At 59.3% G+C, this 230,686-nt stretch carries 181 protein-coding genes, 8 tRNA genes, 3 pseudogenes and 1 riboswitch; of the genes and pseudogenes, 96 read left to right on the top strand and 96 right to left on the bottom strand.

The window, feature by feature from the left end; translation table 11 throughout:
* Positions 1-149: 149 nt before the first annotated feature.
* Complete coding sequence (locus tag OKC43_RS05565; RefSeq protein ID WP_005361338.1) at positions 150-1,076, bottom strand: cation diffusion facilitator family transporter; 927 nt, start codon at positions 1,074-1,076, stop codon at positions 150-152.
* A gap of 167 nt (positions 1,077-1,243) precedes the next feature.
* Here OKC43_RS05565 and ydiJ point away from each other — a divergent pair, with 167 nt between their 5' ends.
* The 4 genes from ydiJ (at position 1,244) to OKC43_RS05545 (ending at position 7,515) form a co-directional block, all read left to right on the top strand.
* The gene (gene ydiJ, locus OKC43_RS05560) at positions 1,244-4,315 is read left to right on the top strand and encodes a D-2-hydroxyglutarate dehydrogenase YdiJ (RefSeq protein ID WP_236271174.1); all 3,072 of its coding nucleotides are present in this window, start codon (positions 1,244-1,246) and stop codon (positions 4,313-4,315) included.
* On the top strand, positions 4,315-4,803 hold the full coding sequence (locus OKC43_RS05555) for a hypothetical protein (protein ID WP_236271175.1): 489 nt from the start codon (positions 4,315-4,317) through the stop codon (positions 4,801-4,803). Before ydiJ ends, OKC43_RS05555 begins: the two co-directional genes overlap by 1 nt.
* 168 nt (positions 4,804-4,971) lie before the next feature.
* Positions 4,972-5,433, top strand: coding sequence for a hotdog fold thioesterase (locus OKC43_RS05550; RefSeq protein ID WP_124929190.1), 462 nt, complete (start codon positions 4,972-4,974; stop codon positions 5,431-5,433).
* 180 nt (positions 5,434-5,613) lie between these two features.
* On the top strand, positions 5,614-7,515 hold the full coding sequence (locus OKC43_RS05545; protein WP_005337260.1) for a DEAD/DEAH box helicase: 1,902 nt from the start codon (positions 5,614-5,616) through the stop codon (positions 7,513-7,515).
* Positions 7,516-8,005: 490 nt separating this feature from the next.
* On the opposite strand, the gene OKC43_RS05540 is transcribed toward OKC43_RS05545, so the two are convergent.
* The 3 genes from OKC43_RS05540 to OKC43_RS05530 all read right to left on the bottom strand — a co-directional run bounded on the left by OKC43_RS05540 (position 8,006) and on the right by OKC43_RS05530 (position 11,122).
* A complete protein-coding gene (locus OKC43_RS05540) occupies positions 8,006-9,328 on the bottom strand; it encodes a Na+/H+ antiporter family protein (protein WP_005344933.1) in 1,323 nt (440 codons plus the stop codon).
* 273 nt (positions 9,329-9,601) lie between these two features.
* Entirely contained in the window at positions 9,602-10,279 is a 678-nt protein-coding gene (gene rnt / locus OKC43_RS05535) for a ribonuclease T (protein ID WP_005333780.1), read from the bottom strand.
* 99 nt (positions 10,280-10,378) lie between these two features.
* Positions 10,379-11,122, bottom strand: coding sequence for a phosphatase PAP2 family protein (locus OKC43_RS05530; RefSeq protein WP_236271176.1), 744 nt, complete (start codon positions 11,120-11,122; stop codon positions 10,379-10,381).
* A 248-nt stretch (positions 11,123-11,370) separates the two neighbouring features.
* On the opposite strand from OKC43_RS05530, the gene OKC43_RS05525 reads away from it, so the two are divergent.
* The 9 genes from OKC43_RS05525 to OKC43_RS05485 all read left to right on the top strand — a co-directional run bounded on the left by OKC43_RS05525 (position 11,371) and on the right by OKC43_RS05485 (position 21,653).
* Positions 11,371-12,492, top strand: a complete 1,122-nt coding sequence (locus tag OKC43_RS05525) for a 4-phosphoerythronate dehydrogenase (RefSeq protein WP_236271177.1) — start codon at positions 11,371-11,373, stop codon at positions 12,490-12,492.
* Between the two features lie 194 nt (positions 12,493-12,686).
* A complete protein-coding gene (locus tag OKC43_RS05520; protein ID WP_005344937.1) occupies positions 12,687-13,703 on the top strand; it encodes an aspartate-semialdehyde dehydrogenase in 1,017 nt (338 codons plus the stop codon).
* 271 nt (positions 13,704-13,974) lie between these two features.
* Entirely contained in the window at positions 13,975-16,179 is a 2,205-nt protein-coding gene (locus OKC43_RS05515) for a FimV/HubP family polar landmark protein (RefSeq protein ID WP_236271178.1), read from the top strand.
* 200 nt (positions 16,180-16,379) lie between these two features.
* Positions 16,380-17,189: a tRNA pseudouridine(38-40) synthase TruA gene (truA, locus tag OKC43_RS05510; RefSeq protein WP_236271179.1), complete on the top strand. Its 810-nt coding sequence runs from the start codon at positions 16,380-16,382 to the stop codon at positions 17,187-17,189.
* Positions 17,190-17,308: 119 nt separating this feature from the next.
* Positions 17,309-18,172 carry an acetyl-CoA carboxylase, carboxyltransferase subunit beta gene (gene accD / locus OKC43_RS05505; RefSeq protein WP_042053089.1) on the top strand — a complete coding sequence of 288 codons (864 nt, stop codon included), beginning with the start codon at positions 17,309-17,311 and terminating at the stop codon, positions 18,170-18,172.
* 2 nt (positions 18,173-18,174) lie between these two features.
* The gene (gene folC / locus OKC43_RS05500) at positions 18,175-19,434 is read left to right on the top strand and encodes a bifunctional tetrahydrofolate synthase/dihydrofolate synthase (RefSeq protein WP_236271180.1); all 1,260 of its coding nucleotides are present in this window, start codon (positions 18,175-18,177) and stop codon (positions 19,432-19,434) included.
* A 74-nt stretch (positions 19,435-19,508) separates the two neighbouring features.
* The gene (gene dedD, locus OKC43_RS05495; protein WP_236271181.1) at positions 19,509-20,309 is read left to right on the top strand and encodes a cell division protein DedD; all 801 of its coding nucleotides are present in this window, start codon (positions 19,509-19,511) and stop codon (positions 20,307-20,309) included.
* 171 nt (positions 20,310-20,480) lie between these two features.
* The gene (locus tag OKC43_RS05490; protein WP_236271182.1) at positions 20,481-20,798 is read left to right on the top strand and encodes a heavy metal-binding domain-containing protein; all 318 of its coding nucleotides are present in this window, start codon (positions 20,481-20,483) and stop codon (positions 20,796-20,798) included.
* Positions 20,799-21,050: 252 nt separating this feature from the next.
* Positions 21,051-21,653, top strand: a complete 603-nt coding sequence (locus OKC43_RS05485) for a hypothetical protein (RefSeq protein ID WP_064338209.1) — start codon at positions 21,051-21,053, stop codon at positions 21,651-21,653.
* A gap of 100 nt (positions 21,654-21,753) precedes the next feature.
* Here OKC43_RS05485 and cysG read toward each other — a convergent pair whose 3' ends face one another.
* From cysG to OKC43_RS05460, 5 genes are all read right to left on the bottom strand, one after another.
* Positions 21,754-23,145 (bottom strand): siroheme synthase CysG, encoded by a 1,392-nt coding sequence (cysG, locus tag OKC43_RS05480; protein WP_236271183.1) that lies wholly within the window; start codon positions 23,143-23,145, stop codon positions 21,754-21,756.
* Between the two features lie 197 nt (positions 23,146-23,342).
* Positions 23,343-24,353: a sulfite reductase subunit C gene (asrC, locus tag OKC43_RS05475; protein WP_040066440.1), complete on the bottom strand. Its 1,011-nt coding sequence runs from the start codon at positions 24,351-24,353 to the stop codon at positions 23,343-23,345.
* Between the two features lie 11 nt (positions 24,354-24,364).
* Positions 24,365-25,204 (bottom strand): anaerobic sulfite reductase subunit AsrB, encoded by an 840-nt coding sequence (gene asrB, locus OKC43_RS05470; protein ID WP_265344065.1) that lies wholly within the window; start codon positions 25,202-25,204, stop codon positions 24,365-24,367.
* A gap of 1 nt (position 25,205) precedes the next feature.
* Entirely contained in the window at positions 25,206-26,264 is a 1,059-nt protein-coding gene (asrA, locus tag OKC43_RS05465; RefSeq protein ID WP_064338206.1) for an anaerobic sulfite reductase subunit AsrA, read from the bottom strand.
* Between the two features lie 200 nt (positions 26,265-26,464).
* Positions 26,465-27,307: a patatin-like phospholipase family protein gene (locus OKC43_RS05460; protein WP_005333746.1), complete on the bottom strand. Its 843-nt coding sequence runs from the start codon at positions 27,305-27,307 to the stop codon at positions 26,465-26,467.
* 263 nt (positions 27,308-27,570) lie between these two features.
* On the opposite strand from OKC43_RS05460, the gene OKC43_RS05455 reads away from it, so the two are divergent.
* Positions 27,571-28,587: a S66 family peptidase gene (locus tag OKC43_RS05455; protein WP_236271184.1), complete on the top strand. Its 1,017-nt coding sequence runs from the start codon at positions 27,571-27,573 to the stop codon at positions 28,585-28,587.
* Positions 28,588-28,650: 63 nt separating this feature from the next.
* On the opposite strand, the gene OKC43_RS05450 is transcribed toward OKC43_RS05455, so the two are convergent.
* Positions 28,651-30,906, bottom strand: a complete 2,256-nt coding sequence (locus OKC43_RS05450) for an LTA synthase family protein (protein WP_236271185.1) — start codon at positions 30,904-30,906, stop codon at positions 28,651-28,653.
* A gap of 255 nt (positions 30,907-31,161) precedes the next feature.
* Here OKC43_RS05450 and OKC43_RS05445 point away from each other — a divergent pair, with 255 nt between their 5' ends.
* Entirely contained in the window at positions 31,162-32,247 is a 1,086-nt protein-coding gene (locus OKC43_RS05445) for a hypothetical protein (RefSeq protein WP_005333743.1), read from the top strand.
* An 82-nt stretch (positions 32,248-32,329) separates the two neighbouring features.
* Here OKC43_RS05445 and lysC read toward each other — a convergent pair whose 3' ends face one another.
* Together lysC and argA are read right to left on the bottom strand one after the other, a co-directional pair.
* Positions 32,330-33,682 (bottom strand): lysine-sensitive aspartokinase 3, encoded by a 1,353-nt coding sequence (lysC, locus tag OKC43_RS05440; RefSeq protein ID WP_236271186.1) that lies wholly within the window; start codon positions 33,680-33,682, stop codon positions 32,330-32,332.
* 90 nt (positions 33,683-33,772) lie between these two features.
* A riboswitch (Lysine riboswitch) is annotated at positions 33,773-33,996 on the bottom strand.
* A gap of 107 nt (positions 33,997-34,103) precedes the next feature.
* A complete protein-coding gene (gene argA, locus OKC43_RS05435) occupies positions 34,104-35,432 on the bottom strand; it encodes an amino-acid N-acetyltransferase (RefSeq protein WP_005345063.1) in 1,329 nt (442 codons plus the stop codon).
* Positions 35,433-35,700: 268 nt separating this feature from the next.
* Here argA and msrA point away from each other — a divergent pair, with 268 nt between their 5' ends.
* Complete coding sequence (gene msrA / locus OKC43_RS05430) at positions 35,701-36,333, top strand: peptide-methionine (S)-S-oxide reductase MsrA (RefSeq protein WP_019446160.1); 633 nt, start codon at positions 35,701-35,703, stop codon at positions 36,331-36,333.
* 261 nt (positions 36,334-36,594) lie between these two features.
* Here the strand turns inward: msrA and OKC43_RS05425 are convergent, their stop codons facing one another.
* From OKC43_RS05425 to OKC43_RS05415, 3 genes are read right to left on the bottom strand one after another with little or no spacing between them, the layout of a single operon-like run.
* On the bottom strand, positions 36,595-36,930 hold the full coding sequence (locus tag OKC43_RS05425; RefSeq protein WP_005333735.1) for a DUF3802 family protein: 336 nt from the start codon (positions 36,928-36,930) through the stop codon (positions 36,595-36,597).
* 57 nt (positions 36,931-36,987) lie between these two features.
* Positions 36,988-37,476: a GNAT family N-acetyltransferase gene (locus OKC43_RS05420; protein ID WP_236271187.1), complete on the bottom strand. Its 489-nt coding sequence runs from the start codon at positions 37,474-37,476 to the stop codon at positions 36,988-36,990.
* Positions 37,473-37,856: an MmcQ/YjbR family DNA-binding protein gene (locus OKC43_RS05415; RefSeq protein ID WP_019446158.1), complete on the bottom strand. Its 384-nt coding sequence runs from the start codon at positions 37,854-37,856 to the stop codon at positions 37,473-37,475. Before OKC43_RS05415 ends, OKC43_RS05420 begins: the two co-directional genes overlap by 4 nt.
* A gap of 118 nt (positions 37,857-37,974) precedes the next feature.
* On the opposite strand from OKC43_RS05415, the gene OKC43_RS05410 reads away from it, so the two are divergent.
* A complete protein-coding gene (locus OKC43_RS05410; protein ID WP_040066426.1) occupies positions 37,975-38,766 on the top strand; it encodes an alpha/beta fold hydrolase in 792 nt (263 codons plus the stop codon).
* Between the two features lie 469 nt (positions 38,767-39,235).
* Complete coding sequence (locus OKC43_RS05405; protein ID WP_236271188.1) at positions 39,236-39,412, top strand: hypothetical protein; 177 nt, start codon at positions 39,236-39,238, stop codon at positions 39,410-39,412.
* A gap of 132 nt (positions 39,413-39,544) precedes the next feature.
* Here OKC43_RS05405 and OKC43_RS05400 read toward each other — a convergent pair whose 3' ends face one another.
* The 5 genes from OKC43_RS05400 to OKC43_RS05380 form a co-directional block, all read right to left on the bottom strand.
* Entirely contained in the window at positions 39,545-40,129 is a 585-nt protein-coding gene (locus OKC43_RS05400) for a hypothetical protein (protein ID WP_270658454.1), read from the bottom strand.
* Positions 40,126-40,656 carry a hypothetical protein gene (locus tag OKC43_RS05395; protein WP_236271189.1) on the bottom strand — a complete coding sequence of 177 codons (531 nt, stop codon included), beginning with the start codon at positions 40,654-40,656 and terminating at the stop codon, positions 40,126-40,128. Before OKC43_RS05395 ends, OKC43_RS05400 begins: the two co-directional genes overlap by 4 nt.
* 457 nt (positions 40,657-41,113) lie before the next feature.
* Complete coding sequence (locus tag OKC43_RS05390; RefSeq protein ID WP_409010820.1) at positions 41,114-42,199, bottom strand: lipocalin-like domain-containing protein; 1,086 nt, start codon at positions 42,197-42,199, stop codon at positions 41,114-41,116.
* An 88-nt stretch (positions 42,200-42,287) separates the two neighbouring features.
* On the bottom strand, positions 42,288-44,717 hold the full coding sequence (locus OKC43_RS05385) for an ABC transporter permease (protein WP_236271190.1): 2,430 nt from the start codon (positions 44,715-44,717) through the stop codon (positions 42,288-42,290).
* 30 nt (positions 44,718-44,747) lie between these two features.
* The gene (locus tag OKC43_RS05380) at positions 44,748-45,428 is read right to left on the bottom strand and encodes an ABC transporter ATP-binding protein (RefSeq protein ID WP_236271191.1); all 681 of its coding nucleotides are present in this window, start codon (positions 45,426-45,428) and stop codon (positions 44,748-44,750) included.
* Between the two features lie 197 nt (positions 45,429-45,625).
* Between OKC43_RS05380 and OKC43_RS05375 the strand changes: the two genes are divergently transcribed.
* Both OKC43_RS05375 and nhaD read left to right on the top strand, forming a co-directional pair.
* Positions 45,626-46,093 (top strand): DUF4357 domain-containing protein, encoded by a 468-nt coding sequence (locus tag OKC43_RS05375; protein ID WP_005333716.1) that lies wholly within the window; start codon positions 45,626-45,628, stop codon positions 46,091-46,093.
* 107 nt (positions 46,094-46,200) lie between these two features.
* The gene (nhaD, locus tag OKC43_RS05370) at positions 46,201-47,625 is read left to right on the top strand and encodes a sodium:proton antiporter NhaD (RefSeq protein WP_236271192.1); all 1,425 of its coding nucleotides are present in this window, start codon (positions 46,201-46,203) and stop codon (positions 47,623-47,625) included.
* Positions 47,626-47,711: 86 nt separating this feature from the next.
* Here nhaD and OKC43_RS05365 read toward each other — a convergent pair whose 3' ends face one another.
* The 8 genes from OKC43_RS05365 to OKC43_RS05330 all read right to left on the bottom strand — a co-directional run bounded on the left by OKC43_RS05365 (position 47,712) and on the right by OKC43_RS05330 (position 57,382).
* Entirely contained in the window at positions 47,712-48,923 is a 1,212-nt protein-coding gene (locus OKC43_RS05365) for a Bcr/CflA family multidrug efflux MFS transporter (RefSeq protein ID WP_042080429.1), read from the bottom strand.
* Positions 48,924-48,993: 70 nt separating this feature from the next.
* Positions 48,994-50,259 (bottom strand): hypothetical protein, encoded by a 1,266-nt coding sequence (locus OKC43_RS05360; protein WP_236271225.1) that lies wholly within the window; start codon positions 50,257-50,259, stop codon positions 48,994-48,996.
* Positions 50,260-50,365: 106 nt separating this feature from the next.
* Entirely contained in the window at positions 50,366-50,926 is a 561-nt protein-coding gene (locus OKC43_RS05355) for a hypothetical protein (protein WP_236271193.1), read from the bottom strand.
* Positions 50,927-50,960: 34 nt separating this feature from the next.
* Positions 50,961-52,385 (bottom strand): FAD-dependent oxidoreductase, encoded by a 1,425-nt coding sequence (locus OKC43_RS05350; RefSeq protein ID WP_236271194.1) that lies wholly within the window; start codon positions 52,383-52,385, stop codon positions 50,961-50,963.
* 102 nt (positions 52,386-52,487) lie between these two features.
* Complete coding sequence (locus tag OKC43_RS05345) at positions 52,488-53,327, bottom strand: FTR1 family iron permease (protein WP_127006610.1); 840 nt, start codon at positions 53,325-53,327, stop codon at positions 52,488-52,490.
* On the bottom strand, positions 53,327-56,314 hold the full coding sequence (locus OKC43_RS05340) for a YncE family protein (protein WP_236271195.1): 2,988 nt from the start codon (positions 56,312-56,314) through the stop codon (positions 53,327-53,329). Before OKC43_RS05340 ends, OKC43_RS05345 begins: the two co-directional genes overlap by 1 nt.
* Positions 56,315-56,318: 4 nt before the next feature.
* A complete protein-coding gene (locus tag OKC43_RS05335) occupies positions 56,319-56,768 on the bottom strand; it encodes a hypothetical protein (RefSeq protein WP_042055674.1) in 450 nt (149 codons plus the stop codon).
* Positions 56,769-56,896: 128 nt separating this feature from the next.
* Positions 56,897-57,382, bottom strand: coding sequence for a YqhA family protein (locus OKC43_RS05330; RefSeq protein ID WP_005333692.1), 486 nt, complete (start codon positions 57,380-57,382; stop codon positions 56,897-56,899).
* A 277-nt stretch (positions 57,383-57,659) separates the two neighbouring features.
* On the opposite strand from OKC43_RS05330, the gene OKC43_RS05325 reads away from it, so the two are divergent.
* Complete coding sequence (locus OKC43_RS05325) at positions 57,660-58,649, top strand: DUF2860 family protein (protein ID WP_236271196.1); 990 nt, start codon at positions 57,660-57,662, stop codon at positions 58,647-58,649.
* Between the two features lie 224 nt (positions 58,650-58,873).
* On the opposite strand, the gene OKC43_RS05320 is transcribed toward OKC43_RS05325, so the two are convergent.
* Positions 58,874-58,949: transfer RNA gene (locus tag OKC43_RS05320), tRNA-Asn, on the bottom strand.
* A 4-nt stretch (positions 58,950-58,953) separates the two neighbouring features.
* Positions 58,954-59,029 (bottom strand) — tRNA-Asn (locus OKC43_RS05315).
* Positions 59,030-59,078: 49 nt separating this feature from the next.
* Here OKC43_RS05315 and OKC43_RS05310 point away from each other — a divergent pair.
* The 3 genes from OKC43_RS05310 (at position 59,079) to OKC43_RS05300 (ending at position 61,524) form a co-directional block, all read left to right on the top strand.
* A complete protein-coding gene (locus OKC43_RS05310; RefSeq protein WP_162515169.1) occupies positions 59,079-59,240 on the top strand; it encodes a hypothetical protein in 162 nt (53 codons plus the stop codon).
* 275 nt (positions 59,241-59,515) lie between these two features.
* Complete coding sequence (gene dauA / locus OKC43_RS05305) at positions 59,516-61,252, top strand: C4-dicarboxylic acid transporter DauA (protein WP_270658462.1); 1,737 nt, start codon at positions 59,516-59,518, stop codon at positions 61,250-61,252.
* A gap of 184 nt (positions 61,253-61,436) precedes the next feature.
* Positions 61,437-61,524: transfer RNA gene (locus tag OKC43_RS05300), tRNA-Ser, on the top strand.
* Positions 61,525-61,838: 314 nt separating this feature from the next.
* Here the strand turns inward: OKC43_RS05300 and OKC43_RS05295 are convergent.
* The 8 genes from OKC43_RS05295 to OKC43_RS05260 all read right to left on the bottom strand — a co-directional run bounded on the left by OKC43_RS05295 (position 61,839) and on the right by OKC43_RS05260 (position 68,172).
* A complete protein-coding gene (locus tag OKC43_RS05295; RefSeq protein WP_236271198.1) occupies positions 61,839-62,537 on the bottom strand; it encodes a virulence factor in 699 nt (232 codons plus the stop codon).
* Positions 62,538-62,548: 11 nt separating this feature from the next.
* Complete coding sequence (gene mprF, locus OKC43_RS05290) at positions 62,549-65,098, bottom strand: bifunctional lysylphosphatidylglycerol flippase/synthetase MprF (protein WP_236271199.1); 2,550 nt, start codon at positions 65,096-65,098, stop codon at positions 62,549-62,551.
* Positions 65,099-65,251: 153 nt separating this feature from the next.
* Entirely contained in the window at positions 65,252-65,434 is a 183-nt protein-coding gene (locus tag OKC43_RS05285) for a hypothetical protein (RefSeq protein ID WP_005337116.1), read from the bottom strand.
* A 54-nt stretch (positions 65,435-65,488) separates the two neighbouring features.
* On the bottom strand, positions 65,489-66,814 hold the full coding sequence (rstB, locus tag OKC43_RS05280; protein ID WP_236271200.1) for a two-component system sensor histidine kinase RstB: 1,326 nt from the start codon (positions 66,812-66,814) through the stop codon (positions 65,489-65,491).
* A 21-nt stretch (positions 66,815-66,835) separates the two neighbouring features.
* Positions 66,836-67,546 carry a two-component system response regulator RstA gene (gene rstA / locus OKC43_RS05275; protein WP_236271201.1) on the bottom strand — a complete coding sequence of 237 codons (711 nt, stop codon included), beginning with the start codon at positions 67,544-67,546 and terminating at the stop codon, positions 66,836-66,838.
* 307 nt (positions 67,547-67,853) lie between these two features.
* Positions 67,854-67,929: transfer RNA gene (locus OKC43_RS05270), tRNA-His, on the bottom strand.
* Positions 67,930-67,981: 52 nt separating this feature from the next.
* Positions 67,982-68,058: transfer RNA gene (locus OKC43_RS05265), tRNA-Arg, on the bottom strand.
* A 37-nt stretch (positions 68,059-68,095) separates the two neighbouring features.
* Positions 68,096-68,172: transfer RNA gene (locus tag OKC43_RS05260), tRNA-Pro, on the bottom strand.
* Positions 68,173-68,385: 213 nt separating this feature from the next.
* Here OKC43_RS05260 and folD point away from each other — a divergent pair.
* Complete coding sequence (folD, locus tag OKC43_RS05255) at positions 68,386-69,240, top strand: bifunctional methylenetetrahydrofolate dehydrogenase/methenyltetrahydrofolate cyclohydrolase FolD (RefSeq protein WP_236271202.1); 855 nt, start codon at positions 68,386-68,388, stop codon at positions 69,238-69,240.
* 117 nt (positions 69,241-69,357) lie between these two features.
* Here folD and cspD read toward each other — a convergent pair whose 3' ends face one another.
* Positions 69,358-69,576, bottom strand: a complete 219-nt coding sequence (cspD, locus tag OKC43_RS05250) for a cold shock-like protein CspD (RefSeq protein ID WP_005300025.1) — start codon at positions 69,574-69,576, stop codon at positions 69,358-69,360.
* A gap of 229 nt (positions 69,577-69,805) precedes the next feature.
* On the opposite strand from cspD, the gene clpS reads away from it, so the two are divergent.
* Both clpS and clpA read left to right on the top strand, forming a co-directional pair.
* Positions 69,806-70,123 carry an ATP-dependent Clp protease adapter ClpS gene (gene clpS, locus OKC43_RS05245; RefSeq protein ID WP_005337111.1) on the top strand — a complete coding sequence of 106 codons (318 nt, stop codon included), beginning with the start codon at positions 69,806-69,808 and terminating at the stop codon, positions 70,121-70,123.
* Positions 70,124-70,182: 59 nt separating this feature from the next.
* Complete coding sequence (clpA, locus tag OKC43_RS05240; protein WP_005337110.1) at positions 70,183-72,438, top strand: ATP-dependent Clp protease ATP-binding subunit ClpA; 2,256 nt, start codon at positions 70,183-70,185, stop codon at positions 72,436-72,438.
* A gap of 68 nt (positions 72,439-72,506) precedes the next feature.
* On the opposite strand, the gene infA is transcribed toward clpA, so the two are convergent.
* The 3 genes from infA to aat all read right to left on the bottom strand — a co-directional run bounded on the left by infA (position 72,507) and on the right by aat (position 74,214).
* Complete coding sequence (infA, locus tag OKC43_RS05235) at positions 72,507-72,725, bottom strand: translation initiation factor IF-1 (RefSeq protein WP_005300033.1); 219 nt, start codon at positions 72,723-72,725, stop codon at positions 72,507-72,509.
* 68 nt (positions 72,726-72,793) lie between these two features.
* Positions 72,794-73,510, bottom strand: coding sequence for an arginyltransferase (locus OKC43_RS05230; RefSeq protein ID WP_139411990.1), 717 nt, complete (start codon positions 73,508-73,510; stop codon positions 72,794-72,796).
* On the bottom strand, positions 73,507-74,214 hold the full coding sequence (gene aat / locus OKC43_RS05225; protein WP_069527212.1) for a leucyl/phenylalanyl-tRNA--protein transferase: 708 nt from the start codon (positions 74,212-74,214) through the stop codon (positions 73,507-73,509). Before aat ends, OKC43_RS05230 begins: the two co-directional genes overlap by 4 nt.
* A 19-nt stretch (positions 74,215-74,233) precedes the next feature.
* On the opposite strand from aat, the gene OKC43_RS05220 reads away from it, so the two are divergent.
* Positions 74,234-74,704 (top strand): glycine zipper 2TM domain-containing protein, encoded by a 471-nt coding sequence (locus OKC43_RS05220; RefSeq protein WP_201910260.1) that lies wholly within the window; start codon positions 74,234-74,236, stop codon positions 74,702-74,704.
* A 108-nt stretch (positions 74,705-74,812) separates the two neighbouring features.
* Here OKC43_RS05220 and OKC43_RS05215 read toward each other — a convergent pair whose 3' ends face one another.
* The 3 genes from OKC43_RS05215 to ald all read right to left on the bottom strand — a co-directional run bounded on the left by OKC43_RS05215 (position 74,813) and on the right by ald (position 78,374).
* Positions 74,813-76,060: a diguanylate cyclase gene (locus tag OKC43_RS05215; protein WP_236271203.1), complete on the bottom strand. Its 1,248-nt coding sequence runs from the start codon at positions 76,058-76,060 to the stop codon at positions 74,813-74,815.
* A 62-nt stretch (positions 76,061-76,122) separates the two neighbouring features.
* The gene (gene trxB, locus OKC43_RS05210) at positions 76,123-77,073 is read right to left on the bottom strand and encodes a thioredoxin-disulfide reductase (RefSeq protein ID WP_236271204.1); all 951 of its coding nucleotides are present in this window, start codon (positions 77,071-77,073) and stop codon (positions 76,123-76,125) included.
* A gap of 185 nt (positions 77,074-77,258) precedes the next feature.
* Positions 77,259-78,374 (bottom strand): alanine dehydrogenase, encoded by a 1,116-nt coding sequence (gene ald, locus OKC43_RS05205; protein ID WP_005351212.1) that lies wholly within the window; start codon positions 78,372-78,374, stop codon positions 77,259-77,261.
* Positions 78,375-78,524: 150 nt separating this feature from the next.
* Between ald and lrp the strand changes: the two genes are divergently transcribed.
* From lrp to serS, 5 genes are all read left to right on the top strand, one after another.
* Positions 78,525-79,016, top strand: a complete 492-nt coding sequence (gene lrp / locus OKC43_RS05200; RefSeq protein ID WP_005300047.1) for a leucine-responsive transcriptional regulator Lrp — start codon at positions 78,525-78,527, stop codon at positions 79,014-79,016.
* A gap of 202 nt (positions 79,017-79,218) precedes the next feature.
* Complete coding sequence (locus OKC43_RS05195; protein ID WP_270658474.1) at positions 79,219-81,741, top strand: DNA translocase FtsK; 2,523 nt, start codon at positions 79,219-79,221, stop codon at positions 81,739-81,741.
* Between the two features lie 80 nt (positions 81,742-81,821).
* Positions 81,822-82,430: an outer membrane lipoprotein chaperone LolA gene (gene lolA / locus OKC43_RS05190; protein ID WP_041202312.1), complete on the top strand. Its 609-nt coding sequence runs from the start codon at positions 81,822-81,824 to the stop codon at positions 82,428-82,430.
* Positions 82,431-82,506: 76 nt separating this feature from the next.
* Positions 82,507-83,844 (top strand): replication-associated recombination protein A, encoded by a 1,338-nt coding sequence (locus tag OKC43_RS05185; protein ID WP_021230553.1) that lies wholly within the window; start codon positions 82,507-82,509, stop codon positions 83,842-83,844.
* 306 nt (positions 83,845-84,150) lie between these two features.
* The gene (gene serS / locus OKC43_RS05180) at positions 84,151-85,446 is read left to right on the top strand and encodes a serine--tRNA ligase (protein ID WP_236271206.1); all 1,296 of its coding nucleotides are present in this window, start codon (positions 84,151-84,153) and stop codon (positions 85,444-85,446) included.
* Positions 85,447-85,448: 2 nt separating this feature from the next.
* On the opposite strand, the gene OKC43_RS05175 is transcribed toward serS, so the two are convergent.
* The gene (locus OKC43_RS05175; protein ID WP_180343450.1) at positions 85,449-85,625 is read right to left on the bottom strand and encodes a hypothetical protein; all 177 of its coding nucleotides are present in this window, start codon (positions 85,623-85,625) and stop codon (positions 85,449-85,451) included.
* Between the two features lie 8 nt (positions 85,626-85,633).
* Here OKC43_RS05175 and OKC43_RS05170 point away from each other — a divergent pair, with 8 nt between their 5' ends.
* The 9 genes from OKC43_RS05170 to OKC43_RS05130 all read left to right on the top strand — a co-directional run bounded on the left by OKC43_RS05170 (position 85,634) and on the right by OKC43_RS05130 (position 93,780).
* Positions 85,634-86,122, top strand: coding sequence for a CvpA family protein (locus OKC43_RS05170; protein ID WP_005337086.1), 489 nt, complete (start codon positions 85,634-85,636; stop codon positions 86,120-86,122).
* Positions 86,123-86,143: 21 nt separating this feature from the next.
* The gene (gene purF / locus OKC43_RS05165) at positions 86,144-87,664 is read left to right on the top strand and encodes an amidophosphoribosyltransferase (RefSeq protein ID WP_005351229.1); all 1,521 of its coding nucleotides are present in this window, start codon (positions 86,144-86,146) and stop codon (positions 87,662-87,664) included.
* A gap of 205 nt (positions 87,665-87,869) precedes the next feature.
* Positions 87,870-88,628 carry a tRNA isopentenyl-2-thiomethyl-A-37 hydroxylase MiaE gene (gene miaE, locus OKC43_RS05160; protein ID WP_005346385.1) on the top strand — a complete coding sequence of 253 codons (759 nt, stop codon included), beginning with the start codon at positions 87,870-87,872 and terminating at the stop codon, positions 88,626-88,628.
* 303 nt (positions 88,629-88,931) lie between these two features.
* Positions 88,932-89,576 carry an adenylate kinase gene (gene adk, locus OKC43_RS05155; RefSeq protein ID WP_005337083.1) on the top strand — a complete coding sequence of 215 codons (645 nt, stop codon included), beginning with the start codon at positions 88,932-88,934 and terminating at the stop codon, positions 89,574-89,576.
* Between the two features lie 98 nt (positions 89,577-89,674).
* Positions 89,675-90,649 (top strand): ferrochelatase, encoded by a 975-nt coding sequence (gene hemH, locus OKC43_RS05150; protein ID WP_236271207.1) that lies wholly within the window; start codon positions 89,675-89,677, stop codon positions 90,647-90,649.
* Between the two features lie 34 nt (positions 90,650-90,683).
* Positions 90,684-91,076 (top strand): MAPEG family protein, encoded by a 393-nt coding sequence (locus OKC43_RS05145; protein ID WP_236271208.1) that lies wholly within the window; start codon positions 90,684-90,686, stop codon positions 91,074-91,076.
* A 186-nt stretch (positions 91,077-91,262) separates the two neighbouring features.
* Positions 91,263-92,567, top strand: coding sequence for an inosine/guanosine kinase (locus OKC43_RS05140; RefSeq protein WP_005346378.1), 1,305 nt, complete (start codon positions 91,263-91,265; stop codon positions 92,565-92,567).
* 180 nt (positions 92,568-92,747) lie between these two features.
* A complete protein-coding gene (locus OKC43_RS05135; protein WP_005337077.1) occupies positions 92,748-93,110 on the top strand; it encodes a DUF2750 domain-containing protein in 363 nt (120 codons plus the stop codon).
* A 175-nt stretch (positions 93,111-93,285) separates the two neighbouring features.
* A complete protein-coding gene (locus OKC43_RS05130) occupies positions 93,286-93,780 on the top strand; it encodes a hypothetical protein (protein WP_042055706.1) in 495 nt (164 codons plus the stop codon).
* Here OKC43_RS05130 and OKC43_RS05125 read toward each other — a convergent pair.
* Positions 93,743-95,383, bottom strand: a complete 1,641-nt coding sequence (locus OKC43_RS05125; RefSeq protein WP_031227665.1) for an EAL domain-containing protein — start codon at positions 95,381-95,383, stop codon at positions 93,743-93,745. The genes OKC43_RS05130 and OKC43_RS05125 overlap by 38 nt on opposite strands.
* A 189-nt stretch (positions 95,384-95,572) precedes the next feature.
* On the opposite strand from OKC43_RS05125, the gene glgC reads away from it, so the two are divergent.
* Positions 95,573-96,847: a glucose-1-phosphate adenylyltransferase gene (gene glgC / locus OKC43_RS05120; protein WP_005337070.1), complete on the top strand. Its 1,275-nt coding sequence runs from the start codon at positions 95,573-95,575 to the stop codon at positions 96,845-96,847.
* An 84-nt stretch (positions 96,848-96,931) separates the two neighbouring features.
* Here the strand turns inward: glgC and OKC43_RS05115 are convergent, their stop codons facing one another.
* Positions 96,932-98,929, bottom strand: a complete 1,998-nt coding sequence (locus OKC43_RS05115) for a hypothetical protein (RefSeq protein ID WP_236271209.1) — start codon at positions 98,927-98,929, stop codon at positions 96,932-96,934.
* A 195-nt stretch (positions 98,930-99,124) separates the two neighbouring features.
* Positions 99,125-99,676, bottom strand: a complete 552-nt coding sequence (locus OKC43_RS05110) for a lipoprotein (RefSeq protein WP_005337065.1) — start codon at positions 99,674-99,676, stop codon at positions 99,125-99,127.
* A gap of 296 nt (positions 99,677-99,972) precedes the next feature.
* Here OKC43_RS05110 and OKC43_RS05105 point away from each other — a divergent pair, with 296 nt between their 5' ends.
* Positions 99,973-100,692: a hypothetical protein gene (locus tag OKC43_RS05105; protein ID WP_409010821.1), complete on the top strand. Its 720-nt coding sequence runs from the start codon at positions 99,973-99,975 to the stop codon at positions 100,690-100,692.
* A gap of 12 nt (positions 100,693-100,704) precedes the next feature.
* Here OKC43_RS05105 and OKC43_RS05100 read toward each other — a convergent pair whose 3' ends face one another.
* From OKC43_RS05100 to OKC43_RS05090, 3 genes are all read right to left on the bottom strand, one after another.
* Entirely contained in the window at positions 100,705-101,166 is a 462-nt protein-coding gene (locus tag OKC43_RS05100; RefSeq protein ID WP_270658484.1) for a DUF2919 domain-containing protein, read from the bottom strand.
* A gap of 148 nt (positions 101,167-101,314) precedes the next feature.
* Entirely contained in the window at positions 101,315-102,262 is a 948-nt protein-coding gene (corA, locus tag OKC43_RS05095) for a magnesium/cobalt transporter CorA (RefSeq protein WP_005337059.1), read from the bottom strand.
* 293 nt (positions 102,263-102,555) lie between these two features.
* A complete protein-coding gene (locus OKC43_RS05090; protein WP_236271212.1) occupies positions 102,556-104,199 on the bottom strand; it encodes an electron transfer flavoprotein-ubiquinone oxidoreductase in 1,644 nt (547 codons plus the stop codon).
* Positions 104,200-104,368: 169 nt separating this feature from the next.
* On the opposite strand from OKC43_RS05090, the gene OKC43_RS05085 reads away from it, so the two are divergent.
* The 5 genes from OKC43_RS05085 (at position 104,369) to aroG (ending at position 110,145) form a co-directional block, all read left to right on the top strand.
* Entirely contained in the window at positions 104,369-105,121 is a 753-nt protein-coding gene (locus tag OKC43_RS05085; RefSeq protein ID WP_236271213.1) for an electron transfer flavoprotein subunit beta/FixA family protein, read from the top strand.
* Positions 105,118-106,044, top strand: coding sequence for an electron transfer flavoprotein subunit alpha/FixB family protein (locus OKC43_RS05080; protein ID WP_236271214.1), 927 nt, complete (start codon positions 105,118-105,120; stop codon positions 106,042-106,044). Before OKC43_RS05085 ends, OKC43_RS05080 begins: the two co-directional genes overlap by 4 nt.
* Positions 106,045-106,269: 225 nt before the next feature.
* Positions 106,270-107,358 carry a 3-phosphoserine/phosphohydroxythreonine transaminase gene (serC, locus tag OKC43_RS05075; protein WP_236271215.1) on the top strand — a complete coding sequence of 363 codons (1,089 nt, stop codon included), beginning with the start codon at positions 106,270-106,272 and terminating at the stop codon, positions 107,356-107,358.
* A gap of 227 nt (positions 107,359-107,585) precedes the next feature.
* On the top strand, positions 107,586-108,869 hold the full coding sequence (gene aroA, locus OKC43_RS05070; RefSeq protein WP_005351267.1) for a 3-phosphoshikimate 1-carboxyvinyltransferase: 1,284 nt from the start codon (positions 107,586-107,588) through the stop codon (positions 108,867-108,869).
* 220 nt (positions 108,870-109,089) lie between these two features.
* Positions 109,090-110,145 carry a 3-deoxy-7-phosphoheptulonate synthase AroG gene (aroG, locus tag OKC43_RS05065; RefSeq protein WP_236271216.1) on the top strand — a complete coding sequence of 352 codons (1,056 nt, stop codon included), beginning with the start codon at positions 109,090-109,092 and terminating at the stop codon, positions 110,143-110,145.
* Positions 110,146-110,271: 126 nt separating this feature from the next.
* On the opposite strand, the gene OKC43_RS05060 is transcribed toward aroG, so the two are convergent.
* Positions 110,272-111,867, bottom strand: a complete 1,596-nt coding sequence (locus OKC43_RS05060; RefSeq protein WP_270658487.1) for a methyl-accepting chemotaxis protein — start codon at positions 111,865-111,867, stop codon at positions 110,272-110,274.
* 256 nt (positions 111,868-112,123) lie between these two features.
* Here OKC43_RS05060 and hutW point away from each other — a divergent pair, with 256 nt between their 5' ends.
* Positions 112,124-113,485, top strand: coding sequence for a heme anaerobic degradation radical SAM methyltransferase ChuW/HutW (hutW, locus tag OKC43_RS05055; RefSeq protein WP_236272749.1), 1,362 nt, complete (start codon positions 112,124-112,126; stop codon positions 113,483-113,485).
* Positions 113,486-113,596: 111 nt separating this feature from the next.
* On the opposite strand, the gene OKC43_RS05050 is transcribed toward hutW, so the two are convergent.
* Both OKC43_RS05050 and OKC43_RS05045 read right to left on the bottom strand, forming a co-directional pair.
* Positions 113,597-114,985, bottom strand: coding sequence for a DEAD/DEAH box helicase (locus tag OKC43_RS05050; RefSeq protein WP_236272750.1), 1,389 nt, complete (start codon positions 114,983-114,985; stop codon positions 113,597-113,599).
* Positions 114,986-115,167: 182 nt separating this feature from the next.
* Positions 115,168-115,644 carry a glutathione peroxidase gene (locus OKC43_RS05045; RefSeq protein WP_236272752.1) on the bottom strand — a complete coding sequence of 159 codons (477 nt, stop codon included), beginning with the start codon at positions 115,642-115,644 and terminating at the stop codon, positions 115,168-115,170.
* Positions 115,645-115,994: 350 nt separating this feature from the next.
* Here OKC43_RS05045 and OKC43_RS05040 point away from each other — a divergent pair, with 350 nt between their 5' ends.
* Positions 115,995-116,603 carry a 2OG-Fe(II) oxygenase gene (locus tag OKC43_RS05040; RefSeq protein WP_236272754.1) on the top strand — a complete coding sequence of 203 codons (609 nt, stop codon included), beginning with the start codon at positions 115,995-115,997 and terminating at the stop codon, positions 116,601-116,603.
* Between the two features lie 204 nt (positions 116,604-116,807).
* Positions 116,808-117,797 (top strand): D-alanine--D-alanine ligase, encoded by a 990-nt coding sequence (locus OKC43_RS05035; protein ID WP_058057457.1) that lies wholly within the window; start codon positions 116,808-116,810, stop codon positions 117,795-117,797.
* Positions 117,798-117,967: 170 nt separating this feature from the next.
* Here the strand turns inward: OKC43_RS05035 and mngB are convergent, their stop codons facing one another.
* Both mngB and mngA read right to left on the bottom strand, forming a co-directional pair.
* Complete coding sequence (gene mngB, locus OKC43_RS05030; RefSeq protein ID WP_236272755.1) at positions 117,968-120,622, bottom strand: mannosylglycerate hydrolase; 2,655 nt, start codon at positions 120,620-120,622, stop codon at positions 117,968-117,970.
* Positions 120,623-120,708: 86 nt separating this feature from the next.
* On the bottom strand, positions 120,709-122,655 hold the full coding sequence (mngA, locus tag OKC43_RS05025; protein WP_270658491.1) for a PTS 2-O-a-mannosyl-D-glycerate transporter subunit IIABC: 1,947 nt from the start codon (positions 122,653-122,655) through the stop codon (positions 120,709-120,711).
* Positions 122,656-122,902: 247 nt separating this feature from the next.
* On the opposite strand from mngA, the gene OKC43_RS05020 reads away from it, so the two are divergent.
* Complete coding sequence (locus OKC43_RS05020; protein ID WP_005337027.1) at positions 122,903-123,622, top strand: GntR family transcriptional regulator; 720 nt, start codon at positions 122,903-122,905, stop codon at positions 123,620-123,622.
* A 114-nt stretch (positions 123,623-123,736) separates the two neighbouring features.
* On the opposite strand, the gene xseA is transcribed toward OKC43_RS05020, so the two are convergent.
* Positions 123,737-125,116, bottom strand: coding sequence for an exodeoxyribonuclease VII large subunit (gene xseA, locus OKC43_RS05015; RefSeq protein ID WP_236272757.1), 1,380 nt, complete (start codon positions 125,114-125,116; stop codon positions 123,737-123,739).
* Between the two features lie 289 nt (positions 125,117-125,405).
* On the opposite strand from xseA, the gene OKC43_RS05010 reads away from it, so the two are divergent.
* The 6 genes from OKC43_RS05010 (at position 125,406) to OKC43_RS04985 (ending at position 131,530) form a co-directional block, all read left to right on the top strand.
* Positions 125,406-125,957 carry a cytochrome b gene (locus tag OKC43_RS05010; protein WP_139463922.1) on the top strand — a complete coding sequence of 184 codons (552 nt, stop codon included), beginning with the start codon at positions 125,406-125,408 and terminating at the stop codon, positions 125,955-125,957.
* Positions 125,958-126,401: 444 nt separating this feature from the next.
* Positions 126,402-127,865: an IMP dehydrogenase gene (gene guaB, locus OKC43_RS05005; RefSeq protein ID WP_005360033.1), complete on the top strand. Its 1,464-nt coding sequence runs from the start codon at positions 126,402-126,404 to the stop codon at positions 127,863-127,865.
* Positions 127,866-127,949: 84 nt separating this feature from the next.
* Entirely contained in the window at positions 127,950-129,539 is a 1,590-nt protein-coding gene (gene guaA, locus OKC43_RS05000; RefSeq protein ID WP_019445882.1) for a glutamine-hydrolyzing GMP synthase, read from the top strand.
* A gap of 380 nt (positions 129,540-129,919) precedes the next feature.
* A complete protein-coding gene (locus OKC43_RS04995; protein ID WP_005337011.1) occupies positions 129,920-130,192 on the top strand; it encodes a hypothetical protein in 273 nt (90 codons plus the stop codon).
* A gap of 358 nt (positions 130,193-130,550) precedes the next feature.
* Positions 130,551-130,997: a hypothetical protein gene (locus OKC43_RS04990; RefSeq protein WP_194496296.1), complete on the top strand. Its 447-nt coding sequence runs from the start codon at positions 130,551-130,553 to the stop codon at positions 130,995-130,997.
* A gap of 119 nt (positions 130,998-131,116) precedes the next feature.
* The gene (locus tag OKC43_RS04985; protein WP_236272758.1) at positions 131,117-131,530 is read left to right on the top strand and encodes a hypothetical protein; all 414 of its coding nucleotides are present in this window, start codon (positions 131,117-131,119) and stop codon (positions 131,528-131,530) included.
* Positions 131,531-131,923: 393 nt separating this feature from the next.
* Here OKC43_RS04985 and OKC43_RS04980 read toward each other — a convergent pair whose 3' ends face one another.
* Both OKC43_RS04980 and OKC43_RS04975 read right to left on the bottom strand, forming a co-directional pair.
* Positions 131,924-132,751, bottom strand: a complete 828-nt coding sequence (locus OKC43_RS04980) for a bifunctional transcriptional activator/DNA repair enzyme AdaA (RefSeq protein WP_236272759.1) — start codon at positions 132,749-132,751, stop codon at positions 131,924-131,926.
* A 51-nt stretch (positions 132,752-132,802) separates the two neighbouring features.
* On the bottom strand, positions 132,803-133,567 hold the full coding sequence (locus OKC43_RS04975) for an SDR family oxidoreductase (RefSeq protein WP_236272760.1): 765 nt from the start codon (positions 133,565-133,567) through the stop codon (positions 132,803-132,805).
* A gap of 323 nt (positions 133,568-133,890) precedes the next feature.
* On the opposite strand from OKC43_RS04975, the gene OKC43_RS04970 reads away from it, so the two are divergent.
* On the top strand, positions 133,891-135,261 hold the full coding sequence (locus tag OKC43_RS04970) for a leucine-rich repeat-containing protein kinase family protein (RefSeq protein ID WP_236272761.1): 1,371 nt from the start codon (positions 133,891-133,893) through the stop codon (positions 135,259-135,261).
* Positions 135,262-135,544: 283 nt separating this feature from the next.
* Complete coding sequence (locus OKC43_RS04965; protein WP_236272762.1) at positions 135,545-136,192, top strand: thiopurine S-methyltransferase; 648 nt, start codon at positions 135,545-135,547, stop codon at positions 136,190-136,192.
* Between the two features lie 331 nt (positions 136,193-136,523).
* Here the strand turns inward: OKC43_RS04965 and OKC43_RS04960 are convergent, their stop codons facing one another.
* Entirely contained in the window at positions 136,524-139,310 is a 2,787-nt protein-coding gene (locus OKC43_RS04960) for an insulinase family protein (RefSeq protein ID WP_139401690.1), read from the bottom strand.
* Positions 139,311-139,472: 162 nt separating this feature from the next.
* Between OKC43_RS04960 and sixA the strand changes: the two genes are divergently transcribed.
* The 3 genes from sixA (at position 139,473) to OKC43_RS04945 (ending at position 141,362) form a co-directional block, all read left to right on the top strand.
* Positions 139,473-139,940 carry a phosphohistidine phosphatase SixA gene (gene sixA / locus OKC43_RS04955; RefSeq protein ID WP_005351311.1) on the top strand — a complete coding sequence of 156 codons (468 nt, stop codon included), beginning with the start codon at positions 139,473-139,475 and terminating at the stop codon, positions 139,938-139,940.
* A 133-nt stretch (positions 139,941-140,073) separates the two neighbouring features.
* Entirely contained in the window at positions 140,074-140,280 is a 207-nt protein-coding gene (locus tag OKC43_RS04950) for a DUF1107 domain-containing protein (RefSeq protein WP_005336998.1), read from the top strand.
* 164 nt (positions 140,281-140,444) lie between these two features.
* On the top strand, positions 140,445-141,362 hold the full coding sequence (locus OKC43_RS04945) for a DMT family transporter (protein WP_005336996.1): 918 nt from the start codon (positions 140,445-140,447) through the stop codon (positions 141,360-141,362).
* 105 nt (positions 141,363-141,467) lie between these two features.
* Here OKC43_RS04945 and OKC43_RS04940 read toward each other — a convergent pair whose 3' ends face one another.
* A complete protein-coding gene (locus OKC43_RS04940; protein ID WP_270658495.1) occupies positions 141,468-143,084 on the bottom strand; it encodes a peptide ABC transporter substrate-binding protein in 1,617 nt (538 codons plus the stop codon).
* A 382-nt stretch (positions 143,085-143,466) separates the two neighbouring features.
* Between OKC43_RS04940 and fbp the strand changes: the two genes are divergently transcribed.
* A complete protein-coding gene (fbp, locus tag OKC43_RS04935) occupies positions 143,467-144,501 on the top strand; it encodes a class 1 fructose-bisphosphatase (protein WP_005336993.1) in 1,035 nt (344 codons plus the stop codon).
* 100 nt (positions 144,502-144,601) lie between these two features.
* On the opposite strand, the gene mfd is transcribed toward fbp, so the two are convergent.
* Together mfd and OKC43_RS04925 are read right to left on the bottom strand one after the other, a co-directional pair.
* The gene (mfd, locus tag OKC43_RS04930; RefSeq protein WP_236272765.1) at positions 144,602-148,069 is read right to left on the bottom strand and encodes a transcription-repair coupling factor; all 3,468 of its coding nucleotides are present in this window, start codon (positions 148,067-148,069) and stop codon (positions 144,602-144,604) included.
* A 56-nt stretch (positions 148,070-148,125) separates the two neighbouring features.
* A complete protein-coding gene (locus tag OKC43_RS04925; RefSeq protein WP_064338110.1) occupies positions 148,126-148,701 on the bottom strand; it encodes a hypothetical protein in 576 nt (191 codons plus the stop codon).
* Positions 148,702-148,777: 76 nt separating this feature from the next.
* Between OKC43_RS04925 and OKC43_RS04920 the strand changes: the two genes are divergently transcribed.
* The 3 genes from OKC43_RS04920 to lolE all read left to right on the top strand — a co-directional run bounded on the left by OKC43_RS04920 (position 148,778) and on the right by lolE (position 152,041).
* Entirely contained in the window at positions 148,778-150,013 is a 1,236-nt protein-coding gene (locus OKC43_RS04920; RefSeq protein WP_236272763.1) for a lipoprotein-releasing ABC transporter permease subunit, read from the top strand.
* Between the two features lie 88 nt (positions 150,014-150,101).
* Positions 150,102-150,800, top strand: a complete 699-nt coding sequence (lolD, locus tag OKC43_RS04915) for a lipoprotein-releasing ABC transporter ATP-binding protein LolD (RefSeq protein ID WP_236272764.1) — start codon at positions 150,102-150,104, stop codon at positions 150,798-150,800.
* Positions 150,800-152,041, top strand: a complete 1,242-nt coding sequence (gene lolE, locus OKC43_RS04910; protein ID WP_005336986.1) for a lipoprotein-releasing ABC transporter permease subunit LolE — start codon at positions 150,800-150,802, stop codon at positions 152,039-152,041. The genes lolD and lolE overlap by 1 nt, the downstream gene beginning before the upstream one ends.
* A gap of 87 nt (positions 152,042-152,128) precedes the next feature.
* Here the strand turns inward: lolE and yfbR are convergent, their stop codons facing one another.
* The gene (gene yfbR, locus OKC43_RS04905; RefSeq protein WP_047436789.1) at positions 152,129-152,719 is read right to left on the bottom strand and encodes a 5'-deoxynucleotidase; all 591 of its coding nucleotides are present in this window, start codon (positions 152,717-152,719) and stop codon (positions 152,129-152,131) included.
* Between the two features lie 92 nt (positions 152,720-152,811).
* Positions 152,812-153,246 carry a YccF domain-containing protein gene (locus OKC43_RS04900; protein WP_076495751.1) on the bottom strand — a complete coding sequence of 145 codons (435 nt, stop codon included), beginning with the start codon at positions 153,244-153,246 and terminating at the stop codon, positions 152,812-152,814.
* Positions 153,247-153,687: 441 nt separating this feature from the next.
* On the opposite strand from OKC43_RS04900, the gene tig reads away from it, so the two are divergent.
* The 6 genes from tig to ppiD all read left to right on the top strand — a co-directional run bounded on the left by tig (position 153,688) and on the right by ppiD (position 162,126).
* Positions 153,688-154,998, top strand: a complete 1,311-nt coding sequence (gene tig / locus OKC43_RS04895) for a trigger factor (RefSeq protein ID WP_042081175.1) — start codon at positions 153,688-153,690, stop codon at positions 154,996-154,998.
* Between the two features lie 86 nt (positions 154,999-155,084).
* A complete protein-coding gene (gene clpP, locus OKC43_RS04890) occupies positions 155,085-155,708 on the top strand; it encodes an ATP-dependent Clp endopeptidase proteolytic subunit ClpP (protein ID WP_005336979.1) in 624 nt (207 codons plus the stop codon).
* A gap of 70 nt (positions 155,709-155,778) precedes the next feature.
* Entirely contained in the window at positions 155,779-157,053 is a 1,275-nt protein-coding gene (clpX, locus tag OKC43_RS04885) for an ATP-dependent protease ATP-binding subunit ClpX (protein WP_005336977.1), read from the top strand.
* Between the two features lie 141 nt (positions 157,054-157,194).
* The gene (lon, locus tag OKC43_RS04880; protein WP_005336976.1) at positions 157,195-159,549 is read left to right on the top strand and encodes an endopeptidase La; all 2,355 of its coding nucleotides are present in this window, start codon (positions 157,195-157,197) and stop codon (positions 159,547-159,549) included.
* A 240-nt stretch (positions 159,550-159,789) separates the two neighbouring features.
* Positions 159,790-160,062 carry a nucleoid-associated protein HU-beta gene (gene hupB / locus OKC43_RS04875; RefSeq protein WP_005315375.1) on the top strand — a complete coding sequence of 91 codons (273 nt, stop codon included), beginning with the start codon at positions 159,790-159,792 and terminating at the stop codon, positions 160,060-160,062.
* 150 nt (positions 160,063-160,212) lie between these two features.
* Positions 160,213-162,126: a peptidylprolyl isomerase gene (gene ppiD, locus OKC43_RS04870; protein WP_236272365.1), complete on the top strand. Its 1,914-nt coding sequence runs from the start codon at positions 160,213-160,215 to the stop codon at positions 162,124-162,126.
* A 267-nt stretch (positions 162,127-162,393) separates the two neighbouring features.
* On the opposite strand, the gene OKC43_RS04865 is transcribed toward ppiD, so the two are convergent.
* From OKC43_RS04865 to OKC43_RS04845, 5 genes are all read right to left on the bottom strand, one after another.
* Entirely contained in the window at positions 162,394-163,986 is a 1,593-nt protein-coding gene (locus OKC43_RS04865) for an ABC-F family ATPase (RefSeq protein ID WP_040068106.1), read from the bottom strand.
* A gap of 165 nt (positions 163,987-164,151) precedes the next feature.
* Positions 164,152-165,804, bottom strand: a complete 1,653-nt coding sequence (locus OKC43_RS04860) for a cation acetate symporter (protein WP_026035062.1) — start codon at positions 165,802-165,804, stop codon at positions 164,152-164,154.
* 11 nt (positions 165,805-165,815) lie between these two features.
* A complete protein-coding gene (locus OKC43_RS04855; protein ID WP_005336970.1) occupies positions 165,816-166,127 on the bottom strand; it encodes a DUF485 domain-containing protein in 312 nt (103 codons plus the stop codon).
* 105 nt (positions 166,128-166,232) lie between these two features.
* Positions 166,233-166,859 carry a 3'-5' exonuclease gene (locus OKC43_RS04850; RefSeq protein WP_236272366.1) on the bottom strand — a complete coding sequence of 209 codons (627 nt, stop codon included), beginning with the start codon at positions 166,857-166,859 and terminating at the stop codon, positions 166,233-166,235.
* Between the two features lie 2 nt (positions 166,860-166,861).
* Complete coding sequence (locus OKC43_RS04845; protein WP_236272367.1) at positions 166,862-168,649, bottom strand: putative nucleotidyltransferase substrate binding domain-containing protein; 1,788 nt, start codon at positions 168,647-168,649, stop codon at positions 166,862-166,864.
* Between the two features lie 168 nt (positions 168,650-168,817).
* Between OKC43_RS04845 and OKC43_RS04840 the strand changes: the two genes are divergently transcribed.
* The 4 genes and pseudogenes from OKC43_RS04840 (at position 168,818) to OKC43_RS04825 (ending at position 172,529) form a co-directional block, all read left to right on the top strand.
* Positions 168,818-169,624, top strand: coding sequence for a crotonase/enoyl-CoA hydratase family protein (locus OKC43_RS04840; protein WP_236272368.1), 807 nt, complete (start codon positions 168,818-168,820; stop codon positions 169,622-169,624).
* Positions 169,625-170,038: 414 nt separating this feature from the next.
* A pseudogene (locus tag OKC43_RS04835) lies at positions 170,039-170,290 on the top strand (ogr/Delta-like zinc finger family protein).
* Between the two features lie 517 nt (positions 170,291-170,807).
* Entirely contained in the window at positions 170,808-171,437 is a 630-nt protein-coding gene (locus OKC43_RS04830; RefSeq protein WP_236272369.1) for a hypothetical protein, read from the top strand.
* Between the two features lie 309 nt (positions 171,438-171,746).
* Entirely contained in the window at positions 171,747-172,529 is a 783-nt protein-coding gene (locus OKC43_RS04825; RefSeq protein WP_236272370.1) for a hypothetical protein, read from the top strand.
* Between the two features lie 135 nt (positions 172,530-172,664).
* On the opposite strand, the gene OKC43_RS04820 is transcribed toward OKC43_RS04825, so the two are convergent.
* The 3 genes and pseudogenes from OKC43_RS04820 to OKC43_RS04810 all read right to left on the bottom strand — a co-directional run bounded on the left by OKC43_RS04820 (position 172,665) and on the right by OKC43_RS04810 (position 176,785).
* Positions 172,665-173,030, bottom strand: coding sequence for a hypothetical protein (locus OKC43_RS04820; protein WP_236272371.1), 366 nt, complete (start codon positions 173,028-173,030; stop codon positions 172,665-172,667).
* 675 nt (positions 173,031-173,705) lie between these two features.
* A pseudogene (locus OKC43_RS04815) lies at positions 173,706-174,997 on the bottom strand (replication endonuclease); the annotation flags it as partial.
* A 288-nt stretch (positions 174,998-175,285) separates the two neighbouring features.
* Positions 175,286-176,785 carry an alanine/glycine:cation symporter family protein gene (locus OKC43_RS04810; RefSeq protein WP_005336959.1) on the bottom strand — a complete coding sequence of 500 codons (1,500 nt, stop codon included), beginning with the start codon at positions 176,783-176,785 and terminating at the stop codon, positions 175,286-175,288.
* A gap of 348 nt (positions 176,786-177,133) precedes the next feature.
* Here OKC43_RS04810 and OKC43_RS04805 point away from each other — a divergent pair, with 348 nt between their 5' ends.
* The 5 genes and pseudogenes from OKC43_RS04805 to OKC43_RS04785 all read left to right on the top strand — a co-directional run bounded on the left by OKC43_RS04805 (position 177,134) and on the right by OKC43_RS04785 (position 180,709).
* Positions 177,134-177,571, top strand: a complete 438-nt coding sequence (locus tag OKC43_RS04805; protein ID WP_236272372.1) for a GNAT family N-acetyltransferase — start codon at positions 177,134-177,136, stop codon at positions 177,569-177,571.
* Positions 177,572-177,647: 76 nt separating this feature from the next.
* On the top strand, positions 177,648-178,409 hold the full coding sequence (locus OKC43_RS04800) for a zinc-dependent peptidase (RefSeq protein WP_236272408.1): 762 nt from the start codon (positions 177,648-177,650) through the stop codon (positions 178,407-178,409).
* Positions 178,410-178,544: 135 nt separating this feature from the next.
* A pseudogene (locus OKC43_RS04795) lies at positions 178,545-179,585 on the top strand (IS481 family transposase).
* 147 nt (positions 179,586-179,732) lie between these two features.
* A complete protein-coding gene (locus tag OKC43_RS04790) occupies positions 179,733-180,137 on the top strand; it encodes a hypothetical protein (protein WP_270808800.1) in 405 nt (134 codons plus the stop codon).
* A gap of 104 nt (positions 180,138-180,241) precedes the next feature.
* The gene (locus OKC43_RS04785; protein ID WP_194496314.1) at positions 180,242-180,709 is read left to right on the top strand and encodes a GNAT family N-acetyltransferase; all 468 of its coding nucleotides are present in this window, start codon (positions 180,242-180,244) and stop codon (positions 180,707-180,709) included.
* A gap of 68 nt (positions 180,710-180,777) precedes the next feature.
* Here OKC43_RS04785 and OKC43_RS04780 read toward each other — a convergent pair whose 3' ends face one another.
* From OKC43_RS04780 to phnR, 6 genes are all read right to left on the bottom strand, one after another.
* Complete coding sequence (locus OKC43_RS04780; RefSeq protein WP_236272374.1) at positions 180,778-181,476, bottom strand: SDR family NAD(P)-dependent oxidoreductase; 699 nt, start codon at positions 181,474-181,476, stop codon at positions 180,778-180,780.
* Between the two features lie 280 nt (positions 181,477-181,756).
* Positions 181,757-183,163: an FAD-dependent oxidoreductase gene (locus tag OKC43_RS04775; protein WP_236272375.1), complete on the bottom strand. Its 1,407-nt coding sequence runs from the start codon at positions 183,161-183,163 to the stop codon at positions 181,757-181,759.
* Positions 183,164-183,181: 18 nt separating this feature from the next.
* The gene (locus tag OKC43_RS04770) at positions 183,182-184,918 is read right to left on the bottom strand and encodes a putative 2-aminoethylphosphonate ABC transporter permease subunit (RefSeq protein WP_236272376.1); all 1,737 of its coding nucleotides are present in this window, start codon (positions 184,916-184,918) and stop codon (positions 183,182-183,184) included.
* Entirely contained in the window at positions 184,915-186,009 is a 1,095-nt protein-coding gene (locus OKC43_RS04765) for a putative 2-aminoethylphosphonate ABC transporter ATP-binding protein (protein ID WP_236272377.1), read from the bottom strand. The genes OKC43_RS04770 and OKC43_RS04765 overlap by 4 nt, the downstream gene beginning before the upstream one ends.
* 272 nt (positions 186,010-186,281) lie before the next feature.
* Positions 186,282-187,301, bottom strand: a complete 1,020-nt coding sequence (locus OKC43_RS04760; protein WP_088868815.1) for a putative 2-aminoethylphosphonate ABC transporter substrate-binding protein — start codon at positions 187,299-187,301, stop codon at positions 186,282-186,284.
* A 120-nt stretch (positions 187,302-187,421) separates the two neighbouring features.
* The gene (gene phnR, locus OKC43_RS04755; RefSeq protein ID WP_236272378.1) at positions 187,422-188,129 is read right to left on the bottom strand and encodes a phosphonate utilization transcriptional regulator PhnR; all 708 of its coding nucleotides are present in this window, start codon (positions 188,127-188,129) and stop codon (positions 187,422-187,424) included.
* A 265-nt stretch (positions 188,130-188,394) separates the two neighbouring features.
* Here phnR and phnW point away from each other — a divergent pair, with 265 nt between their 5' ends.
* From phnW to phnX, 3 genes are read left to right on the top strand one after another with little or no spacing between them, the layout of a single operon-like run.
* Positions 188,395-189,537 carry a 2-aminoethylphosphonate--pyruvate transaminase gene (gene phnW / locus OKC43_RS04750; protein WP_236272379.1) on the top strand — a complete coding sequence of 381 codons (1,143 nt, stop codon included), beginning with the start codon at positions 188,395-188,397 and terminating at the stop codon, positions 189,535-189,537.
* Complete coding sequence (locus OKC43_RS04745; protein WP_236272380.1) at positions 189,534-190,973, top strand: aspartate aminotransferase family protein; 1,440 nt, start codon at positions 189,534-189,536, stop codon at positions 190,971-190,973. The genes phnW and OKC43_RS04745 overlap by 4 nt, the downstream gene beginning before the upstream one ends.
* A complete protein-coding gene (gene phnX, locus OKC43_RS04740; RefSeq protein ID WP_236272381.1) occupies positions 190,966-191,805 on the top strand; it encodes a phosphonoacetaldehyde hydrolase in 840 nt (279 codons plus the stop codon). Before OKC43_RS04745 ends, phnX begins: the two co-directional genes overlap by 8 nt.
* A 98-nt stretch (positions 191,806-191,903) precedes the next feature.
* Here phnX and OKC43_RS04735 read toward each other — a convergent pair whose 3' ends face one another.
* The 9 genes from OKC43_RS04735 to nrfA form a co-directional block, all read right to left on the bottom strand.
* Positions 191,904-192,356 (bottom strand): NUDIX hydrolase, encoded by a 453-nt coding sequence (locus OKC43_RS04735; RefSeq protein WP_159143813.1) that lies wholly within the window; start codon positions 192,354-192,356, stop codon positions 191,904-191,906.
* 54 nt (positions 192,357-192,410) lie between these two features.
* Positions 192,411-193,040, bottom strand: coding sequence for a DUF2268 domain-containing putative Zn-dependent protease (locus tag OKC43_RS04730; RefSeq protein WP_236272382.1), 630 nt, complete (start codon positions 193,038-193,040; stop codon positions 192,411-192,413).
* A 91-nt stretch (positions 193,041-193,131) separates the two neighbouring features.
* On the bottom strand, positions 193,132-194,337 hold the full coding sequence (gene nrfF, locus OKC43_RS04725) for a heme lyase NrfEFG subunit NrfF (protein ID WP_265344143.1): 1,206 nt from the start codon (positions 194,335-194,337) through the stop codon (positions 193,132-193,134).
* Positions 194,334-194,948: a DsbE family thiol:disulfide interchange protein gene (locus tag OKC43_RS04720; protein ID WP_236272383.1), complete on the bottom strand. Its 615-nt coding sequence runs from the start codon at positions 194,946-194,948 to the stop codon at positions 194,334-194,336. Before OKC43_RS04720 ends, nrfF begins: the two co-directional genes overlap by 4 nt.
* Positions 194,945-196,912: a heme lyase NrfEFG subunit NrfE gene (gene nrfE, locus OKC43_RS04715; RefSeq protein ID WP_236272384.1), complete on the bottom strand. Its 1,968-nt coding sequence runs from the start codon at positions 196,910-196,912 to the stop codon at positions 194,945-194,947. The genes OKC43_RS04720 and nrfE overlap by 4 nt, the downstream gene beginning before the upstream one ends.
* Before the next feature lie 173 nt (positions 196,913-197,085).
* A complete protein-coding gene (gene nrfD / locus OKC43_RS04710) occupies positions 197,086-198,039 on the bottom strand; it encodes a cytochrome c nitrite reductase subunit NrfD (RefSeq protein ID WP_236272385.1) in 954 nt (317 codons plus the stop codon).
* Positions 198,040-198,126: 87 nt separating this feature from the next.
* Positions 198,127-198,807, bottom strand: coding sequence for a cytochrome c nitrite reductase Fe-S protein (nrfC, locus tag OKC43_RS04705; RefSeq protein ID WP_236272386.1), 681 nt, complete (start codon positions 198,805-198,807; stop codon positions 198,127-198,129).
* On the bottom strand, positions 198,804-199,403 hold the full coding sequence (gene nrfB, locus OKC43_RS04700) for a cytochrome c nitrite reductase pentaheme subunit (protein WP_159163725.1): 600 nt from the start codon (positions 199,401-199,403) through the stop codon (positions 198,804-198,806). Before nrfB ends, nrfC begins: the two co-directional genes overlap by 4 nt.
* A gap of 51 nt (positions 199,404-199,454) precedes the next feature.
* Entirely contained in the window at positions 199,455-200,891 is a 1,437-nt protein-coding gene (nrfA, locus tag OKC43_RS04695; RefSeq protein ID WP_409010831.1) for an ammonia-forming nitrite reductase cytochrome c552 subunit, read from the bottom strand.
* A gap of 726 nt (positions 200,892-201,617) precedes the next feature.
* Between nrfA and OKC43_RS04690 the strand changes: the two genes are divergently transcribed.
* Positions 201,618-212,312, top strand: coding sequence for a retention module-containing protein (locus OKC43_RS04690; protein WP_270658514.1), 10,695 nt, complete (start codon positions 201,618-201,620; stop codon positions 212,310-212,312).
* A gap of 97 nt (positions 212,313-212,409) precedes the next feature.
* Here OKC43_RS04690 and glpC read toward each other — a convergent pair whose 3' ends face one another.
* From glpC to OKC43_RS04670, 4 genes are all read right to left on the bottom strand, one after another.
* Positions 212,410-213,612 carry an anaerobic glycerol-3-phosphate dehydrogenase subunit GlpC gene (gene glpC / locus OKC43_RS04685; protein ID WP_075115084.1) on the bottom strand — a complete coding sequence of 401 codons (1,203 nt, stop codon included), beginning with the start codon at positions 213,610-213,612 and terminating at the stop codon, positions 212,410-212,412.
* Between the two features lie 51 nt (positions 213,613-213,663).
* Positions 213,664-214,929 carry a glycerol-3-phosphate dehydrogenase subunit GlpB gene (gene glpB / locus OKC43_RS04680; protein ID WP_236272389.1) on the bottom strand — a complete coding sequence of 422 codons (1,266 nt, stop codon included), beginning with the start codon at positions 214,927-214,929 and terminating at the stop codon, positions 213,664-213,666.
* The gene (gene glpA, locus OKC43_RS04675; RefSeq protein WP_139734702.1) at positions 214,919-216,592 is read right to left on the bottom strand and encodes an anaerobic glycerol-3-phosphate dehydrogenase subunit A; all 1,674 of its coding nucleotides are present in this window, start codon (positions 216,590-216,592) and stop codon (positions 214,919-214,921) included. Before glpA ends, glpB begins: the two co-directional genes overlap by 11 nt.
* A 242-nt stretch (positions 216,593-216,834) precedes the next feature.
* Positions 216,835-217,290, bottom strand: coding sequence for a YchJ family protein (locus OKC43_RS04670; protein WP_075115082.1), 456 nt, complete (start codon positions 217,288-217,290; stop codon positions 216,835-216,837).
* 123 nt (positions 217,291-217,413) lie between these two features.
* Here OKC43_RS04670 and OKC43_RS04665 point away from each other — a divergent pair, with 123 nt between their 5' ends.
* The 4 genes from OKC43_RS04665 (at position 217,414) to OKC43_RS04650 (ending at position 222,309) form a co-directional block, all read left to right on the top strand.
* On the top strand, positions 217,414-219,081 hold the full coding sequence (locus OKC43_RS04665; protein ID WP_005352447.1) for a methyl-accepting chemotaxis protein: 1,668 nt from the start codon (positions 217,414-217,416) through the stop codon (positions 219,079-219,081).
* 132 nt (positions 219,082-219,213) lie between these two features.
* Positions 219,214-220,425 (top strand): ROK family protein, encoded by a 1,212-nt coding sequence (locus OKC43_RS04660; RefSeq protein WP_042055876.1) that lies wholly within the window; start codon positions 219,214-219,216, stop codon positions 220,423-220,425.
* Positions 220,426-220,599: 174 nt separating this feature from the next.
* Positions 220,600-221,355, top strand: coding sequence for a tRNA-uridine aminocarboxypropyltransferase (locus OKC43_RS04655; RefSeq protein ID WP_236272390.1), 756 nt, complete (start codon positions 220,600-220,602; stop codon positions 221,353-221,355).
* Positions 221,356-221,532: 177 nt separating this feature from the next.
* Entirely contained in the window at positions 221,533-222,309 is a 777-nt protein-coding gene (locus tag OKC43_RS04650) for a TSUP family transporter (protein WP_005333472.1), read from the top strand.
* Between the two features lie 76 nt (positions 222,310-222,385).
* Here OKC43_RS04650 and OKC43_RS04645 read toward each other — a convergent pair whose 3' ends face one another.
* Together OKC43_RS04645 and OKC43_RS04640 are read right to left on the bottom strand one after the other, a co-directional pair.
* Positions 222,386-223,252, bottom strand: a complete 867-nt coding sequence (locus OKC43_RS04645; protein ID WP_236272391.1) for a LysR family transcriptional regulator — start codon at positions 223,250-223,252, stop codon at positions 222,386-222,388.
* Between the two features lie 66 nt (positions 223,253-223,318).
* Positions 223,319-224,236: a DMT family transporter gene (locus tag OKC43_RS04640; RefSeq protein WP_236272392.1), complete on the bottom strand. Its 918-nt coding sequence runs from the start codon at positions 224,234-224,236 to the stop codon at positions 223,319-223,321.
* Between the two features lie 173 nt (positions 224,237-224,409).
* On the opposite strand from OKC43_RS04640, the gene OKC43_RS04635 reads away from it, so the two are divergent.
* From OKC43_RS04635 to OKC43_RS04625, 3 genes are all read left to right on the top strand, one after another.
* The gene (locus OKC43_RS04635) at positions 224,410-225,288 is read left to right on the top strand and encodes a helix-turn-helix domain-containing protein (protein WP_236272393.1); all 879 of its coding nucleotides are present in this window, start codon (positions 224,410-224,412) and stop codon (positions 225,286-225,288) included.
* Positions 225,289-225,550: 262 nt separating this feature from the next.
* Positions 225,551-227,188: an ATP-dependent endonuclease gene (locus OKC43_RS04630; RefSeq protein ID WP_124929339.1), complete on the top strand. Its 1,638-nt coding sequence runs from the start codon at positions 225,551-225,553 to the stop codon at positions 227,186-227,188.
* Between the two features lie 184 nt (positions 227,189-227,372).
* Positions 227,373-228,092 (top strand): hypothetical protein, encoded by a 720-nt coding sequence (locus OKC43_RS04625; RefSeq protein WP_042055862.1) that lies wholly within the window; start codon positions 227,373-227,375, stop codon positions 228,090-228,092.
* Positions 228,093-228,186: 94 nt separating this feature from the next.
* Here OKC43_RS04625 and glgX read toward each other — a convergent pair whose 3' ends face one another.
* A complete protein-coding gene (glgX, locus tag OKC43_RS04620) occupies positions 228,187-230,250 on the bottom strand; it encodes a glycogen debranching protein GlgX (RefSeq protein WP_040069208.1) in 2,064 nt (687 codons plus the stop codon).
* Positions 230,251-230,446: 196 nt separating this feature from the next.
* Between glgX and OKC43_RS04615 the strand changes: the two genes are divergently transcribed.
* Together OKC43_RS04615 and OKC43_RS04610 are read left to right on the top strand one after the other, a co-directional pair.
* A tRNA-Met gene (locus OKC43_RS04615) sits at positions 230,447-230,523 on the top strand.
* A gap of 97 nt (positions 230,524-230,620) precedes the next feature.
* Positions 230,621-230,686: transfer RNA gene (locus OKC43_RS04610), tRNA-Met, on the top strand.

Below are 230,686 nucleotides of genomic sequence, written 5' to 3'. Positions count from 1 at the left end.
TGTCCATGATGGGCAATAAAACCTCGGGTGAAAAATGAGCCCTGATGATAGCGGCTGGCGCCAATTTGGCAAGAGCAGTGTCAGTGGGGCGTGATGGGGTTGTGATGCGACAGGGGGAGGCGGCGGTGCCACGCTCCCCCATGCGGTCGTTACAACCAGCGCTTTTCGCGGGTGAAACAGACCGACAGCCAGGCATCCCCAAGGGTATCGCCAAGGCGAGACCAGAGCTCCTGACGCAAGGCATCCTGACGTTCGACGGGCCACTCCTGACCCGGCGCCACCAGAATGTTCAATTCCAGATCGAAACGGCGACCGCTTTTGGCCAGATGGCTGTAGCACTCGATGCCGTGGCGCTGGCGCAGCGCCTCGATCTCCTGCTCGACTTGCCGTGGCACATCCCCCTTGGGGGCGATCTTCAACACTTCCCGCAGGTTGCGACCGAGCACCTTGATGGGAATGAGGGTGGCGCAGAGGGCCAGCAGCGAGACCAGCACCGGGTCTATGTAGCGGTTGTATTGGCCGTAGCCGATGGCATCGAGGCCGATGGCGACCACAAAGCCAATCAGCAGAGTGGCGCTGAGCAGGGTATCCACCAGCCATTCCTTGGAGTCGACCCGCACCAGCTCGGAGTCTACCTGCTCGGCGACCTGGGCTTCGATGCGATAGATGATGGCGCAGAAGAAGGTGGAGACGGCGGCATAGATAAGGGCGTGGCCGAGATCGATCTCCCGTCCGCCATCCAGCAGGGTGGTGATGCCGCTATAGAGAGCGCCAAGGCAGAGCAGCAGAATAATGGTGCCATTGATGACGTTGGTGATGGGCTCGAAGTGGGCATAGCCGTACTGGAAGCGCGCATCGGAAGGGCGGGTAACGAGATAGGCGGTAACAAGACCGAGGCCCGTCATGCCCATGCTGAACAGGGTGAAGATACCATCGAGCATGATGGCGTTGGAACCGACGAAGAGGCCGTAGCCGATGCCGAAGATGGCAAAGGTGATACAACCGAACAGCGACAGGGTAAGCGCCTGTTTTTCGGTGGTGACCAGCGTACTGATAACATGGCTGTGGTGAGCCATAAAAGTCCTCCTTTCAAATGGTGAATATTGCCAAGCGCAAGCGGTTTTCTAGCTGATATACTGCCCGCTCACATGTGAGCGGACTGGCCTGACTGCCATTGACAGGCGGCTGGCCAGTCGTTGTCGCCGGCGTGCCGGCATCAAGCAAAGGATGGGAACAAGGATTCATGATCCCGAGACTCGATTACCAGGACAGTTTGTCACCCGCAACCCTGCAGTTTCTTGAGTTGCTAGAGCGCAGCGCATTTCGTGGTGATATCGAAAAGTCTTATGCAAGCCGGTTGGCGATGGCGACGGATAACAGCGTCTATCAGGTAGTACCTCAGGCGGTTCTCTATCCGCGCAGTGCGGACGACATAGCAGCAATGCTCAAGCTGGCCGCAGAGCCGGCGTTCGCCTCCCTGAGTTTTTTCCCTCGCGGTGGCGGTACCGGCACCAATGGTCAGTCATTGGGCGGCGGCATTATCGTCGATCTCTCCCGTTATATGAACCAGATCATGGAAATTAATCTGGAGGAGGGGTGGGTGCGTGCCCAGGCCGGGGTGGTGAAAGACCAGCTCAACGCCTATCTCAAGCCCCACGGCTACTTCTTCTCGCCGGATCTCTCCACCTCCAACCGCGCCACCTTAGGCGGCATGATCAACACCGATGCCTCGGGGCAGGGGTCTCTGGTCTACGGCAAAACCTCGGATCACGTGCTGGGTCTCAAAGCGGTGCTGGAGAATGGCGATATCATGGCGACCGAGCCGCTGACCGGTGAGCGACTGGCCGACAAGCTGGCGCTGGAGAATCGGGAAGGGGAGATCTATCGCACCCTCTATCATATAGGCAAGGAGCGCCGCGCCGACATCGAGGCGACCTTCCCCAAGCTCAACCGCTTTCTGACCGGTTACGATCTCAAGCACCTCTATCAACCCGATACCGACACGCTGGATGTGAGCCGGGTGCTGTGCGGATCTGAAGGGTCTCTCGGCTTTATCACCGAAGCCAGACTCAATATCACGCCAATCCCGCGCTACCGGACGCTCGTCAACGTCAAGTACGACAGTTTTCCCTCTGCCCTGCGCAACGCCCCCTTTATGGTTGAGGCCCAAGCGCTGTCGGTGGAGACGGTGGATTCCCGGGTGCTCGGGTTGGCCCGCGCCGACATCATCTGGCATTCGGTGAAAGAACTTATTCAGGATGTGCCCGGCAAGGATCTGCAGGGGCTCAACATCGTCGAGTTTGCCGATACCGACGAGGCAGAACACAGGGCCAAGGTGGCGGAGCTGTGCCGCCGTATCGACGCGCTGCTGGCCAAGGGCGAGGCGGGGATCATCGGCTATCAGGTGTGTGACCACCTGCCGAGCATCGAAACCATCTACACCATGCGCAAGAAGTCGGTGGGGCTGCTGGGCAACGCCGAAGGGCGCAAGAAGCCGGTGGCCTTCACCGAAGATACCGCCGTGCCGCCCGAGTCACTGGCCGATTTCATCATGGAGTTTCGTGCCCTGCTCGACGCCCACGGCCTCGACTACGGCATGTTCGGCCACGTCGATGCCGGTGTGCTGCACGTGCGCCCGGCGCTGGATTTGTGCGATCCCGAGCAGGAGGTGCTGCTGCGCCGCATCTCCGATCAGGTGGTAGCGCTCACTGCCAAATATGGCGGCCTGATGTGGGGGGAACATGGCAAGGGCTTTCGCTCCGAATACAGCCCCGCCTTCTTTGGCGAGCTGTGGGAAGAGCTGCAGCGGGTCAAGGGGGCGTTCGACCCGGGCAACCGCATCAACCCGGGCAAAATTTGTATTCCGTATGGCAGCGGCGCTGAGCTGGTGTCGGTGGATGGGCCCAAGCGCGGCAAGTATGACCGCCAGATCCCGCTCGCGGTGCGCACCAGCTACACCCGCGCCATGGATTGCAACGGCAACGGTCTCTGCTTCACCTTCGAGACCGACTCCCCCATGTGCCCCTCGGTCAAGATCAGCCGCGATCGCCGCCACTCCCCCAAGGGGCGGGCGGGACTGATGCGCGAATGGCTGCGTCAGCTGGCGGAGCAGGGCTTCGATCCGCTAGCGGAAGAGGTGGCGCTGCAATCCGGTGGTGTGCGCTTCAAACAGCTGGTGGACAAGGTGCGCAACAGCTGGGCCAAACAGCGCGGCGAGTATGACTTCTCCCACGAGGTGATGGAGGCGATGGCGGGCTGTCTGGCCTGCAAGGCGTGCACCAGCCAGTGCCCGATCAAGGTGGATGTGCCCGATTTTCGCTCCCGCTTTATGCAGCTCTATCACGGCCGCTACCTGCGTGCGCCGAAGGATTATTTTGTCGGCACGGTGGAGAGCTATGCCCCGCTGCTTGCCAAGGCGCCGAAGCTGGTCAACTTCTTCCTCGAAAAAGAGTGGGCCCAGAAGGCGACCGAGAAGAGTATCGGCATGGTCGATGTGCCGCTGCTCTCGGTGCCGACCCTTGCCGAGAGCCTGCACGACAACCGTGCCCGCTATTTTGATCTGCCGGGACTGGAGCGCATGAGTGCCGAGCAGCGCAAGCAGGTAGTGCTCATCGTGCAGGATCCCTTCACCAGTTATTACGATGCCCCCGTGGTGCGCGACCTGGTGAAACTCGCCAGCAAGCTCGGTTTCCAGCCCTATCTGCTGCCCTTTAAACCGAACGGTAAACCCCAGCATATCAAGGGGTTCCTGCGCGCCTTTGCCCGTACCGCGGCCAACAGCGCCCAGTTCCTCAATAAGGTAGCGGCGCTTGGCATTCCCATGGTGGGGGTGGATCCGGCCATGGTGCTTTGCTATCGCGACGAGTATGCCAAGGCGCTGGGGTCGGCTCGCGGCGATTTTCAGGTGTTGTTGCCGCAGGAGTGGCTGCTCTCGCTGCCGGTAGATCAACTGCCTGCTCGAACCGACAAGACCAAGAGCGAGGAGGGGAGCGAGCCCTGGTATCTGTTTGCCCACTGCACCGAGAAGACCGCCAAGCCCTCCACTCACGGTGACTGGAGCACCCTGTTTGGCCGCTTCGGGGCCAGCTTGCAGCCGGTCTCTGTGGGTTGCTGCGGTATGGCGGGCACCTATGGTCACGACGTCAAACAGGTGGAGAATTCCAAGGGAATTTATGGGTTGAGCTGGGCCGAGCCACTCGCGCGTCTGCCCAAGGGACGCTGTCTGGCGACCGGTTATTCGTGCCGCAGTCAGGTCAAGCGGATGGAGGGGGAAAAGCTCAAACATCCATTGCAAGCCCTGTTGGAGCTGCTCTGATGCTGACGTTCCCCAAGCGGTTTCGGGTGCCGAAGGCCTATCGGCACCCGCGTTTCTTGCTGTTACCCGCCACTCCCGCTCAGGCGGTGGTGGAGTTTGTCGCCATGTTGCGCGAGCGCGAGCAGCTTCATCAGCTGTTTCGCCCGAACGATCTCTGGCCCTCCGCCAACTTCAGCCTGAGCCAGCACGAAGGGGATCTGGAGTGGCAGCAGTCGGAGTTTCTGGCCAAGCGCTCCTTTGCCTATGGCCTCTGGAGCCCGGATCGGGAGCCGCAATTTTGGGGTGGGGTTTATCTCTATCCCTCGGTGTTGCCAGAGGTAGCGGTGGAGCTCTTCTTCTGGAAGGTGGCCGAGGCGCCCATCACGGATGAGGAGCTGGAAGGGCTGCTGCGCGACTGGCTCGCCAGGGTGTGGCAGTGGCCAGACCCCCGCTTGCCGGGGCGAGATGTGCCCTGGTCCGAGTGGCCCGGCGTTACCTACCCCTGGTGACATCCCGCTTAAGGGCATGATTGTGTAACACGCAGCGCTGGGTTGGGGCTGCGTTGTTACCACGTCACCCGGTAACCAACAACTCACATAACCGAACCATGTTGCCGATGGAGGGCGTTTCACCCATATCGGTACGCATTCATCGCTTACATAAGGAGTCTGCTCGCAATGAGTCACGATATTGCGCCCATCTGGCGTAAACCCATGAGTCTGGAGGGGCTCAATGCCACCTCTCGCAACACCCTGATGGCCCACCTCGATATCATCTATACCGCTTTTGGCCCAGACTGGTTGGAGGCCACTATGCCGGTGGATCACCGCACCCACCAGCCTCTAGGCATGCTCCATGGCGGCGCATCTGTGGTGCTGGCGGAAACCTTGGGATCGATTGCCGCCAATATGGCGGTCGGGCCAGATAGCTACTGTGTGGGGCTGGAGGTGAATGCCAACCATCTGAGAGCCAAACGGGAAGGGGTGGTGACCGGGCGTTGCACGCCGCTCCATCTGGGAGCAACGACCCAGGTGTGGCAGATTGAAATTCGGGACGAACGTGAGCGTTTATTGTGCACCAGCCGACTGACCATGGCGGTGCTCAAACACAAGCGGGGCAAGGACTCCAGCGAGGAGTGATCTGCAATAACGCACTATGAGTGCAAAATAAGCAAGCCATACTCGTCAGATCCCTCTATAATTGCCAACGTCTTGAGAGGCTTATCACATTTTTCAAGACAGCAGAACAAAGTGGCGCTATAATCGCCGCCTTTTTGCTATTCCGCGGTGTTAGCCGCCTGCCTTAATCTGGAAGAATCTATGTCTGATACCGAACAACTGCCCCTTTTTAGTGAGCTTGGACTGGCCGCGCCTGTATTGAAAGCGCTGCAGGACGTGGGCTATGAGCGCCCGTCACCGATCCAGGCCGCAGCAATTCCCCACCTGATGGCGGGACACGATCTGCTGGGGCAGGCGCAAACCGGTACAGGGAAGACCGCTGCTTTTGCCTTGCCTCTGTTGTCTCGTCTGGAAGCTGGTAACCGCAACACCCAGATCCTGGTGCTGGCGCCTACCCGCGAACTGGCGCTGCAAGTGGCTGAAGCGTGCCAACGCTACGCCCACCACATGCCTGATTTCCACGTACTGCCCATCTACGGCGGTGCCTCCTACGAAACCCAGACCCGCGCCCTGCGTCGCGGTGCCCAGGTTGTCGTCGGTACTCCGGGCCGCGTGATGGACCTGATCCGTCGCAAGAACCTGGACCTCTCCGGCCTGAAAGCACTGGTACTGGACGAAGCTGATGAAATGCTGCGTATGGGCTTCATCGACGACGTTGACTGGATCATGGAGCAGTGCCCGAGCACTCGTCAGGTTGCCCTGTTCTCTGCCACCATGCCGGAGCAGATCCGTCGCGTGGCCCAGAAGCACCTGAAGCAGCCCAAAGAGATCAAGATCGCCTCCAAGACTGCTACCGCGACCACTATTCGCCAGCGTTACTGGCAGGTAACCGGTCTGCACAAGCTGGACGCCATGACCCGTCTGCTGGAAGTGGAATCCTACGAAGCCCTGCTGGTATTCGTGCGTACCAAGAACGCTGCCGAAGAGCTGGCTGGCAAGCTGGCCGCCCGTGGTCACGCCTGTGAAGCGCTGCACGGTGACATCCCGCAGAAATTGCGTGAGCGTACCGTCGACAAACTGCGTCAGGGCCAGCTGGACATCCTTATCGCCACCGACGTTGTTGCCCGTGGTCTGGACGTTGAGCGCATCACTCACGTAGTGAACTACGACATTCCGTACGACACCGAATCCTATGTTCACCGTATCGGTCGTACCGGTCGTGCCGGTCGTAAAGGCGAAGCCATCCTGTTCGTTGCTCCCCGCGAGCGTCGCATGCTGCGCGCCATCGAGCACGCAACTCGTCAGGCCATCGAACCGATGAAGATGCCGAGCACCGAGGACATCAACCAGCATCGTCTGGCCAAGTTCAAGGAGCGTATCCGCGAAACCATGATGGGTGAAGAGCTCGAGATCTACCACAATCTGGTAAACGAGCTGATCGAAGAGGATTCTGCCGATCCGCTGGAGCTGGCTGCCGCACTGGCCAAGCTGGTACAGGGTGACCAACCGCTGCTGCTGGATGACTCCATTCCAGATCCGCTGCTGAATGCTGGCAACGATCGTGGTGGCTTCGAGCGCCGTGACTTCAACGACCGTGGTGGTCGTGACTTCGGTGACCGTGGCGATCGTCCTGCCCGTCGCATGCCGTCCCTCGAACCGCGTCCGCTGAAAGACAACCCGGATGTGGAGATGGAGCGCTATCGCGTAGACGTGGGTGCCCATCACGGCGTCAAGCCGGGCCAGATCGTAGGCGCCATCGCCAACGAAGCGAACATCGAGAGCCGCTTCATCGGCAACATCGACATCGCTGATGACTTCTCCACCGTCGATCTGCCGAAAGGCATGACCGCCGATGTACTGGAAGTGATCAAGAAAGCCCGTGTTTGCCAGCGTCCGCTGCAGATCACCCGCTACACCGAAGTGCCGGCCGGTGGCAACACCAGCAGCCGTCCGCCCCGTGGTGATCGTCCGTTCCGTGGCGACCGTCCTTTCAACAAGGATCGCCGTCCCCAGGGTGACCGTCCGTTCAACAAGAGCGGGGAGCGCCGTGAAGGTGGCTTCAACAAAGATCGCAAATTCGGTGGCAAGCGTCGCGAAAGCTGATTGCTGATCCCGTTATGAAGAAGGCCGCTCATTGAGCGGCCTTTTTTCTGCCTGCGGTTTACCCTGTGTTCTTACTGAACGCCAGATCGGCATAAGCCGTTACATGGGTGAGCGCATGATGGCCACTATTTGATAACTGGATGTCGGGGAAAGAGAGAATACCTTTTCTACTCGACAGGCGGTTGTGACGTGGTCGGGTATCATCCGTCGTTCTGCCATAGGTCTGGGCTGGCAGCCGTTTCTCTGTATTGGCAAGCGTTGGGACGTGTGCACTTGGGCGGATAGTTGGATGGGGAGTGACAGCATTGCGCCCGCTAACTCCGGCGGTCGCAAGGGGTGGCGACTAGGTGGCCGCTCAGAGGCTTTGTCTAGCAGGCAGCCATTATTCATATCGAGCGGGGTAATTGGTTGGCATCAATGAAGAAGGCGACCATCTGGTCGCCTTCTTGTTGTGCATTGTGACGTGCAGAGTTCGCAGCCCGAGGGGCTATCAGAGCACCATGGCGGCAATCCAGCCGAAGATCACCAGCGGGATGTTGTAGTGAATAAAGGTGGGCACCACGCTGTCCCAGATATGGTCGTGCTGACCATCTGCGTTGAGGCCGGAGGTGGGCCCCAGAGTCGAGTCGGAGGCTGGTGAACCCGCATCCCCCAGCGCGCCAGCGGTACCAACCAGTGCGATGATCGCCATTGGTGAGAAGCCAAGCTGCAGACAGAGCGGCACATAGATGGTGGCGATGATGGGCACGGTGGAGAAGGAAGAACCGATCCCCATGGTGATCAGCAGACCCACCAGCAGCATCAGGAAGGCGGCGATCCCCTTGTGCTGACCGATGCCGGAGGCGACCACCTGAACCAGAGAGTCGACCCCGTGAGTTGCCTTCATCACGGCGGCAAAACCGGCGGCAGAGATCATGATGAAGCCGATCAGCGACATCATCCGTACCCCCTGGGTGAAGGCATCCTGGCTTTCGCGAAACTTGATGACGCCGCCGCAGGTGAAGATGACAAAACCAGCCAGCGCACCCAGCACGATGCTGTTGGTCATCAGTTGCAGCCCCAGCGCCACGCCAATGGCCAGCAGGGCCACCCAAATGTGGGTGAGGTTGAGTTCGACCGCTTCGGGCTCGGCATCCAGGATCTTGGCCAGATCGTACTGGCGCGGTTTGCGATAGCTGATGAATACCGCAATCAGCAGGCCCAGTACCATACCGGCGACCGGAATGGCCATCGCCAGCGGGATCTGGCTGGTGGTGATGGGCACGCCGTTATCGATCAGGTTCTTGGCCAGAATGTTGTTGAGGAAGATGCCACCAAAGCCGACCGGCAGCACCATATAGGTGGCGGTCAGGCCAAAGGTGATGACACAGGCCACCTGACGACGGTCGATCTGCATCTGCGCCATCACATGCAGCAGCGGCGGGATCAGGATGGGAATAAAGGCGATGTGAACCGGGATCAGGTTCTGGGAGGAGATCGCCACGGCCAGCACGGAAGAGAGCAGCAGGGTCTTGACCCACATGATGCGGGTCGAGCTGGCATCCTTACCCAACTGGCTGATCACCTTGCGGGCCAGCAGGTCGGTGATCCCGGAGCGGGAGATGGCAACCGCAAAGGCGCCCAGCATGGCGTAGGAGAGAGCAATCTCGGCGCCACCACCCAGACCACCACTGAAGGTGGTGAGGGTATCGGTCAACGACAGCCCACCGACCAGGCCGCCAGCTATGGCCCCCAGCGCCAGGGAGACCACCACATTGATCCGCAGCAGACTGAGCACCAGCATCAGCCCGACTGCGATAACAACTGGATTCATTTGATTTCCTTATAGTTTGTTATTGCTGTCTGTCATGTGAAGGGGAGTTAGTTTGCGAAAAATGTGACAAATGTCGAGTAAAAAATCAGTCAAACCCCTGATATCGCAGCAGCATGTGGCACAAGGTTGCTCAACATGAGGGTTTGTGACCTGTTTGTCTGCGTGCATCCCGTGCGCAGCCGTGGATAGTGACATTGATGGCGATTTCCGGTGCGCCGTGCAATCAATCATTTCCCCAAAAAGCGAAGGCTGCCAGTGGCAGCCTTCATCCGTTTATTCTTGCCCCTCATCATCGGCAGGAGCATCGGTTGTGTCATCATCCGGATGCGCTGGCGGCCAACCCCCCATGCTCTTCCAGCGGTTAACGATATGACAGAACAGCTCTGTGGTGCGTTCGGTGTCATAGAGGGCAGAGTGCGCCTCTTTATTGTCAAACGGGATGCGGGCGCTCTGGCACGCTTTGGCCAGCACGGTCTGACCCAGCGCCAATCCGGAGAGGGCTGCGGTGTCGAAGGTCGCAAACGGGTGGAACGGATTGCGCTTGAGGCCAGCGCGCTCGGCGGCAGCCATCACGAAGCCGTGATCAAAGGTGGCGTTGTGGGCCACTATGATGGCGCGGCCGCAATCCTGCTCCTTCATCCCCTTGCGGATCCCCTTGAAGATCTCGGTCAGCGCCTCTTTTTCTGAGACAGCTCCACGCAACGGGTTGTAGGGGTCGATGCCGGTGAACTCCAGCGCGGCTTTCTCCAGGTTGGCCCCTTCGAAGGGTTCGACATGAAAGTGGAATACCTGATCGGGAACGAGCCAGCCCTGCTCATCCATTTTCAGGGTGTAAGCCGCGATTTCGAGGAGGGCATCGGTCTTGGCGTTGAACCCGGCTGTTTCAACATCGATGACGACGGGGTAAAAACCACGGAAACGGCCCTTGAGGGTATGAACTGCGTCGGTCATGGGATCTCGGTCGGGATAAAATGAGGCGGCATTATGGCAAAAAAGCGCTGGCTTGTCCCCCCATCCCATGCAGGATGCCGCGCCAAGATGGCGCCGGATTCAATATCTGTGCAGCCACCAGCGGGCGGCAATCAGCGCCGTGAGCGACCCCAGCAGGGCGCTGGCCAGCACATCCACCGGCCAGTGCATTCCCATCACCATGCGCGACAGACCAACCCCTAGCGCCCACAACGGCAGCAGCCAGACGCCCGTGGGGGCTCGGGCAAGCCAGATAAGGCCAAAGAACTGGGCCAGGCTGATGGCGGCGATGCTGTGGCCGGAGGGGAAGGCGTAGTTTACCTCGGCCTGCCAGTGGTGGCCGAGCCACTCTGGCAGGGCCAGCAACTGGCTGGCGGCGTGAACCTGTTCACTGCGCACATCGACGCTAGTGGCGTAGAAGCTCTTGATGGCCGGGATCAGCGCCTGACTCTCCAGCCAGAGCAGATAGGGTCTGGGCTCTTCGGTCAGGTGTTTGATCAGGCTCTTGAGCACCCAGTCGCTGGCGAGCAGGGCTGCCAGCGCGCATCCCAGCGCAATGAAGGGAGCCAGCTTCAGTTTGAGTTTGTAGCGGGTCAGCAACAGCAAGAGGGCGCCACTGACCCCGATCCCGGGAAGATCGACCATGCGGGTGAGGGCGTATGACCACCATAGCCAGCCTGATTGCAGTGAACTGGTCAGAAAAGGCTGCCAGGGCAGGGTGGCGAGCATCAGCAGGGGCAGGATCAACAGGGCTGTGAAGCCAAGCACCTGACTGCGGGTGAGTGAAGCGGTTGACGTTGGGAGCGACGAAGCGTGTGGCGGCATGGTGGGTATGGGCGATCGCGAAAAAAGAGGGGCATTGTGCCACCGTGATATGCCCGGACAAAGCCGAGCAGCACGTTTGTTACCTCTGCTTACACATTTGTGGCGACATCCGCTGTTTGAGCGGGCGGATGGAGCGGCTGCCGCGCAATGTGGTCCCGTTTCGCACCGGATTGCATCACAGGCTGAAATCTCGGACGGCTTTGCGCTAGAATGGCGCCCCCGTGGCGGTTGTGACCAAAGAGAGCCCGATGAAGATAGTCGTTGATGAGAATATGCCCCATGCCGTGGAGCTGTTTGCCGAATTTGGCGAGGTGATCCCCTTGCCCGGACGGCAGATGCAGGCCCGCGATCTGCTGGATGCCGATGTGCTGCTGGTGCGTTCGGTCACCCGCGTCAACGGCGATTTGCTGGCGACCTGCCCCAAACTCGGGTTTGTCGGCACCGCCACCATAGGCACAGACCATGTGGACAAGGCCCTGCTGGCAAGCCGCAATATTCCCTTCTTCAGCGCCCCCGGTTGCAACAAGTATTCGGTGGGGGACTATGTGCTTTCCGCTTTGCTGGTGCTGGCGGAGCGCTATGAACTCGACCTCTCGGCCATGACGCTGGCGGTGATTGGCGCGGGCAATACCGGCGAGTGTGTGGCTGGCAAGGCCCAAGCGCTCGGCATGCGGGTACTGCGCTGCGATCCACTCAAGGCGCGGGATAATCCCGATGCGGGCTTTGTCGATTATCAGACCGCTCTTGGTGCCGATATCGTCAGTTTCCACGTGCCCATCACCCGTGAAGGAGTGGATGCCACCTACCATCTGCTGGATGCCGAACAAATTGCCGCGCGCCCTGCCGGGCAGATCCTGATCAATGCTTCCCGTGGCGAGGTGTGGGATAACCGGGCCCTGCTGGCACGTCAGTTGGGCGATGCGCCATTGCGACTGGTGATGGATGTGTGGGAGAACGAGCCCGAGCCACTGGCTGCGCTGGTGCCCCATACCGAGATTGCCACCCCCCATATCGCCGGTTACAGCCTGGAGGGGAAGGCCCGCGGTACCTGGATGCTCTATCAGGCGCTCTGCCAGCAGCTGGGACGCCAGCCTCGTCAGGATTTGAGTCAGCTGTTGCCTGCCCCCGATGTGCAGGCAGTGGTGCCGGGCCGCGCACCGGATCAGGCGTTGATCAAGCAGCTGGTGCATCTGGTCTATGATGTGCGTCGCGATGATGCCCGTTTCCGGGCCCGACTCGGCCTGCCCGGCAGCTTTGACGAGCAGCGCAAACACTATCCCGAGCGCCGTGAACTATCCTCCCTGCAGGTTGAGGGTGCGTTTGCCGACCAGGCGCTGGGCGAGCTGGGATTTGCGCTGTCACGCCCCTGAATCGGGGCCTGGGAGTTGGACGATAACCGGAAGGGGTGAGCCGTACTGGCTACCTCGCCCCCATTTTTTTACTGAGCTGGCGCAGATCCTGCTGCGCTGGCTCAGCCATATCAGGCAGCGTCATCTTGCCGTGCGAGCGCCTGCCGACCATGGCGCCACCCGGCGCCATTGCAGCATTATCAGAGGAGAACAGAATGAGCCAGCAGTTTAACGTAGCGGTATTGGGTGCCAGCGGCGCCGTGGGTCAGGCGATGATCGAGATCCTGGAAGAGCGCGAATTTCCGGTAGCGACCCTCTATCCGCTGGCTTCCAGCCGCAGCGCCGGTGATACCGTGCGCTTTGGCGGCAAGAACCTCGAGATCCTCGATGTGGAGGAGTTTGACTGGAGCCAGGTGCAGATCGCACTCTTCTCCGCCGGTGCCGAGGTCTCTGCCAAGTGGGCGCCGATTGCTGCCGAACACGGCTGCATCGTCATCGATAACACCTCCTGCTTCCGTTACGACGAAGATATCCCGCTGGTGATCCCGGAAGTGAACCCGGATGCGCTGGCCGATTTTCGCAATCGCAACATCATCGCCAATCCCAACTGCTCCACCATCCAGATGCTGGTGGCCCTGAAGCCGCTGCACGACGAAGTGGGCATTGCCCGCATCAACGTGGCCACCTATCAATCCGTGTCAGGCTCCGGCAAAGAGGGGGTCAGCGAGCTGGCGGGACAAACTGCTCATCTGCTCAACGGTCGTCCGGTGGAACCGACCCTCTATCCGCAACAGATCGCCTTTAACCTGATCCCGCAGATCGACAGCTTCACTGACAACGGCTACACCCGCGAAGAGATGAAGATGGTATGGGAAACCCAGAAGATCCTCGGCGATGCCAGCATTGCCGTGAATCCGACTTGCGTGCGGGTGCCGGTCTTCTACGGCCACGCCGAGGCGGTACACGTCGAACTGCACCAGCCGCTCGATGCCGAACAGGTCAAGGATCTGCTGCGCAATGCGCCGGGTGTGACCCTGTTTGATGACGAAGGGGACTATCCGACCCCGGTGCGTGATGCAACCGGCAAGGATGAGGTGCTGGTGGGTCGGGTGCGCCAGGATATTTCTCATCCAAGTGGTATCAATATGTGGATCGTGGCCGATAACGTTCGTAAGGGCGCGGCAACCAACAGTGTACAGATTGCCGAGCTGCTGGTTCGCGACTATCTGTAAGGCTGGTCAGATGCCACAGATGCGCAGCAGGGAATGCTGCGCATCCGGCCTGTGATCAAACCGGGGTGTGACCCATGCCGCACTCCGTCACTTCAAGATTCTGTTGCGATATCAACTGATTAAGTTTTTTCCTACACTCAGGGTCAAGTTGGGTGCTAAATGTGTCGGACTGCTGGCTTGCCAGGCGAGCCTGATTTATATTGAACCGACTGTTTTGGGGTAACTATCCAGATTTTTCAATGTGATAGGGCCGTCATACGAAGGAACGAATATGGGACATTCCCGCATAACATTGGCAACGCTACTCGCATTGGGTCTGCTGGGCACCGTCCAGGCTGAAGACTCGGCGCGGGAGCCTTTTTTTGTCGAGCTAAAAGGCCCTGACGAACCCGCACCTCCCGCCGTCAATTCCCAGCCGCTGGCGCAGCCGGTCGCCAGACCCGCCGCACAACCGGTGCGTACAACCGCCCAGTCGGTGGTGCGTCAGGTCACTGCCAATGCCGGTAGCTATGGCCCTGTTCGTCCGACCGATACCCTCTGGAGCCTGGCGAGCAAATATCGCCCCTCCAATCGGGTCAGCGTCTACCAGACCATGGTGGCGATTTACGAGAAAAACCCCCGCAGTTTTGCCGATGGCAATATCAACCACATTCTGGTGGGGTCCCGCATTCTGCTGCCGACCGCGGCCGAGGCGAGCGTCATCACCGATGCTCAGGCCCGCGCCAAGTTCCGTAGCGACAACGCCAGCTGGAAGGGGTTAAGCCCCAAATATCTGGCTGACAAGCAGGCTCACACCGCCAAACCGGCTGCCACCAAACCCGTGAAGGTTGAAGCCGCCAAGACCGAGCCGGTGAAGGCTGCGCCTGCGCCGCTGCCAGTGGCGAAAGCCGCCCCCATTCCCGCCCCGGTGGTGGCACCGCAACCGGCTGCTGAAACCAAAGAAGTGGCCAAGGTGAGCGAGCCTGCGCCGAAAGAGGCGGTAGCACTTGCTCCGAGCACAGCAGAAGGCACCACCCCGGCGCCTCTGCCTTCCGATCTGGATAAACCGGTGGGCAAACCGGCTACCGAGATGGCGCTGGCACTGGAAGATGCCAATGCCCAGCTCGGCCAAGTGACCGAGATGAACCACAGGCTCAAACTGCGTCTGCAATCCCTGACCGAAGAGGTGGAGACCCTCAAGGCCCAGCTGCAGGATCAGACCGCGCTGCAAAAAGAGATTGCCGAGCTCAAGGCCCAACCGGTCCCGCCGGTGGCAGCCGAGCCTGAGCCTGAGAAAAACTGGTTGATGGATCTGCTCTCCTCACCGCTCAACCTCGCCATGATCATTCTGCTGCCTGTGCTGCTGGTATTGGCGCTGGTGACCCTGTGGCTGCGTGCCCGTGCCCGCCGAGAGCTGGAAGAGCAGGAGAAGAGCCTCTCCGAATCCACTGCCATGATGATGGATCAGGAGCAGAGCGAGTTTGATGATCTGCTGAGCGTCGATGTGACCGACAACGAGCCGGTGCGCCCGGTGCCGGATCTCAACACCCCCGATGGCTTTATGCCGATGGAGCCTGACGAGCCGGCCGCCAAGCCGGATGTCGATCTGGTGTTCAGCGACGAGGGCGAGATGGAGCTGCAGGGCTTCGAGCCCGAGCGGATGGCGGCCCAGCCAGCCAGTCGTGACCCGGATCTGGTGCCGGATCTCGATCTCTCGCTGGATGAGCCCATTGCGCTGGCCAACGAGCCCGCCATGGATCTGGCCAGCGAGTTCAACCCCAAGCCCAAGGCCGCTGACGAGATCATGAGCGAAGAGGAGCTGCAGGCAGCCCTGTTTGCCGAGCTGGATGCGGATCTCTCAGCTGACCTCGAGCCCGATTTGAGCTCCATCGACGAAGTCGGCGCCGCTGACGACGATCTGGCGAGCTTCGATCTCGGCGATTTCGACAGTGCCCTCGACGAGCCTGCTGCTGGCAAAGATGATAACGCCATTGATCTCAGTGCCGCAGAGGACGCTGACGAGAGTGCGGATGCCATGCTGGCCGAGCTCGGTCTTGAGCCTGTCAAGGCGAAAGAAGCGGAGCTGGATCTGGAGTGGGATCCCAACGAGCTGGCGCTCTCCGATTTCGAAGATGCGTTCGCCGAGGTGGAATCTCATCCGGCAGATCTCCAGCCCCGTGAGCAGGCACAGGAGAGTGGCTACGTCGAGATCGACAAGCTGCTGGCCGAAGCAGATGCCACCGCGCCGGAGCAGGAGCCTTATCAGGGCTTCTCGCTGGATGTGGGGCTCGATGGCTTCCCCGAGGTGCTGCCGGAATCCACCGGATTTGACGTGGATGCCGACGACGGCGGTGTGGGTGCCAAGCTGGATCTGGCTCGTGCCTACCTCGAGATTGACGACAAGGATAGCGCCCGCGAGCTGCTGCAAGAGGCGGCGGAGCAGGGCAGCGATCACCAGCGCGCCGAAGCCGAGAAGTTGCTCAAGCGGTTGGGCTAAAGGATTTCCCATCACGGGATCAGCAAAACGGGGGCAGCCAGCAGGCTGCCCCTCATATTTTGGCGATTTGCGATGGGGGATCATGGCCGTGCAGGCTCGCTATCCAGGCCAATTGCGCGTGTGGTGGGACTTTTCGGGCTGAGCGCGTATAATCCGCCCCGTTTCTTTCACTGCGTTTTCACAACAAGACAAGTTTATCCATGCGAATTGCCCTAGGTATTGAATATGACGGCAGCCGGTATTTCGGCTGGCAGCGTCAGCGTGAAGTGATCAGCGTGCAGGCTGAACTGGAGACGGCGCTGAGCCGGATTGCCAACCACCCTGTCTCCATCCAGTGTGCCGGGCGCACCGATGCCGGTGTCCATGCGACCGGTCAGGTGATCCACTTCGATACCGAGGCGAACCGTGCCGAAGGGGCCTGGACCCTGGGGCTCAATTCCAACCTGCCGCCGGATATCGCCGTGCGCTGGGTCAAACAGGTGGACGAGAGCTTCCACGCCCGCTTCAGCGCCACCGCCCGTCGCTACCGCTATGTCATCTACAACCACAACTACCGGCCGGCGATCCTCGGCAGTGGCGTCAGCCACTACCACGAGACCATCGATGCCGAGTTGATGCACCAGGCGGGCCAGAGCCTGCTGGGGGAGCACGACTTCAGCTCCTTCCGTGCCGTCGCCTGCCAATCCAACACCCCGTGGCGCAATGTGACCCATCTGTGTGTCAGCCGCTCCGGCCCCTACATCGTGCTCGACATCAAGGCCAACGCCTTCCTGCACCATATGGTGCGCAACATCACCGGCTCCCTGCTGCTGGTGGGGCAGGGGCTCAAACCGGTGGAGTGGATTGCTGAGGTGCTGGCTGCCAAGGATCGTAATCTGGCCGGGCCGACCGCCAAGGCCGGTGGCCTCTATCTGGTCGACGTGGATTACCCGGCCGAGTTTGCTCTGCCGCAGTTGCCGCTCGGCCCGCTGTGGCTGCCGGACTCGGCACCGGGTACGACCAGTTTTTAGTAACTGCGCCCGAAAAATTGTGGTTTAATGACCCGTCATTTGTTGCCATCGAGCTATTAAGTCATTGAACAATCTAGGCTCGATGCGTTTTGTCAGGCACAAAAGCATTAAGGAATTCCATGAGCTGGCTTGAGAAGATTCTTCCCAAGAGCAAGATCACTGCGCCCCGTCGTCACAACATTCCGGAAGGGGTGTGGACCAAGTGCAGTGCTTGTGAACAGGTGCTCTACCGGGCAGAGTTGGAGCGCAACCTCGAAGTGTGCCCCAAGTGTGATCATCATATGCGCATCAGCGCCCGCGCCCGTCTCGAGAGCTTCCTCGATGAGCAGGGTCGTACCGAGATCGGTGCCGAGCTGGAGCCGCAGGATGTACTGAAATTCAAGGATTCCAAGCGCTACAAGGATCGTTTGTCTGCCGCTCAGAAAGAGACGGCGGAGAAAGATGCGCTGGTGGTGATGAAAGGGACCCTCAAAGGGGTACCGGTTGTCGCCTGTTCGTTCGAATTCTCCTTCATGGGTGGCTCCATGGCCTCCGTGGTCGGTGCCCGCTTTGTGCGCGCCGTCGAGGAGTGCATCAAGGAAGGCCGTGGCCTGGTCTGCTTCTCCGCCTCTGGTGGTGCTCGCATGCAGGAAGCGCTGTTCTCCCTGATGCAGATGGCCAAGACCAGTGCTGCTCTGGATCGTCTGTCCAAAGCCGGCCTGCCCTATATCTCCGTGCTGACCGACCCCACCATGGGTGGCGTCTCTGCCAGTCTGGCGATGCTGGGTGACATCAACGTGGGCGAGCCCAAGGCGCTGATCGGCTTTGCCGGCCCGCGCGTTATCGAGCAGACCGTGCGCGAGAAACTGCCGGAAGGCTTCCAGCGCTCCGAGTTCCTGCTGGAAAAGGGTGCCATCGATATCATCATCGATCGCCGCGAAATGCGTAACCGTCTGGCCAGCCTGCTCGCCAAAATGCTGAATACTCACGTCATCGAAGAGTGAAGATGAGTTCAAACATGCAACAATCCCAAAGCCGGTCGCTTGTCGACTGGCTTTCTTATTTGGAGCAGATCCATCCTGTCAATATCGACATGGGGCTGGATCGGGTCGGTGCTGTCGCCCGGCGTATGGGGCTTACCCAGCTGCCGTTCAAGGTGATCACGGTGGCGGGCACCAACGGCAAGGGCTCCAGCTGTGCCATGGCGGCCAGCATTCTGATGGCCGCAGGCTATAAGGTCGGCGTCTACTCCTCGCCCCATCTGCTGCGCTTTACCGAGCGGGTGCGGGTCAACGGGCAAGAGCTGCCCGACAGCGATCACTGCGCCGCCTTTGCCGAGGTGGAAGCGGCCCGCGGCGAGATTGCCCTTACCTTCTTCGAGTTCGCCACCCTGGCTGGCTTGTGGCTCTTCTGCCGCGCCGCGCCCGATGTGCTGCTGCTGGAAGTGGGACTGGGCGGTCGGCTCGACGCCACCAATGTAGTGGAGTCCGATGTTGCCATGATCACCTCCATTGCCCTCGATCACTGCGACTGGCTGGGGGATACCCGCGAAGCAGTGGCCGTGGAGAAGGCTGGGGTCTATCGCGCTGGCAAGCCCGCCATCAGCGGTGAGCCTAATCCGCCCGCGACTATTGCCAGCGAAGCCCAGCGTCTTGGCGCCAACCTGCGTCAGGTCGGTATCGATTTTCTTGGCGATGAGCACGAGAGCGGTTGGGATTATCACGGCCTGAACCAGTGGCGGGATCTGCCAAAACCGGCGTTGCCACTGATGAACGCTGTGACCGTGCTGGCGGCGCTGGAATCCCTTGGCTTGCCGCTGCCGGAGTCCGCCATTCGTGACGGGCTTGCCAATGCCCGGCTGGCTGGCCGGATGCAGCAGCTGCAAAGTGCGCCGCTGGTGATCGTCGATGTAGCCCACAACCCCCATTCGGCGGCCTATCTGGCCGCGCAATTGCGCAAGATGCCCTGCTCGGGTGTACGCCGCGCCGTGGTCGGCATGCTCAAAGACAAGGACATGGCGGGATCCCTTGCCGAACTCGATGGTCTGATCGGCGAGTGGTATCTGGCCAGCCTCACCGGCCCGCGCGCCGCCACTGCTGCGCAACTGGCTGCGGCGCTGGGGGAGGGAAAGGGCCCTGCCAGGGAGTTTGATGATGTCAGCGCCGCTTATCAGGCAGCGTTGGCCGCATCGAGTCCGGACGATATGGTCATTGTGTTTGGTTCGTTTTACACTGTCGCCGACATTCTGGCGGGTGTCGCCGTCTAGGCCACACCCCGGCTCCCCGGCCTTCGGGCGGGGAGCCAAATCGCATATTGAGTTACGTAAAGGTAGGATTCAACTTGGCCTCGAAGTTTCAAAACCGTCTGGTGGGCACCGTCATCCTGGTGGCCCTGGTTGTTATTTTCCTGCCGGACTTGCTGGATGGTCACAAGCTGGCACAAAAGGAGGAGGCCTTTGCCAAGATCCCGCTGCGCCCCGAGCTGGAGCCTGCCAAGCCTGCGCTGCAGGTCTCGGCAGCCAGCAGCCTGCCCGCCGATCATCTGGCCAGCCAGCAACAGGCCTCTGCGGCCCAGCAGTGGCAAGTGGAAGAGGTGGCTGACCCCATGACCCTCGCCGGTCAGGGCAACGGTGCGCAGCCGGCGACAATCCCTGCCGCACCGGCACCGGTCCAGCCGCAACAGAATGCCCAACCCAAGCCACAGCCCAAGCCGGAAGTGGTGGCCAAAAAACCTGTCGAACCGCCCAAGCCAGCACCCAAGCCGACGCCAGCCAAACCGGTTGAAGTGGCCAAGGCGCCCGCGCCGGCCAAGCCGCAGGCGGGTCAGATCAAGTCCCTCGACGATCTGATTGAAAGCAAGATGACCCAGCCGACCACACCCGCGCCTGCTGCGGCACCGGCGCAGGGTAGCTGGATCCTCCAGCTTGGTGCCTTCAAGAACGTCGACAGCGTCAACGCGCTGGTGAGCAAGCTGCGGGCGGCGGGCTACTCTGCCCATACTTCGCCACGCACACCGGTGCAGGGTCAGCTCAACCGGGTCTTTATCGGACCGGATGTCTCCAAGGCCAAACTGCAGGGCATGCAGGGGCGGATCTCCCAGATGACCGGCCTCAGTGGCTCGGTGGTCTCTTACAATCCGTGACGGCTTGGCGTTGGCAATGGCCCTCTGAAACAAACACCGCGCCCCGTGCGCGGTGTTTTTTTATCTGGCCGTCGTGATTTTTAAGGACGGCGTCGTACAGGTCACCCCCCAGTTGGGATTTTCGGGCAGTTGGGGTAGTCTGAGCCCTTCTGCTACTCACAGGAGTTCAAGATGATCCTCTCGACGACCCCCACGCTGGAAGGCAAAACCATTCGTGAATACCGCGGCATCGTGGTTGGCGAAGCTATTCTCGGCGCCAATATTTTCAGGGATCTCTTTGCCGGGATCCGCGACATCATCGGCGGCCGCTCCGGCGCCTATGAAAAAGAGCTGGCCCGTGCCCGCGAGATCGCATTTGATGAGCTGAAAGAGCGCGCCGCCGCCCTTGGCGCCAATGCTGTGGTCGGCATCGATATCGACTACGAAGTGGTGGGGCAAAACGGCAGCATGCTTATGGTCAGCATCAGTGGCACCGCCGTGGTGGTCTGATCGGGCACCCGCCTCTGCATGGGCAATGAGCCGATAACCGGGTTATCGGCTTTTTTATTGCCTGTCTGATACGTGGCGGCTGGCAGGGTTATCACTCAACCCATTGATTTTAAATATTTATATTTATTAATAATTCCCCTAGCCGGTTTTATTTTTTTTAACTGGGTGGCCCGAGAGGGTCAAGCTAGAGTGCCGCCATCAGGAACGACACCGCTCACGGACGAGGTTCTCTTCTCTTGAAGGCGTATCACTATGAATCAAAAACCTGCTCTGCTGACCCTTGTCATGTTGGCCATGACCGCCCATGCCGGCAGTGCCCTCGCGGCGCTGCCCAACTTCAGCGCCACCTGTCCCACCGATATCCGGGTCAAGTCGCAAGGGGGCAATGTCTTTATCAATGGCAAGAAGGCGACCCTGAAAACGCTGGCGCCCGCCGCCTATTCGGCCACAAGCGGCAAGGTGGTCATCGGGATCACCTTCGATCTGCCCGCCAGCGAACCCACCCTGGATTACGTCATCAAGCATGATCGCCGGGCCCACGGCTTTTGCACCGTGCACGCCTGGTCGGCGGGCAAGGCCGCCGCACTGCCGATGGCCAAGGGGGACTCGCCCTATCAGGGCAAGTGGATCGCCAAAAACCGCGAGACCGGCGCCACGGTGGCCAATATTCAGGTGGATGGCAAGGAGCAGGTGTGGGTCAACGGAGTCAAGGTGAAGGCGAAACGGGCCGATGGCGCGCTGCAGTTTCGTCAGGGCACCATCCTCTACACCTTGCAAGGGGATCCGCGTATTCGCGATGAGAGCGACTGGAATGACAGCGATGTTCAGAACACCGGCCCCATCCGGCTCGAGTAACAGATGTGCCGTGCCACGGCTTGGTCATTGATGCAAAAAGCAGAGAGCGGCATGGCCGCTCTCTGCTTTGCTGTCTCTATTGGTTGATAGCCGTGCGGGGTTAGATGTCGTGGATGGCGTTGGCTTCCCCATACCAGTCCAGCTTGTCGGCCAGAGTGACCACGGTGCCGATGATGATGAGACTCGGGCTCTTCACCTGACGGGCCAGTTCGGCCAGCTGCTGCAGCTCGCCGCGCACCACCCGCTGACTGAGCTGGGTGCCTTGCTCCACCAGCGCCACCGGGGTGTGGCCGGGCATGCCGTGGGTTTGCAGCGCATCCTGAATGCGGGCGGCGTGGGCCAGCCCCATGTAGAACACCAGAGTCTGGCGGGGGGCCGCCAGCGCCGACCACTCCTGGGCGATATTGCCCTCCTTGTCGTGACCGGTGATGAACTGTACTCGTTGGGCATGATCGCGGTGGGTGAGGGGAATGCCGCTGTAGGCGGCGCAGCCCGACGCAGCCGTAATGCCCGGTACTACCGAGAAGGAGATGCCCGCCTCGGCCAGGGTCTCCAGCTCCTCACCGCCACGGCCAAAGATAAAGGGATCGCCCCCCTTGAGCCGCACAACCTGTTTGCCCAGCTGCGCTTGTTCCAGCAACAGCTGGTTGATCGCCTGCTGGGGTACGCAGTGGCGGCCCGCCTCCTTGCCAACAAAGATCCGCTCGGCATCCCGGCGAACAAGCGCCAACACCTCCTGCGAGACCAGCCGGTCATAGACCACCACATCCGCCTGTTGCAGCTGTTGCAAGCCGTTCAGGGTAAGCAGCCCCGCATCGCCGGGCCCTGCGCCCACCAGGGTCACGCTTCCCTTGCTCTGTGGTTGCTCATCGAGCAGCTCTGCGACGCTCTGTTCGGCAGCTTGCTGCTGGCCGCGGGCCAGTTGGCGGGCGAGGCGATCGTGGCTAAAGAGCCGCTCCCAGAAGCGGCGGCGGGCCAGCTTGTCCGGAATGAGTTTGACCCGCTCGCGCAGCTTGCCCGCCAGCGCCGCGAGCTGGCCGAGGTGTTGCGGCAGCATGGCTTCAAGTTTTTCCCGCAGCTGGCGGCTCAGTACCGGCGCCGCGCCTGCGCTGGAGATGGCCACCATCAGCGGCGAGCGGTCAATGATGGCGGGCATGATGGCGCTGCAGTGGGCCGGGGAGTCCACCACATTGCAGAAGATCTGGCGCAGGTTCGCTTCGTTGAAGACCTGCTGGTTGACCTCTTGCTGGTTGGTGGCGGCGATCACCAGCCACTTGCCATCGAGCAGTTCGGGATGAAAGCCGGCGGCGCAGACGGTCAGGCGACCCTGCTCGGCCCAGCTCATCAGTTGGGGTTCCAGGTGCGGGGCATTGATGGTGATCTTCGCCTTGGCATCGAGCAGCAGGCGCGCCTTGCGCACCGCCACCTCACCGCCGCCGACGATCAGGACCGGCTTGTTTTGCAACTGACAGAAGAGAGGGAGAAAGTCCATAACAGGCTCCGGATGCTGGCCCGCTCGCAATGCCGCGCCGGGCGAGATAGCAGGGCGCGCCGTGACGCACCCCGGATGGTCGGGGGAAAGCTCCCCCGACGGGAATAAAAAAGGGGAAGGGTGATCTACGCCCGGGCCAACGACAGATCCCCACCGGTGTCGGCCACTTGATCACGCTTCCCCAAACGAGGTTTTTCCTATTGCACCGCTTTGACGTGCATGTTGGCGACGTACTGATCTTCGGCCCAGAAGATGCGGTCAGCGACCATGGCTTCCGGGTTGAGGGTGACGCCGCGCAGCACCCGCTCCTTGAACTTGTGATAACCGGCCCGGTCGATAAGGTGACCCATGTGCAGGTAGATGGGTTTGCCATCCAGCATCTCGGCCTCGAACTCGAACAGGTTCTTGATCACTGCATGCAGCACCTCTTCGGTGACCCAGTTGAGGAACAGCTTGCCGGTACGGGGGGTCTTCTTGCTGGTGCGTCCCCCCAGCTTGACCATATAGAGCTGCTTGGGATCCCGCTGCCAGGCCAGGGTCGGGCAGGCCAGCACGCACTCGCCACAGCCGATGCACTTGCTCTCCTCCTTGACCGCCTTGCCATGCTTGATGGCGAGGCAATCCACTGCGTGGTGGCTGCATGCCTTGACGCAGGCGCCGCAGCCGATGCAGCGCTCGGCATTGAAGTGGATCTTGGCGATGCCGAGGATGCCGAAGTCGGCCATGTTGGCCTTGGCGCAGTCGTTGGGACAACCGGCGATCACCATCTTGAGGTGATAGGGGTTGGGGTAGAGGTGTTTCTCCATCCGCTGGGCCAGCCCAGTGCAGTCGATATTGCCCTTCTGGCAGATGGTGTTGCCCTGACAGGCGACGATGTTGCGCCCGCCGATGGTCTGGTAACCGGCTGTGGTGTCCTCTACCTCGATGCCGCAGGTCTCCACCTCGATCTCCTTGATAAAGGGTTCGAGGGCGGCGTTGACCTTGTCCATGTCCTGATACTTGATGCCGGGCATCGCCAGCTTCTGGCGGGTGGTGAGGTGGATCAGGCCGTTGCCATACTGTTCGGCGATCTGCTGGGCCACTGCCAGCAGGTGGGCGGGCATGATCCCGCCGGGAATGCGTACGCTGATCATCGCTTCGCCGCGCACCTTGGAGAGGCGGTATTCGTTCTTGGCGCGGGCCTTGATGATGTCGATATCGAGACTCATGGTGTTCTCCCTCAGTCGATCAGATGCTGGGCCTGGTCAAAACGAAAGACCGGTCCATCCACGCAGATATAGGTGTCGCCCATCCGGCAGTGGCCACACTTGCCCACGGCGCAGGCCATGCGGCGTTCGTAGTCGACCCAGATGCGATCCTTGGGGATGCCCCGCTCGAGGAAGGCGAGCACCACGAAGCGGATCATGATGGGGGGGCCGACCACGATCACCTGGATGTCCTCCTTGTCAGCGAGATCCAGCTGGTCGATGTAGTCGGTGACCCGGCCGATGCGAAACTGCTCGCTCTCCTTGCCCTCGTCCAGGGTGACGATAAGGTTCTGCTGCTCGGCCCAGAGCGGCATCTCGTAGCGATAGAGCACCGCCTGCTCGTTCTTGAAGCCGAGGATCATGTCGAGGGATTTCACCTCTTCCGGGTGTTTGCTAAAGCGGCGCAGCAGCCCCTTGACCGGCGCGACGCCGGTGCCGCCCGCCACCACGATGAGGTGCTGGTTGCGGTAGGTCTCCAGCGGATAGCCGTTGCCGTGGACGCCGCGCATCCACACCTTGTCGCCCACATCGAGGGCAAACAGCGCATCGGTCACCTTGCCGACCTTGCGGATCAACAGATCCACATAGCCATCGCCATAGTCGGAGACCGAAATGGGCGCCTCGCCAACGGTGGGCAGGGAGATCTCCACAAACTGGCCGTAGTGAACATCAAAGTCACGGGAGACCCGAAAGTTCCACTCAAGCTCGGTGTGACGCTCGATGGCCAGAATGGTGTAGGCCTTGGGCAGCAGGCGGTTTTCGACCACGCCCTGCTGCTGTTCTGCTGTTGCGGTTTGCTGGCACTGGCACATATCAGTTCGCCCCCTGCGTGTTGTCGGCTGCGATGGTCTGTTCGACCACATCGGTCATCTTGTTGATGATGTTGCTAAAGGAGATGTAGTGAGGGCAGCGATCGTCACAGCGGCCACAGCCGACGCACATGTGCTCCTCTCCCTGACGGGCCTTGTAGTCGTTGACCTTGTGCAGGGCGCGATAACGCAGGCGCTCGCCATGCTTTGCGCGAAAACCGTGGCCACCGGCCATGTCGCTGAAGCCATCCACCATGCAGCTGGCCCACTGGCGACGGCGCTCGCCCTGCTTGGGGTTCTCCGCATAGGTGAGGTCATGCACGCTGTAGCAGCTGCAGGTCGGGCAGGAGGTGGTACAGCGGCCGCAGCCGATGCAGCGGCTGTCGTACTCGGCCCAGACCGGATGGGCGGTGAGGATCTGGCGGATCCGCTGGGGGTCGTCACAGACGCTGTCCGGGGTGCGTACCTTGACCGGGTTGCTCTGGACAAATTCCGGGGTGAAGTCATCGGATTCACCCAGCTCGGCAAAGTAGCCGAGCAGCTCGGGATCCTTGACCTCGATACGGGCACCCTCATCGCTCAGACGAATGGCGGCGGCGTAGTCCCGGGTCTCGTTGCTGCCCATGGAGACGCAGAAGCAGTTCTCGAAGCTCTCGCGGCACTCCAGCAGCACCAGCTTGAGCTTGCTGCGCAGTCTGGCGTAGTAGACGTCGCTGTTCTGGCCATTTTTCAGGTAGACCTGATCCAGCCTGCGCAGAGCGTGGATATCACAGCTGCGCAAGAACAGCAGGGTGGGCTTGGCCTCCACCTTTGATTCGCGCAGCTCCAGATTGTCGAAGTGGAACAGGGTCTGGGTGATGGGGAGCACCACCTCTTTTGGGGAGAAGTGGGACTTCTCCTGCCACACCAGATCGGCCGGATGGCGGATGCTGTGGTAGGTGACGTTGTCGGTGTCGGAGAAGCGGCCGCCCCGATATTCGGCCGCGGGTGCCATGATCCGGTAATCGGGCAGCAGCCGCTCGAACAGCTGCGCCAGCGCGGGATGGGTGAGAAGAAACGACATAAATAAACACCTTATATGAGGGTGAGATGCCCTGGCATAGGGATGAGGCGCAAGCCGCTCAGAGTGTCTGACACCGATTCTGGCCGCGCTTGCCTCGCCACGGTCTGTTTTTATGACTCATGTTGCTCAACTGACCCGATTGTTATTGTGTTGGCGGCGCGTGCGTCGCGGCAGGTCGGGTCATGCCTGTAAAACCCTTATCAATTGAGCAGGGCGGCCTGGTAGCCTGCGCACTTGCCCATCACGTATCCCATCTCCAGCTTGTTGATATCGCGGGTGAAACGGGAAACGGGGAAGTAGTCGGCCGGGGCGATCACCTCGATCTGGCAGTCCTCCGGCGGATTGGCGATAAAATCGAGCGCCTCGTTGTAGCTGCGATCCCGCTGCTCCAGCGCCTGTGCCAGCGCGGGGCGGGTCTTGAGCAGGGTGCGGATCATCCAGGGGAAGGGCATCGGCTTGAGCCGATAGCCAAGGGGCTCGGAGAGGATCACCGTCAGGTGACGGGCACCGCGGCGGTAGGCCTCGATCACCGGGATGGAGTCGGCCACCCCCCCATCTGTCATCGGCACCCCGTGCACCTCCGGGTATTCGTGGGAGGCGAGGGGAATGGCGCAGCTGGCGGGCAGTACTTCGTTCATGTTCTCCGGCTTGACCCGGATGTACTCCGCCTTGCCGGTCAGGGTATTGGTCACCACCGCATAGAAGGGGATGCCGGTCTCCCGGTAGGCGTGAATGTCGAGGGGATACTTGCGGCAGCTGGTGTTCCACAGCCAGTGGATATCCACCAGATTGCCCCCCTTGGCAAAGCGCAGGGGATCCATAAACTGCTGGCTGCACGCCAGTTTGGTCAGGATCTCGTGGCTGCGGCCATGCTGGCTGGCGAGATAAGCCAGCAAGTTGGTGGCCCCCGCCGAGACGCCGATGGCGAAGTCAAAGGGGCGATAGTCATGCTCGATAAACGCATCCAGCACGCCGCTGGCAAATATGCCGCGCATGGCGCCGCCTTCTACAACCAATGCGCTGGGGGATGCGTTTTTGTTCATGACAGACACCTCATTGATATGCGGGAGAAAAAGTGGGAAAGAGAACGTCCGGGCTGTCAGGCCGACCATTCTGACAACCAACCGGGGTTGGCCATCGCAATGAGGTCATTCTAGGAAGGGGATGGTGTTTAGAATATCTGTTAATAATGAATAATGTGTTTTGTATTTCTAAACAACTGTAATAAACCCGTTGTGATCAAAGGGGTTGTGTAGGAGTCTCAACGACTCTGTGATGGCTGGATATTGGCAAGGATGAGTGTGTCATGACGTTATTGGTTCCCCCGCTGCTTAAACGTGGCGATACCATCGCTTTTTTCTCCCCCTCCAGCGCGGCGACCGCCTGGGCACCCACCCGTTTTGCCCGCGCAAAAGCCTTTCTTGAGGGACAGGGCTTTAGGCTCAAGGCGGGCAGCCTCACCGGCCAGCAGGATCATTGGCGCTCCGGCTCCATCGCCGCGCGGGCCGAGGAGCTCAACGGCCTTATTCGCGACCCAGAAGTGCGCTGCATCATGTCGGTGATTGGCGGCAGCAACTCCAACTCCCTGCTGCCCTACCTCGATTTTGAGGCGCTGAGGCGCGATCCCAAGATCATCGTTGGCTACTCAGACGTGACGGCGCTGCTGCTCGGCATCCACGCCCAAACTGGCCTGGTTACCTTTTATGGCCCGGCGCTGGTGGCCTCCTTTGGCGAGTTGCCGCCGCTGGTGGATGAGACGTTGGCCAGTTTTTTACAGATTGCGTTGGCCGATGAAGCTGGCGTCCCCTGCACGCTGCCCACCCCGGCAAAGTGGAGCGATGAACGGCTGGACTGGGAGAATCAGACCCGGGCCAAGCAGTGCCAGCCCAATCGGCTGATCTCGGTGGGTTCTGGCCGGGTAGTGGGGCGACTGATCGGCGGCAACCTCAACACCATGGCGGGGATCTGGGGCTCCCCCTATATGCCGCCCATCGAGCGCGGTGACATTTTGCTGCTGGAGGACAGCCTGAAATCAGCCGAGACGGTGGAGCGATCTTTTGCCCATTTCAAGCTGTGCGGGGTGTTTGATCGGATCGGCGGCCTTATCCTCGGCAAGCACGAGCTGTTCAACGATCAGGGTAGCGGCAAGCGCCCCCTCGATATCCTGCTGGAGGTGGTGGGGGAGCCGAACTTCCCCATTCTGGCGGAGTTTGACTGCGCCCATACCCACCCCATGCTGACGTTGCCGCTGGGGATCGAGGTGGCGCTCGATCTCGACCGCCAGCAGCTCACGCTACTGCAGCCCTGGTGGCGAGCAGAATGAGGGCGAAATGAATGTCCAACAACAAGGCCGCTTAGCGGCCTTGTCTGTTTTTGTGGGGAGGGATCAGGGCAGGGCATCGGGCCGGAAGCTGGCGCGGATCTGCGGCACCAGGCTTGATGGGTCGAAGCCTTTCTCCTCGCCCAGCACCGGATGGAGCAGGGGCTTCTCTTCGATGGGGGTGATATCCCCCGCCAGCAGCTGGCGGGTAGCCTGACCCATCTGGTAGAGCTGGCGCACCGGCGCAAACTGGGTCGCCAGATTGAGGGGATCATCGGCGCGGGTGAAGGCCATCATGGGGATCTGGTAGGTGGCATCGCGCGCCGGCTTGTCACCGTGAATCCCCTTGCCGGCAGACATCAAAAACGGCTGGTGATCGCCAAAGGCCACCACCAGATAGCGCTTGTCCGACTGGTCTAGGGTCTTGAGCAGTCGCTCCAGCGAGGCCATGGCATCCACCACCCCGGTGTAGTAGGTGTTGAGCAGCTGGGTGTCACTCTCGCTCTGGTTCGGGCAGGCGCCGCTGCGCTCCTGCCCCTGATAGCGGGGGCCATCGAAGGGGCCGTGCCCCTGCATGGTGACCGCATAGGCAAACAGCGGTTTGTCATCCTGTTCGCTGCGCTTGAGCAGGTGGTCGATCAGCGCATCATCGGAGATATAGAGTCCCTTGTGTTCAAGGGTGGTGAAGCGGGTGTCGAACCAGCGCTCCTCATAGCCGAGCGCCGGGATCGCCTTGGCGCGGCCCCAGAATTTTTCCACATAGGGGTGGGCGAACAGGGTCTGGTAGCCGCTCTGCCTGGCGCTCTGGGCCAGTCCCGGCACCTGCTGCGAGAGGTAGTAGTAGGGCACCACCCCCTGCTTGAGCAAGCCCACCGGCAGGCCGGTGTTCATCTCGAACTCCGCCAGCACCGTCATGCCGCCGGTGGTGGGGGAGTGGATGGTCTTTTGCCACTGCTGCACGCTGGCGGGCAGGGAGAGGGTGGGGGCCGGGGCGCAGATCCGCCCCTTCCAGTCGAGCCAGAGCGACTCATATTGCAGCACGATCACCAGATCCCAGCGCGGCGCAATGCCCTGGGGCGGATAACTCAGCTGCGGGGTCAGCTCGTTGATCTGCAAGGGGTAGCGAAACACGCTGCCGCTCTGCAGCATCTCGTCCACCAGATTGAACAGATAGAGGCCGGGGCCGGAGCGGATGATGTCCCTGTGGTAGTTGACCGCGCGATCCACGTAGCGAATGTTGGCTCCCAGCAGCTTGTTGCCGGTCTGGGTGGCAAAGACGCACAGGGCAAAGAAGGCAACGGTGGCAGCGGCTGTGCGCAGCACCCAGCGCGACAGGGCAAAGCGCCAGCAGAGAAACAGTGCCAGCAACACGGTGAAGATGGGCAGGATGGGGTGCTGGTCGAGCAGGATCCGCAGCAGCGCCAGCAGGTTGCCAAAATCGTCCCCGCCGAGCGGCACGCCGTAGATGGCGATCTTCATAAAGTTGGCCAGCAGACCTATGCCTGACAGCGCGGTAAAGACAAGCCCCATATAGAGGTTGAAGCCCGCCAGCGCACAGAGGCTCCAGCCCAGCACCATGCTGCCCCAGGCGAGATAGTAGTGCTCCGGCCGAAAGCCTGACCAGAGCAGAAACTCCCCCAGCTTGAACACCACGAAGCCATGCAGCAGCACGAAGGTGAGGTTGCCGAGCAGCAGGCTGCCGATGATCCGCCAGCGCAGGCTGCGGCGCAGCTTTGGCAGCACCGTCTTGAGCACGGCGGCGCTCAGGGCCAGCACCAGCGTCAGGCTCACCACCAGATAGGTGAGGTTGAAGCCCTGCTCCGGCAGGGTTTGCAGGATCTGGCTGAAGTCGCCGCTCTCGGGGCGATCTTTGAGCAGCAGACCGATGCGCAGCTGATAACGGCTGGCCAGTGCATCGTCCGGGGCGCGCAGGGTGCTGTTGAGATCCAGCGAGCAGCGGTTATTGCGGCACACCTGACGCTTATCCACCGCTTGACTCAGCTGGTCAATCCGCTCCCCCTTGTCGTTGAGCAGCTCCACTCGCACCTTGTCCCCCGTTTGCAGCGGCCCTCGCAACTGCCACTGGCTGCGCACCACCAGATAGAGGCCGCGGCTGTCGCTTTTATAGAGCAGGGCGTGGCGGGTGAGGGTAGCCAGCGGATTGTCGGCGGGGCCCAGCACCAGCGGCTGGGCACGGCCCAGCCAGCTGCCGGGATTGATCAGCGGCAACAACAGGGTCAGCAGCAGCAATCCGCCCAGCAGGGCAAGCAGCAGAGAGGGCAGACTCAGGACGCGGGGGCGGCCTGAGGAGGGGCGATTCATATAAGCTCATCCTTTGAGCGAGTGAGGGAGAGATCGTTCATCCGCATAGAGTTTGACCCGATGGTGAGGGCCTTGTTTCAGCTTGTCAATTTAATGACCACTTAATGAATATTTGGTTACAGCTCAACCTTGCAAATTGTGATCCCGATCGAGGGGTTGTTCGGAATATGTGATGAAAGCGTCATCATGGGGTTTTGCCGCTGGCTTGGGAGGGATCTGCTGTTTAGTCTCTCGATAGCGACTGGAGGTACATGTATGAATCCCAAAGTGATGGCACGTCAGGCCAGATTGCTGCGCATGCTGGAGAGCAAGGAAGAGATCCGGATCGGACGCGAGCGCGACTGCCCGCTGCCGCTGGCCCAACTGGTCAAGCTGAAGGATAGCCATCCGGCTGTGGTCAAGGTCTATCGCCACGGTCTCACCGCCGAGGTGTTTCACCTCAAGGTGGAGGGGCATCACTGGTGCCTCAAGCGGCGCCGTCAGGATTCACTGGTGGCCAACCTCGATGGCAAGACCGCCTTTCTGACCGAGCTGGAGCGGCGGCGTGAAATCGAGGCGCTGCGCGAGCTGCATCCTACTGTCCTCTCCCACGTGGTCTGCACCAGCTTCGGCTCGGCGCGCGCCGGGGTGCTGGTCTCCCCCTGGTTGCGGGGTGTGCCGGTCCACCAGCTCAACGAACGCAATCTGGCCCAGATGCTGGAGGTGCAGGGTGAGCTGGCCCGCTGGGGCTGGTTTGACTGGGACCCGAGCCCGGGCAACCTGCTCGATGACGGCGAGCAGATCTGCGTGTTCGACTTTGGCTATATGTGGACCTTTGATCCCCGCTTTGAATACAACTCCAATGGTCTGGTCGACCCGCAGTTCCATGTACCGGAGCGGTTGGAGACCCGCACCCTATCGGGGCTTTGGCTCGATGAGGCCGATCCTCTGCCGCAATTTCGCTACTGGCGCGAGCTTTGCCTGAAATGGGTGAAACGGGAGATCCACCACCTGATCCGCGAAGGGGCCAGTGCCCCTGTGCTGGCCCGCCTGCACGCCCTGCAAGGGGAGTGGAGCGCCGCGCTGGCGAGCGACGAGGCGCTGGTCGCCAACTGGTGGCGGGACATGTATCGCAGCCACCGGCTCGATGTGGCCGATGATCTGAGCGGCCAGAGCTGCGGCCCGCTCACCCTGCGTCGCCTCGATTGGCTGATGCAGGCGGTAACGGATCACTATCCGCTGCTGGTGGACAATCTCTCGCCTCAGGAGACGGAGCTCGGCCAGACCGGGCTGCTGGCCCGCTTGCAGCAGCTGCGCCGCGAAGCCGTCGCCTGTCAGTTGCCAGCCACCAGCCTTGCCTGAGCCGATACCTTTGCGGAATACAAATAAACAGGGCGCCTTGCGGGCGCCCTGTTGCATGGTCTGGTTTACCTCGCGGTGAGGGTCAGTCCAGCAGCTCCTGATGGAGGCGGTTGACGATATTGCCCGCCTCGCTCTCCTTGACCAGGAAGCAGAGGTTGTGGGCGCTGGCGCCGTAGCAGATCATCCGGATGTTGTGCTCGCGCAGGGCGTCGAAGACCTGACTGCCAACCCCGTTCACTTCGCTCATCCGGTTGCCGATGAGTGCCACCAGTGCCAGACCGGTTTCCACCTCCACCTTGCAGAGCTGCCCCAGCTCGGCCAGTACCTTGTCGCTCAGGATCGGTTCGCCGTTACTCTGGCTGCCGGTGTGATCCAGGGTCAGCGACACGCTCACCTCCGACGTGGTGATGAGATCGACCGAGATGCGGTGACGGGCCAGAATGCCGAACACTTCGGCCAAAAAGCCGTAGGCGTGGAACATGTTGAGGCTGTGCAGGGTCACCAGCACCTGCTGGCGGCGCAGGGCGACGGCGCGAAACAGCGGGCTTGAATCTGTGCTGGCGCGGATCCAGGTACCACCGGCGGCAGGATCCTTGGCGGAGCCGACAAACACCGGAATATTCTGGCGCACCGCCGGTTGCAATGTGGCGGGGTGCAGCACCTTGGCGCCGAAGGTGGCCATCTCGGCCGCTTCGACAAAGCTGATTTCGGGGATCGGGCGGGCGCGGGTGACGAGGCGTGGATCCGTGGTGTAGATGCCGGGCACATCGGTCCAAATCTCGATACTGGCGGCATCGAGCGCTTCGGCGAGCAGGGCTGCGCTGTAGTCAGAGCCGCCGCGCCCCAGCGTGGTGGTGCGGCCATCGCCATCGGCGCCGATAAAGCCCTGGGTGATGATAAGGCTGTCGCCAAGCTGCGGGCCCAGCGTCTGCTGGCAGAGAGTGCGGGTGGTGGCCAGATCGACGGTGGCTTTGCCAAAGCGGCTGTCGGTGCGCATCAGCTGGCGCACATCCTGCCAGTGGGCCTTGACGCCGCGCTGGCGCAGCAGCTCGGTAAAGAGGCGGGTAGACATCAACTCGCCGCAGGCGATGAGGCGATCGGCCAGCTCTGCATCGGTATGCTGGTGGGCTTGCTGGGCCATGAGGCGAATTTCGTCCAGCTGGCCATGAATGAGGGCGCTCACATCAACGGGGTTGCCGAGATCGGCCAGAATGGCCTGCTGGATCTCGGCCAGTTTGGCTAGCTGCTCGTCGCGGCCCGCTTCGTCCAGCTCCCCTTGTGCCAGGGCGACCAGCAGGTTGGTGACACCGGCGCTGGCGCTCAGCACCACCACCCGGGTGGCGGGATTGGCCAGCACGATGTCGGCGCAGTGATTCATGGCCGGGAAGTTGGCGACACTGGTTCCGCCAAACTTGGCGACATTGATCGGGCTCATTGCTTACTCCTGTCTTATTTTAAGATTCCGGTTCCATCGGGCAAAAAAGAGAGGAGGAGGCTGAAAATGGCAGGAATGAACGAAGCTATCCCGGCCAGAAGCACTCCACCTGCAGAGCCCATCCCGTACCGCCCCTGACAGGGCGCGGTGGGGGATGATCACTACCGATGACAACCCGGGGGATTCAGCCCCCGCAGCCGACGTTGAGGTCACCAGTCTCCTCACTCGTCTCGGCGCTGCTCCCCCTGACCCAAGTTCACCGGACGCTGGCGTCCTCCCTTGGGCTGCCTGGGCAGCGCTCCTCTTCTGGCTCCACCAGGGCGGTGGAGTGCATTTAGAAATACCCTGCGTTGGATTGCACTGTCAATCGAGTTTGTGAAAAAGTTCAAATTGTCGGCTAACTCAACGCAGGATCAATGACTTAAGCAATGGTCTTTGACAAAACCTTGGAACGGCGCTGCCAGTTGTAGAGACGTTGGCGCGCCACCGGCAGATCTTCCACTTCCAGCGGATCGAAGCCCCGCTCCCGGAACCAGTGGATGGAGCGGGTGGTGAGCACGAACAGGCGGCGAATGCCAAGCCGCTTGGCCCGCTCGGCCACCTTGGCCACCAGCTGATCCCCCCGGTTGGAGTTGCGATAGTCGGGGTGGATGGCGACGCAGGCCATCTCTGCCATCGCCTCTTCCATAAAGCAGTAGAGGGCCGCGCAGCCGATGATGAGGCCATCGCGCTCGATGATGGTGAACTTGTCGATCTCCATCTCCAGCTGCTCGCGGGAGCGGCGCACCAGAATGCCTTCCTCCTCCAGCGGGCGAATGAGATCCAGAATGCCGCCGATATCCTCGATGGTAGCGGCGCGGGCCTGCTCGGCACTTTCCCGCACGATCTGGGTGCCGAGGCCGTCGCGACTGAACAGCTCCTGCAGCATGGCGCCATCATCCTGATAGCTCACCAGATGGGAGCGGGGCACCCCGCCACGGCAGGAGGCGATCGCTGCGCGCAGATAGCGGGCGGTGCCGGACATCTCTTCGCCAGCCTGCTCCAGCTCAACCAGCAGCTCTTCGGCCTGCTCGGGGAAGAGCTCGGAGATGGCTTCGCCGCGCCTGTCCATCACCCCCTGGGTGCTGCTAAAGCAGATGAGCTTGTCCGCCTTGAGGTCGACCGCCACCCGGCGGGCCACCTCTTCGGAGCTCAGGTTAAAGCTCTCGCCGGTGACCGAGCAGCCGATGGGGGAGATCAGCACCAGACTCTTCTGGTCGAGCTGGCGGGTGATCCCCTCCACGTCGATGCGGCGCACCCGGCCGCTATGGCAAAAGTCGATGCCATCATCCACCCCCAGCGGCTGGGCAGTGACGAAGTTGCCGCTCACCACGCTGATCCGCGCCCCCTGCATGGGGGTGTTCGCGAGCCCCATGGAGAGCTGGGCTGTGATGTCATATTGCAGGCCGCCACACACCTGTTTGATGATGGTGAAACTCTCGTCATCGGTGACCCGGATCCGCTTGTGATACTGGGCCTCGATACCGGCGCGGGCCAGCGCTTCATCGTTTTGCGGACGTGAACCAAACACCAGCACCAGGCGTATGCCCAGTGTCTGCAGCAGGGCGATGTCGCTGACGATATTGGCGAAGTTGGGGTGGCAGATGGCTTCTCCCCCCATCATCAGCACAAAGGTGGCACCCCGATGCACATTGACATAGGGGGTGGATTGCCGGAAGGCATTGACCAGACTGGGTTCGCGTTCACGCACTTGATATTTCTTCCATAAAAAAACAGCGATTGGCTCAATATATGAAAATTAATTCACAAATCAAGACTAAATATTGATTTTGGCCGTTTCTGGTCTACGAGGGGCGGCTTGGCCGTGCGGATTGGGAAAGGATGGTTCGAAGCGCAGATGGCCGCCGGAGCGAGCGGGGAGGGGCCCGCCGGTTGATCCGGCGCGATAAACTGCTATCTTCGATGCTCCTTTTCGTCAGCTGTGTGATTTCACAGGGTTTTATACAAGGACAGAATTCATGGAACAGATTATTTCACCGGCAGATGCCCTGCCGGGACGACGCGAAGCGATGGTGATTGGTCAGCAGCATGCGGTGAATGGCAACCCGACCCAGGGCCCCTGGCCGGAAGGGATGGCGGTGGCTTGGTTTGGCATGGGTTGCTTCTGGGGCGTGGAACGCCTGTTCTGGCAGCAGCCGGGCGTCTACTCCACCGCGGCCGGCTATCAGGGCGGCGTCACCCAGAATCCCACCTACAAAGAGGTGTGCAGCGGGCTGACCGGCCATGCCGAAACGGTGCAGGTGGTGTTTGATCCGGCGGTGATCAGCTACGGCGATCTGCTCAGACTGTTCTGGGAGCAGCACGATCCGGCGCAGGGGATGCGTCAGGGCGGGGACATTGGCACCCAGTATCGCTCGGTGATCTTCTATGGCGACGAGAGCCAGCAGATCATTGCCCAGCAGAGCATGGCGGCCTACCAGCAGGCGATGGCGGCAAGCGGCGACAGTCGTGCCATTACCACCCGCATTCTGCCGCTGGCGCCCTTCTACTATGCCGAGGATTACCATCAGCAATATCTGGAGAAAAACCCGGATGGTTACTGCGGATTGGGTGGCATTGGAGTCTGTTTGCCGCCCAGCCTGAACCGCTGAACAGGTTTGTAGTCGATTTCTTAATAAAAGTGAAAATAAATGGTCGGAGGAGGGAACTTATTGCGACCAGTCGGGACTAACTAGGTAGCGTCCAGGGATCGGATGCAAAGTCCAGACACATTTCTTGCCTTGATAACCGCCTGATGAATGAACGCACTGGCGGGTTGAAAATGATAGCAAGCAGGGCTGCCCACCAAGGCGGCCCTTTTCCTTATCTGCTGCTTTTAAATCTTGCGTTGGGCGGGAGAACCGGACGGCAGATCAGCCGATGGCGCTGTCGAACAGGTTCTTGATGAGATCGATAAACTCGATGAGGAAGGTTTTCTGTTCCGGGGTCGGGGCGCGCAGCCAGACGGCGGAGAGCACCTCTTCCAGGTCGGCGACCACGGCGTCGGCCTCCTGCATGATGGCGAAACGCACCTTGGGATCGAGCTGGGGGTTTTGCTCGCAAATGGCCATCAGGTTGCTGGCAACTCGGCCACTGACCAGATCTTCGATGGTCTCTTCACCATCGTTCTGCTGCTGGGATTCAAACAATCCCAAACTCTCCACCAGATACTCGATCAGCGAGATATAGCCTTCACTTTCTACCACCATGGTTGCTGCCTCAATACAGTAACAATACGAAAATTAAGCGTATTTTAGTGGCTTGCCCTAGCTTGGCAAGCAGCAGTGCAGGCGATGGCGAGTAAAACTGACTCCGCCCCGCTCCACGCACTCCAGCTCGGTCAACGTAAAGCCATGTCGTAAAAATAGCTCATAACTGAAGGCGCTGGCCTCGGTGGTGATGAGCGTCATACCGAGCCCTCGGGCACCCGCGAGCGCCGTGGTGAGCAGTAGATTGCCCAGTCCCTGGCGCTGATGGTCGGCGCTGACATAGAGCAGACTGAGGTGGCCATCGGGGCTCAGGGTGACAAACCCGAGGGGCACATTTGCCTGCTCTGCTACCCAGCCGTGGTGCTCGCGCAGCTGGCTGACAAAGCCCGGATGTTGTGAACCGAGGGCCCACTGCTCCACCTGCTCGGCGCTGTAGTGTTCTGGGCCGCTGCGTCGCACCGCCTGCTCGAACAGGGTCACGAGGGCGGGGATATGTGCCTCGCCAAGAGGGACAATACAAAGTGCTGGACTAAGTGCTGGCGTCATAAGGTTGGGCCGTCAGTAGGGGGGAGGGGGCGTGGCGCCTGTGGCCGTTTGGCTTTGGGCAGACCCGCGACAACCCGCTCATAGGAGTGGTGCACCCAGCCCTGCCACAGATCATCCGGCAAGGTGCTGTTCAGGGTCACTGTGTTCCAGTGTTGCTTGTTCATATGCCAGCCCGGTTTGACCTCGGGGTGGATCTCGCGCAGCAGCAACGCCAGCTCAGGCTCGCATTTGAGGTTGATAGTGAGCGGCTCGGCCTGCCAATCCACCAGCGCGAACATCTTGCCCGCGATGCGGTAGACCAGGATCTCCGGGCCAAACGGGGTATCTTCGGTAGCGCCCGGCAGGGTCAGCAGAAAGTGGCGCAAACGGGTCAAATCCATGGAAAGTTCTCGCGCAAGGGGTGATCCGGGTCATGTCAGGCGCATATCTATCGGCGGGCCTGTTCTGTTAATATGCGCGCAGCCGAGTATACCCCCCATCACCAAGGGAGCCTATTGGATGTTGTATCACAAGACTTTCGAACTGGGTCCCGAGCGGGATTGGGTGGTGTTTGTCCATGGCGCCGGTGGCAGCTCCTCCATCTGGTTCAAGCAGCTGCGCGCTTATCGCGAACACTTCAACGTGCTGCTGCTGGACTTGCGCGGCCACGGCCAGTCCCACCAGCTGCAACAGGTGGTCAAGGGCCACTACAGCTTTCGGGAAGTGACCGAAGATATCGTTCGGCTGCTCGATCATCTCGATATCCGCCGCGCCCATTTTGTCGGCATCTCCCTTGGCACCATCCTTATTCGCCATCTGGCCGAGCTCTGCCCGGAGCGGGTCAAAAGCATGGTACTGGGGGGCGCTATCTTGCGGCTCGATATCCGCTCGCGGGTGCTGGTGCAACTGGGCCGACTCGGCCAGCACTTCCTGCCCTATATGTGGCTCTACCGGCTGTTTGCCTTCATCATCATGCCGCGCCAGCACCATCAGGAGTCGCGCAACCTCTTTGTGCGCGAGGCCCGCAAGCTCTGCCAGAAGGAGTTCAAACGCTGGTTCCGCCTCGCCACCGAGGTCAACCCGCTGATGCGCTACTTTCGTGAACGCTCCCTGCCCATTCCCACCCTCTATGTGATGGGGGAGGAGGATCATATGTTTCTGGCACCGGTGCGCGAACAGGTGGCCCGCGATGCCAGCTCTTCGCTGGCGGTCATTGAACAGTGCGGCCATGTCTGCAATGTGGAGCAGCCGGAGCAGTTTAATCGCCGCACGCTGGCATTTATTCAATCGCTGGGGAGCGGGAGGAAATAACCTCCCCTTAAGTCTAGTTATCCTCAAATAACGTTGGTTATATATTCTCCTTTACAATTTATTCAACTCAAACTGATAGCCATCATGGTTTTAAGAATAGCCATACTGGCTTCGATGCTGTATTCGACAGGCTACAACTACCTCCTATAGAATAGGGTCTGTAAGACGGCTGACAATTAGAATTTTGAAATAATGGTTTTGCTCTTCGTCTTCGCTTATTGAATCAAAAGATTCTTCATCCATATCATCAAATTCGAACTTATCCTCAATGTCATCATCGTCATAAAATAATTAGTTGAGATGGTTTTTTATATCAGTTCTGTTCTTGTTTAACAATTTTATTTTTCCTGCCTCGAACGAGGCTAACCATCCTTCAGATGATAGGGTATCTGTTGTTACAAACATTGTAAGGTAGGGTGAGCTAAAATTGCTCTTTATAATTCCTGAGTGATATAGATCAAGAGCAATCATGGTGCAGATGGAGTTAGACATTTGTTCAACTTCACTGGTTACTCTTCGCTCATATGAAGAGCGAGCAACAGAAGATTTCTCCACTTTGTATGCTTTTTTGCTTGGAGAAGGCCGGTTAAAAAACTTTGATTCATTCTTTGAAAATACCTCAGATGTAAACTATGGTGGCAATTGAATAGGAAAAAAACGCGAGCCAAAAATGCTTCTAAGTTATTCACATCATGAAAGTTTGGTATGTAAGTATGGAGTGGTGAGCTTTACTTAAATTTCTTATATAATGGACGTTCTAAGTTTGGATAATTTATTATCAGCCTAGATATAGAGGAACGCCATAATATTCACATCTATTATTAATCTGGCATAGACCATCCGAATATAAACGGCAGCCATTAGTTAAATTATCTATATTTGATTCTGAATAAATATAATTTGATCTTTTTAGGAGATGATATGTGGGGAGGTGAATCCCTAAAATAAATTCTAGTGTTTCAAAATACTTTTTGTCGATAATCGGGTAAGCTACAAGATGATAATTATTTAATTCTGGATCATTTATGTTTGTTCTATCGAATGAAAAACAACCCGATTTAGCGTATTCAATAAAATCATGCAGATAAGCTTCTTTATCAAACTTAAAATCGTCATTATATCTATATCTTTCAGTTTTTAATTGTATAATATGTTCAATTTTTGGACTTAGTTCGTAACGCAACTTTAAATTCATAGGCATGTTTTTTATTTTATATCTGATATTGTCATGGACTGGATTTTTATAGACTTTCTCTGAAACGATACCACCCGCGGTAGCAAGGTGTAATAGTAATGGGCTTGTTTTTTTGTGATAAAAAATGGGTGAAAAAAATAAGTCAAGGTCAAATTCAGTGGGATTCATAACTCTTTTCCAAAAATTTTAACACAATTAGGGCAGCGATTTATTACCTCTAATGTTCGCGGGCGAATCGCAGGGGTGAAATCTAAGTCACTAATAGAGCATGATTTGTCTGTTGTTAAAATAATATTTGCCGATTTAACTTCGGCACATTTCCCTATTATGTTTTTTGACGCACTTTTATTTGACTGAGTACCTATTTTACCTAACTGTGATTCTAACAATGTCTGTAGTTCAGGATGATAGTTATTTAAAGTTCTATGTGAGGAACCAAAACTATAGAATTTATTACTCTTGCTGGCTATAGTGCAAGCTACAAAGTCTCTTATGTTCGTTTTATATTGCCTTTTGTCTTTCAAAAATGTTCTTTTTTGAATTGATTCAATTTTTGATTTATATGTTCTGGTCCGTTCTTTAAGTATACGAAAAAGTGAACTTATGGTTCTATGATTTTTAACTAAATAGTAAGAATTATTAAAGGAATTATTAGCCATGGCAATGTCATTTTCGTAACGTTTATTTTTTTTCATGCATCCTCTGAGATTAAATTAATGAAATTATTATATAGAATTTAATAAGGGTTTTGCTATTGACAGGATTCAATAAATCGCCGTAGCTACCGCACGGGGTTACAGCTCCCTGGGTGCTGCTTTTAACCAGATTAAAAATGGGTAAATCATGGGCTTACCTCGGCTGCTTTTGGGGCTGTGAGGGCCGGATGAGCAAGGTATCAAACACCGACCAATTAAAGTGAGTGAAAAGTTAGTTATCGCTCGGATTTTGAATGGATTTTTGATGGGGATCAGACTTTAGCCCAGATGGCAGCGGGTTGAGTGGGTGGGGGTGTTTAATAAATAAACAGAAAAGACATCCTCGACGACTGGCGCCAAGAGACAGGAGTGGCTGGGCAATATCACTGTGATGCCCTGTTATAAGGGCTATTGGTTTCGGGTCATTGAGCAGACCGGCCAGGTTTGTCGAGGGTGTTTAGTAGCCGGTCATCTCCAGATAGCCGACCCCCTTGGCATCCCCCGAGACAGAGACTGCCCCTTCCCAGTAGTCAAAGCGCCCCGTCATGGCCTGATTGGGTTGACGGGCTGTGATGGTGAGGCTCATATCGGCCGCTTCCAGTTGCCACTCGACGGGGTACGCTTGCCCCTTGGGGCCGCGCCAGGTGTTGCCCGGCGTAAGGCGAATCGCGTCGGGGGCGAGTACCCGGCTGCTGCCATCCCGCTCAATCAAAATACCGTAGCGGTTTTCGGGCTGGTTTTCGGGATTAGCGCGGCCCGCCTTGGTGCGCAGGCGAAACAGCATCAGCTCGCGGCCATCAGCCAGTTGCAGCGAAAACCAGTCCCAACCCGATTGCCACTCGGCCAATACCGAGCTGCTCCACTCGTGATCAAACCAGCCTTGTCCGCTGACGGTGCGGGTTTCGCCATCACGAGTCAGGGTTCCGCTCAGCTGCAGGCGCGGGTAGGAGTAGTAAAAGGAGGCGTTGCCCGGGCTCTTCTCGCTGTAACCGGCCTTGCCTTGCAGCACCAGCGGCTTGGCGGCAGTGACGGTGAGGTTCAGCTCGCCAATCTTGCTCTGCACCTTGAGGGTGGCGGGGAACAGCGCCGCCCCTTGCGAGGCAAGCCGCCACTCCCTTAGCCAATATTGACCGCCGCTGGCCCCCGCCAGCCCCGGCCCCTGCCGACTGGCCCGTTCATCTTGCTGGTGGCTGCCACGGTCGAGATCCGTGATGGCAAACTGGGCCAGCCAGAGCTGGGGGGTGAGCCAGGGGTTGCTGGTGCGGAGTTCTTGTTCGATACCCTGGCGAAACAGGGTCCACTGCACGCCATATTCGCGCCCCTGCTCATCCTTGAGATTGCCGGTGAGATACCACCACTCGGAGCGGTAATCGGGGTGGGCGGCGTGATCCTCCGGCAGCTGGATAGTTTGCCCCGGCTGCACCTTTTTAAAGCTGTCGCTGCCACCCCCGAGCAGGGCGCCCAGATCGCTGGCAGCGATAGCCCCGCTATAGAGCGTCCAGAGCATACCCAGCGCCAGCGGCCACCCTTTGATCTGTTTCATACCACTCTCCTTGCCGCATACCAGGATGCCAATGCGCCACGTATCAGGTGTGAGAGCCAGCATGCTGGCGTATCTCGCGGTTGTTGGCTCATACCACTCTCCTTGCCGCATACCAGGAGGCGAGCGCCCCGCATACCGGTGCCAGCAACAGGGCGGTGACCGCATGAAGGGGGGCGGCCTCGAAGGCGAGGCGCCAGCCAAAGGCGCGTGGGTTGACCACCTCGATCAGCACCCAGGCGAGGCCATACCCCACCGGCAGGGCCAGCAGGGCGGTGAGCAGCCCCAATCCAGCCCCTTGCCACACCAGCAGCTGGCGGCAGTGGCGGGGGCTCAAGCCCAGACTCTGCAAGGTCTGCAGCTCGCCACGGCGCGCCAGCCCCAGCACCATAAAGGCCGAGCCAATGCCGACAAAGGCGATGCCCAAGATCAGCAGTTTCAATAGCTCGGTCACCACAAAGGTCTGGTCAAACACCTTGAGGGCCGCGCTGTGAATGGCGGGGGCGGAGAGCAGATTGAGCTGCTCGCCAAAGCGCTCGCGCAGGCGGTCGGCCAGCTGCTCGGGGTCGTTGCTAAAGAGGGCGAGGGATTGCACCGCCCCGGCCTCGAAGGCGTGCAGGATCTGCCCCTTGTCGCTGCCGTAATCCTGATAGACGCCGGTGACGGTGAACTGCCTTGGCCCCTGCTCGCCGCTGATCGCCAATGTCTGGCCCACCTTGACCCCGAGGCGCACCGTCAGCGGTTCGCTCGCCAGCACTTCGTCGGGACGGGTCGGCCAGCGTCCGGCCAGCAGCGGATAGGCCGCTTTAAGCTGGGGGATAAAGTCCATCTGCGCCCACTCGATGGGCTGCCCCTGCCAGCGGGCGGGGTGCACCGAGCGGCGCGAGGCGGCGCTTACCTGCGGGTTGGCGAGCAGGGTCTCGAGGGTGTCTTCGTTCAAGGTGCCCTTGTTGCCCGCCACTCCTTTGGGGGCGGTGACATAGAGATCGGCGGCCAGACGCTGGCCGAGCCAGATCTCCACGCTGGAGCGAAAGCTCGACACCATGACGCCGATGCCGATGGCCGCGGCGATGGCCAGCTGCAACGCCATCACCGCGATGGCGGTGCGATCGAGGTGATAGAGGGTTTCGGCCACCCCGAGCCGGGCGGTGAGGGGGCCGCCCGCGCGCCGTCGCAGCCAGCCAAGCAGGCCGCGCAGGGCATCGGGCAGCCAGAGCGCCATGGCCAGCAGCCAGCCTCCGGCGATAAAGAGGGCGCCGGTCAAACCGGTTTGTGGCAGCCACAGGCAGAGGGCGCACAGCAGCAAGATGGCGATGGCCAGCACGCGCCGTCGCCACGGGTGCGCAGGGGGGCGGCTGCTCCCGGCGCACAGTTCGAGGGGGGATTGGCGCAGCAGTTGCCACCAGCCGGGCAGGTTGGCGGCCAGCGTGCCGAGCAGCCCGATCAACAGCGCCTTGAGCAGGCTCACAGGGGAGAGGCGAAGCAGATCGATGGGGTTGGGCCCATAGAGATCGGCCAGCGCCTGGGTCAGTTGCCCCATCAGGGCCAGCGCCAACAGGCTGCCGAGCAGCACCCCTAGCAGGGTGCCGATGGTGGCAAGAATAAGCAGCTCCAGAATGAGCCAGCGGAGCACCCGGCTCGGCCCCATCCCCAGAATGATCAACTGGGCCAGCTGGGGGCGGCGCACGCTCTGGACAAATCGCTGGGCGTTGAACACCAGAAACAGTCCCACCGCCATCGCGAGCAATGACAGCGCCGTCAGATTGAGGGCCAGCGCATCGCCAAGCTGGCTGGCATCGAGCGCCGGGCTGATGGGCTCAAGCCACAGGGGCTGGTTCGGGTAATCGGTTTGCAGGGTGGCCTGCAGGGGGCGAGCCTCTGATTCGCTTAGCTTGAAGACGATGCGATCGAGCCGACCCGCTTTTCCCAGCAAGGGTTGGGCGAGGCCGATATCGGTTATCAGCAGCCGCTCCATGGGCACGGCGCCCGGTTCAAAGGTGCCCGCCAGCGTGAGGGTCAGGGGGCGGGCGCTGGCGCCATCGCTGCCGCCCAATACAAAACGGCGGCTCTGGCCCGCTTGCCAGCCAAGGCGAGCTGCCTCAGGGGCCGCCAGCCAGATGCTGTCGGTATGGTTTAGGGTGAAGTCGGGTTCGCTCGCGGGTTGGGCGCCAAACAGCTGGCGCAGGGGGCCGGGGTTGAAGAGATCCATCCCAAGCAGTTGAAAGCTGCGCCCCTCTTCATCCTTGAGCCAGCCATGGAGCTGGGGCATGGCATTGAGGGCGGGTTGGCTTGTCACTAGCTGTACGTAAAGCTGCTCATCCAGCCCGCCAATGGGGGCCAGCCGGTAGTTGGCTTCCCCTGCCAGCTGGCTGCGGGCGGCGACGAAGTTGGTGCGGGCACTGTGATTGAGCAGTTCGATGGCCACCACCAGCGACACTCCCAATACCAGTCCGGCCAGACTCATCAACAGCAACCAGGGGTGGCTACGATAGAGGCGCAGCAAGGCTTTGAGTGGCAGCATCAGCGTGCTCCCGGCAGACGCAGTCGCTGTTTAGTCATGGCGGGGCCTCTTGAGCTCGATAAGTTGACCCCCTTCGAGGCGCAGCACTCTGTCGGCCAGCGCGGCATAGGCCGGGTTGTGGCTCACCAGCAGCAAGCCTGCGCCGGTGTCGCGCACCGCCGCGATCATTAACGCCATCACCTGTTCGGCATTGTGTTCATCTAGGCTGCCGGTGGGTTCGTCGGCGAGCAGCCAACTGGGCTGATGGATAAGGGCGCGGGCCAGCGCCACCCGCTGTCGCTGGCCGCCGGAGAGCTGCTCCGGCCAGGCATGGCGCTTGTGGCTCATATCGAGCCGATGCAGCAACTGGTCAATCTTTGTCTCATCCGGTGGCAGAACGTTGATGGCGAGCGGCAGTGCCAGATTCTCGGCCACGTTCAGGGTCGGCAGCAGGTTGAAATCCTGATAGACGATGCCGAAATGGCGGCCCCGCAGGCGCGCCCGCTCGTCGGGGGATCGGGTGTCGATCCGGGTCTCCCCCAGCCAGATCTCCCCTTCATCCGGTGCAATCAGCCCGGCGATCAGATTGAGCAGGGTCGACTTGCCGCAGCCGCTTTGGCCCAGCAGCAGGGTGATCTCGCCAGCGGGGAGGGCGAGATCGAGATGGTGGAACAGCGGCAGTCGTTCACTGCCGTTATCGAAGCTCTTGCAGAGGTTGCGCAGGGTCAGCATGGGATAACCGTTTGATGGTCAATGGCTTTCATCATGCTTGGTACGCTAGCACGGCCAGCATTGATCAACACCCCTTACGGTTGATCAAGAGTGCCAGTTAGTGATCAAGGCGGCAAAAGAGCAGTGGATCCTCGCTGGATCCCGCTTGCCCGAGGTGGTTAGAATAGGGGCTTCCATGGGTCACAGGATGAGCAAGGATGTTACACAAGCAAGTCAGTTTTATCATCGATAGCAAGGGCAACAAGCAGGCTGCCGTCGTCCCCATCGAGATCTACAACGAGCTGATGACCCTGCAAAAGGCACTCTCCGACAACCGGCCGGGGGAGCGCGAGCTCTACCACTTCAACGGCAAAGGGGCCGAGGCCCACGGTTATCCGGTGGGCAAGCGGCAAAATCCGGGCTTTATGGTGCTGGCCGGTTCCACCGCCAATGGCGAGGATGCTGCCTCCCTGCGTGAAGCGGTGATCGAGCTGCGCCACGAGCTGCTGGAAAAGGGGGTCATAGTGCCCCGCAGTCAGGGTGGCTTTGTCTTTACCGCCGATCAGCTGTTCAACAGCCCGAGTCTGGCCGCCAGTCTGGTGGCGGGTAATAACCGCAGCGGTCTGGATGCCTGGCAAAACAGCGCAGGCTATACCCTCAAGCAGTCGGGTTTCGGCAAGAAATAATCCCGCGTTTCGACAGCAAACCAATTAAGCGTTAATTGACCTGGATGAATTTTTCTTTTCATCCAGGTGCTAGCATGATTGCCAGACGGTTCTAAAAGGAAGAGACCATGTCTGCGCTCACCCCTGTTATTTTGCTGCTGTCCCTGTTTATCCCTCCCGCCCATGCCAGTAGTGGCCCAGTTCTGTTGACATCCTCCTCAATCGGACTTTTTTGTGTCGGATTGTTTGTGTTGGCCTACGCCCTGGTGGTGGCTGAAGAGTATCTGCAACTGCGCAAGTCCAAACCTGTGCTGGTGGCCGCCGGGGTGATCTGGATCCTGATCGGTATCGCCTATGCGCAGCAGGGGATGAGCCCTGTCGCCGAGCAGGCATTTCGCCATACCCTGCTGGAATATGCCGAGCTGATGCTGTTCCTGCTGGTGGCGATGACCTATATCAACGCCATGGAGGATCGGCGGCTGTTCGATGCCCTGCGTGCCTGGCTGGTGCGATCCGGCTTTAACTTGCGCACCCTGTTCTGGTTGACTGGCGGGCTTGCTTTTTGTATTTCGCCGGTGGCAGACAACCTGACCACAGCACTCTTGATGTGCGCCGTGGTGTTGAAGGTGGCCAACGGTGATCGGCGTTTTGTCAATCTTGCCTGCATCAACATAGTGATCGCCGCCAACGCCGGAGGGGCGTTCAGTCCCTTTGGCGATATCACCACCCTGATGGTGTGGCAGGCGGGCAAGGTGCAATTTGGCCAGTTCTTCACCCTGCTGATCCCCTCTCTGCTCAATTTTCTGGTCCCGGCCATCCTGATGAGCCTGATGGTGCCGCGTCATGTACCGGAGGCTGATAACGAGGTGGTCGATCTCAAGCGGGGGGCCCGTCGCATCGTCGCGCTGTTCTTGCTGACCATCATCACGGCGGTGCTATGCCACAGTTTCCTCCATCTGCCGCCTGTGCTCGGCATGATGCTGGGACTCGGTTATCTGCAGTTTTTCGGGTTTTATCTGCGCAAGTCGCTGCCGCGCTCCCTTGCCCGCAAGCGTGCGCTCTACGAACGCAATGGTGATGAGGTGCGGTTGCGCAGTCTGGGTTCTGTGGTGCCATTTGACGTGTTCAACAAGGTGGCCAAGGCGGAGTGGGATACCCTGCTCTTCTTCTACGGGGTGGTGATGTGTGTCGGTGGGCTGGGCTTTATGGGGTATCTGGAGCTGGTGTCACACTGGCTGTATGACGCTGGGGATCCCACCATGGCCAATATCTTCATCGGGGTCTTGTCCTCCGTCATCGACAACATTCCTGTGATGTTTGCCGTGCTGTCGATGAACCCGGATATGGCGCTGGGACAGTGGCTGCTGGTGACCCTGACCGCCGGAGTGGGCGGCAGCCTGCTCTCCATCGGCTCTGCGGCCGGGGTGGCCCTGATGGGACAGGCCCACGGCATGTATACCTTTTTTGGCCACCTGAAGTGGCTGCCTGCCATCTTGCTCGGTTATCTGGTGAGCATAGGGGCGCACCTCTGGCTCAACAGTGCCCAGTTCTGAACGTCTGGCCGCCAGTACGAGCCAGTACGAAAAGAGGCTTCCGTCGACGGAAGCCTCTTTCGTTTTTCTGAGCGGGGGGAGGGGGATCAATCGCCTCGCTTGCCGGTCAGCAGCCAGTAACTCAGGGTGGAGCCCACCCCGCAGCAGGCGATGGCGATGGCCATGGGCAGCGGCGAGTGGGGCGGATTGAGGTTGACCAGAATGCCGACCAGGGCGCCGATGCCAAAGCGCAGGGTGCCCGCCAGTGCCGATGCGGTGCCCGCAGATTGCGGGAAGTGGCCCATCAGGCCGGTCATGGCGTTGGCGCCCACCAGACTGATATGGCCGACAAACAGTACCACCGGAATGACGATGCCCCACAGGCCGCCGGTCTGGCTCCAGGCGTTATAGACCAGCAGAGCGCCCGCGCAGGGCAGCACCAGCAGACCGTATTGCAGCATCCGCTCGGCGCCCACCCCTTTCACCAGTCGGCTGTTGACGAAGGTGACCACCATCATCAGCAGAATATTGAGGCCAAACAGCCAGCCGTAGTGCTCGGTCGGCACCTTGAAGTACTCGATATAGACGTAAGGGGAGCCGCTTAAGAAAGCGAACATGCCGGAGCTGGAGAGGGAGCCGCACAGCACATAACCCATGGCGCCGCGATGGGAGAGCACCCCCCAGTAGTTCTTGAGGATCTGGCCCAGATTAAGCGGCTGACGGTGCTCCGGTTTCAGGGTTTCCTGAATTTTCCACTGCATCACCAGACAGATCAGCAGGCTGATCCCCACCAGCAGCCAGAAGATCACCCGCCAGTCGGCGTGGGCACTGATATAGCCGCCCACCACCGGCGCTACCAGCGGCGCCAGCGTCATCACCAGAATGACGAACGACATGGCGCGAGAAAATGCATCCTTCTCGAACAGGTCGCGCAGCAGGGCATTGACCACCACTGAGCCGGCCGCGCCGCCTGCCGCTTGCAACATCCGATAGGCCAGCAATTCAGGCAGGGAGTCCGCCATGGCACAACCCACCGAGGCGCTGGCAAACATCACCAGCCCCGCCAGGATCACCGGCTTGCGGCCATAGCTGTCGGCCAGCGGGCCGTAGAAGAGCTGGCCGATGGCAAAGCCGCCCAGAAAGGCGCTGATGGTGAGCTGGGCGCCGTCGATGCTGGTGGCCAGATCCCGGGCGATGGCCGGAATAGCCGGCAGATACATATCCACCGCCAGCGGGGTCAGACCCGCCAGAGCACCGAGCAGGATAAACAGGAAACGGGGGGAGAGGGCGGCAGCCTGAGCTGTTGGCGATTGGGGCATAGGGTGTCCAGTTGATGCGAAACGTCGGGTTGATAAGCGCGAAAAAAGCAGTCTATCAGTTTTGTCGCGGCTATGGATCCGGTATGGCGAGCCAGAGTCCGGGCTCGGCGGCAAAGCGCGGGGCAAACCAGTGCTGGCGCACTGCAGTGGGCATCTCGCTCGCAGCTATGGGGCGGCGACTGAGGCGACAGGCTCCCTGAGAGAGCGCCAGCGCCGCATCTCCCTTGTACCAGCCGTCCGTCACCGGCAGTGCCGTGGTTTCCCGCAGCAGCCGCACGCCCCACTGGGTCACCAGCGCCGGGCAGCTTTTCTCTGCGAGCCTTGCCGCCTGCACCATGGCGGGTGGACGGGGCAGGGTAAAGGTCACGCCGAGCAGCAGCAATCCGGCTACCGCGACCACCCCCTCACCACGGCGCGGCAGCCAGCCTGCCAGCAGCACAATACCGAGTAGGGTGATGGGGGCCAGATGGCGGGGATTGTCGGGATTCTGGCCAAACAGGATCCAGAGCAGCAGGGCAAGCCAGGAGATCGTCCAGAGCGGTGAGAGGGCGGCAGGGTGGTTTTTTGATCTTTGCCACAGCGGCAGTACCAGCAGCGCCCCAACAGCCAAGGGCCAAAGCGGGGTGAGCTGATCGTTGAAGGTGCGGGCCCAGCTCAGCAGTCGATCGCCATGGGCCGCCGCCGTGTTGCCCCACAGGGTAAAGTGGCCGTCGGTAAAGCGCCGCCCCTCGCTGAAATAGGCCCAGCCATCGGCCTGCCAGACAAACAGCAGGCTGATAAGCCCCACCAGCACGATGGGGAGCACAAACCTGACGCGGGTGCCCTGCTGCGCCAGCCCGAGCCACAGGGGCAGCAGCGCCAGCACAAAATAGGAGGGGCGCAGCGCCAGCATAAGGCCCAGTAGTAAACCCGCCAGCGCAATTCTGCGCTGCTGCAAGGCCAGCAGCGTCCCGAGCCAGGCGGCGAGCGCGGAGCCGTCCGAAAGGCCGGAGAGCGCCAGCGTCGGGGTGAGCGGCAGGGCCAATACCAGCAGCCAGACGGGTGCCAGCAGGCTTGGCCGTTGCCACAGTTTTACCGCCAGCAAGGCGGCGAGGGGCGCCAGCAAACTGCTACCGAGCAGACTTGCCCACTGCACCGCACGGGCGGGATCGTCCACCAGCAGATTGATGAGCCGCGCCAGCCAGATAAAGGCGGGGTAGCCCGGAAAGTGGGGGGAGAACTCCAGCACGCTAAAGCGCGTCACCCCGTGGGCGAAATTGAGGGCATCGTCGGAATCGAGCGCCACCGGGAAGGCCAGCAGCCAGCCGAGCCAAGCCAGTTGCAGCAGGATCAGCAAGTAGGGTCGATTAGCGAAGCGTAATTGGCCGTGGTGACGCCCCCCTTCTCCCCTTGCGGGAGAAGGGTTGGGGATGAGGGGGGCTGTCGTCATCGATGAGAGGCCATCAAAGCGGCGCCAGCACGGCCATCAGCGCTTTTTCTGCATCGCTAAAGGCGGCGGCATCGGCGGGCTTGGCGCCCACCCCGAATACCCCCGGGTTACCGATGGCATCCAGCACCTTGGCCAGCGCCTGTTCGGCGGCCTTGCGATCCCCATCGTTGAGAGAGGGGAGGATCAGATCGAGGAAGCGCTTGCTCTTGACCACCAGCACCTTGGCAGTCTGGTAGTCGCCAAGATTCTGGCTGGCCCCTTCGAGGCGGCGCTCGATCTCCGCCTTGTAGGCGCGGTTGAGCAGGGCGGCGGTGGCTGCGGCATCTTTGGCCTTGATGGCTGCGGCCAGCGGCGCTTGCAATTCCACCTTGTGGTGCTGTTCCAGATAGGTCAGCTCCTCGGCAATCTTGCTCAAGGTGGCGCTGGCATCCTTGCCGTCAGTGGCGGCGCCCAGCAGCGCTTCGCGGGCGTCGATCAGAGGCTCCTTGCCGGCGGCGGCATAGGAGTAAGCCTGCGCCTGCCCGCTCAGGGTCAGCAGCAGGGTGAGGGCGAGTAAACCCGGGCGGATGGTCATCCTGTTCTCCTTACTTATGCCAATGGCGCGGCACTCAGGCCACGCTCTGGGTTTCGATCACGGTGTTTTCGTTGCGATGGTTAAAGATGGCGTGGCGTCTGTCCACCCCGTCGATCACCATGTCGGCAGCCATCATCCCCATCTCCATGGCGGTGTCGGTGAAGATGTAGCGGAATGTCCCCTGACGGCCGGTCATGATGAGGTTGCCAATCGGCATCAGCGCCTTGATGGCTTCGTTGCGGCGCGCCTGATAGCCAAGGTCCATCAGCGGATAGGCGTATTCGCTGCGGGCCTCGAAGGTCTCATCGCCAAGTTTCTGGGTATCGACGCCGAGGCTCGCCAGATCGGCGGTAACCCGACCGCGCAGATCAGAGAGCGGTGCCTGCCAGGTGGCATCCCCCGGATTGCAGGGGATCTCCAGCATCACCGAGGTCTGGCCCTGGGGCGCCATAAAGGGGCTGCGGCGGCGCGGCTCCTGCAGACGGGTGGCCAGAATATGAGGGTCGGAGAGGTACTGCCAGGTGTTGTCCGACAGGTTCTCTATTTTAAGCGGCATATTGACGAAGCGAAGCGACCGGTATTGGAGATCGCACGGCATGCCAAGATGCTGGCAGGTGAGCGGCAGCGGCAGGGTGGAGATCACCTGATCAAAGCGCTCGCTCTGCTCAATGTCATCTTGTTTCCAATACACCCGTTCAATGTGGCCATCGGCCTGCTCAAGGCGGGTGATGGTGGCGCCGGTTTTGAGCTCAACGCCCTCGGCCACCAGCCGCTCCCCCAGAGTAGTGAAGATCTGGCCGAAGCCATATTTGGGGTAGCGGTATTTGCGGGCATAGGTGCGCACCGAGATACTGCCGTTGCGTCTTGGCAGCAGGCGGCGGGCCACGTCTTTGAGATCGATCAGGCTGATGCGCTGGCCGGCCCAGTCGGCGGAGAGCTTGTCCGGATTGATGCCCCACAACTTGCCGGTGTAGCCCTCGAAAAACTGGCGGTAGAGAGTGCGACCGAAGTTGCTCTGGATCCACTCGGCAAAGCTCGCCTTGGCAAAATCATCCGGCTTCTTGGCAAAGGGCAACAGCAGCAAGTCTTTTACCGCACCGGCCATCAGGGCCAGCGGCGCCGTCTTGAGCAGGTTGGGAAGGTTCAATGGGTAGTCATAGGTGCGTCCGCCAAAGCGGATCACGCTCTTGCGCTCGGCGTGGAGCAGATCGTCCCCCATCAGCTCGTCGATAAAGGCGAGCAATTCGGGGTTCTTGGTGATAAAGCGGTGGCCGCCGTAGTCAAAGCGATACTCCCCATCGCGCCCCTTGAAGGTCTGGGTGGCGCACATGCCGCCGACCACCGGCTCCTGCTCGAACAGGGTGACTGCAAAACCGGCGCGGCGCAGGCGCCAGGCGGCCATCAAACCGGCGGGGCCGGCGCCCAGCACCGCAATGTGCTTCTTGTTGTTATCGCTCATGACCTATTCCGAAACTGCTTGATAGATAAGGGAACCGCGCCAAGGCGCGGCTCCCGAATGGTGTTGTTACCCCGTGACCTTGTTGCCACAGGGCGTGTTGGCTCAGCCTTTGCCTGTCGCGGCACTTACCTGCGGGCGATAGCTGCGCTGCCAGAGGGTAACGAAGATCGCCAGATAGAGGGCCCAGGTCAGCAGCTGCAAGCCAGCGGGTGAGGCATTGTAGCCAAACAGGGCGCGCAGGAAGGTACCAAATACCCCCTGATCGTCGAGAATGTGGCTGATATCGAATACCGGCGTGGTCCAGAAGGTGATGATCTCTGCCGCCTGCAACATGTTGACGGCGGACGAGAGCAAGCCTGCGGCGATGATGATGATAAGCAGGCCGGTCCAGCGGAAGAAGGGGGCCAGCGCCACCTTGCGGGTGGAGCGCAGCAGCCCCCATACCAGCGCGATGGAGACCAGCAGCCCCGCCAGAGCGCCCATCAGGCCGGATTGCAGGTCGACCCCTTGCCCGGAGTAGAGCAGGGCGGAGAAGAAGAGCACGGTTTCAAATCCTTCGCGCATCACCGCCAGGAAGGCAAGCAGCACCAGACCAAACAGGTTGCCGCCATCGATGGCCGCATCGATGCGCGCCGTCATGGCCCCCACCTGGGATTTGGCCTGCTTTTGCATCCAGATCGCCATATAGGTGAGCACCAAGGTGGCGAAGATGAGGATCCCCGCCATCAAGAGGTGGTTGTAGCGCTCGCTCTCGAACTGGCTTACCACCACCTGGAACAGGAAGGCGACGATCAGGGAGGCGACAAGGCCGAGCCCCACCCCCAGATAGATGAATTTGTTGTAGCGGCTCGCCCCCAGCTTGGCGAGGTAGGAGAGGCAGATGCCGACCAGCAGGAAGGCTTCCAGCCCCTCGCGCAGAGTAATGAGAAAGCTTGCAAACATCAGGATTGAGGCTCCGTAGCGGGCGTGACGGGGAGAGGCTGCAAGGTAAGTTGCAACCGATTTAGCTGCACTATGGGTGGCTCCGGCAAGCTCGGCTCGGCGGCGCGCACCGCATCATTGACCCACTTGGGGTAGGTGCGGAAATTGAGTTTGATATCGGCCTTGAAGGGCCCTTGGGCTTCTGCGGGCAGCGACCAGACTTCATCGCGCCAGCCATCGGCCGGAATGCGGGTATCTTCCAGCAGTTTGGCGTAACGCCAGAACTTGAGCCCTACCGGCTTGCCCTCGGCATCACCGAACACTTTTCTGAACAGTCGCGCATCCTCAGGGACAGCACCATCCACCGGTTGGCCGCTGGCAAGCACCACCTTGCCGGTGGCGTCGGTGACGGTCAGCTCCAGCCAGAGTTCACGAAAATCAGCTACGCCAGTGGGCAGGGCATGGCCCGCGCCGGTATTGGCGACCCGCACCACCAACTGCTGACTATCGGCAGCAGGTTCGATACGGGCGGAGAGGGTCGCGCTGGAGCGCAGCAGGGCCAGACTCTCCTGCTCGAGTTCAGGGTTGCGCAGCCCCACCAGCTGGTGCTGGGCGCCGGTAAAGTTGTGGCGATAGAGCCGGGCTTTCATGGTGCCGTTTTCGGTGGACTGGCCCGCCACCGGCGCACCGCCATTGCCCGGCTCCGGGTTCATATGGCAGTCGATGCAGGTGCGTCGTTTGGCGGGATCCTCGGCCTTGGCGAAGCTGGATTTTTCCCACTCGTCCCAGGTGTTGACGATATTGGCGCCGGTGCCCGGGGCAAACTCGTTGTGGCATGACTTGCACAGGGCCGCATCGCGGTAGAAATCCTTCTGATAGGAGGCTTTGTGGGCCGCCGGACGGGCGTTGATCTGCCGCTCGGCCAGCCAGTGCTGGAGGCTGCCGCCCGGGGCATCCTCGAACACATAGCTCTCGCGGTCTTTCAAATTCACGGTAAAGGTGCTGTTGCCGCCCGCATCTTCCACCTTGGTGATGCGATGGCAGAGCACGCAGCCGGTCCCTTCCTCCACCACAGGTTCGCCCGCCTTGTGGGCGGCAATCAGCGAGGCGCCGCCCTGCTCGAACATGTGGGAGCCCTTGGGCAGATCCAGCTGGCCTGTCATCACCTGCTGGGGCATATGGCAGCCTTGGCACCACTGACCGAACGCTTCCCCTTCGGTTTCGCGGGCCAGCGCCTGCACCACCTTGTAGTAGGGATGGGAGTTGCCCATCAGCCGGTGGTTGCTCTCGCTCCAATCTTTGAAGGCCTGTTGGTGGCAGTTCTGGCAGGAGGCAGAGTTGAGCCACTCCTTCGGGTGAGTGGTTGGCGCCTTGGCGGGATCCGTGCGCGGGGCATCGAGCCGCAGCCAGTTGGCAAGATAGGGGAGGTTGCCATCGGCGGTGACGAAGGCGTGTAAGTCCTCCATCATCGCTTTCACTTCCGGCTGGGGCTTGGCGGGGTCAACTGCCTCGGCCCCATCGCGGGTGTCATGGCCCATACCGCCCTGGGTCTGCTGGGTCATGCGCAGGTATTCGCCGACAAAATCCCCCGCCACCATGTTGGTGAGGTTGGCGTGGCCGTTGATGGCGTTGTCGCCGCTCTTCTGGCGATGGGCCGCCATCAGATAGCGGTTGGTGAAGTTGAACCCGTCCAGATGGCAGGAGTTGCAGCTCATCCAGTTGTCCCCCGCCATGGGGAAGTGTGAGTTGGACGCTGTGTTACCTAGGTTGAACAGCCGCTCGCCGCGCTGAAGCGGCTCGGGACGCGGATCCGTCTCTACCAGCTTGGCGAAGTGGGTCACATCGACGGTGACCCGGGCAAACGGGCCGCTGCCGCCACTATTGAGGCGGGTGAGATCCTGCCCCATGGCGTTGTGCACCAGAATATGGTCACCGTCGATCAGCAGATCCCGCGGATTCTGGCCCGGCAGGTGGCGCAAGAGCTGGGTCGCCTTGGCGCCCCCCTGAAACTTCTTGCGGCGGTGGCGGTTGTTGTTGGACTTGCCGCTGCGGGAGAGATCGAACACCAGCAGATCTTCCGAGCCCGCCAGGGTCAGATAGACCCGCTTGCCATCGGCGGCGAAGCGCGCCGCGAACGGGTTGGAGACAATCTGGCTGCGGTTGCCGACACTGGGCAGATTGATCTGCAAAAAGAGCTGCTTTCTTTCATCGACCCGCTCTTTCTCCTCATCCAGATCGATGATGGAGACCGCCGGAAAGACAGTGCTCTGAAACTGGAAGGGGTGGTCAAAGCTCCACAGCACATGGGGCAACCAGGCTTCGCTGCCATCGGGGGAGAGGGCGATGCCGTCGAGCAGGCGTGGCAATCCTTGAGAGTCGCTCGGCGTGTCGCTATGGGTCTCGGCCAGGGTAATGAGCTTGGGCTTGGGAAGCGAAGATCCCTTGGCGCTATTGCCGAGTTTGGCGAGATCATAGATGGCGAGCTGGCCTGTCATGGCGTGGGTGAGCAGCAGGCGATCATCGTCGGTCAATGCCAGCCCGCGGGGTGTCTCGGCAGTGGCCGCATCCAGTTGCAGCTTGCCAGCGGTGTCGTAGGCCTGCAGGCGAGCGGATTCGAACAGCGTGACCCAGAACCACTGCCGCTTGGCATCGAAGATGACCCCATAGGGGCGATGGCCGGTGGGGATCGCCTTTTCCAGATCGAGATCATCATCCAGCAACAGCAGGCGATCACCGCTGTAGTCGGTGACCAGCAGGGTACCGTTATCGGCGCGGGCAAGCTGGCGCAGATCGCCCCCCAGCTGCACCTCTTTCAGGCGCTTGCCGCTATCGCGCTCAAGCAGGGTGACCGAGCCTGCGCTCAGGTTGGCGGTGACGAGGCGCGGGCTTTGCCCCTCCTCATAGGCGATCATCCCGGCGCCCATCTGCTGGGCCAACGCAAAGGGGCTGGCCAGCAGCAGGAGGGCTAGCAGGGGTGACAAATATGCAGAGAACGATGACTTCAACATGGGATCAGGAGCGCCATTTCAAGATGGTCCAGCGCCAGGCGTGGCGCAGCACCAGAGGAGTGAGCAGCAGTGCGCTCAGCCAGTGGGCCCAGCTGGCGAGGTTGCCCATGGCATCGCCCGGAGTGCCGTGCAGCACCAGCAGCAGGCCGCTGGCCAGACAGATCAGTAGCAGGGCTTCGATAATCCGCCCCGTGGTGCGCAAAAAAGGTTTGTTGCTGCGGTTCAACAAGCTGCGATGGGAGAGCCAGAAGGCGCCAAACAGCAGCGGGAACAGGGTGAGCGAGAGCATCACATGCAAGAACAGATTCCAGCGCGCCAGCGACCAGAGCGGGGTCAGCGGCTCCCACAACAGCAGGCCGGAGAAGAACATCAGATAGAGGGTGCCCTCGGCGGCCTGATGGTGGTAGGCCAGCCACTGCCAGAATTGTCGGGGTGAGAGAGAAAGGCTTGTCATAAAGGCTCCAGCACCCGGGCGGGGCAGCCCGGGGGGAGCAAGTTTATAACGCAGTAAGAGTAATGAAAAGTGTTATCAATTGTATTGCTGGTGAATCAAGGCTGAACAAGCACAGTGATCAAACTCGACTATTTATGCTCCGCCATCCGCTCGGTCACCGCATAGATGAGCGCGGCCAGCGAGAAGGCGAGAAACACCACCACGGACCACTTCATATCGACTTCGTTGATGATGCCATCTTCGAGAAACGCCTTGAGCACCTCCACTCCGGCGATGGTCACCAGCGAGTTGATGACGATGAGCTTGAGGGAGGCAAAGTTGATCTTGCTGAGCCAGTTGCTGCTAAGGGAGGCGCGCTGCTCTTCCGTCTGGATAAATTGCACATAGCCACAGATAGCAACCAGGATCAGCATCTGGGCCACCAGTATAAAGTCCACCAGGGTCAGCACGCCGGTAATGAGATCCAGATAGGGGATCTCGAAAATGTTTACAGAAAGCTGATAGAGCTGCATGGCAAACTTCACCATCAGCAATACCACGCAGATGAGAATGCCAATGTAGAAGGGGAACATCATCAATCTGCTGCCATTGAGCATGAAATTGAATCGACGCATGAGAACTCCGATGTTGGGAACAGGGGTAAATAGAGTGAGTATGGCGCGAGCAGCCCGCAGCGTTGCAAGGCCGTGGGGACTGATTATGCCGGGTCGCCCCCTGCTTGCGCCTATAAAAAAATAAAAAGCCATCATAAAAAATAAAACCGCATCCCGCTGTCTTATTTGTGATTTTTCCCTGCGATAACATGCCGCTTCTCGATACTGGGGGGCGACTGCCTCCCTCCTATTTATCAGGCTCGGCCCACTCTTGTGGCCGCTTGCCAGGAGTGTTGCGATGCGTATTGGTCTGCTGTTGAGTATGGGGATGCTGGTTGCAAGCGGGGTTCAGGCACAAGCTCTGGGAGCCATTCCTGAGGAATCTGGCTTTTCCGGCAGTGTGCTGGCGGGGGCCAGCGTTGGCGAGACCAAGTCCAATTTTGCCACGGGGAGTGCAGGTAGCGAGCGTATTGACGCTTTGGGTGCTGCGGCGCAGCAGCGCCACCTTGATCCGGTGATCAACGGCGATCTGCGCTACACCTTTGCCTCCACCGGTAGCCAGCTGTTTTTGGGCAACCTCATTCAGGATGCCATTCGTGGCGACGGTACCCAGCAGTTCGGACTGCGCCAGCAGCTGGGGGACAAGGGAATCGTGGCCGGTTCGCTGGTGTTCAATGCCACCCCGGTCAAGGTGTGGCGCGATCCCTTTGCTGTGGGTGTGGCACGTCAGGAAAGTGACGTGCGCTCCCACGGCGCCCGTCTGGCGTGGGACAACATCTGGGGCAGTGCGCTCAGTGGCAGCATCACCAGCCGCGACGTCAAGGTGGATGGGGAGTCCAGCGGCGAGCAATATGGTCGTGCGGTGATGGGGATGTTGGATCGCAATGGCCGGGTCAACTCCGCCGAGGTCTCCTACCAGTTCCGGCTAACAGACGATCAGTTCCTCGAGCCAGCATTGCGCTATGAGAAGGCTGATCTGGCGGGCAGTGCCGAGTCTTATGTGAGCAAGGGGTTGCAGCTCACCTACGCCAAAACCTCGCCTCGCTGGTCGTTCGTCAGCTACCTCTATCTGGGCAAGCGGGACTATGACGAGGCCAACCCACTGTTTGGCCAGCGTGCCGACAGTCGCGACATGGCCATCGATGCCACCCTCTTCAGGCACCAGGTGTTTGGCATTGCGCCGCTCTCTGCGGTCCTTAGCGCCAGCTACGCCACGGCAAACTCCGGGATCGACTTTTACGATATTCGCGCCACCAGCATCACCACGGGCCTGCTCTACCGTTTCTGATCCCGGCATTCGGCAGCGAGATGAGGTGTACACACAGGGGCTGGTCAATCCAGCTCTTTGTTTATGGGATGGCGCGCAATTGGCATGTCACGCTGTGTGCAGGTTGATCATCGTATGCAGGCAAGAGAAGTTATGACAAAGAGAGTTTGAGAGCAGAGCGAGGCAGGGACGTAAGCGAACAGCAGATACGAAAAAGCCCAGCCAAAAGGCTGGGCTTTAGAATTTGGCTCCCTCGACAGGACTTGAACCTGTGACATACGGATTAACAGTCCGCCGTTCTACCGACTGAACTACGAGGGAAAAGTGGCTCCTCCTACTGGACTTGAACCAGTGACATACGGATTAACAGTCCGCCGTTCTACCGACTGAACTAAGGAGGAATTGCCTGTCTCGTTAAGACGGGGCGAATATTAATGACCAGGGCGGCGGGTGTCAACCCGCGAATTTCCCGAAAACCGGATTTTCGGGCTGTTTGCCCAAAAGTTGCGCTTTGCGGTTTATTTTCAGCACAATCAGTCCCTTGCCATCACGCCCCCAACCGGCGCAGGGGTTATTGGCTCGGTTCGCATCAACCTGATGATGCCAGCATGATGTCGCGAACGTGCTGGCAACTAAGTGAGGCTCAAATGGTAATCTTTGTGGCTAAAAAGGGGAGAGCTGGAGTCAAGATCGGCGATTTGGCGGCAAATAGGCCAAATAATGGGTAAGGGCGAGTTTCATTGATCCTGCCCATCGAAAAAATGGCCCGTCTGGAGTAAGGTTACGCAGGATACCATCGCCGCGTCGACAGCCCTGCCGGCCCTTGATGATGATCGGGCGCCGGATCTCTCCGGCCTTTATCTCCCTCTTCTGGTATTACGATATACATGCACAAGCAAGCCTCTTTAAATAGCGTGAAGCTCTCCATAGCCTTACGCCAGTCCTGTATTGATGAACCCTACAGCATGGCCCGCTTCGGCCGTGATCTTATCGCCGGTGTGACGGTGGGCATCATCGCCATCCCGCTCGCCATGGCGCTGGCCATCGCCAGCGGTGTACCGCCGCAACACGGTCTCTATACCGCCATCATCGCCGGTATCGTGATCGCCGTGACCGGTGGCTCCCGTTACTCCATTTCCGGCCCGACCGCTGCCTTTGTAGTGATCCTCTATCCGGTCGCCCAGCAGTTCGGCGTCGGTGGTCTGTTGATGGCGACGCTCATCTCCGGCCTCTTTCTGGTGGCGATGGGGATGGCCCGTCTTGGCCGCCTTATCGAGTACATTCCCCCGTCAGTGACGCTGGGTTTTACCGGTGGTATCGCCATCGTGATCGCCACCTTGCAGATCAAGGACTTCTTCGGCCTGAGCGTGCCCGAGATGCCGGAAACCTATCTGGGCAAGGTCGAAGCGCTGGCCGCCGCCCTGCCAAGCTGGCAGTGGGGCGATACCCTGGTGGGGGTCGCAACACTGGCCGTGCTGCTGCTCTGGCCACGCCTGCGTCTGCCGGTGCCCGGCCACTTGCCCGCGGTGCTGGTCGGGGTAGGTCTGGGTTTTGGCCTCAATTACTTTGGGGTGGATGTGGCCACCATCGGCAGCAAGTTCAGCTATACCCTGGCCGATGGCACCCAGGGGATGGGGATCCCGCCCATCGCACCGACCCTGGTGATGCCCTGGGCCTTGCCCGGACCGGATGGCTTGCCAGTTGAATGGAACCTGGCGGCTGTTGAGCGGCTGCTGCCTGCCGCCTTCTCCATGGCGATGCTGGGGGCGATCGAGTCGCTGCTCTGCGCTGTCGTGCTCGATGGGATGACCGGTCGCAAACACAGCTCCAACGCCGAGCTGGTAGGGCAGGGGCTTGGCAACATCTTCGCTCCCTTCTTTGGCGGCATTACCGCTACCGCCGCCATCGCCCGCTCTGCCGCCAACGTGCGTGCCGGCGCTACGTCCCCTATCTCGGGGATTGTTCATGCGCTGGTGGTGCTGGCTGCCATTCTGGTGCTGGCCCCCTGGCTCTCCTGGTTGCCGCTCTCGGCCATGGCTGCCTTGCTGCTCATCGTGGCCTGGAACATGAGTGAAGCGCACAAGGTGGTGGAGCTGATCCGTCGCGCGCCCAAATCCGATGTGCTGGTGCTGCTGGTCTGCCTGTCGCTCACTGTCATTTTCGACATGGTCATCGCCATCACTTTCGGGGTGATCCTGGCATCCCTGCTCTTTATGCGCGAAATCGCCAAGATGACCAAGCTGCACGATTTGGCCGAGCACAAACGCTATGCCCATGAGGTGCCGGACAACGGCCTGCTCTACAAGATCAACGGCCCGCTATTCTTCGCAGCGGCCGAACGGGTCTTTGCCGAGCTGGAGGCGCAAGTGAAAGGACACAAGGTGCTGGTGTTGCAGATGGAGGCGGTTTCCATCCTCGATGCGGGCGGCCTGTCAGCCTTCCTCCACTTTGGCAAGCAGATGGCCAAAGCCGGTGTCGAGTTGCGGGTGGCCGAGTTGCAGTTCCAACCGCTCAAGACCCTGGCCCGTGCCAAGGTGCGGCCGCAGCCCGGCAAGCTGGAATTTTACGGCTCGCTGGAAGAGGCGCTCAAAGGTGAACATTTGCACGAAGCGGCAGTAAATTGATTGAAAGGGATACGAAACGGCATATTTTTGGTCACTTGGTTCGGATATTGAGCAAACGAACGCAAAAAAGTAAAAAATTGCATTGACCAAAAGCCATCGTATCCCTTACATTACGCCCCGTCGCCGCGGCATGGTCCGCCAGCGAATGTGCAGCTCAAGCACATAAAGCAGTGAGAAAAAATTTGGTGAGGTGTCCGAGTGGCTGAAGGAGCACGCCTGGAAAGTGTGTATACGGCAACGTATCGAGGGTTCGAATCCCTCCCTCACCGCCAAATTGCAAAGCCCTGATGGAAACATCAGGGCTTTTGTTTTATGGCGCAATCCCCAGCGTGGTTGCTGGCATAGAAATGCGAATCTTCGTTCTTGATGGCGCATCAGGCTGAACCGCTTGGGCAATCGCAGTGAAATGCCTCGGTGACTTTGACGCCACGGCCAAGCCATTGGTCGATCCTTTTAAAGTTTCCACCCGATTCAGTACAAGGGCCTCTCGCAAGAGAGGCCCTTTTCATTGCTCGCTGATTTGCCCTGCTCGGTACTTAAAAGGCATTCCGTGGTGATACGGGTTAATGCTCTACAGGCTGCTGATTCAGGGCACGTTCAGCTGCTTGGTGATGGCCTGATAGAGCTGGGGGTAGTTATCGTCAAAATGATGTCCTCCCGGCAGGGTGATGCTGGTGACGTTAGGTTGGTTGAGACGGGGGCAGAGGCGGTCGTCATCATCATCATCGGCACCTTGCAGGCAGAGCATCGGCAGATCCCGGATGGTCTTCACCTGCGGCTCGGTCGGATAGCTGCGCGCCTTGTGGGTCAGCATGTCGCTGACGTGGATCTCGAAATCCGAGCTGGTGGAGGGGGAGAGCATCACGGCCCCGACCAGCCCCTGACGATAGAGCTCCGGCAACCGGTTGATGACGAAGGGGACAATCTCGGCACCAAACGAGAAGCCGACCAGCAGCCAGCGGGGACGCTGCCAACGAGTCTGGTAATCATCGAGGATCCGCTCCAGATCGGCGGTCACCTGCTCCGGGGTTTTCTTCTTCCAGTAGTAGGTGAGGGAGCTCCAGCCCACGACCGGCATGCCGTGCAGCTGAAACTGGGCGCTCAGCCCCTTGTCGAGGGCCGCCCAGCCACCATCGCCGCTGAGAAAGATCACCATGGGGGCGTCGGATGGCTGCTTGACCGGCAGCTCAATCAGGCTCAGGTCGTCCTTGACCGGGGCGGCGTGCGCCGCAAAAGATGCAACGGGCAGTACGAGACTGAGTAACAGCAAAATCAAGGCTCTCATTGGCCATGCTCCTATTTCTTGATCAGCCCCAGCGGGCCGCGGCTAATCAGGGTGATCAGGTGAGTCAGGGTTCTGGGCAGTACCAGCTTGCTGCTGCAGAGCAGGTAGCGGGGTTCCCAGCGGGGCGAAAATTTCTCCTTGTAGCGTCTGAGCCCCTGAAAGTTGTAAAAACGGCTGCCACGCACAAACAGGGTATTGCCAAGTCGGGCCCAGTAGCTGTTGAGCGGGTGATCGTTGAAGCCGGACATGGGGGCCATCCCCAGATTGAAGCTGGCGTACCCTTGCGCCTTGCCCCACAGCAGCAGCTCGACAAAGAGAAAATCCATGATGGGGGCGGTGCCGGTATCCAGGCTGTAACGCATCAGATCGATGGAGAGCATCTCCTTGTTATCGCTCACCCAGAGGTTGGCAAAGCCGACAATCTGCCCCTCGTGCCAGACCAGTGCAGCTGGGCTCAAGGTCAGGTAGTCAGGCTCGAAGCGGCCGACCGAAAACCCCTTCTCCTTGCCCATCTTGCTCTGCAGCCAGGTATCTGAGACGGTCTGCAATCTGGGCAGCAGGGGAGCCACGGCGCTCGCCTCGACCACCTCGAAGGTCAACCCTTCCCGTTTGCCCTTGGCGTGGCTCTGGCGCAGGTTGCGCAGCCGGCTGCCCGCCAGATCGAAAGTAGCCAGATCGACCATCGCCTCTTCACCGAGCTTGAAGGGGATCAGCCCCAGCTCCAGATAGAGCGGAAGATAGCGGGCCGAGACCTGATAAAAGACCGGGTTGGCGTCGTGCTCGTCGCACCGCTCGCGAAATTGCCAGAGTAGCTCTTCGATCTGCTCGGGGCGACCGACCGGATCCCCCATCACAATCCAGCTGTTGCCCTCGATGCCATACATCAGGAAGGCGTCGCCTGCGGGGTGGAACAGCAGGGACTTGTCCTGCAACTGGGCCAGGTAGCCGTGGATCCCCCCTTCGCGCACCACCAGCTCGTGAGCGCGCGCCAGCGTCTCCTTGTCCGGCTTTTCACCGACTACGCGCAGCGGCGCAAGCAGCTGGGCAACCCCGGCCACGGCCAGCACGGCCACCACGCTCCCCATGGCGCGCAGGCCGCGGGCAGCCCCGCCGTGGGGCGAGAAGTGGAACCAGAGGGCGTGGTCATACTCCACCTGACGATAGGAGAAGAGCCGCAGCCACAGCGCCCCCAGCAGCACGGCGCCGACCGAGATGAGCCAGCCCGGGGTGTACTGGGGATAGAGCAGTGACCCCTTGCGATAGAAGAGAGAACGGCAGGGGGTCATGATGAGCAGGAAGCTGCCAAGCAGCAGGGCTGACTCCCAGTCGCCCCCCTTGAGCAGGGAGAAGGCGATCCCCAGTGCCAGCAGCAGCTGGGTGATGCGAAACGCGGCGTCGTGACGGCGATAGAGGCTGCGCGCCAGCAGGATCAGGAGGATACCGCTCACGCTGCCGAGCACGTGGGAGAGCTCCAGCAGATGGAGCGGCAACACCTGCAGCCACACCTCGATGTGGCTGCGCATGGTTGGGATCATCCCCGAGCAGAGCAGCAGGCTGCCGGCGGCGAAGGTGCCCATGCTGATAAGGGCGGGCAGAAATTCGCGTACTGCGCTCATCAGCCCCTGTAGCCGCTGCCAGCGCGCTTTTTGTTGCAGCATCTCCTGACTGGTAAAGAGCAGCAGGGCACAGAGAAAGGGAAGCAGGTAATAGATGCAGCGATAGAGCAGCAGCGAGGCGAGCAGCTTGTCGGCTGGCAGGTAGTGAGCCAGCAGCAGGCTCATGCTCGCTTCGAACACGCCGATCCCACCCGGCACGTGGGCCAGTACCCCGAGGAAGCTGGCCAGCACGAAGGCACTGAGCAGCACGGGGTAGGGGACGCTATCGGCGGGCAACAGCACAAACAGCAAGGCGGCGGCGGCCATCCAGTCGGCCAGCGCGACCAACAGCTGTAACAGACGAACCTTGAAACCGGGCAGGGTCAGGGTGTGTTTCCGCCAGGAGAGACGGTGTGTGGGCCAGCAGAGGTAGCAGGCCACCAACAGCAGCGCTATGACGCCCGCTAGCCTGAGCAGGGTATCTGCCCATTGCGGCCAGTCAGGCAGCAGCTGTGATACATCGCAGGTCAGTAGGGCGCCACCTCCCCACGCCAGCAGGCCGAGGAAGAAGGTGATGGAGCAGAACAGCACCACGCGAGCCACTTCCCCGGTGGCGAGCCCCAGTGCGGAGTAGAGGCGATAGCGTACCGAGGTGCCGGTCAGCAGGGCAAATCCCAGGGTGTTGGAGAAGGTGTAGGCGATAAAGGAGGTGATGCTGACCTGTTGCCAGGGAAGGCGCTTGCCCAGCGCATGGAGCGCCAGCATGTCATAGCTGCAGAGACAACCATAACTGAGCAGGGTCAGCAACAGGGCGCTCGCCAGTCGCGGCAGGGATTGGGACCAGATGGCCACACGAATATCGTGCCAGTGCCATGTCTGGGTCAGGTGATACAGCACGGTCAGTGCGGTGCCGAGCAGCAGCAAACTGCACACAGGGCCGAGCCATTTAAACAGATGACGCCACATGCCATGTTCCTGTGGTCATTGACCGTTTCCCGCAAAGGGGGAGCCGGGTCGTGGATCCGGTTTGGACGAGGGAGGCGCTCGTCAGGAAAATTTCGGGAAGAGATGGAAAGGGAGGCGTCAGCCTCCCTCTGTGTTATCCAGTGACCGGTTGGATCACTTGGTTTTCGGCGCGACTTTGACGGCAGGGGTCTTGGCGTGGGTGGCTTTATGGTGTTTTTTCACCACCTTGGTCTGGGTCGCCTGCGGTGTGGCTGTCTTGGTCGGGGTGGCCGCCATGGTGAAACCGGAGGTGAGGGCGAAGACGGCAGCCAGGGTCAGGGGAATGATCTTTTTCATGTTCAATTTCCTTATTCGGGTTGATGTTATGGAGCGTTCTCCATGACCTTCATCCTATGACGGTTGCGGCGGCCCTTCAGTGAGCGGTTGGTGACGGTTTGTATCCAAATGTACAGGGAGGGTGAGGCAGAAGCGGGCTCCCTTGCCGGAAGGAAGCAATGCCACATCACCGCCGTGATGGATCGCTATGCTGCGCACTATGGCCAGTCCCAGCCCGGTGCCGCCGGTGCGGCGATCCCGACTCTGATCAAGACGCACGAACGGCTCGAAGATCTGGGGCGCTAGCGCCGGATCGATCCCCGGTCCATCGTCGCTCACCTCCAGCAGATAGTTCTCCTGCAGCCGCGAGATGGAGAGGGTAACCTCGCTCTCGGCGTAGCGCAGGGCATTGCCGATGAGGTTCTCCACCGCGCGCGTCAGCAGACGCTGATCGCCGCACCAGGGCATGTGGCGTGGCGGCAGATCGAGGGTGAGCCTCTTCTCGGGTGACAGCGCCTGCCAGTCGCCAAGATGCGCTTGTGCCCAGTGACTGAGCTCCAGCTCGTCGCGCTGCAGTGGCAGTTCGGGTCTATCCAGCTTGGCGTAAGTGAGCATCTCTTCGATCAGGGCGTCTAGCGCCCCCAGATCTCGCTCCAGCGCCTGCTGCTCCTGCTCGGCAGGGGCAGGATCGAGCATGGCAAGCCGATAGCGCAACCGGACCAGCGGGGTGCGCAACTCGTGGGCGATGGCATCGGTCAGTTGCTTGCGGCTGGCAATCATGGCCTGCAATTGGGTCGCCATTTGATCGAAGGTGCGTCCCACCCGGGCCAGACTGCTGCCCGGTGGCAGATTGGTTCGGCAGGAGAGATCCCCATCGCCTACGCGACGTGCGGTTTGCTCCAACTGCTGCAAGCCGCGCCAGTGGGGACGCAACCACAGAAGGATGGGCAGGCCGAGAGAGAGGCCGATCACCAGCAGCAGCCCCACATCGACCCAGTGCAGCTCGTGCAGGTAGGAGAGGTAGGGTACAGGGCCGACAATCAGCACCCGGTCGGTATCGGGGATGCGCTGCAGGAAGGTGTCATCCTCCTCGACGATGACAATGTTGCCGGCAGCCAGAAAGGCCTGATCCTCGCTGGTCAGGGGCTGGCGCACCAGCTCGCCGATCTTGAGGGGGAGGGTAAACTGACTGCTCTGCTCGGCCAGACGAGCGGGCCAGCGCTCGGGCGGGGTGCTTGCCAACTCGCCGGTCAACAGGCCAAGGGATCCCTGCATCATGCGTTCGAGATAGCGATCACCCGCCCGTTCGGCGGTCACCTGATAGACCACACCCACCAGCAGGATGGCGAGGGTGAAGCAGCCTATCAGCAACAGATAGAACTGGATAAAGAGACGGCGCATGGCGGTGCTCCCGAAAGAGGGTTATTCCCAGGCGTGGGGGACGAAGAGGTAGCCTTTCTGACGCACTGTCTTGATCCGGGCCGGGTTGTCGGGGTTATCACCCAGTTTGCGGCGCAGGCGGGAGATGGCCACATCCATGCTGCGATCCTGACCGTCGTACTCCCGGCCGCGCAGGCTGCGAAAGAGGGCTTCCCGACTCAAGATTTGGCCCGCGTGGCAGGCGAGCTCCCACAGCAGATCAAAGTCGGCGGTCGAGAGAGCAATGCTCTCGCCATCGAGGCGCACATCTCGCCCCGGGCCATCCACCCGCAGCCGACCAAATTGCAGCCGCTGGGGAACGCTGCTGGTGGCGGCCGGTTGGGTTGATGTTTGCTGGTGTTGGCGAAACTGCACCCGAAGTCGGGCCAGTAGCACGGGGGGCGGGGTGGTTTTAAGGATGTAGTCGTTGGCGCCCAGTTCCAGACTCAGGATCTGGTTCATATCGCTATCCAGCGAGGTGAGCATTACGATGGGGCCGTCGAAGCGCGGCCGCAGATCCCGACAGAGGGACATGCCATCTTGTCCCGGCAACATGATATCGAGCAGCACCAGATCGGGCTGTTCGGCCTCTACCCGGGCCAGCGCCATATCCCCCCTGGGCTCGAGGATCACGTCCATATCGTGGCGACCGAGCCAACTGCTGATGAGCTGGCCAATCTCGGGATCATCTTCGACAAAAAGAATGCGTTGCATAGAAAAGCTCCAACGGAAAGCAGGAGAGAAGAAGAGCGATCAGCATATCAATGGCGCTTGGGAAATACAGAAAAAGAACCGGGCAGGCTGGTGCGTGGGGGAGTGTGGCTGTGTGTATCGATGGGGAGGCGCACATCGTGACAAATGGGCAGAGCCGCGTTTATCGGTCTAGAGGATGGCCTTGCAGACAAGGCATAGTCGAGCGCAAAACAAAAAACCGGCCAAGGCCGGTTTTTTGTGGTGTAGACCAGAAGGTCACTGCACCAAGCCGATGCACATCCCCTTGCGGCGATTATCGACAGAATAATGGGGTGGCTGATGGGGCTCGAACCCACGACAACCGGAATCACAATCCGGGACTCTACCAACTGAGCTACAGCCACCACTGAAATTTTCATCAACCCTCGCCAATCCAAAAGGAAAGGGGAGCATTAATGGCGCGCCCTGCAGGATTCGAACCTGCGACCCACGGCTTAGAAGGCCGTTGCTCTATCCAACTGAGCTAAGGGCGCTTTGTATCAACATGTCTTAAGGACGAGTCGATGAACATGGTCGGTGATAAAGGATTCGAACCTTTGACCCTCTGGTCCCAAACCAGATGCGCTACCGGACTGCGCTAATCACCGAAAATCCCTGACCAGCATATCGACAAGAGTCATACTGGGCAACGGGCGGGCATCATAGCCAAGCGTAAGGGCTAGCGTCAACGACTTTTTCCCCCAGTAAATTCAAGTGCCTACTTATTGCCCGCTGCAGGTCTGGCGTGCGTCTGCCGCTAACATCCCGGCTAAAAAAATGCGACAATGCGCGGCAGTTGAACACATGGTGAGTGGAGAACGATGTCTGCCAAAATCATAGATGGAAAACAGGTTGCGCAAACGATTCGCAGCCAGGTCGCGGCGCAAGTCCAACAGCGGTTGGCGGCAGGGAAACGGGCTCCAGGGCTGGCAGTCATTCTAGTGGGGGCGGATCCAGCCTCTCAGGTCTATGTCGGCAGCAAACGTCGGGCGTGCGAGGAGGTGGGTTTTCTCTCCCGCTCCTATGACCTGAGTGCCACTGCCAGTCAGGAAGAGCTGCTGGCGCTGATCGACCAGTTGAATGCGGATAGCCACGTAGATGGCATTCTGGTTCAGCTGCCGTTGCCGGATCACTTTGATACCACTCAGGTGCTGGAGCGAATCCAGCCTGACAAGGATGTAGATGGATTTCACCCGTATAACGTCGGCCGTCTGGCCCAACGTATTCCGGCGCTGCGCCCCTGCACTCCGAAAGGGATCATGACACTGATCGAGACCACCGGCGTGAAGACGCACGGTCTGCATGCGGTCGTGGTGGGGGCGTCCAACATAGTGGGGCGTCCCATGACCCTCGAATTGTTGCTGGCGGGCTGCACAACCACGACCTGTCACCGCTTTACCCGGGATCTGGAAGATCAGGTACGCCGTGCCGATCTGCTGGTTGTTGCGGTCGGCAAGCCCAACTTCATTTCTGGCGAGTGGATCAAACCGGGGGCACTGGTAATCGATGTGGGCATCAATCGCCTGGCTGATGGTTCGCTGGTCGGTGATGTGGAGTTTGAGACGGCGCGCAGCCATGCCTCCTTCATTACTCCGGTACCCGGTGGTGTGGGCCCGATGACGGTCGCCAGCCTGATGGAAAATACCCTGATCGCCTGCAGTGAATATCACGACTGATCATGGCTGGTGATAACCCTGTGATCCCGTGAGGAGGCAGGATTCGCCAGAAATCTGACAATAAAAAACCGGTTGCTCAGAGAGGAACCGGTTTTTTATTTATCCAACGGGTGTTATTTACATATTTTGTGCTTCGTTTGGCACAATCACAGAGGCGTGATTTCCTTTCGGCCCCTGTTGCAGTTCAAAATTGACAGCCTGACCCGCTTTCAGGGTCTTGTAGCCCTCCATTTGAATCGTGGAGTAGTGAGCGAAGATATCCTCACCGCCCCCTTCCGGACAGATAAACCCAAATCCTTTTGCGTTGTTAAACCACTTAACTGTGCCGGTTGCCATACTTCTACATCCTTTTATTGATTACCCAGAAGTCGTTGAGTAACCTGCGCCAGCCCTTTATAACTAGGGACATGGGCCCATAGCAGACGGGCACAGATTAGCAAGTAACCAATCTAGTCTAACTTTTGAGCGAGTCAAGAAGTTGTTAACAGCTGATGTGATCTGGTTAACAAGTCTATTGACAACCTTGTGTTAGACGGTAGTAATCTAGAGGTACCAAAGCGCGATTATGAGCAAGCAGAAAGAACTCTTTGCTAATGAAGAGATTGCAGAAGCAGAGAAAACAAAGCTGCAGCCGCCACCCATGTATAAGGTTGTGTTGAACAACGATGACTACACACCCATGGAGTTTGTGGTGGAGGTGCTGCAAAAGTTCTTTGGTATGGATTTGGACAAGGCGACTCAGGTCATGCTGAGTGTGCATTATAGTGGTAAGGGTGTCTGCGGCATGTTTACCGCAGAGATCGCCGAAACCAAGGTTGTCCAGGTCAACACCTATGCACGTAACAACGAACATCCACTGCTCTGTACTATGGAAAAGGCTTGAATCTGATGACTTGATGGCGAGTGTGACACCACATTGTAGCTGTACTAGGGGAGGTGCCTATGTTGAATAAAGATCTAGAAAAGACGCTGAACGAGGCTTTCAAACTGGCCCGTGACGAGCGCCACGAATTCATGACCGTCGAGCACCTGTTGTTAGCCCTTCTGGATAACAGTTCAGCCCATGAGGCGCTGAGCTCCTGTGGTGCCGATGTCGAGCAGATGCGCAAGGAGATCCGCGCATTCATCACCCAAACTACTCCGCTCATACCGCGCGACGATGAAGATCGTGAAACCCAGCCGACACTGGGCTTCCAGCGCGTGTTGCAGCGTGCCGTCTTCCATGTGCAATCCTCCGGCAATACCGAAGTCAGCGGCGCCAACGTGCTGGTCGCTATCTTCAGCGAGCAGGAGTCACAAGCTGCCTATTTCCTGAAAAAAGCCGAGATCAGCCGTCTCGACGTCGTCAATTTCCTCTCCCACGGGGTGCGCAAGGACAGCAAGCCTGATCTCGGCAGCAATAACAATCCCGAGTCTGATGATGATGTTTCGGCCGCCCAGATCGAGAGTTTTGCCACCAACCTGAACCAGCTGGTGCTGGAAGGGCGCATCGATCCGCTGATTGGCCGTGATCAGGAGCTCAATCGTACAATTCAGGTGCTCTGCCGTCGTCGCAAGAACAACCCGCTGCTGGTGGGTGAAGCGGGTGTGGGCAAAACCGCTATTGCCGAAGGTCTGGCTTACCGTATCGTCAAAGGCGATGTGCCCGAGGTGATCGCCGGTAGCACCATCTACTCGCTGGATATGGGCTCTCTGCTGGCGGGCACCAAATACCGTGGTGATTTCGAGAAGCGCCTCAAAGTACTGCTCAAGCAGATTGAGCGTCAGGAAGGGGCCATCCTCTTTATCGACGAGATCCATACCATCATTGGTGCCGGTGCTGCTTCCGGTGGTCAGCTGGATGCGGCCAACCTGATCAAGCCACTGCTCTCAAATGGTTTGCTCCGCTGTGTGGGCTCCACCACTTATCAGGAGTACGCCCAGATCTTCGAGAAAGACCGTGCGCTGGCCCGTCGCTTCCAGAAGATCGATATTGTCGAGCCGACTATCGATGACACCACTCGCATCCTGATGGGGCTCAAGAGTCGCTACGAAGCACACCACGGCGTGCGCTATACCGCCAAGGCGATCCGGGCAGCTGCCGAGCTCTCTGCCAAGTACATCAATGATCGTCACTTACCCGACAAGGCGATCGACGTGATCGACGAAGCGGGTGCCGGTCAACGGTTGCTGCCTGCGAGCAAGCGCAAGAAAGTGATCAATGTGCAGGAAATTGAGTCCATTGTGGCCAAGATTGCCCGCATTCCGGAGAAATCAGTTTCTTCCTCGGATAAAGAGGTGCTGAAGAACCTGGAGCGCAATCTGAAGATGGTGGTCTTTGGTCAGGATAAAGCCATCGAGGTGCTGACCGATGCGATTCGCCTCTCTCGTTCAGGACTTGGCAACGAGCGTCGCCCGGTTGGTTGCTTCCTCTTTGCAGGTCCTACCGGTGTTGGTAAAACAGAGGTGACCCAGCAGTTGGGCAAGGCATTGGGTGTCGAGATGCTGCGCTTTGATATGTCCGAGTACATGGAACGCCACACCGTCTCTCGCCTGATTGGTGCGCCTCCCGGCTACGTTGGTTTTGAGCAGGGTGGTCTGCTGACTGATGCAGTGATCAAGCATCCTCATTCCGTCGTGTTGCTTGACGAGATTGAGAAGGCTCACCCGGACGTATTCAATCTGCTATTGCAGGTGATGGACAATGGCACCTTGACCGACAACAACGGGCGCAAGGCGGATTTCCGTAACGTGATTTTGGTCATGACTACCAACGCCGGTGTGCAGGAGACCCAACGCAAATCGATTGGCTTCCAGCAACAGGATTTGAGCCACGATGCCATGGCGGTGATCAACAAGACCTTCAGTCCGGAGTTCCGTAACCGGCTTGATCACACCATCTGGTTCAACCATCTCGATATGACGGTGATCCATCAGGTGGTCGACAAGTTTATTGTCGAATTGCAGGTTCAACTGGATGCGAAGGGAGTTTCTCTCGAGGTGTCCGAGCGTGCCCGTCACTGGTTGGCGGAGAAGGGGTATGACAGAGCCATGGGCGCCAGACCGATGGGGCGGGTGATCCAGGAGCACCTCAAGAAACCCCTGGCCAACGAGATCCTGTTCGGTTCACTGGTTGACGGGGGAATTGTGAAGGTTGAGTTGGTAAATGACAGCCTCAGCTTTGATTTTCAGGTCAATGTTGAAGCTGTTTCCCACTAAGCGTCAGTGATCAGAAAACGACAAAAAACCCCAACCGAAAGGTTGGGGTTTTTTGCTGAATTCCTGGCTTAGCGAGAGCGGAAAACAATACGTCCCTTGGAGAGATCGTAGGGAGTCAGTGCTACCGTTACTTTGTCTCCAGTCAGGATACGAATGTAGTTTTTGCGCATCTTGCCTGAAATATGAGCGATAACCACGTGACCATTCTCCAGTTCCACACGGAACATGGTATTGGGCAGGGTTTCGAGAATAGTGCCCTGCATCTCAATACTGTCTTCTTTAGCCATTGAATCCTCTTGATAAGCCACAACAAAAAACCGCTGGATCATGCCGGATTTAAGGCTATGTGTAAAGTTTACTCGGGCTTGGTGTCGATATTTTTCCATTCCCCCTGAATTAACAGCTCGTGAGGGAGATAATTGCGCTTGTAATTCATCTTGCGGCACGCCTCCACCAGATAGCCAAGATAGAGCCAGCTTCGCCCGGTTCGTCTGGCCAGATCGAGCTGGCAGAGGATGGCAAAGGTGCCCAGGGAGCGATCGGCATAATCCGGATCGAAGAAGGTGTACATGGCGCTCAAGGAGTGGGGCAGCAGGTCTGTGGTGGCCACGCCGATCAGGCGGCCATCTTTGCGCATCTCCAGATAGAGTGGTGGCATCCAGTCACAATGGAGAAAACCGCGATACTGGCTGCGGTTGGGGGGATACATGCTGCCATCGTGGTGGCGTTCGCGGATATAACGTTCGTAGAGCAGGTAATACTCGGGTTTGTCATCGTAGCTCAGGACGATCTCGATATCCCTGTTGAGCTGGCGGATCCGCTTCTGGCCTCGGCTGGGACGAAAGCGTTCGCTGTGAATACGAAGGGACTGGCAGGCATGGCACGCCGGGCAGTGGGGGCGATAGATGTCGTTGCCACTGCGGCGAAAACCGGCAGTCAACAATCGCTCGTAACCGTTGGCGTTGAGCAGATTGTGATCCATCAGCACCAGCAACTGCTCCTGTTCATGGTCCAGATAACTGCAGGGATGTTTGGGAGTCAGCCCTACTTTGAGGATCACTTCTTCAGTCATAAGCTGATCTCCCCCTCTTGCCAGCAGGAAGCCAATAGTGGTTGATGGCCAAGGCGCGCCAGCTCAGCCAGAAAACGGGCCCGTGGCCACTCCTCGATACCCAGGGTCGCCAGAAACGGGTTTTGCATCTGGCAATCGATGAGGGCGCCGCGATGGCGGGCGAAGTGGCGACAGAGTGCCACCATGGCAAGTTTGGCGCCGTTATCAATCCGGCTGAACATGGATTCACCGCAAAACAGTCGGCCGATAGAGAGGCCATACAGTCCCGCTTGCAGCTCTCCCTCCTGCCAGATCTCGATAGAGTGGGCATGACCCAGTTGGTGCAACTGCTGGTAGGCCTCGATCATAGGTTGGCTGATCCAGGTGCCATCGGCAGTGCGACGAGGGGCGGCGCAGGCGGTGATGACTTCATTAAAGGCGCGATTGACGGAAATATCGAATGGGGTACGGCGGATAATCTTCTGTAGTGTCCGCCCCACATGGAGTTGGTCGGGACGGATCACCCCGCGGGGATCCGGTGACCACCACAGGGTCGGCTGGTGGGGTTCATTCCACGGGAAGATCCCCTTGTGATAAGCTGCCAGCAATCTGGCAGGGGAGAGATCCCCGCCGATCGCCAGCAAGCCGTTGGGCTCTTCCAGCGCATGGCTGGGGTCAGGAAACCAGCAAAGCTCATCATCCAGTTGGGTAAGATAGCGAGACATAAGGCAACGAGGTTCATAGATGAAGGCCATTATCCTGATAGTATCCAGCTTGTTCTGCTTTGTCACGGCGCCCGCCGGGGCGGAGGTCTACCAGCGCAATACCGCGCGGCCGGTCAATCAGGTGGTGTTTGGTCAGGTCGAAACGGTGCGCAATATTACACAGCGCCAGATCCTGGAGTCCGAGCACTCTGGCTGGAAGACGCTGGGTGGTGCCGTGTTGGGCGGTCTGCTGGGCAACCAGTTTGGTGGCGGTCATGGTCGTGAAATCGCCACCGCCGTCGGGGCGCTGGCGGGGGCTGCGGCTGCGCAGCAATACCAGTCCGGGGGAACCGTGGTGGAAAACAAGCTGGTGGAGCTGCTGATCCGCAACGAGCAAAATGCCCTTATCAACGTGATCCAGGATTATGATCCCGCCATGGTTTTTACCAATGGGGACAAGGTGCGCATTCTCTACTTCGATGATGGGGTGCGGGTCGACAAGACCTACTGACTTTCGATAGTCATGGTGATGGGGAGATTGTGGCAGGAAAGGAACCCGCAGACTCTCCTGGTGGAAAGTCTGTCGGGCGGTAATACACGGGACTGATGCCCTGAGGATTCAGATAGTTATCTCTTGAGAGACTATCTTATCGCGACCGGTGTTCTTTGCCTGATAGAGCAGCCGATCCGCTACGCTCAGCGCCTCGTCCATGGATATCCGCCCGACGCTGATCACGCCGTAACTGGCGCGAACAAAGAGCGGGGTTTCCGGTGACAAGGGTTGCTGGCGCAGCTGCTGACGCAGCCCTTCAAGACGCTTGATCAACACGGGGACGGTACAGTGAGGCACCATCATGGCAAACTCCTCTCCGCCAAACCGGGCGATCATGGCATCGGGGAAGAACTGGGTCAGTAGCCGGGTCAGATGGCAGAGCAGTTGATCGCCGATGGCATGGCCCCAGTGATCGTTGACCTGCTTGAAGTGATCCACATCGAGCACACAGAGTGCAAGAGGCGTCTGCTGGCGCTGATGCTCTTCAAACCATTTTTGCCCTTCGTTGAACCAGTAGCGCCGATTGTAGAGACCGGTCAGGTAATCACGATTGGCTGACTCCTGAATGCTGTTGAACTGCTCGAGCGCTTCCAGATTGTGGCTGACCCGACACTGCAGCTCTTCCGGCTCGAACGGCTGGTTGAGAAAGTCGTTGGCGCCCTGCTTGAGGTAGCGAGCAGAGAGACCGCGCTTGTCCGAGACCGAGATCCCGATAATCGCGAGCTGCTGCTTGCTGTAACGCTCTCTCAGCATCCGCACTAGACTGATGCCATCGATATCCGGCATATAGTAGTCGACCAGTGCCAGCCGGATGTCCGGGTGTTGCTCCAGCATCGCCATCGCTTCACGGGCATGACTGGCCTCATGCACCTGCAACAACTGCTTGCGCAACTGGGACATGGTGCGGTGACGGGAGGTGCGTGAGTCGTCGACTACCAGCACTTCGATCGACTGGTTGAGATAGAGGCGGTGCACCAGACTGACGGCATATTGCAGCGAGTGGCGCGAATCCTTCATCACGTAGTCCAGCACGCCGGTTTCCAGCCAGGCGGCACGTTTATCCTCGCTGATGTCGGCAGTGAGGATCACCACCGGCAAACCTCGAGCCAGCAGCTCGTTGACCGCTTCGCCACGGGGCGCATCCGGCAAGGTCAGGTCCACCAGCGCGACCACATACTCCTCGCCCCGGCAGTGACGGGCACCTTCGAGGGTATCGAAGGCGTCAATCTCGAGGCCTGTCTGCTGGGCAATGGCCTGAGTCAGCATACGGCGGATGGTCAGGCTATCTTCGACAATCAATATCTTCTGTTTCATTAGACTCCTTTAAATAAAAAAGGCATACCGACTGGTATGCCTTATATCACAACTACGCTTGTTTATTGCGCGTCGAGGTAGCGTTCAGCATCGAGGGCTGCCATACAGCCGGTACCGGCAGAGGTGATCGCCTGACGGTAGTTGTGGTCGGCCACGTCGCCGGCAGCGAAGACACCTTCAATACTGGTCTGGGTTGCAAAACCGTCGAGGCCGCCACGTACCTTCAGATAGCCGTTTTGCATCTCCAGCTGGCCATCGAAGATCTGGGTATTGGGCTGATGGCCGATGGCGATGAAGACCCCCATCAGCGGCAGCTCGCTGGTGCTGTTGTCCTGAGTGTTGCGCAGGCGCACACCGGTGACCCCCATCTGATCACCCAGCACTTCGTCCAGGGTCTGGTGGGTGTGCAGCACGATGTTGCCGCTTGCAACCTTGTCGTGCAGACGCTTGATCAGGATCTTCTCGGCACGGAACTCGTCGCGGCGGTGGATCAGGTGCACCTTCTTGGCGATGTTGGCCAGATACAAGGCTTCTTCAACTGCGGTGTTGCCGCCGCCGATCACCGCCACTTCCTGATTGCGGTAGAAGAAACCGTCACAGGTGGCACAGGCGGAGACGCCGCGACCCTTGAAGGCCTCTTCGGAGGGCAGGCCCAGATACTTGGCGGAGGCGCCGGTCGCGATGATCAGGGCATCGCAGGTGTATTCGCCGTTGTCCCCTTTGAGGCGGAACGGGCGTTGAGTCAGTTCGACACTGTTGATGTGATCAAACAGGATGTGGGTATCGAACTTCTCTGCATGCTCTTTCATGCGCTCCATCAGGGCAGGGCCGGTCAGCCCTTCCGGATCACCTGGCCAGTTCTCCACTTCGGTGGTGGTGGTCAGCTGACCCCCTTGCTGCATGCCGGTGATGAGCAGGGGATTGAGGTTGGCGCGGGCGGCATAGACGGCCGCGGTGTAACCGGCCGGGCCTGACCCTAAGATCAGCAATTTGCTGTGAGTGACTTGGCTCATGATGTCATTTCCGGGATGTGATGAGTTTGCGCGATTGTAGGTAATTCGTGATCCGGGGTCAAAGGCTGGTGAGTCGATTGCATTAATCGTGTTCACAAGGGGTGACATGCAAAATAAAGGGATAAAAAAACCGCCCATCGCGGGCGGATTTTCACTCATCTCCAACTGGCGCAGGCCAGCGCAGATCAGTTCAGCAGGGTCAGGGGATCCGTGTAGGCAAGGCCATGCGCCACGGCCACTTCCTTGCAGGTGAGCTTGCCCTCCATCACGTTGAGCCCGTGCAGCAGGTTGGGATCGTTCAGCAGTGCCTGACGATACCCTTGCTGGGCCAGCTTGATAATAAAGGGGAGGGTGGCATTGTTGAGCGCCACGGTCGAGGTGCGGGCCACCGCCCCCGGCATGTTGGCGACACAGTAGTGCACCACCTCATCGACAATATAGGTCGGATCCTGGTGGGTGGTGGCGTGGGAGGTTTCCACACAGCCGCCCTGATCGATGGCCACATCGACGATGGCAGAACCCGGCTTCATGCGCGCAATGTGGTCACGGCGGACAAGTTTTGGCGCAGTGGCACCCGGCACCAGCACGCCGCCGATGACCAGATCGGCCGCCAGCAGATGGCGCTCCAGCGTCTCGCTGTTGGAGTAGACCACCTTGGCCGCTCCCTGGAACTCGTTATCGAGACGGCGCAGGGTATCGACGTTGTTGTCGAGGATTGTCACATCCGCGCGCAGGCCAATGGCCATACGGGCCGCATTGGAGCCGACCACGCCGCCACCGATGATCACCACCTTGGCCGGTTCGACACCGGGTACGCCGCCAAGCAGCACTCCGCTACCGCCACGCGATTTTTCCAGCGCCTGGGCACCCGCCTGAATAGACATGCGTCCGGCCACTTCCGACATGGGGGCCAGTAGGGGCAGGCCGCCACGGCCGTCGGTGACGGTTTCATAGGCGATACAGATGGCGCCGCTTTTCAGCAGGGCTTCGGTCTGGGGCAAGTCTGGCGCCAGATGCAGATAGGTGAACAGGGTCTGACCCGGCCGCAGCATGGCACATTCGACAGGCTGAGGTTCCTTGACCTTGACGATCATCTCGGCTTTGGCGAAAACCTCTGCAGCAGAGGCCAAAATTTCGGCTCCAACAGCGATATAATCTGCATCGCTGAAGCCAATGCCGTTTCCGGCACCGCTTTGGACGAAAACAGTATGGTTTCGTGCTGTCAGTTCACGTACACTGGCCGGAACCATGCCTACGCGGTATTCATGGTTTTTTATCTCTTTAGGTACACCGATAATCATGCTATCCCTCGTCTATAGATTGGTGTTTCATGTTGCCAAAATGTTAACCAACATTTGCGCCTAGTATATTCAGGTATTGACAGGATTTGTGACCATAATTATAAAATGACTGGTGATTCTTACCAAAAAATAGCCAAAGGATGGAATAAAATGATGGAAGCTAAGAGTCGGCTAAAGGATTTGGACAGGATTGACCGCAACATTCTTAATGAACTGCAAAAGGATGGCAGGATTTCGAATGTTGAGTTGTCCAAGCGAGTTGGCCTGAGTCCTACACCGTGTCTGGAACGGGTTCGTCGCCTCGAGCGACAAGGTTATATCGAAGGATATGCCGCTATTCTGAACCCTCATTATCTGGACGCATCTCTGCTGGTGTTTGTAGAGATAACCCTCAATCGCGGGGCGCCTGATGTGTTTGAACAGTTCAACAAGGCTGTTCAGGTGCTCGAAGAGATCCAGGAGTGTCATCTGGTTTCCGGTGACTTCGACTATCTGCTCAAGACCCGAGTCAGCGACATGTCGGCTTACCGCCGTCTGTTGGGGGAAACCCTGCTGCGTCTGCCCGGTGTCAATGACACCCGCACCTACGTGGTGATGGAAGAGGTCAAGCAGAGCAGTCGTCTGGTGATCAGCACCCGATAAAGCAGGTTATGCCGTGGTATCTTTTCCATATGAGACACCATGACAGTCAGAAACGAGCGGCCGGTCCGCTCGTTTCTTCTTGTAAAGATAATTGCAAATAGGGCCCCGTCCCATCAGGCTCTGGCTGACAATCGATGGGCTTTTCGGGGATACTAGGCCCCCTTATTTCCTGCATTACATGTTTTCAGAAAGGAGCCGGAGTTTGGCCGATAAAAAGCTGTTTACTCCTTTATCAGGTACACAACGGATCTTCGAAGCCGTCTTGATCGCCATCACCCTGATGGCTGCTTATCTTCTGCTTGCCCTGTTGTCCTATCATCCCGCTGATCCCGGCTGGTCCCAGACCTCCTGGCAAGGGGAGGTGAAGAACCTCGCCGGTAGTGCCGGTGCCTGGCTCGCCGATATCACCATGTTTACCTTTGGTGCCTTCTCCTATCTGGTGCCGCCGCTGGTGGTACTGCTGGGCTGGAGTCTGTTCTGGCGCCCGAGCCGTCTGCTCGATGTGGATTACCTCACCCTGGGGGTGCGGATCATCGGCTTTATCCTGACCGTGCTCGGCATGTCGGCCATTGCCAGCATGAACTTCAACGATATGCAAAACTTCTCCGCCGGTGGTCTGGTGGGGGATGTGATCGCTTCTGCAGTGGTGCCGCTGTTTGGCGGCGTCGGGGCCAACCTGATGCTGCTCTGCTTCGTGGCAACCGGCATCACCCTGTTTACCGGTTGGTCCTGGCTCACTATTGTCGAGCAGATCGGTGCGGCCTGTACCGGTTCGGTCAGCGCTGTTTACCACTTCCCGACCACCCTCGGCCGCTGGCTGACCGGTGGCTGGCGTCAACCCCGCAACGAGGGGCCGGATCCCTTGCTGGAAGGCGGGGTAGGGGCCATCGCGTTTGATGATGAGGAAGATGAGCCGCACACCAGCTGGACTCGCAAGCCCAAGGCCAAGAACCAGAAGGCTGCCGCCGAAGAGTGGCTGCCGGAACTCGACGACGATACCTTCGAGTTCGATCCCCAGTTTGATGATGAAGATGATGAGCCGGTTCCGGCTGCCAAGCCGAAACGTGCGGTGGCGGCCGCCAATGGTCGCCGCCAGCCGGTACTGGCTGTGGCTGTGGCCGATGACGATGATGAGGACGAGCTGGATCTGCCCTGGGCCGAAGGGGACGACGAGGTTGCCGCGCCGGTAGCCGTCGCACCGACCAAGCCCAAGCGTCGTCCGCAATCTACGCTGCCGCCGTTGCCGAGTATCGAGCTGCTAGACAGACCGCCAGCCAAGACCCAGATGATGAGCAAGGATGAGCTGGATCGCATGGGCCGTCTGGTGGAGGCCAAGCTTGCCGACTACAACGTGCAGGCCAAGGTGGTCGGTGTCTATCCGGGCCCGGTTATTACCCGTTTCGAGCTGGATCTGGCGCCGGGTATGAAGGCGAGCAAGATCACCAACCTGTCGCGCGATCTGGCCCGCTCCCTCTCTGCCAGCAGCGTGCGGGTGGTGGAAGTGATCCCGGGTAAAACCTATGTCGGTATCGAGCTGCCCAACCGGGTGCGCCAGACCGTTTACCTGCGCGAAACCCTTGACTGCGATGCCTTCCGCGATAGCCGCAACCCGCTCACCATGGGCCTGGGTCAGGACATCGCAGGGGAGCCGGTGGTGGTGAACCTGGCCAAGATGCCGCACCTGCTGGTGGCCGGTACCACAGGTTCCGGTAAGTCGGTGGGGGTCAACACCATGATCATCTCGATGCTCTACAAGTCCTCCCCCGATGATCTGCGCTTTATCATGATCGACCCCAAGATGCTGGAACTCTCGGTCTACGAAGGGATCCCGCATCTGCTGACCGAGGTGGTGACCGACATGAAGGATGCCGCCAACGCCCTGCGCTGGTGTGTGGGCGAGATGGAACGCCGTTACAAGCTGATGTCGGCGGTCGGGGTGCGCAACCTCAAGGGCTACAACGACAAGGTGCTGGCCGCCATCGAGGAGGGGGAACCCTTGCTGGATCCGTTGTGGCGCCCGGGTGACTCCATGGATCAGATGCCGCCTGAGCTGGAGAAGCTGCCCCACATCGTGGTGGTGGTGGACGAATTTGCCGACATGATGATGATCGTCGGCAAGAAGGTGGAAGAGCTGATCGCCCGTATCGCCCAGAAGGCGCGGGCCGCCGGTATTCACCTCATTCTGGCGACCCAGCGTCCGTCGGTGGATGTGATTACCGGTCTTATCAAGGCCAACATCCCGACCCGTATTTCGTTCCAGGTGTCGAGCAAGATCGACTCCCGTACCATCATCGATCAGGGCGGCGCCGAATCTCTGCTCGGTATGGGCGACATGCTCTACATGCCGGCTGGCACCTCCAACCCGACCCGGGTACACGGTGCGTTCGTCGATGATCACGAAGTGCACAAGGTGGTGGCAGACTGGAAACTGCGCGGCGAGCCGAACTACATCGAGGAGATCCTCTCCGGTGAGTCGGGTGGCGAAGGTGGCAGCGGCGAATATGGCGGTGGTGGCGACGAAGAGCTGGACCCCCTGTTCGACGAAGCGGTCGCTTTTGTGGTGGAGTCCCGCCGTGGCTCGACCTCCAGCGTCCAGCGCAAGTTCAAGATTGGTTACAACCGGGCAGCCCGTCTCATCGAGCAGATGGAGAATCAGGGCATCGTCAGCTCACCGGGTGGCAATGGTCAGCGCGACGTGCTGGCACCGCCGCCGGTGCGGGACTAAGCTTCACCGTTTCATACTATCCCTGGCCATGCCCTCCGCGGGCGTGGCCTTTTATCGAGAGCGTCTTTATGAAGAGCGTGATGAAAAAACAACTGTTGATGGGTACCGTGCTGCTGATGGCCAGCAGCCAGGTGTGGGCCGATGCGGCCAGCGATCTCAAACAGAAGCTGGCGGGGGTGAGCCTCTTCTCCGCCAAATTTGCCCAGACCGTCTATGACAGCAAGGGCAAGGAGCTGCAAAAGGCCAGCGGCGACCTGCTGGTGCAGCGGCCAAACCGTTTCAACTGGCACACCACCTCGCCGGACGAGAGTCTGATCGTGGCCGATGGTCAGGATGTCTGGGTCTATGATCCCTTCGTTGAGCAGGTCACTGCCCTCAAGCTGAAAGATGCGGTGCTCAACACCCCCTTTATCTTGATCGCCGGTAATGACGACAAGTTCTGGAAGAACTATGACGTGACCCAGCAGGGCGATGTCTACACCGTCACCAGCCGCAACAAGGATGAGCTGATCGCCTCCTTCCGTGTCACCTTCGACAGACAAGACAACATCAGTCGTTTCGATGTGAAAGAGGCGCAAGGGCAGTGGAGTGAATTCACCCTGAGCAGCTTCAACCGCAAGCCGGTGCTCAAGGGCAACGAATTTGTTTTCAAGATCCCGAAGGGGGTCGAGCTGGACGACCAGCGCTAATGAGCAAGCGGTCGTTGGATTGCTCGCCACTGCGCCAGTCAAAGGCGAGTGGCGTGACGTTGGGTGGTCAATACAGATGAGCAACTTGTCGCTGGATTTCTCATCGGACTTTCGTCCGCTGGCGGCCCGGATGCGGCCGCAAAACCTCGACCAGTATATCGGTCAGCAACATATCCTGGGGGCTGACAAGCCCCTGCGCAAAGCCATTCTGGCTGGTCACTGCCACTCGATGATCCTGTGGGGGCCACCCGGGACCGGCAAGACCACGCTGGCGGAGCTGATGGCTCACTACTGTCAGGCGGAAGTGGAGCGACTCTCTGCGGTCACCTCCGGTATCAAGGAGATCCGCGCCGCCATCGACAAGGCGAAGGAGAACAGCTGGCGCGGGGTTCGTACCATCCTGTTTGTGGATGAGGTGCACCGCTTCAACAAGAGCCAGCAGGATGTGTTCCTGCCCCACATCGAAGATGGCACCATCACCTTTATCGGTGCCACCACCGAAAACCCCTCGTTCGAACTCAACAACGCACTGCTCTCACGAGCCCGGGTCTATCTGCTCAAGCGACTGGAGGAGAGCGATATTCTCGCCATGCTCGATCAGGCGATGACCGATCCCCGTGGTCTCAATGATCCGGCACTCACCTTCGCCCCCGGCGTCAAAGAAGCGCTGGCCAAGGCGGTGGATGGGGACGGCCGCAAGTCCCTCAACTATCTGGAGCTGTTGGCCGACATGGCCGAAACCGACAGCACAGGGGCGCGGGTGATCGACAGTGCCCTGCTCGCTGCCGTGGTGGGGGAGCACGTGGCCCGCTTCGACAAGGGGGGCGATCACTTCTACGACCTCATCTCGGCGGTGCACAAATCCATTCGCGGCTCGGCGCCGGATGCGGCGCTCTACTGGTATGCCCGCATGGTGAGCGCCGGTTGCGATCCCCTCTATATTGCCCGCCGCTTGCTGGCGATTGCCTCGGAAGATGTGGGCAATGCCGATCCGCGCGCCATGCAGGTCGCCCTGTCGGCCTGGGATTGTTTCCATCGGATCGGGCCAGCGGAAGGGGAGCGGGCCATCGCCCAGGCGATCGTCTATCTCGCCTGCGCCCCGAAAAGCAATGCGGTCTATACCGCCTGGAAGGCGGCGCTTCATGATGCCAAAAACCTCCCTGACTTCGAGGTGCCGGTACACCTGCGCAATGCGCCGACCAAATTGATGAGCGATCTGGGCTATGGCGCCGAGTATCGCTACGCCCATGACGAGCCGGGCGCCTATGCTGCGGGCGAGCAGTATTTTCCGCCCGAGCTTGCGGGCAAGCAGTACTACCAGCCCACCGATCGCGGCCTTGAAAAGCAGATTGGCCAGAAGCTCGATTACCTCCATGAACTGGACAGGCAAAGTCCGCAGCAACGGGGCAAATAGCCCCTTTGTTACCTCGCATGGCTGAAAATTGGTCAGGCGTTTGAATATGCAGGACGGTTTGCGTGCCAAAGTCGGTAAAAACGACACAAATAGTCCCTGTTCGGGCGGGGGGGCGGTCTGCTACACTGCCCGTCTGACCCCGCTTGTCTTGGCCTTGCGCCATCTTCTTGATCTCGAAGGCCTGATTGTTGAGGCCCGATTCTGAAGACGATTGGGGTGCGCCAACCGATGTTAACTTCCGGATCTGTTTCCCAGCCCGTCATGACGACTCAGGCCCAGATCCCATTTTAAAAAAGTAGGTAAACCATGCTGGATCCCAAATATCTGCGCAGCGATATCGAAGAGGCTGCCGCTCGTCTGGCGACACGTGGCTACGTTCTGGACGTAGCGGCTGTCAACGCTCTGGAAGAGAAACGCAAGGATCTGCAGTCCCGTACCCAGGAGCTGCAGGCCGAGCGCAACGCCCGCTCCAAATCCATCGGTGAAGCTGCCCGTCGTGGTGAAGATGTTGCCCCGCTCAAGGCCGAAGTGACCAAGATCAACGACGAGCTGGAAACCAGCAAGGTCGAGCTGGATGCCCTGCTGGCCCAGCTGAAAGCCATTGCCGACGCCATCCCCAACCTGCCGAGCGAGACCACGCCGGTGGGCCGTGACGAGAACGACAACGTGGAAGTGCGCCGCTGGGGTACCCCGTGCGAGTTCAGCTTCCCGGTACGCGATCACATCGATCTGGGCGAAGCGGCCAAGGGCGTTGATTTCAAGAACGGCGTCAAACTCTCCGGTACCCGTTTCGTGGTGATGAAGGGTCAGATTGCCCGTCTGCACCGTGCCCTGGCTCAGTTCATGCTGGATCTGCACACCCAGCAGCACGGTTACACTGAGTGCTACGTGCCCTATCTGGTGAACCCGGACAGCCTCTATGGCACCGGCCAGTTGCCGAAATTTGCCCAGGACCTGTTCAATACCGGTATCGAAGGTGAAGGGGAAGAAGAGGGCAAGGTACGCAAGTTCTCCCTGATCCCGACCTCCGAAGTGCCGCTCACCAACATGGCCCGCGACGAGATCTTTGACGCGCAAGAGCTGCCAATCAAGATGACCGCTCACAGCCCCTGCTTCCGCTCGGAAGCGGGTTCCTACGGTCGTGATACCCGTGGCCTCATCCGTATGCACCAGTTCGACAAAGTCGAAATGGTTCAGCTGGTTCACCCGGAGAAATCCTGGGATGCGCTGGAGGAGATGGTGGGTCACGCCGAGAAGGTGCTGCAACTGCTGGAGCTGCCGTATCGCGTGATGGCGCTCTCTACCGGTGACATGGGCTTCTGCGCCTCCAAGACCTACGATCTGGAAGTGTGGCTGCCGGCCCAGAACACCTACCGCGAGATCTCCTCTGTCTCCAACTGCACCGACTTCCAGGCGCGCCGCATGCAAGCTCGCGTGCGTATCGACGGCAAGCCGCAGCTGCTGCACACCCTGAACGGCTCCGGTCTGGCGGTGGGTCGTACCCTGGTTGCCGTGATGGAGAACTACCAGCAGGAAGATGGCCGCATCGCCATCCCGGCTGCGCTGCAATCCTACATGGGTGGCCTGACCCACATCGGGTAAGCTCACGCCGCTGACCACAACGCCATGGCATTGCCATGGCGTTGTGCATTCTGGCGCCGATCAACCGTTTTAGTGCTGAAAAAATGCGGCTTTTCGGCGTCGCGTTGAACAGTTAACACATTTTTATCAAGCAATGCGCAATCGTTTTTGTTAGACTGCGCCGCAATTTCGCAGGACATCTTTTTCTATGGTCTGGATTGATTACGCCATCATCGGCATCGTCGGTTTCTCTGCTCTCATCAGCCTGGTGCGCGGCTTCGTCAAGGAGGCCATGTCTCTTGTCACCTGGTTCGTCGCCTTCTTTATTGCCAGCCATTTCTATCCCGATCTCGCAGTCTATTTCACCTCCTTCTCCGACGCGCTGGTTCGTAACGGTCTGGCCATCGCGGCGCTGTTTGTGGCGACCCTGATCCTCGGCAGCGTGGTCAACTATGTGGTGGGCCTGTTGGTGGACAAGACGGGTCTCTCCGGTACCGATCGGGTGCTGGGGGTCTGCTTCGGTGCAATTCGCGGGGTGCTGATCGTCAGTGCCCTGCTTTTTTTCATGGATACCTTCACCAGCCTCTCCCAGAGCGACTGGTGGGTGGCGTCCAAGCTGGTGCCGGAGTTCAAGCCGGTGATCCAGTGGTTTTTCGGGTTCATGTTGAACTCATCCAGTTTTCTTAAACAGGTATAGTGACTTCGAGGTAGCAAAGACATGTGTGGTATTGTCGGTATAGTTGGCACCACCCCCGTCAATCAGGCCCTCTACGACGCCTTGACGGTGTTGCAGCACAGGGGACAGGATGCCGCCGGGATCGTGACCATTGATAGTGGAAACTTCCGGCAACGCAAGGCCAATGGCCTGGTGAAGGACGTGTTTGAAGTGCGCCACATGCAGCGTCTGCAAGGGAACATCGGCATAGGTCATGTCAGATATCCCACCGCAGGTAGCTCAAGTGCCGCTGAAGCCCAACCTTTTTATGTGAACTCGCCCTACGGCATGGTGCTGGCCCATAACGGCAACCTCACCAACGCCAAGGAGCTCAAGGAGCAGCAGTTCAAGGTCGCCCGCCGTCACATCAACACCACCTCCGACTCGGAAGTGTTGCTGAACGTGCTGGCCCACGAGCTGGATCGCTGTGACAAGATGGCGTTGCGTCCCGAAGATATCTTCGCCGCGGTGCGCAGAACCCATCAGCAGATCCGCGGCGCTTATGCGGTGGTCTCCCTGGTGATTGGTCATGGTCTCATCGGTTTTCGCGATCCCAACGGCATTCGCCCGCTGATCCTCGGTCGTCGTCAGGACGAGCAGGGCCAGGTGGAGTACATGCTTGCCTCCGAGAGCGTTGCACTCGACGCCATCGGTTTCGAGACGGTGCGGGATATTGCGCCGGGTGAAGCCATCTACATCACCGAGCAGGGTCAGCTCTTCTCCGAGCAGTGTGCGGAAAACCCGCAGATGAGCTCCTGCATCTTCGAATATGTCTACTTCGCTCGTCCCGATTCGTGCATCGACAAGGTCTCGGTCTACGCCGCCCGCCTCAACATGGGTCGCAAGCTGGGTCAGAAGATTGCCCGCGAGTGGGAAGATCTCGACGTCGATGTGGTTATCCCCATCCCCGAGACCTCCTGTGACGTGGCGCTGGAGATTGCTCACACCCTCGACCTGCCATACCGTCAGGGCTTCGTGAAGAACCGCTACATCGGCCGTACCTTCATCATGCCGGGCCAGACCCAGCGCAAGAAGTCGGTGCGCCGCAAACTCAACGCCATCAGCTCCGAATTCAAGGGCAAGAAGGTGTTACTGGTGGATGATTCCATAGTGCGTGGTACCACGTCCGAGCAGATCATCCAGATGGCCCGTGAAGCGGGGGCAGCCAAGGTCTACTTCGCCTCGGCGGCGCCGGAAATTCGCTTCCCCAACGTCTATGGTATCGACATGCCCACCGCCAACGAGCTGATCGCCCACGGCCGCGAAGTTGAAGAGGTGTGCAAGCTGATTGGCGCTGACGGTCTGATTTTCCAGGATCTGGAAGATCTGGAAGCCGCCGTGCGGGAGATCAACCCGGATCTGCGTCACTTCGAGACCTCGGTCTTCAATGGTCACTACGTCACCTCCGATGTGGACCAGTCCTATCTGGATCACCTCAACGCCCTGCGCAACGATGACACCAAAGCGGTGCGTGAATGGCAGGAAGGCACCAGCAATCTGGAAATTTTTAACGAAGGCAGTTAAACGTTTGCGGTTTTGCCGGATGGGATAGCGAGATGGGGGCCAGTGGCCCCCATAGTCGTTTTTGCCTCGCACCGCCAGAAGGGGTAGGGTGTATCTGTTTGAAAAATATCCGCTTATCTTGCCGGATATGGGCATGGCCAGCGGGATCCGCTAGCATAGGCGGCAACATATATGACCGATACGCTTTTAAGAGACGAGAGTTCAGATGGATGATCTGCTAGCCCCAGTGCGCCAGTTTTTGCAGTGCGAGACCCCGGATGAGTGGGTAGAAATGGCGCGGGATCCTGCCCGTTTACCGACCCTGCTCATCGATCACGCCAACTGCGAGACCAAGGCCGCACTCACTGCCCACAGTCTGGTGCGCCGCTACTGCCTGCCCAAGGGCAAGCGCCATCTGCTGCCCAAGCTGGAGTTTTATCGCGAGCTGGATGCCATCCCGGAGAAGGCCGAGATCCTGGGCAAACGCAGCATGGGGGAGTCTGATCGCACCGTCTTTGCCGAGCTGGAGCGCAATCCGCTGCTGTTTCCCATGGTGCGGCTCATTCAGGAGGAGCTGCATCACTTCGAGCAGGTGCTGGAGATCATGCAGGCCCGCGGCATCGAATACGGGCCGGTGACTGCCTCCCGCTATGCCCGCCAGTTGATGCAGCATGTGCGCACCCATGAACCGGCCACCATAGTCGACAAGATGATCATCGGCGCCTATATCGAGGCCCGCTCCTGCGAGCGTTTTGCCAAGTTGGCGCCCCATCTGGACGAAGAGCTGAGCCGCTTCTACGTCTCTTTGCTGCGCTCCGAAGCGCGCCACTATCAGGATTACCTGAGCCTGGCCGAACAGTACGCAGGGGAGGATATCAGCGAGCGGGTGGCCTTCTTTGGCAAGCTGGAAGCCGAGCTAATCTGCTCGCCGGATCCGCAGTTCCGGTTTCATAGCGGCCTGCCTGTCACATCTGACAGTTGTTGACGCACAGGGGGCAAACTACTATTGCCCTGTTCCTACTACGAGCGACAAGTAGTTACTTTTGAGCGCAATTCCCGGCCCTGAGCCGGGATCTTTTTTTCTGCCGTACCTCCTTCCTGCTTTTGGCGCTCTATGCTGAATCCCTGGCTATTTTTGCGTCTTCCCCTTGCGATGAAATCCTGTTCGATCAGCCGGTTATTGTGGTGATAAAGTGCTCATTCAGGTGGCTCACCCTTGTAGAAACGGGCGAAACCGTGTACTTTTTTGCCTTCGCAAGATTTGAATAACCAATCAATAGGAGCGTGTATGCGCATTGTTCTGTTGGGGGCTCCGGGCGCCGGCAAAGGTACCCAGGCTCAGTTCATCATGGAAAAACACGGTATTCCCCAGATCTCCACCGGCGACATGCTGCGTGCGGCGATCAAAGCGGGCACCGAGCTCGGTCTGAAAGCCAAAGCTGTGATGGACGCAGGTCAGCTGGTCTCTGACGACATCATCATCGGTCTGGTCAAAGAGCGCATCGCTCAGCCGGACTGCGCCAAAGGCTTCCTGTTGGACGGTTTCCCGCGCACCATTCCCCAGGCGCAAGCCATGAAGGACGCCGGTGTCGTGGTTGATTTCGTGCTGGAGTTCGATGTGCCGGACGAAGAGATCGTCAAGCGCATGAGCGGCCGTCGCGTTCACTCCGGCTCCGGCCGTACCTACCACGTGGTGTTCAACCCGCCGAAAGTGGAAGGCAAGGATGACGTGACCGGTGAAGATCTGGTGATCCGCGCCGACGACGAAGAGACCACAGTACGCAAGCGTCTGGATGTATATCATCAGCAGACCGCGCCGCTGATCGGTTTCTACGGCAAAGAGGCGGAAGCGGGCCACACCCGTTACGTCAAGATCGACGGCACCCAGCCGGTTGATCTGGTCAGCAAGCAGCTTGCCACCATTCTGGGCTGATCTTTGCTGCCGGCACTGTTTCCCGTGCCATCAGATAAATAAAGAGAAGGGCCCTGTCGGGCCCTTTTTGCATAATGACAGATAGACAGGAAGCCAACGTGACCACGAAAACCGGAATATTGCTGGTCAATCTGGGTACCCCAGCCGCACCGACCACCGCTGCCGTCAAAGCGTTCCTCAGCCAGTTCCTGCACGATCCCCGTGTGGTGGACCTGCCCCGTTACCTCTGGTGCCCGCTGCTCCACTTCATCATCTTGCCGACGCGCTCGCCCAAAGTGGCCAAGCTCTATCAGCAGGTGTGGACCGAGCAGGGCTCGCCGCTGATGGTGATAAGCAAGCAGCAGCGTGCTGCACTGGAGCAGGAGCTCAAGCGGGAGGGGGTCGATGTGCCGGTGGAGCTGGCGATGACCTATGGTTCCCCGTCAGTGAATGATGGCTGGCAGGCGCTCAAGGCCAAAGGGGTCAACCGGGTGATCCTGTTGCCGCTCTATCCGCAATATTCGGTCAGTACCACCGCCTCGGTCTTCGATGCCTGGGGCAAGGCAATGAAGAAAGAGCGCAATCTGCCGGTGGTGCGGCTTATTCGTGATTATCACGCCCATCCCGAATACATTCAGGCGTTGGCCATGAGCGTGCGCCGTCACTGGGAGCAGCACGGTCAGGGTGATCACCTGCTGATGTCGTTCCACGGTATTCCCGAGCGCTACGAGAACGAAGGGGACCCCTATGGTCACCAGTGTCGCCATACCGCCAGCTTGCTGGCCGAGGCGCTCGGGCTGGAGGCCGGGCAGTGGACGGCCAGTTTCCAGTCCCGCTTTGGCAAGGAGGAGTGGCTCAAGCCCTACACAGACGTGACCATTGGCGGTATGCCTGCTGCGGGCATCAAGCGGCTCGATGTGATTTGTCCTGCCTTTGCCGCCGACTGCCTCGAAACCCTCGAGGAAATTCAGGTACAGAATCGGGAGGTCTTCATGGAGGCCGGTGGCGAGCGGTTTGAATATATTCCGGCCCTCAACAGTGATCAGGCCCACATCAGGATGATGGTCTCGCTCATTTGCCGCGAATTGGCATGAGTGACCGGCAGTCAGTCAAACAAGGAGTCGAGTCATGATACATATCACGCTGATCTACGCAGGCCTGCTGGGGCTGCTGTTTCTGGGGCTCTCCTTCTGGGTGGTCAAACGCCGCGCCCAGTTCGGGGTGATGATAGGGCAGGGGGAGGCCCCCGAGCTGCTGGCGGCGATCCGGGCCCACGGTAATTTTGCCGAGTATGTGCCGCTGACCCTGCTGCTGATGGCGCTGTGCGAGCTCTCCGGTGCCGGTGCGCTCTGGCTGCATGCCGGTGGCGCCATGCTACTGGTTGGCCGCATCCTGCATGCCATCGGCATCCAGATCCCCAAAGCCCCCAATGTGCCCCGTTTTCTGGGCACCTTGCTGTTCTGGCTAGCCCTCGGCCTCTTCTCGCTGCTGGCCCTGTTGCAGGGGATGGCGGCCGCCTGAAAACCGACGCTTTTTTATGCTAGGGAACCACCCCGGGCGGGGTGGTTTTTTTATGGTGAAAAGGCAAACGTTTTTCCTTGCAAGCCTTGTCTATACTGACTCCATTATTTAAACAGGGCGACTTTTCGGGGCGGCGGATTGTGTTAAAATCCCGCCCCTCTTTCCCCCAGAGCACAGAACATTGCCATGAAATTTCCCGGTCAGCGCAAGTCCAAACACTACTTCCCTGTCGACAGACGCGATCCCCTGGTGCCGCAAAATCCCCTGTTAACCGAGCTGGGCAAAGCCTACGTCGTCGGGATTGATCAGACCCTGGTTGATATTGAAGCCCATGTGGATGAAGACTTTCTGACCCGTTATGGTCTGAGCAAGGGGCACTCCGTTGTCATCAACGACGACGTGGCCGAACGGATTTATGACGAGCTCAAGACCAACAACATGGTAGTGAGCGAGTTTGCCGGTGGCACCATTGGCAACACGGTACACAACTACTCGGTACTGGCCGACTCCCACTCCATCCTGCTGGGTGTGATGAGTCAGGATATTCGCATCGGTTGCTACGCCTACCGTTATTTGTGCAACACCTCTTCCCGTGTCAATCTGGACTATCTGCAGCCGGTTGATGGTCCCATCGGCCGTTGCTTCACTTTCATTACCGAGTGCGGCGAGCGCAGCTTCGGTATCAACGCCGGCAAGATGAACCAGCTGGATGTGCAGCACATTCCGGAGGATGTGATCAAGGGGGCGTCTGCCCTGGTGATCACCGCCTATCTGGTACGTGGTGACGATGGTGATCCGATGAAAGAGGCGGCCATGACCGCGGTGCGTTATGCCCGCGAGGCCGGTATTCCCGTGGTGCTGACCCTGGGCACCCGTTTCGTCATCGACGAAAACCCCCAGTGGTGGCGCGACTTCATTGCCGAAAACGTCACTGTGCTGGCGATGAACGAAGACGAAGGTGAAGCCCTGACCGGCATCGCAGATCCGCTCGGTGCGGCCGACAAGGCGCTCGACTGGGCCGACATGGTGCTCTGCACTGCTGGCCCCATCGGCCTCTACATGGCGAGTTATACCGACGAGGACTACAAGCGCGAGACCACTCATACCCTGTTGCCGGGCGTTATCCCCGAGTTCAACATGTATGAGTTCAGCCGCCCGATGGCCCGCGCCAAGTGCCGTAAACCGGCCCGCATCTACTCCCACATCTCCCCGTACATGGGTGGCCCGGAGAAGATCAAGAACACCAACGGGGCAGGGGATGGCGCACTTTCCGCTGTGCTGCACGACATGGTGGCCAACTCTTATCACCGGATGAATGTGCCCAACTCCGCCAAGCACATCTCCGAGTTCCTGACTTACTCCTCACTGGCCCAGGTGTGCAAATACGCCAACCGCGTCAGCTACGAGGTGCTGGCCCAGAGCAGTCCCCGTCTCTCCCGCGGTTTGCCGGAGAAAGAGGACAGCTTGGAAGAGGTTTACTGGGAGCGTTGATCTCCTGAATCTGCAAGACGCCTCCATCGGGAGGCGTTTTTGCAGGCGAATATGCGTTATCCCGGCTTTTTTCCCGGAATAACCCCAATATGCTTGAGTCCATGTCACTTTTGCGACACCATTTGGCCATCGTATTGTCGCCCGACAATGCCGCAGCACCCGAAAGAAAGAGAGAATCCCATGAGCATGCTTAACGACAACCTTGACGCCAATTTCCAACTGTTTATCGAACAAGTCCGCGAGTCGGGTCAGGTGTGGGGTCTGCGCTATGGGGAAGACTGGGTCGTCTGTCGCTCCGCCGAATTTGAAGATGCCGACGTGATGCCGCTCTGGTCTGCCGAAGAGGACGCCCGTCTGCATTGCGTCGACGAGTGGGCCGATTACGAGCCGGAAGTGATCGATCTGGAAGAGTTTCTCGATATCTGGATCAACGATCTGGATGAAGACGATGTACTGGTCGGCCCGAACTGGAACGCCGATCTTGAAGGTCAGGAGCTCGAACCCATCGAGCTGGCCAAGGCACTGGTTGAGCTGGACGCCTGAAAGCGCCTCCATTGATGGCCTGAATGCACAGGCCATCGGGACAAAGACCGGCCCCCGTGAGGGTGCCGGTCTTTTTTATGGTCGAATGGCCCGATTGATGAGTTAAAAGCCGATTTGCCTTTGCACCTGTCAGGGGGATGGTCCATCATCAACCTTTTGCCAAGGGAGGAGCGCCATGTTTGTATTCGACGTAACGGGAGCTGCGGGTGAGAAGGCCAGCATTCGGGTGCAGGCGCTGGATTGGGCGCAAGCCGGACCTGTGACCTTCCAGTGCGATGATGATCAGCTGGCGGTCGTGCTCCTGAGCGGTTGTCGTTGCGATGCGGTGGGCTTTTTCAATCTGTTGGCGGGGTGCAAACCGCTCTATATCGAGCAGTGGCTCAGCTATCTGCAAGAGAGTGGTCGCATTGGCAAGTGGAGCCATCAGACCGAGAGTCCCGCCGATGGGGACTATCTGGCCAGAGCCGGTCTGGAGCACGATGAGCTCAATACCCTGCTTGGCCAGGTCTATCAGGTGGCGGGGTTCAATCGCCTGCAAATCAACCGTTACCTCAAGAATCGCCACAACCCCACCACGCTGGCGACCCGTTACGATCAGAAAGAGCTGGAACGCTATCGCCAGCTCAATGACATCATTCTGACCCTTTTGAAGCTGAAGCATCCTCAGTAAAGAGCCCCAATTGGCTGATATCCGGTCGCAGCGGTTGCGGCCGGGCGATCAGATAGCCCTGCAAGCCATCCACATACATCCCCTGCAACAGCTGTTTCTGGCCAAGCTGTTCTACCCCCTCTGCAATCACCTGACATCCCATCCGATGTGATACATCGACGATCATCCGCACGAACTGCTGGTTGGTCTGATCCTGCTCCAGTCCGGTGATCAGGGCAGGATCGAGCTTGATGTAGTCGGGCTTGAGCTCGCGAAACAGGGTAAAGGAGCCGATCCCCTTGCCGAAATTGGCGATGGCCGATCGACTGCCGTTGCGACGCAGCAGTTCAAACACCCGCTTGGCGCCTGTCAGGTTGCGCTCCAGATGCTCTTCATCCAGTTCGAACACCAGATTGGCGCTGGTATTGGGATCTTTGAGCAGCTGGCGGTCAAGCCAGATCAGGAAGGCGCTGTTTTGCAGCAGGTTGGGGGAGAGGTTGATCCCCCAGCGACTCTGGTTGGCACCAAAGGCCCGGTACTGGCGCATGATGTGGGTAATGACCAGCTGCTCCAGCCGCATCACCATATCAAGCCGCTGGGCCATGGCAAACAGGGTGTCGGTGGGCAGGGCGGTGCCGTCATTGCCGCTGAAGCGGGTGTAGATCTCGTTGTAAGCCAGCATGCTGCGGTGCAGGGGCTGGATCGGCTGGTAGGTAAAGCTGAGTCGCTCCTGCGCCAGCACTTCGGTCAGCACGTCGCGCCAGTGGTGTTGGCCCTGCAGATCGGAGGCGCTGTCATCCTGCTGGATGGCCCAGCCGTTGATGGTTTCGGTCTGGGCGCGAGCCAGCGCCAGATCCGCTCTGGCCAGTACGGCTTCAATTTTCTGGCCGCTGCTGAGCTTGGTCAGCCCCGAGTAACCGGTGCTCTCCAGCTCGTGCTGATCCTGATAGTGATCGAAGGCCACCTTCAAATCCTGCCCCAGCAGATGGGGGGGAATATTGGCCACCGGTTGCACCAGCACGGCGAAATCGGCCCCCGAAATGCGGTAGACCTGATTGCCCGGGAAGCGGCTTACCACCCGCTTGATAAGGGCGGCCATGTCCTTGATGTAGGCATCACCAGACTGGAAGCCGCGCTGGGCGTTGATCTTGCCAAGCTCGGTGGCACGGATCAGCACCAGGGTCGCGGTCTGGGTGTCCTGATCCCGCTGCAGCAACTCGGTCATGTCGCGGCGAAACGCGTGGCGGTTGAGTAGCTGGGTCAGCTCGTCGGTGGTGGCCAGGTTGCTGAGCTCGGTCAGCTGGCGATGAGCGCTCTGCTCGGCGCTTTCGAACTGCTCCAGCAGCTGTTGCAGCACCTCCTGGGAGGCGGGCTCATCGAGTTGTGAGGGATCCCTCCCCCTGATCGCCTTGACCCAGGTGAGCTCCTGATGCTGGAGCATGCCATCCATGGTGCGGATGGCCAGCATCAACAGCAGGATCATGCCAAGAAGTGTGGTGGCCAGAATAATGGCCAAAGTGAGCGGTGTGCTCTGCAGGGCCAACCAAACTGCTTGCAGGAGCAGCAGGGGTATGGTCACTATGGTGGCGATCAGAAAGAGGGTACGTCCGAGCTTGTGAACCATCTTGTCATCCTTGAAGTGGCTGCTTTGTGAGGGAATTTTAACCAAGCTGGCGGAGCAAAGCATGCTATTCCTCGCAACTCGGTGAAAAGGGTCAATTGAGATCGGTTAAATGTGAGTGAAACCACTTTCACAGGTGCCGAAACAGGCGAAGATGAGTTGAAAATAGATCAAACAAGGCAGAGGTAAATCATGTTGTTAGAGCCCGAAAATAGTGCCAAAGCACGACAATTATTGAACCAGAGTATGGCACTGGTGCTGGCGGGTGGACGTGGTAGTCGCCTGAAGCAGTTGACTGACAACCGCGCCAAGCCTGCCGTCCATTTCGGTGGCAAATTCCGGATCATTGATTTTGTGCTCTCCAACTGTATCAACTCGGGGATCCGCCGCGTTGGTGTAGTCACCCAATACAAATCTCACAGCCTGCTGCGTCACCTGCAATCGGGTTGGTCCTTCCTGCGTTACCAGATGAACGAATTCATCGACCTGCTCCCTGCCCAGCAACGGGTGGACGAGGTGCACTGGTATCGCGGCACCGCCGATGCCATCTACCAGAACGTCGATATCATCCGTGACTACGGCCCCAAATACCTGGTGGTGCTGGCGGGGGATCACATCTACAAGATGGATTACGCCGCCATGTTGCTCGACCATGTGCGCCTCGGTGCCAAGGTGACGGTCGCTTGTATCGAGGTGCCGCGGGCTGAGGCATCGGCCTTCGGGATCATGGATATCGACGAGCAGCGCAAGATCCGCGCATTCGTCGAAAAACCGGCCAATCCGCCCGCCATGCCGGGTTGCGAAGATCGCTCGCTGGCCTCCATGGGGATCTATATCTTCGAGGCGGAGTACCTCTACCAACTGCTGGAGGAGGATATTCACAATCAGGACTCCAAACACGACTTCGGGATGGATGTGATCCCCCGCATCGTGGAGGAGGGGATGGCATTTGCTCACCCTTTCAACATGTCCTGTGTCGGGGCACGCGAGGGGCAAAAGCCCTACTGGCGTGACGTGGGTACGCTGGACTCCTTCTGGGAAGCGAACATGGATCTCGCCTCCGTGCTGCCCGAGCTCGATATCTACGATCAGAACTGGCCCATCTGGACCAGCCAGACCCTGACGCCACCGGCCAAGTTTGTGCAGGATCGCAATGGTCAGCATGGCATGACCATCAACTCCATGTTCTCGGGCGGTACCATCGTCAGCGGGTCGTTTGTGCTCAACTCGGTGCTCTTTACCAATGTGCGGGTGCACTCCTTCTGCACCCTGGATCAGGCCATCATCTTCCCCGGGGTAGAGATTGGTGCCGGTTGCCGTCTGCGCCGGGTGGTGGTGGACAAGGGATGTGTGCTGCCCGATGGGCTGGTGGTGGGCGAGAATGCCGATGAGGATAGCCGCCGCTTCTACCGCTCCGAGCAGGGGATTGTGCTGGTGACCAAGGAGATGCTGGACAAGCTGGTTTGAGGAAGGCCCTTGAAACTGTGTCAGACGCTGTAATGCAAAGGGAGCCAATCTGGCTCCCTTTTTCATGCTGGTGAATGGCGAGGATTATTCGCTGACCACCGCTTTGGCGGCCATCACCATGGCGGTGCCGTGCTTGCCACCGGCGGCAGTCACTTGCGGTACGCCATCTTCGTCGGTGTCGCTACCGGCACCTTCGATGATGTTCTCGCCGGAGTCACCGATCCACTCGGCCATCTGCATGCCACCGTTGACGGTGCCACGGAACCAGCTGACGTACTGACCGGTCAGCTTGGCCAGCTCCAGCTCGGGCGCCTTCTCGGCCCCTTCGTTGCGCAGGTTCAGCATGGCTGAGCGCAGGGCGCCGGAGATGGCAGCTTGGGTCCAGGGGGTGTATTCACCCTGTTTACCCGCCAGCCAGGTGCCCGCCTTGGCATTGAAGTAGGCCTTGTCGGTGGCGATGAACAGCTCGCGGGCGGCAGTGCGGTACTTGGCATCGGAGGTAGCGAGGAACGCAGCGGTCAGACCACGGATGGCGGCGAACTGTGCATCGATGGAGTGGCCGGCATCGAGCTTGCCACCCAGCGTGATGCCGTCATGCACCAGACCATTTTTGCCCTTGAGGTTGGCAAGGATGAAATCGGCCTGTTTGCGGATCAAGTCGAGCGCCTCTTGACCCTGCTTGGTCTTGAGGTTCAGCTCGCCATTGTCACCGGCGGCGTAACCGACCGGCAGCGCGTCCTGAGCGCGCTGGAAGATCTGCAGGGCGACCAGTGCGTAAGCGGCGTCAAAGGTGGTGACGTGCTTGCCCTGTTTGCCTGCCTGCCAGCTGTCGACCAGGGTACCAGCCTTGGCATCAAAGTGCAGGGCTGCCAGGTTCTTGAAGGTGAGGTTTGAGAGATTGATCGCCAGCGAGAAGGCATCGCTGCCCGCAACCGCTTTGCCCAGGTCATTGACCTGGTTGGCAGCCGGTGCGGCGGCAAACGGCGCACCGTCAAACACGGCGTGGAAGGCCGGGTTCTGGTTGGTGTTGGCGCTGCGCTGATCGCTGAAGGCATAGAACTCGGAGAGCGGCCACAGCATCATCCAGGCATCGCGCAGCTGGGCGGAACCATCCACCACCTCCAGCTTGCCGATGGCACCGGCATCGTTGTTGCTGGTTTCGGTCACTTTCACCTGATGGGGGAAGTAAATCACGCCCTTGGCCGGATCGTACTGCGGGGTGATCTTGGCGCCCAGTTGCTTGCCGTCGAAGCCGAGCTGGTTCTGCATGATGGCCAGCTTGTCGATGGATTGCTCGGTCAGCATCATGCCGTTGAAGCCATCGGCGGCAGAGACGCCCAGCTTGTGCTTGCCATCCTGATCCATGGTGGCGGAGGCGGCTTCTACCTCTTCATCGGTCTCGGCCACGTGCATGCCGCCGAGGAAGTCCTGGGACCACATCACCTCTTTGAGCAGGATGCCGCCCACCGCTGCGGGCACCAGCAGGTTGTCGCTGCCGCTCCAGCGCAGGGTGCTGTAGTCGCGGAAGTAGGCGGGCACCTGGGTCTTGACGGTTTTCTCGGTCCCTTTGGCGGTCTTGATGGTGATCTGGTCGCCATTGACCGGGGTGGCGTTGACGGCCTGGGCAAACTCCGGATTGGCGGAGGCATAGGGCAGGGAGAGGGGATACATGCCCTGCGGCACTTCATCGGCCGGGAAGCCAACGGCATCGGCCATGGCCAGCACTCGTTGCCCCAGAGAGGCCATGGTGCCACCACGAGCTAGGTTTTGCGGCCCGTTCACCAGATGCGGGCCCATGCCGGATTGGTAGTTGAGGGCGTACATCGCCTCTTCGGAGTATTCGTAGGATTCGATGCCGGCAGCGAAGTCGAACGGGGTCGGCTCATCGGCACGGTTGGCATCCAGCACATCCAGATCCAGCCCCAGCGCTTCGGCCAGCGGCTCACCGGAGAGCTCGAATTCGGTATAGGCCAGCATGTTGGCGGCGGTATTGAATGTCTTGTCTTCGACTTTGACGGCAGCGTGTGCGGCGCCGCTGATCAGTGCGCAGGCGATCGCCTGAACCAGTACGTTTTTTCTCATGTCCCTTCTCACCATTGGTTTTATTATTGACGCTTCTCATGACGAATCTAAATGAGAATGGTCTGCATTATGCTGTGTTGGCGGGGACTTGAGAAGTAAAAAACCGCCCCATTCGGCTGCACGTTAAACCGGATGTGCGCTGTCGAAGAGGACGGTTATCTGTTTATTGCGCTGAAAGTGCCAGTGCGGTGGGGATCAGAGCAGCTTGAACGGGATGACCAGACGGCCCGGCTCTACCTTGAGGGCTTCGACCTTCTCCTTGATCCTGGCTTCGTTCTTGCGGCTGCTGTCGAGGCGGTAGACCGGCGTTTGCGACAGGAACAGGGAGAGCGACTGATTGAAGGTGGGCAGCAGCGGGGTGAGGGCAGCCCCGATATCGGCCGGCTCGGTCTTGACCGAGACCAGTTCAAGGTCGCGCAGATAGATGGCGCCCTGATCGGCTACATAGTCCGGACGGGCACTCAGGGCAAAGCGGATCTTCATCTGCTGGCTGCCAAGGGGGCTGCTCACCTGCAGGTCGCCAGCGGCGTCCAGCTCGATGCGATCTGCTTGTTTGCGGCCGATACGGCTCTGCATCTCATCCAGACGGATCTTGCTCGACATGATACCGGGGATCCCCAGCTGTTTTTCAAAAGAGACCTGATCTTTGAGGTACTGGTTGATTTCGGCCTCGCTGACGTTGTACTGGGTCAGGGAGCAGGCCCCCAGCAGCAGGGCGAGGGGGAGTAACAACAGCTGTTTCAACATGATGGATTCCGCTTGGGCAACTATGATGGCGCTATCTTACGCGATAACGGGCGTGGAATGAGAGCCTCATACCGTGGGAAATCACGGAGTTGCTGCATTCCCGATTGTTTTTTGGCAACCGCCGGGTTCATCATCGACGGGTGAGCGGAATAGGGCTGAGCTGTTGGCTGCAGGCGCAGGTCTACGCCTTAAGCAGAGAGAAGAGAACAGAGTGCGAGAAGAGCACAGAGAACGAGGAGAGCGTAATGGTTCGGATGGGCAAGGTTGGCCGCAGGGCGCTGCTGTGGCTTGGCTGCATGATGGGACTGTGGAGCCCGTCGCTGTGGGCCGAGGTGAAGGTGATCCCGGTCTTCGAGGCGCAGGCGGCGGTGCAGACCCTCAAGGAGATCTATCCCCAGCTTGGGGTCAGCGCCATGGGTAACCAGTTGGTGCTGAGCGGGACGCCAGCCCAGCTGCAGGAGGCCGAAGCCACGCTGGCGCAGGTCAATCAGCCGCCGCAAAGTCTGCTTATCGAGTGGCGGGTCGATGGTGTCGCCAGCGGTCAGCAACTGGGGGGCTCAATCAGTCGCGACGAGGCCAAACGGCAGTGGCTGCTCGATGGCAACGCCCAGCACTACCAGCGCAGCCAGAACGACAGCTGGCAGGTGCGGGGGCTGTCGGGTCGTCCCGTGTTGCTGCAGATGGGCTCCTATCAACCGGTGACTTTCTACCAATGGAACGGGGGGGCCGTGGTGGGGATGATGCCGCTGGTGAACGGCCTCTATGCCACGGCTACCTTGATTGGCGATCGGGTGCAGATTGCGCTGAGCAGCGAACAGGCGCGGTTGGATCAGGGCACCATCAATCGTGGGCAGAGTGCCACCGAGGTGAGCGGGGCCCCGGGCCAGTGGCTGACGGTGGGGGAGCTCTCGACCAGCTCAGAGGATCAAGGAAGCAGCCTCGGCACCCAGCTACAGGGAGGGCGAGGCAGCCAGAGCGAGCGCCAGACCCTGCAGATCCGGGTCACTCGTCAATAGGTGTCAGCCCCGTTAGTGGGGCTGGTCTGCGGCATATTCCCGTAGCTGGCGACTGCGCAGCAGATACCAGAGTGACCAGAGGCTGGCGACCAGCACCAGTGCGGTGGGCCAGCTGAACGACCACTTCTGCAGATTGAGGCTGTGCAACTGCATCAGCATACCGCTGACGGCAGAGCAGAGCAGCAGCAGCGGGCTGTGGCGCCGGAGTCTGGCGCGAATGCTCTGGGTCTGCTGATAGGTGCCGCCGCAGGCGAGCAACGCCAGGATGGCGGGCACGTCGGTCAGCAGGCTGATGTAGAGGGTGATCTTGTCTGGATAGAAGAGGGTCAGGATCTCGCTGCCGCTCTCGCGGGTGACCCCTGCCATCAAAAAGAGCGAGACCGAGCGGGTCAGCAACAGGGCGATGGGCCAGAACCAGAGGGGCGGGCGCAACTGGCCGTGATCGTCATATCGGTGTTCGGGGTAGAGGGTCATGGTTGCCCGTTATCCACTTGAATTGAGTGATGGAGGGGATATGGGGCGACGAAGCGCCCTTTGCAAGGCGTTGGGCGTGGTGCAAATTAATCGGGGGGCAATGCCCCCCAATCGGTTTCTTCAGATATCGCATCGCGCGTCAGCGGCGTTACAGCCAGCCTTTGCGCTTGAAGAAGAGGCCGGTGCCGAGCGATGACATCACCATCAGCACCAGTGACATGGGATAACCATACTCCCAGGCGAGCTCCGGCATACGGCCGAAGTTCATGCCGTAGATACTGGCGATCAGGGTCGGCGGCAGGAAGATCACGGCGGCTACCGAGAAGATCTTGATCACCTTGTTCTGCTCCAGATTGGTCACCCCCATGGAGGCCTCCAGCTGGAAGTTGATCTTGTCGAACAGGAACTGGGTGTGGGGCAACAGAGATTCCACGTCGTGCAGCATCTCGTCGATCCACTTGTTCTGTTCAAGGCTCATGCGCTGGCGCAGGCTGCGTTTGAGGAAACGCAGGGCGCGGCGGGTATCGTGCAGAGAGAGACGGATCTGGCCGTTGGCCTCTTCCTGTGCCATCAACTCTTTGAGCATGGGGTTGATCTGATCCGGCTCGAAGATCTGATCGGCGGTGTTTTCCAAGGTCTTGTAACCATCTTCGATAAGGTCGGAGAGGTACTCCACCTTGAGGTTCTGCACCTCCAGCAGGATGTCGAGGGCATCCTCCACCTCCAGCCGATCCTGGCGCATATAGTGGCGCAGCAGGCGCACCAGCCCGATGTCATCTTCACGAATGCTGATCAGCAGGTTGTTGCGCAGGGTAAAGGAGACGTGGACACCCTTGGTGTCACGACCGATCCGCTGGGGAAACAGGGAGTGAATGTGCAGACCATCGGTATCCCAGTAAAAACGGGCGGATGCTTCGATGTCGTCGAGCTCTTCCTTGTCGGGGACCTCTTCCAGGAACAGGCCCGTCAACCATTCTCGCTCTGCCGTGTCCGGCTTGTAGGCATCCAGCCAGACCGTGTTGTCAGGTACTATGTCGTCAGGCCCGAGCGTGACTATATCCAGCACCTTGTTGTTGAGAATGTAGGCGGTGATCATCTGTCCCCCCTTAAAAAGTCATGGGTAATCAGGGATGGTTGCACAGGTCATGCGGCCTTAGATCGCTGCAGAAGGCGATCCCGTGGATAAGCAGATCGGGCCGATGGAAAACCTGAATGCGGCGAACTATACAGGGGCGGGCCGCGCTTGTCAGGGGCTATTCATCAGGGATTCAGCTTGTTTGTTCAAAAAAACAGCGAGGTCGGATCACCTGAGCGGCTATGCGGGGTAGAACCCAGCCTTTGGCCGGGGGAGGGCTAGTTGGGGCTGCCTGTTGCTATCGCCCCGCTTCATTACATATTCGGATAATTGGGCCCGGAGCCCCCCTGTGGCGGTGTCCAGATGATATTTTGACTGGGATCTTTAATGTCACAGGTCTTGCAGTGAATACAGTTGGCTGCGTTGATTTGCAGTTTGGCCGCGCCTTCCATTTCCAGCACTTCAAACACCCCGGCCGGGCAGTAGCGTTGGGCGGGTTCGGCCCAGGTGGGCAGATTGACCTCGACCGGAATGCGCTCGTCCTGCAGCTTGAGGTGACAAGGCTGATCCTCGTCGTGACTGGTGTTGGCCAGATACACAGACGAGAGTTTGTCAAAGCTCAGCTTGCCATCGGGTTTGGGATAATTGATGGGCTCGCAGCGGCTGGCCACGCGCAGCTGACGGTAGTCGTGAGCCTTATCGAGCAGCTTGAAGGGCGAGTTTGCGCCAAACAGCCGTTGCTCCAGCCAGTTGAAGGCACCGCCCAACCAGGGACCATAGCGGTGAAGCGCCGCGCCGAAGTTGCGCGCCGTCTTGAGTTCGCGGGCCAGCCAGCTCTGGTGCAGCTCGTCACCATACTGGGCCAGATCCCGGCCCCCTTCATCGCCCCCCCGCAGCGCCATCGCGACGGTTTTTGCCGCCAGCATGCCGGACTTCATGGCGGTGTGGATCCCCTTGATGCGGGAAAAGTCGAGGGTGCCGGCATCACAGCCGATCAGCAGGCCGCCCGGGAAGTGCATGCGGGGCAGGGCGTGCCAGCCCCCCTTGGTGATGGCGCGGGCGCCATAGCTGATGCGTTCACCCCCTTGCAACACGCCGGCGATAAGCGGGTGATGCTTGAGGCGCTGGAATTCGTCGAACGGGCTGAGCCAGGGATTCTGGTAGTTGAGATCGACAATCAGCCCGACCGCGACCTGATCCCCCTCCATGTGATAGAGATAGAAACCGCCGTGACTATTGCCGCCCCCCTGCTTGCCAAGGGGCCAGCCACTGCCGTGCAGCACCTGTCCCGCTTTGCCTTGGCTAGCAGGCAGTTGCCACAGCTCCTTGAAGCCGATGGCATAGTGCTGGGGCTGGGCAGGGCTTGCCAGATTGAATGTGGCGATCAGCTGCTTGCCGAGATGACCGCGGGCCCCTTCGGCAAAGAGGGTGTAGCGGCCGAGAAGCGCCATGCCGGGCACATGATCTGCTTTCGGATTGCCTGCCCGATCCAGCCCCAGATCGCCGGTGATCACCCCCTTGACCCGGCCCGCTTCCATGATAAGTTCGCTGGCGGTAAATCCCGGGTATATTTCGACTCCCAGTTTTTCCGCCTGTTGGCCAAGCCAGCGGCAGAGATTGCCCAGACTGACCACATGGCAACCCTCATTGTGCATCCGGGGCGGCACTGCCCAGGCGGGGAGTTGCAGGGAGCGTTGCTCGCTTTGCAGCAGATGCACCTGATCGTCGTTGACCGGTACGCCGAGCGGCGCTTGCTGCCAGCAATCCGGCAGCAGCTCTTGCAAGGCGACGGGATCAAAAAGGGCGCCTGAGAGCAGATGGGCGCCAATTTCCGCCCCCTTCTCCAGCAGACAGACAGAGAGAGTGGCATCCTGCTGTTTCAGGGCGATGGCTGCACTGAGCCCCGCCGGACCGCCGCCGACGATGACGACATCAAATTCCATTGCTTCCCGTTCCATCTTGCCTCTGCGCTCTGGTTGGCCTAGGGTAATGCTGGTAGTTTACGTAAACGTAAAGCAGTTGTAAGCAAAGCTGAGCAAGAAAAAGCAAAAAATCAGGGAAGAGCGTACTGCAACAAACGCAGAGGCACACTAATGAATTCAATCCAAAGAGACGAGGCATGACCCCATGAAGCTGCTGGTCGCAATCAAACGGGTAGTCGACTACAACGTCAAGATCCGGGTGAAGGGAGACGGCTCCGACGTGGAGCTGGCCAATGTGAAGATGGGGATCAACCCCTTTTGTGAAATTGCGGTGGAGGAGGGGGTCAGGCTGCGGGAAGCTGGGGTTGCCAGCGAACTGGTGGTGGTGACCTTTGGCCCTGACGCTGCCGCCGAGCAACTGCGCCATGGGCTGGCGCTGGGGGCGGATCGGGCGCTGCATTATGTCACCGATGAGACGCTCGCCCCGCTGACGGTTGCCCGCGCCTTGCACAAGGTGTGTAAGCAGGAGCAGCCGGATCTGGTGCTGCTCGGCAAACAGTCCATCGATTCAGACAACAATCAGGTGGCCCAGATGCTGGCTGCTCTCAATGATTGGCCGCTGGCGACCTGCGCGTCCGCCCTTAAGGTGGAAGCGGGAGAGCTGCTGGTGACTCGCGAAATCGACGGTGGCCTCGAGACCCTGGGCATGCCGTTGCCTGCCGTGGTGAGCGCCGATCTGCGTTTGAATGAACCGCGCTTTGCTTCGCTGCCCAACATCATGAAGGCCAAGCGCAAGCCGCTTGATAGCGCCCCCTTCTCGACACTTGCCGTTGAGGTGGCCAATCAGACCCGCTTGCTCGGGGTGATGGCGCCGCCAGCCCGCAGCGCTGGGATCAAGGTGGGCTCGGTGGACGAGCTGGTGGACAAACTCAAACACGAAGCGAAGGTGCTGCCATGAGCGTGCTGATCATTGCCGAACATCATCAAGGCCATCTGGCCGACAACGTGGCACAACTGGTGACCGCAGCCGGCTCCATCGGCGGTCAGGTTGATCTGCTGTTGCTCGGGCAGGGGCTGACCGAGGCGGGTGAACAGGCGGCAGCTCTCGGCGGTGTCGACAAGGTTCTGCTTGCCGAACATCCCCTGCTGGCCGACGGGCTGCTGGATGGGGTCGACAAGCTGCTGGCCAGCTGGTGTCAGGGTTACAGCCACTGCCTGATGGCGGCGAGTGCCATGGGCAAGGCGTTGCTGCCACAGGTGGCGGCACGGCTCGGGGTGGAGATGCTCTCCGAGGTAACGGCTATCGAGAGCAGCGACACCTTCCTGCGCCCCATCTATGCGGGCAATGCCATTGCCAGAGTGGCAAGCTCGGCGCCCGTCAAATTGATGACAGTGCGGGCCACCGCGTTTGCCAAGGCGGCGACGGGCGGGCAGGCTCTCATCGAGCACTTGGCCGTGCCCGAATTCGCTGGCCGTACCCGGCTGGTCGAGCGCCGCGCGGTGCGCTCCAGCAGGCCCGAATTGACAGCCGCTCGGGTCGTGGTCTCCGGTGGTCGGGCGCTGGGCTCAAAGGCGCAATTTGCCCTGATTGAGGCGCTGGCCGACAAGCTGGGCGGCGCGGTGGGGGCATCGCGGGCCGCCGTTGATGCGGGATATGTCGCCAACGATCTTCAGGTGGGGCAGACCGGCAAGGTGGTGGCGCCCGAGCTCTATATCGCGGTCGGCATTTCGGGCGCCATCCAGCATCTTGCTGGGATGAAGGAGTCGAAGGTGATCGTGGCCATCAACAAGGACAGCGATGCCCCCATCTTTCAGGTGGCGGACTACGGACTGGTGGGGGATCTCTTCACCCTGCTGCCGGAGCTCACCGCCAAACTGTAAATTTGTCAGAAATGGCTGAGCTGTGGTCGTTTATGCGCTCTGCCCGCCATTTCTGTGCATGTTCCTTGCAAGCCCTGACCCGTTCAGGGCTTTTTCTCCTGCAAGGGGGATGCAGAGTGACGGTAAAAGGTTGAGCCAGCTCCCAAAAAGCCTTTGATCCGCTGGCTGCTCTTGTGTAAAACCTGACAAGTCATCGATTACTCTCATCCACTCACGGAAAGCGTCATGAGCAAACAGATTTACAACTTCTGCGCCGGCCCCGCCATGCTGCCGGTTGAAGTCATGGAGCGCGCCCAGCGCGAATTTTGTAATTTTCAGGGGCTGGGAGCCTCGGTCATGGAGCTTTCCCATCGCGGCAAGCCCTACATGGCGGTGGCCGAGAAGGCCGAAGCGGATCTGCGCGAACTGCTGGCGGTGCCGGACAACTACAAGGTGCTCTTCATGCACGGTGGCGGCCGCGGTCAGTTCTCCGCCGTACCCATGAACCTGCTGGGCGGGGCCAACAAGAAAGCGGACTTCCTGCTGACCGGCGTCTGGTCCCAGAGCGCGGTGGATGAAGCCAAAAAGTATGGCGATATCCAGACCTTCCAGGGGGTTGCCAAGAACGAGCAGGGGGTCTCTCACCTGCTGCCGACCCCGGCGTTTCGCGCCGATGCGGCTTATGTTCACTACTGCCCGAACGAAACCATTGACGGCATCGAGATGTTTGACATCCCGGCTACCGGCGAGGTGCCGCTGGTGGCGGATCTCTCCTCCACTATTCTCTCCCGTCCTCTCGATGTGAGCCGCTTTGGCATTATCTATGCCGGTGCCCAGAAAAATATCGGGCCGTCCGGGCTTGCCATCGCCATCGTGCGCGATGATCTGCTGGATCAGGCGAGAGCCGATGTGCCCTCGATTTTTGACTACAAGCTCACAGCCAAGAACGACTCCATGTTCAACACGCCGCCCACCTACGCCTGGTATCTGGCCGGTCTGGTATTCGAATGGCTCAAGGAACAGGGTGGCCTCGAGGCAATGGAAGCGCGCAACAAGGAGAAGGCAGACTTCCTGTATGACTATCTCGATCAGTCGAGCTTCTATGGCAATCAGGTGGATGTCAGCTGCCGTTCGCGGATGAACATCCCGTTCCAGCTGAAAAATGCCGAGCTGGACAAGCAGTTCCTGGCCGAATCGGAAGCGGCCGGCCTGCTGGCCCTCAAAGGGCACCGCATCGTCGGTGGCATGCGCGCCAGCCTCTACAACGCCATGCCGCTGGAGGGAGTGAAGGCCCTGGTGAGCTTTATGGATGGCTTTGCCAAGCGCAACGGCTGAGAAGAGAGTACTCACATGCCTGCTGGCGGCCTCTCGTGACAACTCGTGAGCCGCTTCCAGCTACTGCAGTGATTCAAGACGCCGGGGATACCCCGGCGTCTTTTTTTCAACAGAACCAGCGCGCTGGCGTTTGCCGTGCGATTTCCCCTGAAAGTGCCCTTGCCGAGCGGGACGCAGGCTGTTAACGTCCGGACAGGCGTTTATTTTTGAGATAGCACAGGAAGTCTATGAATTCGTTGCGTTTGGAACCCATTTCTCGTGTGGCCGGTGAGGTTAATCTGCCCGGCTCCAAGAGTGTCTCTAACCGTGCGCTGCTGCTGGCGGCGCTGGCTCGTGGCACCACCCGTCTGACCAACCTGCTCGACAGCGATGACATTCGTCATATGCTGGCTGCGCTGACCCAACTCGGGGTCAAGTACAAGCTCTCCGCCGACAAGACCGAGTGTACCGTGCAGGGTCTGGGTCGCAGTTTTGCGGTGAAAGAGCCGGTCAATCTGTTCCTCGGCAACGCCGGTACTGCCATGCGACCGCTCTGCGCCGCCCTGTGCCTCGGCTCAGGTGAATATACTCTGGGCGGCGAGCCGCGCATGGAAGAGCGTCCCATCGGCCATCTGGTGGATGCCCTGCGTGAAGCAGGTGCCCATATCCAGTACCTGAAACACGATGGTTATCCGCCGCTGGTGGTGGACGCCAAGGGGCTGTGGGGCGGTGACGTCCATGTCGATGGTTCTGTTTCCAGCCAGTTCCTGACCGCGTTTTTGATGGCAGCGCCGATGGCGGCCGGTGATACCAGGATCCACATCAAGGGGGAGCTGGTCTCCAAGCCCTACATCGACATCACCCTGCACATCATGAAGCAGTTCGGGGTGGTCATCGAGCATGACAACTACAAGCTGTTCTATATCAAGGGCAACCAGACCTATATCAGCCCGGGTGATTTTCTAGTGGAAGGGGATGCCTCCAGCGCCTCCTACTTCCTCGCGGCGGGTGCCATCAAGGGCAAGGTGCGGGTTACCGGTATCGGCAAGCACAGCATTCAGGGTGATATCCACTTCGCCGACGTGCTGGAGAAGATGGGCGCGCGCATCACCTGGGGTGATGATTTCATCGAGGCGGAGCAGGCGCCGCTGCACGGAGTGGATATGGACATGAACCATATTCCCGATGCGGCCATGACCATCGCGGTTGCCGCGCTGTTTGCCGAGGGGCCGACCTCCATTCGCAATATCTACAACTGGCGGGTGAAAGAGACCGACCGTCTGCACGCCATGGCGACCGAGCTGCGCAAGCTGGGCGTCGAAGTGGAGGAGGGGCATGACTTTATCACCGTGACCCCGCCGACCCAGCTCAAGCATGCCGAGATTGATACCTACAACGATCACCGTATCGCCATGTGCTTCTCGCTGGTGGCGCTGTCGGATACCCCGGTCACCATCAATGATCCCAAGTGCACGTCGAAGACCTTCCCGGATTACTTCGACAAGCTGGCCAGTATCAGCCAGCGTGGCTGATCACTGACAAACCCGTCATCACAGACGCTTCGGGCCCGCGCTGAGCGGGCCTTTATGCCTTCCTCATCCGCACTTCCATTTCGCCTAGCATCATTTCAATAACTTGCAAGATTGATATATAAAATAGTTTTGTGATTGCTGTAATTTCCTATTTACACATGCCCTGTCGCGGGCTATGTTGAGATTTCCTAATCGCAGTCATCTAGCAGGAAGCCTTGTCATGCAGCATCAAACCGACGACGTTCGTATCAGTGAAATCAAAGAGTTATTACCCCCGGTTGCGGTGCTTGAGAAGTTTCCGGCTACCGAGGTGGCCTCGTCCACCGTTTTTGAATCCCGTCAGGCCATTCACAATATCCTGGCTGGCGAAGATGATCGTCTGCTGGTGGTGATTGGCCCTTGCTCCATCCACGATCCGGTTGCCGCGCTGGAGTACGGCAAGCGCCTCAAGGCGCTGCGCGACGAGCTGAAAGATCAGCTGGAGATCGTGATGCGGGTCTACTTCGAAAAACCGCGCACCACAGTGGGCTGGAAGGGGCTGATCAACGATCCGTACCTCGACAATAGCTGCAAGATCAACGACGGTCTGCGCATTGGTCGCAAGCTGTTGCTGGATCTCAACGACATGGGACTGCCAACCGCCTCCGAGTTCCTCGACATGATCACCCCGCAATATGTGGCGGATCTGATGAGCTGGGGCGCGATCGGTGCCCGTACCACCGAATCCCAGGTACACCGCGAGCTGGCCTCCGGTCTCTCCTGTCCGGTGGGCTTCAAGAACGGCACTGACGGCACCATCAAGGTTGCCATCGATGCCATTGGCGCTGCCAGTGCGCCGCACCACTTCCTATCGGTCACCAAATACGGTCACTCCGCCATCGTGGCGACCCGCGGCAACCCGGACTGTCACATCATTCTGCGTGGTGGTCGTGAGCCGAACTACAGCGCGGCCCATGTCAGCGAAGTTGTGAAGGGGCTGGAGAAGGCCGGTCTGCCGCAGAAGGTGATGATCGACTTTAGTCACGCCAACAGCAGCAAACAGTTCAAGAACCAGATGGTGGTGGCCGAAGATGTAGCCGGTCAGCTGCGTGCCGGCAGCAAGGCGGTGTTTGGTGTGATGGTGGAGAGCCATCTGGTAGAAGGCCGTCAGGATCTGGTGGAAGGGTGTGAACTCACCGTCGGCCAGAGCATCACCGATGCCTGCATCGGTTGGGCCGATACCGAAGTGCTGCTGCGCAACCTGGCGGATGCCGTCGCAACCCGCAACGCCGGTTAAAGCCGTCCCGGCGGCGCTGTTTATCGTCAACGCGCCGCTGGAACAGCAACGCTGCCGCTCGGCCAAATCGAATCCATAAAGCAAAAGCGCGACCCTCGGGTCGCGCTTTTTCGTTGGTGAGGTGGATTACCAACGGTAGGTTTTCAGCAGCGCCTCCAGTTTCTGGCACTGCTCCACCAGCTGGATGCTGGCGAGGTTGGCGGCGTGCGCCTGACCCAGGGTGTCGTTGGAGGTGTTGCGAATGTCGCTTACCGAGCTGTCAACCTCATGGCAGACCCTGTCCTGCTCTTCGGCCGACTGCGCCATCTGGGCGTTGAGGTCGTTGATGCGGGCGATGCGCTCGATGATGTTCTGCATGGCTGCCAGGGTCGCTTCGGTCTTGCTGATGCTCTCATCGGCTTTGCTTTTTGCATCCCCGATCACCGTAACTGCGCTCTGGGCCTCATTTTGCAGGGCGGCGATCATCTGTGAGATCTCTTCGCTGGCGGCGCGGCTGCGGTTGGAGAGGGCCCGCACTTCATCGGCTACTACCGCAAAGCCACGGCCTTGTTCGCCTGCCCGGGCCGCTTCAATCGCAGCGTTGAGGGCCAGCAGGTTGGTCTGATCGGCAATTCCCTTGATCACCTCGAGTACGCCGTCAACCGCCAGGCAGCGGCTGTCGAGTTGCTGGATCACCTGATCCACCCGATCGATCTCTGCCGACATCTCGCCCATGTCGGTGATGGAGTGTTGGGCGAGGCGACTGGTGTCGGCGGCATCCTGATTGGTGAGGGCGGAGAGCTCGGCGCTGTGGCGGGCATGTTCGCGCACTTCGTGAGAGCTGGCGGCCAGCTCGCTGACGGCGGCGGCGACCTGGGTGGTCATCCCCTCTTGCTGGCGGGCCGAGTTTTCGGTCTGGGTCGCCACCTGACGGATCTGGTTTGATTCCTGATAGAGCTGGTGGGTCGCCCCTTCCACCTCCTGCAGGCTGTGGCGGAAGCCCTGCACCATGTCATTGACGGCGCGGGTCATCTGGCCCAGTTCATCCCGGCTGTGATTGACCAGGGGGAGGGCGAGATCGCGCTCTTTGGCCATCCGGATCATGGTGAGCTGCAGCTGGCGCAGGGGGTGTTTCACGTAGCGTTGCAATACCCACCAGAGCAAGCCGAAGCCGAGGCTGAAGACGGCGGCCAGGCTGCCGCTCAGGATCAGGTTGTTGTGGCGGATCTCGCCGAAGGTGTGGCTGAGGTCATAACTGATCCGCACTGCCCCCATCACGGTTCCTTCATTGACCTGGTGGCAGGTGAGGCACTGGGTGCCGCGATACTCCTTGTAGGCTTTGAACGGTTTGATCAGGGTGAGCCGGTTGCCCTGCTGCTCCAGAATGGCTTCTCCCTGATTGATGGCTCGCTCATCGAGGAGATCCTGCGCTTTCTGATCCGGATGACCCGGGCCAAACAGGTTGCTGACGGCGGAGGCGCGTACCAGACGGGCTTCAACGATGCCCGCTTCACTCTTGAGTTTGGTCTGCACTATCTGCCGGTAGGCCATGCCACCTGTCATCATCAGCACGTTCACCTGATCCATATAGGTGTTGGCCATGCCCTCAACTTTCTCCTCTGCCAGCCGGATGGCGAGATCCCGTTGCAGCCAGGCGGAGAGTTCGAAGCAGAGGCCAAAGGTGGTGCTGATGACCAGCGCAAGAGGGAGGAATATTTTCCAGTTCAAGGAGAGGTTATGCATTTTGGGCAAGTTCCATGCGCTTGGTGTTGTTATGTGATCCCGTATCATCTTGATCGTAGACGAAGAAACGGCGGGAGATGGTTCTCTATCGGCACACGATAAACACTCTTGAGTAAATAATCTGTTAAGCAGATCGGTAATGCAGGTTGCCAAAATACCTTTCGGGAGGGGGGCTGCTCCTCGGGTTGATCCAGAACAAATTGCTAGTAACGATAATCGTTATCATTGTCATTATTTGCTGATAATAGTGACCATCATGAATCTGACCCCTTCCATGACCGGTATTGCCACGCCGGATCCCCTCAAGTTTGCTTTTAGCGCCAAGACCTCGGCTCACGCCAGTCGGGGAGGGATGCGCCCCTTCCCGTTGGATGAGGCTGGCTGGCAGAGCTGGTGGCAGCGAGAGAGTGAAGCTGAGGAGCGCGCCCTCTACATCCATATTCCGTTTTGCCGCAAGCGCTGCAGCTTCTGCAATTTCTTTGAAAATGGCGCCAACCCGGCGCGGATCAACCGCTATGTCAACGCCTTGTGCGCCTCCCTTGCGCAGGCGGCTGACACCCCGCTGGCGCAGAGCATGCCCTTTTCAGCCGTCTATGTGGGGGGCGGTACGCCGACCGACATGAGCGCCGACGAGTTGGCCATGCTGGCTGCCGTGATCCGCCGTTTTCCGCTGGCGGCGGATGCCGAGGTGACACTGGAGGGGCGCCTCAACGGCTTTGATGATAAGAAATGGCAGGTGGCGCTGGCGGGGGGCTTCAACCGCTTCTCCTTCGGGGTGCAGAGCTTTGATACCCGGGTGCGTCAGCAGGCGGCCCGTTTCGATGACAGGGAGACCTTGCTGACCCGTCTGGGTGAGCTGACCCGGGATGATGCGGCTGTGATCGTGGCGGATCTCATCTTTGGTCTGCCCGGTCAGGATGATGTCGTATGGCAGCAGGATATCCGCGATGTGATGGCGAGCGGTGTACACGGGGTCGATCTCTACCAGCTCATCGCCATGCAGGGCACCAATCTGGAGCGGGCGCAGGAGAAGGGCACCCTGGATTGGCTCGCCGATGGCCAGCAGCGGGCGGCCATGTATGCCTATGGCGGGGAGCAACTGGAAGCTCACGGCTGGGAGCGTCTCTCTTGCAACCACTGGCGGCGCAGCCCGGCCGAGCAGAGCCGTTATAACCAGATGGCCAAGCGCGGTGCGGAGATCCTCCCCTTTGGCGCCGGTGCGGGGGGTAGCATTCTTGGCCACGGTTTGATGTATGGACGGGATCTGGCCCCATGGCATGAAGCGCTGGCCAGTGGCAAGCGGGCGCCCGGGATGGTGATGGGACGCAATCCCAATGCAAGGATGGACGGTCTGCTGCGTGGCGCCCTCGACAGTGGCGTGCTGGCGCTGGATCGCCTGCCAACGCCTTTGCTGACCCATCTGATGCCGCTTTTTGCCGCCTGGCAGCAGCACGGGCTGGCCGAGATCGAGAGCACTCGGTTGCAACTCACCCTCGCCGGACGCTTCTGGAACGTCAATATGCAGGCTGGCTTGTTCGAGTTCTTACAGCACAATCCGCTCGATGGTTCAGCGCCGCCCAGCCATGGTACCGCCGCGGTGCGCCATTCGCTGGTTTGAGCCCGAGCGGAGCATTTGCACGGAGCACTTGCATGGCTCCGAGCGATCCATAACGAAAGAGGGAGCCTTGCAGGCTCCCTCTTTTGGCTTGGCAGTTAGCGTCGCGCGAGCTTACTCGTCGCTGCTCTCCTGATAGCTGTCACGCTGCGCCTTGGGCAGGCGGCGCATCGGCGCAAAGCCGATATCCTCGCCCACTACTTCCCGCTTGCGGGCTGGTGCAGTTTTTTTGCTGGCGTCACCCTTGGCTTTGCCCTTGCCCGCGGTAGGCTTGCCCTTGGCATTGCTGCTCTTGGCGTTGGCATGGCCGCGAGCCCGAGGCGGGTTCTGCACCGGCTTGCTGCCAGGCAGAGTCTGGCGACTCGGCTTGCCGCTTGGCTCATACCCTTCCAGGATCTCCACGGACAGGGATTGGCCGATCAGGGCTTCGATCGCCTTGAGCTGACCCAGCTCGTCCTGGCTGACCAGCGAGATGGCCTCGCCGCCACGACCGGCGCGGCCGGTACGGCCGATACGGTGGATGTAATCTTCCGCCATCTGGGGCAGTTCAAAGTTGATCACGTAGGGCAGTTGATCGATATCGAGACCGCGGGCGGCGATATCGGTCGCTACCAGCACCCGCACCTCGCCACTGCGAAAATCGGCCAGCGCCCGGTTGCGGGCACCCTGGCTCTTGTCACCGTGGATCGCCACGGTATTGAGACCATCTTTTTGCATCTGCTGGGCGAGGCGGTCGGCGATCTGCTTGGTGCGAACAAACACCAGCACCCGTTGCCAGTTGCCACGGCCAATCATGTGGGAGAGCAGCTCGCGGCGGCGTTCCCGATCCACCTGAATGATGCGCTGGGTCACCTGCTCGGCGGCAGTATTACTGGGGTCCACCTCGATCAGGGTGGGGTCGTTCAGCAGGTCATCCGCCAGCGCCTTGATCTCGCTTGAGAAGGTGGCAGAGAAGAGCAGGGTTTGCCGCTCTGCAGGCAGCGCCTTCATGATGCGGCGGATGTCGACGATAAAGCCCATGTCGAGCATGCGATCCGCTTCATCCAGCACCAGCACTTCCAGCTGGCTCAGGGTCAGGGCGCCCTGGGTCAGCAGATCCAGCAGACGGCCCGGGGTGGCGACCAGAATGTCCACTCCCAGCTTGATGGCGTCCAGATTGGGCTTGATGCTGACACCGCCATAGGCGATCAGAGTCTTGAACGGCAGGTGGTGGGCATACTTGATGATGCTCTCGCCCACCTGTGCCGCCAGTTCGCGGGTCGGGGTCAGTACCAGTGCGCGCACCTGACGACGGCCACGACCGTGGTTGGCCAGCAGACGCTGCAACATCGGCAGGGTGAAACCGGCCGTTTTGCCTGTGCCTGTCTGAGCGCCGCCGAGCACATCCTGACCGGCCAGAATGGCCGGAATCGCTTGCTGCTGGATGGGGGTTGGCTGTTCGTAACCCAGCTCCTTGACGGCCCGCAGAATATGCGGAGACAGACCCAGTTCGTTGAATGACATGTTCGAGAGAAACTCCTGAGATGAGCCTTTGGCTCAACGGGCAGCCAGCATATTGGGGCCAGCCACGATATGGAAAAGATAGTGGGGCCGTAATATAGCAAAAGAGCGGCCGCTGCGCAGTAGCTGTCGCACCGGCCGCCATACAATCGTTCAACGCAGTGGCGTAAAACGGTGCGGGAGCATCAGAGCATCTTGCGGATCTGCTCGGCCAGACTCTCCGGTTTGGCCTGGGGGGCAAAGCGCTCCACCACCTTGCCATCGCGGTCGATCAGGAACTTGGTGAAGTTCCATTTGACGTTTTCCAGCCCAAGAAAGCCCGGTTTCTGTTGCTTGAGCCACTGATAGAAGGGGTGGGCATGCTCACCGTTGACATCGCACTTGGCCATGATGGGGAAGGTGACCGGATAGTCGAGAGAACAGAAGCGGGCGATCTCGTCCGCATCCCCCGGCTCCTGATGGCCAAACTGGTTGCAGGGGAAGCCCAAAATCACCAGCCCCTTGGGGCCGAGCTCCCGATAGAGCGTTTCCAGCCCTTCATATTGGGGAGTAAAGCCGCAGCGACTGGCCACATTGACCACCAGCACCACCTTGCCCGCCAGTTGAGCCAGCGGGTAGGGGGTACCATCCAGTCGTTGCAAAGTGAGATCGGGCAGAGGCATGAGAAGATCCTTTCGTGGGTGATGCGCGGGTTGTGCCGTGAGTGGTTCGGTCGGTGACAGAGACAAGCGCCGGATGAACAGCAACATGGCGATGCGGATACGGTATCGGCTGGCTCTTGGCACCGCAAGGAGGCCGCGGCGCCTCCTCGTCCCGATTGCAAGGGCCATCACAGTTTCGACAGCCAATACGCTCTTTGGCAGGGCGGGATCACAACTGGCGACAAAAATGCGGGGCGGTGGGCAGCAACTCGCGTATTGATGTTGGGACTTCTCAAGAGAAGCAAACCGGTTTGTGACTTTGCCGGTAAGTCGCTACAAAGCGCCCTCTTTCCACTCATTGTGAGCCAATCTTGGACTATCAAGCTGCCATGGATGCCATTTACACCCGGGGATGGGTGATAGTGGATGATTTTTTGACCGCCGCCGAGGTGGATGCCCTCAAAGCCTGTTTGCCAAGCGAATGGCAACCGGCCGGGATCGGCCGTGACGCCCTGCACCAGGGCAATCCCGATATTCGCCGTGACCAGATCCACTGGCTGGAGCCCTCCTTCGGTGCGCCGGTGGCCGACTACCTCGCCCGGATGGAGTCCCTGCGTCTTGCCGCCAACCGGATGCTGATGCTGGGATTGTTCGACTACGAGGCCCACTTCGCCCGCTATCGCAGTGGGGATTTTTACGCCACCCATCGGGATGCCTTTGCCGGTCGCTCCAACCGCCGTCTTACCACCGTGTTTTACCTCAACAACGACTGGCTGCCCGAAGCGGGTGGAGTGCTGCGCATGTATGACGACAAGGAGCAGTTTCTGATGGATGTGAGCCCCAAGGGGGGGCGGCTGGTCATGTTTCTCTCCGAGGAGTTTCCCCACGAGGTGCTGCCTGCCAATCGCGAGCGCTACAGCATTGCCGGCTGGTTTCGGGTCAATGGCAACGGCATGGGAAGGGTCGATCCCCCGCGCTGAGGGGCAATGTGTCCCGATTTTGACACAGGGGAGACTTTTCACTGCAAGAAGTGGGGTCATGGGTCTCCCATCAGCTGACAAGGGTTGATCTCCCTTGCTACACTGGCGCGCACTTATGTTCGTATCTGGCTTCGTCCGGTTTTTATGGTGGTTGGCTTATCAAATGGTCATGACGAGGCCGCTTTTCCCAAGGGATCACATCTAATGAAGAACATGCATGTCTTGCTGCTGTGCGGCGGCGGTGGCTCCGAGCACGAAGTTTCTCTGCGCAGCGCCAATTTCCTCGAGCAACAACTGGGCCTTCTGCCCGGTGTCGAAGTGACCCGCGTCGAGATGTTCGCCGATCGCTGGCTCAGTGCCGATGGCCGCGAGTGCAAGCTGGGGCTCGACAAGCTGCTTTCGTTTGACAGCGTAGCCCGTCCGGTGGATTACGTGGTGCCCTGCATCCACGGCTACCCGGGTGAGACCGGCGATCTGCAATCCTTCCTCGAACTGGCCGGATTGCCTTATCTCGGTTGCGATGCCGAGGCGAGCAAGATCTGCTTCAACAAGATCAGCACCAAGCTGTGGCTCTCCGCCATCGGCATTCCCAACACCCCGTACCTGTTCCTGACCGAGCAAAATGAGGCGGCGCTCGCCGAGGCCAAAGCCGCGCTGGCCAAGTGGGGCAAGGTCTTTATCAAGGCGGCCTCCCAAGGCTCTTCCGTTGGCTGCTACTCCGCCAGCAACGAAGCGGATCTGGTAAAGGGCATTGCCGATGCCTTTGGTTACTCCGAGCAGGTACTGATTGAGAAGGCGGTCAAGCCGCGCGAGCTGGAAGTGGCGGTTTACCAGTACGGTGACGAGCTGGTGGCCACCTATCCGGGCGAGATCTGCGTGCCGCAGGACAAGTTCTACACCTATGAAGAGAAGTACAGCAGTGCCAGCCATACCGAGACGGCACTGCGTGCCGAGGGGCTGACCCAGGCGCAGGCCGATGCGATCCACGAGTATGCCCTCAAGGCGTTCCGTCAGCTGAAACTGACCCATCTCTCGCGCATCGACTTCTTCCTGACTGAGGAGGGGGAGATCCTGCTGAATGAAATCAACACCTTCCCGGGCATGACCTCCATCTCCATGTTCCCGAAACTGCTGGAGCATCACGGTCACCGCTTCGCCGACTACCTTGAGCAGATCCTGCGCAAGGCCAGCTAAGCGCGGTCTCCCGCTTGCGGGGAGAAGCAGGACCCAATAAAAAATCCCCGCCAATCGGCGGGGATTTTTTTATGCCTTTATCAAGCGGGGCAGGCCAGCTTGAAGGGATAAACAGGCGGGGAGGGGATGACTCTTCCCCGCCTGTTGCTACCTGTGGGTGTTACCGGCGGTTAGCCGCGAGCCACCCGAAAGCGCACGCTGCGGGAGTGGCAAGGCGCCAGCTCACCAAACTCGCCAGCGGCCAGTTCAAGGGGCTGGGGCTGTTCGTCCATCCGCACCGCTTGCCAGTCGCTCAGGGTGTGTTCGCAGCTCACTTTGCCACCCTTCAGCACAGCCTGCTCGCTCGGGTTGTAGACCCGGATCACCAGCGCCTCTTCATCCTCTGCCTTTTTCAGGGCGCTCAGCACCGGACCGGAGGGATCCATGGAGAGCAGACTGAAGTGGAGCGGGGTGGTGAAGCTCGCCTTGTTGAGCTTCATGGCATCGAACGGGATCTTGTTGTAGCAGCGCACCGGGGTGAGGTAGCTGCGCGCCGCCTGCATCACGTTGGCGCTGATGTGATCGCCGGCAAACGCCAGCAGGCTGAAACGGCAGCTGAGCTTGCCACGCACCTGGGAGTCCGGGGTGGGCAGCTTGATGCCGGAGGGGCGACCCGGGCGCAGCAGCAGCTCCTCTTTACCGAGTACGCCGACCCCGCGCAGCAGGGTGAGTGCCAGGGTGTCGCACTGCTCGCCGATCACTTCAAACTCGCGCAGACCGTCACTCAGCACCGCCAGCCCCTGCTTGCCATCTTGCAGGGCGACGAAGTTCATCAGCTGCCAGACCGGAATGGGTGCCTCTTTCCACCCTTCTGCCTCCCAGTTCGCCATGGCGCTGTCGCGGGTAGGGCGGGTGATGCAGCCAAACTGGTTGTCAGAAACCACGGTGTCGCTCGGGAACGGGGTGGGGATCAGCACCCGCACCCGGTGGTCATCAGCCTGATTGTCGAGCTCCAGCTCGATGTCGATCCGTGGGCTCTGGTGCGCAAGCGTGATGCGGCAGGTGACATCGAGATGGCCGCTGCACTGGCGGTTGGTGCGCTCGGCGAGGTTGGCAGGCAATGCCATACGCAGTTTGAGCGTAGCGATGCTCTGCCACGCCTGATGGGTGACCTCGCGGGTCACCGCAAACTCGGTGGAGTAGCGCAACCACTCGTCCCGCGACGGCGAGTAGTCATACTCGTCGCCATCATCGGAGCCCTCTTCCAGCGTGAGCACCTGATCAAAGGTGGTGCCGCGCAGTTTATCCAGGATCTGCAGGGTGCCGTTGTCATTGAGGGCGATGCGATAAAAATCGTTCTCCAGCAGATCGCCGCTGGCCGTCACCGGTTGCTCCAGTCCCGGCTGGTTGCCTTCGATATGGAGAGTGCAGTAACCCATGGCCGGCAGGGGATGGCAGAGTTGGATGTCGTACTCCATAAAGGGGTCGTAGTTGCCATAGTGCACGATCTGTCTGTCCACCAGTCCCGGGTCAATCTCGCGTCTGGCGCGGATAAAGTAGGAGACCGGCTGGCCCGCCTCATCGCGCAGGGCAAAGGATTGGGCGCGAATGCGGATGCTGGTGTTGATCACCTCCTGACGGGGGAAGGGCATCAGGTTGAACAGGCAGAGCTTGTCAGCTACCTGTACCCCGTCTTCACAGAGCTCCACCGGCATGTTGTCGACAATCTTGCGCATGTAGAAGCGGATCAGGTTCTCGGCCATGTCGTCGGCCAGAATGAAGCGGGTCATCACCTCCTGATGCACCTTGTCGCTGCAGCAGCAGCCGATGCTGTCATGGGCGTGGTTCTTCATGATCTCCTTCCACATCTTCTCTAAAAGCCCATGGTGGTACTCAAAGCCGAGCGCCCAGGCGATGCTCGCCAGCGGCTCGAGGATGTTGACGATCTTGTTCTCGATGGCGGCATGGGCCAGCTTGATGTCCATCCGGGTGGAGGAGATGGTGCGGTGTACCCGCATGTATTTGCCGTCGTTGAACTCCCCCTTGAGGGTGGCCAGCTGGTCGCGGCACGCCTCGATGCGCTCGAAGACCTGCTCGAAGCGGCTCATGTGGAATTCACGCTGGGGGTAGATCTCGCGCAGCTTGTCGATAATGGCGAAGATGTTCTGTTGCAGCGGCATCTGGTCGTGGCCGTTGGGCAGCAGGATATCCTGGGTGACCGAGGCCTTCTCCAGCACCTCGAAGTAGGATTCGAGCCGCTTGCGCAGGCCCGCTTCATCTTCCGGCAAGTACTTGCCGATGGCGTAGCCGAGCGGCAGGACCTGGGCGGTCACCTCGCTGCCATCGTTGCTCTGCCAGAGGAACTCGGTCTTGTCGGTACCGTGGCGCTCGGAGCAGCCGCGCCAGAACATGGCCCGATCGATCCCGAAGCCGTTGAAGATGTGGGGCAACTGGGAGGACATGCCGAACGAGTCGGGCAGGTAACCGATCTTCATCGGCTCGCCAAGGCTGAGGCAATCGCGCATCCCGTAGAGCAGGTTGCGCAGGATGGACTCTCCGCTCACCTGCATGGTGTCGGTCTGGGTGTACCAGGGGCCGATGATGAGCTTGCCCGCTTCCACCAGTGCCTTCACCCGGGCCTTGTTTTCGGGCTGGATGGCGAAGTAATCCTCCAGCACCGCAGTCTGGCCGTCCAGCACATAGAACTTGTAGTCGGGGTCGGATTCAAGACGCGCCAGGATCTCAGCCATGTTGTTGACCAGCAGGATGCGGGACTCCTCGGTGGTGAAGTACCACTCCCGATCCCAGTGCATGTGCGGCGTGATGTGAACTCGTGAAACTGTCATGACAATGATCCTTTGCTGACGCACGGCGGCCCTTGCCTGCCGTGCGGAAAAATAGTCTGTTGAAAAAGCGGTGGTGAAGATGAGCCTTACTCTGCGGCAACCACCTGATAGGTGCCGCGCTGCATGGCGTGACGGCGCCAGCCGATCAGCACCACAGTGGAGATAAGGGTGCCCACCAGCGCCGCACCGAGCCAGACGGCGGCAGCCATCAGGGCGCCGTGGCCGCCATCGTGGAGCAGGAACAGGGAGAAGATGCCGGCCCCCGGGGTGGAGAGACCAATCCCCATGGCTCCTACCATGGCGCCGGTGACCACCGAGCCTGCGAGGAAGGAGCCGATCACCCGGATCGGATCTTCGATGGCCATCGGAATGGCGCCCTCGGTGATCCCCGCCAGCCCCAGCAGCCAGGTCGATTTGCCGGTCTCTATCTTGAAGGTCTGGAACAGGCGTGGCGCCAGCAGGGTGGAGAAGGTGACGGTAAAGGCCGAGACCATCTTGACCGCACCGAAGATGGCGTAGGGGCCGTAAACCCCGTTGGCCATGGCGCCGAGGCAGAAGGCGTAGGCCGCTTTGTTGACCGGGCCACCCAGATCAAACGAGCACATAAAGCCGAGCAGGGCACCCAGCACCAGCGCATTGGTGCCGGAGAGGCCGTTGAGCCACTCGGTGAGGCTGTTGTTGAGCCAGGCCACCGGCTGACCGATGACAAACAGCATCAGGCTGCCCGCCACCAGAGTGCCGATCACCGGATAGAGGTAAAAGGTGAGAAAGCCGTTGAAGTTGGGGCTAAGGCGCACATGCTGCTTGACCCAGCGCATCAGGTAACCGGCGATAAGACCGCCGACCACGCCGCCGAGAAAACCGGAGCCAATCATGTTGGCGGCCAGTCCCGCCGCAAAGCCTGGGCCCAGCGCCGGTTTGTCTGCCAGCGAGTAGGCGGTATAGGCCGCCAGCACCGGTACCATCAGGGTGCCCAGCATGCCACCGCCAAGCTTGCGATACATCCAGAGCCAGGAGTTCTCGGTGTCAAACAGATGTTGCAGGCCAAAGATCTGGGCCAGCAGCACAGAGACGGCGAGCACGGTACCGCCTGCCACGATGAGCGGCACGGCAAAGGAGATGCCGCTCAGCAGCGCCTGCTTGAGCTCGGTCTTGAGGCTCACCTTCTTGCCGGTCGGCGCGTCGCTCTGGCTGGGGTTTGGCGTCGGGGCGGTGCGACCGGCCTTGGCCGCTTCCAGCGCGTCATTCAGGATCCGCTCGGCATGGCGGATGGGCTCGGCCACCGGCGTCTCGATCCGGGGGATGCCAGCAAAACGCTCCTGCTCCTTGATGGCCACCTCGGCGGCGAAGATGCAAGCCACCGCAGCATCGAGCGCTTCTTGCGGCAGGCGATCCTCAATGCCGTTGGCACCCTGCTTCTCGACCAGTACCCGAATCCCCAGCTTGCGCCCCGCCTTTTCCAGATACTCGGCGGCCATATAGGTGTGGGCGATCCCCGCCGGGCAGGCGGTGACACAGACCACAGTGGGTTGATTTGTATCTAGGTTGTCTTCTTTTGCTGGTTGCTTGCCACTATCCTCTTCGCCATCGAGCAGCGCCATCAGCTGCTCGGCACTCTGGGCCGCCAGCACCGCCTCGCGGGTATCGTCATCCACCAGGGCGGTGGTGAGGGTGGTGAGCAGCTGCATATGGGTGGAGCCCGCCTGATCGGTCGGGATCGCCAGCATGAAGATCAGGTTGACCGGCTCGGGGCCGTCGATCCCCTCCCAGCCCAGCTCCTCGCTTAAGGTAGCGACGGCAAAGGCCGCTTCGCGCACCGCATCGCACTTGCCGTGAGGTACCGCAAGCCCTTCGCCAAGGGCGGTGGGGCCCTGCGCCTCGCGGGCCATGACCGCAGCCAGAAAGGCGGCCTTGTTGTGCAGCTTGCCGGCCTGATCGAGCCGATCAGCCAGGGCATGAATGGCCGCATCCCGATCGGCAAACCGGGTTTGCAACGTGATGAGATGGGGGCCGGTAAGACTGGTCAGATTCATGATGATCCTCTGTCAGGTTGGCTTGCCAGCAAGCCGTCATGGTGAAAGTGACAGCGATGCTAACAAACCGGCCGACTGATTTTTGTGAGTGGTATCATACAATTTGTTATTTGTATTGTTTTTGTATTGTTTGTTCGGGGTGATTTGTTAGGTCAAATGAGGCCGAGCCGTTTTGTCTGCCGGGCAACTGGGGTAGAATGGCGCCTCTTCCATTTATCATGGCGCAGAGCCGACGAGGTGGCCTTTCGTGTCGAAAAAACCCATGTATCGCCAGATAGCCGACACCATCCAGCAGTGGATTGCGCAAGGGGAGCTGGCCCCCGGCGATGCCCTGCCCACCGAAGCCGAGTTGCGCGAGCAGTTCGGGGTGAGCCGGGTGACGGTGCGTCAGGCCCTCAAGCAGCTGACCGAACTCAACGTCATCGAGAGCATTCAGGGCAGCGGCAGCTATGTGCGACAGGAGAAGGTGAACTACGACATTTATCAGCTCACCAGCCTCTATGAGAAGGTGACCGATCCGGCGGCCGAGACCCACAGCGACATTCTCGCCTTCGAGGTGATCAAGGCGAGCAGCGAGCTGGCCGAGCGGCTCAATCTGCTGGAGGGAGCGCTGGTCTACTACGTCAAGCGGGTGCGCTTTATTCGCCAGATCGCGGTAACGCTGGAGGAGACCTGGATGCCGCTCGCCCTCTTCCCCGATCTCAGCTATGCGGTGATGCAGGGCTCCAAGTACCACTACATCGAGGAGGTGAAGCAGCTGGTGATCGACCGCAGCGAGCAGGAGATCATTCCGGTGCTCCCTTCGGCGCAGGTGGTGGAGGCGCTCGGTATCGATCCCGCCAAGCCCATTATCGAGAAGGTCTCCCGTGGCTTCTTGCAAGATGGCACCGTGTTCGAGTTCAGTCGCAACTTCTTCAAGAGCGATGATTACAAGTTCACCCTGGTGGCGCGCCGCGCCAAGGGGTGAGCAGGCAACTGCACCCGAGATAAAAAAGGCCGCCACCCTGTTTGCGGTGGTGGCTTTTTTTTGGCTGATTGCCGGGCTAAATAGCAGATTGGCTGGTGGTTTGATGCAGCCGACCTACTGCGCAGAGTCCTTTACGATCCCCTCGACCCGCACCTGCAAGCTCCCTTGCGCCAGGGTGGTGATGAGCTGGTCGCCACTGTTGACCTGATCGGCGCGGCTTATCACTTCGCCGCGCGCAGTACGGGTGATGGAGTAGCCGCGCCCCAGAGTGGCAAGCGGGCTCACCCCGTCGAGGCGGGCGGTGAGCATGGCGAGGCGGTGACTAGCAAGGTCTTGCCGCTTGGCAATCAGGGCATAGAGTCGCTCCTCGGCCAGCTGATGGCGGCGCTTGCCAGCTGCCAAGAGGCGCTCCGGACTCTTGCCCTGCAGGCGCAGCTCAAGGTTGGTGAGGCGCCGCTCACCCTGATGCAGCCGCTGGCGCAATAGCTGCTGCAAACGGGTGGAGAGTTCGTCGAGTCGCTGGGATTGTTGCTCCAGCCGCCGCTTCGGATCCTGATGGTCGAGCCGCTTTTGCAGCAGGATGAAATCGTGGCGGGCGGCGGTCTGCTGGCGGCTCATCGCCTGCAGCAGTCGCTGCTTGAGGTGAACGAGACGCTGGGCACGGGCGCTCTGATCCGGCGCCACCAGCTCGGCGGCAGCCGACGGGGTAGGGGCGCGCAAGTCGGCGGCAAAGTCGCTGATGGTGACATCCACCTCGTGACCCACCGCGCTCACCACAGGTATGGCTGAGTGGGCAATGGCGCGCGCCACCGCCTCTTCGTTGAAGCACCAGAGATCTTCGAGCGAGCCACCGCCGCGCCCGACGATCAGCACATCCACCTCGGCGCGCTGGTTCGCTTTGGCGATCGCCGCGACGATCTGGCTGATGGCGGCGCTCCCCTGTACCTGGGTCGGGTAGATAAAGACCGGCAGATCCGGCGCGCGCCGTTTAAGCACCGTCAGCATATCGTGCAAAGCCGCGCCGGTGGCGGAGGTGATAAGGCCCACCGCCCGCGGCTCACGGGGCAGCGGCCGCTTGCGGCTTTCGTCAAACAGCCCCTCGGCGCCGAGCCGGCGCTTGAGCTCTTCAAAGCGCAGCGCCAACACGCCATCGCCTGCGGGTTGCATCGATTCGATGATCAGCTGGTAGTCGCCGCGCGGCTCATAGAGGGAGACCCGCGCCTGCACCAGCACCTGCATGCCATCCTGCGGGCGAAACGCCACCCGCCGGTTGTTGCCCTTGAACATGGCGCAGCGCACCTGCGCCGACATGTCCTTGAGGGAGAAATACCAGTGGCCGGAGCTTGGCATCGCCAGATTGGAGAGCTCGCCGGTCAGCCACACCAGCCCCAGATCCTGCTCCAGGATCATGCGCACGGCGCTGTTGAGGCGGGTGACGGTAAAGACCTGCTGCTCGCGGCCGTTCGCCGTACTGGATGGAGTAAATCGGTTCAATGGCGTACCTGTGGTCTGCTCCGGCGGGGCCGGGATAAAACGGTGGCCGCTATCTTAACCCGAAACAGGGGGAGGGCGTTAAGCAGGCGGCGCCAGCAGCAGAAAAGCAAGATTGGAAACGCTGCCGTTTATCCGGGCAGGCAGTATGGCTCCCGACAAAGCCCTCGCACTTGCCTGCATCTGGCCAAGTTGCGGCTTGTCTCGATGCCGTTGATATCTCTTGTCCCGCTGATATTCACTGCGCCACCATCTTGACCAGCGTTCACTCGCCCCCTGTTTGGAGTAGCTTATGAATCCCTCAACCCACTTAAGTTTGACGACCCGTTTGCTGCACTGGTCGGTTGCCTTGCTGATGATTGGCCTGACCCTTGTGGGTTATCTGATGGTTAAATTTGAAATATGGGATCTCTATGCGCTGCATAAATCTCTGGGGGTGATTGCACTGTTCTTGATCCTGCCCCGCGCCATTCTCCGCCTTGTTAGAGGGTGGCCTGAGCCTGTGCGTCAATATCCTGTTTACGAGGCATTGGCAGCCAGGGCGATCCACTGGGGTTTGCTGATTTCAACGCTGCTTATTCCGGTGTCCGGTCTCTGTTATTCCGCAGCGGCTGGCCGAGGTGTCGCGATATTTGGCTGGTCTATTATCCCGATGAATCCAGATATCCATGATCCTGCCAATGTGATTCCATTCAGTGAATCCGTTCGGGATATTGCTCACACAGTCCATATATATCTGCCATATATCATGCTGGCATTTTTGCTGGTGCACATTGTCGGGGCGTTGAAACATCATCTGCTGGATAAAGATAATACCTTGCTGCGGATGGTGGGGCGAAAATAATAAAGAGAGGCACCCCTTGTTGTGCCGGAAAATATATGTTGCCAGCGGGTGAAATTTATTATCCAGACCGAGCAAAGGACATTGAGAAGAGAATGATACCGGTGCGAGTGGTCGCCGCGAGGGCAAGAGACAATACAAGGACACAAGACAAGGGGAGGGTGATCAGAGGCCGCTTGCCCCCTGAGCCTCTGTCGATCATCCCTTTGCATGGGGGTTGGGCTGTGTCGGCACCTACCGGTTTTGCATAAATCACCGGCTAGCCAACTCTTTTGCCCCGAAATGGCGCTTTTCGTACTGATAATCTTGGTTTTTTGGCGTTTTGGCCGCCTAAAAGAGGGCTATGCCATAAAAAATTCAAAAAACTTCTTTACCAGTGACCAATGCGTGAGTAAACTTCGTCGGCAATATTTTACACCCCCACTTCCTCAACGGTGAGATATTGCCATGCTCAGGATTGCCAAAGAAGCGTTAACCTTCGACGATGTACTGTTGGTTCCCGCCCACTCCGAAGTTCTTCCCAATACTGCCGATCTGCGTACCAAGCTGACCTCCGCCATCAGCTTGAACATCCCGATGATCTCCGCTGCCATGGACACAGTGACCGAAGCCCGTTTGGCTATCGCACTGGCCCAGGAAGGCGGTATCGGCTTTATCCACAAGAACATGTCCATCGAGCAGCAGGCTGCCGAAGTGCGCAAGGTCAAGAAGTACGAGAGCGGCGTGGTCACTGACCCCGTCACCGTGCGCCCTGACATGACCATCGCCCAAATCAAGGAGCTGAGCCACAAGAATGGCTTCGCCGGTTACCCCGTGGTGACTGACGGCAATCAGCTGGTCGGTATCATCACCGGCCGTGACGTGCGCTTCGTGATTGACCTCTCCCAGACCGTTGAACAGATCATGACCCAGAAAGATCGTCTGGTCACCGTGCGTGAAGGGGCCCCTCGCGAAGAGGTGGTTGCCCTGATGCAAAAGCACCGTATCGAAAAAGTGCTGGTGGTGAACGCCGACTTCAAACTCAAGGGCATGATCACCGTTAAAGATTTCCAGAAAGCCGAGCGCAAGCCCCACGCCTGTAAAGATGACAAGGGTCGTCTGCGGGTCGGCGCTGCGGTCGGTGCCGGTGCCGGTAACGAAGAGCGCGTCGCTGCGCTGGTGGAAGCCGGTGTAGACGTGCTGCTGATCGACTCCTCCCACGGCCACTCCCAGGGCGTGCTGGATCGCATCAAGGCCACTCGCGACGCCTATCCGGATCTGCAGATCATCGGTGGCAACGTGGCGACCGCCGCGGGCGCCAAGGCGCTGGCTGCTGCCGGTGTCAACGCCGTCAAGGTCGGTATCGGCCCGGGCTCCATCTGTACTACCCGTATCGTGACCGGCGTGGGTGTGCCCCAGATCACCGCCATCTCCGACGCCGTTGACGCGCTGGAAGGCACCGGTATTCCGGTGATTGCCGATGGCGGTATCCGCTTCTCCGGCGACATCGCCAAGGCCATCGCCGCGGGCGCCAGCTGCGTCATGGTCGGCTCCATGTTCGCCGGTACTGAAGAAGCGCCGGGCGAGATCGAGCTCTATCAGGGTCGCTCCTTCAAATCCTACCGTGGTATGGGTTCTCTGGGCGCCATGTCCAAAGGCTCCAGCGACCGCTACTTCCAGACCGACAACGCCGCCGACAAGCTGGTGCCGGAAGGCATCGAAGGCCGCGTGCCGTACAAGGGTCGCCTCAAAGAGATCATCCATCAGCAGATGGGCGGCCTGCGCTCCTCCATGGGCCTGACCGGCAGCGCCACCATCGACGACATGCGCACTAAAGCTGAATTTGTGCGCATCTCCGGCGCCGGGATGAAAGAGTCCCACGTCCACGATGTGACCATTACCAAAGAAGCCCCCAACTATCGGATGGGCTGATAAAACGGGGCCCTGCGCCCCGTTTTTCCACCCTTTTTTTATCCCGTGCCCTTTGTGACAACATCAGCCTGATGCAGGAATAAAATGACTAAAGACATTCACCAGCACCGTATCCTTATCCTCGACTTCGGTTCCCAGTACACCCAGCTGATCGCCCGCCGTGTGCGCGAAATCGGCGTCTACTGCGAACTGTGGGCCTGGGACGTAACCGAAGAGCAGATCCGCGAATTCAATCCGAGCGGCATCATCCTCTCCGGCGGCCCCGAGTCCGTCACCGAAGCGGGCAGCCCGCGTGCCCCCGAGTATGTGTTCAACGCCGGTGTCCCTGTGTTCGGTATCTGCTACGGCATGCAGACCATGGCCGAGCAGCTGGGTGGCAAGGTGCAATCCTCCACCGAGCGTGAATTCGGTTACGCCAAGGTGGAAGTGCTGGGCGAAGCTGGCAAGAGCAGCGCGCTCTTGCGCAATATCGAAGATGCCATCGCTGACAACGGCAATGCCCTGCTGGATGTCTGGATGAGTCACGGTGACAAGGTCACTACCATTCCGGCCGACTTCACCACCATCGCCCAGACCCCGACCTGCCCGCACGCGGCCATGGCGTGTGAGGCCAAGCGCTTCTACGGCGTGCAGTTCCACCCGGAAGTGACCCACACCCGTCAGGGTGCCCGCATGCTGGAGCACTTCGTCAAAGACATCTGCGGCTGCGAATGCCTCTGGACCCCGGCCACCATCATTGACGACGCCGTCGCCCGCATCCGCGAGCAGGTGGGCGACGATGAAGTGATCCTCGGTCTCTCCGGCGGTGTCGACTCCTCCGTGGTCGCCATGTTGGTACATCGCGCCATCGGCGATCGCCTGACCTGCGTCTTCGTGGACAACGGTCTGCTGCGTCTGAACGAAGGCGAGCAGGTGATGGAGATGTTTGGTGACCACTTTGGTCTCAACATCATCAAGGTTGAAGCCGAAGAGCGCTTCCTCTCTGCCCTGGCCGGTGTTGACGAGCCGGAAGCCAAGCGCAAGATCATCGGCCGCGTCTTCGTTGAAGTGTTTGATGATGAAGCGAAAAAGCTGAAAAACGCCAAGTGGCTGGCGCAAGGCACCATCTATCCGGACGTTATCGAATCCGCTGCCAGCAAGACCGGCAAGGCCCACGTCATCAAGTCTCACCACAACGTCGGCGGCCTGCCGGAAGAGATGAAGATGGGTCTGGTCGAGCCGCTGCGCGAGCTGTTCAAAGATGAAGTGCGCCGCGTTGGTCTGGAGCTGGGTCTGCCCTACGACATGCTCTACCGTCACCCGTTCCCGGGTCCGGGTCTGGGCGTGCGCGTCCTTGGCGAAGTGAAGAAAGAGTACTGCGATATTCTGCGCCGCGCCGATGCGGTCTTTATCGAAGAGCTGCGCAAAGCCGACCTCTACAACCAGGTCAGCCAGGCGTTCGCCGTCTTCCTGCCGGTGCGCTCCGTTGGCGTGATGGGTGATGGTCGCAAATATGACTGGGTCATTGCCCTGCGCGCCGTCGAAACCATTGACTTTATGACTGCCCACTGGGCTCACCTGCCGTACGACTTCCTCGGTCACGTATCGAACCGCATCATCAACGAGATCAATGGTATCTCCCGCGTGGTGTACGACGTATCCGGCAAGCCGCCCGCAACCATCGAATGGGAATAAGCGGCTCGCGCCGTTCTGCCCTTCGAGCATAAAAATGCAAAAAGACGCCCTTGAGGCGTCTTTTCTTTTCTCAATCGTTTGCGCCACACATCTTCTTTTTTTCGAGCAGCTTTTTTGCCACCTTGCCCCTGTCATATGTGACAGGGGCATTTTTGCCATCCCGCACTAGGCTCTCTCATGCCAATTGAGCCCGCTGTCAACAGCGGCTTGTGGCTGGGGGGAGGGCTGATCCAGTTGCAGATAGCTGCGTAAATTTGCCCATCGTTATCGTGCCAACCGGCAGTGATGGCACCCCGGTGGAGACCGGAAACCACTTGAATCAACGGGGCGCAGCCCGAACGGCCAAACGAGTCGGGATCATAGAGCACGGAGAGTTTGATATGTCAGAACAAGCAGTGTTGGTGGGTGGATGGACCGCATATCACAAGCTGACCGCCGAGGATCAGGCGGTATTTGATCAGGCGCTGAAAGGATTTGTCGGGGTGCAGTACGTACCCTTTGAAGTCTCCACCCAGGTGGTGGCTGGCACCAACTACCGCTTCAAGTGCAAGAGCACAGTGCCGCTTGCCAAACCGATCCATGGCGAAGCCGTGGTACAGATCTTCAAATCACTAGACGGGGATGCCCATATCACCTCCATTACCCCGATTTGATTGGGTGCGGGGCAAAGCGGGGAGGGGGAAAGCTCTCAACCGGTTAGCTCCAGACTCCAGATAAAAGAAAGACGCCTTAGGGCGTCTTTTCTTTATCTATGCTCCGGCACTGCTGATATGTGGCCAGTATTTGTACTTATTGATTAATTTGTTGATCTTGCTCAGGAAACTATCATCATCTGCTTTTGCTTATCTGTCTTGCTCGCTAGGATATCCGTCTGGATATGACCTCTTTGAAGTCACCAATGAATCAGAACAGAGACTTCGCGTGGCTCAAAAGCAGTAAATTGGAGGGGCGGATGCCCTGCGATGCAGGCGGAGTACCCTTAGATCTACGTTATTCTTTTTGGAGGCAGCCATGCCAGATATGACATTGATCACCACAGCTTTAAACGGAATTAAAACTGCTACCGACATTGCACGCTTTCTCAAAGACAGTGACTTCTCACTGGAAAAAGCGGAACTCAAGTTAAAACTAGCAGATTTAGTTGGTGCTTTAGCTGATGTAAAAATGGAATTAGCAGAAATCCATGAAACGATCGCGCAGAAGGACAAAAAGATTGAAGAATTGGAGAGTGCTTTTCAAAGTAAAGATTCTTTAATTCGACATATCGACGCATTTTATGAAGTGGACGAAGCAGGAAATCCACATGGGATTGCGCACTGTCTAAAATGCTGGGAAATTGAGCATAAAAAGCGTCCTCTAATTAAAAAGGCGACGAACCGCCACATCCATGTATGTCCCGCATGTGCTCATGAGTACGCAGATTGGCGATCACAACCAATAGAAGGGAAGCCCGAGTAGGCACTAACAATGCGCTCAATTGCTGCTCGCAAATAGCTAATCGCCAAGAGCCTCGCTTTTAATAGTCCGTTAGCTTAATCGTTATGTACATATTTTTAATATGCTGTAGGAATAGCTAGATGAGTGATTATCAGGATTTTTGTGAAGCATTTGGAGGATGCGCTAGTGATCCAGATTTTATGGATGATTGGCTGGCAGTGTACGGCCATGATAGTTCTGTTAAATCTCGGCTGGCGCTATTTGATTACACTGATATCGCAAATAAATATAGTTTGTCTAACAATGAAATAGAACAAATAAAAAGTTATATGAATATTTATAATATTCAAGGCTTTAAAAGTCAAAAAGAGGCCAATAAATATATAACCAACAAAAACCGTTGGGGTGAGTTTCCTGATATAAGGTCGCTGAATGATCATGGTGCATATAAAAATGTTCCTGGTATTTTACCCAAGTTTTATCGTATAACTTGTGAAATTCTCGATATTACAAAAGGAAATGGTGAATCACTGATAAAAGCTACCAAGTATTAAGGGCACATAACAAGCCGTTCAAGTGAGACTGCTAAATTTTGACTAAGTTCTGTTTCTTTACTCAAATTTTGCCAAGCATTACCATAGCCTAATGCTGTTGGGTGCAATGAAATTGCACCGCCAATTTAATATCTTCTCCCTTGAATGAGAAATACTCAGCAAACGGTGCAATGCGCTGCGCTTATTGCACCCTACGTCTTTTCGTAAATCCGCTGGGGTGGGGTGGCTAGGCACCATGTCTTGCCAAGGCAACAAAAGGGGCGATCTGCGCCCCGATTCTTCTGATCTCCCTGCTTTATATCGCCGTACGCTGTCTGGCGCTGTCTGATTGTTTGCTGACTCACCACCAGCAGTTCTGTTTCTCCCCCATCAGGCGAGCAGAAAAGGCCACCTTCACTCATACCTCGCCGCTTCCCAGGCGTGTATTGCCTGTTTGCGGGTCTCGCCCCAATGATAGCCGCCGAGTTTGCCGTTTTGCTGGATGACCCGGTGACAGGGGATCATCAAGGCGACGGGGTTAGCGCCCACCGCCAGCCCCACGGCGCGGGCGGCTTTGGGGTTGCCGACGGCGTTCGCCACCTGGGCGTAGCTCACCACCTTGGCGGGCGGGATCTGCAGCAGCGCCCGCCAGACGCTGATCTGAAAGTTGGTGCCGCTCACGTGCAAGGAGATGGGGCGATCCGGCGCCTTGCTGCCATCAAACATGGTGTTGATGACCCCTTGGGTGCGTGATGGCGCTTCTTGCAGCCTTGCCGCAGGCCAGCTGTGGGCGAGGGCGGCCAGCGGCGTCTCTGGGGTCTGGTCATCGAGAAACGAAAAGTTGCACACTCCCCGCTGGGTCAGGGCGACGAATGCCTGACCGAAGGGAGTGTCGTGCACCCCGTGATCGATAACCAGCCCGGCCCCGCGCTGTTTGTACTCGCCCGGCGTCACCGCTTCGAGCTGCACAAAGTGATCGTAGAGCCGCGAGCCGCTGCTAAGGCCCAGGGTATCGGCCACCTCAAGCAGCGGGCGCGACTCCTGCAACAGCGCCTTGGCCCGCTCCAGGGTCAGCACCTGCAGATAGCGTTTGGGCGTCACTCCGGCCCAGCGGCTGAACAGCCGCTGGAAGTGAAAGGGGCTTAAGTGAACGTGCGCCGCTATCTCGTCCAGAGTGGGCTGGCGCTCCACCTGACTTGCGATAAAACGGATGGCATCGGCGATGCGGGCGTAATCAGACATAAGGCGCTCTCACGATAAGGTTTCGTTCGCAGGATCTTGGGGGCGACAAGGTCATGTGCGACAAATTGATACCCCACCATCGGCCAGCAAGGCAATGCCGGTGGTAAAACTGGATGCATCGGACGCGAGATAGAGGGCCGAGCGGGCGATCTCCTCCGGTTGGGCCAGCCGTTTGAGGGCATGCATATTCTGCACAAAGGCGAGGCTCTCTGGCGTATTGGCAAAAGCCCGCCCCATGGGAGTGTCGGTGCCCCCCGGCAGCAGGGCGTTGACCCGCACCCCTTGTGCCCCATATTCGGCAGCCAGCACCCTGGTCAGACCAAGCAGGCCCGCCTTGCTCGCCGCATAGGCCGCCATACCGGGCAGCCCCAGGGTATGGCCGACAAAGGTAGAGGTAAAAAGAAGCGAGCCACCGCCGCGAGCCTGCATGGCGGGGATCTGGTACTTGGCTCCCACAAAGGCGCTGGTGAGGTTGGTATCCAGAATTTCCTGCCACTGCGTCAGCTCAAGCTGCTCTACGCTGCACGGCGTGCCTGTGGTACCTGCGTTGTTGAAGGCGATATCAAGCCCGCCGAAACGGGTTAGCGCGAGCTCCACCAGATCGCGGGCGTAACTCTCGCTTTTCACATCTCCCGCCAGACTCACCGCCTGGCCCCCCTCGTGGCGGATCTCCTCCACCAGTAGATCCAGTTCGGGCTGGCGGCGGGCGCCGACGACGACGCTGGCCCCTTCGCGGGCAAACAGGATGGCGCTGGCGCGGCCTATGCCGGAGCTGGCGCCGGTGATGATGGCGACCTTGTTGAACAGTAATGACATGGCAGTTCCCTCGCAGGTGTGTTGTGCGCCAGATTAAGAGGCGCACAAAGTTGGCCGTGGATTGGAACCCCAATAGGTTCCAACCGACTTGGGTTTGGCCCCCACTATGGCAACCACTCCTTGCCGGAACGACCCGAATCTTGCTCTCTTTCTCTCCAACTCGCTTTGCTACATGTCGATACAGGCCTTCGTGGCAACAAAAGGGGAGAACTGAGCCCCGAATTCTTTATAATGCCCCCCCTTTAAAATCGCCGGACCCGGGTTCGGCGCGCGCTGATGGCTGGCTACGTCATCAGGCAGATCATCAGGATTGAGAAACGGTTATGCATACTCTGGAACAGCTGCGCGCAGGTGAACTGTGCGGTGCCCGCCATCTGAAGCTCTCTGAAAACCTTGCGGTTTTCCCCCACGAGATTTTGAGCCTGAAAGAGACGCTGGAGGTGCTGGATCTCACCGGCAACCAGCTAAGCACGCTCCCTGACGAGCTGGCCGGGTTTGGCAAACTGCGCATCATCTTCTGCTCCGAGAACCGCTTTACCGAGCTGCCCGAGGTGTTGGGACGCTGTCCGGCGCTCACCATGGTGGGTTTTAAGGCCAACCGGATTGCTACCGTCTCGGCCAAAGCGCTGCCCGCCGGTTTGCGCTGGCTGATCCTGACCGATAACGCAATTGAGCACCTGCCTGATGAGTTGGGCCAGTACGACGCCCTGCAAAAGCTGATGCTGGCAGGCAACCGCCTGCGCGAGCTGCCCGCAAGTCTTGCCAACTGCCGCAATCTGGAGCTGCTGCGTATCGCCGCCAACCGCATCGAGCGCTTCCCCGAGTGGCTGCTCTCGCTGCCGCGCCTTTCATGGCTCGCCTACTCCGGCAACCCCTTTAGCGAAGGGGCGGAGGCGCGGGCCATCGATGATGTCCATGTCGAACCCCTTGCCTGGGAGACGCTGGCGCTGGGCGAGCTGCTGGGGCAGGGAGCATCCGGCGTTATCCATCGCGCCACCCTTGTGGGTAATCCTGCTGATGAAGTCACTCGGGCGAGCGATAGAGGCGATGTAAGTCAGGTGGCGGTCAAGCTGTTCAAGGGGGCGGTGACCAGCGACGGGCTGCCTCGCTGCGAGATGGCGGCGTCGCTGGCGGCGGGCACTCATCCCAACCTTATCAAGGTGATAGGCAAGGTGGCGGATCACCCCTCCGGCATTCCGGCGCTGGTGATGGAGCTGATCGACCCGGCCTTTGCCAATCTGGCCGGGCCGCCGAGCCTGGACTCCTGCACCCGGGATGTTTATCCCGAGGGGCTGCGCCTGAGTGTGCCAGATGCGCTGGCGATGGCCCACGGCATCGCCTCGGTGGCAGGCCATCTGCACCGCGCGGGCATCATGCACGGGGATCTCTACGGCCACAATATTCTGTTTGCCCGTGGTTCTGACGCACCGGCTCGCGCTCTGCTGGGGGATTTTGGTGCGGCCTCTTTGTATGAGCGCAGCGACCGCGAGCGGGCCGTGGGCCTTGAGCGGTTGGAAGTGCGCGCCTTTGGCTGCCTGCTGGAGGAGCTGCTGGCCCATTGCGATACGCAAGACTCACCGCTTGGTGGGTTGCATCAGCTCAAAGCGGCCTGCCTCTCGGAACTCCCTGCCGATCGTCCCGATTTTGCTTATATCGAGCGTCAGCTGGCGGCCGCTCGCGCCACACTGTCGTGATCTTTCTGGCGTTGGCAGGCACATTTTGGCCTGCCAACGTCATTCCTTTTATTCATTCATCGCCATACACCCATGACGTTTTTGCATGGGTTGGTATACCTCTGCCCGTCATAAGCACAGCCAATAGCGCCCATTGTGACAGCGAGATGCAGGGCAAGGGGAACTCCTGTCATTCATCCGTAAAAACACTGGGACTGCGCGGCAAAAATGGGAGGGGAGAGGGTTGCGCGGTGTCGGTTAAGTTGTGATATTGAGGCATCTTTAGTACAGAAGGGTAATAACGATGGAAGCTGCGTTTTGGCATCAGCGTTGGGAAGAGAACCGGATTGGCTTTCATCAGGCGGACTTCAACCACTGGCTGCAATCCTGGTGGTCAGCCCAGCAAGCGGACGAGCCGGTGCTGGTTCCCCTGTGCGGCAAGTCCCGCGACATGCTCTGGCTGAGCGCTCAGGGTCATCCGGTCGACGGTTTCGAGCTATCGAGCCTTGCCGTCAGCCAGTTCTTCAGTGAAAACCAGCTCGCCGCGACCGTGAGCGAAGTGGGCCCTTATCTGTGCCATCAGGTGGACAGCCTGCGCATTTTTCAGGGGGATTTTTTCGCCGCCCCGAGTCTGGGTCGCCATTACCGGCTGGTCTATGATCGCGCGGCGCTGATCGCCCTGCCGACCGCGATGCGCCGCCAGTATGCAGCCCTGATCAGTTCACTGGTCGAGACCGGTGGCCAGATCCTGCTGGTGACCCTCGAATATCAGCCGGAGCAGCAGAGTCAGCCCCCCTTCTCGGTGGGGGAGATGGAGGTGCGGGCGCTGTTTGAACGGGATTTTCGCATCGAGGTGCTGGGGCGCGCCGCCGAGGTGGATCACCCGCGGGTGTTGTCGGGCCAGCTCTCCTACTTCGATGAGGTGGCCTACCGGCTGGTTCGCCGTGGCTAACGGACAGCTAACGGGCGGCCAAAGGGTGATCTGCGCCGACAAATCATCGGGCTGTGCGCTCTTCGCTACCTCCTTTGACGTAGATCAACGTGACTGGCGGGGGGAGTGCCTAATATGAGGCTGTTTCTCAATCACTGTTGGCATTGCAAAGCGAGTATCGGGTCTTTCCCGCTTGCTGATCAGCAACTCAGTGTCTGATTTTCACGCTCATGTTCACTTTTGGCGGCTTTGGTCGCAATTGTTATGGTTTTTCCAGCCGACCCTGATGGGTCGGCTTTTTATTGTCTGTGATTTGCCGAGGGCAGGAAAAATGGGGGATGTCGAGGCCTGATCAGGCCTCGAAGGTGGCGGCATTGAGCCGAAATGCCCGTGGATCGTCGATAAACTGGCCGGTGATCCGCTCGTCATGTTCGTGCCCCTGACCATAGCTGCAGAGGATCAGCCGATCGGAGGTGCGCGAGCGCAGCTGGGTGATAAAGCGCACCAGATCGGCGCGACTCAACTTGCCCACCTCATCGCAGACTCGTTCCCGCTGATCGAACCCCAGGTCCTTGTTGCCAATACTGACCCACAACCGCTGGCCGCGACTGCGCAGATTGGCATCCCGCTCGCTCAGCTGGGCTTGCAGCCCCGCCTTGCTCTCCTGCCACTGCTGCTCGGTAAATTCGAGCATGGCGAGCGGGAAGAGGTCGATAAACTCCTCCACCGCATCGAGCAGGATCTGCGGCCCTGCCACCGGCGACTGGATATAGAAGATCAGGCCCGGATGGCGATTGAGGGGCAGGTTGCCGGCGCCCACCACATACCCCAGTTGCTGGCGGGTGCGCAGCTCGTGGAAGAAGGTGGAGGACATGATGTGGTTCGCCAGAGTGAAGCAGGCGAGATCCCGCGCCCGGGTGGTGCGGGACTGGTAGTAGACCAGCAGTGCCGAGTCTTCGTGATCGCAACCCTGCTCGCGAATAAGGGTGCCCCTGTCCTGAATGGAGATGAGCGGACGACGGGTCTCGCCGCTCGGCTTGCTGCTGGTGCCATTGATATCGCTCAGGTGGCGCTCCATCAGGGCGGCCAGCTCCAGCGCTTCGGCGGCAGTCCAGTCGCCGTGCACCAGCGCCTCGACATGCACCTCGCCAAACAGCTGGGCCACGAAGCCGGGCATCTCCTCCAGCTCTACCGTGCGCAGGTGACGCAGCAACTGCTCGAACGGCGGGTTGTTGGGTTGCAACAGGCTGGTGAGCTGGTTAAAGAGCTGGGAGATGGGGCGCGCCTTGGACTGGTTGTCCCAGTTGCGAATGAGCTGCTCCTTGATCTCGGCGAAGCGACCCGGATCCGGATACCCCAGGGTGCGGTTGCCGAGGATCATGTCGAGCAACAGCGGCTGCTTGTCGGCAAAGCCGCTCAGGTTGATGGTAAAGCCCCCCTGATGGGCATAGATCTGGTAGCCCAGCCCCGCCAGCTCCGCCGGATAGGTGAGGGCGTTGAGGTGGTCGGCCAACAGCTCCACGGCGAGGCGCGCCATGGCGATATTGCGCGGATTTTTTACCGCATGTTCGCTGTCGATGGAGATGTAGAGATTGCCCTTGGGCACGCTGAACAGGTGCTCATGGAGGTGCCAGAGGCGAAAACCGGGGCGATCGATAAGACAGGCGGGCATGTCGGCGGCAAGCTCGGGCGTGCGCGGATCGAGCCTACTGCTGATAAAGGGGTTGGGCTTGGGTAGCGCCAGCGCCGGATCCGGTTCGCTCTGCTGCCAGCGAATTTTCTCGGCCTCGGTAATGGTCGCCACGCTGTAGGGGGTCTGATACCAGCGGGCCAGCCGATCGGTCGCCACTTCCGGCGCAGTGATGGTGATACGCAGATTGTGCGGGGTGAGCTTGGCGAGGAAGCGGCGGATCAGCGGCTCGTCATATTCGCGCATCATGTAGTCGCCGTAGAGCAGATCCTCAGGTTTGTAGCTAAAGAGGTTGAGCACCAGCCCCGACACCGTATCGAGGGGGCGGCCGCGCTCCTGAAAACGGAATGCCGACTCGAGTACGGTCCGTTTTTCGTCGTAGCGCCAGCTCTGCAGCCCTTCGCGGCCAATCAGTTTCAGATAGCCAAACAGGGCGGCGAGGATGTCATCCACATGTTCAAGGCCGAGCGGGGTGAGGCCGAAGTTGACGCCAAAATCCTTGAAGTTGGCGCCGCTGATGCCACCGCCCGCCGAGAGCTGGTTGACCCAGCCTTTCGCCTTGAGCAGGGAGAGCAGGCTGCCATCCCCCTCATAACCAATCAGATGGCTCAGGAAGGTGAGGGGCTTTTTGTCGTAAAACTCGTCCACATTGGGCAAGGGGAAGCAGAGCGACAGCTTGCGGGTCTCCTTGACCGGATTGATGTGGATGCGCACGCCGAGATCATCGAGCCGGTAAAGCGGCATGGTGAGGGTCGGGGTTCCCAAATTGCGATTCAAAATGGGAGCAAAGTAGCGACAGCACCACTGCAACTGGGTATCGATGGATTCCGGCGAGATCATCACCAGCGCCATGCGATCCGCGCTGTAGTGGCTTTCGTAAAAACGGATAAGGTCGGAGCGCAGATCCCGTCCCGGCAGATCGGCCAGGGTATCGAGGTTGCCCACCGAGAACTTGGAGAAGGGGTGCGCCGGGTTGACCGTCTCTTTATGCACCTGATAGCTGCGGCGCATGTCGTCCTGCAGCTTGAGGCGATACTCGGAGTCGACCGCGTTGCGCTCCTTGTCCACCCACTCCGGATCAAACGTGGGGCAGATAAAAAACTGGGAGAAGCGATCCAGCCCTGCTTCGAAGAAGCCGTTGTCGATCTCGAAGAAGAAGTTGGTGAACTCGGTACCGGTCCAGGCGTTGTTGCTGCCGCCATGACGGCTCATAAATTGCTGGTACTCACCAGGCTTGGGGTAGGTGCAGGTGCCGAGAAACAGCATGTGCTCCAGAAAATGGGCCATTCCCTGCCGGTCGGCGGGATCGTCAAAATGGCCGGTATTGACCGCCAGTGAGGCGGCGGATTTGTCGGTGTCGGGATCACAAATCAACAAGACCCTGAGCCGGTTGGCCAGCTCCAGAAAATGGTATTGCCGATGGTCATTGGGACTGGCATATGGGCTCATTGGCGTGTGACTCACGTTGGATTTATTTGAATTTAAACATGATTATCGACCCCGCTATCCCGTCAGGCAAACCCTTTTCTGAGAGGTAGCGCAATTGTTTCCACACCCGTGGCGGGGTAAGATCCCCCGGCTATCAAAACAGGCCCGTTGGGCGAGGTTGTAATGAAGATCTATATCATGCGTCATGGCCAGGCTGGCATGAATGCGAAAACAGATGAACAGCGTCCATTGACCGAGCAGGGTATTGAAGAGTCTATCCAGATGGCCCGCTGGCTGGCGCCTCAGCTGATTGGCCCGCTGGATCGGGTGATCCACAGCAACTATCTGCGGGCACGCCAGACCTGGCAAGCCATATGCAGTGAATTACCTGACGCAGCAGCCGTTGAAGAGAGTGGCGACATTACCCCTTACGGTGATCCCGCTTTCGTGGCCAGCTACCTCACCACTTTGGCGCAGCAACATGACCAGATCCTGATGGTCAGCCATCTGCCGCTGGTGGGTTATCTGGTGCAAAGCCTCTGCCCGGCAGCAGGAGCACCCATGTTCGCCACCTCGGGGATCGCTTGTATCGAGTGGCACGATGGCAAAGGAGCCTTGCTCTGGCTCGAAGGGCCGCATACAATAGGCTAAAAGTTAATAAAAAGTTATAGATTGAATTTTTTGGGAAGAGATGGGCGAGTTTTCCGGATTTTTATAAATAATTTACGGAATTAATTCGCAGAAGCTGCTGTCATACGGATACAACTGCAAGAGGTTGCAAACGATGAGAGTGTTCAAGAAGTACCTACCACTGATGGTGGCAAAGCATGTCAAAACCTTCTTTAAAGGTCGGATTTACATCCATGGTCGGGGGCGGTTTGATTTCCAATCCGGTTTGTTGCTGATGCCGAATCCGGCGGATATTCCCCACCGCCAGACAGTCACCGAGGTCAACGAGCTGATCTCAAGACTGCACATGGATGCCGCGTGATGCGCTTCTGAACCTGTTTCTGCACTGATATGCCCGCACTTTTGCGGGCATATTTGTTTCTGGCTACTGGCGTTCACCATGTGGCTGTTCAGGCCCACACCTTTGTTTCTCTCCCATAGCCCCCTATACTGGCCCGCTGTTGTCTCTTCGGTCTGGATCCTCTCATGCCCCTTGCCTTTCTGTTTCCCTTCTCCTGCATTGCCATCTGGGCTGGCAATGGCATCGTCAGCAAACTGGCGGTTGGTGTGTTGTCCCCTGCAGCCTTGGCCTGGTCGCGCTGGGTGGTGGCTGCGCTGGTATTAAGCCCGTTTCTGGCCCGTCGGGTATGGCGTGCGCGTGCCCGTCTGCGCGCTGGCCTTTGGCAGATCGCCATGCTGGCCTCGCTGGGCATGGTGCTCAACCAGACTTTTGGTTACTACGCGGCGCAAACCCTGGGAGCCACCGAGATGGGGTTGATGATGGGACTGACGCCGCTGCTGACCGTGCTGTTCAGTATCTGGCTGCTGCGTGAGCGGCCCACCTGGGGCGCCGTGCTGGGGGCGCTGCTTTCCATCCTTGGCTTGTCTATCTTGCTGGGGCAGGGGGATCCGACCCGGTTGTTTACCCAAGGCATTCATATCGGCTCTGTCTATATGCTGATTTCCGCCGGTACTTATGCCCTTTACAGCGTGCTGCTCAAGAAGTGGGATCTGGGGCTCGACAACTGGTCGTTGCTCTACGGTCAGGTGATCTGCAGTGTGGTGATCCTGACCCCCTTCTTTTTGCTGGTGGATGGCCAGTGGCCGGATGGGCGGGCCCTGTGGCTGATCCTCTATGCCGGTATCCCCACTTCGGCGCTCTCGCCCTGGCTCTGGATGCAGGGTATCGCCCTGCTCGGCGCCAACCGTACCGCTATCTTTATGAACCTGCTGCCGGTGATGACGGCTGGCCTTGCCATCACCCTGCTGGGGGAGCGGCTGACCAGCTATCACCTGATCGGGGGCGGTCTGACCCTGCTGGGGGTTTTGCTGGCACAGCTGCTGGTGCGTCCGGTGGTGATGGGCCGCCGCCGGGTGGTGCTGGCACCCTGTCCCGAAGAGTAATCTTGCGTGAAGGTGTAAGTAGACCCAATAGCCCGCTTGGCTGCCAATGAAAAGCGCCTGCAGCAATGCAGGCGCTTTTTATATGATCAAGCAGCGCCAGACAGGTTACTGGGCGACCAGATAGAGGTCCCGGCTATAGACGATGTCTTGCGGGCTCTCATAGGGATAACCCTTGACGAATGGCTTGAGCAGTCGCGATTTGACGTAGAAGTAGAGCGGCGCGATAGGAGCGTCAGCCTCGATCAGTGCTTCTGCCTGCTGGTAGAGCTGATTGCGCTCGGCTGCATCCTGCGAGTCGTGAGCCTTGGCCAGCAGGGCATCGTACTCCTTGTTGAACCACTTGCCGCTGTTGGCACTGCTGCTGGAGGTCAGGATATCGAGGAAGGTGGAGGCATCGTTATAGTCCCCGTTCCAGGAGTAGCGACTCACCCCGAAATCCCCCTCGTTTAGTGCCGAGACCATGGTTTTCCACTCCATGTTGTTGAGGGTGGCGGTGACCCCCAGGTTGTGTTTCCACATGGAGGAGACGGCTAAGGCGATTTTCTTGTGGCTCTCGTTGGTGTTGTAGAGGATATCCACGCTGAGCGGTTTGTCCGGGCCATAACCCGCTTCGGCCAACAGCGCTTTGGCCTGCTTGATCCGCTCCTCTTTGCTCTGCTGCTGACTGGCCGGTTTTTTCAGGTCAAAACCATCGACACTCGGTGGGGTCAGGCTGAAGGCGGGCAGTTGCCCTTGTCCCAGGATCTTGTCGGTGATGGTCTCCCGGTCGAGGGCCAGCGAGAGCGCCTTGCGCACTTTCGGATCATCGAACGGTTTGCGGTTCACGTTGAACACATAGTAATAGGTGGCGAGCATGGGGGCGCTGACCAGATCTTGCGGGCTCTGGCTCTTGATGTGCTTGTACTGCTCCAGCGGGTAGGTGGTGTAGTGCAGCTCGCCGGTGCGGTAGCGGTTGTAAGCGGCGGTTTCGGAGACAATTTCCAGATAGACCACCTTATTCAGGACGGTGTGCTGGTTGTCCCAGTAGTGGGTATTGCGCTCGGCACTCAGCCGTTCGTTGGGGGTCCACTCCTTGAGTACAAAGGCACCGTTGGAGACGATATTGTCCGGTTTGACCCAATCCTTACCAAATTTTTCAATGGTGGCCTTGGGGGCCGGGAACGTGGTGTAGTGGGCCAGCATCTTCAGGAAGAAGGGGACCGGATTTTTCAGGGTTACCTGCAGGGTGTGGTCATCGAGCGCCTTAATCCCGAGCTCTGACGGGCTCTTCTTGCCCTGGATCACCTCGCCAGCATTAACCACACCGGTCAACTCGATAAACCAGGCGTAGTTGGAGGCGGTCTTGGGATCGGCGGCCCGTTGCCAGCCGTAGACATAATCGGCGGCGGTGACCGGTTCACCGTTAGACCATTTGGCCTCGGGCCTCAGCTTGAAGGTGTAGACGGTCCCGGTTTTGTCGACCTCGTAGCTGACAGCGCCAGCGGGCTGGGTCTTGCCTTTGCTATCCAGTACGTAGAGCCCTTCAAACAGATCGTTGACGATCTCGCTACCGGCACTCTCTTCCACCAGCTGGGGGTCGATGGTGGTGGGCTCGGTGCCAATATTGGTCACGTAGATTTGTTGGGCATCCGGCAGCAGCTTGGTACCGGCAGGCACCTGGGCAGCCCAGGCGGGAAGGGCAAACAGTCCGGCTACCATGCCGGCAATGAGAGTCTTGTTCATTGATAATCCTTGAGTTTTATTTGCTTCCAAAGCGAAATCAGTGTGCTGGATTGGCGATCGGATCTCAAGAGGCAATGGCTGAAGGATGAGCAGGCCCATCAGACTCCATCTTTAATGACTCAAGGCCAGTCAGCTCATGGCTTGCCACAGGTTATTGCCACGAATTAAGAGGCCGAAAGTTATCGATTGAAACCGAATAAAACGCGCCTTTTACCATAACATGAGGCGAAATAGCCTATTTAATAGGCCGCTTAATTCGCTGCAAAAACAAAAAACAGACGTTACATTAGGTTACAAATCAAGGCCGCCGGTGATCGGCATTTTTTTTGCCGATACCTGCAAACGTTTTCAACGCCAACGGATGCGATCTAAAGGAACAAAAATGCGAAACATGATCACCATGGGTGAGTTCATCGTCAAAAAGCAGGCGGATTATCCTACCGCGACTGGCGAGCTGACCTCGTTGCTCAGCTCGATCCGCCTTGCTGCCAAGGTGGTGAACCGGGAGATCAACAAGGCGGGACTGGCGGATATCATCGGTTCCATGGGCGCTGAAAACGTACAGGGCGAGGTGCAGCAGAAGCTGGATGTTTATGCCAACGAACGCTTCAAGGCGGCGCTGGAAGCGCGCGGCGAGGTGTGCGGCATGGCCTCGGAAGAGGAAGAGGACTTCGTGGCCTTTGACTCGCCACTCTCCAAAAACTCCAAGTATGTGGTGCTGATCGACCCGCTCGATGGCTCTTCCAATATCGACGTCAACGTCTCGGTCGGGACCATCTTCTCCATCTACCGACGTTTGAGCCCGCAGGGTTCGCCGGTGACCCTGGAGGACTTCCTGCAGCCGGGCAACCGTCAGGTCGCCGCCGGTTATGTGGTCTACGGTTCTTCCACCATGCTGGTCTACACCACCGGCTTTGGTGTCAACGGCTTTACCTACGACCCCTCCATCGGCTGCTTCTGCCTCTCCCACGAGAACATCCGCATTCCGGAAGAGGGCAAGATCTACTCCATCAACGAGGGCAACTACATCAAGTTCCCGGACGGGGTGAAGAAGTACCTGAAATATTGTCAGGAGCGCGACGAAGCGACCCACAGACCCTACACCTCCCGCTATATCGGCTCCCTGGTTTCCGATTTCCATCGCAACCTGCTCAAGGGCGGCATCTACATCTATCCGTCCGGCACCAACTCGCCGAACGGCAAGCTGCGCCTGCTCTATGAGTGCAACCCGATGGCGTTTCTGGTGGAGCAGGCTGGTGGCAAGGCCTCCGACGGTTTTGGCCGTATCATGGATATCCAACCCACTGCGCTGCACCAGCGCACCCCTTACTTTGTTGGCTCGACCAAGATGGTGGAGCGGGCCGAGGCCTTTATGCGCGAGTTCTCCGCCCATGAGGATCCAGCTAACCAAGGCTGAACGTACGCAGTAGTCAGATAGCAAATAAAAAACGGGAGCCGATATGGCTCCCGTTTTAGTTGGCGTTATCTCTCTGGCTCGACGCCAGCGCTGCAGAGACTCACAGGCTGTTGCTGGCCAGATCAGCCAGCAAACCATCTACCAGTTTCAGGCGCATGGCGCGATCCTGGGTCGACACCTGGAAGCGCAGCCGGGTCGGCCCGTCCATCTTGTAGACCCGTGGCTGGCTGGAGAGCAGCTTGACCAGATAGGCCGGATTGACCTTGGTCTCCTGGGTGAAGTCGAGATAGCCGCCGCGCTCGCTCATCTCCACCCGGCGAATGCCAAGGGCGGTGGCGCGCTGGCGGAAAGCGGCCAGCTCCAGCAGGGTTTTGGTCGCCTCCGGCAAGAGGCCGAAGCGGTCGATCAGCTCCACTTTCAGCTCGCGCAGCTCCTGCTCGTCCGCCGCACTGGCGATCCGCTTGTACATGGAGAGGCGCATGTTGACGTCCGGAATATAGTCATCCGGCAGCAGTGCAGGCAGGCGCAGTTCCACCTCGGTGTGCTGGCTCATCAGCTGCTCCAGCGAGGGCTCCTTGCCATTTTTCAGTGCCTCGACCGCCTGCTCCAGCATCTCCATGTAGAGGGTGAAGCCGACCGATTCGATCTGGCCGCTCTGATCGTCGCCGAGCAGTTCGCCCGCGCCACGGATCTCCAGATCGTGGGTCGCCAGCGCAAAACCGGCGCCGAGATCTTCAAGCGAGGCGATCGCCTCCAGCCGCTTGGCCGCATCCTTGGTCATCAGCTTGGGATGGGGGGTGAGCAGGTAGGCATAGGCCTGATGGTGGGAGCGGCCAACCCGGCCCCGCAGCTGGTGCAGCTGGGCCAGACCGAGATGATCCGCCCGATCCATGATGATGGTGTTGGCGCTCGGCACGTCGATGCCGGTCTCGATGATGGTGGTACAAACCAGCAGGTTGAAGCGCTGGTGGTAGAAGTCGGACATGATCCGCTCAAGGTCGCGCTCGCGCATCTGGCCGTGGGCGATGCCGATGCGGGCCTCTGGCACCAGCTCCGCCAGGTCGGCGGCGCACTTCTCGATACTCTCCACGTCGTTGTGCAGGTAGTAGACCTGGCCGCCACGTTTGAGTTCACGCAGCACCGCCTCGCGCACCACAGCCGGTTCGTGCTGGCGCACGAAGGTCTTGATGGCGAGTCGCTTGGCAGGCGGGGTAGCGATGATGGATAGATCCCGCATGCCGGACATCGCCATGTTGAGGGTGCGCGGAATGGGGGTAGCGGTGAGAGTGAGGATATCCACATCGGCCCGCAGCGCCTTGATCTTCTCCTTCTGGCGCACCCCGAATCTGTGCTCCTCATCGACGATGAGCAGGCCCAGATCCTTGAAAGTGAGCTCGGAGCCGAGCAGCTTGTGGGTGCCGATGATGATATCCACCTTGCCTTCGGCCAGCTCTTTCATCACAGCGCTCTGCTCCTTGGCGGAGCGGAAGCGGCTCAGCACCTCGACCCGCACCGGCCAGTTGGCAAAGCGGTCGCGGAAGTTGTCGTAGTGCTGTTGCGCCAGCAGGGTGGTGGGCACCAGCACGGCAACCTGCTTGCCGCCGTGGACGGCCACAAACGCCGCCCGCATCGCCACTTCGGTCTTGCCGAAACCCACATCGCCACACACCAGTCTATCCATGCTCTTGGCTTGGCACATGTCCCCCAGCACCGCATTGATGGCGTTGAGCTGATCGTCGGTCTCCTCGAACGGGAAGCTGGCGGCAAACTGGCGATAGGCCTCTTTGTCGTGCTTGAAGGCAAAACCGGCGCGAGCGGCGCGATGAGCGTAGACATCCAGCAACTCGGCTGCCACGTCGCGCACCTTCTCCGCCGCCTTGCGCCGCGCCTTGCTCCAGGCTTCGCCGCCGAGCTTGTGGCTGGGCGGGTTATCAGAGCCGGTGTAGCGGCTGATAAGGTGCAAACTGGTAACCGGCACGAACAGCTTGTCGCCGCCGGCATATTCGAGGGTCAAAAACTCGGTGGGCAGGCCACCGGCATCGATGGTTTCCAGTCCCAGATAGCGGCCGACCCCGTGATCCAGATGGACCACCGGCTGACCCTGGGTCAGCTCGCCCAGGTTTCTGATCACCGCATCGGAGCTTAAGTTTTTGCTCTTCTCCCGCGCCCGCTTGCTGCGCACTTTGCCGCCCAGCAGTTCGGTCTCGGTGATCAGCGCCAGTGGATCCTGACCGACCTCCTGCCACAGGAAGCCACGTTCAAGCGGTGCAACCAAGAGGCCGTGGCGATCCGGGCTCGCCATAAAGGCGTCGAGGGAGGGGAACTCTTTGGGTTGCAGCGAGATACGCGCCAGCAGATCGCCGAGCACCTCCCGTCGCCCTTCGGATTCCACCGCAAACAGGGTGCGCCCGGCAAAACCTTGGAGGAACTGGTTGAGCGCCAGCAGGGGTTGCTCCTTGCTGTGATCGAGTTGCAGATCGGGCAGCGCGGAGATGGGCAGATCGTGCTGACCGGCATCACCGGCGGTGGCGGCCTCTTGCAGCCGCACAGCGCCATATTGGCCCAGAGAGGCAAAGAGCTGCTCCACCGGCAGATAGAGCTGGGCCGGGGGTAGCAGGGGGCGAGTGTTGTCCCAGCGTCTGTCTTCATAGCGCTGGCCGATATCGTTCCAGAAGCGCTGGGCGGCGGGGTAGATGTCCCCCACAGTGAGCAGCAGGGTCTCTTCCGGCAGGTAGTCAAACAGGCTGGCGGTCTGGTTGAAGAAGAGCGGCAGATAATACTCGATGCCGGCGGGCCAGCGTCCCTTGCTCACCTCCTGATAGACGGAACCCTCGGCCCGCGACAGCTCGAACTGCTCGCGGAACTGGCCGCGAAACAGTTCGATGGCCGCCTCGTCGGTAGGGTATTCCCTGGCGGGCAGCAGGCTGACCGTCTTGACCGGTTCGCTGGAGCGCTGGGTTTCGGGATCGAATGGGCGGATGGAGTCCACTTCATCGTCGAAGAAGTCGATGCGATAGGGGCTGCTACTGCCCATGGGGAAGAGATCGAGCAGGGAGCCGCGAGCGGCAAATTCGCCATGTTCCAGCACCTGATCCACCGCCACGTAACCCGCCTCGGCCAGCCGCCCGCGCAGCTGTTGCAGGTTGAGGCGCTGACCGGCCTTCACCATCAGGCTGTATTTGTCGAGATAGACCCGGGGGGCGCAGCGCAACATCAGGGTGGAGATGGGGACAATCAATACCCCCTTGCTCATCTGCGGCAGCTTGTAGAGAGTCTCGAGCCGCTGGGAGATGATGTCCTGATGGGGAGAGAAGGTGTCGTAGGGCAGGGTCTCCCAATCGGGGAACAGCAATACCGGCGCGGGCTGCTCGGCTAGCTGCTTGTCTGCCAGCAAATACTGCAACTCCTGCTCCAGTCGCAGGGCGCTCGGGGTATCGGCAGTGATAAGCAGTACCGGCCCCTTGGCTTCACTGGTGAGACGGGCTGCAATCAGCGAGAGGCTGCTGCCGACCAGCTGGCCGAGCGTGATCTTTTGGCCCGCTTTGGCGGGCAAGGCGGGGAGTATCATTGGCATGGTTCGATTCTTTTAACGTTGACGTTATCTATCGCTGACGTTCGCTCTGGTTAGCGCTGACGTTCTTGGGCGCGCAGTTTGAGCTGTTTCGATTGCACGTGGAGGCTGGCACGAACCAGCAGTTCACGGTCATCTTCGCGGATCCGCACATAGTCGAGCTGCACATGGGTGCCATGTTCACTGCCGTCGAGCTGTTTGACCTGGCCATAGCAGTAGATGGCGGCCGCCTCTTCCCGCAGGAAGATCTTGAGACGCACGATCTGGTGCAGGTGCGGCGCATCCCCGTGACCATGATAGGGGTGCAGGTAGGTGAGTTGACCAGCCCCGAAGCGCAGGGTGTGAAAGCGCTGCTCCGGATGGTCTTGCAGGGAGAGCACATAGCCCATGATCATGTCGATCTTGCGGGACTGCTGATTGACGATCTCGATCAGATCGTGCATCGACTCGTTCTGGTTGCGCAGCAGGCGAGTAGTCACCAGATCGATGGAGGTAATGGCCGAAGAGATCCGAAAGGGCTCCGGCAGCTCAGCGTCCAGCTCCTCCAGCGAGGGGAGGTGGAAGTCGGCCGGCATGGGGATCACATTGACCGGCGTGGCATGAGTGACGCTGAAGAACTGTTCCTGCATGGAGGCTATCCCTTGTTGTCATGGACGGTTTCCCTTTATTATCCGGTATCTTATTTTGTTGGCAACGTACATATCCTTGAAGACCGGACTTTTTCAGCCCCTTTCGCTGGCCATCGGCCTGCGTTATGCAGGCTCGAAGCGCAGCAATCGCTTCGTCTCATTTATCTCCCTGTTCTCTACCTTTGGCATCGCCATCGGGGTCGCCGCCCTGATGGTGGTCATTTCGGTGATGAACGGTTTCGAAGGGCAGCTCAAAGGGCGCATCCTCGGGGTGATCCCCCATGTGGTGGTGACCAATCAGGCTGGCCGCATTGATGCCGACCCGCAAGGCTTGCCGGATCTGGCCAAATTACCCCATGTGGTCGCCTCGGCCCCCATGCTCGACAGCGAAGGGATGCTGCAAAGTCCCGGCCAGCTGACCGGGGTGAGTGTGCAGGGCATCGACCCTGCAAAGTGGCCCAAGGATGACATCCTCCATAGCCAGATGCTGGGGGGACGCCTCGATACCCTGCAGGCCGGCCACTACCGCATCGTGCTGGGGCAGGGGGTGGCACGCCGGCTCAATGTCTCCATCGGCGATCAGGTTCGTTTGATCCTGACCGAAGGGACCCGCTTCACCCCGTTTGGCCGGGTACCGGCCCAGCGCCTCTTTACCGTCTCCGGCATCTTCGGGGTCGGCGCCGATGTGGATAACCAGATTGCGCTGATCGCCCTGGGGGATGCCCAGCGGCTGCTGCGCCTGCCGCCAGAAACCGTCGGTGGCATTCGCCTCTGGCTCGATGATCCCTTTGCGGCTGACGAGGTGATCAAGACGCCGTTGCCCTACGGATTGGTCTGGCAGGATTGGCGCCGCGAGCGGGGCGAGCTGTTCCAGGCGGTCGCCATGGAAAAACGGATGATGGGGCTGATGCTGGTGCTGATCATCGCCGTCGCCACCTTCAACATCCTCTCCGCGCTGGTGATGGTGGTAACGGACAAGGAGGGCGAAGTGGCCATCCTGCGCACCATGGGCATGAGTGAATCGGGGATCGTCAAAATCTTCATGGTGCTTGGCGCTTCCAGCGGGGTGATTGGCGCCCTGTTTGGCGGACTGGCGGGCCTTGCGCTCAGCCTGGGTCTCAACCCTCTGCTCAATGCGGTGGGGCTCAACCTCTATATGGCGGCGGGCGGCAGTGGCCTGCCGGTGATTGTCGAGCCGGCTCAGGTCATCACCATTTTGCTGGGCGCCGTGCTGCTGAGTTTCAGTGCCACCCTCTACCCGGCGGCCCGCGCTGCGCGGGTGAAACCGGCCGAGGCGCTGCGTTATGAGTAATGCCGTGAATAATGCATCTTCTGTTGTGACTGGTGCCCCCGTAGTTGCGGGTGCCAGCGTTGTTACCGAGGCAAGTGGAGCCCCTGTTATGAATGAAGCCGTATCCCGTGAACCTCTGCTGCGCTGCCAGGCGCTCAATCATGTCTATAAAGAGGGGGAGCTGGAGACTCAGGTGCTCAAGGGGATCGATCTCTGCGTCGCGCCCGGCGAAATGCTGGCGGTGGTGGGGAGCTCGGGCTCCGGCAAGACCACTCTGCTGCATCTGATGGGGGCGCTGGACAACCCCTCCAGCGGCGCCGTGCTGTTCAAGGGGGAGGATATCCACCACTGGGACAGCCGTACCCAGGCTCGCTTTCGCAACCGCGAGCTGGGCTTTGTCTACCAGTTCCACCACCTGCTCTCCGAGTTCAGTGCGCTGGAAAATGCGGCCATGCCGCTGCTGATCGCCGGTGAGTCGGTGGCTATTGCCACCGAAAAGGCAACCAAGATGCTGGGGCGGGTGGGGCTTTCCCATCGCTTGAATCACCGTCCTTCCGAGCTCTCCGGTGGCGAACGTCAGCGGGTGGCGATCGCCCGGGCGCTGGTCAACGAACCGAGTCTGGTGCTGGCGGATGAGCCCACCGGCAATCTGGATCACGCCAGTGCCACCGCGGTGTACGAACTGCTGTGTGAACTGAATCGTGAACTGGGCACTGCGTTTGTGGTGGTGACCCACGACTTGAGCCTGGCGGCCAAGCTCCATCGCCGGGTGACCCTGGTGAGCGGCGTGATGGCGGAGGTTGCCTGATGTTCAAACCGCTGCCCCTCTTTCTGGGCCTGCGTTACAGCCGCTCCCGCCGTCGCAACGGGTTTATCGCCTTTATCTCTGCCTCTTCCCTGATCGGTATTGCCCTCGGGGTGATGGCGCTGATCCTGGGCCTCTCCGCCATGAACGGTTTCGAGCGGGAGCTCAAAGATCGGGTGCTCTCGGTCGTGCCGCAAGGTGAGCTGGACGCCGTCGAGCGGCCGCTGCCGGATTGGCCGCGTCTGCGTGACTACCTGCTGGCCCAGCCGGGCGTTGAGGCGGCGGCGCCGGTCATTCGCCTCAATGGCCTGCTGGAGCATGGCTCTGCCCTCAAGGGGGTGCAACTGCGTGCCGTGCTGCCCGATCTGGAAGCCAATCTGTCGGATGCAGGCAAATACATGACGGGCCGTGGTCTGCGTGAGCTGCAACCGGGTGAACGTGGGGTGATCCTTGGCAAGACCATCGCTGACAAGCTGGGCGTCAAGGTGGGGGACTCGGTCGCCCTGCTGCTGCCGCAAGGGGGCGATCAGGCGGGGATCAAGAATCCTCGCCGCGAAGCCCTGACCGTGGTAGGGCTGCTGGAGATCGGCGGTCAGCTCGACGGCCTGCTTGGCTTTATGCATCTGGCCGATGCACAAGCGATCACCGGTATGGGCAGCGATGTGGAGGGCTTCAGCCTGCGGGTGAGTGATGTGCTTAATGCACAAAATATTACGATCGCCGCCGCGCAGCAGTTCCCCCATCACGTCTATATCCGTAGTTGGATGAACAGTCAGGGTTACCTCTATCAGGACATCCAGATGGTGCGTACCGTCATGTATGTGGTGATGCTGATGGTGGTGGCAGTGGCCTGCTTCAACATCGTCTCCACCCTGGTGATGGCGGTGAACGAGAAGCGCAGCGAGATCGCCATCCTGAAAACCATGGGGGCGAGCCCCGGCCAGATCCGGCTCACCTTCGTCATTCAGGGGATGGTCAATGGCGTGGCCGGCGCGTTGCTTGGCGCCCTGCTGGGTGGGCTGCTCTCTAGCAAGCTGACCCAGATCCTGAGCGTTGTCGAAAAGCTCATCGGCCATCGCTTCCTCAATCCGGATATCTACTTTATCGACTTCTTGCCGACCGAGTTGCATATGCAGGATCTGCTCATCGTGACGGGCGCCGCCATCCTGATGAGTCTGGTGGCGACCCTCTATCCCGCCTGGCGGGCGAGCGGTCTGGTACCCTCCCGTGAGCTGGGTCACTGATGCGCCGGATCTAATGCGCAATAAAGAACGAAGGGCCCGCCGGTGCAAACCGGCGGGCCCTGCTGTTTTCAGGTCGAGTGGCGTGGCTTAGTGAGCGTTGAGCTCATCGAGTGGCAGGGAGAAGCTGGCTACGAAGGTGTCGATAAAGTAGCGCATCTCATCGCTCATCCGGGCTGCCAGCATGGCTTCAAGGCGCTTGCGAGCCGGTTCGAACTCCCGATTGCCCGCGTTGATCTCCTCCAGACACTTGGTATAGGCGCAGAGGGTGTCGGCATCCTTGACCAGCCTGGCCAGCTCGTCATCCTGGGCTGCCGAATCGAGCAGGGGGCGAAAGTCCTCCACCAGTTCCGGCGGCAGCATGCCAAGCAGACGCTGCTCGGCGGCCAGTTCTATCTTCTTGTACTCGCGGGCAATTTCGGGGTTGAAGTATTTGACCGGGGTGGGCAGATCGCCGGTCAGCACTTCACTGCTGTCGTGGTAGAGGGCCATCACGGCGGCGCGGTCGGCATTCACGCTGCCGCCAAACAGTCGATTTTTGATGATGCCGAGGGCATGGGCCACCATGGCCACCTGCAGGCTGTGCTCGGCGATGTTTTCCGGCTGGATGTTGCGCATCAGGGGCCAGCGGTAGATGAGTTTCATGCGGGCGAGATTGGCGAAAAAGTGGCTGGGTAACATGATGGCCTCAACAAAAGAGAATAGAAAAGGGCAGACCCTAGTCTGCCCTTTTTTTCGTTGCAGGGCAGCGTCTGCCCGCGCATTTCCCGCCGTTAGCGGATATAGCGGCCCGATTCCGCCTCCTGGTTGGTCACAATCATCTGGCCGATAGGCGCCAGACTGATGAGTGCCAGCTTGAGGTGCTGGATACCGAACGGAATACCGATAATGGTCACGAAGCAGGCCAGCGCGGAAGCGATGTGGCCGATGGCCAGCCAGACGCCGATCAGCACGAACCAGAGGATGTTGCCAATCAGCCCCAGAGTGCCGGTGCCGATATCGCTCTGGCCGGTCATGGTCTTGCGATTAACGGCCTGCTTGCCAAACGGGAAGAAGGTAAAGGTGCCGATCACGAAGCAGGCACGTCCCCAAGGGATGCCGACCAGCGAGATAAAGCAGATAAGACCGGCCAGCCACCAGGCCAGGCCCATAAAGACACCTCCCAGTACAAACCAGAGCAGATTGAACAAGAAGCGGAAAAAGGCCATGTGAGTGACTCCAGATCATCAATTTGGTTGTCACCATAACGAGGGAGGGGTAGGGACGCAATGGTTGATTGGCCCAATCGCCATTTGGCTGGTCAAATTGAGTCGCCGCCCGCAACGGTGGGCTGTTTTTCGGCGAAAGATGGGCAATAAAGCGGCGTTCGGATGAAAAAAGGTGAACAAACGCAAAATTATTGCCATCGGATAGTTGAAGTCGGGCTCCTCTCTCCCCATATAAAGGGCAGTTTTGCACGAATTGTGCTTGCACGCCGCTCAATGTGGGGGATGTGTGGCTCGACTCGACCAAAGTGCGCCGCTATAATGCCGCGTCATATTTTCTCATCACAAAGACATATCGTTGTCTTTATAAACAGGAAGACTCCGGGCTTTGCCCAGGGGCAATAAAGGGTCAGCACACAGTGCTGAGTTGAACGAGGTAGAAGAATGCAAGTTTCTGTAGAGACAACCCAGGGTCTGGAACGCCGTCTTACCATCACTGTACCGGCCGCTACCGTAGACGCCGCTGTGCGTAAAGAATTGAATGGCCTGGCCAAAACTCGTCGCATCGACGGTTTCCGTCCTGGCAAGGCTCCGGTTGCCATCATCAAGAAGATGTTCGGCGCCATGGCTCACGCCCGCGTTGCTGATGAAATGATGCAGAGCAACTTCATCAAAGCCATCATCGAAAACAAACTGAGCCCGGCCGGTGCCCCGACCATGGATCCGAAAGAGATCAAAGAAGGTCAGGATTTCGAATTCACCGCCACTTTCGAAGTGTATCCGGAGTTCGAAGTTGCAGGTCTCGAGACCATCAAGGTCGAGAAGCCGGTTGCGACCGTGAAGGACGAAGATCTAGCCAACATGATCGACACCCTGCGCAAGCAGCACGCTACCTGGGCTGATGCCGATGTTGCCGCTGCCAATGGCATGCGTGTGACCATGGACTTCGTCGGTTCCATCGACGGTGAAGAGTTCGACGGCGGCAAAGCTGAAGGCTTCAACCTGGTGCTGGGCGCTGGCCGTATGATCCCAGGCTTCGAAGACGCCATCCTGGGCAAGAAAGCGGGCGACGAGTTCACCATCGAAGTGACCTTCCCGGCTGACTACCACGCTGAAAACCTGAAAGGCAAAGATGCCAAGTTCGCTTCCAAGCTGATCAAGGTTGAAGAGCAGATCCTGCCTGAGCTGACCGAAGAGTTCGTGAAGCGTTTCGGTATCGAGAGCGGTTCTGTTGAAGAGCTGAAAGCAGAAGTGCGCAAGAACATGGAGCGCGAACTGGCTCAAGCCCTGAAAAACAGCGTGAAAGAGCAGGTTCTGAACGGTCTGGTTGAAGCCAACCAAATCGACCTGCCGAAAGCTGCTGTTGCTCAAGAGATCGACGCACTGCGTCAGCAGGCTCTGCAGCGCTTCGGTGGTTTCCAGGGCGGTAACGCTCCCGAGCTGCCGGCTGAACTGTTCCAGGCTCAAGCCGAGCGTCGTGTACGCGTAGGCCTGCTGCTGGGTGACGTGATCCGCACCAACGAGATCAAGGCTGACGATGCCCGTGTAAACAGCATCATCGAGTCCATGGCGACTGCCTACGAAGATCCGAAGGAAGTGATCGAGTACTACCAGAAGAACGAACAGATGCTGAACGGCGTTCGTAACCTGGCAGTAGAAGATCAAGCCATCGACCTGATCCTGTCCAAAGCGCAAGTGACCGAAAAAGAAGTTGCCTTTGACGAAGTGATCAACAAGTCTGGCGCCGCTGCCTAAGAACATTTGACTTAAGGTCAAGACTGTTAAGTATAATGGCTCGTGTGATCTCCACTCGGGCCATTTTATTTTAGGGACAATGCCTTATGTACAAGAACTATAACGATATGACCGATTCTCCCAGCAATGCGCTGGTCCCCATCGTGGTCGAACAGACTGCCAAGGGTGAACGTTCCTACGATATTTACTCCCGTCTGCTGAAAGAGCGGGTGATCTTCCTGACTGGTCAGGTTGAAGATCACATGGCCAATCTGGTGGTTGCCCAGTTGCTGTTCCTCGAATCCGAGAATCCGGACAAGGACATCTATATTTACATCAACTCGCCGGGTGGTTCGGTGACTGCGGGCATGTCCATCTACGACACTATGCAGTTCATCAAGCCGGATGTCAGCACCGTCTGCATGGGGCAGGCCTGCTCCATGGGGGCCTTCCTGCTGGCTGGCGGTGCCAAGGGCAAGCGTTTCTGCCTGCCTAACGCCCGCGTGATGATCCACCAGCCGCTGGGTGGCTTCCAGGGTCAGGCATCTGATATCCAGATCCACGCCCAGGAGATCCTGAAGATCAAAAATACCCTGAACGAGCGCCTGGCGTTCCACACCGGTCAGGACATGGCTACCATCGAGCGTGACACCGATCGTGACAACTTCATGTCCGCCGAGCAGGCCGTGGCCTATGGTCTGGTAGACGGTGTCCTGAGCCAGCGTAGCTGAGCAGGGTGTCCCGGTCTGTTGTAAACTCAACAGGCCGATCCATCCTCTATTGATAAAACGAGGTTGCTGAATGACAGAGAAACGCAAGGGTGAGGGTGATAAGCTGCTCTACTGCTCTTTTTGCGGCAAAAGCCAGCATGAAGTGCGCAAGCTGATCGCTGGCCCTTCCGTCTACATATGTGATGAGTGCGTCGAGCTGTGCAACGACATCATCCGCGAAGAGATCCGCGAGATCTCGCCCAAGCGCGATGGTAACGAGCTGCCGACCCCTCATCAGATCCGCGCTCATCTCGATGACTATGTGATCGGGCAGGAGTATGCCAAGAAGGTGTTGGCCGTTGCCGTCTACAACCACTACAAGCGTCTGCGCAACAGCGGCGAAAACAGTGGTGTTGAGCTCGGCAAATCCAACATCCTGCTGATTGGCCCGACCGGTAGCGGCAAGACCCTGCTGGCCGAGACTCTGGCTCGTCTGCTGGATGTGCCGTTCACTATGGCCGATGCGACCACCCTGACCGAAGCCGGTTATGTGGGCGAGGACGTGGAGAACATCATCCAGAAGCTGCTGCAAAAGTGCGACTACGACGTAGAGAAAGCCCAGCGTGGCATCGTCTACATCGACGAGATCGACAAGATCTCCCGCAAGTCGGACAACCCCTCCATCACCCGCGATGTCTCCGGGGAAGGGGTACAGCAGGCACTGCTCAAGCTGATCGAAGGGACCATCGCTTCCGTGCCGCCGCAAGGTGGTCGCAAGCATCCGCAGCAGGAGTTCTTGCAGGTTGATACCTCCAAGATCCTCTTCATCTGTGGCGGTGCCTTTGCCGGTCTGGACAAGGTGATCGAGCAGCGTTCCGTGAAGGGAACCGGTATCGGTTTTGGTGCCGAGGTGAAATCCAAGGATGCCAAGGCCACCCTGAGCGAGACCTTCGCCAAGGTAGAGCCGGAAGATCTGATCAAGTATGGTCTGATCCCCGAGTTCATCGGCCGTCTGCCGGTGGTCGCGACTCTGACCGAGCTGGACGAGTCTGCCCTTATCCAGATCCTGAAAGAGCCGAAAAACGCGCTGACCAAACAGTACGCGGCGTTGTTCGATCTGGAAGGGGTCGAGCTGGAGTTCCGTGACGACGCACTCAACGCCATTGCCCGCAAGGCGATGGAGCGTAAAACCGGTGCTCGTGGTCTGCGTTCCATCGTGGAAGCCGTGCTGCTGGATACCATGTATGACCTGCCTTCTCTGGAAGGGGTCAGCAAGGTGGTGATCGACGAGACCGTGATCAAAGGGGACTCCGCGCCCTTGATGATTTACGAAAATCCCGAAACCCAGGCTGCTGCATCAGAGTAAATGTCTGATTTTTAATCAAATGGAAGGGGCTTTTTGCCCCTTTCATGCTTTTTACGGTTTCGGCGATTGAATCTCATCTCAGCGCCCCCATATACTCAGCCAAGCGCTTTGCCAACGGTATAACAAGCCGAGAGGACATATATGAACCTAGAGCGTTCAGAACGCATCGAGATTCCCGTCCTGCCTCTTCGTGACGTGGTGGTTTATCCCCACATGGTCATTCCACTCTTTGTGGGGCGGGAAAAATCCATTCGCTGTCTGGAAGCGGCCATGGAGCAGGACAAGAAAGTTCTGCTGGTGGCCCAGAAGGATGCGTCAACCGATGAGCCAACGGTGGAGGAGATCTTCACCGTCGGGACAGTGGCCAATATTCTGCAGATGCTCAAGCTGCCGGACGGCACCGTCAAGGTGCTGGTAGAGGGTGGGCAGCGTGCCCGCCTGGAGCGGATGATCGACGACAAGGATTTCTTTGTCTGCGAGGCTCAGTACATCCCTTCCCAAGCCATTGAGGAGAAGGATCAGGAAGTACTGGTTCGCTCCGCCATCGGCCAGTTTGAAGGCTATATCAAACTCAACAAGAAGATCCCGCCCGAGGTACTGACCTCGATCTCGGCGATCGACGATGCTGCGCGTCTGGCTGACACCATGGCGGCCCACATGCCGCTCAAGCTGGAAGACAAGCAGAAGGTGCTGGAGATCGTCTCGGTCTCCGAGCGCATCGAATTCCTGATGGCGATGATGGAGTCGGAAATTGACCTGCTGCAGGTCGAGAAGCGCATCCGTACTCGCGTCAAGAAGCAGATGGAAAAAAGCCAGCGCGAGTATTATCTCAACGAGCAGATGAAGGCCATCCAGAAAGAGCTGGGTGAGCTGGAAGATAGCCCGGATGAGTTTGAAGCCCTCAATCGCAAGATTGAAGAGGCTGGCATGCCGGAAGATGCCCGTGAAAAGGCCCAGGCCGAGCTTGCCAAGCTGAAGATGATGTCTCCCATGTCCGCCGAGGCTACCGTGGTGCGCAGCTATGTGGACTGGATGGTACAGGTGCCGTGGAAGGCGCGCTCCAAGGTCAAGAAAGATCTTGGCAAGGCGCAAGAGGTGCTGGACGCCGATCACTATGGCCTCGAGAAGGTCAAGGATCGCATCCTCGAATATCTGGCGGTACAGGCACGGGTGAACAAGCTCAAGGGCCCCATCCTCTGTCTGGTTGGACCTCCCGGTGTGGGCAAGACCTCGCTGGGCCAATCCATCGCCAAGGCGACCGGCCGCAAATATGTGCGGATGGCCCTCGGTGGGGTGCGTGACGAAGCGGAGATCCGCGGTCACCGCCGTACCTATATCGGTTCTATGCCCGGCAAACTCATCCAGAAGATGGCGAAAGTCGGTGTGAAGAACCCGCTGTTCCTGCTCGACGAGATCGACAAGATGAGCTCGGACATGCGTGGCGATCCCGCATCCGCCTTGCTGGAAGTGCTGGATCCGGAACAGAACAACAGCTTCAACGATCACTATCTGGAAGTGGATTATGACCTGTCGGACGTGATGTTCGTGGCTACCTCCAACTCTATGAACATCCCGGGCCCCTTGCTGGACCGGATGGAAGTGATCCGTCTCTCCGGTTACACCGAAGATGAGAAGCTCAACATTGCCAAGCAGCATCTGGTTGCCAAGCAGATCCAGCGCAACGGCCTGAAAGAGTCCGAGATCACCATCGAAGATTCTGCGCTGGTCGGAGTGATCCGTTACTACACCCGCGAGGCGGGTGTGCGGAGTCTGGAGCGCGAGATCTCCAAGATTTGTCGCAAGGCGGTCAAGCGTATTCTGCTGGACAAGAGCATCAAGCATGTTCAGGTCAATCAGGAGAACCTCAAGGAGTTCCTCGGGGTGCAGCGTTTCGATTACGGCAAGGCCACCGACCAGAACCAGGTGGGTCAGGTGTGTGGTCTGGCGTGGACCGAAGTGGGGGGCGATCTGCTCACCATCGAGACCACCAACATGCCGGGCAAGGGCAAGCTCACTTATACCGGTTCCCTCGGTGACGTGATGCAGGAGTCCATCCAGGCGGCCATGACGGTCGTACGAGCCCGTGCCGAGAAGCTGCGCATCAACGCCGACTTCTACGAGAAGCGCGATATCCACGTGCACGTACCGGAAGGGGCTACCCCGAAAGATGGTCCGAGCGCCGGTATCGCCATGTGTACCGCCCTGGTCTCCAGCTTGACCGGTAATCCGGTTCGTGCTGATGTGGCGATGACAGGGGAGATCACCTTGCGCGGCGAAGTGCTGCCCATCGGTGGTCTCAAGGAGAAGTTGCTGGCAGCCCACCGTGGCGGCATCAAGCGAGTGCTTATTCCGAAAGAGAACGAGCGTGACCTTGAGGAGATCCCGGCAAACGTCAAACAAGACCTTGAAATTTATCCGGTTCGCTGGATTGACGAGGTGCTGGAATTGGCGTTGCAGGACAATCCACAGGGGTTTGAGCGCGTTTCTGTCGTGTAAATGTTGATGCGCCGCAAATTTGGCGCATTCGGCGGGTGGTTAAGGCTTGCATGCGCCCGATAACGGAAGTAGCCTTGACCACCGATCGGGTACTCGTGATGAGTCGCAATGCGTTGTGTGGCGCGGGTTTGCGCCAGATTGTCACTTGCAACTGATCAGGAGGCTTGCTATAAAACCTCCACTTGTTGTGGCCAGGGAAATCAGCGCCGCAGCGGTGTTTGATAAAAGGGGAATATAAGAGTGAATAAATCTCAACTGATTGACAAGATTGCAGACGGTGCCGATATCTCCAAAGCTGCCGCTGGCCGTGCGTTGGATGCCTTCATTGATGCTGTTGGTGAAGCGCTGAAAGAGGGTGACCAGGTTGCTCTGGTTGGTTTCGGTACTTTCGCTGTACGCGAGCGTGCTGCCCGTTCAGGCCGTAACCCGCAGACTGGCGCGACCATCGAAATCGCTGCTGGTAAAGTTCCTGCCTTCAAAGCCGGTAAGGCCCTGAAAGACGCTGTTAACTAAGTCGGTCGCTGATATCCGTCGGCTACCGTCCTTGGTCGCAGACCAGACAAGTTAGAGAGTCTTCTCTCATACTGATTGACCAAGGCGCATCGCAATCGGTGCGCCTTTTTATTGTTTACGCCCATCGAGTTCGGGAGCATAAGTACAAACATGATGTTGGATAAACTACGCGAAGGGGCGCAGGGCAAGGTAGCCAAGGTTATCTTGGGCCTGATCATCCTCTCCTTTGCCTTGGCTGGTGTAGGTAGTTACCTGAACGGCCCGGCCCGTACTGCCCCCGCCACCGTCAATGGCACCGAGATCAGTGCTGCGGCACTGGAAAATGCCTACCGTAACGAGCGCGCCCGCATGGAATCCCAGATGGGAGAGGCATTCAGCCAGCTGGCCGCGAACCCCGATTACATGAAACAGTTCCGCCGTGGCGTGCTGGATCGCTTGATCGATCAGGCGCTGCTGGACAGCAAGGCCCGTGAACTGGGTCTGCGTATCAGTGACGAACAGATCAAGCAAGCCATCGTGGCCATGCCGGAGTTTGCCGAGAATGGCAAGTTCAACAATGACCGCTATCTGCAGCTGATCCGTCGTGCCGGCATGACTCCTGAAATGTTCCGTGACTCCCTGCGTCAGGACATGGTGCGTCAACAGTTGATGAGCGCCCTGCTGGGCACCGAATTCTCCCTCAAGGGGGAAGCGGAGCAGCTCGACAAGCTCTACAACCAGACTCGCGATCTGCGTCTGGTGCGTCTGGCTGCCGCCAACTACATGGCTGACGTTCAGGTCTCCGACAATGAGCTGGATCAGTACTACAAGACCAATGGCGCCCGTTTTATGAACGACGAGCAGGTCAAGGTCGACTATCTGCTGCTGGACGCTGCCAACCTCGCCAAGGATATCAAGGTCACCGAGCAGGATGCCCAGGATTACTACGATCAGCACCAGGATCTGTTCCAGCGTGCCGAGCGTCGCCACGTGGCTCACATCCTTATCCCGTTTGGCAAGGATGAGAAAGCGGCCGAGCAGAAAGCTGAAGCCGTGCTGGCCAAAGCCAAGGCGGGCGATGATTTCGCTGCGCTGGCCAAGGCTGACTCTTCCGATACCTTCTCTGCCAAAAAAGGCGGCGAGCTGGACTGGTTCGAGAAAGGGGTGATGGATCCGGCCTTCGAGAAAGCCGCGTTCGCCCTGGACAAGGCTGGCGATCTCTCCGGCGTGGTGAAGAGCCCGTTCGGTTTCCACATCATCAAGCTGCTGGGGGTTGAAGCAGCCCAGACCAAGCCGTTTGCCGATGTGAAAGAAGAGACCATCACTCGTCTGCAAGCTGACAAGGCCAAGGAGAAGTTCTTCGCCGAGCAGCAGAAGATGGCTGACAACAGCTTCGAAAACCCGGACTCGCTGGATCTGACCGCTGATGCCATGGGGATGAAGGTCCAATCTTCCGATTTCTTCACCCAGGCGACTGCTCCGGCTCCACTGAACGATCCCAAGGTGCTCTCCGTGGCATTCTCCGAGCAGCTGCGCGATGACAACACCAACTCCGACGTGATCGAGCTGGCTGACGGCAAGGCGCTGGTGCTGCACATCACTGGTCACAAGCCCAAAGCGGTCAAGCCGCTGGCCGAGGTGAAAGAGCAGGTGATTGCCGCCATCAAGCATGACAAGGCCAGCGAAGTGGCCCGTGGCAAGGCCCAGGGCCTGCTGGACAAGCTGAAGGTCGGTGAGAGCATCACCGCCGATCTGACTGCACTCGGTCTGAAAGTGGAGACCCACAAAGGGGTTGCCCGCTTCGATCGCGAGCTGGATCAGAACCTGATTGCCCAGGCGTTCACGCTGCCCCATCCGATCGACGGCAAGCCAAGCGTGGCTCTGGTTGCCGAGACCAATGGTGACCGAGTTGTGGTTGCGCTGGACAAGGTTAACGTCCCTGCCGCCGCATCCGGTATGGCTGCCATGCTGCAAGCTCAGCTGGGTCAGGGCAAAGCCCAGGTGGATTACAAGTCTCTGATCGACGAGCTGCGCAAAGCGGCCAAGATCGAGTACTTCACCAGTGTGGAAGCGACCGTCGAGTAATCGGCACTGCGCAACCCATTGAAAACGGCTCCTTGATGGAGCCGTTTTTTTATCTGTGGGCAAAAGAGGGGGGAGACTCAAGCTTTGCTCTTTGCTCTTTGCTCTTTGCTCTTTGCTCTTTGCTCTTTGCTCTTTGCTCTTTGCTCTTTGCTCTGTGGTGTGTAGTCACATCACTGCTATACGCCATCTCAATCGTCTAAATACGGAATATAAAAAAACCGGCACGTGTGTGCCGGTTTTTCATTGCGAACTTGCGCAGGTGCGGGGTTATACCACGCCCTGGGTGCGCAGGTAATCCTCGTAGGTGCCGCCGAAGTCGCGGATGCCATCTTCGGTCAGCTCCAGGATGCGGGTCGCCAGAGAGGAGACGAATTCGCGGTCGTGAGAGACGAAGATCAGGGTGCCCTGGTAGAGCTCCAGTGCCATGTTCAAGGATTCGATGGATTCCATGTCCAGGTGGTTGGTCGGCTCATCCATGATCAGGATGTTGGGGCGCTGCATCATCAGCTTGCCGAACAGCATGCGGCCCTGTTCACCACCGGAGAGCACCTTGACCGGCTTCTTGATGTCGTCCTGAGAGAAGAGCAGACGGCCCAGTATGGAGCGTACAGCCTGCTCGTCTTCGTTCTCCTGTTTCCACTGGGCCATCCAGTCGAATACGTTGAGATCAGTGTCGAAGTCTTCGGCGTGATCCTGAGCGTAGTAACCGATCTGGGCGTTCTCGGACCACTTGATGGTGCCGGTATCCGGTGCCAGTGCGCCGACCAGGGTCTTGATCAGAGTGGATTTACCGATACCGTTGGTACCCAGAATGGCGACCTTCTCGCCCACTTCCATCATCATGTTGAGGCCCTTGAACAGGGGACCGTCGCCATAACCCTTGGATACACCTTCCACTTCCAGGATGTTGCGATAGAGCTTTTTGTCCTGCTCGAAGCGGATGAAGGGGTTCTGGCGGCTGGAGACCTTGACGTCCTCAATCTTGATCTTGTCGATCTGCTTGAGACGGGAGGTCGCCTGACGGGACTTGGAGGCGTTGGCGCTGAAACGGGAGACGAAGGATTGCAGATCGGCGATCTGGGCCTTCTTCTTGGCGTTGTCAGCCAGCAGGCGCTCGCGCGCCTGGGTGGCGGCCAGCATGTAGTCATCGTAGTTGCCCGGATAGACGCGCAGCTCGCCGTAGTCCAGATCCGCCATGTGGGTACAGACAGAGTTCAGGAAGTGACGGTCGTGAGAGATGATGATCATGGTGCTTTCACGTTCGTTGAGCACCTGCTCCAGCCAGCGAATGGTGTTGATATCCAGGTTGTTGGTCGGTTCGTCCAGCAGCAGGATGTCAGGGTTGGAGAACAGCGCCTGTGCCAGCAGCACCCGCAGTTTCCAGCCCGGCGCCACTTCGCTCATCGGGCCGTTGTGCTGCTCAAGGGGAATGCCTACACCCAGCAGCAGCTCGCCTGCACGCGCTTCAGCGGTGTAGCCGTCATATTCGGCGACCAGACCTTCCAGCTCGGCGGCCTTCATATAGTCTTCGTCGGTGGCTTCGAGGTTGGCGTAGATGGCATCGCGCTCGGCGATGGCCGCCCACAGCTCGGTGTGACCCATCATGACCACGTCCAGTACGCGCATATCTTCGTAGGCGAACTGATCCTGACGTAGCTTACCGATGCGCTCGTTGACGTCCAGGCTCACATTACCGCCAGTGGGCTCCAGATCACCGCCGAGGATCTTCATGAAGGTGGACTTGCCACAGCCGTTGGCGCCGATAAGGCCATAGCGGTTGCCGCCGCCAAACTTGACGTTGATGTTCTCAAACAGCGGCTTGGCGCCGAACTGCATGGTGATGTTGTTGCTACTTAACAAGGTATGTGTCCCGATTGGTCTGTCAAATGGCGCGCATTATGGCACAGATCCCCCGAAAGTTTTAGCGAGAAGTGTGATCTTGATCGGGGCAAGCGGGGCGTGCAGCCGATTGATGGGCAATAAAAAAAGCCGGCATGAAGCCGGCTTTTGCGTGATGGCTGCCCGTTAGTGGGAAGTGGCGCCAGAGGCACCCAGCCCGGTCTGGGAGCGAACGAACTGCGGCAGGAACTTGGCATGTTCGTCGGCGGCGTTCTGGGAGCTGTCGGTGATGGAGAAGAACCAGATCCCGACGAAGGCCAACCCCATGGAGAAGAGGGCAGGGTATTCGTAGGGGAAGATGGCCTGGGCATGGCCCAGCACTTTCACCCACACGGTCGGGCCCAGGATCATCAGGGTTACGGCGCTCACCAGTCCCAGCCAGCCACCGTAGACGGCGCCACGGGTGGTCAGGCGTGACCAGAACATGGAGAGGAACAGTACCGGGAAGTTGCAGCTGGCGGCGATGGAGAAGGCCAGACCTACCATGAAGGCGATGTTCTGCTTCTCGAACAGGATCCCCAGACCAATGGCAACCACACCCAGCACCAGAGTCGTCATCTTGGAAACACGTAGTTCATCGGTCTCGTTGGCCTTGCCCTTCTTCAACACGCTGGCATAGAGGTCATGGGAGACCGCAGAGGCACCGGCCAGGGTCAATCCGGCAACTACCGCCAGAATGGTGGCAAATGCCACGGCGGAGATGAAGCCGAGGAACAGGCTGCCACCGACCGCATTGGCCAGATGGACTGCCGCCATGTTGGTGCCGCCCAGCAGGGCGCCGGTGGCGTCCTTGAAGGCAGGGTTGGTGCTCACCAGCAAGATGGCGCCAAAGCCGATGATAAAGGTGAGGATGTAGAAGTAGCCGATAAAGCCGGTGGCGTAGAACACCGATTTACGCGCCTCTTTGGCATCGCTCACGGTGAAGAAACGCATCAGGATATGGGGCAGGCCAGCGGTACCGAACATCAATGCCAGACCGAGCGAGATGGCGGAGATGGGGTCAGCAACCAGGCCACCCGGGCTCATGATGGCGATCCCTTTCTCGTGCACCTTGACCGCTTCGCTAAACAGGGCTCCGATATCGAAGTTGACCGATTTCATGACCATGATGGCCATGAAGCTGGCACCGGAGAGCAGCATCACTGCCTTGATGATCTGCACCCAGGTGGTGGCCAGCATGCCGCCAAACAGCACGTAGAGCACCATCAGGATACCGACCAGCACTACTGCCACATGGTATTGCAGGCCAAACAGCAGCTCGATCAGCTTGCCGGCACCGACCATCTGAGCGATCAGGTAGAGGGCGACCACCACCAGCGAACCACAGGCGGAGAGGGTGCGTACTTCAGTCTGTTTGAGACGATAGGAGGCGACATCGGCGAAGGTGTATTTGCCGAGGTTGCGCAGCCGTTCGGCGATCAGGAACAGGATGATGGGCCAGCCCACCAGAAAGCCGATGGAGTAAATCAGGCCATCGTAGCCGGAGGTGTAGACCAGCGCGGAGATCCCGAGGAAGGAGGCGGCGGACATATAGTCACCGGCGATGGCCAGACCGTTCTGGAAGCCGGTGATACGGCCACCGGCGGCATAGTAGTCGGAAGCCGAGCGGTTGCGCTTGGAGGCCCAGTAGGTGATGAACAAGGTGGCGGCTACAAAGACCACGAACATCACGATGGCCGATACATTGAGGGGTTGGCGTTGTACTTCGCCGGTCAGCGCATCCGCTGCCAGCAGGGGGGAGGAGGCCAGTGAGGCCAACAGCAGCCACTTGCCTTTCATGCTTTTTGCGCTCATGACTGCACTCCCTTGAGGATCTTCTGATTCAGCTCGTCAAACTCGCCGTTGGCCCGAAACACATAGATGCCGGTCAACACGAAGGAGGAGAGGATGAGTCCTACCCCGACCGGAATGCCACGGGTGACGGTGGTGCTGTCGCTGAGCGGGGTGCCGAGCCAACCGGGGGCAAAGGCGATGAGCAGAATAAACGCCAGGTAGAGTCCCAGCATCAGAGCCGAGAGGGCCCAGGCAAAACGCTGGCGCTTGGCGACCAGCTCCTGGAAGTTGGGATCTTGCTGGATCCTCAGATAGCTTTGCTGTTCCATTGCAGTTCTCCATGACATGAGTGTCAGCGGTGGATGGGGTAACCCCGACGAGCAGGTAATCTGCTCATGTAAGCAAAATGTGAATTAAATGTTATTTCTCGACAATTAGACTTTGGGATAAGTGAGCGGCGAGCCGCAGGTCAGGCGCAGATAGATGAGCGCGGCCGTGGTGGCATCGGCAAGGGCATCGTGGGCGGGCAGGGATGGGAGTTCAAGGTGGCTGCAGATGGAACTTAAACGCAGGTCAATGGCCGCATCGGGGTAGCGGCGATAGAGGTGGTCATGATAAAGCTGGCTTACCTCGATCCCTCGCTGGGGCAGAGTCAATTCCCACAATTTCTGGCAGGCGAGATTGAGAATACGCAGATCGTAGGCGATGTGATAGCCCACCAGTTCACGGGGGCCGATAAAGTGAAGCAGCAGGCGCAGCGCGGCTTCCAGCTCCATTCCCTGTTGCAGATCCTGATGGCGCAGACCGTGGATCACCACAGATTGGCTGGTCAGGCTGGCCGGTGGCTGTACCTTGATGGCGAGGGCCTCGCCGGTCAGCAGCCGGTTGCCCTGAATGCGCACCGCCCCGATGGAGACGATCTCGGCCTGCTCGGGATCGAGACTAGTGGTCTCGAAATCGAGGGCGATCCGTTCATCTTCCGGTGGGGTGGCAAAGAGCGGCGCGAAATCGCCCGTTCGGAACGCACGGCCATACCAGTAGCGTCGAACGCGGCTCAACATGGCTATTGTCTCAGACGAAAGTGCAAGGTGAGCCACTGCTGGAACTTCTTAACCTGATGCAGCGCCTGACGCAACAGATCCCGCTCGCTGTGGCTAAGCTCGCTTGTCTGCACCCGACTATTGCCCCCCTTGAGCTGGCTGCGCAGCCTAAGCCGGATAAAGAGCCGGAACGCCTCTGCCAGATTGCTGCCATAGTCGGCACTGAGCCGATCGGCGGCCACCAGCGCATCGATACGCCCTAGGGTTGAAGTCTCCAGAATGCCTGCCTCAAGGGCCAGCATGCGGATGCCGTGCACCAGCGGGAACAGGCCGCCCCGCTTCAGATCCAGCCCTTCCGGTGGCTGCTCCAGCCTGCCAAAGAGGGTGAGGGGGGCATGAAAAGCTACTGCCGGTCGCACCATCTCCGCCAGCAGATCCCGTCTGTCCGCCAACTGCTCGCGCAGCGCTCTGGCAACCGGCAGATGGAGCTGTCGATCCCCCGCGATGGGGTGAGCATCGGCCAAGGTGGCGAGCCAGAGTAGCTCATCCTCTTTTGCCGTGGTGCAGGCGCTGGCAATGGCGCTTTGCCACTCGCAGCCTGTTTTTACCCAGGCCGGATTGTTCACCATCACCTGCCCGGGGCAGAGGGGGTAGCCGAGGCGCTCCAGCAGGGCGCTGAATTCGGCCAGATCGGCTGTCTGGGAGGGCCATGTCAGCCCCTCTGGCAGGATCAGGGCGTTGTCCTGATCGGTTTTGAGGATCTGCTCGCCGCGCCCCTCCGAGCCCAGCATCAGCAGGCAAACCTTATCCTGCACCTCGGGGGGGATCACCAGCGCAAAGGCTTTGGCGATCAGCTGCTCGTTGATGGTGGCGATGAGCTTCATCAAAAAGGCGGTGTGGATCCCCTGGGCAAACAGGGAGCGGGTCAATTGTTGCTGTTCGCGGGCCACCGCCTCCAGCGCCGGCAGGCTGTCGGCTCGGGCGATACGCAACGTCAGCACGTGGGAGTGGGTAGAGAAGAGCCCCAGCACCTGAGTCAGTTGCAGGATCCCCGCCACCTCATTGCCGCGCCACACCACCAGTCGCTTGATGCGATGGCGGGTCATCAGCAGCAGGGCATCAAACAGATAGCTCTCCAGCGGCAGACCAATCAGGGGCGTGGGGGTCAGCACCGAGAGCGGGGCCGTCAGCGGCAATCCCTTGAGGGTCAGGGCGTGGAGCAAGGTCTTGCGGGTTGCCAGCGTGAGGGAGCCGTCGTGGGCCGGGTAGAGCAGGCAATCGGTTCCCTTGCTCACCATGGCTTCGGTCGCCGCCAGCAGTGACAGCTTGCTGTCGACGATAAGCGGTGCCTGCAGGTGGCCGGGTTCGATGCGGGTCAGGATAAATTCCGCCAGATTCTTCTGACCCAGCTGTTCGCGCTGCTCTTGCTGGCGCTGACGCTCGGCCAGATTGGCGGTGAAGTAGCTGGCAAACTGCGGATCCTGCTCACAGAGCGCCAGAAAGGTGTGGCGAGGAATGAGCTGACAGAGGCTATCTTCCAGCGCGGTGAAGCGGTGGCGGCAGCGGCCATCAAACTGGGCACGCACATCGAACAGGTCATCGACCCCGTAATCACCAAACTGGTGGTGAGGGGCCGACTCTTCCACCGCCCCCTTGATGATGAGATAGAGGCCGGGAGGCTCGTCCCCCTCTTTTAGCAGCAGATCCCCGGCCCGAAAATAGCAGAGCGAGAGGTGACGGGAGAGCCGCTCGCGCGCCTCCTCGCCCAGTCGGTCGAACGGTGGTCTGGCAAAATTGAACAGGGTTGACATGACAGCGTCCTCTGCTGGCTTGCGGCACTCATGCAGCTCCCAGTGTGACAAAGGGAGGGGAAGGCGACCAGCCGACTTTAGTCTCAGCTGTACCGCCTGTTCACACTCTGATAACGTTGTGGTATGACCAGTGAGTCAGTTTCAGGGATCAAGGAGAGGACAAGGGAGATGGAAAAACCAAGGATCAAGTGCGAGATCCACGACGGGATTGCCGAAGTGATGCTGACGCGGGGGGATAAACTCAATGCGCTGGACCGCGCCATGTTCAGTGCCATCGACGAGACGCTGACGCAGCTCGCCCGGCACAAGGGGTTGCGGGCGGTGATCCTGCACGGCGAGGGGCGGGCCTTCTGCGCCGGGCTGGATGTGAAATCCATGCTGCGCCAGCCGGTGGCGGCGCTCGATATTCTCAAGCGTGAAGCGGATGAAGCGACCAATCTGGCCCAACGGGTTGCCTATGGTTGGCATCAACTGCCGGTGCCGGTGATTGCGGTGACCCAGGGAGTCTGTTTTGGCGGTGGCTTGCAGATCGCGCTCGGCGCCGATTTTCGCTTCAGCACCCCCGATTGCCGCTTCTCGGTGATGGAGATCAAGTGGGGTATCATCCCCGATATGAGCGGCAGTGTCACCATGCGCAACTTGATGGGGCTGGATACCGCCATGGAGCTGGCCATGAGCGGGCGCGAGCTCGATGCCATCGAGGCCAAATCCCTCGGGCTAGTGAGTCGGGTCTGCGCCGCTCCGCTGGTGGAGGCGCGGGAGTTTGCCCGCACCCTGATCACCAAGTCGCCGGATGCACTGGCGGGGATTAAGCAGCTCTACAGCCAGGCCTGGGCTCGCAGCGATGAGGCGATGCTCAAAGAGGAGACCCGGTTGCAAAAGCAGATCCTGGGACGACCCAATCAGTGGCGAGCCACCCTTAACAGCCTGTTTCGCTGGCGTCTGCCGTTCGGGCCGCGCCGTAACGCGCTTTGACAGGCAGGGATAAACAAGAAATGGTATCGATCTGGTGCCAAGGCCATTGAGGTCCCCCAGCATCTGATCGAGCTGTTCTGGTTTTATTTCCTTATCCGTGGGTTGGGCTCATCTGTGACGCCGAGGTGCAGCAGGTAGGTGCGCGCCAGGTAGGCGAATTGCTCGAATGGCTCGATGGAGCAGAACTGATACTGGCTGTTCTGGTTGTAGTAGATGGGATTGCGGTTCGGGCAGGGGGATGCGAACAGCTTGAGCTGATCATTGACCTCTTCGGTTTTGAGCGGTTGTACGGGGTGCCGTCGCTGGACCAGCGATGGTGATCGGGCCAGATGACGGAGGTGTAATAGGTCGGATGGTAGGTATCAGCGTTTGCTGTGGCAAGACAGGCTGTTGATTTGGATAGCAAAGGGGGCAATGCGGGTTTATTGCAAAGTGTGTGGCCAGCGGGGCCGCATTACCAAGACCAACCGACTGAGCGATAACGTCTCGGATCTTTACTGTCAGTGTACCGATGCCGAGTGTGGCCACAGCTAGGTGGCCACCCTGTCGTTCGCCCACACCCTAAGCCCCTCGGCCAAGACCACGAACCAGCTGGTACTGAGCCTGATGGGGTCGCTGACGCCAGAGGGGCGGCAGCTGGTACTCAAAGGACTGGGGGCGCAATAGCGCCCTCAGCATTTTGTGCGATAACCACGAATACCCTCTAGCTCTACTGAAAGCAACATAGATCGCCTCTTCTTTGTCCAACAATACTGACCTTCGTCAAAAATCAAACAAAAATCAGCGAGATAGGTAACTTTTTATTCACTAAGATGGTTATCGTTTGATACCTTACTCATCCGGCCCCTCACTGTGTTAAAGGCAACCGAGGTGTATCCGATGGTTGTACAATCTTCAGTCCGGTTTAAAGCAGCAAGCAGCAAGCTGGGAGCTGAAACCCGTGCGGTAGCCATGTTGTTTTCTGATAAACGGGAAAAGAAATGGAGACCAGTGAACCCGGTGGTCAGATAGTGAGGACCGATTATATATCCACAGTGTGGATCAGGTAAGTTGGCGTAGTGCATTAAAATATCACTTATGTTTTCAATGATTCAAAAATTTTACTGGGTATATTCGTAACGGAAATGCGTTACTATGTAGAAGTTTTCCGGATAATAAACACTTCCATTTATAAAGGCGATACATGGGCTCCATACAAGAAAAATTCGGCCAGCTGATCATTGATGGATTTGGCGAATTTGCAAAAACAGGAATACCAGATACCAACAAATTGGATGCGACATGGTTTGATCATGTTCAAGAACAAACAGTGAGAGATGCTCTTTGCGATACATTATATGGTGCTCGTTGGCTTTACAAAATTGGTTTGGCGCTTCAAGTAGACAATAAAGAATTATATGCACATGTTAGATCTCAGGTCATTGACTACATTTCGGTTTCTGAAACACTGCTCAATGAAATGGTGCTCCATGCAAAAAACAAGAATAAATTAACTGGAGAGCATTGGAAATTTAAAGACTTATACATGAACCCCAAAAATAAAATCAAATGGACAAAAGTTACAAATATTAGATCTGCGATCGAAAAGCAATCATTTGCATGGCTTATTTTAGTAGCGGAAGAAGAAAAAATCATTACACGGCCACTAGCAAGTTCATTAAATAAAATGCGTTTGGTAAGAAACACTGTACATATTACCGAAAGGGCAAAAAACAACTCTGCTTACTCATTAAACAGCTCTGGTGAAGCTTTTAGAATTATGCAGAAAACAATTAATGAGACTAAGTCTTGGTTTTCTAAGAATAAAATTTAACAAAGCAATAAAACGGTGCTAAAAGGGCAGAGTGGATATCGAATTATTTAATAATTTTTTATCATAAAACAATGATGATTACGTCAAAGGTGAAATGTTCTATTTTGCAGCCATCGATATGGCACTAAAGGCGGTTATGAAAATGCAATTAGCATGCAATAACTCAAAGACTACATGCAAACGTGAGCACACCGTTTAGAAGCTGCTGTTGTCGCCCTGCTCGGTTGAGGCGGCTTTTCCACCGCTGTGCGGCTAAAAGCTAGTCCCAACATCGGGCGTTATGGATCAACCAAAAACATGAGATAAGTAATGGAAATGACAGTAAGTGAGTTCTTTTTTGATTTGCCAATTTATACCCCTGTCAAGTTTGATGAGGGAACTCTGGATGTATACAGAAAAATACTTGATTGCTCTCAAAGAGAAGAGTTTGAAGGCTACAACCCATGGAGAAAAATTGAGTCTACCTTTGTGGTTCAAACTGATTTGATTCCACATGTTGGTAATTTCCACGGCTATGGGAGGATTCAAATAAAATGCAAGCGAACTGATGAGGTTTTTGTCTTTTACGTGCTTGGTGATGCCAATATACCTTCATTAATGAAAATAGGGCAATACCCATCAGTTGCTGATTTTCATATGTCTGAGATTAAAAAATATAAGAAACTACTTCCTGATGAGAAACTTAAAGAGTTTTCTCGAGCAATTGGTTTAGCCGCTAATGGCGTTGGGATAGGTTCTTTTGTTTATTTGCGCCGTATATTCGAACACTTAATAGCGGAGGCATATGTACAGTGTCTCGCTGAGAAGTTAGTCACTGAAGAACAATACAGTAGATCCAGAATGGATAAGAAAATAAACTTACTTTCAGCTCACTTACCAGTATTTTTAGTCGAAAATAGGTCTATGTATTCCGTATTGAGTGCTGGAATACATGAGCTAGATGAAAACACTTGCTTAGCTCATTTCGACACACTTAGAGTTGGTATCGAAATCATTCTTGATGAGAAACTCGATGAACTAAAAAAGAAAGAGAAAATTGAAGATGCTAAAAGAAAATTGGCGAAACTGGCTAGCGAGGCGAACAAGCCATAACAAATCAATGTATAGGTCGCAGCAAATCTGTGCCAATGCTTGGTATGTTACGTGTAAATCAAGGGACACATAGCCAGCTTGCTGTGCGCCCCTCTTGACCGCAGGGTTGGGCGTCGCTTTAGCCCGCTCTGTCGCTTACTTTAAGCCACGAGTCCAAATACCCGAAGCCAGGTGCCCATTACGATATTCACAACGGTAGGTAACGGGCAGGTTATTGTTAAAAGCACCAACGTTCTTCAGCACTGCATCCACCTCTGTGACTACGAGATCACCTTGCGATAATACGCGAACGTCGATATCAGTCGCTTCGGTCGCTGGAGATACGTTAATCATCGTTTCCGCACAGGCCAAACTAATGTCATTCAAGTTGGTGCCAGGATTGTCTACAACCTTCCGGTTGTATGGATCGGCAAGTTTCATTTCCTTCGGAACCGTAACGGCACACCCAGCAAACGCGAAAACGCTCAATGAAATGGCGATAGCACGGACAGCAGCGTTCATATACTTCCTTTTGATAGTGGATTAGTTATGGCACCTAATAGTAATTAGATAGAAAGCGGTATTAATCAGATAATGTAGACTTCCGTATAACTCCGCTCCATCGCTATCACTTACACTGTAAAAATCATTCGAATCATGATATTACCAGCCAAGCTCTGCTGTCTATGTTTATTCGATTGAAGCCCTTTTTGGGGGGGGACTTTGCCATGATGCGAATACACCGTCAAAGTTCGGTAATGGAAAGCCCCATCAAGATACTCGTCCTCATGAACAAGTAAGGATTGTGAGCGAGGCAGCCTGTCTCACATGGTGTAGCTGGCCAAGATGTAGGGTGGCAGAACGAGAGATACGGTCAGACGAGAGCCATACTTGCAAGCCCGGAGTAGTGTTTACTTAAGGTTTGGCTGTAGCCTCCACATGTTGACGGTGGTCAGCCACTACTTGGTGCAGTGCTGGTTTGTTCATTGGTTTGAACTGTGCAGAGGTCACCGTAGTAGCGCGACCGGTCGGGGTGCCCGGCGCTATCCCGACGGCCATGCCGGTGTGCCGTCAATCTGGGGCCCCATCCTGTATATCTGGCTCTCCAGGGCCTCGAACTGCCGCGCCGTTAACGGCTTGTAGGTATGGGGTGTGGCGGCCAGCTCGCCCTGCAGGGCTTCCAGCTTGGAAAATAGGTCAGTCAAACTCTACCCCGCTCATCAGTTCGTCAAACAACGGGCTTTCAACTTCGTGTCGGTCTGCCCAGTCTAATTTATCAAGTACGCGCCAGAGCTCACACCGATATGGATTTGGCAGACCCGTGATCCACTGATGGCATGCTGCAAATCCGCAAGTGTTGAACAGCTCGTAGCAATCCATCACTAGTGTCGGCCAATGTTCATCATCGGGAGGAATAGTATCAGGCTGTTCGTCCGGTTCTGGTACACCGACCAAGGCACGCAGCCATTCCAGCTCGATAAGTGGGTCGTCATTGCCCGATGGGGTCAAGCGGCTCGACTGCACCTGCCCGTTCTCCAGCCAGAGGGTGAAACCGTCTGCCGTGACGCTGGCACCCGCCCCTAATCGGTCGATGGAGAAGGGGGATAGTCCCCATTGCTCCCTCATGATCTGGTCTGTGAAGGTATCAGGATCCGGTAGCGTACAGTTATTGTCAGAGCTCCAAGGTGCCGGGCTGTCGCCCGTCTTAACCCCAACCCCCCTCGCTGCAGCCTCGGCGGCTTTCCTGGCTTCATGGGTGCCGACGGGCACAATTTCCCACCCTTGCAGGCGGGTTTTGATGCCAAGGCGAGCGGAGGTAACGCCCATCAGGCGCTTGATGTCTTCGCCATAGCTGTTTGCTTGCTCCTCAATAAGGTGGGCCAGCTTGATGGGGTGTTCGGCACGGGTGGCCAGTGCGCCGCCCATGGCGTGCAGATAGCAGCGAAAGATGCCGTTATCTGCGGCAAAACGGGCTGCTTCAAAGCGCGGGTCTTGCAGCACGGGCTTGGGTGGGCCAACCAGTTCGGCATTTTTCTTGGCGTTGCTGATGCGGCGCAGCTCGCGCCATACCCCGACCGGGGCGCCCCCGAACTGCTGGAAGGTGTGAATGCCCCACCAACTGGCCCAGGCCACGGCATGCAGGGCCCCTTCATCTGCGGCGGTGCCAGCCTCTTCGTCATCGTCCAGGTAGGCGCCGTCGATATTCTTGGCAATGTATTTGGCGATATAGCCCGCGGCATCCCCCTTGGCCGGGTCTATCTCTTTCCAGTCGAAGCGGGGAGTAAAGTCGGTAAAGGGTGGGGCGCCCTTGATATCCCGCACCAGCTCTTCGTGATCATCGGTCAGGGCAAGCGTTGCAGAATGCCGATCACCCGGTTGCGATCTTCCGGGCGCATAAATAGCAGCAGATGCCAGTGCGGGGTGCCGTCGTGGTGAGCCTCGCATACGCGAAATCCATAAACGGGGGCGTTCCACCGTTTGAGGGCGGCCACTTGATATTTCATCAGACGATGACTTATGCCCACTTTGCACCGGATTATCTGAATGATGCAGTCCGCTTCAACCCGCTAGAAAACCATCTTCAACCAGCTTGATTTTCCCCGGGAATGGGCAGAAAAAAGTGTCCACATTTTGCCAATTTTGGTGTCTTTTTACGTCCCAAAGTGCCCCCTTGCGTGGTACATAAACCCTTGATTTTTATGCAATAATTTGGAGTTGAAGAAATAAAGATGGCAGCCGAGGCTGCCATTTTTATTGATGTCTTATGTCGTTCTGGTTCAGGAGGTCTTACGATCCTGATCCGGCTCGAACTGATGGCCCGATTTCTCCAGTTCCAGGTTCTCTTCGGAGCGTTTGCCCACCCAGTAATCGGCGTTCTTGATGCCGAGCTTCTCCGGGTGGAATACGGGGTCAATACCTTGTGCCTGCTGCGCTTCATAATCCTTCAGACAGGTGAAGGCGGTCTTTTGCAGCAGCAGGATGGCGATGATGTTGAGCCATGCCATCAGGCCGACCCCGATATCCCCCATACCCCACGCCAGATCCGCCGTCTTGACGGTGCCGTAGACAGTGGCAGCCATCAGCGCAATCTTCAGCAAGAAGGTGAGCCAGGGGCGATTAATCTTGCGGTTGATGTAGGCGATGTTGGTTTCGGCGATGTAGTAGTAGGCAACGATGGTGGTGAACGCGAAGAAGAACAGCGCGATAGCCACGAAAATGCTGCCAAAGCCCGGCATCATGCTCTCCATGGCGGTCTGCACATAGCCCGGGCCTGCTGCGATACCGGCAATCCCCGTGTAGATGGCGGCGCCGTCCGGCCCTTGTACGTTATAGAGGCCGGTGATCAGCAGCATAAAGCCGGTGGCGGAGCAGACGAACAGGGTGTCGATATAGACGGAGAACGCCTGAACCAGACCTTGCTTGGCCGGGTGACTCACTGCCGCCGCAGAGGAGGCGTGCGGCCCGGTACCCTGACCCGCTTCGTTGGAGTAGACCCCGCGTTTTACCCCCCACATGATGGCTAGACCCAGAATGGCACCGAAACCGGCATCCAGACCGAAGGCGCTCTTCCAGATCAGCAGGATCACGCCCGGCAGCTGGCCGATATTGAGGGCGATGATGACGCAAGCCACGATGATGTAGCCCAGCGCCATAAAGGGCACCACGGTACTGGCGAAGCTGGCGATACGCTTGACGCCGCCGAAGATAATAAAGCCGAGCAGCAGCGCCAGACCGGCGGCGGTGACGTTCGGATCAATATTAAAGGCGGTCTGCAGGCTGGAGCCGATGGAGTTGGCCTGCACGCCCGGCAGCAGCACGCCGCAGGCGAAGACGGTAGCGATGGCGAAGGTCCAGGCGTACCACTTCATGCCAAGTCCTTTCTCGATGTAGAAGGCCGGGCCGCCGCGGTATTCGCCGTTGATCTTCTCTTTGTAAACCTGACCCAGGGTGGACTCCACGAAAGCAGAGCTGGCGCCGAGGAAGGCGACCATCCACATCCAGAACAGGGCGCCCGGGCCACCGAAGGTGATGGCGGTGGCCACACCGGCGATGTTACCGGTACCCACGCGACCGGCCAGGGTCATGGCCAGCGCCTGGAAGGAGGAAACACCGGCATCGGTGCTCTTGCCATCAAACATCAGGCGCACCATCTCTTTGATATGACGCAGTTGCAAAAAACGGGTGCGCAGGGAGAAGTAAAGACCGACCCCCAGACACAGGTAGATGAGCGCAGGGCTCCAGATTACACCATTGATGGCATTGACGATTTCATTCATGTACAACAACTCCTTTGTTGTGTTTGTGGCGCTGTCTTGGCGAGATCTTGGCCTCGCTCTCTGTCACTGTTTTTGGCCCTGTTTGTTAACAATCCAGTTAACAAATGAGCGCGAGGTTGAGGGGTTAAGCAGAGCGCAAACACGCGCCATGCATGGCTTGTAACATATCGAGTTGTATCGGTGCTTCCCAGCGAAAAATGTTGCCTTGTTGCAAATTTGTGAATTGACAAGGGTGGGGGGATAATGGCAGGCAGCGTTTTCTATGAGTAAAGATGAGATCCTCCTTGTTGATCTGCGCCGGACAATGTGACGGGCGTAACACTATGGAAAGCAAACATGAGGCCAACAATGAAAAATGACCCTGAGACGTTGACGATCCGTCCCCCTGAGGCCGACGACGGGAGCGCCATCGCCCACCTGTTCAGCCAATTGGGGTATCCTGCCGAAGGCGCTGACGTGACGGAGCGCCTGTTGGCGCCGGATCCCGCGAGCGTTGTGCTGCTCGCATCCCTGGCCGACAAGGTGGTCGGCGTGCTGGTGTGGCACAAGCTGGCACCGTTGCATGTTGCACCAGCTTGGGGCCTGATCTCGGCGCTGGTTGTCGATGAAGGGGCAAGAGGGGCGGGAGTGGGCGCAGCCTTGCTCAAGGGAGCCGAAGCGATGGCGCGGGCCGCAGGTTGCGCCCAGCTGGAGCTATTCAGCAGCCTCAAGCGTGAGGCTGCTCACCGTTTCTATCTGGCGCAGGATTATCTGGAGCGGCCGAAACGGTTCGTCAAACTGTTGTGACCTGTTGTTTGCATCAAAAGAAGGAGTAGGCGTGCTGGGATGGTTCAAATGGCTGGGTGGTCGCCCGCAAACGCCCATGAGTGAGGATGAGTTGGCATCGTGGCGTCAGGCGCTGGCGGCTGTGCCCATCTTGCAAGGGCTCAGCGACGCCGAGCAGACGACGCTTATCGGGCTGGGGCAACAGCTACTCAAGCGCAAGACCCTGACCCTGATCGGGGTAGATCTCAGCCCCCGCCAACAGGCGGTGCTGGCGCTGCAGGCGGCGTTGCCCATCTTGCACCTCGGCCTTGACTGGTATCGCGGCTTTCACGAAATCATCATCATTCCCGAACCCGTCACCCGGCGCCAGGAGGTGCAGGATGAGTTCGGGTTGGTGAGCGAGTTTGAAGAGGAGAACGCCGGCGAATCCTGGCCGCAAGGGCCGCTGGTGCTGGCCTGGAGCGAACTGCAGCAGGATGGCGACTGGGACGGCTTTAATCTGGTGATCCACGAGCTGGCCCACAAGCTCGACATGCTGGGCGGTGAGGCGGACGGCGCGCCGCCGTTGCCGGGGCAGATGAGCAGCCAGCTGTGGCAACAGGCCTTTCAGAGCGCCTTCGATACGCTGTGCCAGCAGCTCTATCGGGATGAGGTAACCGCCATCGATCCCTATGCTGCTGAACATCCCGCCGAGTTTTTTGCCGTCAGCTGCGAGTGTTTCTTTACCGATCCGCTTCGGCTGCAGCAGGTCTATCCCGACGTATACCGGCAAATGAGCCAGTTCTTTAGCCAGGATCCAGCACTGCGTTTCCCCGTGACCCGCTTGCTGGCGGGGGAGGGAGGTTACGGAATTCTGTGACATCAATGCACAACAAAAATGGTAAAACAGTGGAAATGCTTAATTGTGGTCTGTATGGAGATGGTAGGGAGTGGTCATACGGCTTCAAACCGGATAACAAAACGGTACCCCTACCGTGTTATCCGGAGTCACCGTATGACCACCAACGAGAAAGTAGCACGTCGTAAACTCAGCCTGCTAGCGCTCGCCAAAGAGCTCAATAACGTCAGTAAAGCCTGCAAGCTCATTGGTTACAGCCGCCAGCAGTTCTACGAAATTCGCCGTAATTACCAGACCTATGGCGCCGAGGGCTTGCTCGACAAATTGCCGGGCTGTAAAGGGGCTCATCCCAATCGGGTTGCGCCCGAGATTGAACAGGCCATCCTCGATTACTCCCTCACCAGACCAACTCAAGGCCCGCTGCGGGTCGCGTAAGAACTGGCTCTGCAAGGCATCAATGGCAGTGCGGGCGGTGTGCGTGGCGTGTGGCAACGGCACGACTTGCTCTCTAAACACGACCGCTTGCTGCGCCTTGAGAAAACTCACCGTTAGCAGACCATTGAGCTCAATGACGAACAAATTCGCCTGTTAGAGCGATTCAGTCCCGAGTTCCGAGAACGCCAGATTGAGGTTCACTACACCGGAGAACTGGTGGCGGTCGACACCTTCTTCGTCGGCGCGCTCAAGGGGGTCGGTAAGGTGTATCTGCAAACCATGCTGGACTGCTATAGCCGCCACGCCTGGGGGCGGCTCTACACCAGCAAGCTGCCGGTGACCTCGGTTCATGTGCTCAACGAAACGGTGCTGCCGTTCTTTGAAGCCCATGAGGCTCGGGTCTATACCATCCTGTCGGATAACGGGCGCGAGTTCTGTGGGCGCCCAGACCACCATCCCTACGAGCTGTTCCTGCAACTGGAGGGGATTGAGCACCGGACAACCAGGGTGCGCAGGCCGCAGAGCAACGGTTTTATCGAGCGACTGCATCGCACACTGCTTGATGAACACTTCCGTATCAAGGGGAGGACGACCTGGTATGAGTCGGTAGAGCAGATGCAGACAGACCTGGATAACTACCTGGAGCACTACAACATCCAGCGGCCACATCAAGGCAGGATGATGGAGGGTAAAACCCCCTACAACATGTTCAAGAAGGGTCTGAAATTGATACCGCAGGAAGTGCGCACTAAAGTAGCGTAAACAAGACACCGGTTTGAGGCCTGTGTCAGGTGATAACTAGATCTGTACAATTTTGCTTCGCAAGTTCAGTTGATGAGGATATAACAGTCGTATAGTCGTTCTCGGTGCTTGGGGGAAACAATGAGGTGGTTTTTTCTGCTCTTTATCATGCTGCTTGTTGTTGCCGGCAATGCAGTCATTCTTGATAGTTCATCATCTACCAGAATGATTGATTACATTGCATTTAACCTATGTTCGTTATCTCTAGTTTTGTTCTGGTTTGGCTTTTATTTTTCTGATGGCGTTAAGCGAGCTCAACTCTTTATAATTGGTCATGCGCTGCTTATTTTTTCTGCTGGCACTGGTTTTTTGCTTATCGGTACCAATATTTTTTTGGCTGATTCATGTGAAACAGTGACATTTAGTGGAGGATCGAGTAGTCCTCTGTGGAAATTTGCAAGCTATATGAAGTCAATAGGTTATTGTAGTGAATTGGGGGCTGGAATCGTAATGCTCGGTGTTGTTATCGCTTATCCTAGTGTTCGGCTATTATATGGATTAGCCCGTTCTTGATGAAGTATGTGGTTGGGCGATCGTTTGATATGATCTATTTTTATAGTGTAAATGTCAGTTGTTACTATAAACACCGAAGGAATTTGGTTATGTAAAGAGGGTGTATGGACATTTCTTTGCTAGCGGATCATCCACATCACGTATCGAAAATAGTTGAATGGTATTTCGATGAGTGGGCATCTCATGTCCCAGGCGTTACGAATGAGATGGTGCGTAAAAAGGTTGAAGTTGCAGCCTTAAATAGAGATATCCCATTTAGCTTGGTGGCGTATGACGATAGAGAACTGGTTGGAACATTGGAGCTGAAAATTCAGGAAAATAAAAATCACCCTGAATATGAGTTCTGGATTGGTGGGATCTATGTTCCTGCAGTGTACCGCAGGAAAGGTATCGCAAAAAAAATGATCAATGTTGCCAAGAATATGGCTGTTTCCCGTGGTGTTGCGACACTCTACTTGCAGTGTGAAACACATAACGTGGATTTCTATCGTGAGCAAGGCTTCAACGCAATACATAAATCAACCCACGGTCACTGGGAAACAACCATCATGGTATGGCACGTGGCTGTATAAAAATGGTTGAAAGGGGAGGTCGCTAGACTGGTTACATTTGGCGCACTCGTTTGAGTTCGCCCTGCAATTCACCACGGAAGTTTCCCTGTTTCAAGGCAAATAAAATCTCGCGTATTAATGTCATTACTCTCTAGGATTTTTATCAATCTGTTTGCTGACTGCTCTGGTGTCAGTGTCGCATCAGCAGGTGCCATTTTGGTAAGTAATGCTCCGGGGTGAACGGAGATAACTTTTATGCCCATGCTCTCCAGATCATCGGCCATGCACAGCGACAGCATGTTTTGAGCAGCCTTTGCTATACGATAGGAGAAAGAACATTTAACTCCTTTGGTTGCGCCTGCCGATTGCATATTTAATGAGCCTCTCCTTGAACTGATATTTACGATCAAGGATGGGGGTAATACATTTTCATTGCGCAATACGGCATTAACTGTTGATAGCGCACCGACACAGTGGGTCTTAAATTCATAAACCAGCTGGTCGCCGGTGCTATGCCTTGTGTCGATCCCTAGAGTGCCAGCAGAGCCTGCATTATTTATGACGATATCAACTGCTCTGTCTTGGATAAAACAAAATAGCTGTTCTTCATAATTTTCATGGCTGACATCGGCTATCAGCACAGAGACGGCAGGGTAGATAGTAGTGAGCATGTCAGAAGCGCTGGTGGTTCTGACAACGGCATAAACCTGATATCCGCGCTCGTAAAAAGTCTGAACCAGCGCTAACCCTAATCCTCTGCTGGCACCTGTTATCAACACTGTTTTCATCACTCGTCCCATTTTGCACATTGTCATTTATCACTACCCTCAGTATCGAGTATCGATGCGTATTCGAGCATTTGGTGGCAAGTATGCCACATGGATTGCCTGCTATCAGCTATTGGAGTCGTCAAGCTTCTTATGCTGCCACAACCAATTTAGATGACGTGGTATCACTGTATATCGAGAGTAAGCCTAGTAATTCAAAAGCCGACCCTCGGGTCGGCATTTTCAAGAAATAGGGTGTGGGGCGAAACAGTATGAGAAATGGTTGCCCTCTATCGCCGGGCTATTTATCCGCCTTGCCCGCCGCATCGGCAAGTTTGGCAAGCTGTTTGTCATACCAGGCCACCGGGCGGTTCTCATCTTCCGCCCGCTCTTTGCGCCGGATGGCGTTGCGTACCGCCATGGCGCCCAGCCAGCGGAATGGCTCTGGCGGGAAGTAGCCGCGCGGGCCGCTGACCAATGCGCAGTCGCGCCACGGCTTGTCCGCTTCCCACACTTCATCGCGCACCAAAGCTGCCAGGATCTGGCCACCCATCCAGCTCTGGGCCACTCCGTTGCCGGAGTAGCCGAGGCCATAGACGATATTGGGCTGCCCTCGCCAGTGGCCGAAGAAGGGGAGGCCATCTACCGAGCGGTCGGAGGCGCCGCACCAGCTGGCGGCGATGGGCACCTCTTTGAGCGCCGGAAAGAAGCGGCGCAGGGTGCGGGTGAGAGGGGCAAGATAACGGCTAGGGGCATCGAACTCGGCCAGATGGCGGTTGGCAAAGGCGAAGGTGTTGCCCCCCTTGCCCAGCATAAGCCGCCCTTGCGGGGTGGAGCGGTAGTAATGCACAAAGGTGCGGCCATCCACCACGGAGCGGCCGTGCTCAAGCTGCTGGGCGGCCAGTGCATCCGGCGCGGGGTCGGTTATCACCATATCGGAGGAGACCAGTACGATGCTGCGGCGAAACTCGCGAAAGTGCTGCACCATGGCGCTGTTGAGGGCCAGCACCACCTTGCGGGCACGCACCTCGCCCTGTGACGTTTGCACCCGTGCAGGCTGGCCCGCCTCAAGGCGCTGCATGGGGGAGTGCTCATAGACCTCGACCCCCAGTTCCCGCGCCACCCGCAGCAGGCCGCGCACCAACAGTGCCGGTTGCACCGAACCCGCGTGTGGGCTGTAGAGCCCCTCCAGATGAACGTGGGAACCGCTCTGGCTCGCCAGTTTATCCTCTTCAATCACTTGCCACTGGTTAAGGTCTGCGCGTTTGAGTTCCTGCAATACCGGCTCCATCAGGCCGCGCTGGGCCTCGCTGGTGGCGGTGTAGCAAGTGCCCTCGACTCTCAGCTGTGCCTCAATATTGTGCTGTTCGCAGAAGCGGGCGATCTCGTGCACCGCCTGCTCGGATCTTTGTACCAGCCAGGCAGCCTGCTGCTCGCCAAAGAGGCGCTTTAAGGTCAAATACTTGGCTGACCAGGTGAGCAAACAGCCGCCGTTGCGCCCGGAGGCGCCGCTGCCGCAGCGATCTTTTTCCAGCACCAGGATACGTAAGGCAGGTTCGGCCTGTTTAAGGGCGATGGCGCTCCACAGCCCGGTAAAGCCGCCACCGACGATGCAGACATCGACTTCGTGGTTGCCGACTAGGGGCGTGGGCGGTGCGGGTTGTTCGGCGGCGAGCGCTTCGGCCAGCCAGAAGGGGAGAGTGGACATGATGACTCCTCGATAAGGTTATTGGTGGCGCCAGCGCTGGGTGCGATCCAGCAGGGCGCGACTTAAAAAGAGCTGGAGCAGCTTGACGGTGGCGGCGGCCAGCAGGATCAGGGTGGCCATGGCGGCGGCCGCGGCTGTATCGCCGGAATCCTCCATATTGAGTACGGCGATGGAGGCGAGCACGCTGTCGCTCGAATAGAGGAAGATCACCGCCGAGGTGGTGGTCATGGCGTTGACGAACAGATAGATAAAGATCTCCAGCAGTGCGGGCAGGGAGGCGGGCAGGGTGACTCGCCAAAACGCCTTCCAGAGCGGAATGCGCAATGAGATGGCCACCAGCTCCAACTCCTTGGGCAACTGCTTGAGGCTGGTCAGCGCCGTCATATGGCCCACCGTGTAGTAGTGGATGACGCAGGAGAGCACCATCAACGGCAGGGTGCCGTATAGGCCGCCAAAGAGCGGATTGCCGTTGAAAAAGAAGATGTAACCGAGCCCCAGCACCATGCCGGGTACCGCCAGCGACAGCATGGCGAGCAGATGCAACAGCTGGCGCAGCGGCGCAAAGTGGCGCCCCTTCTCCTGCGCCCAGGCCAGCACTATCACCAGCACGGTGCCGATAAGCGCGGTATAGAGGCCCAGCTGCAAGGTGTTGGTAAAGGGCTGCCAGCCGTAGACGCTGTTGCTGTCAAAGGCGTAGTGATCCAGCGTCAGCCCGAGGTTGTAGGGCCAGAACTGTACCAGGGAGCCGTAAACGGCCATCCCCACCAGCGCCAGAAACAGCAGGGCCCAGAGCGTGCACCAGCCGAGCGCCAGCAGATCCCGCAGCCGATGGGGCTTGGGTTGATAGGGCACCGCCTTGGTGCTGCTCTGCTCCTGCATCTTGCTGCGCACTCTGTGCTCCAGGGCAAAGCTCAACAGTGCCGGCAGCAGCAGGGTGACGCTGGCAACGGCGCCGAGGGAGAAGTTCTGCATTCCGATCACCTGCCGGTAGATATCGGTAGCCAGCACGCTGTACTGGCCGCCAATCACCTTGGCAACCCCGAAGTCGCAGATGGTGAGGGTGAAGACGGCGATGGCGGCGCTGAGCAGGCCATAACGGGCAGTAGGCAGGGTGACGGTGACAAAGGTGCGCCAGCCGCTGCTGCCCAGCACCCGGGAGGCTTCATAGAGGCGGGCATCGCTCTGGCCGAGCGCAGTGATAAGGATCATCAGGGCGTGGGGGAAGCACCAGAAGCCCAGACCAATGACGATGCCGATGGGGCCGTAGATGCTCTCGCCGCCGAGCAGCCCCTTGGCGATCCCCTGATTGCCAAACCAGTAGACCAGACTGATGGCGGGCAACAGGGAGGGCATCAGAAGCGGGATCAAACCGATGAGGCGAAACAGGGGCTTGCCCGGCATGCAGGTGTGGGTGAGGGCATAGGCGTAGCCAAAGGCGATGGTCACCACCAGCGCGGTGATCAGCACCCCGAGCCAGAGGGTGTTGCCGATGGTGCGCCCCAGATGAGGGGAGTCGAAGTAGGCGCTGAAGTTGGCAAGGCCCACCCAGAGGCCGTTCTCATCCTGCAGACTTTTTTGCAGCATGGTGAGCAGTGGCAGCAGCAGACCGCCGGTGAGCAGGGCGATGCCGAGCACCAGCAGGATCAGTTGCAGCAGCTGATCCCGGCTCCAGCCGCGACAGAGCCGCTGCCAGCGAGAGACTTGGCGGGCTGTCACTGGTGGCAGCAGGGAGGAGGTCGCAAAGGGGGCAGTCATGGGCGCTCTCCTTCAAACAGCTGCATCGCCCCGGCAGGCCAGTGCAGCGAGCAGCGCATGCCACTGCGCCAGCCACCCTGTTCGTGGCGGGGCAGCTCGTGGGTCGGGCACTCCACCAGAATTTGCTGCGGGCCCAGATAGGTGTCGGCGGTGCAGATAAGCCGCTGGGCGGCGCCGAGAAACTCCACCTGATCGATGGTTGCTTCAACGCCATGTTGGCCAAGATACGGCTCGCTCGGCGCACTCAGGGTGATTGCCTCGGGGCGGATCGCCACCTGCAATTTGCTGCCGGCTGCGGCCTGGTTGGCAAGTGTCAGCGGTTGTTCGTTGAGGCGCACCTGATTGGGGCTCAGCACCAGGGTGTCGAGGAAGTTCATGGTGCCTACAAAGCTTGCCACGAAGCGGCTGGCAGGCTGGTGGTAGATCTCCTGCGGGGTGCCCACCTGCACGATGCGGCCGCCCTCCATCACCACGATGCGGTCGGCCATGGTCAGCGCCTCTTCCTGATCGTGGGTCACCATGATGGTGGTGATGCCAAGGCGCTGCTGCAGGGCGCGGATCTCGCTGCGAAGATGGGTGCGCACCAGCGCATCCAGCGCGCTGAGCGGTTCGTCCAGCAGCAACAGACCGGGGGAGAGGGCGAGCGCCCGGGCCAGCGCCACCCGCTGCTGCTGGCCGCCAGAGATCTGGCTCGGGTATTTGTGGGACTGGGCAGTGAGATCCACCAGCCCCAGCCAGTGATCGACTCGCTCCTTGATGAGATCCCGCGCCAGCCCCTGATTCTCAAGGCCGAAGGCGATGTTCTGGGCCACCGTCAGGTTGGGGAAGAGAGCATAGGACTGAAACACGATGCCAAAATCGCGCTCCTGGGGCGGCAGGCGGGAGATATTGCGCCCCCCTTGCCAGATCTCGCCGCTGTCCGGCAGATCCAGCCCGGCGATGGCTCTGAGCAGAGTGGTCTTGCCACAGCCGGAGGGGCCGAGAAAGCAGATAAACTCCCCCGGCTCAATGGTCAGAGAGATCCCCTTGAGGGCCTGAAAAGCACCGAACTGCTTGTTGAGATGTTGAATGTCCAGATAGGGCTGGGTCATGGTTCGACTCGCTACTGATTTGGTATATACCAGTTTGCGGGTGAAGTGTGACGATCAGGTGATCGGGGGATGACAGCTTGATGACAGTCAAATGACATCGGGTCGCCAGCAAGGGGCTGGGCACTGTGCGAATGGACTAAGCATCGCTAATTGAAGGCAATACAAACTCGGGAAGTTAAAACCAAAAAGCGAAGGCCAACAGCTGTTGGCCTTCGACTGGCAGTTTATTGGCAGGGGTGTGTCTGGCGTGAACAAACCGCTGCCCTTCACGCTTACTGCTTGGCTTCGGTCTTGCCGTCGAAGCTGGCGCTCCACTGGGCCAGGATGGCGTTACGCTCGCGGGCTGCCCAGCTAAAGTCGTTGTCGATCATCTGGCCTTTGATATCTGCCGGATAGCCCGCTCTCGGTTGGGCCACATCGGGAATGGCGACCACGGCGAACGACTTGTTGTAGAGGGCGTTGGCCTGTTCGGTGGCGGCAAAGTCGAGCAGCTGTTTGGCGGCATCCAGCTTGGGGGTGCCCTTGATGATGGCGGCGGCTTCCATATCCCAGCCCGACCCCTCTTTCGGGAACACCACCTCGATGGGGGCACCTTTGGCCTTGAGGCTGGTAGCCGGGAAGTCGAAGGAGATACCGATCACCGTCTCGCCGCTGGCGGCCAGCTTGCAGGGGGCGGAGCCCGAGTGGGTGTAACGGTCGATGTTCTGGTGCAGGCCGTTCATGAATTGCCAACCCTGCTGTTCGCCCATGGTCTGCAGCCAGCCCGCAACGCTCAGGTAACCGGTGCCGGAGGAGCTGGGGTTGGGCATGATCACCTTGCCCTTATAGATGGGCTTGGTGAGGTCGGCCCAGCTAGTGGGCGCCGGGATCCCCTGTTTTTCCGCCTCTACCTTGTTGAAGCAGATGGCGCTGAAGAAGGCGTCCAGACCGATCCAGTGCGGCTCGGCCTTGCTGTCGCGAAAGCGGCTGTCGAGCTTATCCAGTCCTTTCGGTGCATAGGCATTGAGCATCTGCTGCTGATCGAGCTGCATCAGGCTGGTGGCGGCCAGTCCCCATACCACATCCGCCTTGGGCTGGGCTTTTTCTGCCAGCAAGCGGGCGGTGACCACGCCGGTGGAGTCACGCACCCATTTGATGTTGATGTCCGGATGCTGGCGCTCGAACGCGGTTTTCAGCTCGTTGAGCTGCTCCGGTTCGAAGGCGGTGTAGACGGTGAGATCGGTCGCGGCCAGTGCCGGGGCGGTCATGGCAGCCAGCACGGCGGCGGCCAGCAGATGGGTTCCCTGTTTCATCCTCTTCTCCAGTTAAATTGGTTTGGTATAAACCAGATTGGTCGAGAAAGAGGCTAGGGGATCTTTATGACGTGACCGTGACAGCCCCGTGACGTTTTGCCGTTCCTGATTTATCCGTGACTAATCCTGGGTATCCACCTCGATCTCCAGACTGTCGTGACGCCAGTACTCCAGATCGAAGTCGAGCACCCGGCCGTGCTGATCGAAGTTGAGTCGCTCGAGGCGCAGGGCGGGCAGACCGGCAGTGGCCCCCAGCGCCTTGGCCACTTCGTCCGGCAGGGCGGTGGGGAAGAAGCGCACCTGCATGCGGGCATAATGAAGATCGTAATGGGCCTGATAGATCTCGGTCAGGCTGCCGTTGAGATCCAGCTCCAGCAGGCCGGGTACCCGCTCTGGCAGGCAGTGGTTCTCGCAGTAGCAGATGGCGCGCCCGTTGGCGTAGCGCAGCCGTTTTAGCAGAAACAGGCTGTCAAACGGCTTGAGCTGAAGCTGCGCCATCAACGCGGGCGGTACCGTCTGGCGGCTTTTCTCCAGCAGTTCGGTGCGCGGCTCACCCCCTTGCTCCCGCACTATCTGGTGAAAGTTGGAGGTGCGTCTGGGGTTCAAGCGAAAGCGCGGCGGGGTGACGAACCAGCCGCGGCGATCCTCCCGATAGATAAGGCCGTTGGCCTCCAGCTGCACCAGTGCCTCGCGAATGGTGACCCGGGTGGTGCCATAGAGTTCCCCCAGCAGCCGCTCGGAGGGGAGCTTGTCATTGGGGGCCAGACCCCCCGCCAGGATCTGGTTGGCGAGGGCATCCTTGATCTGCAGATATTGGGGTTTGCTCATGAAAATCCCTGGTTTTGCAATAAGTTGTGCAATGAGTTGGGCAATGGGCTGGGCACAGGGCAGGTCATCTGCCCGGTCGTTACACGGCAACATCAACATGCATTGGTAGATACCAGCAGCGCCCCTGCTGTTCAGGCTTCCTAGATTATCGCGATCCCGGCGCTGAAAATGAATTTTTTGTTGCACGTAGCGCCACCCCTTTGACCTTGGCGGGGCAGTTACCCACAATGCGCTCATTCTGGTATATACCAAAAGGAGCGAAGTCATGACCCATATTCCTGCGGCCCCCGCCGCCGTCGATTACCTGCTGCTGACCCCGGGCCCCCTCTCGACCACCGCGACTGTGCGTGCCGCCATGCTGCAAGACAGCTGCACCTGGGATGCGGACTACAACCTGGGCGTGGTGGAGCCCATCCGCCGCGAGCTGGTGCGCCTCGCCACCGGCCCGGAATATCAAAGTGACTACAGCGCCGTGCTGCTGCAGGGGAGTGGCAGCTATGTGGTGGAGAGCGTGCTGGGCTCGGCGATCGGCGTCGATGAGTGTCTGCTGATCATCAACAACGGCGCCTACGGTGCCCGCATGGGGGAGATGGCCCGTTGTCTTGGCCTGCGTCACCATGAGCTCGATTGCGGTGAGACCGCCCGTCCGGAGCCCGCCGCCATCGAGGCGATGCTGGCGCGCCACCCCGAGATCACCCATCTGGCCATGGTGCATTGCGAGACCACCACCGGCATGCTCAACCCCCTTGAGGAGGTGGCTGAGCTCTGCCAGCGCCGCGGCATCCGCCTGATCGTCGATGCCATGAGCAGCTTTGGCGGTATCCCCATCGACATGGGGCGACTTGGCATCGAGTTTCTTATCAGCTCGGCCAACAAGTGCATTCAGGGGGTGCCGGGCTTTGGCTTCGTCATCGCCCGCCGCGCTGCGCTGGCGGCCTGCGCCGGTCGTGCCCGCTCGGTCTCCCTCGACCTGCACGCCCAGTGGCAGACCATGGAGCAGCAAGGGGGCAAGTGGCGCTTTACCTCGCCCACCCATACCGTGCTTGCCTTTGCCCAGGCGCTGCGCGAGCTGGACGAGGAGGGGGGCATCGCCGCCCGCCATCAGCGTTACAGCGAGAATCAGCGCACGCTGGTGGCGGGGATGGCGGCGCTCGGCTTTGCGCCGCTGCTGCCAGAAAAATGGCAATCTCCCATCATCACCGCCTTCTACTCTCCGGCCCACCCTGACTACCGCTTCGCCGACTTCTACCAGCGGCTCAAGGCGCAGGGTTTTGTCATCTATCCGGGCAAGGTCTCCCAAGCCGATTGCTTCCGCATCGGCAATATCGGTGATGTGACCCCAGAGCGGGTGCGGGATCTGCTCGCCGCCATGGCCAGCGCCTGTTACTGGCAAGGGGACGCGCAATGACCAGCATGCTGGCTCAGGGTCGTGATCTGCGTGGCCGCGATTTGCATGACCATAAGCTGCACGGCAGCGGCCGCGCCGACAGCGAAGGGGATATCAACCTCGGCGAGGGGCGGGCGCGTTGGTGGGCTGACCAGAGCGAGGCGGTGCAGGCGGGATTGGCGGAGGATAGCCGCTACTTTCTCCATCAGGCGCTCTCCACCCCCTGTCTCGATCTGCTTGAACACGCGCAGGGGAGCTGGCTGACCAGCGTATCGGGCGCGCGTTACCTCGATTTTCACGGCAACAGCGTCCATCAGCTGGGCCACGGTCACCCCAGGGTGGTGGCCGCGGTGCAGCAGCAACTCACCGATCTACCGTTCGCACCCCGCCGCTACACCCATCAGGTCGCCATCGACTGCGCCCGCACTCTGGCCGAGCTGGCTCCTGGCGATCTCAACCGGGTGCTGTTCGCCCCCGGCGGCAGCGAGGTAGTGGGGATTGCCCTGAAGCTTGCCCGTTTCATCACCGGCAACAGCAAAGTGGTGTCCCTCTGGGATGCCTTTCACGGCGCCTCCCTTGATGCTATCTCAGTTGGTGGCGAGGCCTGTTTTCGCACCGGTATGGGCCCGCTGATGGCCGGAGTGGAACGCATTCCGCCTCCCACCCGCTATCGCGGTGTCTGGTATCGCGGGGAGGGGGATGACCTGCACTATGCCGATTATCTGGAGTACGTCATCGAGAAGGAGGGGGGGATCGGCGCCTTTATCGCCGAGCCGATCCGTAACACCGACGTACAGGTGCCCTCGAAGGCCTACTGGCAGCGGGTGCGGGAGATCTGTGATCGCCACAAGGTGCTGTTGATCGTCGACGAGATCCCCAATGCCCTGGGTCGCACTGGCCACTGGTTCAGCTTTGAAGCGTTCGGCATCGAACCCGACATCATCTGTCTGGGCAAGGGGCTGGGGGGCGGGGTGGTACCGTTTGCGGCGCTCATTACCCGCGACCGTTTCAATCAGGCGGCGGCCATCTCGCTCGGTCACTACACCCACGAGAAGAGCCCTATCGGCTGCGCGGCGGCCCTCGCGACCATCGCAACCATCCGCGAAGAGGGGTTGCTTGCAAAAGCGCAGGAGGATGGCCGTTTTATGGCGGCAGAGCTAGCGGCGCTTGCCGAACGTCATCCGCTGATCGGGCAGGTGCGCGGTATCGGTATGCTCTGGGCGCTCGATCTGGTGGTCGATCACCAGAGTCGTGCCCGCAATAGCCAGGCCGCCGAGCGGCTGCTCTACCGCTGTCTGGAGCTGGGGCTCAGCTTCAAGGTCTCCCAAGGGAACGTTATCCAGCTTTCGCCACCGCTCAATATCACCCGCGCCGATCTGGTGCGCGCCATCACCATTCTCGATCGCGCCCTCGGCGAGATCGCACTTTCACCGAAACAGGAACATCACCATGACTGACTTGCAGACTGCCATCCACCCGACCACCGACGTGGAGGCGCTGATCCTCGACTGGGCTGGCACCGTCGTCGATTTCGGCTCCTTCGCCCCCACCTCCATCTTCGTCGAGGCCTTCGCCCGCGCCTATGACTTTCCCGTGACCCTGGATGAGGCGCGCCAGCCCATGGGCCTTGGCAAGTGGGATCATATCGCCGCGCTGGGCCGTCTGCCTTCGGTGGATGCGCGTTGGCAGGCTCGCTTCGGCCATCCTATGAGCCACGCCGAGGTGGACCACCTTTATCACACCTTTATGCCGCTACAGATTGCCGCCGTGACCCGCTTTGCCGCCCCCATCCCCGGTGTGCTGGCGGTGCTGGACGCTTTGCGGGGGCAGGGAATGAAAATCGGCTCCTGCTCCGGTTACCCTCGTCCGGTGATGGAGGCGCTGGTACCAGCGGCGGCCGATCACGGCTATCGCCCGGATCACTGGGTCGCCACCGATGACCTCAAAGCCGGTGGTCGCCCCGGCCCCTGGATGGCGCTGGCCAACGTGATTGAGCTCGGAGTGAGCGCGGTGCATCGCTGCATCAAGGTGGATGACGCCGTGCCCGGCATCAGCGAAGGGCTTAACGCGGGCATGTGGACGGTGGGATTGTCGGTTTCCGGCAACGAGTTTGGCGCTACCTGGGACGAGTTTGCCTCCATGAGTGAGGCTGAGATCGCCGCCCGGCGCGCACCGGCCGAGGCCAAACTGCGGGCGGCGGGGGCACACTATGTGATTGATACCCTGGCCGACATCGCCCCGGTTATCGCCGATATCAACCGCCGTCTGGCCGCTGGCGAGCGGCCGTAAGCCATCTGTTTGGTCGAACAAAAGCGCTTGGCTGGCTTTAGATGCAACACGCCCCCATCCGGGGGCGTGTTGCATTTACAGGGGGAAGCCGTGCGAAGTCAGCAGATATCGACCCGCATCAGGGGAGAGGGGGCGTTGTCGACAAAGTGGTGCCAGATATGGTCGTAGAGCGCCTTCTGGCCGGGGAAACTCACCAGCGCTTTTGCTTCGGCCAGGGAACACCAGCGATAGTCTGTGTGCTCATCGTTGAGGGTCACCGCCTGATTGGGCGGGCAATAGACCACAAAGACCGGTACCACCTCCACCGTATTCAAGGCGGCATCGTAAAACTGCTCCAGATACTGGCCGTTGTAGAGTTCGGTGACCCTGATCCCCGTCTCTTCGCCAAACTCCCGAATAATGGTCTGCCAGCCGGTTTCACCCGCCTCCACCGTGCCGGCCACATGACACCAGAAGCCCCCCTTGACCCGTTTCATCACCAGCAATCTGGTTTCGCCATCGACAGTGGTAAGGGCAACGCCAGAGACGGCCTTGCAGCGAATGGGGATCATGATCTTCTCTCCGGGTTTGGGCTCTGTGATAGCCATGAACAGTGTGAAGGCGTGTTAATTGAAATACGCCTCGGCGGGCAGGCCCATGACCTCTATTTCATTCAGGCCATTTTTGGCCAGATAGTTGGCCACCAGATTGAACCCCACCCAGTAACCGGCATATTTGGGAAATGGCCGGTTATCACGGCAGTAGAAAAAGTCTAAAAAGTTGAACTGCTTGCTGGATAGATGGGGCGTCATCTCTGCCAGGAGCGATTGCCAGTCATGATGATGAGACTCCTTGAACAGCGAGGGGAGTGTGCCACCATTGAACCTCTGCTCAAAGTAGCAGGCCAGCCCTTCAAAAATCAGGTTTTCGGCCAGTGTTTCTGCTGCCACCTTGTTCTTCTTTTGCACGATATGGTGGACTTCGTGGGCCAGCACAGCAGGCAATTCGGTGATGATCACCTCTTTGATATCAGGCCGTTCCAGATCAAGCTGGAGTTCTATCCGATACATGTTGATGGCCCAGCCACCGATACCCGAGTCGGGAGCATCCCCCTCGGCAAAAGGGCTAAAGGTGACATCCAGTTGGGAGAGATCGAACAAGGCATTCAATTTGTGCGCCGTCTCGGCAAAAACGTGCCTAATGGTGTCATCGAGCCCATCGAATTTACCCGAGTCGTTTAACAGGGTGAGTTGCATCCAGACATCCTTGTCTATTGAAAGAGAGTGCTGAGCCACTTGCGTGGTCGCGGCGCCATATCACCACGATTACCCTCCTTCAATCAAGGGGTTACCCGCCCATTATGCTTGCCGTCTGGATCGCCTCGATCAGCGCGGCCCGGTTGATGCGGGGGCGCTCGCCATCGAGCAGTTGTTGCCACAGGGCAATGGCCTGGCTGTAGCGGCCATGCAGGAAGTGATCGGAGGCGAGCAGCATCAGGGCGCTCACTTCCCCCGCATCCTGCTTGAGGGCGCTCTCCAGCAGGCGGGTTGCCTCGGGAGTCAGCTGCTGGCCCGCCTGATAGTAGAGTACGGTGGCTTGGGCGGCCTGGGTCGCCGCGCTGGCGCCCCCCTCCAGCAGAGCGAGACGTTGGTAGGCGAGCAGGGCGTTGTCATATTCACCCCGATAGAGATAGAGCTGGCCGAGCGCCGCCCAGCTGTCGAGATCGGCGGGGCTGCGCTGAAGCTTCTGATGCAGACTCCCCAGCTCCTTGTCCTGCAGATCCCGCGGGCTCAACCCCGCCAGCGGATCGGGACGGGATGCATAATCCTGCCATGCCTGATAACGGCCGGTGCCCAGATACACAGCGGCAACGGCCGCGATGGCCAGGAGGCCAAGCAGCAACAAGGCAAGCCCGTGCCGATGATAGCGGCCGCGATTGTCATGCTGGTTGGCCAGTTGCGCGCGCAGGGCCAGCTCAGCCGCCGGGATAGCGCTGGCCAGGCGGGCGGCGCTCAGCTCCCTGTAGAGTGGCTGGTCGGGGGAGAGGCCTGCCTGCTCCCCGTGCATGATCAGCAAATTCAATTCGCTGCGCGGATCGGCGGCGGGTTGAGGGGGGGCCTCAACGATGGCCTTAACGACAGGGATGGGTTGCGCCTTTGTGCGCGTCAGGCGGCGAAACAGGGTCAACAGCGCCAGCCCCAACAGCAGCAGGGGACCGCTCCACAGCAGCGCCGTGCTGCTCTTGAAGGGGGGATCGTAGCGGACGAAATCGCCGAAGCGCTCCGTCATGCGGGCGATCACCTGTTCATCAGACTGCCCCTCGTCCACCCAGCGGTAGACTTCGAGCCGCAGATCCCGGGCGATGGGGGAGTTGGACTCCACCAGGTTCTGGTTCTGGCACTGGGGGCAGCGCAGGGCGCGGGCCAGCTCTTGCGCCCGATTTTGCAGCTCGGGATGGCGAAACTGATAGGTATCGACCCCGCTGGAATATGCAGTGGCACTCAGCAGCATGCCGAGGGCCAGCAGGGTGCAGGCAAGAGAACGGCACATCATGGCTGTGTCTCCCGAGCTGATGTTGCAATAGACGGCGCAATAGATGGCGCAATCGCGGGTGCCGTTGTGGCGGCCTTGATCTGCGCGTCAGTTCGCGCCTGGTTGAGCAGGGGGGCAAACTGACGTTGCCAGATCCCTTTGGTAAGCTCGCCGGTATGGCGGGCGAGCAGGGCGCCATCGGCATCAAACAGATAGGTCTCTGGCGTGCCGTAGACACCGAGCTCAAGGGCCAGTTTGCCGTCGGGGTCGGCCAGTACGGCGCGATAGGGGTTGCCCGCCTGGATAAGCCAGGCGCGGGCCGCATCCCCCTTGTCCCGGTAGTTGAGACCATAGAGGGGCACTGTGCCCGCGAGCTCGCTGAGCAGCGGATGCTCGGCGCGGCAGTTGACGCACCAGCTGGCCCAGACGTTAAGGACAAAGGGTTCGCCCTTGAGGCTGGCGGTCTGGATCCGACACCCATCCAGCAGATTGTCGCTCTGCCACGCAGGCAGGGTACGGCCGAGCGTTGCCTCATCCTGGCTGTAGGGATTGTTGCCAAGGCCGAGCCAGAGCAGGATGCCGAGGCTCAGGGTCAGCAGCAGTGGAAGAAAGAGGCGCAGGCGGGATCTCATAATGCCTCCTGTTCGAGCCGGGGATGGGAGGTGCCAACCGCAACGGAACGGGAGGCAAGCAAGGGGCGGCGGGCGAGCAGGCGCAGGGTGCCGCCTGCCATCATCAACAGGCCGCCGAGCCAGATCCAGCGCACCAACGGCTTGTAGTGCAGTCGCATGGCATAGGCATCTGGCCCCATCTTCTCACCCAGCACCACGTAGAGATCGCCGAGCATTCCCCACGCGATGCCCGGCTCGTTCATGTTCATGGTGCGCACGCTGTAGTGGCGCCGCTCAGGCGTCAGCTGTGCCACCTCTTTATCGTTCTTGTGCACGCTAAGCGTGATCCGCTCGGCGGTGTAGTTGGGGCCGATCACCGGCTCGCGCCCCTCATAGCGAAATTCGAACGCGCCGAGCGGGTAGGGTTGGTTGGCACTTAGCACTGTGCCTCCTTCCTGACTGTGGTCACTCACCTGCGCGATGCCGAGGGCGCACACCGCCACCCCGAGGTGGGCCAGCAGGCTGCCGAACCGATTGAGGGTGAGCTCGCGCAGCGACGTCGGTTGCATGAGCGGGAGTAACAGACTGGCCATCAGCCAGAGGCTCATCATATTGGCGAGGATGCCAATCCAGCTACCGGAAAACGATCCCTGTTCCAGATAGGCAAGGCTAAGCAGCCCGCCGCCAAGCAGGCCAAACAGCGGCGGTAACAGAGCGTTTAGTCGGCAATGTGGCGCAAGCTGCTGCCAGCGCAGGCGCGGCAGCTGGGTCATCAGCGCCATCATGCAGAGGGCCAGCGGCACGAAGATGGAATTGAAATAGGGGGCGCCCACCGAGAGCGAGCCCAGATGAAGCGACTGGAACACCATGGGGTAGAAGGTGCCGAGCAGCACGCTGGCGCAGGCCACGCAGAGCAGCAGGATGGAGGCGCCGAGCAGCCCCTCCTTTGACAGCAAGCCAAAGCGGGCATAGGGGGCGCGAATGTCCGCCCGCAGGGCAAACAGGGTGAGGGCGCAGGTCAATAGCAAGCCGAGCAGTAACAAGAGGGTGAGGCCGCGGCTGGGGTCCACCGCAAAGGCGTGTACCGAGGTGAGCACCCCGGAGCGCACTACAAAGGTGCCGAGCAGGCTCAAGGCGAAGGTAAAGATGGAGAGCAACAGCACGGCGTGGCCGTAAGCGCCACGCTTCTCGCAGACAATCAGGGCGTGCAGCAGGGCAGTGCCGAGCAGCCAGGGCAAGAGGGAGGCGTTTTCTACCGGATCCCAGAACCACCAGCCGCCCCAGCCGAGCTCGTAGTAGGCCCACCAGGAACCTAGCACTATGCCGGCGGTGAGAAACACCCAGGAGCCGAGCGCCCAGGGGCGGCTCCAGTGGGCCACGGCGCCATCCAGTCTGCCCGAATGGAGCGCCGCCATGGCGAAGGCGAAGTTGACCGCAAAGCCGACGTAACCGAGATAGAGCAGGGGCGGGTGGATGATAAGGCCGATATCCTGCAGCATGGGGTTGAGATCGCGCCCCTCCAGCGGCCCCGGGAACTGGCGGTCAAACGGGCTGGAGAAGATCAGGGTATAGAGGGCAAACAGCCCGACGATCAGCCCCATGATGGCCAATACCCGAGTTGTAATCAGCGGATCGACCCGCCTGGAGCAAAGGGCCACCAGAGCGCCCCACAGCCCCAATGCAAAAACAAAAAAGAGCATGGAGCCTTCATGGCCGCCCCATACCGCCGCCAGCTTGAAGCCCAGCGGCAGGGCGCTGTTGGCGTGTTGAGCCACATAGCTGACGGTGAAATCATCCTGGCCAAAGCAGCTGGCGAGCAGCAGCAGGGAGGCCAATAGCAGGATGGCATTGATCAGCGCCAGCGGCGCTGCGCTGCGCAGCAGAGTCGGGGAGGCGAGCCGTAATCCCAGCCAAGGCAGTGTGCTCTGCAGCAAGGAGAGTGTCGCCGCCAGCAACAGTGAGAGATAGCCGAGCTCCGCCAGCACATAACCTCCGGTTCAATCTTTGATCTCATTCATGTCATGGCACACACGTCGTGTCGTCTCCCTTTAGCGGGGAATATTGCCAAGCAACGGGTGTGGCATCACCAGAAATTCATTGGGCCAGCAACAAGCTAGCGCCAGTCACCCGAGGGCGGCTGGCGCTGGTGATCATACCGTTATACGACCGTCATTTGACCGGCATAAAGCACGAAGTAGCGCAGCAGCAGGATCCCCACCAGGGTCAGGCTGCAGACCAGCACCAGATGGCCATTGCGCTCCCGAAGGGGGGCCGGGGTCAGCAGGGCCAGCAGCTGGGGCAGCAGCATGCCGAAGCCCACCACCCCTATCCAGAACACCTGAGCCCAGAAGCCGCTGCCGATGGCCGCCCACATCGCCACCTCTTTCTGGCCGCCACCGAAGTAGAGGCCGGTAAAGAAGCAGACCAGCAGCAGCACCTCCACCGCCAGCACCGGCCGCTCGAAGCGATGCACGAAGCTCACCCCCTGGCTGTGGTGGTTCTCCTTGAAGAGCGTCACCGCCAGCAAGATGGTGGAGGCGATGCCGGAGCTGATGCCCGAGACCAGAAACAGCACCGGCAACACCGGGTTGTTCAAGAGCGGATAGGTCTTGAGCGCCGAGAGCAGAAAGCCGGTGTAGGCCCCCAGCAGTACGGCGAGCAGCAGCAAGAGCGGCGCCAGCAGCCGTTCGATGCGGGCGAGCAAGCCAATCAGCCCATCCACAAATGCGAACTTCTCTTTCAGCAACCGGCTGCGCATTGTCTCGATCTCGGTGCGAAACACCACCGCCAGCCAGGCGAACAGCACCGCCATATAGAGCTGAAACAGCATGACCCCCATCGACATCACTGAGTCGAACTGGTAGTGGAACATCAGCTTCCAGAAGGTCCAGGGGCGGGCCAGATGGAAGATAAGGATCAGCAGCCCCAATATCACGCTCGCTGGCGCCAGAATGGCGGTCGCTTTGATGATACCGCTCTCGCTGCCTGCCCCCTTGCGGCGCAACAGCACCGAGAGGGTGGTGGCCCCGGCGGAGATGCCGAGCAGAAAGAGATAGATAGCGATGGGCCAGTCCCAGACAAGGGAAGGGAAGTGAAATGCGTCATGCAACATGATCCATTCCTCCCTCTGTTACTGCGGTAGATGGCGATCGGACAAATCCCCAGACAGGGGAGGGAAAATAAAATGCCGCTTGCATGGTCATGACGTTATCTCCCCTTTGGGCACGCGGTACATCTTGGGCGAGGTGCCGAGCGCCTGCTTGTAGCGATAGGTGGTCTCCTTCACCAGCCGTTGGGCGATGGGGCTGTCCGGATCATCCAGATTACCGAACACCAGCGCCTTGGTGGGGCAGGATTCCACGCACGCCGGCTCCTTGCCCGCCGCCAGGTTGGTCTTGCGGCAAAAGTCGCACTTGTCCGCCACTCGGGTGACCGGGTTGATAAAGCGCACCTGATAGGGACAGGCGGCGAGGCAATACATGCAGCCGACGCAGAGATCCGCGTTGACATCGACGATGCCATCCTCCTTGCGGATATGGGAGGCACCGGTCGGGCAGACGTGTACGCAGGGGGCGTTGTCGCAGTGCTGGCAGGACTTGCGAAAGAAGCGGTACTCGGCGTCGGGAAATTCACCGATGGGGCCTGAACGGATGATCTCGAGGCGCGAGACCCCTTCCGGCACCTTGTTGACCTCCCGGCAGGCGTCCATGCAGGCGGTGCAGCCGATGCAGGCCGTCTCATCGTGGATCATGCCATAGCGGATCCCGTCGATGGTCTGGCTGTGGGCGAGGGGGGTAGCAAGGGAACGAGTCGGCCCCGTCATCATGATAAGGGCCCCCGCACCCACGCCCGCCATAAAATTACGGCGAGAGCAGCTCATGAGGCCTCCTTGCCGGTAGCCGGTTTGGACTGCTCCTGCCGGGCCTTGCTGGCCTCATGCTGCTTGCTGTGGCAGTCGACGCAGAGCTTGATGCGGGATTTTTCCGGGATCCCCACCATGGGCTCCTTGGCCGGATGCAACTGGTGGCAGCTGGTGCAGGTGAGCTTGGTGGCGTGCACGTCGTGGGCCCAGAGCGCCTCGCGCAGTGGTTTGGGCTCGTGGCAGCTCATGCAGACTCCATTCTGCTCGCTTATGGGATAAAGCTTGATGCTCTCTTTATCCTTCAGGCTGTGGCTGAAGCGCATCACATCCTTGACCCCTTCCCGGTGCTGGGGGGAGGGCTGGCCGTGGCAGTTGGTGCAGGTGACCGGCGCCAGGTTGTTGGGATTGGTCGCCTGACCATGCTTGCCGTGCATTCCCTCGCTCTGCTCTTTGTGACAGTCGGTACAGGCCTTGTCGGGATTGCGTAAAAATTCCACCTCATGTGTAGCTGGAACAGGGGCTGCTGCCGGCTCGGCCGCCTGACCCTGCAGGCTGGTGAGCAGCATGGCTGCCATCAGCATCAGTCGTAAAAAATCCATCGTTAAATCACCCATAGGAAGCCTCCATCCGCTGCGGGCCTGGTCTGGCCGGGCCCGCAGGCGCCGTTACTGTGCCAGCCGTCCGGCCGCTTTGGCCTCGGCATCCCAGGCGGGGACCGTGGTCTTGAGGAACTGGGCCTTGTCGCTGTTGAACTGCTTCATATCCATGCCAAGGGCCGCTTGCGCTTTCTCCTTGGTGGAGATGTCTGGGATGGCGATTTCGTGGCTGATCCCCTTGCTGGCCAACAGGCGTGCCAGCTTGGTGCGGGCGTCAGCGGCTTTATCCAGCGCGCTGCCAAGTACCTTGAGGGCCACTTCGGGGGCGTGCATTTGCACCCCGTGGGAGGCGATGGCGTAGTCCCAGCGCCACTGGGCGTGACGGATGTCCTGCAGAATATCCTTCATCTCTGCCTCGGTGGCGCCGGCATCCCAGGCCGCCTTGGCTTCAAAGTGGGCGTGTACCAGCTGCTTCTCGACCTTCAGCTTGGTTTCGATTACCGCCTCTTTGCGCTGCTTGACGATCCCTTGCAGCATCTCCTTGCTCTGGGTGTGGCAGTTGCGGCAGGTCTGCTCGAAACGATCGAAGGGGTTCCCCACCTTGTGATCGGTGTAGACCTTACCTTGCTCGTTCTGCACCTTGGGCATGTGACAATCGACACAGGCGACGTTGTTCTGGCCGTGAATGCCGGCGCGCCAGGTTTCGTACTCGGGGTGCTGGGCTTTCAGCATGGGGGTTTTGGAGAGGGCATGAGTCCAGTCGGCAAAACCGATTTCATCGTAATAGGCCTCCATCTGCTCAACCGTGGTGCCCTTGTCCCAGGGGAATTTGACCGCCTTGGTGGGGCCGCTGAAGTAGTATTCCACGTGGCACTGGCCGCACACCTGGGACTGCTGATCAAAGCGTCCCTGATCCTTGAACGGCTTGCCGATGGCGGTCATGGCCCGATCGGCATAGGGACGGGAGAGGTGCAGGGCAGGTTTACCCTCCTTGAACTCCTTCGAGGCGGTGTCGTGGCAGTCGGCGCAGCCGATGGTGTTGACTACTTCCGGCCCACCCTTGGCCCACATCCCCTTGAAGTAGCCATCTTCACCCTTCTCGTCGATGACGCGGGCCACGTCCGGGCCTTTACAGCTCCAGCAGGCCATGGGCAGGGGGCCATCTTCGGCTGTTTTCGGGGCGCCGGTACGCAGGGTTTCGCGCACATCGGTCAGCGCATAGAAGTGGCCCCGCGGCTTGTTGTAATCCTTGGCGAAGGGGTAACCGCCCCACAGCACCACCATATTGGGATCTTCCGCCAGCGCGTCGGTGCGCTCCTTGCTTTCGCTGGTGGCTTGCCAGCTGGTGAACTGATCGGCGTGATCCTTGGCGAACAGCTCGCTGCGCGCCTCTATCTTGCCATTGGTGGTTGCGTCATCAGCCAGTGCCCAGCCGCTGGTGCCAAGGCTGGTAGTCAGCAGCAGGGCGGCGAGGCCCAGTTTGATATGCCTGTGTTGTGAACCCACGTTTATCACTCCCAGATAAATGTTTTGGTCTCGTCTGACCCGTTCCATCTTGGTGTGGATCTTCCCCCCGTTGGGCGGGGTGGGCAGACATTCGCTTGCGGGTGAATAAAACCGCGCAATATATGATTGCTCGAGGGTTACCCTAACAAATAGGTAAATTTAATGATGATTTATCGGAGGGAGAGTTGTGCCAGATCAATTGGTGCACAGGATTGATCGCTGAAATGAGATCTGGATTAAATTTTATGGAAACTCAACTTCTTGTTAACTGCCGAGCATTCGATGGCAGGCGTTTGATCGATACAGTTACGTACTGGCAATTTTTGCCAGCTGAGCTGGATTGCTGCCGTATTGTTCACACATTCTGGCAATTTTTATGCCAATAGTTGACTAAATATGCAGTCTTGCGGTGTTATGGCATGAACTGTTGACCTTCGGATTATGATCCATTTGTTGAAGCTACAGTGGATCTATCGTCAAACGATAGAAATGGTCACATGAAGTCTGATAGACCTGTTAATAAAGGTGATGTGATTGGGGTCATCCAAATCTCATTTTATTTAAAAAGGCCTGTTCGATGCACAATCTTGTAAGTTATGGCCATTTTATGGCAATCATTGTCGAAAATAGCGAAAAGACCCACTTAGTCTGGTGCGGTATGATTATTGAACAGACAAGTACCCTGTAGGTACTGATGTTGGTGGTTAAGGTTTTGCTGGAGGTTGTATGGCAGAGTTGCAAATTGAAAAGTCCACGGTGATCTCCCAACTCGAGGGCTCCGTGTTTGTCATCAGTGCAGATGGATCTGTCATACGAGCAAAGGTGGGGATGGCATTGCAGCCGGGGGACCGCCTGCAAACTGCCCAAGGGGGCCACTTTCAACTAGCCGAGCCGGGCAGTGAGCCTGCTGGTGAGCAAGATATGGCCGCCAAACCTGAGCCCGCCACACCTGCTGCTGATGGGCAACCGGCCGATCCGGAACTGGCCTCGTTGCAAGAGGCGATCCGTCAGGGTATTGACCCGACCGAATTGTTCCAGGAGACCGCCGCCGGTAACGCAGCCGCCGCCGGTAATATCGGTGGTGTAGCAGGTTCCAGCTCGGGTGGTTTTGTGGTGGTCGATCGTACCAATGACGCCACCCTGGCCGAGGCCGGTTTTGATACCGACCATGCGGTGCAACCTGTCGGCGATGAGCTGCTGTTTTCAGAAGAGCGCGATTTCTTTGCCGCCATCACCATCACCGAACCCCAAACCAGCGACAACATTATCAACGCCGATGAAGCGGCTGGCGTCATCATTCGTGGTGTGGTGGATGATGTGGAGGTAGGCCAGCCAGTCACCGTCACCCTTATCGATCAGGCGGGCAATTCACTGACGGTGACGACTGTGGTGCTGCCCGGCCTGGTGTGGGAAGCCAATTTTGGCGATGTGACCGGCAAGCTGGTGGATGGCCCGTTGCAGATTGTGGCCAATACCCAGGATCAGGCGGGCAACAACGCCAGCGATACCGGACAGACTCTGCTCGATACCATCACCACCATTACCCTCGATCTCGCCGATGAGAGCGACACCGGCGCCAGCCAGATCGATGATCTGACCCGCGACAATACCCCGCTGCTGCAAGGGAGGGGGGAGCCCGGCGCCACCGTAACCCTGAGCCTTGGCGGCAGCGTGCTCACCGTCCTGACGGTGGATGCCGCCGGTAACTGGCAATATCAGCTGCCGCAGACCCTGGCCGATGGCCAGTACCAGTTTCAGGTCAATTCCGTGGATATTGCCGGCAACCGCGCCAGCGATACCCTCTTTATCAATGTCGATACTCAGGCATCTATCGACATCGATGATCTCGATACCACTGCCCTGTTTGGCAACAGCAGCGCCACCCTGAGCGGCTCCACCAGCAATGTGGAAGCGGGTCAGAGTGTCACCATCACACTTGTTGACAGCAATGGCCAGCCGCTGTTGACCACCTCGGCACAGGTCGGGGCCGATGGCCGCTGGCAGGTATCAGGTCTTGATCTCTCCGGTATCAATCAATCCTTTGAAGCGCGTGCCAGTGTCACCGATCTGGCGGGCAACAGCGCCAGCGATGGGGCGCCGCTGATCGGTCAGAGCGAAACCCTGACGCTCTCCGAAGCCGGATTGGCCGGTGGCCCGATCTCCGCGACCGGTAGCCTCAATACCGGTGCCGGTCAGGATGGCAATCTGCAAGTCCAGTTCGCCGCTGATCAGAGTGCCTTGGAAGGGCTGGGGCTCGTCAGCCATGGCGCGCCCCTTGGCTACATCATCAACGGTCAGACCCTGACCGCCAGTGCCGGTGGGGCGACAGTCTTCACCCTGACCCTCAACAATGACGGCAGCTACCGCATCGTCTGGAGTCAAAGCCTGGATCACGGTCAGGACGTGCTGCGCCTGCCGTTCAACCTCGAATATCGAGACAGCGACGGCGATTTGGTGAAGGCACCGCTGGTGATCAATCTGGTGGACAGCAATCCGCCCAACTTTGACGTTGATCTCCCGCCCATTACCCTGACCGAAGATGCCTTTATCAACGGTGCCGCCGTAGTGGGTGAGAGCCGCTTTGTAGTCAAACACGGTGTCGATCCTTTGTTGGTGGATTCGCTGGTGTTCAGTAATCAGAACAGTACCCTGACTACCCTCAACGGCTCGGGTCTTGCCAGCGATGGTCATCCGCTGACCTTTGAATTTGCCGATGATCGCACCTTGGTGGGTTACTACCTGGATGGCAGTGGCCAACGGGTGGAGGTGCTGCGCGCCGAATTGAATGCGCAGCAGCAGGGCAGCGATCTGGCTGGGCGGGTGGTGGTCACCCTCACCGGCCCGCTCGATCATCAGGGGAGCGACACGCTTTCCCTCGATTTGCAGGTGAGCGCCAACGAGATAGATGGCGACAGCACCAGCGCCAACCTGACGTTGACTGTCAATGATGGCAGTGATCCCGCATTGGGCATCGACAAGGGGGTCGCCCTGCAAGAGGGGGGCAACCAGAGCATCGATGGCCAACTGCCGGTGACGGTGGGGAGCGATCGTCTGGTCTCCCTCAACTTTGAGGCGAGCCAACCGGCGCTGGATGGGCTCACCAGCCAGGGCAAGGCGACGACTTACGAGGTTCAAGACAACCAGCTGATCGTCAAAGATTGGCAGGGCAAGGCAATCCTCACCGTTACCATCGGGCTGGATGGCAAATACAGCGTCTCCCTGACCGGGGTGTTTGACGAGCCGGAAGCGACCAACAGCCTCAACCTTGGCCTGAAGGTTCAGGGCTCAGATTTTGACGGCGACAAGAGCAACCTCGGCACCCTCAATATCACCATCACCGATGGTGCCTTGCCGCAGGTTAATCCTGTCTCCCTCACGCTCACCGAAGATAGCAACTGGCAGCAGGGCCAGACCCTTGACGGTGATTTGACCATCACCGCGGGCAGCGATCCGCTGGCCAGCATCACCTTCGATGCCAATCAGCCGGGGCTGCAAGGGTTCACTTCGGGCAAGCAGGCCGTGACCATCACGGTGGCCGACCATCGTATCGAGGGACGTACCCCAGATGGCAAGCTGGTGTTTGAGCTGACCCTCGGTAACGATGGCAAATACAGCTTTACCCTCCATCAACCGCTGGATCAGGGCAGTGCCGACAGCCTGCTCAAGGCGGGCTTTACCCTGCTCGATAGCGATGGTGACAGGGTCTCCTCCACCATTACGGTTGCGGTGGGGGATGGTGCCAATCCGACCATCTCCGCCGTGACCGGCACCACCATCACCGAGATGGCGCAAGGGGAGACGGCTGCCGTCAGCACCATGAGTTTCTCGGTCGCGCACGGCAGCGATGCCCTTGACCCTAACTCTCTTGGTTTTGATATCGCCGCTATCCAGAGCACCCTGACCGGACTGACCAGCCACGGCAACCCGGTCACTTTCACCGTCGATCCCGCAACCGGCCAGCTGGTCGGGACCGCCGGTGGGCAGGTGGTGCTGCGCGCCGAGCTGAGCCTGGTCGATAACAACGGTAACTGGAGCGTCACCGCCAAGGTTACCCTGAGCGGCGAGCTGGATCACAAGGGGAGTGAATCCCTCAACCTGCCGCTTGCCGTCACCCTGGCCGACAAGGATGGCGATCGCATCGGTACCACGTTGCCGCTCACCATCGTGGATGGTAAGGCACCTAGCTTTATTCCGGGCAAAGGCGTGTCCCTGGATGAGGGGGACCTCACCGGCAACAACAGCCTGAGTCAAACCGGTCACTTCGATGTGCAAGCCGGGTCGGATCGGGTGGTGGAGGTGGTGTTTGCCGATGGCAGCCAGCAACCGGCGCTCACTGCACTTGGCCAGCCCGTCAAATACGAGCTGGTGGATGGGGACTCCGCCATCCCCGGTAGCCAGCTGATCAAGGGTTATGTGATGGTGGATGGCCAGCGGGTCGAGGTGTTTGAGGTCAAGCTGATTGGCAGCCTCGATCAGGCGGGCAAGAACGGGTTTGACTATCAGGTGACCCTCTATCAGGGGCTTCATCAGGGCGGCAACGCCGTGACCGAGCTGCCCATCAAGGTGATCGTCAACGACTACGACAAGGCGGGCGGCAACAACGACAGCACCAGTGGCACCCTCAATATCCAGATTGGGGAAGGGGAGAAACCAACCCTCACCCTGACTGGCGTCACCTTAAGCGAAGGGCGCTTCGATGGCGCCAACTCAGCCGTGGATGACCAGCAGACGAGCGGCAAGATCACCATCAAGGCTGACTCGGATCCGGTGACCGATGTACGACTGACCCTCTCCGGTCAGGTCATGGATGCCAGCGGCAAGCCCATCACCCATAACGGCGAAACCATGACCTGGAAAGCGGTTGGCACCGATGGTCACACCTTCCAGGCGGTGACCAGTGGTGGTCTGGTAGTGATGACGGTCTCCATCCCCACCGTCCCTGCCACCATCGCCGCGCACACCAGCGCAGAGATAGGTTATCAGGTGACGGTGCATACCAACCTGGATCACGGTGCAGACAACAAGCTGGAGCTGACCCTTCCGGTCGAAGTCACCGACAGCGACGGCAGCAAAAATCAGGGCACCGCCACTGTCACGGTGACTGATGGCATCAACCCGATCATATCCGCCATTGAACCGGTTCGGGTCGAGGAGTCTGATCTCGATGCAGTGAACGGTCAGCATCCGGGGACCACACCAGCAGAGAGTGGAGAAACCGATAGTGGCAAGGTGACCATCACAGCCGGTTCGGATCGGGTTGCCTCCCTTGAGCTGGATGTGGCTGCATTCAATCAGGCCAATCACCTCACATCGGGTGGCAAAGCGGTTACGCTGGCTGCACACAGCACCGGCTGGTATCTGGCTACGGCCGAGGGGGGCAAACCCGTTTTCTGGGTCCACCTCGATGTTAACGGCAGTTACAGCGTCCATCTGGTTGGCCAGCTTGATCACGGTGCACAGGGCAAGGATGAGTTGACCATCGAAGTGCCGCTGTTTGTCACCGATCATGATGGCGATCGTAGTCCGAACGTCAGCGTGAGCGTGACGGTACAAGATGACATGCCTATCGGCACTGTGCTGGCTCATACCCTGAGCGAGGGGAGCAGTACCGTGACCGGCGATCTGCTGCCTACTGCCAATGAAGGTGCGGATGGTGCCCGTGTCGAGTCGATTACCATCAATGGCCAGACGTACGCCATCAATGGCTCTTTGATACAAGATGTGATGAGCCCCGATGGCAAGCAGGTGATGGGAACCCTGACCATCTCTGCCGACGGCTCCTACTCCTTCAATCCTGCGGCCGGTTTCAATCACGACGCAAGTCAGCTCAGTCAGGTGGTGACAGCCCATCTGGTCGATGGCGATGGCGATCGTGCAAACAGCACACTGACCCTCAATCTGCAGGATGAAGCGGTGCGCTTTACCGTTAGCGCAGCTATTGGTAACGAAGATCAGGGGTCGCAAGACCCGAGGCTGGGTATCCCTATCAACATGCAGCTCGATATTGGCGATTTCGATCGCGGTGAGCATGTGGATCAGTTACTTATCCAGGCGCCTGCCAATGCCCATGGCACCTTCTATTACAACGGCGTTGCCCTCACCACCACGGCTGATGGCAAGTGGTTTATCGTGCCGCCAGCGGCCATGGTGACCAGTGATAATGTTCACTACACCACTCAGGGGGTGACCTTTGTGCCTTCAAGCAACTGGTCGAGCTGGAGCAATGGCGGTCAACCGCTGCACTTCCAGGTGCAACTGCAGGTCGGTGTCACCGAAGGGGTGGCACCTGCTGTCGTAACGGGCGATCTGGCTGTGACGGTGCGCGGTGTGGCCGACAAGCCGATGTGGGACACAGCCAACACCACTCGCCACTATGACACCAATGAAGACAGCACGGGTATCAAGCTGGACGTCAAGGCGAGCCTGACTGATACCGACAGATCCGAGACGTTGACCTATCAGATCAAGCTGGAAGCGGGCAAGGGAACCCTGATGCTCAACGGAGTCGAGCTCAAGCCAAATAGCAGTGGCATCTACACCGTTTCGGCTGGCAACATCAACAAGGTGACTGTGGTTCCGGGCAAGGATTTCAGTGGTGACATCAAGCTGTCGGTGACGCCGATCAGCACCGAGAAGAACCCGATCGCTCAGGGTCAGGGTACGGCGCAGGGAGACAAGATTGATCTGGTGATCAACGTCAATCCGGTGGCCGATGACGCCAAGCTCACTGTGCGTGACATTCAGGGCAAGGAAGACACCCTGCTCGATCTGGGCAGCAAGATTGCCCTTGCTCATCTGGGTGACAAACTCGATGGCTCCGAGCAGATGTTTGTCCGCATCAGTGGCCTGCCTGACGGTGCAACCTTGTTGCTGGGTGGTTCCGCCGTTGCACAGAACATAGCCGGTTACTATGAGGTTCCTTTTGATCGGATTGGCGAACTCAAGCTGCAACCGCCGAAAAATAGCAACGTCGATTTCGATCTGACCATCAAGGGGGTGGTGAAAGACACGGCAACCTTGACCGATGCCAGTGGCCAGACCCATACCGTGGTGAACGAAAAGGAGACGGGCTCCCAGACCATTCATGTGGATCTGGTGGGGGTGGTGGATCAGCCCCATTTCGAGCTTGGCAATACCGGCTGGGAGGTAGAGGGGACAGGCTATGCCACCACAGTGGGTGAGGATGGACGGGCACCGCTCAACTTTACCCTCACCTCGGGCGAGTGGGCCGATACCCCGCACGACACCTCCGAGAGCCTCAATGTGGTGCTGCAAGGGCTGCCGGAAGGTGCTCGGGTCTTTGATGCCAATGGCAAGGAGCTGACCCTCACCTTTGCCGGACTCGACGCCCATGGCAAGCCGACCTATCAGGTCGATGTCTCCGATTTTGGCAACCTGCTTATTCAGCCGCCCCATAACAGCACGGCGGATTTGAACCTGATCGCCAAGGTGGTGGTGACCGAGAACGATGGCGACCACAAGAGCTTCGATGTGCCGCTGCATATCAAGGTGGAGCCGGAGATTGACGCCAACGACTACAGCAAGACCAGTCATGGCCTGGAAGATCAGTTTACCGTGCTGGACTGGCATCCGACCCTTACTGACGGCGCCGAGAAAGTCACGGCGCTGAGTCTCTCCGGGGTGGAGGATGGCTACCAGATCTGGCTGCGAGTCGGCGGTGTCGAGAGCCAGCTGATCTTGGTCAGTGGCAAGGTCACCCTGACTGCTGCCCAGCTCGACAGCCTGCTCAACGGGGGCCAGCTGCTGGTGAAGGCGCCGGAGGATAGCGATCGGGATACCACTATACAGAGCCACGTCACCGTGACCCAGCATGATGTGGATTCGGGCGCGGTGGCCGAGAAGGTGATCGATGGCAATCTGCATGTCGATATCCAGGCCGTGGTGGAGCCCGATGGCGTGCTGACCCAGAGCGGTGGAGCTCTCGTGGGGCAGAGTGGGGCTGATATAGACCTGAGTGGACGCTTCATCTTTACCGACCTCGATCCCTCGAGCGTGGAGGAGATCGACTATCTGGTGATCAACCTGCCGGTGTTGAACGGTGGTGCAGGCGATCAGTTCGTGGTGGTTGGCGGTATCAACAACGGTAACGGCAGCTGGATCGTGCCGGCGGGCAATCTCGGTAGCTTCAAGCTGCATGCGCCGGACGGGTTTGTCGGCAAGGTCGAACCGATCCGCATCGATGCCATGGTTATCGACCGGGGCGATGATGGCGATGCCAGCGCCCATGTCAAAGTGAGCCTGGAAACCAGTGCCGAATTTGAAAACAAGCCAGTGACGCCCAAGACGCCGGCGGCGACTGTCGATATCGACGACAACGCCGTGCTGGTGGGCAAGGAGGATATCCGGGTTGATTTTGGTCAGCAGCTCAAAGGCGTGATCCATATCGGCGCCGCCGACCAGGCCAGCGACGAGGTGACCATTGTCCTCAAGGGATTGCCAGCAGGCGTCACCATCAGCGGGGCCGAGTACAACATCTCGACCGGTGAATACGTCATCAAGGTGCCACCGTCACTGGCGGGCCTGGAAGGGTTGACCCTCGGCTTGCCGCAGGACTTTGCCGGTTCGCTGAATATTGAGGTGAAGGTGGTCAACACGGATACCGCCAGTGGCGACATCAAGGTCGACAGCAGCACGGTACGGGTCGATGTGGCCCCCGTGGTCGATGTGAATGGTGGTCGTGGCGAGCATCCGGAACTGACACTGACCGTGCAGGACTCCAACCAGGACGGGCAGCCGGACAATCTGGAAGATAGCGAGATCCACCTCGATCTCTCGGTGAAACTGGCCGATATCAGCCCCTCCATCGCGGGCGGCGGTCTCGAAACCGTTGAGCGGGTCACCATCACGGTGGATGCCAAATATGGCTACTTCCTCGATGGCAGTGGCAAGCCGGTCAACACCCTGGTGGTCAACGATGTGGCAGCCCTCAAGGATTTGGTGTTTGTGCCCAAAGAGCACTTCAGCGGTCAGGTACCGCTCGACATCAAGGTCGATATCGTCGATACCGCGCTGGTCGGCGGCCAACAGGTGACTGACAGCGGCAGCTGGAGCGGGCAGGTCGGCTTTGAGGTGAGACCGGTCAACGATCCGGCCCAGCTCTCGGTTCACAGCGTCACGGGGAGCGAAGATGGCACGGTCAACCTTGCCGGATTTGGCGCAACCCTTATCGACAATGATGGCTCGGAGCAGATCGTCGCGCTACAGATAAAAGGGGTACCGGATGGCTTCACCCTGTCGGCTCCGGCGGTCAACAATGGTGGCGGCGTCTGGCAGGTACCCGTGGGGACCGATTTCTCCAAGCTGACCCTGATCCCGCCAGCTGATTTCAGCGGCACCGTGGATCTGTCACTCAGCGCCTTTACCTTGGACAAGGGGCTCACCATCCCGCTCGAAACCAGTGGCAGCTTTACCGTCACCGTCAATCCGGTGGGGGATGCCCTTATCGCCGACATTCAGGGTCAGGCGAGCGGTACCGAAGGGGATGTGATTACTCTGGATCTGGGGCTGGAGACCCGGGATAACCAGCCAACCGGCGGCAGTGCGGGTAATGTGCATGAGAACAAGCCCGAGCAGGTGCGGGTCACTATCGAAGGGGTGCCTGATGGTGCCGAGATCCGCTTGCCAAATGGCGTGGCTGGGACGGTTGTTGATCTGGGTGGCGGTCGCTGGCAGGTCACTACCGAGGGCGGCAAGCTGGGTGCGGTCGAGCTGGTGACCAATGATGCCAACGGTGCACTGGATCTCAAGATCACCGCCCAGAGCCTCGACAACGGCGCCCTTGGCCCCGAGGTTAATGGCACCATCCATGTGGATGTAAGCCCGGTCAACGATGCGCCAATCAACGTATTGCCAACGACCCCTCAGGTCGCGCAGGAAGATCAGCCTTTTGTCATCCACGGTTTGCAGGTGAAAGATGTGGATGCGGGCAACAGCCCCATCAAGCTCACCCTCTCGGTGGAGCATGGTACCCTGACGCTGCCTGCTGGCAGCGGCGTGACGGTGGTCGGCAACGGCACCGGTTCGCTGGTGCTGACCGGCACGCTGGCCGATCTCAATGCCTTGCTCTCTGGTGGGGTCACCTATCAGGGCAACAGTGATTTCTACGGCAATGACGCCCTGACCATGGTCACCAACGATCAGGGGAACACGGGTAGTGGCGGGGCACTCAGCGATACCGATGTGCTGCCCATCGAGGTGCAGCCGGTCAACGATGCCCCGGTCAATCAGCTGCCTGGCAGCATGACGGTGAAGGAAGATGGCTCCCTGTCGCTCTCCGGCGTCAGCGTGAAGGATGTGGATGCAGGCAGTGCGCTTATCTCCATGGTGCTGCGTGTCGAGCATGGTGTACTGACCTTGCTGGGTGCAACCGGTGCCGTGATGGTGCAGGGGGCGGGTACCAGCGAGATCACCCTGGTGGGGTCGTTGGCTGATCTCAACCAGTTGCTGGCAAGCAACCTGCACTATGAACCGGCCAAAGATTTCTGGGGAGAGGATACCCTTACCGTCACAACCTCCGATCAGGGCAACAGCGGTGCGGGCGGTTCTCTGAGCGACACCGATCAGGTGACCATCACTGTCACTCCCGAGCCGGATATGCCGGGTCTGACGGTGGATCAGCATGCGTTCCATGCCTTGCAGGGGGCCGTTATCCCCCTTGGCATCAATGCCAGCGTGGTCAATCCGGCCACCGGTGAACTCTCCATCCGCATCAGCGGCTTGAATGGGGCGCAGGTGCAGGACGAGCATGGCCAGAGCCTTGGTCATGCCGATGGCAATGGCGACTGGCTGATCCCGGCCGATCACTCGGTTCCGCTCTACTTCAGCGGTTTTGGCAACGGTGACCATGTGCTGGGGATCAGTGCCGAGTCGAGTGTCGGCGGCTCAACCGTCAGCACGCCCCTTGAGACCATCACGGTGCACGGCCAGAGTGGTCATGAGCTGGTCGGTTCCGATCAGGGGGATTGGCTGTTTGGCTCCTCTGGCGATGACCGTCTATTTGGGGGGCATGGCAACGACATTCTCACCGGCGGGGCTGGCAGCGATCTCTTCGTCTGGCAACACGGGGATGAGGGGAGTCTGGGGCTGCCCGCCATCGATACCATAACCGACTTCCATCCGGAACAGGGGGACAAGATCGATCTGGCTGACATGCTGCAAGGGGTCACTGGCAATGGTGTCGATGATCTGCTCAAGCATCTCTCAGCCTCGGTGACCACGGGGAGCAATGGCCTGAGTGATGTGAATCTCTCGGTTTCGCCCGCGGGTGATGGCCAGATAACTCAGCAGATCACCCTGAAGGATGTGGACCTGACCAGCTGGAATCTCACCAGCACCTCGTCCCACGATATCCTGCAGAGCATGCTGGAAGATCAACATAGCCTGATCATCCAGCACCCCTGATAGCGTGCGTGAAGCGTAAAAAAGAAGAGCCGGCAATTGCCGGCTCTTTGTTTATCTCTGCGTGGATTGTTTTTATGCGGCCGTAAGGGCCGGGGATTCAGGCCAGCGCCTGGGCCAGCAGGTGGATCGGATGTTCACAGCGGAAGCTGGTGCTCATCTCGATCTGCCATTTGCAGGTCTCGCAGTCAGTGATCACCAGGTCGGGGGAGAGGCGGTTGATTTGATCAAACAGCCCCTCGCCGATGGTCTGGCTGGTCTGGTAATTCTCCGACTTGAAGCCGTAGGTGCCGGCGATACCACAGCACTGGGACTCCAGTACCGTCACCTTGACCCCGGGAATGGCGCGCAGCAATTCGAGGGTGTAGATGACGCCCCCCATTTTTTCCATGTGGCAGGGGGTGTGGTAGGCGATGTGCAGATTGAGCGGCTTCATCGCCGGTTTGTTGCCCTTGTAGAACTCGTTCCACAGGAAGCGGGTCACCAGCGAGATGCGATCCCGTACCTTGTGGTTGTCCTGCTCCAGCAGGTGGGGATATTCATCGCGCAGGGTAAAGCCGCAGGTGGAGGAGGTGGCCAGCAGCGGCATCTCGTTGCCCAGCAGGGAGTTCTCCATCTGCTTGATGTTGAAGGCCGCCTGCTGCTTGGCCTTGTCCATGAAGCCGTTGGCAATCAGCGGCACGCCACAGCACTTCTCCCGCTCCAGCAACTGCACGCCTATGTTCATGGCGTTGAGCACCTGCACCAGCTCCTTGCCAAGCTGTGGGTGGTTGTAGTTGACATAGCAGCCGTGGAAGTAGGCGATCTGCCGCGCAAAGCGGGCCTGAGATTCTTTTTGCTTCTTGTACCAGCCGCGGAAGGTGCCCTGGGAGTATTTGGGCAGATCGCGGTGAGATGAGACCCCCAGCGCCTTGTCCAGCACCAGCTTCATCGGCTTGAGACCGGTGGTGAAGTTGACCACCGGGGCCATCAGGGTAGACATGCTGCCCATCAGATCGGTGTGAGAGAGCACGAACTCGCGGATCCCCGGTTTGAAACCGCTGTACTGATGCTTGGCCTTGGCGATGATGTCGCCGATGCGCACTCCGCTCGGGCAGGCTACTTCGCAGCGTTTGCAGTTGGTGCAGTGCTTGAGGGCGCTATCGAACAGCTCGGGGCTCTTGATGCGAAGCCGCTCGCCATCCGGGCCCGCCTGTTTCGGGCCGGGGTAGGCAGGGTTGGCCTTGGCCACCGGACAGTAGGCGGTACAGACGGTGCATTTGATGCACTGATCGAAAGTTTGGTTGGCGTGATCCAGTAGCATGTCAGTTCTCCTCCCGGCGATGATGAAGACACGGGATATGGGACGTAGTAATCATTGGGCCGCGCCCAGAATATGGCCGGCAGCCTGCCAGCCGGTGGCAACGGCAACGCCGGAGCCTGAGCCCTCTTTAATGGGATCGTAATGGGCCAAGACACTGCCCGCGCCATAGAGGTTGGTGAGTGGCTTGCCGCCGCGCAGCACCCGCAGCTTGTCGTCGGTCTTGACCCCGAAGCCCATGAAGGGGTGGTGGTCGAACAGGCGGCGACCGGCCCAGGCGTCACGCTCCTCCAGACTCAGCACATCGGCATCGAAGATGGGCTCGCGAATGCCACGCAGACGGGACTCCAGCCCACGGCTGAAGAAGCTGCCGGAGGCGAGCACGAAGTTGTCCGCTTCAAACAGCTGATCATCGCCATTCTGGGTGTGTACGCCGACCACCCGGTCACCTTCGTAACGGGCGCCCAGCACCCGCTCGCTGGTGAGGAAGGTGCCACCAAGGGCCATAAAGCGGCGCTTGAGCGCCTCCTGCATCCGCATCCCGATCAGTGATGGCGGCATGGTGGCCACCTCCTTGATGGTGCAGCCGGTACGCTGTTCCAGCTCCGCCAGACGCGGGCCTACCAGCCCCAACGACAGGCAGGCGGGCAGCACGATATGGCGGCAGCCGGGTACGCCGCTCTCCTGCACCATGCGGCTGATCTCGCGGGCCAGGTCCGCTACCAGATGGTGTTTGTCACACAGGCGCGCGATGTCGGCTGAGCGAAACTCGTGGGGATTGCGGCTGAATTCCGCCAGCTGGGGCAGGCGGATTTCGCCAGTCAGAATGCGGCAGTGGGCGAAGCGCGGATGGGTCGCCAGATTGGCCGCCGCCAGTGCCGGATGAAAGTCGCGAAAGCCTTCGAGGGTGGCCAGCAGTAGCACGTCCGGGATCGGTGCATCGGTGACGCAGGCGCAGGTATCGGGGGAGAGCCAGGTACGTTTGAGAGTGCCGATGGGGGTCAGGCGCTGGTGATTGGTCTCGTGGCGCACCAGCGGCAGCCCCTGCTCGGCGCAGTGGCGCTGCAGATCGGCCAGACTCGCCTCGATATTCTGCATTCCTACTTTGCTGTAGGGGTGATCCGGATGGGCTGCCATAAATGCAGGCAGCGTCGCGCGGGGATCTCCCTCGCTTTCGAGCAGATCGACTGAGCCGGAGGAGAAGTGCAGGGCACTCTGGCCGGAGGCCATCAGCAGAGTCTTCTGGCCCGCCTCCACCAGCCGCAGGGCAGCCGAGAGTCCCGCCATGCCACCGCCGATAACGATATTGTCAAACTTCATGACGGCTCTCCTTGTGAGTGGTCTCGCTGGTTGGGTCGCGTGGGGTATCGGCAACCAGCTGCGGCGCCGTCCATTCCCCCAGGCCAAACAGCCCTTCGTAGATCCAGTAGGTAAACTCGGCCTCGCGCAAGGCATCGCCCCACAGGACGGGGCGGGTTCCCTTGTAACGCTCCTCCAGGAACTGGCGCAGCATGACGCAGGCCTGACGGCCGTCAGCCTTGCCATACTCCTGCATCAGACCGGCGGCGCGGTAGGCGCACAGCTCGCCCTGGCAGGGCCCCATTCCCAGACGGGTGCGGCGGCGCAGGTCGATGAGGTTGTCCACATCCAGCTCGCGCAGGGCGTATTCGATTTCACCCGCGGTGACCATTTCGCACTCGCAGATCAGGGCGTTGGCCTTGGGATTGTCACGGAAGAAGGCGATGACCCGCTCGCCGTGGCGGTATTGGGCTGAGCCTTCGACCGGCACCGAGAGACCGGGGGCGGAGACCTTTTCCGGATCCCGCGAGCCGGGCAGGCTCAGTTCGGCGGTCTGGCAGGGTTTGCTGTTGCCGAGTTTCTTGGCCAGCAGATCGGTGGCCCACTCCGCCATTAGGCGGTAGGTCATCAGCTTGCCGCCGGTGATAGTGTTGAAGCCCTTGAGGCCGTCACGCTCGGCGTGATCGAGCAGCACGATACCGCGGCTGATGTTGCGACCGGTGTCGTCACCGTCCACCGCCACCAGCGGGCGTACCCCGGCGTAGGCGCGCAGCAGACGGGTGCGGGCCATGATGGGGGCGAGCTTGATCCCCTCGCGCAGCAGCACTTCCACCTCTTCCGGTTCGACGGTGAGCTGGTCAATCTTGTTGTAATCGATGCGACTCGAGGTGGTGCCGATGAGGGAGATGGTATCGCCCGGCACCAGAATGTCCGCATCCGCCGGTTTGCGGGCGCGGTTGAGCACCAACTGGTTGATGCGGTAATCCATGATGAGCAGGGAGCCCTTGGCCGGGAACATGCGGATGCCGAGATCGGCGTATTCGCAAATTTGCTGGCCCCAGATGCCGGCGGCGTTGATCACCTCCTGACACTCCACCTCGAACGCTTCGCCGGTGCGGGTATTGATCGCCTTGACCCCGTGTACCCGATCTTGCGTGCGCAGCAGCCCCAGCACCTTGCAGTGGGTGAAAATGCGGGCGCCGTGCTCTTTCGCGTCCAGCACGTTGGCGGCGGCGAGGCGGAACGGGTCGACCGTGCCATCCGGCACATGGATGGCGCCGATCATCGCCGGGTTGGCGTTGGGCTCCATACGCAAGGCTTCGCGCGGATCGAGCTGGCGGGTTTCAATACCGGCCAGAGCGCAGGCATCCATAAAGGTGGTTTGGAAATTGATGTCATCTTCCGGCAGGGTGAGGAAGAGGCCGCCCGTGTCTTCGACACAGTGGCTGGCAATCCGCTTGAGGATGCGGTTTTCCTGGATGCATTCGCGGGCGGACTCCTGATCCGTCACCGCGTAGCGGGCACCGGAGTGGAGCAGGCCGTGGTTGCGGCCGGTGGTGCCAGCGGCGATATCATCGCGCTCGAGCAGGATGCAGTCGATGCCGCGCAGTGCGCAATCGCGCATGATGCCGGCCCCTGTGGCACCGCCGCCTATGATGACGACTTGTGTAGTTATTCTTTTCATTGTTGCCCGTCTCATCTCTTCCAGATGAGGCCAGTGTGGCTTACTTCTGAGTGGAAATGTTTGATATGGGCCAAATTTGCGCTCGCAAACGCTCATTTGCTCGCGCGTTAATGAGCATTATGTGACATTTGTCACGCTTGTTATCGCAGCGGTTAATGGGCTGGTGGCGAATGGCAGACACAAAAAAGGGGCATCGGATGCCCCTTGTCACTGTTTGACGAGTCTGGTGGGGGTGTGATGGGTCAGCCGCAGCACTTCTTGTGCTTTTTGCCGCTGCCACAGGGGCAGGGATCGTTGCGTCCTGCCTTGAGGGGGGCTGGATCCTGCTCTCCCTCGGTGTAGACCCAGCGGCCCTGATAACGCACGAAGCGAGAACGCTCATGGAGGCAGTGACGCTCATCCCCTTCCAGAAACCAGGCTTTGAACTCCACCATCCCGGTTTCATCCTCCGGGCCGCCCTGGCTGGCGATGATCTCGAGACCATCCCAGCGGGTGTCGATGCGTGAAAGCTCTTCGGCGGTGAGACCGCCAAGGTGGGCCGGGTGCCAGCTATGGACCAGATACTCCCCCAGACCGAGCACAAAAGCGCTGTAGCGAGAGCGCATCAGCTGTTCCGGGGTGTCAGCCACAGCGCCACTGTGACGTGAGCCACAGCACAATTCGAGAGAAAGGGTTGAGCCGCAAGGACAAAGATTCATGATTTTCACGTTCTGGCCGATTTGTTTAAGGGAATTGTAACGAAAGCTGGGCTCGCCCTGCCAGCACCTATACTGATGAGTAAGCAAGGAATTCCAATAAAAACAGCTGCAAGGATGTGAAAGATGACGCTAAAGCAGAAAATCCTGTTACTGGGTGCAGTACCCGTGCTGCTGATGGCCCTGGTGGTCAATCTCAGTAACTACATGGTCTCCAAGCGCGATCTGGAGTCTGATCTGGTGGTGGCGAGGGAAAATGCCATCAAGGAGCGTAAAGCGCTGCTCAGCAGTTACATCATGATGGCCAAAACCGCTGTCGATGCCGTGTATTCTCTGCCGGATTCACCGGAAAATCGTCAAAAGGTCAAAGAGTTGCTCAGGCCGCTGCGTTACAGCAGTGACGGTTACTTCTTTGTCTATGACTTTGAGGGCAACACCATACTGCTGCCGGTGCGTACCGAGCTGGAGGGAAAAAACCGCTGGAACGACAAGGATGCCAAGGGCAAGTTGCTGATCCAGGAGATCCTCAAGTCGGCCCGTCAGGGGGATGGTTTTACCGAATACTGGACGGCCAAGCCATCTATCGGTCGCGATGCTCCCAAACTGGCCTTTACTCTGGTGCTGGACAAATACCAGTGGGCCATTGGCACCGGTTTTTATATCGATGATATCGACAACGAGCTGGCGGCCTTGCGGGCAGAGCGCGAGAGCAACATGCATGCCTCGTTGCAGAGCAGTGTGCTGGTGATCCTGCTGATCCTCGGTATCACCCTGGCGGCGACCGTTATTGTGGGCAACCGGGTCACCAAGCCGCTGGCGGATGCGGTACTGGCATTGAACGATATCGCCAACGGCGACGGGGATCTGACCCAGCGCCTCAAGGTGCAGAGTCAGGACGAGATTGGCCAGCTGGCCAGCGCTTTCAACCGCTTTGTCGAGCGGATCCAGTCGGTGGTGAGTCAGGTGGGCGAGACCAGCAACCACCTCTTTAGCGCGGTCGACAAGTTGCACCATCTGAGCGAGCACTATGACCATCAGATGCAGGGTCACAGTCGCGAGACCGATCAGGTGGTCACAGCGGTTACCGAGATGAGCTCCACTGCACAGGAGGTGGCGGCCAGTGCCTCCAATGCCGCGACGGCAACCAGCGATGCGGCCCGTGAATCGGACGCCGCTCGAGGGGTGGTGAGCGGGGCCATCAACAGTATCAACCGGCTGGTGGGGGAGGTGCATACCGCCTCCGGCGTTATCGAGCAATTGGCGCAAGAGACCGCCAAGATTGGCTCGGTGGTGGAGGTCATTCGCGGCATTGCCGAACAGACCAACCTGCTGGCGCTGAACGCCGCCATTGAGGCGGCCCGCGCCGGTGAGCAGGGACGCGGCTTTGCGGTGGTGGCGGACGAAGTGCGTTCGCTGGCCGGTCGTACCCAACAGAGCACCAAGGAGATCAACGAGATGCTGCAACGTCTGCAGGGCGGGGTGAAGCAGGCGGTGGAGGTGATGCAGGCGAGCGAGGATCGCAGCCAGGAGACGGTGCAGGAGGCGAGCCATATCGCCAGCTCCCTCGACAGCATGGTGATGGCGGTTAGTACCATCAACGACATGAACATCCAGATCGCCACCGCCGCCGAGGAGCAGCACGCGGTCTCCGAGGAGATCAACAAGAACCTGGTGGCCATTCAGCAGATTGTCAGCGAGCTGACCAGCGCGGCGGTGGAATCCAACAGCACCACCCGCGATCTGGCCAGTACCGGTGACAAATTGCGCAAACTGGTGTCGCAATTCCGTTATTGATCTTGCAATGGTCCGTGACGGCCACCACAAGATGCGGCCTGACCCCCGGTTCAGGCCGCACTTTATTTGGGGATTGACCAATAATGTGTGAAAATTGCCAGCCTCTTTTTTTCAGCCTTTGCCCCATACCCTATGAATGAGATCGTGAAAGGTAGTATCGATTTGATCCGGCAGCTCAACTACGGCCTGGTCTATGCCAGCCTGGAAGAGCACAAGGAGCTGTCGCGCACCGATCTCTCCCGCCTGACCGGCCTCTCGCCCGCCAGTATCACCAAGATCACCAGGGAACTGCTCGATGGGGGGCTGGTGGTCACCTGTGGTGAAAGTTCAGTGGGGCGCGGCCGTCGTCAGACCTTGCTGCGCATTAACGAGCGCCGCTTCCAGTTTCTCTCCATGCGTCTCGGCCGTGGCTACGTGGATATGGCGCTGTTTGACTTTTCCGGGCGTTCGCTGGCCCGCCAGCGCCACCTCTTTACCGAGGAGGAGCGCGCCGATCTGCTGGGCAGTCTGGTGCATGCCATCAAGGTGTTTTTGCCGAGAAAGTCCCTCAGTCTGGCCTGCATCGCCCTCTGTCTGCCGGGTCAGGTAGAGCGCCACTCCGGCATGGTCAAGCACTTCCCCTTCTACGATCTGCGCAACTGGCCCCTTGGCCCGACTCTGCAACAGGCGTTCTCGGTACCTGTGCTGGTGAGCGGTGACGTGCGCACCTGGATCCAGGCCGAGCGGGAGTGGGGGGCTGCCAAGAATTGCGCCGATGCGGTGCTGGTGTTTGTCCACAACGACATCGGGGTCGGCATGGTGGTCAATGGCCAGCTTATCGAGAGCGAAAATGCGCTGCTCGGAGATCTCAGCCACCTGCAGCTCGAACCCTATGGCCAGCGCTGCTACTGCGGCGGCTTTGGCTGTGCCTGCACCCTGGTGACCAATCAGGCGTTGGAGGCGCAATACCGGGATTTGCGCGAGCGGATGCAGGAGCACGACTTGCCCGAGAGCGTCACCATTCGCGAGCTGTGCGAGCTGGCGCTGGCAGGCAACGGCCTTTGTCAGGATATTCTCCATCAGGCGGCGGGTCGTCTCTCCAAGGTACTCTCCAATCTCATCTGCCTGCTCAATCCGGGCAAGCTGCTGCTCGGGGGCGAGATCACCCGTGCCGATCGGCTGCTGTTCCCCATGCTGCACCAGTCGCTGGCCAGCCAGCTGCCAGCCGAATATCTGGTGCGGCTGCAGATTGAATCCACCCACTTCTACGAAGATCCCACCAAGCCCACCTCGGTGCAGGTGCACAAGGCACTGCGCGATGGCAGCCTGTTGCTGGAGCTGCTGCGCAGCTGTCAGGAGTCGTAAGACAAGAGGTGTTGGCACTGCGTCTGGCGAAAGGGGCAGGGATTGCTGTTCCGCCAGCGCGTAACTCGGTACAATCTTGCCCTTTTCCGGCAGTCTCCCTGTTATCGCGCCCTGTGGCGCCTTGACTTGTTGGCATCGCTGCCGTTCCTGTTTTGACTCCAGTTGTGAACCTAGATGAAGCCTGTTCCTGATCACGCCGTCAACCGCCTGCGGGCCTGGCGCAAGAGTATCTCTACCCGACCGTTTCTTGCCCGTGGCGGCACCCTGGCCCGCTGTCCGGCCTGTCAGCTGCGCGAGGACTGGTGTGCCTGCGAGTGGCGCCCCGAGCTCAAAGCGGAGGCCGGTTTCTGCCTCCTGATGTATGACAGCGAGCCGATGAAGCCCTCCAACACCGGTCGCCTCATCGCCGATGTGTTGCCGGATTCCACCTGGGCGTTTCTCTGGTCACGTACCCAGCCCCATCCCGAGTTGCTGGCCCTGCTGGCCGATCCCGCCTGGCAGCCCTATGTGGTCTTTCCCGCTTGCGAGAAGGCGCCTGCCCGCCTGACCGGCGAGGTGACGCTGGCGCCCGGCAAGAAGCCGCTCTTTATCCTGCTCGACGGCACCTGGCCGGAGGCGCGCAAGATGTTTAACAAGAGCCCCTATCTGGATGGTTTTCCGGTGCTCGCCATCAAACCCGATGCACTCTCCACCTATGGCATGCGGGTGGCCAACAGCGAGGAGCACCTCTGCACCGCCGAAGTGGCGGCCTGCGTGCTGGAAGTGGCGGGGGAGCTCAAGGCGGGGCAGGCACTGCAGCACTGGTTCAATCTGTTCAGCAGCCGCTACATGGCCGGTCGGGTCAGCCGTTTCCCCGGTGCCGATGAGGAGCATCTCTGTGAGGCGCTGGCGGCCATCAAGGAAGCGAACGTCGCTTCAACGGCTTGCTAACGGGCCCTCTGAGCTCAAATTAATGAAAATAAGGAATCAATTGGCTGCCACTGTTTCGTTAGATTCATGGTCAGTGGCTCGCTAGGATAGCGGACAGCCTGTGCAGCCCCCCGCACAACGTCGTTTTGGTTATCTCCGGTTGCTCCTTCGGGCAACCCACTCTCGTGAGGTCTATGGATGGAATTGGAACTGGTTACCCTGTTTGCCCTGTTTGGTGTGGCGCTTGTCGCCGGCTTTATCGATGCCATCGCCGGTGGTGGCGGCCTGCTGACGGTGCCGGCCCTGCTGGCCACCGGCATGCCCCCGGCGCTGGTGCTCGGTACCAACAAGCTGCAGAGCAGTTTTGGCTCCTTCTCCGCCACCTGGTTCTATGCCCGCAAGGGGCTGCTGGAGTGGGCCATGATCTGGCCTGCGGTGATCTGCACCTTTATCGGTGCGGCTATCGGCACGCTGGCGGTGCAGACCATAGACGCCGCCATTCTCGAGCGCCTGCTCCCTTTCCTGCTGATGGCCTTTGCCTGCTACTTCTACTTCTCGCCGCGGGTAAGCGATGCCGAGAGCTCCCGCCGTCTGACTCCCATGCTGTTTGCGCTGCTGGTGGGGGGCGGTGTCGGCTTTTATGACGGCTTCTTTGGGCCGGGCACAGGTTCGTTTTTTGCCATCGGTTTCGTGGCGCTGGCGGGCTTTGGCATGGCGCGCGCCACCGCCCATACCAAGCTGCTCAACTTCACCTCGAATATTGCCTCCCTGCTGTTCTTTGCTCTTGGTGGCAAGGTGGTGTGGAGTGTCGGTTTTTGCATGGCGTTGGGGCAGTTTATCGGCGCCCGCTTTGGCTCCAAGATGGTGCTGAAAAAAGGGGTGAAGCTGATCAAGCCGCTGCTGGTGACCGTCTCCCTGCTGATGTCCGCCAAGCTGGTGTGGAGCCAGTATCCGGAGCTGTTTGCCTGGATCTGAGCCGCGGCGAGTGTGCGATAAATCGGATGTTTACGGGGCCCAAGGGCCCCGTTGTCATATCTGGTGTTTTACAGCGCTAGCGCGGTGTGTCGCTGCAGTGGCGAAAGTGTTGGTGCAGGGCGCTCACCAGCCTGGCAATGCGCTCGCGCTTTAGGCTGTTTGGCCGGTAGACCAGATGCAGGGGGCGGCCCAGTCCGGGCAGTGGACGCGCCATCTCCCCCTGTTCTCTCACTAGCCCCAGCAGGCCAGCGGGAAGCAGCACAGGGCCAATACCTGCCTTGGCGAGTTCGATGAGCGCCAGATAGGAGTCGAGCTCCATGGCGGGCTCCAATCCCATATCTGCCAGCGGTTCGCGCAGGTAGCGGTTGGAGGGGTTCTCCAGATCCATGGTGAGGATCTTGCGCCTACTTTGTGTGTTGGCTGGTGGCAGGCTCGGCTGCGCCTCGCCCACCAGATAGAAGGGCTCCTCAAGCAGCAGATTGGTGTCGAGGCCATGGCCGGGTGGGAGCCGACCGGCGCAGATGCCGAGCAGGGCATCACCGCTGCGCACCCGCGCCAGAATGACCGGAGTGTGGTGGGTAGAGAGGGCAAGGTGGGGATCGCGCTCCAGATAGTCACGCATAAAGTGGGCGAGATAACCCGCCAGCAGGGTTTCGGAGCAGGCGATGGGGAGGGGGCTCTGATCCGCCAGATCCTGACTATCGGCAAGCACCCCCTTCATTTCGGCCAGACTCGGGGCAACTCGTTCCAGCAGCTCCTTGGCCTGCGGGGTGAGGCGGATCTGGCGCCCCTCCGGCTCGATCAGCTTCTTGCCAAGGCGCAGCTCCAGCTGGGCAATCCGCTTGCTCACCGCCGACTGGCTGATATAGAGGCGACTGGCCACCTTGGCCATGGTTCCTTCACTTGCCAGCAGGCTCAGCGTCTCCAGCCCTTCCAGTAACATCTCGCCCCCTTGTTTATCGCCATCAGGATCGTCACAGATTGAGCGCTACCTTAGGGGCTGACTGGTTCAGGAGCAAGGGTCGTTTGCTGCCTTGGCCGGTCGAATGCGCCACTCGCTCAAGGGCGGCGCGAAGATCACCAGATTGCCGATGAGGCTGCTCACCACTCCGGCCACCGAGACCGGCTGCCAGACAAAGCCTTCATAGAAGGTGGAGAGGGTAAGCGCCACCAACGGAAAGAGCACGGTGGCGTAGGAGGCCTTGCTGGCACCGATGCGCCCCACCAGCGTCAGGTAGGCGGTAAAAGCGATCACCGAGCCAAACAGGGCGAGGTAGACCATGGCCGCCAGATAGTGGCCATCTGTCGGCACAACCAGTTGCTGCCCGAGCAATGTGACCCAGCCCAGCAGCAGCACCACGCCGTAAACCATGCCCCAGGGCACCAGTTGCAGTACGTGGTAGCCATGGCGCTGGCCCCGGGCCGAGACCAGATTGCCCAGCGAAAAGCAGAGGGTGCCGCCGCAGGCGAGCAGCAGCCCCTGCCAGCCGTTTGCACCCAGTTGCGCATCCGCCAGCACCGGCCAGAACAGTAACAGGGTGCCAAAGAGTCCCAGCAAGGAGCCTTGCAACCAGCGCAGGGTGGGGCGCTTGCGCTCGAACAGCCAGAGGTTGAGGCCGTTGAAGATGCTGGCACTGGCGAAGATCACCGCCGACATGCCGCTCGGGATATAGCGGGTGGCGTGGTAGAAGCAGAGAAAGTTGGTGGAAAAGAGCAGGGCACCGAGCAGCGCCGCATAGCGCTGGCCATGCCAGGGGAGGCGCGGAAAGCGGCCACTGGCGGTGAGCAGGGCAAACAGTGCCAGCGCCGCCAGCAGGAAGCGGTAGAGCACCGACACCTCGATGGGAATGGGGCCAAGTTGCCAGGCGATGGCAATCCAGGTGCTGCCCCAGATAAGCACGGTGGCAAGATAGAGCATCAGGTTCATCACAGTTCCGGTGAGTCAGGGAGAGATGATCCACTATGGGGCGAACCCTGATGGCTGGATTGCACCATCTTGCGGTTTTTCATCGTCACGCGCTGTCATCTGCGGGCGCGGTCGGTAAGATGGATGGCAGCGGGATAACCCGTACACATAACCGGAACAGGCGGCAGGGGCGAATGAAAACAGCAGGGGTATTTGATGCACTGGTCAGCACCGGCGCCCGGCTGGAGGACGCCTGCTGGCTCGAACCCGGGCTTGGCGTCGCCAGTTGGCGCAACTGCTATGACCAGACCCGCTATCACAAGCCGGGCCACCACACCCTGAGCGTCTATCTGCAAGGAGGCGAGCAGACCGAGCGACTCGATGGGCCGGGTGGCCACGGTGGCACTGGCAAGGTGTGCATCATGCCGGATCACCACAGATCCGAGTGGCTGGTGCGCGAAGAGTTTCGCTTCTTTCATCTCTACTTCACCCCGGCTCACCTCACCCGTATCGCCGAGGAGGCGTGTGACAAGGAGGGGCGTCACCTGCAACTGGTGGACAAGACCTTTATCGACGATCCGCAGGCGGCTTCGCTGGTGCTGCGCCAACTGATGCAGCTTCAGTGGCAGCACAGGGTCGATCGGTTGGCACTCTCCCACGGCGCCTGGATGTTGATCCTCCACGCCTACCGCCACCACACCGAGGAGGCTCCCGGTCTGCCGCCTCTACGCGGTGGGCTGGCGCCCGTGGTGATCAAACGGGTGCAGGAGTATCTGCAGGCCCATCTGGCCGATTCGGTCACGCTGGCAGAGCTGGCGCAGCAGGCGGGGCTGAGCGAGTATCACTTTGCCCGCATGTTCGGTCAGAGTCTCGGCTGCCCGCCCCACCGCTATCTGCTTGGGCTGCGGCTCAAACGGGCCAAGCAGCTGTTGGCTGGCCCCGAGCCGCTGGCCAGTATCGCCAGTCAGTGTGGCTTCTCTTCCCAGGCCCATTTCGGCAATCGTTTTCGCGAGGCGTTTGGTTTGACGCCGGGGCAGTGGCGGGCGCAATTGTCATCTTCTCGTCACAGATAACCCTGAGACTTTGGGCAAAAGAGGTGTACTCTCTACCACTTATTCATTGAAAGGAATGCCCATTGAATTATCGCAAACGTCAAATCCGTACCCGTCATCTCTGGTTCAGCCACTGGAATGCTCCGCAAGATCGCACCGCTGTTGTTACCCCTCCCGAACCTGCAGTGCCTCACAGTTCACGTTGAAAAAGCCCCGCCTGCGATAGGATTTTTCCGGTAACTTTGCCACTATTGCCCCATCACAATGATGTGGACATGGCTGGATGTTTCTGGAACGTATTGAAGTCAAAGGTTTTCGCGGTATAAATCGCCTGTCGCTCGGGCTGGATCACACCACAGTGCTGATCGGCGAGAATACCTGGGGTAAATCGAGCCTGCTGCGCGCCCTCTGGTGTCTGCTGGGGCAGGATGCCGAGCCCTATCAGTTCACCGCCGAGGATTTTCACCAACCGGAAGATCCCGAATTGGCCCCGGCGCGTCACCTGCAACTGGTGCTCACCTTCAGTGAGCACAGACCCCAGATGTGTCAGCACTCCCGTCGGCTGGCCCGTCTTTGCCCCTCCTGGGTGCTGCACAAGGACAAATTCCACCGCATTCACTATCGCGCCAGCGCCGAGCTGCAGGCGGATGGCTCTGTGCTCACCATTCACGACTTTCTCGACGGGGTAGGCAAGAGCTTGCCCATCGCCAATACCCACGAGCTTGTCTGCATGCTCATCACCATGAACCCGGTGTTCCGGTTGCGGGACGCCCGTACCGCTCGCAACGGGGTGGAGACATTGCAGTGGGGAGATCTCTCCGAGCATCGCCTGAGCGAGCTGGCGGACAAGCTGATCGATGAACCCCAGCGCATCGGCGAGCCGGAGCTCAAAGAGGCGCTCCAGGCGGTGCGCCAGTTGATGGACCACTACTTCAACGCCCTGGCACCCATCAAGAACAAGCCGCGCAGTCAGCGCGACATCATCAATCGCCCCATGACGTTGCGCAATCCGGGCAACCTGCATACCCTGCTGCGCCGCGCCGATAACCGCGCGCTGCAGCTGGCGATGGCGGGGATGGCGGCTACCTTGTTGCAGGCGCGGGGCAACCGGGAGCTGGAGGAGGGGGCCCGTCCCATCATGATCCTGGAGGACCCGGAGAGTCGGCTGCACCCGACCATGCTGGCGCTGGCGTGGGGGCTGCTGGAACAACTGCCGGGCCAGAAGCTGCTCACCACCAACTCGGGGGATCTGCTCTCCTCCCTGCCGCTCAATCAGGTGCGGCGGCTGGTGCGCCGTCAGCAGGATATCCTCTGTCACCAGCTGGGGGGCGAGCGTTACAGCAGCGACGATCTGCGCAAGATCGCCTTCCACGTGCGGATCAACCGCCCCATGTCGCTGTTTGCCCGTTGCTGGCTGCTGGTGGAGGGGGAGACCGAGATCTGGCTGCTCTCCGAGCTGGCCCAGATCTGCGGTTACAGTCTGCGGGCCGAAGGGGTGCGGATCATCGAGTTTGCCCAGTGCGGCCAGTCGCCGCTCATCAAGGTGGCGCGAGATTTTGGCATCGAGTGGCACCTGCTGACCGATGGCGACGAGGCGGGGCTCAAGTATGCCACCTCGGCCCGTGGCCAGCTCAAGGGCGAGCGGGAGCGGGACCGACTGACCCAGCTCCCTGCCGCCGACATCGAGCACTACCTCTATCACAACGGTTTTGAAGCTGTGTTTCGTCGCGAGGCCGGGGTGGGCGGGCGCGCCATGTGGAGCGCCAGTCACATCATCAACAAGGCGATCCATCACCGCAGCAAGCCGGGAATGGCGCTGGCGGTGGTGGAAGAGGCGGAGCGGCTCGGCGCCGAGCATATTCCGCCGGTGATCCGCCAGATGTTTGCCCGGGTGGTGGCGCTGGCCCGTGGTCAGGGCTAAAGCCAGCGCTGCATCCCGTCACTATGGATATGGCTGCCAGCAGGGCGCCCCTCAAGGTGGGCTCTGCTGGCGGCAAATTGCCCCGGATTGTTTGTCGCGATTGGGGATAGCCGCCGGTTTGGGTATACTCGCCCCTCTCTGGCGCCCCGGTGGCGCACCTCGAATCTTTACTGCTGGAGGCGTCGTGTTCGTCCAACTCCCTTTTTGGCTCTTTCCTCTCACCGGATTGATGGCGCTTGGCGCCCTGATCGCCCTCGGCATCGTGCTGTGGCGCGGTGATATCTGCCCTGGCCAGCGCTCGCGCATCAGTCAGCAGCTCTTCTCCATCTGGGTCATTACCGCGCTCTCCCTGATGCTGGCGGTAGAGGCCAAGGCTGCCAGCTGGCTCATCTGGAGTGGTGGGGGCGCACTGGTGCTCGGGGTTGGCTTGTCACTGGCTCAGTCACGGCTGGAGGGCAAGCGTTCAGTCCCCTCGACACTGCTCTGGCTACCAGCGTTGCCGCTCGCTCTCTATGGCATCGGGCTGCTGCAACTGCAGGGCTGGGTGAGCGGCCTGCTGCAGATGGCGATACTGGGGGCGGCCTTTGCCCACCTGATGCTGCTGCGGGCCCGTCATCGTCTCAAGGCATTCAACACCCTGTTGCCGCTGGCCGGTCTGGTGGGGGCGATGGCCAGCCTTGTCTGGCTGGCAGTGCTGGTGGGCTGGCAAGGGGGGGAGGCCAATCTCGATGCCCTGATCCCGGCGGTGGTGACCCAGGCAGCGTTGCTGGTGGCCTCTCTGCTGCTCTGGTTCAGCCCGCTCTATTTGCAGCGTGATACCGCGCCAGTGGTGGTCTCCACCTCCCTGTGTGGCCTGCTGATCGCCCAGATTGCCGCTACCAGCGTGTTGCACCAGCTGATCTGACACTGGCGCTGAAAAGAGAAAGCCCCGAGCCTTGGCTCGGGGCTTTTGCATATCTGGCTTGCAGGAATCGCTGCTATCAATTCACAGCAATCGATCAATAGAAATCGTCGGCCCCGCAGATAAAGAGGCAGCTGCTGCGCGGCTGGGCGAGATACTCCCGGGTCAGCCCCTCCAGCGGCATGCCGAAGGTGCAGATATCTTGCGGCGAGGGGAGGGCGGTATCGAGGATCCGCCGCCAGTAGCCGCCGACCCCCTTGGGGGGGCTCGGCAGGTTGAAGGTGAGGGGCTCCCAGTAGGCGTTGAACAGCACATAGAGCGCCAGCTTGGTTTCGCTCGACAGCGCTGACATGGCGATGGCGTGGGAGTGGGGGCTGAAATCCGGTTGCCCGGCGTTGACCCCGTGCCAGCAGATCTCGCTGTGGCGCAGGATCTCGGTGAGCGACAGCGGCATGCTCTCCTGCTCCGGGCGCTGGAACAGGTGTTTGCGGTACTGGATCAGCTCCTTCATAAAGCGGAACATCTCCTGACTGCGGGCATTGGGCAGCCAGTTCATCCAGCAGGTGGCGTTGTCCTGACAGTAGCCGTTGTTGTTGCCCCGCTGGGTGCGCAGCAGCTCGTCTCCCATCAGCAGCATGGGGGAGCCCACCGAGAGCAGGGTCGCCACCATCATGTTTTTGGCCTGACGTATCCGCAGGGCGTTGATCTGGGGATCTTCCGTCACCCCTTCGTGGCCGTGGTTCCAGCTGAAGTTGTGATCGCAGCCGTCACGGTTCTCCTCCCCGTTGGCCTCGTTGTGTTTGCTGTTGTAACTGGCCCAGTCCCACAGGGTAAAACCGTCGTGGCAGGTAACGAAGTTGATGCTTTTCTCGGGATCGGCGTGGTGATAGTGGTAGATGTCGGGACTGCCGCAGAGCCGCTCGACAAAGGCGGTGACGCTGTTGTCATCCCCGCGCAGAAAGCGGCGCACATCATCCCGGAACTGGCCGTTCCACTCACGCCAGCGGGCGCCGGCCAGTGACCCCACCTGATAGAGCCCCCCCGCGTCCCAGGCTTCGGCAATCAGCTTGATGTCGGCGATGTTGGGGTCGGTATCTATGGTGCGCAGGGTAGGCGCATTGGCCTGCGGCTGACCCGATTCATCCCGTGACAGAATGGCAGCCAGATCAAACCGAAAGCCATCGACGTGCATCTCCTGACGCCAGAAGTGGAGGCTGTCCATGATCATCCGCAGCACCACCGGATGGGCGCCGTTGAAGGTGTTGCCGCAGCCCGAATAGTTGGTGTCCTTCTGGTTGTTGTCGAGGATGTAGTAGGCCTCGTTGTCGATGCCGCGAAACGAGAAGGTGGGGCCATCATCACCCCCTTCGGCGGTGTGGTTGTAAACCACGTCCAGGATCACCTCGATATTGGCCTTGTGCAGCGCCTTGACCATGTCGCGAAATTCGGTCAGCGGATCATCGCCGCAGGCGTATTGGGCGTGGGGGGCGAAAAAGGACATGGGGCTGTAACCCCAGTAGTTGGAGAGTCCTTTGGGCGCATCCTGAGGATCGAACTGGAACACCGGCAGCAGCTCGACGGCGGTGACACCGAGAGACTGCAGATAGGGGATCTTCTCAATCAGCCCGAGATAGGTGCCACGCAGCGCCGGATCGACCCCGGAGCTCGGGGACTTGGTAAAGCCCCCCAGATGCAGTTCGTAGATCACCGAGCGGGAGAGGGAGTGAGCGGGCAGTTTGTCTCCTTCCCAGTCGTAGTGGCGAGTATCGACCACCTTGTTCTTGGCGCAACAAGCCAGATTGCTGCCTGGACGGGCCGCCGCCCATCGATCGTAATTGGCGCCAAGCTCGATGCTGCGGCCGTAAGGGTCGAGTAACACCTTCTCGGCATCGAAGCGGGTGCCGCCATATGGGCGCCATGGGCCCTGAATGCGATAGGCGTAACGCTGCCCGACCGAGATCCCCTCCACATGGATATGCCAGTAGTAGGCGGTGCGATTAAGGCGCGGGGAGAGGGGGATCACCTCGGGGGTCGCATCGTCTGCGCTTGCGAAGAGCAGCAGTTCGACCCGGCTGGCGAGGCGTGCCCAGATCGCGAAGTTGACGCCGTTACTGTCGGGTGTGGCCCCCAACTGACGGCAGTGACCGGCGGAGATGCGCATATTCTACCTACCCAAAATGAGGAGTGTTCACCTTATTGAGTGTAGTGCCGGATGCCTGGCAAGGACTCGATTGCCTGAAAAAACAGCATGATGCTGCTAATGACCGCACTATTTGTCCGATTAATCTACGAATAAACTTTTTTTGAGATATTTACTTGCAATCTGTGCGCTGGCGCCTATTATTGGCGACCTCAGACGCGGGGTGGAGCAGCCCGGTAGCTCGTCGGGCTCATAACCCGAAGGTCGTCAGTTCAAATCTGGCCCCCGCAACCATCTGAGATCCTGACCAGTAAAACCGGTGTAACCGGTTGGTGGGAAAGGAGAAATCGAACTGGCTACTGCTCGGCCACTTCGAGAAAAATTCGGACGCGGGGTGGAGCAGCTCGGTAGCTCGTCGGGCTCATAACCCGAAGGTCGTCGGTTCAAATCCGGCCCC

Source organism: Aeromonas sp. Y289-2, assembly GCF_027705925.1.
Taxonomy (GTDB): Bacteria; Pseudomonadota; Gammaproteobacteria; order Enterobacterales; family Aeromonadaceae; genus Aeromonas; species Aeromonas veronii.
This window is presented reverse-complemented; position numbering and strand designations above follow the sequence as displayed.

Excerpts from the sequence above, each read along its gene's own strand:
- OKC43_RS04940 (WP_270658495.1), bottom strand. The coding sequence starts at position 143,084 with ATGAACAAGACTCTCATTGCCGGCATGGTAGCCGGACTGTTTGCCCTT.
- OKC43_RS05395 (WP_236271189.1), bottom strand. The coding sequence starts at position 40,656 with ATGAAAAAAAATAAACGTTACGAAAATGACATTGCCATGGCTAATAAT.
- glpC (WP_075115084.1), bottom strand. The coding sequence starts at position 213,612 with ATGCTACTGGATCACGCCAACCAAACTTTCGATCAGTGCATCAAATGC.
- OKC43_RS05375 (WP_005333716.1), top strand. The coding sequence starts at position 45,626 with ATGTTACACAAGCAAGTCAGTTTTATCATCGATAGCAAGGGCAACAAG.
- OKC43_RS05110 (WP_005337065.1), bottom strand. The coding sequence starts at position 99,676 with ATGTTGAAACAGCTGTTGTTACTCCCCCTCGCCCTGCTGCTGGGGGCC.
- OKC43_RS05515 (WP_236271178.1), top strand. The coding sequence starts at position 13,975 with ATGGGACATTCCCGCATAACATTGGCAACGCTACTCGCATTGGGTCTG.
- OKC43_RS04850 (WP_236272366.1), bottom strand. The coding sequence starts at position 166,859 with ATGTTGAGCCGCGTTCGACGCTACTGGTATGGCCGTGCGTTCCGAACG.
- OKC43_RS05115 (WP_236271209.1), bottom strand. The coding sequence starts at position 98,929 with ATGAGAAAAAACGTACTGGTTCAGGCGATCGCCTGCGCACTGATCAGC.
- OKC43_RS05525 (WP_236271177.1), top strand. The coding sequence starts at position 11,371 with ATGAAGATAGTCGTTGATGAGAATATGCCCCATGCCGTGGAGCTGTTT.
- nrfC (WP_236272386.1), bottom strand. The coding sequence starts at position 198,807 with ATGAGCTGCTCTCGCCGTAATTTTATGGCGGGCGTGGGTGCGGGGGCC.
- OKC43_RS04690 (WP_270658514.1), top strand. The coding sequence starts at position 201,618 with ATGGCAGAGTTGCAAATTGAAAAGTCCACGGTGATCTCCCAACTCGAG.
- clpX (WP_005336977.1), top strand. The coding sequence starts at position 155,779 with ATGACAGAGAAACGCAAGGGTGAGGGTGATAAGCTGCTCTACTGCTCT.
- cysG (WP_236271183.1), bottom strand. The coding sequence starts at position 23,145 with ATGGACTTTCTCCCTCTCTTCTGTCAGTTGCAAAACAAGCCGGTCCTG.
- sixA (WP_005351311.1), top strand. The coding sequence starts at position 139,473 with ATGAAGATCTATATCATGCGTCATGGCCAGGCTGGCATGAATGCGAAA.
- ppiD (WP_236272365.1), top strand. The coding sequence starts at position 160,213 with ATGATGTTGGATAAACTACGCGAAGGGGCGCAGGGCAAGGTAGCCAAG.
- OKC43_RS04975 (WP_236272760.1), bottom strand. The coding sequence starts at position 133,567 with ATGTCATTACTGTTCAACAAGGTCGCCATCATCACCGGCGCCAGCTCC.
- guaB (WP_005360033.1), top strand. The coding sequence starts at position 126,402 with ATGCTCAGGATTGCCAAAGAAGCGTTAACCTTCGACGATGTACTGTTG.
- OKC43_RS04655 (WP_236272390.1), top strand. The coding sequence starts at position 220,600 with ATGAAGCCTGTTCCTGATCACGCCGTCAACCGCCTGCGGGCCTGGCGC.
- OKC43_RS04775 (WP_236272375.1), bottom strand. The coding sequence starts at position 183,163 with ATGTCCACTCTCCCCTTCTGGCTGGCCGAAGCGCTCGCCGCCGAACAA.
- OKC43_RS05485 (WP_064338209.1), top strand. The coding sequence starts at position 21,051 with ATGAATCAAAAACCTGCTCTGCTGACCCTTGTCATGTTGGCCATGACC.
- tig (WP_042081175.1), top strand. The coding sequence starts at position 153,688 with ATGCAAGTTTCTGTAGAGACAACCCAGGGTCTGGAACGCCGTCTTACC.
- OKC43_RS05530 (WP_236271176.1), bottom strand. The coding sequence starts at position 11,122 with ATGCCGCCACACGCTTCGTCGCTCCCAACGTCAACCGCTTCACTCACC.
- OKC43_RS04765 (WP_236272377.1), bottom strand. The coding sequence starts at position 186,009 with ATGACCCAGCCCTATCTGGACATTCAACATCTCAACAAGCAGTTCGGT.
- serC (WP_236271215.1), top strand. The coding sequence starts at position 106,270 with ATGAGCAAACAGATTTACAACTTCTGCGCCGGCCCCGCCATGCTGCCG.
- OKC43_RS04960 (WP_139401690.1), bottom strand. The coding sequence starts at position 139,310 with ATGAGCCCATATGCCAGTCCCAATGACCATCGGCAATACCATTTTCTG.
- OKC43_RS04720 (WP_236272383.1), bottom strand. The coding sequence starts at position 194,948 with ATGAGATCCCGCCTGCGCCTCTTTCTTCCACTGCTGCTGACCCTGAGC.
- OKC43_RS05355 (WP_236271193.1), bottom strand. The coding sequence starts at position 50,926 with ATGACCATCCGCCCGGGTTTACTCGCCCTCACCCTGCTGCTGACCCTG.
- OKC43_RS05080 (WP_236271214.1), top strand. The coding sequence starts at position 105,118 with ATGAGCGTGCTGATCATTGCCGAACATCATCAAGGCCATCTGGCCGAC.
- OKC43_RS05380 (WP_236271191.1), bottom strand. The coding sequence starts at position 45,428 with ATGCTGACCCTGCGCAACCTCTGCAAGAGCTTCGATAACGGCAGTGAA.
- folD (WP_236271202.1), top strand. The coding sequence starts at position 68,386 with ATGTCTGCCAAAATCATAGATGGAAAACAGGTTGCGCAAACGATTCGC.
- phnX (WP_236272381.1), top strand. The coding sequence starts at position 190,966 with ATGACTGACTTGCAGACTGCCATCCACCCGACCACCGACGTGGAGGCG.
- folC (WP_236271180.1), top strand. The coding sequence starts at position 18,175 with ATGAGTTCAAACATGCAACAATCCCAAAGCCGGTCGCTTGTCGACTGG.
- glgX (WP_040069208.1), bottom strand. The coding sequence starts at position 230,250 with ATGCGCATCTCCGCCGGTCACTGCCGTCAGTTGGGGGCCACACCCGAC.
- OKC43_RS05295 (WP_236271198.1), bottom strand. The coding sequence starts at position 62,537 with ATGAGAGCCTTGATTTTGCTGTTACTCAGTCTCGTACTGCCCGTTGCA.
- OKC43_RS04800 (WP_236272408.1), top strand. The coding sequence starts at position 177,648 with ATGAGTGAGGATGAGTTGGCATCGTGGCGTCAGGCGCTGGCGGCTGTG.
- OKC43_RS05105 (WP_409010821.1), top strand. The coding sequence starts at position 99,973 with ATGATGGGACTGTGGAGCCCGTCGCTGTGGGCCGAGGTGAAGGTGATC.
- glgC (WP_005337070.1), top strand. The coding sequence starts at position 95,573 with ATGTTGTTAGAGCCCGAAAATAGTGCCAAAGCACGACAATTATTGAAC.
- nrfB (WP_159163725.1), bottom strand. The coding sequence starts at position 199,403 with ATGGGTGATTTAACGATGGATTTTTTACGACTGATGCTGATGGCAGCC.
- mfd (WP_236272765.1), bottom strand. The coding sequence starts at position 148,069 with ATGATACTCCCCGCCTTGCCCGCCAAAGCGGGCCAAAAGATCACGCTC.
- OKC43_RS05010 (WP_139463922.1), top strand. The coding sequence starts at position 125,406 with ATGAATCCCTCAACCCACTTAAGTTTGACGACCCGTTTGCTGCACTGG.
- purF (WP_005351229.1), top strand. The coding sequence starts at position 86,144 with ATGTGTGGTATTGTCGGTATAGTTGGCACCACCCCCGTCAATCAGGCC.
- asrA (WP_064338206.1), bottom strand. The coding sequence starts at position 26,264 with ATGTCGTTTCTTCTCACCCATCCCGCGCTGGCGCAGCTGTTCGAGCGG.
- rstB (WP_236271200.1), bottom strand. The coding sequence starts at position 66,814 with ATGCGCCGTCTCTTTATCCAGTTCTATCTGTTGCTGATAGGCTGCTTC.
- OKC43_RS05415 (WP_019446158.1), bottom strand. The coding sequence starts at position 37,856 with ATGGATTTGACCCGTTTGCGCCACTTTCTGCTGACCCTGCCGGGCGCT.
- OKC43_RS04660 (WP_042055876.1), top strand. The coding sequence starts at position 219,214 with ATGAATGAGATCGTGAAAGGTAGTATCGATTTGATCCGGCAGCTCAAC.
- msrA (WP_019446160.1), top strand. The coding sequence starts at position 35,701 with ATGGAACAGATTATTTCACCGGCAGATGCCCTGCCGGGACGACGCGAA.
- OKC43_RS04630 (WP_124929339.1), top strand. The coding sequence starts at position 225,551 with ATGTTTCTGGAACGTATTGAAGTCAAAGGTTTTCGCGGTATAAATCGC.
- serS (WP_236271206.1), top strand. The coding sequence starts at position 84,151 with ATGCTGGATCCCAAATATCTGCGCAGCGATATCGAAGAGGCTGCCGCT.
- truA (WP_236271179.1), top strand. The coding sequence starts at position 16,380 with ATGCGAATTGCCCTAGGTATTGAATATGACGGCAGCCGGTATTTCGGC.
- OKC43_RS04735 (WP_159143813.1), bottom strand. The coding sequence starts at position 192,356 with ATGATCCCCATTCGCTGCAAGGCCGTCTCTGGCGTTGCCCTTACCACT.
- OKC43_RS05060 (WP_270658487.1), bottom strand. The coding sequence starts at position 111,867 with ATGCATAACCTCTCCTTGAACTGGAAAATATTCCTCCCTCTTGCGCTG.
- OKC43_RS04950 (WP_005336998.1), top strand. The coding sequence starts at position 140,074 with ATGAGAGTGTTCAAGAAGTACCTACCACTGATGGTGGCAAAGCATGTC.
- OKC43_RS04980 (WP_236272759.1), bottom strand. The coding sequence starts at position 132,751 with ATGTCTGATTACGCCCGCATCGCCGATGCCATCCGTTTTATCGCAAGT.
- OKC43_RS04670 (WP_075115082.1), bottom strand. The coding sequence starts at position 217,290 with ATGAATCTTTGTCCTTGCGGCTCAACCCTTTCTCTCGAATTGTGCTGT.
- OKC43_RS04760 (WP_088868815.1), bottom strand. The coding sequence starts at position 187,301 with ATGAAACAGGGAACCCATCTGCTGGCCGCCGCCGTGCTGGCTGCCATG.
- lon (WP_005336976.1), top strand. The coding sequence starts at position 157,195 with ATGAACCTAGAGCGTTCAGAACGCATCGAGATTCCCGTCCTGCCTCTT.
- OKC43_RS04860 (WP_026035062.1), bottom strand. The coding sequence starts at position 165,804 with ATGAAAGGCAAGTGGCTGCTGTTGGCCTCACTGGCCTCCTCCCCCCTG.
- OKC43_RS04995 (WP_005337011.1), top strand. The coding sequence starts at position 129,920 with ATGTCAGAACAAGCAGTGTTGGTGGGTGGATGGACCGCATATCACAAG.
- OKC43_RS05135 (WP_005337077.1), top strand. The coding sequence starts at position 92,748 with ATGAGCATGCTTAACGACAACCTTGACGCCAATTTCCAACTGTTTATC.
- OKC43_RS05545 (WP_005337260.1), top strand. The coding sequence starts at position 5,614 with ATGTCTGATACCGAACAACTGCCCCTTTTTAGTGAGCTTGGACTGGCC.
- OKC43_RS05130 (WP_042055706.1), top strand. The coding sequence starts at position 93,286 with ATGTTTGTATTCGACGTAACGGGAGCTGCGGGTGAGAAGGCCAGCATT.
- fbp (WP_005336993.1), top strand. The coding sequence starts at position 143,467 with ATGCGAAACATGATCACCATGGGTGAGTTCATCGTCAAAAAGCAGGCG.
- ald (WP_005351212.1), bottom strand. The coding sequence starts at position 78,374 with ATGATTATCGGTGTACCTAAAGAGATAAAAAACCATGAATACCGCGTA.
- trxB (WP_236271204.1), bottom strand. The coding sequence starts at position 77,073 with ATGAGCCAAGTCACTCACAGCAAATTGCTGATCTTAGGGTCAGGCCCG.
- OKC43_RS04650 (WP_005333472.1), top strand. The coding sequence starts at position 221,533 with ATGGAATTGGAACTGGTTACCCTGTTTGCCCTGTTTGGTGTGGCGCTT.
- yfbR (WP_047436789.1), bottom strand. The coding sequence starts at position 152,719 with ATGTTACCCAGCCACTTTTTCGCCAATCTCGCCCGCATGAAACTCATC.
- mngA (WP_270658491.1), bottom strand. The coding sequence starts at position 122,655 with ATGAATCTGACCAGTCTTACCGGCCCCCATCTCATCACGTTGCAAACC.
- OKC43_RS04845 (WP_236272367.1), bottom strand. The coding sequence starts at position 168,649 with ATGTCAACCCTGTTCAATTTTGCCAGACCACCGTTCGACCGACTGGGC.
- asrC (WP_040066440.1), bottom strand. The coding sequence starts at position 24,353 with ATGAGTCTCGATATCGACATCATCAAGGCCCGCGCCAAGAACGAATAC.
- rnt (WP_005333780.1), bottom strand. The coding sequence starts at position 10,279 with ATGACCGACGCAGTTCATACCCTCAAGGGCCGTTTCCGTGGTTTTTAC.
- OKC43_RS05520 (WP_005344937.1), top strand. The coding sequence starts at position 12,687 with ATGAGCCAGCAGTTTAACGTAGCGGTATTGGGTGCCAGCGGCGCCGTG.
- OKC43_RS04855 (WP_005336970.1), bottom strand. The coding sequence starts at position 166,127 with ATGGAACAGCAAAGCTATCTGAGGATCCAGCAAGATCCCAACTTCCAG.
- hutW (WP_236272749.1), top strand. The coding sequence starts at position 112,124 with ATGAATCTGACCCCTTCCATGACCGGTATTGCCACGCCGGATCCCCTC.
- OKC43_RS05340 (WP_236271195.1), bottom strand. The coding sequence starts at position 56,314 with ATGTTGAAGTCATCGTTCTCTGCATATTTGTCACCCCTGCTAGCCCTC.
- OKC43_RS05345 (WP_127006610.1), bottom strand. The coding sequence starts at position 53,327 with ATGTTTGCAAGCTTTCTCATTACTCTGCGCGAGGGGCTGGAAGCCTTC.
- dauA (WP_270658462.1), top strand. The coding sequence starts at position 59,516 with ATGCACAAGCAAGCCTCTTTAAATAGCGTGAAGCTCTCCATAGCCTTA.
- mprF (WP_236271199.1), bottom strand. The coding sequence starts at position 65,098 with ATGTGGCGTCATCTGTTTAAATGGCTCGGCCCTGTGTGCAGTTTGCTG.
- OKC43_RS05540 (WP_005344933.1), bottom strand. The coding sequence starts at position 9,328 with ATGAATCCAGTTGTTATCGCAGTCGGGCTGATGCTGGTGCTCAGTCTG.
- OKC43_RS04840 (WP_236272368.1), top strand. The coding sequence starts at position 168,818 with ATGGAAAAACCAAGGATCAAGTGCGAGATCCACGACGGGATTGCCGAA.
- OKC43_RS05170 (WP_005337086.1), top strand. The coding sequence starts at position 85,634 with ATGGTCTGGATTGATTACGCCATCATCGGCATCGTCGGTTTCTCTGCT.
- OKC43_RS05410 (WP_040066426.1), top strand. The coding sequence starts at position 37,975 with ATGTTGTATCACAAGACTTTCGAACTGGGTCCCGAGCGGGATTGGGTG.
- rstA (WP_236271201.1), bottom strand. The coding sequence starts at position 67,546 with ATGCAACGCATTCTTTTTGTCGAAGATGATCCCGAGATTGGCCAGCTC.
- corA (WP_005337059.1), bottom strand. The coding sequence starts at position 102,262 with ATGATCACCGCCTACATTCTCAACAACAAGGTGCTGGATATAGTCACG.
- OKC43_RS05285 (WP_005337116.1), bottom strand. The coding sequence starts at position 65,434 with ATGAAAAAGATCATTCCCCTGACCCTGGCTGCCGTCTTCGCCCTCACC.
- OKC43_RS05450 (WP_236271185.1), bottom strand. The coding sequence starts at position 30,906 with ATGAATCGCCCCTCCTCAGGCCGCCCCCGCGTCCTGAGTCTGCCCTCT.
- OKC43_RS05390 (WP_409010820.1), bottom strand. The coding sequence starts at position 42,199 with ATGAAACAGATCAAAGGGTGGCCGCTGGCGCTGGGTATGCTCTGGACG.
- lysC (WP_236271186.1), bottom strand. The coding sequence starts at position 33,682 with ATGAGCCCGATCAATGTCGCCAAGTTTGGCGGAACCAGTGTCGCCAAC.
- OKC43_RS04790 (WP_270808800.1), top strand. The coding sequence starts at position 179,733 with ATGCTGCTTGTTGTTGCCGGCAATGCAGTCATTCTTGATAGTTCATCA.
- OKC43_RS05420 (WP_236271187.1), bottom strand. The coding sequence starts at position 37,476 with ATGACGCCAGCACTTAGTCCAGCACTTTGTATTGTCCCTCTTGGCGAG.
- OKC43_RS04770 (WP_236272376.1), bottom strand. The coding sequence starts at position 184,918 with ATGACTGCCCCCTTTGCGACCTCCTCCCTGCTGCCACCAGTGACAGCC.
- OKC43_RS04805 (WP_236272372.1), top strand. The coding sequence starts at position 177,134 with ATGAAAAATGACCCTGAGACGTTGACGATCCGTCCCCCTGAGGCCGAC.
- nrfD (WP_236272385.1), bottom strand. The coding sequence starts at position 198,039 with ATGTTGCATGACGCATTTCACTTCCCTTCCCTTGTCTGGGACTGGCCC.
- lolE (WP_005336986.1), top strand. The coding sequence starts at position 150,800 with ATGTTCAAACCGCTGCCCCTCTTTCTGGGCCTGCGTTACAGCCGCTCC.
- OKC43_RS05100 (WP_270658484.1), bottom strand. The coding sequence starts at position 101,166 with ATGACCCTCTACCCCGAACACCGATATGACGATCACGGCCAGTTGCGC.
- OKC43_RS05325 (WP_236271196.1), top strand. The coding sequence starts at position 57,660 with ATGCGTATTGGTCTGCTGTTGAGTATGGGGATGCTGGTTGCAAGCGGG.
- OKC43_RS04900 (WP_076495751.1), bottom strand. The coding sequence starts at position 153,246 with ATGGCCTTTTTCCGCTTCTTGTTCAATCTGCTCTGGTTTGTACTGGGA.
- OKC43_RS04820 (WP_236272371.1), bottom strand. The coding sequence starts at position 173,030 with ATGAACGCTGCTGTCCGTGCTATCGCCATTTCATTGAGCGTTTTCGCG.
- miaE (WP_005346385.1), top strand. The coding sequence starts at position 87,870 with ATGGATGATCTGCTAGCCCCAGTGCGCCAGTTTTTGCAGTGCGAGACC.
- phnR (WP_236272378.1), bottom strand. The coding sequence starts at position 188,129 with ATGAGCAAACCCCAATATCTGCAGATCAAGGATGCCCTCGCCAACCAG.
- OKC43_RS05385 (WP_236271190.1), bottom strand. The coding sequence starts at position 44,717 with ATGCTGCCACTCAAAGCCTTGCTGCGCCTCTATCGTAGCCACCCCTGG.
- nhaD (WP_236271192.1), top strand. The coding sequence starts at position 46,201 with ATGTCTGCGCTCACCCCTGTTATTTTGCTGCTGTCCCTGTTTATCCCT.
- OKC43_RS04925 (WP_064338110.1), bottom strand. The coding sequence starts at position 148,701 with ATGCAGGAACAGTTCTTCAGCGTCACTCATGCCACGCCGGTCAATGTG.
- OKC43_RS04645 (WP_236272391.1), bottom strand. The coding sequence starts at position 223,252 with ATGTTACTGGAAGGGCTGGAGACGCTGAGCCTGCTGGCAAGTGAAGGA.
- OKC43_RS05185 (WP_021230553.1), top strand. The coding sequence starts at position 82,507 with ATGAGCAACTTGTCGCTGGATTTCTCATCGGACTTTCGTCCGCTGGCG.
- OKC43_RS05050 (WP_236272750.1), bottom strand. The coding sequence starts at position 114,985 with ATGTCATTCAACGAACTGGGTCTGTCTCCGCATATTCTGCGGGCCGTC.
- adk (WP_005337083.1), top strand. The coding sequence starts at position 88,932 with ATGCGCATTGTTCTGTTGGGGGCTCCGGGCGCCGGCAAAGGTACCCAG.
- OKC43_RS05145 (WP_236271208.1), top strand. The coding sequence starts at position 90,684 with ATGATACATATCACGCTGATCTACGCAGGCCTGCTGGGGCTGCTGTTT.
- OKC43_RS05455 (WP_236271184.1), top strand. The coding sequence starts at position 27,571 with ATGACGTTATTGGTTCCCCCGCTGCTTAAACGTGGCGATACCATCGCT.
- OKC43_RS04945 (WP_005336996.1), top strand. The coding sequence starts at position 140,445 with ATGCCCCTTGCCTTTCTGTTTCCCTTCTCCTGCATTGCCATCTGGGCT.
- OKC43_RS05565 (WP_005361338.1), bottom strand. The coding sequence starts at position 1,076 with ATGGCTCACCACAGCCATGTTATCAGTACGCTGGTCACCACCGAAAAA.
- OKC43_RS05555 (WP_236271175.1), top strand. The coding sequence starts at position 4,315 with ATGCTGACGTTCCCCAAGCGGTTTCGGGTGCCGAAGGCCTATCGGCAC.
- aroG (WP_236271216.1), top strand. The coding sequence starts at position 109,090 with ATGCAGCATCAAACCGACGACGTTCGTATCAGTGAAATCAAAGAGTTA.
- OKC43_RS05550 (WP_124929190.1), top strand. The coding sequence starts at position 4,972 with ATGAGTCACGATATTGCGCCCATCTGGCGTAAACCCATGAGTCTGGAG.
- aat (WP_069527212.1), bottom strand. The coding sequence starts at position 74,214 with ATGTCTCGCTATCTTACCCAACTGGATGATGAGCTTTGCTGGTTTCCT.
- OKC43_RS05035 (WP_058057457.1), top strand. The coding sequence starts at position 116,808 with ATGAAGAACATGCATGTCTTGCTGCTGTGCGGCGGCGGTGGCTCCGAG.
- OKC43_RS05425 (WP_005333735.1), bottom strand. The coding sequence starts at position 36,930 with ATGGTGGTAGAAAGTGAAGGCTATATCTCGCTGATCGAGTATCTGGTG.
- OKC43_RS04970 (WP_236272761.1), top strand. The coding sequence starts at position 133,891 with ATGCATACTCTGGAACAGCTGCGCGCAGGTGAACTGTGCGGTGCCCGC.
- OKC43_RS05215 (WP_236271203.1), bottom strand. The coding sequence starts at position 76,060 with ATGAAACAGAAGATATTGATTGTCGAAGATAGCCTGACCATCCGCCGT.
- nrfF (WP_265344143.1), bottom strand. The coding sequence starts at position 194,337 with ATGATGTGCCGTTCTCTTGCCTGCACCCTGCTGGCCCTCGGCATGCTG.
- lolD (WP_236272764.1), top strand. The coding sequence starts at position 150,102 with ATGAATGAAGCCGTATCCCGTGAACCTCTGCTGCGCTGCCAGGCGCTC.
- ydiJ (WP_236271174.1), top strand. The coding sequence starts at position 1,244 with ATGATCCCGAGACTCGATTACCAGGACAGTTTGTCACCCGCAACCCTG.
- guaA (WP_019445882.1), top strand. The coding sequence starts at position 127,950 with ATGACTAAAGACATTCACCAGCACCGTATCCTTATCCTCGACTTCGGT.
- mngB (WP_236272755.1), bottom strand. The coding sequence starts at position 120,622 with ATGACAGTTTCACGAGTTCACATCACGCCGCACATGCACTGGGATCGG.
- OKC43_RS04825 (WP_236272370.1), top strand. The coding sequence starts at position 171,747 with ATGGAAATGACAGTAAGTGAGTTCTTTTTTGATTTGCCAATTTATACC.
- clpS (WP_005337111.1), top strand. The coding sequence starts at position 69,806 with ATGAGCAAGCAGAAAGAACTCTTTGCTAATGAAGAGATTGCAGAAGCA.
- cspD (WP_005300025.1), bottom strand. The coding sequence starts at position 69,576 with ATGGCAACCGGCACAGTTAAGTGGTTTAACAACGCAAAAGGATTTGGG.
- OKC43_RS04745 (WP_236272380.1), top strand. The coding sequence starts at position 189,534 with ATGACCAGCATGCTGGCTCAGGGTCGTGATCTGCGTGGCCGCGATTTG.
- OKC43_RS04990 (WP_194496296.1), top strand. The coding sequence starts at position 130,551 with ATGCCAGATATGACATTGATCACCACAGCTTTAAACGGAATTAAAACT.
- OKC43_RS05085 (WP_236271213.1), top strand. The coding sequence starts at position 104,369 with ATGAAGCTGCTGGTCGCAATCAAACGGGTAGTCGACTACAACGTCAAG.
- OKC43_RS05400 (WP_270658454.1), bottom strand. The coding sequence starts at position 40,129 with ATGAATCCCACTGAATTTGACCTTGACTTATTTTTTTCACCCATTTTT.
- OKC43_RS04785 (WP_194496314.1), top strand. The coding sequence starts at position 180,242 with ATGGACATTTCTTTGCTAGCGGATCATCCACATCACGTATCGAAAATA.
- OKC43_RS05365 (WP_042080429.1), bottom strand. The coding sequence starts at position 48,923 with ATGCCCCAATCGCCAACAGCTCAGGCTGCCGCCCTCTCCCCCCGTTTC.
- OKC43_RS04965 (WP_236272762.1), top strand. The coding sequence starts at position 135,545 with ATGGAAGCTGCGTTTTGGCATCAGCGTTGGGAAGAGAACCGGATTGGC.
- OKC43_RS05445 (WP_005333743.1), top strand. The coding sequence starts at position 31,162 with ATGAATCCCAAAGTGATGGCACGTCAGGCCAGATTGCTGCGCATGCTG.
- glpA (WP_139734702.1), bottom strand. The coding sequence starts at position 216,592 with ATGAAAAGAATAACTACACAAGTCGTCATCATAGGCGGCGGTGCCACA.
- OKC43_RS05220 (WP_201910260.1), top strand. The coding sequence starts at position 74,234 with ATGAAGGCCATTATCCTGATAGTATCCAGCTTGTTCTGCTTTGTCACG.
- OKC43_RS05350 (WP_236271194.1), bottom strand. The coding sequence starts at position 52,385 with ATGAGCGATAACAACAAGAAGCACATTGCGGTGCTGGGCGCCGGCCCC.
- OKC43_RS04635 (WP_236272393.1), top strand. The coding sequence starts at position 224,410 with ATGAAAACAGCAGGGGTATTTGATGCACTGGTCAGCACCGGCGCCCGG.
- OKC43_RS04810 (WP_005336959.1), bottom strand. The coding sequence starts at position 176,785 with ATGAATGAAATCGTCAATGCCATCAATGGTGTAATCTGGAGCCCTGCG.
- OKC43_RS04665 (WP_005352447.1), top strand. The coding sequence starts at position 217,414 with ATGACGCTAAAGCAGAAAATCCTGTTACTGGGTGCAGTACCCGTGCTG.
- phnW (WP_236272379.1), top strand. The coding sequence starts at position 188,395 with ATGACCCATATTCCTGCGGCCCCCGCCGCCGTCGATTACCTGCTGCTG.
- OKC43_RS05090 (WP_236271212.1), bottom strand. The coding sequence starts at position 104,199 with ATGGAACGGGAAGCAATGGAATTTGATGTCGTCATCGTCGGCGGCGGT.
- lolA (WP_041202312.1), top strand. The coding sequence starts at position 81,822 with ATGAAAAAACAACTGTTGATGGGTACCGTGCTGCTGATGGCCAGCAGC.
- OKC43_RS04830 (WP_236272369.1), top strand. The coding sequence starts at position 170,808 with ATGGGCTCCATACAAGAAAAATTCGGCCAGCTGATCATTGATGGATTT.
- OKC43_RS05405 (WP_236271188.1), top strand. The coding sequence starts at position 39,236 with ATGGTGCAGATGGAGTTAGACATTTGTTCAACTTCACTGGTTACTCTT.
- glpB (WP_236272389.1), bottom strand. The coding sequence starts at position 214,929 with ATGAAGTTTGACAATATCGTTATCGGCGGTGGCATGGCGGGACTCTCG.
- OKC43_RS05125 (WP_031227665.1), bottom strand. The coding sequence starts at position 95,383 with ATGGTTCACAAGCTCGGACGTACCCTCTTTCTGATCGCCACCATAGTG.
- OKC43_RS04640 (WP_236272392.1), bottom strand. The coding sequence starts at position 224,236 with ATGAACCTGATGCTCTATCTTGCCACCGTGCTTATCTGGGGCAGCACC.
- OKC43_RS05490 (WP_236271182.1), top strand. The coding sequence starts at position 20,481 with ATGATCCTCTCGACGACCCCCACGCTGGAAGGCAAAACCATTCGTGAA.
- OKC43_RS05335 (WP_042055674.1), bottom strand. The coding sequence starts at position 56,768 with ATGACAAGCCTTTCTCTCTCACCCCGACAATTCTGGCAGTGGCTGGCC.
- OKC43_RS05175 (WP_180343450.1), bottom strand. The coding sequence starts at position 85,625 with ATGTCCTGCGAAATTGCGGCGCAGTCTAACAAAAACGATTGCGCATTG.
- OKC43_RS05230 (WP_139411990.1), bottom strand. The coding sequence starts at position 73,510 with ATGACTGAAGAAGTGATCCTCAAAGTAGGGCTGACTCCCAAACATCCC.
- OKC43_RS05140 (WP_005346378.1), top strand. The coding sequence starts at position 91,263 with ATGAAATTTCCCGGTCAGCGCAAGTCCAAACACTACTTCCCTGTCGAC.
- lrp (WP_005300047.1), top strand. The coding sequence starts at position 78,525 with ATGATGGAAGCTAAGAGTCGGCTAAAGGATTTGGACAGGATTGACCGC.
- OKC43_RS04730 (WP_236272382.1), bottom strand. The coding sequence starts at position 193,040 with ATGCAACTCACCCTGTTAAACGACTCGGGTAAATTCGATGGGCTCGAT.
- OKC43_RS05330 (WP_005333692.1), bottom strand. The coding sequence starts at position 57,382 with ATGCGTCGATTCAATTTCATGCTCAATGGCAGCAGATTGATGATGTTC.
- OKC43_RS04985 (WP_236272758.1), top strand. The coding sequence starts at position 131,117 with ATGAGTGATTATCAGGATTTTTGTGAAGCATTTGGAGGATGCGCTAGT.
- asrB (WP_265344065.1), bottom strand. The coding sequence starts at position 25,204 with ATGTGCCAGTGCCAGCAAACCGCAACAGCAGAACAGCAGCAGGGCGTG.
- OKC43_RS05045 (WP_236272752.1), bottom strand. The coding sequence starts at position 115,644 with ATGCCTCTGCCCGATCTCACTTTGCAACGACTGGATGGTACCCCCTAC.
- aroA (WP_005351267.1), top strand. The coding sequence starts at position 107,586 with ATGAATTCGTTGCGTTTGGAACCCATTTCTCGTGTGGCCGGTGAGGTT.
- clpA (WP_005337110.1), top strand. The coding sequence starts at position 70,183 with ATGTTGAATAAAGATCTAGAAAAGACGCTGAACGAGGCTTTCAAACTG.
- accD (WP_042053089.1), top strand. The coding sequence starts at position 17,309 with ATGAGCTGGCTTGAGAAGATTCTTCCCAAGAGCAAGATCACTGCGCCC.
- clpP (WP_005336979.1), top strand. The coding sequence starts at position 155,085 with ATGTACAAGAACTATAACGATATGACCGATTCTCCCAGCAATGCGCTG.
- infA (WP_005300033.1), bottom strand. The coding sequence starts at position 72,725 with ATGGCTAAAGAAGACAGTATTGAGATGCAGGGCACTATTCTCGAAACC.
- OKC43_RS05460 (WP_005333746.1), bottom strand. The coding sequence starts at position 27,307 with ATGAACAAAAACGCATCCCCCAGCGCATTGGTTGTAGAAGGCGGCGCC.
- OKC43_RS04780 (WP_236272374.1), bottom strand. The coding sequence starts at position 181,476 with ATGAAAACAGTGTTGATAACAGGTGCCAGCAGAGGATTAGGGTTAGCG.